At 69.1% G+C, this 207389-nt stretch carries 210 protein-coding genes, 6 tRNA genes, 1 other RNA gene and 1 pseudogene (1 of these 218 only partly in view); 93 read left to right on the forward strand and 125 right to left on the reverse strand.

Annotated features, from left to right (window positions below; genetic code table 11):
• The 3 genes from eno to dnaA form a co-directional block, all read right to left on the reverse strand.
• Positions 1-1206, reverse strand: the 5' portion of a protein-coding gene (gene eno / locus ACYQ0J_RS07825) for a phosphopyruvate hydratase (RefSeq protein WP_460171601.1). Its footprint begins 63 nt before the window's first position; only the first 1206 of its 1269 coding nucleotides appear in the window; the start codon lies at positions 1204-1206; its stop codon lies off the left edge, out of view.
• A gap of 45 nt (positions 1207-1251) precedes the next feature.
• Positions 1252-2376 carry a DNA polymerase III subunit beta gene (dnaN, locus tag ACYQ0J_RS07830; protein WP_460171602.1) on the reverse strand — a complete coding sequence of 375 codons (1125 nt, stop codon included), beginning with the start codon at positions 2374-2376 and terminating at the stop codon, positions 1252-1254.
• Between the two features lie 298 nt (positions 2377-2674).
• Positions 2675-3988: a chromosomal replication initiator protein DnaA gene (gene dnaA / locus ACYQ0J_RS07835; protein ID WP_460171603.1), complete on the reverse strand. Its 1314-nt coding sequence runs from the start codon at positions 3986-3988 to the stop codon at positions 2675-2677.
• An 88-nt stretch (positions 3989-4076) separates the two neighbouring features.
• On the opposite strand from dnaA, the gene mnmG reads away from it, so the two are divergent.
• The 4 genes from mnmG to ACYQ0J_RS07855 are packed head-to-tail and all read left to right on the forward strand — an operon-like array spanning position 4077 to position 8163.
• Entirely contained in the window at positions 4077-5867 is a 1791-nt protein-coding gene (mnmG, locus tag ACYQ0J_RS07840) for a tRNA uridine-5-carboxymethylaminomethyl(34) synthesis enzyme MnmG (RefSeq protein ID WP_460171604.1), read from the forward strand.
• 28 nt (positions 5868-5895) lie between these two features.
• Complete coding sequence (rsmG, locus tag ACYQ0J_RS07845; RefSeq protein ID WP_460171605.1) at positions 5896-6624, forward strand: 16S rRNA (guanine(527)-N(7))-methyltransferase RsmG; 729 nt, start codon at positions 5896-5898, stop codon at positions 6622-6624.
• Positions 6618-7367, forward strand: coding sequence for a chromosome-partitioning ATPase Soj (gene soj, locus ACYQ0J_RS07850; protein WP_460171606.1), 750 nt, complete (start codon positions 6618-6620; stop codon positions 7365-7367). The genes rsmG and soj overlap by 7 nt, the downstream gene beginning before the upstream one ends.
• Positions 7351-8163: a ParB/RepB/Spo0J family partition protein gene (locus ACYQ0J_RS07855; protein WP_460171607.1), complete on the forward strand. Its 813-nt coding sequence runs from the start codon at positions 7351-7353 to the stop codon at positions 8161-8163. Before soj ends, ACYQ0J_RS07855 begins: the two co-directional genes overlap by 17 nt.
• On the opposite strand, the gene ACYQ0J_RS07860 is transcribed toward ACYQ0J_RS07855, so the two are convergent.
• From ACYQ0J_RS07860 to ACYQ0J_RS07870, 3 genes are read right to left on the reverse strand one after another with little or no spacing between them, the layout of a single operon-like run.
• Positions 8151-10229, reverse strand: coding sequence for a DNA internalization-related competence protein ComEC/Rec2 (locus ACYQ0J_RS07860; protein WP_460171608.1), 2079 nt, complete (start codon positions 10227-10229; stop codon positions 8151-8153). The genes ACYQ0J_RS07855 and ACYQ0J_RS07860 overlap by 13 nt on opposite strands.
• Positions 10216-10524 carry a ComEA family DNA-binding protein gene (locus ACYQ0J_RS07865; protein ID WP_460171609.1) on the reverse strand — a complete coding sequence of 103 codons (309 nt, stop codon included), beginning with the start codon at positions 10522-10524 and terminating at the stop codon, positions 10216-10218. The genes ACYQ0J_RS07860 and ACYQ0J_RS07865 overlap by 14 nt, the downstream gene beginning before the upstream one ends.
• Positions 10497-11123: a YcxB family protein gene (locus ACYQ0J_RS07870; protein WP_460171610.1), complete on the reverse strand. Its 627-nt coding sequence runs from the start codon at positions 11121-11123 to the stop codon at positions 10497-10499. Before ACYQ0J_RS07870 ends, ACYQ0J_RS07865 begins: the two co-directional genes overlap by 28 nt.
• A 22-nt stretch (positions 11124-11145) precedes the next feature.
• On the opposite strand from ACYQ0J_RS07870, the gene ACYQ0J_RS07875 reads away from it, so the two are divergent.
• The 5 genes from ACYQ0J_RS07875 (at position 11146) to pfkA (ending at position 14714) form a co-directional block, all read left to right on the forward strand.
• Positions 11146-11775, forward strand: a complete 630-nt coding sequence (locus ACYQ0J_RS07875; protein WP_460171611.1) for a glycerophosphodiester phosphodiesterase — start codon at positions 11146-11148, stop codon at positions 11773-11775.
• 10 nt (positions 11776-11785) lie between these two features.
• Positions 11786-12313: an inorganic diphosphatase gene (locus ACYQ0J_RS07880; protein WP_460171612.1), complete on the forward strand. Its 528-nt coding sequence runs from the start codon at positions 11786-11788 to the stop codon at positions 12311-12313.
• A 73-nt stretch (positions 12314-12386) separates the two neighbouring features.
• Positions 12387-12884, forward strand: a complete 498-nt coding sequence (locus tag ACYQ0J_RS07885; protein ID WP_460171613.1) for a TFIIB-type zinc ribbon-containing protein — start codon at positions 12387-12389, stop codon at positions 12882-12884.
• A 73-nt stretch (positions 12885-12957) separates the two neighbouring features.
• Positions 12958-13749: a 16S rRNA (cytidine(1402)-2'-O)-methyltransferase gene (rsmI, locus tag ACYQ0J_RS07890; protein WP_460171614.1), complete on the forward strand. Its 792-nt coding sequence runs from the start codon at positions 12958-12960 to the stop codon at positions 13747-13749.
• Complete coding sequence (pfkA, locus tag ACYQ0J_RS07895; protein WP_460171615.1) at positions 13746-14714, forward strand: 6-phosphofructokinase; 969 nt, start codon at positions 13746-13748, stop codon at positions 14712-14714. The genes rsmI and pfkA overlap by 4 nt, the downstream gene beginning before the upstream one ends.
• On the opposite strand, the gene ACYQ0J_RS07900 is transcribed toward pfkA, so the two are convergent.
• The 5 genes from ACYQ0J_RS07900 to ACYQ0J_RS07920 are packed head-to-tail and all read right to left on the reverse strand — an operon-like array spanning position 14691 to position 20367.
• Entirely contained in the window at positions 14691-15158 is a 468-nt protein-coding gene (locus ACYQ0J_RS07900) for a hypothetical protein (RefSeq protein ID WP_460171616.1), read from the reverse strand. The genes pfkA and ACYQ0J_RS07900 overlap by 24 nt on opposite strands.
• 27 nt (positions 15159-15185) lie before the next feature.
• Positions 15186-17540, reverse strand: coding sequence for a phenylalanine--tRNA ligase subunit beta (pheT, locus tag ACYQ0J_RS07905; protein ID WP_460171617.1), 2355 nt, complete (start codon positions 17538-17540; stop codon positions 15186-15188).
• Positions 17537-18595: a phenylalanine--tRNA ligase subunit alpha gene (pheS, locus tag ACYQ0J_RS07910; protein ID WP_460171618.1), complete on the reverse strand. Its 1059-nt coding sequence runs from the start codon at positions 18593-18595 to the stop codon at positions 17537-17539. The genes pheT and pheS overlap by 4 nt, the downstream gene beginning before the upstream one ends.
• A gap of 42 nt (positions 18596-18637) precedes the next feature.
• On the reverse strand, positions 18638-19297 hold the full coding sequence (locus tag ACYQ0J_RS07915; RefSeq protein ID WP_460171619.1) for a DUF5639 domain-containing protein: 660 nt from the start codon (positions 19295-19297) through the stop codon (positions 18638-18640).
• A 23-nt stretch (positions 19298-19320) separates the two neighbouring features.
• A complete protein-coding gene (locus tag ACYQ0J_RS07920) occupies positions 19321-20367 on the reverse strand; it encodes an MFS transporter (RefSeq protein WP_460171620.1) in 1047 nt (348 codons plus the stop codon).
• Positions 20368-20388: 21 nt separating this feature from the next.
• Here ACYQ0J_RS07920 and ACYQ0J_RS07925 point away from each other — a divergent pair, with 21 nt between their 5' ends.
• The 3 genes from ACYQ0J_RS07925 to ACYQ0J_RS07935 are packed head-to-tail and all read left to right on the forward strand — an operon-like array spanning position 20389 to position 23915.
• Complete coding sequence (locus ACYQ0J_RS07925; protein WP_460171621.1) at positions 20389-22509, forward strand: primosomal protein N' family DNA-binding protein; 2121 nt, start codon at positions 20389-20391, stop codon at positions 22507-22509.
• A 1-nt stretch (position 22510) separates the two neighbouring features.
• Positions 22511-23590 carry an alanine racemase gene (alr, locus tag ACYQ0J_RS07930; protein ID WP_460171622.1) on the forward strand — a complete coding sequence of 360 codons (1080 nt, stop codon included), beginning with the start codon at positions 22511-22513 and terminating at the stop codon, positions 23588-23590.
• A gap of 4 nt (positions 23591-23594) precedes the next feature.
• Positions 23595-23915 carry a DUF3208 family protein gene (locus tag ACYQ0J_RS07935; RefSeq protein WP_460171623.1) on the forward strand — a complete coding sequence of 107 codons (321 nt, stop codon included), beginning with the start codon at positions 23595-23597 and terminating at the stop codon, positions 23913-23915.
• 46 nt (positions 23916-23961) lie between these two features.
• On the opposite strand, the gene ACYQ0J_RS07940 is transcribed toward ACYQ0J_RS07935, so the two are convergent.
• The 9 genes from ACYQ0J_RS07940 to ACYQ0J_RS07980 are packed head-to-tail and all read right to left on the reverse strand — an operon-like array spanning position 23962 to position 30969.
• Complete coding sequence (locus tag ACYQ0J_RS07940) at positions 23962-24660, reverse strand: glucodextranase DOMON-like domain-containing protein (protein WP_460171624.1); 699 nt, start codon at positions 24658-24660, stop codon at positions 23962-23964.
• A gap of 8 nt (positions 24661-24668) precedes the next feature.
• A complete protein-coding gene (locus tag ACYQ0J_RS07945) occupies positions 24669-25886 on the reverse strand; it encodes a gluconeogenesis factor YvcK family protein (protein ID WP_460171625.1) in 1218 nt (405 codons plus the stop codon).
• Entirely contained in the window at positions 25867-26688 is an 822-nt protein-coding gene (gene rapZ / locus ACYQ0J_RS07950; protein ID WP_460171626.1) for an RNase adapter RapZ, read from the reverse strand. Before rapZ ends, ACYQ0J_RS07945 begins: the two co-directional genes overlap by 20 nt.
• Before the next feature lie 8 nt (positions 26689-26696).
• Entirely contained in the window at positions 26697-27473 is a 777-nt protein-coding gene (locus ACYQ0J_RS07955; protein WP_460171627.1) for a CPBP family intramembrane glutamic endopeptidase, read from the reverse strand.
• Positions 27470-27988: a hypothetical protein gene (locus tag ACYQ0J_RS07960; protein ID WP_460171628.1), complete on the reverse strand. Its 519-nt coding sequence runs from the start codon at positions 27986-27988 to the stop codon at positions 27470-27472. Before ACYQ0J_RS07960 ends, ACYQ0J_RS07955 begins: the two co-directional genes overlap by 4 nt.
• A complete protein-coding gene (locus tag ACYQ0J_RS07965; protein WP_460171629.1) occupies positions 27954-28148 on the reverse strand; it encodes a type II toxin-antitoxin system antitoxin in 195 nt (64 codons plus the stop codon). The genes ACYQ0J_RS07960 and ACYQ0J_RS07965 overlap by 35 nt, the downstream gene beginning before the upstream one ends.
• Positions 28149-28196: 48 nt before the next feature.
• Positions 28197-29060 carry an SPFH domain-containing protein gene (locus ACYQ0J_RS07970; RefSeq protein WP_460171630.1) on the reverse strand — a complete coding sequence of 288 codons (864 nt, stop codon included), beginning with the start codon at positions 29058-29060 and terminating at the stop codon, positions 28197-28199.
• Between the two features lie 14 nt (positions 29061-29074).
• Positions 29075-30253, reverse strand: a complete 1179-nt coding sequence (locus ACYQ0J_RS07975; RefSeq protein WP_460171631.1) for an ABC transporter permease — start codon at positions 30251-30253, stop codon at positions 29075-29077.
• Entirely contained in the window at positions 30253-30969 is a 717-nt protein-coding gene (locus ACYQ0J_RS07980; protein WP_460171632.1) for an ATP-binding cassette domain-containing protein, read from the reverse strand. Before ACYQ0J_RS07980 ends, ACYQ0J_RS07975 begins: the two co-directional genes overlap by 1 nt.
• A gap of 80 nt (positions 30970-31049) precedes the next feature.
• Between ACYQ0J_RS07980 and ACYQ0J_RS07985 the strand changes: the two genes are divergently transcribed.
• On the forward strand, positions 31050-31325 hold the full coding sequence (locus ACYQ0J_RS07985) for a hypothetical protein (protein WP_460171808.1): 276 nt from the start codon (positions 31050-31052) through the stop codon (positions 31323-31325).
• Positions 31326-31424: 99 nt separating this feature from the next.
• On the opposite strand, the gene ACYQ0J_RS07990 is transcribed toward ACYQ0J_RS07985, so the two are convergent.
• Both ACYQ0J_RS07990 and ACYQ0J_RS07995 read right to left on the reverse strand, forming a co-directional pair.
• A complete protein-coding gene (locus tag ACYQ0J_RS07990; protein WP_460171633.1) occupies positions 31425-31988 on the reverse strand; it encodes a cob(I)yrinic acid a,c-diamide adenosyltransferase in 564 nt (187 codons plus the stop codon).
• A gap of 64 nt (positions 31989-32052) precedes the next feature.
• Positions 32053-32129 (reverse strand) — tRNA-Arg (locus ACYQ0J_RS07995).
• A gap of 53 nt (positions 32130-32182) precedes the next feature.
• Between ACYQ0J_RS07995 and ACYQ0J_RS08000 the strand changes: the two genes are divergently transcribed.
• Positions 32183-32395: a hypothetical protein gene (locus ACYQ0J_RS08000; protein WP_460171634.1), complete on the forward strand. Its 213-nt coding sequence runs from the start codon at positions 32183-32185 to the stop codon at positions 32393-32395.
• Here ACYQ0J_RS08000 and ACYQ0J_RS08005 read toward each other — a convergent pair.
• Entirely contained in the window at positions 32363-34465 is a 2103-nt protein-coding gene (locus ACYQ0J_RS08005) for a PKD domain-containing protein (RefSeq protein ID WP_460171635.1), read from the reverse strand. The genes ACYQ0J_RS08000 and ACYQ0J_RS08005 overlap by 33 nt on opposite strands.
• Before the next feature lie 58 nt (positions 34466-34523).
• Between ACYQ0J_RS08005 and proB the strand changes: the two genes are divergently transcribed.
• The 5 genes from proB to leuS all read left to right on the forward strand — a co-directional run bounded on the left by proB (position 34524) and on the right by leuS (position 40655).
• Positions 34524-35636: a glutamate 5-kinase gene (proB, locus tag ACYQ0J_RS08010; RefSeq protein WP_460171809.1), complete on the forward strand. Its 1113-nt coding sequence runs from the start codon at positions 34524-34526 to the stop codon at positions 35634-35636.
• Positions 35633-36871: a glutamate-5-semialdehyde dehydrogenase gene (locus ACYQ0J_RS08015; protein WP_460171636.1), complete on the forward strand. Its 1239-nt coding sequence runs from the start codon at positions 35633-35635 to the stop codon at positions 36869-36871. Before proB ends, ACYQ0J_RS08015 begins: the two co-directional genes overlap by 4 nt.
• Positions 36868-37038, forward strand: a complete 171-nt coding sequence (locus tag ACYQ0J_RS08020; protein WP_460171637.1) for a hypothetical protein — start codon at positions 36868-36870, stop codon at positions 37036-37038. Before ACYQ0J_RS08015 ends, ACYQ0J_RS08020 begins: the two co-directional genes overlap by 4 nt.
• Positions 37031-37816: a YhjD/YihY/BrkB family envelope integrity protein gene (locus ACYQ0J_RS08025; RefSeq protein ID WP_460171638.1), complete on the forward strand. Its 786-nt coding sequence runs from the start codon at positions 37031-37033 to the stop codon at positions 37814-37816. The genes ACYQ0J_RS08020 and ACYQ0J_RS08025 overlap by 8 nt, the downstream gene beginning before the upstream one ends.
• 202 nt (positions 37817-38018) lie before the next feature.
• Positions 38019-40655: a leucine--tRNA ligase gene (gene leuS, locus ACYQ0J_RS08030; RefSeq protein WP_460171639.1), complete on the forward strand. Its 2637-nt coding sequence runs from the start codon at positions 38019-38021 to the stop codon at positions 40653-40655.
• On the opposite strand, the gene ACYQ0J_RS08035 is transcribed toward leuS, so the two are convergent.
• The gene (locus ACYQ0J_RS08035) at positions 40633-41334 is read right to left on the reverse strand and encodes a Clp1/GlmU family protein (RefSeq protein WP_460171640.1); all 702 of its coding nucleotides are present in this window, start codon (positions 41332-41334) and stop codon (positions 40633-40635) included. The genes leuS and ACYQ0J_RS08035 overlap by 23 nt on opposite strands.
• 105 nt (positions 41335-41439) lie before the next feature.
• Between ACYQ0J_RS08035 and ACYQ0J_RS08040 the strand changes: the two genes are divergently transcribed.
• Complete coding sequence (locus tag ACYQ0J_RS08040; RefSeq protein ID WP_460171641.1) at positions 41440-42603, forward strand: acyl-CoA dehydrogenase family protein; 1164 nt, start codon at positions 41440-41442, stop codon at positions 42601-42603.
• Here ACYQ0J_RS08040 and rlmN read toward each other — a convergent pair.
• The 6 genes from rlmN to ACYQ0J_RS08070 form a co-directional block, all read right to left on the reverse strand.
• On the reverse strand, positions 42572-43621 hold the full coding sequence (rlmN, locus tag ACYQ0J_RS08045; RefSeq protein ID WP_460171642.1) for a dual-specificity RNA methyltransferase RlmN: 1050 nt from the start codon (positions 43619-43621) through the stop codon (positions 42572-42574). The genes ACYQ0J_RS08040 and rlmN overlap by 32 nt on opposite strands.
• 220 nt (positions 43622-43841) lie before the next feature.
• Complete coding sequence (locus ACYQ0J_RS08050; protein WP_460171643.1) at positions 43842-44066, reverse strand: hypothetical protein; 225 nt, start codon at positions 44064-44066, stop codon at positions 43842-43844.
• Between the two features lie 43 nt (positions 44067-44109).
• A complete protein-coding gene (locus tag ACYQ0J_RS08055; RefSeq protein ID WP_460171644.1) occupies positions 44110-44781 on the reverse strand; it encodes a molybdenum cofactor biosynthesis protein in 672 nt (223 codons plus the stop codon).
• Positions 44771-45673 carry an HrcA family transcriptional regulator gene (locus ACYQ0J_RS08060; RefSeq protein WP_460171645.1) on the reverse strand — a complete coding sequence of 301 codons (903 nt, stop codon included), beginning with the start codon at positions 45671-45673 and terminating at the stop codon, positions 44771-44773. Before ACYQ0J_RS08060 ends, ACYQ0J_RS08055 begins: the two co-directional genes overlap by 11 nt.
• Positions 45674-45677: 4 nt before the next feature.
• Entirely contained in the window at positions 45678-46028 is a 351-nt protein-coding gene (locus tag ACYQ0J_RS08065; protein WP_460171646.1) for a P-II family nitrogen regulator, read from the reverse strand.
• Entirely contained in the window at positions 46025-47362 is a 1338-nt protein-coding gene (locus tag ACYQ0J_RS08070; protein WP_460171647.1) for an ammonium transporter, read from the reverse strand. The genes ACYQ0J_RS08065 and ACYQ0J_RS08070 overlap by 4 nt, the downstream gene beginning before the upstream one ends.
• A 204-nt stretch (positions 47363-47566) precedes the next feature.
• Here ACYQ0J_RS08070 and ACYQ0J_RS08075 point away from each other — a divergent pair, with 204 nt between their 5' ends.
• Genes ACYQ0J_RS08075 through ACYQ0J_RS08085 form a run of 3 tightly spaced genes read left to right on the forward strand, consistent with a single transcriptional unit; the run spans position 47567 to position 50437 of the window.
• Positions 47567-49102 (forward strand): ATP-binding protein, encoded by a 1536-nt coding sequence (locus ACYQ0J_RS08075; protein WP_460171648.1) that lies wholly within the window; start codon positions 47567-47569, stop codon positions 49100-49102.
• Positions 49102-49551, forward strand: coding sequence for a tRNA (cytidine(34)-2'-O)-methyltransferase (locus ACYQ0J_RS08080; RefSeq protein WP_460171649.1), 450 nt, complete (start codon positions 49102-49104; stop codon positions 49549-49551). The genes ACYQ0J_RS08075 and ACYQ0J_RS08080 overlap by 1 nt, the downstream gene beginning before the upstream one ends.
• A 4-nt stretch (positions 49552-49555) precedes the next feature.
• Positions 49556-50437 carry a histone deacetylase family protein gene (locus tag ACYQ0J_RS08085; protein WP_460171650.1) on the forward strand — a complete coding sequence of 294 codons (882 nt, stop codon included), beginning with the start codon at positions 49556-49558 and terminating at the stop codon, positions 50435-50437.
• Here the strand turns inward: ACYQ0J_RS08085 and ACYQ0J_RS08090 are convergent.
• Together ACYQ0J_RS08090 and ACYQ0J_RS08095 are read right to left on the reverse strand one after the other, a co-directional pair.
• Positions 50407-51261 carry a GNAT family N-acetyltransferase gene (locus ACYQ0J_RS08090; RefSeq protein ID WP_460171651.1) on the reverse strand — a complete coding sequence of 285 codons (855 nt, stop codon included), beginning with the start codon at positions 51259-51261 and terminating at the stop codon, positions 50407-50409. The two genes, ACYQ0J_RS08085 and ACYQ0J_RS08090, sit on opposite strands and share 31 nt — an antisense overlap.
• Before the next feature lie 40 nt (positions 51262-51301).
• Entirely contained in the window at positions 51302-51946 is a 645-nt protein-coding gene (locus ACYQ0J_RS08095) for a histidine phosphatase family protein (protein ID WP_460171652.1), read from the reverse strand.
• A 17-nt stretch (positions 51947-51963) separates the two neighbouring features.
• Here ACYQ0J_RS08095 and ACYQ0J_RS08100 point away from each other — a divergent pair, with 17 nt between their 5' ends.
• Entirely contained in the window at positions 51964-52881 is a 918-nt protein-coding gene (locus ACYQ0J_RS08100; protein WP_460171653.1) for a diacylglycerol/lipid kinase family protein, read from the forward strand.
• A 96-nt stretch (positions 52882-52977) separates the two neighbouring features.
• Here the strand turns inward: ACYQ0J_RS08100 and ACYQ0J_RS08105 are convergent, their stop codons facing one another.
• Positions 52978-53283: a nucleotidyltransferase family protein gene (locus ACYQ0J_RS08105; RefSeq protein WP_460171654.1), complete on the reverse strand. Its 306-nt coding sequence runs from the start codon at positions 53281-53283 to the stop codon at positions 52978-52980.
• Positions 53284-53311: 28 nt separating this feature from the next.
• Between ACYQ0J_RS08105 and aspC the strand changes: the two genes are divergently transcribed.
• On the forward strand, positions 53312-54469 hold the full coding sequence (aspC, locus tag ACYQ0J_RS08110; RefSeq protein ID WP_460171655.1) for an aspartate/prephenate aminotransferase: 1158 nt from the start codon (positions 53312-53314) through the stop codon (positions 54467-54469).
• A 70-nt stretch (positions 54470-54539) separates the two neighbouring features.
• On the opposite strand, the gene lspA is transcribed toward aspC, so the two are convergent.
• Complete coding sequence (gene lspA / locus ACYQ0J_RS08115) at positions 54540-54989, reverse strand: signal peptidase II (RefSeq protein WP_460171656.1); 450 nt, start codon at positions 54987-54989, stop codon at positions 54540-54542.
• Between the two features lie 61 nt (positions 54990-55050).
• On the opposite strand from lspA, the gene rpmB reads away from it, so the two are divergent.
• The 3 genes from rpmB to ACYQ0J_RS08130 are packed head-to-tail and all read left to right on the forward strand — an operon-like array spanning position 55051 to position 57198.
• Positions 55051-55347, forward strand: a complete 297-nt coding sequence (rpmB, locus tag ACYQ0J_RS08120) for a 50S ribosomal protein L28 (RefSeq protein WP_460171657.1) — start codon at positions 55051-55053, stop codon at positions 55345-55347.
• A 53-nt stretch (positions 55348-55400) separates the two neighbouring features.
• Positions 55401-56096: a M23 family metallopeptidase gene (locus ACYQ0J_RS08125; protein ID WP_460171658.1), complete on the forward strand. Its 696-nt coding sequence runs from the start codon at positions 55401-55403 to the stop codon at positions 56094-56096.
• A gap of 4 nt (positions 56097-56100) precedes the next feature.
• Positions 56101-57198 (forward strand): AI-2E family transporter, encoded by a 1098-nt coding sequence (locus ACYQ0J_RS08130; protein WP_460171659.1) that lies wholly within the window; start codon positions 56101-56103, stop codon positions 57196-57198.
• A gap of 84 nt (positions 57199-57282) precedes the next feature.
• Here the strand turns inward: ACYQ0J_RS08130 and ACYQ0J_RS08135 are convergent, their stop codons facing one another.
• Genes ACYQ0J_RS08135 through ACYQ0J_RS08165 form a run of 7 tightly spaced genes read right to left on the reverse strand, consistent with a single transcriptional unit; the run spans position 57283 to position 63565 of the window.
• Positions 57283-58518 (reverse strand): uracil-xanthine permease family protein, encoded by a 1236-nt coding sequence (locus tag ACYQ0J_RS08135; protein ID WP_460171660.1) that lies wholly within the window; start codon positions 58516-58518, stop codon positions 57283-57285.
• Between the two features lie 35 nt (positions 58519-58553).
• Positions 58554-59711, reverse strand: a complete 1158-nt coding sequence (gene tgt / locus ACYQ0J_RS08140; RefSeq protein WP_460171661.1) for a tRNA guanosine(34) transglycosylase Tgt — start codon at positions 59709-59711, stop codon at positions 58554-58556.
• Positions 59711-60925, reverse strand: coding sequence for a flavodoxin-dependent (E)-4-hydroxy-3-methylbut-2-enyl-diphosphate synthase (ispG, locus tag ACYQ0J_RS08145; protein WP_460171662.1), 1215 nt, complete (start codon positions 60923-60925; stop codon positions 59711-59713). Before ispG ends, tgt begins: the two co-directional genes overlap by 1 nt.
• A gap of 5 nt (positions 60926-60930) precedes the next feature.
• Complete coding sequence (locus tag ACYQ0J_RS08150) at positions 60931-61536, reverse strand: alpha/beta hydrolase (RefSeq protein WP_460171663.1); 606 nt, start codon at positions 61534-61536, stop codon at positions 60931-60933.
• Positions 61537-61547: 11 nt separating this feature from the next.
• The gene (locus ACYQ0J_RS08155) at positions 61548-62459 is read right to left on the reverse strand and encodes a VOC family protein (protein ID WP_460171664.1); all 912 of its coding nucleotides are present in this window, start codon (positions 62457-62459) and stop codon (positions 61548-61550) included.
• 52 nt (positions 62460-62511) lie between these two features.
• Positions 62512-63291, reverse strand: coding sequence for an enoyl-ACP reductase FabI (locus ACYQ0J_RS08160; RefSeq protein WP_460171665.1), 780 nt, complete (start codon positions 63289-63291; stop codon positions 62512-62514).
• Positions 63292-63298: 7 nt separating this feature from the next.
• Positions 63299-63565, reverse strand: a complete 267-nt coding sequence (locus tag ACYQ0J_RS08165) for a type II toxin-antitoxin system Phd/YefM family antitoxin (protein WP_460171666.1) — start codon at positions 63563-63565, stop codon at positions 63299-63301.
• Positions 63566-63618: 53 nt separating this feature from the next.
• Here ACYQ0J_RS08165 and ACYQ0J_RS08170 point away from each other — a divergent pair, with 53 nt between their 5' ends.
• Positions 63619-64131, forward strand: a complete 513-nt coding sequence (locus tag ACYQ0J_RS08170; RefSeq protein WP_460171667.1) for a DinB family protein — start codon at positions 63619-63621, stop codon at positions 64129-64131.
• Here the strand turns inward: ACYQ0J_RS08170 and ACYQ0J_RS08175 are convergent.
• Complete coding sequence (locus ACYQ0J_RS08175) at positions 64107-64364, reverse strand: glutaredoxin family protein (protein WP_460171668.1); 258 nt, start codon at positions 64362-64364, stop codon at positions 64107-64109. The two genes, ACYQ0J_RS08170 and ACYQ0J_RS08175, sit on opposite strands and share 25 nt — an antisense overlap.
• A gap of 73 nt (positions 64365-64437) precedes the next feature.
• On the opposite strand from ACYQ0J_RS08175, the gene zapE reads away from it, so the two are divergent.
• The 7 genes from zapE to fmt all read left to right on the forward strand — a co-directional run bounded on the left by zapE (position 64438) and on the right by fmt (position 69927).
• Complete coding sequence (gene zapE / locus ACYQ0J_RS08180; RefSeq protein WP_460171669.1) at positions 64438-65409, forward strand: cell division protein ZapE; 972 nt, start codon at positions 64438-64440, stop codon at positions 65407-65409.
• A gap of 9 nt (positions 65410-65418) precedes the next feature.
• A complete protein-coding gene (locus tag ACYQ0J_RS08185) occupies positions 65419-65676 on the forward strand; it encodes a hypothetical protein (protein ID WP_460171670.1) in 258 nt (85 codons plus the stop codon).
• Positions 65677-65765: 89 nt separating this feature from the next.
• Positions 65766-66911 (forward strand): phosphopentomutase, encoded by a 1146-nt coding sequence (locus ACYQ0J_RS08190; RefSeq protein WP_460171671.1) that lies wholly within the window; start codon positions 65766-65768, stop codon positions 66909-66911.
• A gap of 2 nt (positions 66912-66913) precedes the next feature.
• Entirely contained in the window at positions 66914-67627 is a 714-nt protein-coding gene (gene cdaA, locus ACYQ0J_RS08195; protein WP_460171672.1) for a diadenylate cyclase CdaA, read from the forward strand.
• On the forward strand, positions 67620-68435 hold the full coding sequence (locus ACYQ0J_RS08200; protein ID WP_460171673.1) for a CdaR family protein: 816 nt from the start codon (positions 67620-67622) through the stop codon (positions 68433-68435). Before cdaA ends, ACYQ0J_RS08200 begins: the two co-directional genes overlap by 8 nt.
• A gap of 5 nt (positions 68436-68440) precedes the next feature.
• Positions 68441-69016, forward strand: a complete 576-nt coding sequence (gene def, locus ACYQ0J_RS08205) for a peptide deformylase (RefSeq protein WP_460171674.1) — start codon at positions 68441-68443, stop codon at positions 69014-69016.
• Positions 69013-69927 carry a methionyl-tRNA formyltransferase gene (gene fmt / locus ACYQ0J_RS08210; RefSeq protein WP_460171675.1) on the forward strand — a complete coding sequence of 305 codons (915 nt, stop codon included), beginning with the start codon at positions 69013-69015 and terminating at the stop codon, positions 69925-69927. The genes def and fmt overlap by 4 nt, the downstream gene beginning before the upstream one ends.
• A gap of 48 nt (positions 69928-69975) precedes the next feature.
• Here fmt and ACYQ0J_RS08215 read toward each other — a convergent pair whose 3' ends face one another.
• Together ACYQ0J_RS08215 and ACYQ0J_RS08220 are read right to left on the reverse strand one after the other, a co-directional pair.
• The gene (locus ACYQ0J_RS08215; protein ID WP_460171676.1) at positions 69976-71664 is read right to left on the reverse strand and encodes a hypothetical protein; all 1689 of its coding nucleotides are present in this window, start codon (positions 71662-71664) and stop codon (positions 69976-69978) included.
• The gene (locus ACYQ0J_RS08220) at positions 71661-72260 is read right to left on the reverse strand and encodes a hypothetical protein (RefSeq protein ID WP_460171677.1); all 600 of its coding nucleotides are present in this window, start codon (positions 72258-72260) and stop codon (positions 71661-71663) included. The genes ACYQ0J_RS08215 and ACYQ0J_RS08220 overlap by 4 nt, the downstream gene beginning before the upstream one ends.
• Positions 72261-72336: 76 nt before the next feature.
• Between ACYQ0J_RS08220 and ACYQ0J_RS08225 the strand changes: the two genes are divergently transcribed.
• The 6 genes from ACYQ0J_RS08225 (at position 72337) to ACYQ0J_RS08250 (ending at position 76506) form a co-directional block, all read left to right on the forward strand.
• Positions 72337-72410 (forward strand) — tRNA-Gln (locus tag ACYQ0J_RS08225).
• A gap of 6 nt (positions 72411-72416) precedes the next feature.
• A tRNA-Glu gene (locus tag ACYQ0J_RS08230) sits at positions 72417-72491 on the forward strand.
• Positions 72492-72512: 21 nt separating this feature from the next.
• Positions 72513-72588 (forward strand) — tRNA-Glu (locus ACYQ0J_RS08235).
• Positions 72589-72705: 117 nt separating this feature from the next.
• Positions 72706-73683 (forward strand): thioredoxin-disulfide reductase, encoded by a 978-nt coding sequence (gene trxB / locus ACYQ0J_RS08240; protein ID WP_460171678.1) that lies wholly within the window; start codon positions 72706-72708, stop codon positions 73681-73683.
• A 13-nt stretch (positions 73684-73696) separates the two neighbouring features.
• Positions 73697-74917 (forward strand): DUF4127 family protein, encoded by a 1221-nt coding sequence (locus ACYQ0J_RS08245; RefSeq protein WP_460171679.1) that lies wholly within the window; start codon positions 73697-73699, stop codon positions 74915-74917.
• A gap of 8 nt (positions 74918-74925) precedes the next feature.
• Positions 74926-76506: an HD domain-containing phosphohydrolase gene (locus ACYQ0J_RS08250; protein ID WP_460171680.1), complete on the forward strand. Its 1581-nt coding sequence runs from the start codon at positions 74926-74928 to the stop codon at positions 76504-76506.
• Positions 76507-76581: 75 nt separating this feature from the next.
• Here ACYQ0J_RS08250 and glmS read toward each other — a convergent pair whose 3' ends face one another.
• A complete protein-coding gene (gene glmS / locus ACYQ0J_RS08255) occupies positions 76582-78396 on the reverse strand; it encodes a glutamine--fructose-6-phosphate transaminase (isomerizing) (protein ID WP_460171681.1) in 1815 nt (604 codons plus the stop codon).
• Between the two features lie 469 nt (positions 78397-78865).
• On the opposite strand from glmS, the gene ACYQ0J_RS08260 reads away from it, so the two are divergent.
• Together ACYQ0J_RS08260 and uvrB are read left to right on the forward strand one after the other, a co-directional pair.
• Positions 78866-81730: an S-layer homology domain-containing protein gene (locus ACYQ0J_RS08260; protein WP_460171682.1), complete on the forward strand. Its 2865-nt coding sequence runs from the start codon at positions 78866-78868 to the stop codon at positions 81728-81730.
• A 66-nt stretch (positions 81731-81796) separates the two neighbouring features.
• Positions 81797-83794 (forward strand): excinuclease ABC subunit UvrB, encoded by a 1998-nt coding sequence (gene uvrB / locus ACYQ0J_RS08265; RefSeq protein WP_460171683.1) that lies wholly within the window; start codon positions 81797-81799, stop codon positions 83792-83794.
• Here uvrB and ACYQ0J_RS08270 read toward each other — a convergent pair.
• Positions 83791-84798: an E3 binding domain-containing protein gene (locus ACYQ0J_RS08270; RefSeq protein ID WP_460171684.1), complete on the reverse strand. Its 1008-nt coding sequence runs from the start codon at positions 84796-84798 to the stop codon at positions 83791-83793. The two genes, uvrB and ACYQ0J_RS08270, sit on opposite strands and share 4 nt — an antisense overlap.
• A gap of 20 nt (positions 84799-84818) precedes the next feature.
• On the opposite strand from ACYQ0J_RS08270, the gene ACYQ0J_RS08275 reads away from it, so the two are divergent.
• Complete coding sequence (locus tag ACYQ0J_RS08275; RefSeq protein WP_460171685.1) at positions 84819-85910, forward strand: aminopeptidase; 1092 nt, start codon at positions 84819-84821, stop codon at positions 85908-85910.
• Here the strand turns inward: ACYQ0J_RS08275 and ACYQ0J_RS08280 are convergent, their stop codons facing one another.
• Positions 85911-86681: an ABC transporter permease gene (locus ACYQ0J_RS08280; protein WP_460171686.1), complete on the reverse strand. Its 771-nt coding sequence runs from the start codon at positions 86679-86681 to the stop codon at positions 85911-85913.
• Entirely contained in the window at positions 86674-87552 is an 879-nt protein-coding gene (locus ACYQ0J_RS08285) for an ABC transporter ATP-binding protein (RefSeq protein WP_460171687.1), read from the reverse strand. Before ACYQ0J_RS08285 ends, ACYQ0J_RS08280 begins: the two co-directional genes overlap by 8 nt.
• A 19-nt stretch (positions 87553-87571) precedes the next feature.
• On the opposite strand from ACYQ0J_RS08285, the gene ffs reads away from it, so the two are divergent.
• An RNA gene (gene ffs / locus ACYQ0J_RS08290) (signal recognition particle sRNA small type) lies at positions 87572-87672 on the forward strand.
• 65 nt (positions 87673-87737) lie between these two features.
• Here the strand turns inward: ffs and ACYQ0J_RS08295 are convergent.
• Complete coding sequence (locus ACYQ0J_RS08295) at positions 87738-88958, reverse strand: CaiB/BaiF CoA transferase family protein (protein ID WP_460171688.1); 1221 nt, start codon at positions 88956-88958, stop codon at positions 87738-87740.
• A gap of 105 nt (positions 88959-89063) precedes the next feature.
• Here ACYQ0J_RS08295 and nrfH point away from each other — a divergent pair, with 105 nt between their 5' ends.
• The 4 genes from nrfH to ACYQ0J_RS08315 are packed head-to-tail and all read left to right on the forward strand — an operon-like array spanning position 89064 to position 92282.
• On the forward strand, positions 89064-89522 hold the full coding sequence (nrfH, locus tag ACYQ0J_RS08300; protein ID WP_353300329.1) for a cytochrome c nitrite reductase small subunit: 459 nt from the start codon (positions 89064-89066) through the stop codon (positions 89520-89522).
• A gap of 12 nt (positions 89523-89534) precedes the next feature.
• Positions 89535-90836, forward strand: coding sequence for an ammonia-forming cytochrome c nitrite reductase subunit c552 (locus ACYQ0J_RS08305; RefSeq protein WP_460171689.1), 1302 nt, complete (start codon positions 89535-89537; stop codon positions 90834-90836).
• 53 nt (positions 90837-90889) lie between these two features.
• On the forward strand, positions 90890-91675 hold the full coding sequence (locus ACYQ0J_RS08310; protein WP_460171690.1) for a carbohydrate ABC transporter permease: 786 nt from the start codon (positions 90890-90892) through the stop codon (positions 91673-91675).
• A 37-nt stretch (positions 91676-91712) separates the two neighbouring features.
• On the forward strand, positions 91713-92282 hold the full coding sequence (locus ACYQ0J_RS08315; RefSeq protein WP_460171691.1) for a hypothetical protein: 570 nt from the start codon (positions 91713-91715) through the stop codon (positions 92280-92282).
• Here the strand turns inward: ACYQ0J_RS08315 and ACYQ0J_RS08320 are convergent.
• Positions 92233-93498, reverse strand: coding sequence for a replication-associated recombination protein A (locus ACYQ0J_RS08320; RefSeq protein WP_460171692.1), 1266 nt, complete (start codon positions 93496-93498; stop codon positions 92233-92235). The two genes, ACYQ0J_RS08315 and ACYQ0J_RS08320, sit on opposite strands and share 50 nt — an antisense overlap.
• Positions 93499-93542: 44 nt before the next feature.
• Between ACYQ0J_RS08320 and ACYQ0J_RS08325 the strand changes: the two genes are divergently transcribed.
• Positions 93543-94226, forward strand: coding sequence for a hypothetical protein (locus tag ACYQ0J_RS08325; RefSeq protein ID WP_460171693.1), 684 nt, complete (start codon positions 93543-93545; stop codon positions 94224-94226).
• Between the two features lie 196 nt (positions 94227-94422).
• On the opposite strand, the gene phnE is transcribed toward ACYQ0J_RS08325, so the two are convergent.
• From phnE to typA, 4 genes are read right to left on the reverse strand one after another with little or no spacing between them, the layout of a single operon-like run.
• On the reverse strand, positions 94423-96048 hold the full coding sequence (phnE, locus tag ACYQ0J_RS08330) for a phosphonate ABC transporter, permease protein PhnE (RefSeq protein ID WP_460171694.1): 1626 nt from the start codon (positions 96046-96048) through the stop codon (positions 94423-94425).
• Positions 96045-96794 (reverse strand): phosphonate ABC transporter ATP-binding protein, encoded by a 750-nt coding sequence (phnC, locus tag ACYQ0J_RS08335; protein ID WP_460171695.1) that lies wholly within the window; start codon positions 96792-96794, stop codon positions 96045-96047. The genes phnE and phnC overlap by 4 nt, the downstream gene beginning before the upstream one ends.
• Before the next feature lie 53 nt (positions 96795-96847).
• Positions 96848-97723: a phosphate/phosphite/phosphonate ABC transporter substrate-binding protein gene (locus ACYQ0J_RS08340; RefSeq protein ID WP_460171696.1), complete on the reverse strand. Its 876-nt coding sequence runs from the start codon at positions 97721-97723 to the stop codon at positions 96848-96850.
• 40 nt (positions 97724-97763) lie between these two features.
• The gene (gene typA, locus ACYQ0J_RS08345) at positions 97764-99527 is read right to left on the reverse strand and encodes a translational GTPase TypA (RefSeq protein ID WP_460171697.1); all 1764 of its coding nucleotides are present in this window, start codon (positions 99525-99527) and stop codon (positions 97764-97766) included.
• Positions 99528-99579: 52 nt separating this feature from the next.
• Here typA and ACYQ0J_RS08350 point away from each other — a divergent pair, with 52 nt between their 5' ends.
• From ACYQ0J_RS08350 to folE, 4 genes are read left to right on the forward strand one after another with little or no spacing between them, the layout of a single operon-like run.
• Positions 99580-100443, forward strand: a complete 864-nt coding sequence (locus tag ACYQ0J_RS08350) for a DUF1028 domain-containing protein (RefSeq protein ID WP_460171698.1) — start codon at positions 99580-99582, stop codon at positions 100441-100443.
• Positions 100434-100814: an NUDIX hydrolase gene (locus ACYQ0J_RS08355; RefSeq protein WP_460171699.1), complete on the forward strand. Its 381-nt coding sequence runs from the start codon at positions 100434-100436 to the stop codon at positions 100812-100814. The genes ACYQ0J_RS08350 and ACYQ0J_RS08355 overlap by 10 nt, the downstream gene beginning before the upstream one ends.
• The gene (locus tag ACYQ0J_RS08360; protein ID WP_460171700.1) at positions 100795-101487 is read left to right on the forward strand and encodes a gamma carbonic anhydrase family protein; all 693 of its coding nucleotides are present in this window, start codon (positions 100795-100797) and stop codon (positions 101485-101487) included. The genes ACYQ0J_RS08355 and ACYQ0J_RS08360 overlap by 20 nt, the downstream gene beginning before the upstream one ends.
• 38 nt (positions 101488-101525) lie before the next feature.
• Positions 101526-102134: a GTP cyclohydrolase I FolE gene (gene folE / locus ACYQ0J_RS08365; RefSeq protein WP_460171701.1), complete on the forward strand. Its 609-nt coding sequence runs from the start codon at positions 101526-101528 to the stop codon at positions 102132-102134.
• Between the two features lie 136 nt (positions 102135-102270).
• Here the strand turns inward: folE and ACYQ0J_RS08370 are convergent, their stop codons facing one another.
• Genes ACYQ0J_RS08370 through ACYQ0J_RS08395 form a run of 6 tightly spaced genes read right to left on the reverse strand, consistent with a single transcriptional unit; the run spans position 102271 to position 109237 of the window.
• Positions 102271-102702, reverse strand: a complete 432-nt coding sequence (locus tag ACYQ0J_RS08370) for a hypothetical protein (RefSeq protein ID WP_460171702.1) — start codon at positions 102700-102702, stop codon at positions 102271-102273.
• A gap of 22 nt (positions 102703-102724) precedes the next feature.
• Positions 102725-103891 (reverse strand): hypothetical protein, encoded by a 1167-nt coding sequence (locus ACYQ0J_RS08375; protein WP_460171703.1) that lies wholly within the window; start codon positions 103889-103891, stop codon positions 102725-102727.
• Positions 103892-103913: 22 nt separating this feature from the next.
• A complete protein-coding gene (locus ACYQ0J_RS08380) occupies positions 103914-107021 on the reverse strand; it encodes a COG1470 family protein (protein WP_460171704.1) in 3108 nt (1035 codons plus the stop codon).
• 1 nt (position 107022) lies between these two features.
• Positions 107023-107511: a hypothetical protein gene (locus ACYQ0J_RS08385; protein WP_460171705.1), complete on the reverse strand. Its 489-nt coding sequence runs from the start codon at positions 107509-107511 to the stop codon at positions 107023-107025.
• A complete protein-coding gene (locus ACYQ0J_RS08390; RefSeq protein ID WP_460171706.1) occupies positions 107508-108353 on the reverse strand; it encodes a hypothetical protein in 846 nt (281 codons plus the stop codon). Before ACYQ0J_RS08390 ends, ACYQ0J_RS08385 begins: the two co-directional genes overlap by 4 nt.
• Before the next feature lie 50 nt (positions 108354-108403).
• Positions 108404-109237, reverse strand: coding sequence for a hypothetical protein (locus ACYQ0J_RS08395; protein ID WP_460171707.1), 834 nt, complete (start codon positions 109235-109237; stop codon positions 108404-108406).
• 153 nt (positions 109238-109390) lie between these two features.
• On the opposite strand from ACYQ0J_RS08395, the gene ACYQ0J_RS08400 reads away from it, so the two are divergent.
• Positions 109391-111076: a hypothetical protein gene (locus ACYQ0J_RS08400; protein ID WP_460171708.1), complete on the forward strand. Its 1686-nt coding sequence runs from the start codon at positions 109391-109393 to the stop codon at positions 111074-111076.
• On the opposite strand, the gene ACYQ0J_RS08405 is transcribed toward ACYQ0J_RS08400, so the two are convergent.
• The 5 genes from ACYQ0J_RS08405 to rlmB are packed head-to-tail and all read right to left on the reverse strand — an operon-like array spanning position 110996 to position 114112.
• Complete coding sequence (locus ACYQ0J_RS08405) at positions 110996-111208, reverse strand: DUF2905 family protein (RefSeq protein ID WP_460171709.1); 213 nt, start codon at positions 111206-111208, stop codon at positions 110996-110998. The two genes, ACYQ0J_RS08400 and ACYQ0J_RS08405, sit on opposite strands and share 81 nt — an antisense overlap.
• Positions 111195-112103, reverse strand: a complete 909-nt coding sequence (locus tag ACYQ0J_RS08410) for a glucokinase (protein ID WP_460171710.1) — start codon at positions 112101-112103, stop codon at positions 111195-111197. Before ACYQ0J_RS08410 ends, ACYQ0J_RS08405 begins: the two co-directional genes overlap by 14 nt.
• The gene (locus ACYQ0J_RS08415; RefSeq protein ID WP_460171711.1) at positions 112100-112336 is read right to left on the reverse strand and encodes a putative signal transducing protein; all 237 of its coding nucleotides are present in this window, start codon (positions 112334-112336) and stop codon (positions 112100-112102) included. The genes ACYQ0J_RS08410 and ACYQ0J_RS08415 overlap by 4 nt, the downstream gene beginning before the upstream one ends.
• Positions 112318-113391 carry a M20 family metallopeptidase gene (locus ACYQ0J_RS08420; RefSeq protein WP_460171712.1) on the reverse strand — a complete coding sequence of 358 codons (1074 nt, stop codon included), beginning with the start codon at positions 113389-113391 and terminating at the stop codon, positions 112318-112320. Before ACYQ0J_RS08420 ends, ACYQ0J_RS08415 begins: the two co-directional genes overlap by 19 nt.
• Before the next feature lie 4 nt (positions 113392-113395).
• The gene (gene rlmB, locus ACYQ0J_RS08425; protein ID WP_460171713.1) at positions 113396-114112 is read right to left on the reverse strand and encodes a 23S rRNA (guanosine(2251)-2'-O)-methyltransferase RlmB; all 717 of its coding nucleotides are present in this window, start codon (positions 114110-114112) and stop codon (positions 113396-113398) included.
• Positions 114113-114177: 65 nt separating this feature from the next.
• On the opposite strand from rlmB, the gene ACYQ0J_RS08430 reads away from it, so the two are divergent.
• The 5 genes from ACYQ0J_RS08430 (at position 114178) to ACYQ0J_RS08450 (ending at position 116735) form a co-directional block, all read left to right on the forward strand.
• On the forward strand, positions 114178-114612 hold the full coding sequence (locus ACYQ0J_RS08430) for a universal stress protein (RefSeq protein WP_460171714.1): 435 nt from the start codon (positions 114178-114180) through the stop codon (positions 114610-114612).
• Positions 114613-115128, forward strand: coding sequence for an LOG family protein (locus ACYQ0J_RS08435; protein WP_460171715.1), 516 nt, complete (start codon positions 114613-114615; stop codon positions 115126-115128).
• Positions 115125-115493, forward strand: a complete 369-nt coding sequence (locus ACYQ0J_RS08440; RefSeq protein ID WP_460171716.1) for a VOC family protein — start codon at positions 115125-115127, stop codon at positions 115491-115493. Before ACYQ0J_RS08435 ends, ACYQ0J_RS08440 begins: the two co-directional genes overlap by 4 nt.
• A gap of 62 nt (positions 115494-115555) precedes the next feature.
• Positions 115556-116302, forward strand: coding sequence for an HAD family hydrolase (locus tag ACYQ0J_RS08445; RefSeq protein WP_460171717.1), 747 nt, complete (start codon positions 115556-115558; stop codon positions 116300-116302).
• 43 nt (positions 116303-116345) lie between these two features.
• Positions 116346-116735: a hypothetical protein gene (locus tag ACYQ0J_RS08450; protein WP_460171718.1), complete on the forward strand. Its 390-nt coding sequence runs from the start codon at positions 116346-116348 to the stop codon at positions 116733-116735.
• Here ACYQ0J_RS08450 and ACYQ0J_RS08455 read toward each other — a convergent pair.
• Genes ACYQ0J_RS08455 through amrS form a run of 3 tightly spaced genes read right to left on the reverse strand, consistent with a single transcriptional unit; the run spans position 116732 to position 119123 of the window.
• On the reverse strand, positions 116732-117286 hold the full coding sequence (locus ACYQ0J_RS08455) for a Uma2 family endonuclease (protein WP_460171719.1): 555 nt from the start codon (positions 117284-117286) through the stop codon (positions 116732-116734). The genes ACYQ0J_RS08450 and ACYQ0J_RS08455 overlap by 4 nt on opposite strands.
• Positions 117287-117291: 5 nt before the next feature.
• Complete coding sequence (gene amrB, locus ACYQ0J_RS08460; protein WP_460171720.1) at positions 117292-118083, reverse strand: AmmeMemoRadiSam system protein B; 792 nt, start codon at positions 118081-118083, stop codon at positions 117292-117294.
• Positions 118071-119123 carry an AmmeMemoRadiSam system radical SAM enzyme gene (gene amrS, locus ACYQ0J_RS08465; protein WP_460171721.1) on the reverse strand — a complete coding sequence of 351 codons (1053 nt, stop codon included), beginning with the start codon at positions 119121-119123 and terminating at the stop codon, positions 118071-118073. Before amrS ends, amrB begins: the two co-directional genes overlap by 13 nt.
• A gap of 73 nt (positions 119124-119196) precedes the next feature.
• Here amrS and ACYQ0J_RS08470 point away from each other — a divergent pair, with 73 nt between their 5' ends.
• The 6 genes and pseudogenes from ACYQ0J_RS08470 to ACYQ0J_RS08495 form a co-directional block, all read left to right on the forward strand.
• Entirely contained in the window at positions 119197-120627 is a 1431-nt protein-coding gene (locus ACYQ0J_RS08470) for an SWIM zinc finger family protein (protein ID WP_460171722.1), read from the forward strand.
• Complete coding sequence (locus ACYQ0J_RS08475; protein WP_460171723.1) at positions 120611-121651, forward strand: acyltransferase family protein; 1041 nt, start codon at positions 120611-120613, stop codon at positions 121649-121651. The genes ACYQ0J_RS08470 and ACYQ0J_RS08475 overlap by 17 nt, the downstream gene beginning before the upstream one ends.
• The gene (locus ACYQ0J_RS08480) at positions 121651-122550 is read left to right on the forward strand and encodes an alpha/beta hydrolase family protein (RefSeq protein WP_460171724.1); all 900 of its coding nucleotides are present in this window, start codon (positions 121651-121653) and stop codon (positions 122548-122550) included. The genes ACYQ0J_RS08475 and ACYQ0J_RS08480 overlap by 1 nt, the downstream gene beginning before the upstream one ends.
• 45 nt (positions 122551-122595) lie before the next feature.
• Positions 122596-122686: transfer RNA gene (locus ACYQ0J_RS08485), tRNA-Ser, on the forward strand.
• Between the two features lie 8 nt (positions 122687-122694).
• A tRNA-Ser gene (locus ACYQ0J_RS08490) sits at positions 122695-122787 on the forward strand.
• 37 nt (positions 122788-122824) lie between these two features.
• Positions 122825-123382 (forward strand): annotated as a pseudogene (locus ACYQ0J_RS08495) (DNA/RNA nuclease SfsA); the annotation flags it as partial.
• 105 nt (positions 123383-123487) lie between these two features.
• Here ACYQ0J_RS08495 and ACYQ0J_RS08500 read toward each other — a convergent pair.
• Together ACYQ0J_RS08500 and ACYQ0J_RS08505 are read right to left on the reverse strand one after the other, a co-directional pair.
• The gene (locus ACYQ0J_RS08500) at positions 123488-124234 is read right to left on the reverse strand and encodes a ZIP family metal transporter (protein ID WP_460171725.1); all 747 of its coding nucleotides are present in this window, start codon (positions 124232-124234) and stop codon (positions 123488-123490) included.
• Positions 124235-124244: 10 nt separating this feature from the next.
• The gene (locus ACYQ0J_RS08505) at positions 124245-124943 is read right to left on the reverse strand and encodes an alpha/beta hydrolase (RefSeq protein WP_460171726.1); all 699 of its coding nucleotides are present in this window, start codon (positions 124941-124943) and stop codon (positions 124245-124247) included.
• Positions 124944-124998: 55 nt separating this feature from the next.
• On the opposite strand from ACYQ0J_RS08505, the gene ACYQ0J_RS08510 reads away from it, so the two are divergent.
• Entirely contained in the window at positions 124999-125781 is a 783-nt protein-coding gene (locus ACYQ0J_RS08510; protein ID WP_460171727.1) for a DUF4388 domain-containing protein, read from the forward strand.
• A gap of 2 nt (positions 125782-125783) precedes the next feature.
• A complete protein-coding gene (locus ACYQ0J_RS08515) occupies positions 125784-127139 on the forward strand; it encodes an alanine/glycine:cation symporter family protein (RefSeq protein ID WP_460171728.1) in 1356 nt (451 codons plus the stop codon).
• A 28-nt stretch (positions 127140-127167) separates the two neighbouring features.
• Here ACYQ0J_RS08515 and ACYQ0J_RS08520 read toward each other — a convergent pair whose 3' ends face one another.
• Genes ACYQ0J_RS08520 through ACYQ0J_RS08540 form a run of 5 tightly spaced genes read right to left on the reverse strand, consistent with a single transcriptional unit; the run spans position 127168 to position 129730 of the window.
• The gene (locus tag ACYQ0J_RS08520) at positions 127168-127566 is read right to left on the reverse strand and encodes a hypothetical protein (RefSeq protein WP_460171729.1); all 399 of its coding nucleotides are present in this window, start codon (positions 127564-127566) and stop codon (positions 127168-127170) included.
• Between the two features lie 2 nt (positions 127567-127568).
• On the reverse strand, positions 127569-127853 hold the full coding sequence (locus ACYQ0J_RS08525; RefSeq protein ID WP_460171730.1) for a hypothetical protein: 285 nt from the start codon (positions 127851-127853) through the stop codon (positions 127569-127571).
• 11 nt (positions 127854-127864) lie between these two features.
• Positions 127865-128140 carry a hypothetical protein gene (locus tag ACYQ0J_RS08530; RefSeq protein ID WP_460171731.1) on the reverse strand — a complete coding sequence of 92 codons (276 nt, stop codon included), beginning with the start codon at positions 128138-128140 and terminating at the stop codon, positions 127865-127867.
• Position 128141: 1 nt separating this feature from the next.
• Positions 128142-128618 (reverse strand): YbaK/EbsC family protein, encoded by a 477-nt coding sequence (locus ACYQ0J_RS08535; RefSeq protein ID WP_460171732.1) that lies wholly within the window; start codon positions 128616-128618, stop codon positions 128142-128144.
• On the reverse strand, positions 128615-129730 hold the full coding sequence (locus ACYQ0J_RS08540; protein WP_460171733.1) for a M20 family metallopeptidase: 1116 nt from the start codon (positions 129728-129730) through the stop codon (positions 128615-128617). Before ACYQ0J_RS08540 ends, ACYQ0J_RS08535 begins: the two co-directional genes overlap by 4 nt.
• Before the next feature lie 200 nt (positions 129731-129930).
• Between ACYQ0J_RS08540 and ACYQ0J_RS08545 the strand changes: the two genes are divergently transcribed.
• Positions 129931-131532: a 30S ribosomal protein S1 gene (locus ACYQ0J_RS08545; protein ID WP_460171734.1), complete on the forward strand. Its 1602-nt coding sequence runs from the start codon at positions 129931-129933 to the stop codon at positions 131530-131532.
• Positions 131533-131635: 103 nt separating this feature from the next.
• Here the strand turns inward: ACYQ0J_RS08545 and ACYQ0J_RS08550 are convergent, their stop codons facing one another.
• The 9 genes from ACYQ0J_RS08550 to thrS form a co-directional block, all read right to left on the reverse strand.
• Positions 131636-132898: a cytochrome b gene (locus ACYQ0J_RS08550; protein ID WP_460171735.1), complete on the reverse strand. Its 1263-nt coding sequence runs from the start codon at positions 132896-132898 to the stop codon at positions 131636-131638.
• 9 nt (positions 132899-132907) lie between these two features.
• Positions 132908-133537, reverse strand: coding sequence for a QcrA and Rieske domain-containing protein (locus tag ACYQ0J_RS08555; protein ID WP_460171736.1), 630 nt, complete (start codon positions 133535-133537; stop codon positions 132908-132910).
• Between the two features lie 10 nt (positions 133538-133547).
• Entirely contained in the window at positions 133548-134030 is a 483-nt protein-coding gene (locus tag ACYQ0J_RS08560; protein WP_460171737.1) for a cytochrome C, read from the reverse strand.
• Between the two features lie 11 nt (positions 134031-134041).
• On the reverse strand, positions 134042-134764 hold the full coding sequence (locus tag ACYQ0J_RS08565; protein ID WP_460171738.1) for a c-type cytochrome: 723 nt from the start codon (positions 134762-134764) through the stop codon (positions 134042-134044).
• An 84-nt stretch (positions 134765-134848) separates the two neighbouring features.
• Positions 134849-135616, reverse strand: a complete 768-nt coding sequence (locus ACYQ0J_RS08570) for a sugar phosphate isomerase/epimerase family protein (RefSeq protein ID WP_460171810.1) — start codon at positions 135614-135616, stop codon at positions 134849-134851.
• An 18-nt stretch (positions 135617-135634) separates the two neighbouring features.
• Entirely contained in the window at positions 135635-136831 is a 1197-nt protein-coding gene (locus tag ACYQ0J_RS08575; RefSeq protein WP_460171739.1) for an ABC transporter substrate-binding protein, read from the reverse strand.
• 75 nt (positions 136832-136906) lie between these two features.
• Positions 136907-138097: an ABC transporter substrate-binding protein gene (locus tag ACYQ0J_RS08580; RefSeq protein ID WP_460171740.1), complete on the reverse strand. Its 1191-nt coding sequence runs from the start codon at positions 138095-138097 to the stop codon at positions 136907-136909.
• 10 nt (positions 138098-138107) lie between these two features.
• Positions 138108-138884: a PaaX family transcriptional regulator C-terminal domain-containing protein gene (locus ACYQ0J_RS08585; RefSeq protein ID WP_460171741.1), complete on the reverse strand. Its 777-nt coding sequence runs from the start codon at positions 138882-138884 to the stop codon at positions 138108-138110.
• Entirely contained in the window at positions 138884-140863 is a 1980-nt protein-coding gene (gene thrS, locus ACYQ0J_RS08590; RefSeq protein ID WP_460171742.1) for a threonine--tRNA ligase, read from the reverse strand. Before thrS ends, ACYQ0J_RS08585 begins: the two co-directional genes overlap by 1 nt.
• Positions 140864-141177: 314 nt before the next feature.
• Here thrS and ACYQ0J_RS08595 point away from each other — a divergent pair, with 314 nt between their 5' ends.
• The 7 genes from ACYQ0J_RS08595 (at position 141178) to ACYQ0J_RS08625 (ending at position 152073) form a co-directional block, all read left to right on the forward strand.
• Entirely contained in the window at positions 141178-144528 is a 3351-nt protein-coding gene (locus ACYQ0J_RS08595) for a carboxypeptidase regulatory-like domain-containing protein (protein ID WP_460171743.1), read from the forward strand.
• A gap of 140 nt (positions 144529-144668) precedes the next feature.
• Positions 144669-145691, forward strand: a complete 1023-nt coding sequence (locus ACYQ0J_RS08600; RefSeq protein ID WP_460171744.1) for a hypothetical protein — start codon at positions 144669-144671, stop codon at positions 145689-145691.
• 180 nt (positions 145692-145871) lie between these two features.
• A complete protein-coding gene (locus tag ACYQ0J_RS08605; protein ID WP_460171745.1) occupies positions 145872-146351 on the forward strand; it encodes a hypothetical protein in 480 nt (159 codons plus the stop codon).
• Between the two features lie 9 nt (positions 146352-146360).
• Positions 146361-146939 carry a hypothetical protein gene (locus ACYQ0J_RS08610; RefSeq protein WP_460171746.1) on the forward strand — a complete coding sequence of 193 codons (579 nt, stop codon included), beginning with the start codon at positions 146361-146363 and terminating at the stop codon, positions 146937-146939.
• On the forward strand, positions 146860-149412 hold the full coding sequence (locus ACYQ0J_RS08615) for a S8 family serine peptidase (RefSeq protein ID WP_460171747.1): 2553 nt from the start codon (positions 146860-146862) through the stop codon (positions 149410-149412). Before ACYQ0J_RS08610 ends, ACYQ0J_RS08615 begins: the two co-directional genes overlap by 80 nt.
• A 40-nt stretch (positions 149413-149452) precedes the next feature.
• Positions 149453-150724, forward strand: coding sequence for a carboxypeptidase-like regulatory domain-containing protein (locus tag ACYQ0J_RS08620; RefSeq protein WP_460171748.1), 1272 nt, complete (start codon positions 149453-149455; stop codon positions 150722-150724).
• On the forward strand, positions 150721-152073 hold the full coding sequence (locus ACYQ0J_RS08625; RefSeq protein WP_460171749.1) for a S8 family peptidase: 1353 nt from the start codon (positions 150721-150723) through the stop codon (positions 152071-152073). The genes ACYQ0J_RS08620 and ACYQ0J_RS08625 overlap by 4 nt, the downstream gene beginning before the upstream one ends.
• Positions 152074-152119: 46 nt before the next feature.
• Here ACYQ0J_RS08625 and ACYQ0J_RS08630 read toward each other — a convergent pair whose 3' ends face one another.
• The 3 genes from ACYQ0J_RS08630 to ACYQ0J_RS08640 all read right to left on the reverse strand — a co-directional run bounded on the left by ACYQ0J_RS08630 (position 152120) and on the right by ACYQ0J_RS08640 (position 155019).
• Positions 152120-152308 carry a helix-turn-helix domain-containing protein gene (locus tag ACYQ0J_RS08630; RefSeq protein ID WP_460171750.1) on the reverse strand — a complete coding sequence of 63 codons (189 nt, stop codon included), beginning with the start codon at positions 152306-152308 and terminating at the stop codon, positions 152120-152122.
• Positions 152309-152441: 133 nt separating this feature from the next.
• The gene (locus ACYQ0J_RS08635; RefSeq protein ID WP_460171751.1) at positions 152442-153761 is read right to left on the reverse strand and encodes an S-layer homology domain-containing protein; all 1320 of its coding nucleotides are present in this window, start codon (positions 153759-153761) and stop codon (positions 152442-152444) included.
• A 34-nt stretch (positions 153762-153795) separates the two neighbouring features.
• Positions 153796-155019, reverse strand: a complete 1224-nt coding sequence (locus ACYQ0J_RS08640; RefSeq protein WP_460171752.1) for an MFS transporter — start codon at positions 155017-155019, stop codon at positions 153796-153798.
• Between ACYQ0J_RS08640 and ACYQ0J_RS08645 the strand changes: the two genes are divergently transcribed.
• Together ACYQ0J_RS08645 and ACYQ0J_RS08650 are read left to right on the forward strand one after the other, a co-directional pair.
• Entirely contained in the window at positions 154976-155944 is a 969-nt protein-coding gene (locus ACYQ0J_RS08645; protein WP_460171753.1) for a tetratricopeptide repeat protein, read from the forward strand. The two genes, ACYQ0J_RS08640 and ACYQ0J_RS08645, sit on opposite strands and share 44 nt — an antisense overlap.
• A gap of 38 nt (positions 155945-155982) precedes the next feature.
• The gene (locus ACYQ0J_RS08650) at positions 155983-156390 is read left to right on the forward strand and encodes a hypothetical protein (protein WP_460171754.1); all 408 of its coding nucleotides are present in this window, start codon (positions 155983-155985) and stop codon (positions 156388-156390) included.
• Positions 156391-156427: 37 nt separating this feature from the next.
• On the opposite strand, the gene ACYQ0J_RS08655 is transcribed toward ACYQ0J_RS08650, so the two are convergent.
• Together ACYQ0J_RS08655 and ACYQ0J_RS08660 are read right to left on the reverse strand one after the other, a co-directional pair.
• Positions 156428-156628 (reverse strand): hypothetical protein, encoded by a 201-nt coding sequence (locus tag ACYQ0J_RS08655; RefSeq protein ID WP_460171755.1) that lies wholly within the window; start codon positions 156626-156628, stop codon positions 156428-156430.
• Between the two features lie 3 nt (positions 156629-156631).
• Positions 156632-157267, reverse strand: a complete 636-nt coding sequence (locus ACYQ0J_RS08660; RefSeq protein ID WP_460171756.1) for a hypothetical protein — start codon at positions 157265-157267, stop codon at positions 156632-156634.
• 23 nt (positions 157268-157290) lie between these two features.
• Between ACYQ0J_RS08660 and ACYQ0J_RS08665 the strand changes: the two genes are divergently transcribed.
• From ACYQ0J_RS08665 to ACYQ0J_RS08680, 4 genes are read left to right on the forward strand one after another with little or no spacing between them, the layout of a single operon-like run.
• Positions 157291-158013: a metallophosphoesterase family protein gene (locus tag ACYQ0J_RS08665; protein ID WP_460171757.1), complete on the forward strand. Its 723-nt coding sequence runs from the start codon at positions 157291-157293 to the stop codon at positions 158011-158013.
• Complete coding sequence (locus ACYQ0J_RS08670) at positions 157980-158789, forward strand: DNA polymerase III subunit delta' (protein WP_460171758.1); 810 nt, start codon at positions 157980-157982, stop codon at positions 158787-158789. Before ACYQ0J_RS08665 ends, ACYQ0J_RS08670 begins: the two co-directional genes overlap by 34 nt.
• Complete coding sequence (locus ACYQ0J_RS08675; RefSeq protein WP_460171759.1) at positions 158786-159553, forward strand: PSP1 domain-containing protein; 768 nt, start codon at positions 158786-158788, stop codon at positions 159551-159553. The genes ACYQ0J_RS08670 and ACYQ0J_RS08675 overlap by 4 nt, the downstream gene beginning before the upstream one ends.
• Positions 159550-159810, forward strand: a complete 261-nt coding sequence (locus ACYQ0J_RS08680) for a hypothetical protein (protein ID WP_460171760.1) — start codon at positions 159550-159552, stop codon at positions 159808-159810. The genes ACYQ0J_RS08675 and ACYQ0J_RS08680 overlap by 4 nt, the downstream gene beginning before the upstream one ends.
• Here the strand turns inward: ACYQ0J_RS08680 and ACYQ0J_RS08685 are convergent.
• Together ACYQ0J_RS08685 and ACYQ0J_RS08690 are read right to left on the reverse strand one after the other, a co-directional pair.
• Positions 159798-160709, reverse strand: a complete 912-nt coding sequence (locus ACYQ0J_RS08685; RefSeq protein ID WP_460171761.1) for an ABC transporter permease — start codon at positions 160707-160709, stop codon at positions 159798-159800. The two genes, ACYQ0J_RS08680 and ACYQ0J_RS08685, sit on opposite strands and share 13 nt — an antisense overlap.
• Positions 160706-162532: an ABC transporter permease gene (locus ACYQ0J_RS08690; RefSeq protein ID WP_460171762.1), complete on the reverse strand. Its 1827-nt coding sequence runs from the start codon at positions 162530-162532 to the stop codon at positions 160706-160708. Before ACYQ0J_RS08690 ends, ACYQ0J_RS08685 begins: the two co-directional genes overlap by 4 nt.
• 57 nt (positions 162533-162589) lie before the next feature.
• Between ACYQ0J_RS08690 and ubiE the strand changes: the two genes are divergently transcribed.
• Entirely contained in the window at positions 162590-163294 is a 705-nt protein-coding gene (gene ubiE / locus ACYQ0J_RS08695; protein ID WP_460171763.1) for a bifunctional demethylmenaquinone methyltransferase/2-methoxy-6-polyprenyl-1,4-benzoquinol methylase UbiE, read from the forward strand.
• Here ubiE and ACYQ0J_RS08700 read toward each other — a convergent pair.
• The 7 genes from ACYQ0J_RS08700 to ACYQ0J_RS08730 all read right to left on the reverse strand — a co-directional run bounded on the left by ACYQ0J_RS08700 (position 163291) and on the right by ACYQ0J_RS08730 (position 172662).
• Positions 163291-163743 carry an arsenate reductase ArsC gene (locus tag ACYQ0J_RS08700; RefSeq protein WP_460171764.1) on the reverse strand — a complete coding sequence of 151 codons (453 nt, stop codon included), beginning with the start codon at positions 163741-163743 and terminating at the stop codon, positions 163291-163293. The two genes, ubiE and ACYQ0J_RS08700, sit on opposite strands and share 4 nt — an antisense overlap.
• A gap of 24 nt (positions 163744-163767) precedes the next feature.
• The gene (locus tag ACYQ0J_RS08705) at positions 163768-165459 is read right to left on the reverse strand and encodes a M3 family oligoendopeptidase (protein ID WP_460171765.1); all 1692 of its coding nucleotides are present in this window, start codon (positions 165457-165459) and stop codon (positions 163768-163770) included.
• A 25-nt stretch (positions 165460-165484) separates the two neighbouring features.
• Positions 165485-165937 carry a hypothetical protein gene (locus ACYQ0J_RS08710; RefSeq protein ID WP_460171766.1) on the reverse strand — a complete coding sequence of 151 codons (453 nt, stop codon included), beginning with the start codon at positions 165935-165937 and terminating at the stop codon, positions 165485-165487.
• Positions 165934-167256: a LamG domain-containing protein gene (locus ACYQ0J_RS08715; protein WP_460171767.1), complete on the reverse strand. Its 1323-nt coding sequence runs from the start codon at positions 167254-167256 to the stop codon at positions 165934-165936. The genes ACYQ0J_RS08710 and ACYQ0J_RS08715 overlap by 4 nt, the downstream gene beginning before the upstream one ends.
• A 74-nt stretch (positions 167257-167330) precedes the next feature.
• Complete coding sequence (locus ACYQ0J_RS08720) at positions 167331-168746, reverse strand: hypothetical protein (protein ID WP_460171768.1); 1416 nt, start codon at positions 168744-168746, stop codon at positions 167331-167333.
• Positions 168747-168813: 67 nt separating this feature from the next.
• Positions 168814-170307 (reverse strand): hypothetical protein, encoded by a 1494-nt coding sequence (locus ACYQ0J_RS08725; RefSeq protein ID WP_460171769.1) that lies wholly within the window; start codon positions 170305-170307, stop codon positions 168814-168816.
• A gap of 90 nt (positions 170308-170397) precedes the next feature.
• Positions 170398-172662: a tetratricopeptide repeat protein gene (locus tag ACYQ0J_RS08730; protein WP_460171770.1), complete on the reverse strand. Its 2265-nt coding sequence runs from the start codon at positions 172660-172662 to the stop codon at positions 170398-170400.
• Between the two features lie 46 nt (positions 172663-172708).
• On the opposite strand from ACYQ0J_RS08730, the gene ACYQ0J_RS08735 reads away from it, so the two are divergent.
• Both ACYQ0J_RS08735 and ACYQ0J_RS08740 read left to right on the forward strand, forming a co-directional pair.
• Positions 172709-173116 carry an acyl-CoA thioesterase gene (locus ACYQ0J_RS08735; protein WP_460171771.1) on the forward strand — a complete coding sequence of 136 codons (408 nt, stop codon included), beginning with the start codon at positions 172709-172711 and terminating at the stop codon, positions 173114-173116.
• A 35-nt stretch (positions 173117-173151) separates the two neighbouring features.
• Complete coding sequence (locus ACYQ0J_RS08740) at positions 173152-173622, forward strand: DUF1640 domain-containing protein (RefSeq protein ID WP_460171772.1); 471 nt, start codon at positions 173152-173154, stop codon at positions 173620-173622.
• A gap of 7 nt (positions 173623-173629) precedes the next feature.
• Here ACYQ0J_RS08740 and ACYQ0J_RS08745 read toward each other — a convergent pair whose 3' ends face one another.
• The 12 genes from ACYQ0J_RS08745 to murI all read right to left on the reverse strand — a co-directional run bounded on the left by ACYQ0J_RS08745 (position 173630) and on the right by murI (position 185668).
• Positions 173630-175870 (reverse strand): endonuclease MutS2, encoded by a 2241-nt coding sequence (locus ACYQ0J_RS08745; protein ID WP_460171773.1) that lies wholly within the window; start codon positions 175868-175870, stop codon positions 173630-173632.
• A 22-nt stretch (positions 175871-175892) separates the two neighbouring features.
• On the reverse strand, positions 175893-176231 hold the full coding sequence (locus ACYQ0J_RS08750; protein WP_460171774.1) for a hypothetical protein: 339 nt from the start codon (positions 176229-176231) through the stop codon (positions 175893-175895).
• A 5-nt stretch (positions 176232-176236) separates the two neighbouring features.
• Positions 176237-177949 (reverse strand): glycoside hydrolase family 13 protein, encoded by a 1713-nt coding sequence (locus ACYQ0J_RS08755; protein ID WP_460171775.1) that lies wholly within the window; start codon positions 177947-177949, stop codon positions 176237-176239.
• Positions 177946-178281 carry a HepT-like ribonuclease domain-containing protein gene (locus ACYQ0J_RS08760; RefSeq protein WP_460171776.1) on the reverse strand — a complete coding sequence of 112 codons (336 nt, stop codon included), beginning with the start codon at positions 178279-178281 and terminating at the stop codon, positions 177946-177948. The genes ACYQ0J_RS08755 and ACYQ0J_RS08760 overlap by 4 nt, the downstream gene beginning before the upstream one ends.
• Positions 178278-178565 carry a nucleotidyltransferase family protein gene (locus tag ACYQ0J_RS08765; RefSeq protein WP_460171777.1) on the reverse strand — a complete coding sequence of 96 codons (288 nt, stop codon included), beginning with the start codon at positions 178563-178565 and terminating at the stop codon, positions 178278-178280. Before ACYQ0J_RS08765 ends, ACYQ0J_RS08760 begins: the two co-directional genes overlap by 4 nt.
• A gap of 4 nt (positions 178566-178569) precedes the next feature.
• On the reverse strand, positions 178570-179889 hold the full coding sequence (locus tag ACYQ0J_RS08770) for a sugar ABC transporter permease (RefSeq protein WP_460171778.1): 1320 nt from the start codon (positions 179887-179889) through the stop codon (positions 178570-178572).
• Entirely contained in the window at positions 179890-181218 is a 1329-nt protein-coding gene (locus tag ACYQ0J_RS08775; RefSeq protein WP_460171779.1) for an ABC transporter permease subunit, read from the reverse strand.
• Positions 181219-181278: 60 nt separating this feature from the next.
• Positions 181279-182475, reverse strand: a complete 1197-nt coding sequence (locus ACYQ0J_RS08780) for a sugar ABC transporter substrate-binding protein (RefSeq protein WP_460171780.1) — start codon at positions 182473-182475, stop codon at positions 181279-181281.
• A gap of 110 nt (positions 182476-182585) precedes the next feature.
• Positions 182586-183617, reverse strand: coding sequence for an RMD1 family protein (locus ACYQ0J_RS08785; RefSeq protein ID WP_460171781.1), 1032 nt, complete (start codon positions 183615-183617; stop codon positions 182586-182588).
• Positions 183614-184225: an RdgB/HAM1 family non-canonical purine NTP pyrophosphatase gene (rdgB, locus tag ACYQ0J_RS08790; protein WP_460171782.1), complete on the reverse strand. Its 612-nt coding sequence runs from the start codon at positions 184223-184225 to the stop codon at positions 183614-183616. Before rdgB ends, ACYQ0J_RS08785 begins: the two co-directional genes overlap by 4 nt.
• Before the next feature lie 5 nt (positions 184226-184230).
• Complete coding sequence (locus tag ACYQ0J_RS08795) at positions 184231-184875, reverse strand: LOG family protein (RefSeq protein ID WP_460171783.1); 645 nt, start codon at positions 184873-184875, stop codon at positions 184231-184233.
• Between the two features lie 19 nt (positions 184876-184894).
• Positions 184895-185668 carry a glutamate racemase gene (gene murI / locus ACYQ0J_RS08800; RefSeq protein ID WP_460171784.1) on the reverse strand — a complete coding sequence of 258 codons (774 nt, stop codon included), beginning with the start codon at positions 185666-185668 and terminating at the stop codon, positions 184895-184897.
• 84 nt (positions 185669-185752) lie between these two features.
• Here murI and metK point away from each other — a divergent pair, with 84 nt between their 5' ends.
• Positions 185753-186931 carry a methionine adenosyltransferase gene (gene metK / locus ACYQ0J_RS08805; RefSeq protein WP_460171811.1) on the forward strand — a complete coding sequence of 393 codons (1179 nt, stop codon included), beginning with the start codon at positions 185753-185755 and terminating at the stop codon, positions 186929-186931.
• 38 nt (positions 186932-186969) lie between these two features.
• Here the strand turns inward: metK and ACYQ0J_RS08810 are convergent, their stop codons facing one another.
• The 6 genes from ACYQ0J_RS08810 to ACYQ0J_RS08835 form a co-directional block, all read right to left on the reverse strand.
• Entirely contained in the window at positions 186970-188046 is a 1077-nt protein-coding gene (locus tag ACYQ0J_RS08810; protein ID WP_460171785.1) for a GGDEF domain-containing protein, read from the reverse strand.
• Between the two features lie 56 nt (positions 188047-188102).
• Positions 188103-189995 carry a biosynthetic arginine decarboxylase gene (gene speA, locus ACYQ0J_RS08815; protein ID WP_460171786.1) on the reverse strand — a complete coding sequence of 631 codons (1893 nt, stop codon included), beginning with the start codon at positions 189993-189995 and terminating at the stop codon, positions 188103-188105.
• 81 nt (positions 189996-190076) lie between these two features.
• Positions 190077-190598 (reverse strand): DUF72 domain-containing protein, encoded by a 522-nt coding sequence (locus ACYQ0J_RS08820; RefSeq protein ID WP_460171787.1) that lies wholly within the window; start codon positions 190596-190598, stop codon positions 190077-190079.
• A gap of 11 nt (positions 190599-190609) precedes the next feature.
• Positions 190610-191311 (reverse strand): alpha/beta hydrolase, encoded by a 702-nt coding sequence (locus ACYQ0J_RS08825; RefSeq protein ID WP_460171788.1) that lies wholly within the window; start codon positions 191309-191311, stop codon positions 190610-190612.
• 4 nt (positions 191312-191315) lie between these two features.
• Positions 191316-192248, reverse strand: a complete 933-nt coding sequence (locus ACYQ0J_RS08830) for a ribose-phosphate diphosphokinase (RefSeq protein ID WP_460171789.1) — start codon at positions 192246-192248, stop codon at positions 191316-191318.
• 35 nt (positions 192249-192283) lie between these two features.
• Positions 192284-193414 (reverse strand): M24 family metallopeptidase, encoded by a 1131-nt coding sequence (locus tag ACYQ0J_RS08835; RefSeq protein ID WP_460171790.1) that lies wholly within the window; start codon positions 193412-193414, stop codon positions 192284-192286.
• 80 nt (positions 193415-193494) lie between these two features.
• On the opposite strand from ACYQ0J_RS08835, the gene erpA reads away from it, so the two are divergent.
• From erpA to ACYQ0J_RS08855, 4 genes are all read left to right on the forward strand, one after another.
• Positions 193495-193875, forward strand: a complete 381-nt coding sequence (erpA, locus tag ACYQ0J_RS08840; RefSeq protein WP_460171791.1) for an iron-sulfur cluster insertion protein ErpA — start codon at positions 193495-193497, stop codon at positions 193873-193875.
• A 120-nt stretch (positions 193876-193995) separates the two neighbouring features.
• Entirely contained in the window at positions 193996-195864 is a 1869-nt protein-coding gene (locus ACYQ0J_RS08845; RefSeq protein ID WP_460171792.1) for a peptide ABC transporter substrate-binding protein, read from the forward strand.
• 75 nt (positions 195865-195939) lie between these two features.
• Positions 195940-196950, forward strand: coding sequence for an ABC transporter permease (locus tag ACYQ0J_RS08850; RefSeq protein ID WP_460171793.1), 1011 nt, complete (start codon positions 195940-195942; stop codon positions 196948-196950).
• A 9-nt stretch (positions 196951-196959) separates the two neighbouring features.
• Positions 196960-198147, forward strand: coding sequence for an ABC transporter permease (locus ACYQ0J_RS08855; protein WP_460171794.1), 1188 nt, complete (start codon positions 196960-196962; stop codon positions 198145-198147).
• Between the two features lie 9 nt (positions 198148-198156).
• On the opposite strand, the gene truA is transcribed toward ACYQ0J_RS08855, so the two are convergent.
• The 5 genes from truA to ACYQ0J_RS08880 form a co-directional block, all read right to left on the reverse strand.
• Positions 198157-198918: a tRNA pseudouridine(38-40) synthase TruA gene (truA, locus tag ACYQ0J_RS08860; protein WP_460171795.1), complete on the reverse strand. Its 762-nt coding sequence runs from the start codon at positions 198916-198918 to the stop codon at positions 198157-198159.
• 111 nt (positions 198919-199029) lie between these two features.
• On the reverse strand, positions 199030-200076 hold the full coding sequence (locus ACYQ0J_RS08865; RefSeq protein WP_460171796.1) for an ABC transporter ATP-binding protein: 1047 nt from the start codon (positions 200074-200076) through the stop codon (positions 199030-199032).
• Complete coding sequence (locus ACYQ0J_RS08870) at positions 200055-201608, reverse strand: ABC transporter permease (protein ID WP_460171797.1); 1554 nt, start codon at positions 201606-201608, stop codon at positions 200055-200057. Before ACYQ0J_RS08870 ends, ACYQ0J_RS08865 begins: the two co-directional genes overlap by 22 nt.
• Before the next feature lie 16 nt (positions 201609-201624).
• The gene (locus ACYQ0J_RS08875) at positions 201625-202620 is read right to left on the reverse strand and encodes an iron ABC transporter substrate-binding protein (protein WP_460171798.1); all 996 of its coding nucleotides are present in this window, start codon (positions 202618-202620) and stop codon (positions 201625-201627) included.
• An 83-nt stretch (positions 202621-202703) separates the two neighbouring features.
• Entirely contained in the window at positions 202704-203480 is a 777-nt protein-coding gene (locus tag ACYQ0J_RS08880; RefSeq protein WP_460171799.1) for a metalloenzyme, read from the reverse strand.
• Between the two features lie 85 nt (positions 203481-203565).
• Here ACYQ0J_RS08880 and ACYQ0J_RS08885 point away from each other — a divergent pair, with 85 nt between their 5' ends.
• On the forward strand, positions 203566-203997 hold the full coding sequence (locus ACYQ0J_RS08885) for an OsmC family protein (protein WP_460171800.1): 432 nt from the start codon (positions 203566-203568) through the stop codon (positions 203995-203997).
• 5 nt (positions 203998-204002) lie between these two features.
• On the opposite strand, the gene ACYQ0J_RS08890 is transcribed toward ACYQ0J_RS08885, so the two are convergent.
• Genes ACYQ0J_RS08890 through ACYQ0J_RS08900 form a run of 3 tightly spaced genes read right to left on the reverse strand, consistent with a single transcriptional unit; the run spans position 204003 to position 206046 of the window.
• The gene (locus ACYQ0J_RS08890) at positions 204003-204731 is read right to left on the reverse strand and encodes a zinc ribbon domain-containing protein (protein ID WP_460171801.1); all 729 of its coding nucleotides are present in this window, start codon (positions 204729-204731) and stop codon (positions 204003-204005) included.
• Positions 204719-205357, reverse strand: coding sequence for an MBL fold metallo-hydrolase (locus tag ACYQ0J_RS08895; protein WP_460171802.1), 639 nt, complete (start codon positions 205355-205357; stop codon positions 204719-204721). Before ACYQ0J_RS08895 ends, ACYQ0J_RS08890 begins: the two co-directional genes overlap by 13 nt.
• Positions 205354-206046, reverse strand: coding sequence for a sulfurtransferase (locus ACYQ0J_RS08900; RefSeq protein ID WP_460171803.1), 693 nt, complete (start codon positions 206044-206046; stop codon positions 205354-205356). The genes ACYQ0J_RS08895 and ACYQ0J_RS08900 overlap by 4 nt, the downstream gene beginning before the upstream one ends.
• 98 nt (positions 206047-206144) lie before the next feature.
• On the opposite strand from ACYQ0J_RS08900, the gene ACYQ0J_RS08905 reads away from it, so the two are divergent.
• A complete protein-coding gene (locus ACYQ0J_RS08905; RefSeq protein ID WP_460171812.1) occupies positions 206145-206612 on the forward strand; it encodes an Hsp20/alpha crystallin family protein in 468 nt (155 codons plus the stop codon).
• Between the two features lie 46 nt (positions 206613-206658).
• Here ACYQ0J_RS08905 and ACYQ0J_RS08910 read toward each other — a convergent pair.
• Positions 206659-207389: cystathionine beta-lyase (locus ACYQ0J_RS08910; RefSeq protein WP_460171804.1), on the reverse strand; the 731-nt coding region annotated here is incomplete at its 5' end.

Here is a 207389-nt window from a genome sequence, read left to right on the forward strand (position 1 = left end):
TTGGTTGTACTTGGCCAGGCGGTCGGAGCGGGAGAGGGAGCCGGTCTTCACCTGCCCGGCGTTCACCGCCACCGCCAGGTCGGCGATGAAGCTGTCCTCCGTCTCCCCGGAGCGGTGGCTGATCACCGCCCGGTAGCCGGAGCGCTGGGCCAGGCGGATGGCCTCGAGGGTCTCCGAGAGGGTGCCGATCTGGTTCACCTTCACCAAGATGGCGTTGGCCACGCCGCGCGCGATGCCCTGGCGGAGCCTTTCCGGGTTGGTGACGAAGAGGTCGTCCCCCACGAGCTGCACCTTGCCCCCAAGCTCCCGGGTGAGGAGCTGCCACCCCTCCCAGTCGTCCTCGGCCATGCCGTCTTCGATGGAGCGAATGGGGTACTTCTCCACCCAGGAGGCCCAGAAGGCCACCATCTCCTCCGGGGCGAGCACCCTCCCCTCCCCTTCCAGGTGGTACTTCCCGTCCCGGTAGAGCTCGCTGGTGGCGGGATCCAGGGCCAAGGAGACCTCCTGTCCCGGGGTGTAGCCCGCCCGCTCAATGGCCAAGAGGAGGAGCTCTATGGCCTCCTCGTTGCGCTTGAGGTCCGGGGCGAACCCCCCTTCGTCCCCCACGTTGGTGCTGTAGCCCCGCTCCTTCAGCACCCCCTTGAGGGTGTGGAAGACCTCAGCCCCGATGCGCAAGGCCTCCGAAAAGCTCTCCGCCCCCCCGGGCACCAGCATGAACTCCTGGAAGTCCACCCGGTTGTCTGCGTGTTTCCCCCCGTTGATGACGTTCATGAGGGGCACGGGCAGGACCACCCCCTGGACTCCTCCCAGATAGCGGTAGAGGGGAAGCCCCAAGGCCGCCGCCGCCGCCCGGGCCGTGGCCAGGGAAACCGCCAGGATGGCGTTGGCCCCCAGGGCCGACTTGTTGGGGGTGCCGTCCAGCTCCAGCATGGCCCGGTCCACCCCCTCCTGGTCCAGGGCGTCCCGGCCGATGAGCTCGGGAGCGATGCGCTCGTTCACGGTCTCCACCGCCCGGCGCACCCCCTTGCCCAGGTAGCGCCTGCCCCCGTCCCGCAGCTCCAGGGCCTCGTGGGTGCCGGTGGAAGCTCCGGAGGGCACCATGGCCCTGCCCCGGGCCCCTCCCTCCAGCTCCACCTCGGCCTCCACCGTGGGGAAACCCCTGGAATCCAAGACTTCCCGGGCCTTCACCGCGAGGATCGTGGTCATGGTTCCCTCCTTTATGGAAGCGCTTCACGCCCCCCGGATACGAGCTTACACCCGCAGGGGCACCACCACCGCCTGGTACCCTTCCCCCTCCGCCAAGGGACGGACCAGGCTGGGGCTGGTAGGGCCGGAGAGCAAAAGCGCGGCCTGGCCCGCCAGGGGCCCCAGGGCCTCCAGGAGGTAGCGGGCGTTGTAGGCCACCGCCAGGGGTGTGCCCTCCAGGTGGACGGGGATCTCCTCCTGGCCCTTGCCGTAGTCCCCTTCCGCGCTCAGAAGCACCCGGCCCTCCTGGAAGAAAAGGTCCACGCGGTGGTTCTGCCGGTCCGCCAAAACGCTCACCCGGCGCAGGGCCTCCCGGAAGGGCTCCACCTCGAGGGTGGCCCTTAAGGGAAACTCCCGGGGAATAACCCTCTCGTAGTCCGGGAACTCCCCTTCCATCAGCCGGACCGCCATGCGGAGCTGTCCGGCGCCTTCCCGCGCCACCGCCACGCCCAGGGTCCCGGGGCCGAGGGCCACGGTCACCTCTCCCCCGCCCACGCTCTTGAGGACCCGGGCCAGCTCGTCCACGCTCCGGGCGGGCACCACCGCTTTTTTCCCGAAGGGCTGGGGCCTTTCCAGGTCATAGAGCGCCAGGCGGTAGCCATCGGAGGCCACGGTGCGTACCCCCTTCTCGCTGAACTCCAGCTGCACTCCCCGGAAGATGGCGCGGTACTCCTCGTTGCTGGCGGCGTAGCGCACGTGGGAAAGCGCCCGAAAGAGATCCTCCACCAAGAGCGCGGTCTGCAAGGGGTAAGCCTCGGAAGGCCCGTGGAAGTCGGGGAAAAGAAGCTCGGGGTAGCCCTCCGGGGGGGCAAGGCTCAACCGGGTCCGGAACCGGCCCGAGGCCAGCTCCAGCTCGGCGCCCAAGGCCAGTTCCACCAGGTCCCCGGGAAGGCTACGGATGAGCTGGAAAAAGGGCTGGGCCGGCACCAGGTACCGCCCCTCCCCCCGGGTGTCCGCGGGAAGCCGCACCTCCAGGTCCGCCTCCCCGTTGCTGCCAAAGAGGACGAGGGTGTTCGGGGAAAGGGCCAGCCCCAGGTAGGTGAAAAGCGGGTTGGAACTGCGGGAGGGGATGACCCTTTCCAGCAAGGCGATCTGCTCTGCCAGCAGGTTTTTGGGAAAGCTTACATCCATCTTGGCTTCCTCCCTTTTACTGCTACTAAGGTCTTTTTAAAGATCTTAAAAAGATAGTAGCCGTAGTAATAGGGGCTGTGGATATGTGGATAACGGGGGAAAAATCCCGTTCTGGAGGGAAAAGGGGTTGTGGAAAACCCCTGTGGATAACCCGCCTTCGGCTGTGGATAACCTGTGGACAAGCGGCCGGTTATCCACAGGCTGCCAGGGTAGGGGATTTTTCCACAGGTTGTCCACAGGGTTATCCACAGGTAAACCCCGGTTATCCACAGGGTTATCCACAGGTTATCCACAGGGGTCATGTGAGGCCCTCCCGGAGGGTCCGGAGGAGGTTTTGCACCTCCCGGTCGCTTTCGGACAGCTCCTGAACCTTTTGGATGGCGTAGAGCACCGTGGTGTGGTCACGCCCCCCAAAGAGCTGGCCGATTTCCGGCAGGGAGGAACGGGTCAGCTCCCGCACCAGGAACATGGCGATCTGCCGGGGAAGAACCACCTCCTTGCGCCGTCCCCCTCCCACCAGGTCCTCGGGGCGCAGGGCGAAGTGCTCCGCCACCTTGCGCACGATCTCCTGGGGGTCCACCTCCACGTCCCGGGGGGCGAAGATGTCGGAGAGGGCCTTGGCGGCCACCGCCCGCGTCAGCTCCACGCCGTTCAGGGAGGCGTAGGCCACGGTGCGCATCAGGGCACCTTCCAACTCGCGGATGTTGGAGGTTACCTGGCGGGCGATGTACTCCAAGACCTCCTCGCTCACCCGGAGCCCCCGTTGCTCGGCGTTCATCTTGAGGATGGCGATGCGGGTTTCCAGGTCGGGGGGTTGGATGTCGGTGATGAGGCCCCACTCGAAGCGGCTCCGAAGGCGGGCCTCGAGGGTCAGGATGTCCTTGGGAGGGCGGTCGGAGGAGAGGATGATCTGCTTGTGAGCCTCGTAGAGGGCGTTAAAGGTGTGGAAGAACTCCTCCTGGGTGCGTTCTTTGCCGGCGATGAACTGGATGTCGTCCACCAGGAGGAGGTCCACGGAGCGGTAGCGCTCCCGAAACTCCGTCATCCGGTCCTCGCGGATGGCGTTGATGAGCTCGTTGGTGAAGGTTTCCGTGGAGACGTATTCGATCTTGAGGTGGGGGAAGCGCTTGGCCACCGAGTGGCCCACCGCGTGCATGAGGTGGGTCTTGCCCAGGCCCACGCCCCCGTAGATGAAAAGGGGGTTGTAGGCCCGGCCAGGGGACTCGGCCACGGCCACCGCCGCCGCGTGGGCCATGGAGTTGTTGGGACCCACCACGAAGTTCTCAAAGGTGTACTTGGGGTTGAGCTTGGGCTGCGGGGCTTCCGGGATGGGGGCAGCGTGGAAGATGTCTTCCTGGACGGGGGTTCCGGGGACCACCTTGAGCTCAAACCTCGGGGCCTGGGCGCCGAGGAGGCCCAAGGCCTCCTGGATGAGTTCGGCGTAGTGCCGCCGGATCCAGTCCAGGGCGAAGGAGGTGGGCACGGCCAGCTCCAGAACGCCGTCTTGGATGCCGAGGGGGCGGATGCGCTCAAACCAGGTGTGAAACTCCACCTCGGTGATGTTACGGCGAATGTGTTCTAGAATATGGTGCCAGACTGCCTCGTGCGTCAAGGCTACCCCCGGTGGAAAAGCTACGGGCCCTTCTCGCGACCCCGGAGGAACATTCTATGCCAAGGGGTTGGGTAAAGTGGTGGGTGGGATGGGTTACGAGGTGGTGGTGGTGGGCGGAGGCCATGCGGGCCTCGAGGCCGCCTGGGCGGCGGCGGCCCTGGGGGTACGGGTGGCCTTGGTCACGGTGAACCCGGAGAGGATCGGCATGATGCCCTGCAACCCCGCGGTGGGGGGGCCGGGCAAGAGCCAGCTGGTGGCGGAGCTGGTGGCCCTGGGAGGGCTCATGGGCCGGGCGGCGGATGCCGCCGCCATCCACACCCGGGTGCTGAACCGCTCCAAGGGCCCCGCGGTGCAGAGCCTGAGGGTCCAGGTGGACCGGGACCTCTACGCCCTGAAGGCCCAGGAGATCCTCTCGGAAAGGCCCGTGGAGGTCGTCCGGGGGGAGGTGGCCGCCCTCTGGGTGGAGGGGGGGAGGCTCCTTGGGGTGCGCACCGTGGACGGCCGGGCCCTCCCCGCCAAGGCGGTGGTGGTGGCGGGCGGCACCTTTCTCTCCGGGGTGGTGTGGTACGGCAGGCGGTCGCGGCCCGCGGGGCGGCAGGGGGAGCCGCCGTCCCGCTTCCTCTCCCAGAGCCTGAGGGCGGTGGGGCACACCCTCAGGCGTTTCAAGACGGGCACACCCCCCCGCATCCGGGCGGATTCCGTGGAGTTTTCCGCCCTGGAGGTGGTCCCTCCAGAGGTGCCGCCGGGGAGTTTCACGGGAAACCCGGGGCCCCACGCCGCCCGGCTTCCCACCTGGCAGACCCGCACCACGGGCAGGACCCACCGCCTGATCCGGGAGAACCTGCACCTCTCCCCCCTTTACGCCGGGGACATCACGGGAATCGGGCCCCGCTACTGCCCCTCCATTGAGGACAAGGTGGTGCGCTTCGCCGACAAGGAGAGCCACCTCCTCTTCGTGGAGCCGGACGGCCTTGCCACCAGCGAGGTCTACCTGCAGGGGTTTTCCAGTAGCCTCCCCCCGGAGCTCCAGGAGGAGATGGTGCGCTCCCTCCCCGGGTTTGCGCGGGCGGTAATCCAGCGCTACGCCTATGCGGTGGAGTACGACAGCCTGGACCCCACGGAGCTCACCCGGGGCCTGCAGTCCCGCCTGCTCCCCGGCCTCTTCAGCGCCGGGCAGGTGAACGGGACCTCGGGGTACGAGGAGGCGGCGGCCCAAGGGCTTTTGGCCGGGCTCAACGCCGCCCGCTTTGCCCTTGGGCTTCCCGAGGTCCACCTGCCCCGGGAAAGCGGCTACATCGGGGTGCTGGTGGACGACCTGGTGGGGAGGGGCACGGACGAACCCTACCGCATGATGACCTCCCGGGTGGAGCTCCGCCTTCTCTGCCGGGCGGACAACGCCGACGAGCGCCTCACTCCCCTGGCGGTGGCCTGGGGCCTGAGGCCCAGGGAGGACCTAGAGCGGGTGGAGGCCAAGTACCGGAGGGTGGCGGAGGAGCTTAAGCGCCTCGAGGGCCTCCGGGTGGAGGGGGTTTCCGGCCTGCAGTGGCTTAGGCGCCCGGAGAACACCTACCAGGCTCTTGTGGAGCGCTTTCCCCCGCCCGAGCCCCTTTCCCCCGAGGAGGCCTACCAGGTGGAGGTGCGGGCCAAGTACGCGGGGTACATAGAGCGGCAGGAGCGCCTGCGGGAGAAGATGCGGGACCTGGAGGCCATCCGCATCCCCGAGGGGCTGGAGTTTCCCCGCGTCTTCGGCCTTTCCCGGGAGGCGGTGGAGAAGCTCTCCCGGGCCAGGCCCCGCACCCTGGCCGAGGCCGCCCGGGTGCCGGGGGTGCGGGACTCGGATCTGACCGCCCTCCTGGTCCACCTGCGGAGGCTCGCCTGATGTTTCACGGGAAACAGAGGGGGCGGACGTGGGCTTGAGCGCGCGGGGGGCGGAACTCCTCCTCCAGGGGGGCAGGGCCTTGGGGCTGGACCTCGAGGCCCATCTTCCCGCCTTCTCCCGCCTCTATGACCTCCTCATGGAGGCCAACCGCCGGCACAACCTCACCGCCTTGCGCACGGAAGCGGAGGTGGTGGTCAAGCACTTCCTGGACTCCCTGACCCTCCTCACCCTGCCCCTTTGGGAAGGCCCCTTGCGGGTCCTGGACCTGGGCACGGGGGCAGGGTTCCCGGGGCTGCCCCTGAAGCTGGTCCGCCCCGAGCTGGAGGTCACCTTGCTGGACGCCACCCAGAGAAAGGTGGCCTTCGTGGCCGAGGCGGTGCGCGCCCTGGGGCTGAAGGGCGCCCATCCCCTGTGGGGCCGGGCGGAGGAGTTGGCCCGCCGCCCGGAGCACCGGGAGGGGTACGGCCGGGTGGTGGCCCGGGCGGTGGCCCCCCTGTGCGTGTTGGTGGAGCTGGGGCTCCCCTTCGCGGCGGTGGGGGGGGTGATGGTGGCGCAAAAGGGGCCCAGGGTGGAGGAGGAGCTGGCCCGCCTGCCGAAGGCCTTGCCCCTCCTGGGAGGACGCCACCAGGCCACGCACACCCTCACCCTTCCCTTCGCCGAGGAGGTGCGGGCCCTGGTGGTCCTGGCCAAGGAAGAGCCGACCCCCACGCGGTTCCCCCGGCGTCCCGGGGTTCCCCAGAAACATCCTTTATGCTAGGTGCCAAGGTGCGGCGCATTGCCTTGGTCAACCAAAAGGGGGGAGTGGGCAAGACCACCACCGCCATCAACCTGGCCGCCTATCTGGCCCGCATGGGAAAGAAGGTGCTCCTGGTGGACCTGGACCCGCAGATGAACGCTACCAGCGGCCTGGGCCTGCGCCCGGACCGGGGGGTGTACCAGCTCCTCCAGGGGGAGCCCTTGGCGGGGCTGGTGCAGGCGGTGGACGGCTTTCATCTCCTGCCCTCCACCCCCGAGCTGGTGGGGGCCACGGTAGAGCTGGCGGAGATGCCCCTGGCCCTGGCCCAGGTTCTGCGGGACGAGGCCTATGACCTCACCCTGCTGGACGTGCCCCCAAGCCTCTCCCCTCTCACCCTGAACGCCTTGGCGGCGGCCCAGGGGGTGGTGGTTCCGGTGCAGGCGGAGTACTACGCCCTGGAGGGGGTGGCGGGCCTTCTCGGCACCCTGGACGAGGTGCGCACCCGCCTCAACCCGGGCCTTCGGCTTCTCGGCATCCTCATCACCATGTATGATGGCCGGACCCTGCTCTCCCAACAGGTGGAGGCCCAGCTCCGCGCCCACTTCGGCGAGAAGGTCTTCTGGACGGTGGTGCCCCGAAACGTACGCCTGGCGGAGGCCCCGAGCTTCGGCAAGACCATCGCCCAGCACGCCCCCACCTCCCCCGGGGCCCACGCCTACCGCCGCCTAGCCGAGGAGGTGATCGCCCGTGTCCAAGAAGCCTAGCGGCCTGGGAAGGGGCCTCGAGGCCCTCCTGCCCAAGACGGGAGGGTCTGTGGTCCGCCTCCCCCTCTCCGCCATCCGGCCCAGCCCCGCCCAGCCCCGCAAGCGGTTTGCCCAGGAGAGCCTGGAGGAGCTGGCGGCCTCCATTCGGGAAAAGGGCCTCCTCCAGCCCCTCTTGGTCCGGCCCAAGGGGGAGGCCTATGAGCTGGTGGCGGGGGAGCGGCGCTTCCGGGCTGCCGAGCTGGCGGGCCTCAAGGAGGTGCCCGCCTTGGTCCGGGACCTCACGGACCAGGAGGCCTTGGAGCTGGCCTTGGTGGAGAACCTGCAACGGGAGGACCTCTCCCCGGTGGAGGAGGCCCGGGGCTACCAGGCCCTGATGCGCATGGGCCTCACCCAGGAGGAGGTGGCCCGGCGGGTGGGCAAGGCCCGGTCCACCGTGGCCAACGCTCTCCGGCTCCTCCAGCTTCCCGAGGAGGTGCTGGAGGCCTTGGAGGAGGGCCGCATCACCGCCGGCCACGCCCGGGCCCTCCTGATGCTGGAGCCCGAGGATCGGCTCTGGGGCCTAGGGGAGATCCTGGCCAAGGGGCTCTCCGTGCGCCAGGCCGAGGCCCTGCGGGAGCGCCTGGTGCGGGAGCGGGAGCGGAAGGGTAAGGAGGTTTCCCCCTTGTCCCTGGAGCTTTCCCGCCACCTGGGCCTCCCGGTGCAGGTGGTGGGGGGGAAACGCGGGAAGGTGGTGATCCGCTACCGCTCCCTGGAGGAGCTGGAGGCCCTTCTCCTTCGGCTTGGCTACCAGGCGTAGCCGAAGAGGACCCGGACCGCGCCCCTTTGGTCGGTGCGGTAGACCTTCACCCCCCGGGCGGCGAGGCGTTCCAGCACCTCCGGGTGGGGGTGGCCGAAGGGGTTCCGCCCCACCCCCACCAGGGCGATCTCGGGGCGCGCCCGCTCCAGGAGGGCGGGGGAGGTGCCCGTCCTGGACCCGTGGTGGCTCACCTTGAGGACCTTCACCTCGGGAACCGGGAGGCGCCCCTCCACCTCTTGGGGAACGTCGGCGAGGAGCAGGGCTTTGGCACCCCCGAAGTCCAGGAGCAGGACCAGGCCGTCCCGGTTGTCGTCCCCGCTTTGGTGGGGGGGCCAGAGGACCTCCACTTCCCCCCGCCCCACCCGGAGCCGCGTCCCTGGTCCGGGGTAGCGCACGGGCACCCCCCGGGAGGCCAGGGCCTGCACCAGGGGGTGCCCGGGGGGGAAGGCGGGGGAGAGGAGGGCCAGGCCCACCGGGATCTCCCCCACCACGCGGAGAAGCCCCCCGTGGTGGTCGGCGTCGGGGTGGGTGGCCACCAGCACCTCCAGGGCCTCCACCCCCAGGGCCCGGAGGGCCCGCACCAGCCGTTCCCCCTGCTCCGGCCGCCCCCCGTCCACCAGCACCTCGGCCCCGCCCATCCGGGCCAGGAGGGCGTCCCCCTGCCCCACGTCCAGGGCCCAGAGGTCCAAGGGCTTGGGCCAGCTGGCGAGGAGGCTTACCAGGAGGGGAAGGCTGGCGAGGACCAGGGCCCGCCTCCAGGTGAGGAGGCGGTGGAGGGCGAGAAGGGGAGGGAGGAGGCCCAGGTAGTAGAGGGCGAAGCCCAAAGGGGAAATCTCCCCCCAGAAGAGCCCCGGCCCCCGGGAGGCCAAGGAGGCCAGGCCCAGGAGGGCTTGGGCCAGGGCTTCCGTGGGGAGCGCGAGGAGCCCCCCCAGGAGGAGCTTGAGGAAGCCGAGGGGCACCAGGAGGGCGGCCAGGGGCAGGGCCAGGAGGTTGGCGAGGGGGGAGAGGAGGGGGGCGAAGCCGAAGCGGTGGAGGAGGAGGGGAAGGAGGAAAGCCTGGACCGCCAGGCTCACCTCCACGCCCCCCAGGAGGTACCCCCGGGCCCCCCGGGGCAGGCGCACCGCGGGGAGTACCAGGGCGATGCCCAGTACAGCGAGGTAAGAGAGCTGGAAGCCCAGGCTTAGGATGGCCTCGGGCCTCAGGAGGAGCTGGAGGAAGAGGGCCACCCCCAGGGCCTGGAGGAGGCCCGCCGCGCCCAGGCCCAGGAAGAGCCCGAGAAGGGAGAGGGCCGCCATGAGGCTTGCCCGCACCAGGGACGGGGCGGGGCCCGCCAGGAAGAGGTAGAGGGGCAGAAGGAGGAGGGCCAGGAGGTAGCGCCACCGCCCCAAAGGGAGGAGGACCATCAGGCCTGCGCTCACCAGGAAGCCCACGTGGAGGCCGGAAACCGCCAGAAGGTGGGCGAGGCCCGCCCGCTGGAAGAGCCCGTAGGCCTCCTCGAGGCCCCCCTTGTCCCCCAGGACCAGGCCCTCCAGGACCTCCCGGGCGAGGGGGGAGAGGCCCTGGGCCAGGCGCTCCCGGAAGGGGGCCCGGGGGTTGGGGAGGGAGCCCACCGCCTCCGCCCGTTCCACGTGAAACACCCCCTTGACCCCCAGGGAGAGGAGCCAGGCCCCTTCGTCAAACCCCCCGGGGTTGCGCCTGGGTTCGGGCGGGGCCAGGTACCCCTCTAGCCGGTAAACCCCGTCCTCTAAGGGGGGAAAGTGCCGCGGGCGGAGCCTTTGGCCCTCCCACGTGGTAAACCCCCCCTGTACGGCGAAGCTTCCCTCCAGGCGGAGGCCGTAGGGGGGTTCGGGCAGGGGAAGGAGGAGGCCCCGCAGGAGGACCAAGAGGAGCCCCAGGGCGAAGGGCAGGCGGTACCCCAGGAGGAGAAGGGGGGCGAGGAGGAGGGCCAAGGGGTAGAGGAGGCCCAAGGCCCCCAGGAGGCCGCCCAGGCCCAGCCCCACCCCGGCGAAGCGAAGGCCTCCTCCCCAGCCGAGGAACCCGTCTGGGGAGGGGTCACGGGCGGACATAGGGGCGGAGCCTTTCCAGGGTGGCCGGGCCGATCCCCTTCACCCGGAGGAGGTCTTCCACCTGCTGGTAGGGCCTGCCTTCCGCGATCCTTCGGGCCAGGACGGGGCCTATTCCGGGCAGGGCCTCCAGCTCCTCGAGGGTGGCCCCGTTGAGGCTGACCGGTTCGGGGGGCGGGGGCGTGAAGGAGGCCTCCTTGAAGGTGAGGACCTGCACGGGCCCGGCTTGCGGCGCCACCTTGGGCCAGAGGGCCAGGAGGCCGAGGAGGGCTACCGCGAGGAGGTAGCCAAAGACCACTCCGTCAAGGCCAGCCCCAGCCCTCCCAGGGCCACCCCGGCCAGGACCCAGGGTTCGGCCCCGGGGTTCAGCACCAAAAACCCCAGGGTGTAGCCCAGGGTGAGCCCGGAAAGGACCTTCAGGGGGAGGGACAAAGGGTTTCGCCTCCCCTCCTGGGGAAGCGCCTTCGGCAGGGCCTCCGGCTCCGGGGCCAGCTCCACGGAGGACCGTCCGGAGGGGGCTTCCTCCTCCCACACCGGAGGCTTGGCGGGTTCGGAGGGCGCCGGGGGCGCCTCGGGGGCAGGCCCCGGGCTCGGCGGCACGGTGGCCTTGCGGGCCCGGGCCACGTGGGGCTTCAAGCCCTCCAGAAAGGCCTTGAGCTCTTCCAAGGGGAAGGCCTTGAGGGGGATGGTGAGGGACACCCCCTCCCCCTGCACGGCCAGGGTGCCCGCCTCGCCCCGCCCCACCCTGCGGATGCGGGCAAGCTCCAGGCGCTGGACCCCCCCCTCGTCCACGAAGACCAGGTGCGACTCGGTGACGGCGAGGAAGCCCCCAGGACCCTCCAGCTGGGCCAAAGCCCGCTCTCCCAGCCGGGAAAACGCCGCTTCATACTTGCCCATGGCCCCATTGTATACTTCGCCCGTGCCCCTGCGCTTAGGACACCGCGGTGCGCCCCACAGGGCGCGGGAGAACACCCTGGAGTCCTTCAGAAAGGCCCTGGAGGCCGGTCTGGACGGGTTTGAGCTGGACGTGCACCTCACGAGGGACGGGGTCCTGGTGGTCCACCACGACTTCGCCCTGGAGGGGGTGCCCTTGCAGCGCCTGGACCTCCGGGACCTTCCCGCCCATGTCCCCACCTTGGAGGAGGTCCTGAAGGCCTTTCCCGAGGCCTGGATCAACGTGGAGCTGAAGAGCCTCCCCCCGGAGACCGACGGGCGGGAGGAGGCCTTGGCCCGCCTCCTCGCCCGCTACCCCTCCCGGCGGGTGTGGGTGAGCTCCTTTGACCCCTTGGCCCTGGTCCGGCTGGGGCGGCTCGGCGTGGGGCCCCTGGGCCTCCTCTACGAGCAGCCGGAGGCGGAAGCCCTGGCCCCCTGTCTGGGGGTGGCGTGGGTGCACCCCGAGGCCTCCTTGCTCACGGAGGAAAGGACCCGCACCCTGAAGGAGCGCTACCGGGTGCTGGCCTGGACGGTGAACGAAAGGGCCCGGGCAGAGGAGCTCCTCGCCTGGGGGGTGGACGCCCTGGTCACGGACTTCCCCGAGGTCCTCGTATAATGGGGGGGCTATGGCGAACCTGAAGAGCCTCCCCGTGGGCGAGAACGCCCCCGAACGGGTCCACATGGTCATCGAGGTTCCCAGGGGTTCCGGAAACAAGTACGAGTACGACCCGGAGCTGGGCGTGATCAAGCTGGACCGGGTGCTGCCGGGAGCCCAGTTTTACCCCGGGGACTACGGGTTCATCCCCTCCACCCTGGCCGAGGACGGGGACCCCCTGGACGGCATCGTCCTCTCCACCTACCCCCTCATGCCCGGGGTGGTGGTGGAGGTCCGGGTAGTAGGCCTCCTCCTCATGGAGGACGAGAAGGGGGGGGATGCCAAGATCATCGGGGTGGTGCACGAGGACCAGCGCCTGGACCACATCCAGGACATCGCCCACGTGCCCGAGGGGGTGAAGCAGGAGATCCAGCACTTCTTTGAGACCTACAAGGCCCTCGAGGCCAAGAAGGGGAAGTGGGTCAAGGTCACGGGGTGGCGGGACCGGCAGGCGGCCTTGGAGGAGGTGCGGGCCTGCATCGCCCGCTACCGGGCTTAGGGCCTGGGGCTTGGCGGCCTGGCCCCAGGGCCAGGCCCTTCCCATCGGCTTAGAATGGGGTTGGAGGAAGCCTATGGTCTGCCCGGTGTGCGGGGAAACCCTGGAGCTTGCGGGGTACAAGGCGGGGGACCTGCTGGACTGCGAGGCCTGCGGGGCCGTGCTCCGCCTCCTTTCCGATGGCACCCTGGAGCTGGTGGAGGCTCCGGAGGAGGGGGAAGAGGAGCCCCTTTGGGGGCTTTCCGCCTACGGGGAGGGGGAGGAGGCGGTTCTCATCTTCTCCGATGGCACCCTGGAAGAGGAGGTGCGGGTGCTGAAAAGCGAGCTCCTGGAAGCCCTGCGCCGCCTGGAGGAAGGGGTAGGGGAGGAGCCCCCCAAGGAGGCCGAGGACGAGCCCAACCTGGAGCCCGACTACGTGACGGTCCACCTGGAGACCGACCAGGGTCCCATGGCCTTGAGGCGCATCTTCTTCCCGGGAGCGCGGGACCTTCTGGAGTTCACCCTGCCCTCCGGTTCGGTGTACGAGTTCGCCTTCCGGGAGGTGCAGGAACTCCTCCGCCCCGTCCTCCTCTAGTGCCACCCCATGCAGGCCCAAGCCAGCCTGGAGGCCCCGGCGGGAGCTTAGCCGGGGGAAGGAAGGGTATAACGTGCGCTTGGTCTTGGTCCCCACCCCCATCGGCAACCTGGAGGACATCACCCTAAGGGCCCTCCGGGTGCTGAGGGAGGCGGAGGTGGTGGCCTGCGAGGACACGCGGCGCACGGGCGTGCTCCTCCGCCACTACGGCATCCCCACCCCTACCCTGCGCCTGGACCAGCACACGGTGGGCCAGGCCAAGGAGCTCCTCGCCCCCTACGCCTACGTGGCCTACGCCACGGACGCGGGCACCCCGGGCATCTCCGATCCTGGGGCGGAGCTGGTCCGCCTGGCCTTAGAATGGGGCTGGCGGGTGGAAGCGCTTCCTGGGCCCACCGCCCTCATCCCCGCCTTGGTGGCCTCGGGCCTGCCCACCCACCGCTTTACCTTTGAGGGCTTCCTGCCCAAGGCGGGGAAGGAGCGAAGGGAGCGCCTCCTCGCCTTGGGCCGCGAAGGGAGGACCGCGGTGATCTACGAGAGCCCCCACCGCCTTCGGAAGACCCTCCAGGACCTCGTGGAGGTTTACGGGCCCTCCCACCCCGTGGCCGTGGCCCGGGAGCTCAGCAAGGTGCACGAGGAGGTCTTCCGGGGCACCCTGGAGGGGGCCTTGGCCCACTTCCTGGAGCCCAAAGGGGAGTTCGTCTTGGTCCTCGGGCCCAAGGAGGCGAGCCCCCCGGAGGGAAGCGCCCTGGCAAAGCGGCTTCGGGAAGGGGGCTTAAGGGGCAAGGCCCTTTTCCGGGCGCTCCTGGAAGCGGGGGTCCCCCGCAACGAGGCCTATCGGCTGGCCCACGAGGAGGAGAGATGAAGCGCATAGGGGTTTTCACCAGCGGAGGCGATGCCCCGGGCATGAACGCGGCCATCCGGGCCGTGGTGCGCCAGGCCTACGCCTTGGGCCTCGAGGTCATCGGCATCCGCCGCGGCTACGCCGGTATGGTCCTGGGGGAGATGATGCCCCTGGGGGTGCGGGACGTGGCCAACATCCTGCAACGGGGCGGGACCATCCTCCTCACCGCCAGGAGCCAGGAGTTCCTGACGGAGGGAGGCCGGTCCAAGGCGGCGGCCAAGCTGGAGGCCGCGGGGATCGAGGGCCTGGTGGCCATCGGGGGGGATGGCACCTTCCGCGGGGCCATGCGCCTGGCCGAGGAGCACCGGGTGCCCGTGGTGGGCGTGCCCGGCACTATAGACAACGACCTCTACGGCACCGACTACACCATCGGCTTTGACACCGCGGTGAACACCGCCCTCGAGGCCATAGACCGCATCCGGGACACCGCCGCCAGCCACGAGCGGGTCTTCTTCATAGAGGTCATGGGCCGGGACTCCGGTTTTATCGCCCTGGACGTGGGCCTGGCCGGGGGGGCTGAGGTGATCGCCGTCCCCGAGGAGCCCGTAGACCCCAGGGCCATCGCGGAAGGCCTCCTGGAGTCCCAGCGCCGGGGAAAGTCCAGCTCCATCGTGGTGGTGGCGGAAGGGGCTTACCCCGGGGGGGCGGCGGGGCTTCTCGCCGCCATCCGGGAGCACGTGGAGGTGGAGGCCCGGGTCACGGTCCTGGGGCACATCCAGCGGGGCGGGAGCCCCACGGCCAAGGACCGCATCCTGGCGAGCCGTTTGGGGGCGGCGGCGGTGGAGGCCCTGGCCGGAGGCACCAGCGGGGTCATGGTGGGGGAGGTGGAGGGGGAGGTGGTGCTCACCCCCCTTAAGGAGGCGGTGGAGCGGAAGAAGGACATCAACCGCGCCCTCTTAGCCCTATCGCGGGTTTTGGCCCTCTAGGGCCAGGGTTTTTCTCAGCCAAGGGGCCTGCCAGGCCAGGCGGAAGACCTCCCGGGCGAAGGGGCTCTGGCTCACCCCCTGGTAGACGGGGGTGGGGAGGTTCACCGAGGGGTAGCGGAGGCCTCCCGTGGCGGCCACCCGTTCAAAGGGGTATCCGGCCCAGAGGCTCAAGGCCAGGAGGAGCCCGAGGAGGAGGCCCCCAAAGGCGCCGAGGAGGGCTTCCAGGGCGTGGGAGAGGTGGGGAAGGGGAAGGCTTTTGGCCAGCACGCCCGCCGCCAGGCCAAGGCCCAAGGCCCATAGGGGCCCGACGAGCCCCAGCTGGGCCAGGAGCACGTAGGCCAGGACCCCACCCCCGGCGAAGGCCCACGGCAGGCCCCCGCGGTAGCCCAGGGCCAGGCCCAGGGCCAGGCTCAGCAGGGCCAGGAGGTCCACCCAGGTGAGCATGGGCTCAGTTTACGCCAAGGGGTGGCGTCAGGCCCGGATGTCCCAACCCCGCTCCCGCAAGGCCTTAACCACCGCCGCCACCGCCTGGTCCACCTCCTCGTCCTTCAGGGTGCGCTCGGGGTGGCGGAAGCGCAGGTGGAAGGCCAGGCTCTTCTGCCCCTCCCGGAGGGGCGGGCCCTGGTAGAGGTCAAAGAGGGCCAGGCCCTCCAGGTAGGGCCCCGCCGCCTGGAGGAGGACACGCTCCACCTCCCGGTAGGCCACCTCCTCGGGCACCACCACCGCCAGGTCCCGCAGGGCCAGGGGGTAGCGGGAAGGGTCCTGGAAGCGGAGGGGCCTTTCCGGAAGGGGGAGTTCCAGCTCAAAAAGCCACACCGGGGGAAGCTCCAAGGCTTCTTGTACCTCGGGGTGGAGCTGGCCCAAAAAGCCCTTCGCCTCCCCCTCCACCCACACCCGCCCCGAGACCCCAGGGTGCAGGAAGGGGAAGGGGTGGGCCTCCACCTCGAGGGTCAGGCCAAGCCGCGCCATGAGGGCCTCCAAGAGCCCCTTGAGGAGGGGGTAGCCGGAAAGCTTCTCCCCCTGGGGCAACCCCACCCCTTCCCCGTAGAGGAGGCCCCCCAGGTGGGTTTTCTCCTCCACCAGGGGCCTTTCCCCCGCGGTTTGGAAGACGCGGCCCACCTCAAAGAGGAGGGCCCGCTCCGGGCGGTCCAGGGAGAGGTTCTCCTTGAGGACCTTCAGGAGGCCGGGGAAGAGGTGGGTGCGAAGGGCGGCCTTCTCCGGGCTCAAGGGGTTTTGCAAGCGCAGGGGAGGCGGGGGTAGGCGGAAGAGGGGGGCTTCCCTGGGGTCGGCGAAGCTGTAGGTGTAGACCTCCTGGAAGCCGAGGCCGGCCAGGACCTCCCGCAGGCGGCGCTCCCGCTGGTAAGGCCGCTCCACCCCCCGGTTGTCCGGGGCGGGGAAGAAGGCGGGGAGGGCGAGGGGGATGGTCTCGTAGCCCTGGATGCGGGCCACCTCCTCCACCAGGTCCTCCTCCAACCTCAGGTCCAGGCGGCGGCTCGGGGGGGTGATGCGGTAGGGGCCCTCCCCTTCCACCCGGCAGCCCAGGCGCCTGAGGATGGCGAGCTGCTCCCTCTCCGGGTAGTCCGTACCCAGAAGGCGGTTGGCGTGGTCGGGGCGAAAAGGGATGGGCTCAGGGGCCCTGGGGGTTCCCGCCTCCAGGATGGCCTCCGCCACCCGGGCCCCGGAGAGTTCCTGGAGGAGGCCGAGGGCCCGCCTGGCCGCAGGCACCTGGCCCGAGGGGTCAACCCCCCGCTCAAAGCGGTAGCTGGCCTCGGTGCGCAGGGCGTGCCTCCGGGCCGTCTTGCGGATGGTCACGGGATCAAACTGGGCCACCTCCAGGGCGATGGCCTCCGTGTCCTCCCGCACCTCGCTCTCCGCCCCACCCATAACCCCGGCGAGGCCCAGGGGGAAGCTCTCCTCTCCCCGGTAACCGGCGATGACCAGGTCCTCGGGGGAAAGGGAACGCTCCACCCCGTCCAGGGTGCGAAGCCTTTCCCCGGGGCGGGCCCGGCGCACCAGGATGCCCTCCCCGAGGAAGCGCAGGTCAAAGGCGTGCATGGGCTGGGCCCTTTCCAGCATCACGTAGTTGGTGATGTCCACAACGTTGCTGATGGGGCGCATCCCCGCCGCGAAGAGGGCCCGCTGCATCCAGATGGGGCTTGGGCCCACCTTGAGCCCGAAGGCGTAGGCGAGGGTGAAATGGGGGGCCCCTTCGGGATCTTCCACCCGAAGGCCGAAGGGAAGGGACACCGCCTCCGCCCGGTAGTCCGCCTTCGGCTCCACCAGGGCATAGCCCAGGGCGTGGAGGTCCCAGGCGAGCCCGAGGAGGCCCAGGGCATCGGGGCGGTTGGGGGTGACCTCCAGGTCCAGCACCACCTCCTCCGGCCAGGCCTCGGCCAGGGGGGTGCCGGGGGGGAGGGCGTCCATGGGGAACTCCAGAAGCCCCCCCCCGTACTCCCCCACCCCGAGCTCCTTCGGGGAGAGGGCCATCCCGAAGGACACCACCCCCTGGATGGTCCGCTCCCCCACTTTTAGCCCGTTCACCTCGGTCCCCGGCAGGGCCAGGGCCACCCCGATCCCCTGGCGGGCGTTTTCCGCCCCCGAGACCACCTCCACCACCGTTCCCGCCTCCAGGGTGAGGCGCTTTAGGGCGGTGCCGGGGATGGGGTGGGCCTCGAGGACCCGGGCGAAGACCACCCCTTTCGGGATGGAAAAGACCCGCTCCATCCGGTCCGTCTCAAACCCAAGCCCGGCCAGGCGCTCCTCCAGCACCTCCGGGCTCTCCAGCTCGGGCACGTAGGCCTTTAGCCAGGAGAAGGGCACCCTCATAGAACCCCCTTGAACTGCGCCAGAAACTTGAGCCTGCCCCCGAAGAAGTACCGGATGTCCGGGATGCCGAAGCGGAGCATGGCGAGCCTTTCCACCCCGAGCCCGAAGGCGAAGCCCGTGACCCCCTGGTAGGCGGGGGGCAGGCCCAGGCGCTGGCGGTAGGCGTCCACCACCTGGAAGACCTTGGGGTGGACCATGCCCGCCCCTCCCAGCTCCAGCCATTTCCCCCCCTCGGGCCACCAGATGGCGAACTGGGCCCCCGGTTCCACGAAGGGGAAGTAAACGGGCTGGAAGCGCACCCGGGAGTGGGGGCCGTAAAGGGCCTGGGCGAGCTCGTAAATGGCCCCCTTCAGGTGGGCCATGGTGATGCCCTCCCCCACCACCAGGCCCTCCAGCTGGTGGAAGACGGCCTCGTGGGTGGCGTCCGTCTGCTCAAAGCGGAAGACCCGTCCCGGCACCACGATGCGGAAGGGGGGGGTGTGGGCCACCATGTAGCGCACCTGCATGGGGGAGGTGTGGGTGCGGAGGAGGAGCCTTCCCCCCACCTCCTCGCCCAAAGGGCCCCTCAGGAGGAAGCCCTCCTCCTCCAGCCAGAAGGTGTCCCACATGTCCCGGGCGGGGTGGTGCTCGGGGATGTTGAGGGCGTCAAAGTTGAAGAACTCGCCCTCCACCTCCGGGCCTTCCACCGCCTGGTAGCCGAGGGCGCGGAAGACCTCGATGAGCTCCCGTTCCATGAGGGTGATGGGGTGTAGCCCCCCGGCAAAGAGGCGCACCCCGGGAAGGGAGACGTCCTGGCGCTCGCTTTCCAGGGCCTTTCGCAGGGCCTCGGCCGCAAGCTCCCGCTCCCTTTCCTCCAGGGCCTTTTCCAGGGCTTCCTTGAGGGTGTTCAAGGCCTGGCCCCGCGCCTTCCGCTCCTCCAGGGGGAGGCCGGCCAGGGCCTTCATCTCCTGGGTGAGGAGGCCCTTCTTGCCCAGGTAGCGCGCCTTGAGGGCGCGGAGGGCCTCGAGGTCCGGGGCCTTCTGGATTTCCGCCAAGGCTTCTGCAAGCTCCTGCATCCTCTATGAGGATATCCCGGATGCCCCCCGGGGCAAAGGGGGCTAAAGGACTTCTGCCAGCCGCCGGAAGATGGCCGGGGCCTCCGGAGGCTTCCCCCCGTCTTGCCAGGCGTAGCGGAGGTCCCTCAAGGGGCCTTTCCCCACCCCCATGCCCCGGGGGAAGAGGGGCCGGAGGTCCAAAGACCCTGCCTCCTCCCCGCCGAAGGCCTCCCGGAAGCGGGCCACCTCCCCCTCGGGGCCGAAGTGGAAGGCGTAAAGCCCCCGGGCCTCCCCCTCCTCCAGGGCGAAGAGGAACCGGGGGGTAGGGGTGAGGCGGGGGAAAGCCCCCTCCCAGGGGCGGCGCAGGAGGACGGAGGCCCGCCCTGGCCGCAGGCGGAAGACCGCCTCCAGGGCCTCCCCCAGAAGCCCAAAGCTCCCCACGAAGGGGCGCACCAGGTCGTAGCCCTGCACGTTCTTCACCACCACGCCCCCCGCCCGGACCACCCGGCCCTTGGGGGTGCGGAAGGTGAGGCCCAGGACCTCGGCGGGGAAGAAAAAGGTCTGGCCAAACCCTCCCCGGGCCAAGAGCCCCCCCACGCCCCCCGGGAGTTCCACCGGGGGAAAGGGGGGGTAGAGGCCGGTGCCCTCCAGGGCCTGGTACACCGCGAGGAGGCCGGTTTCCGCCGGGGCCACCAGGTACTGGTCGGCGGCGTGGAGGTCCATGGGAACATGCTACCCCCAGGCCCTCACCGGACCGGGGCCAGGAGGAGGGCGAGGAGGGCCAGGCCCATCCCCACCCCCACCGCCAGGGGGAAGCTGTGGAGGAAGAGGGGGTAGGAAAGCCCCGCCAGGGTTCCCCCCAGGTAGAAGCTGGCCACATAGGCCCCGCTCACCCCGGCCCCCCGGCGCCCCGCGGCCCCGGAGGCCAGGCTTTGCCCGGTGAAGAGGGCGGCCATGAGGAGGACGAAGCCCAGGACTAAGGTGGCGGGGTTGAGGAGGAGGCCCATCCCCAGGAGCACCCCCAAGAAGGCCAGGCGGAAGGTGGCCACCGCCCCGAGCCTCCTCGCCAGCACCCCGGATAGGGCGCTTCCCGGGATGCCGAAGAGGTAGGCCAGGTAGACGAGCCCCACCATAGAGGGGCGGAAGCCCATCTCCAGGAGGCGGTAGGGCAGGAGGTTGGCCAGGAAAAGGTTGAGGAAGAGGAGGATGCCCCCCACCAGGTAAAGGGGCCAGGCCCTCAGGTCGTACCGGGGGGGGCCCAGGGGGGGCAGGGGGCCGGGGGCCCGGAGGACCAGGAGCCCCAGAACCAAAGCGGGAAGGGAGAGGAGGCCCAGGGCCCCCCGTACCCCCACCGCCTCGGCCAGAAGCCCCGCCAGCACCCGGCCCAGCCCCCCACCCAGGACGTTTCCCGCCATGTAGACCCCGGCCATCTCCAGGGCCCTTTGGGGGAAGAGGACGGGCACCAGGGCGATGGCCAGGGCGGGCACCAGGGCCGCCCCCACTCCCTGGAGGAGGCGGAAGAGGGTCCAGAGGAAGAGGCTTGGGCTCAAGGCGCCCAGGACCCCCCCCAGGCCCACCAGGAGGAGCCCTCCGCCCAGGAGGGCCCCAGGGGCCAGGGGAAGCCTGGGCACCAGGGGGGAAAGGAGGACGAGGAGGAGAAGGGGCAGGCCCATGCCCGGCCCCGCCGCCCCGGGGGGTGCGCCAAAGCCCTCTTCCAGGAGGGGGAGGAGGGGGACCACCGCGTAGAGGGCGCTGTAGAGGGCCACCCCGGAGAGGAGCACGGCCAGGCGCATCCCCCTTATCCTAGGGCTACGATGCCCGTGCTCCAGGTGGCCTTGCCCCTACCCCTCTCCCCCATGAGCTACCTCCCCCCCCTGGGCCAGGAGGGCCTCGAGGCCTTGGGCCGGAGGGTGGCCGTCCCCTGGCGCGGGGAGGTGCGGGTGGGCGTGGTGGTGGGGGAGGGGGGAAGGCCCGGCCACGCCCTGCGCCACGCCATCGGCTACCTGGACCGGGAGCCCTACCTGCGCCCGGAGGAGATCCGCTTCCTGGAGGAGGCGGCCCGTTACCTCTTCGCCCCCTTGGGCCAGGTGATGGCGGACCTCCTTCCCCCCTTTCCCGCCCTGGGCCACCGGGTGCGGCTTTATCCCGGCGTGGACCCCAAGGTCCTCCCCCGGGGCCTCGAGGGCCTCACCGCCTGGCGGGAGGCCAAGGGCTTTGACCCCAGGCTCCTGGACTTCTTGCGGGAGGCGGGGGTGCTGGAGGAGGAGGTGGCCTTCAAGGAGCCCAGGCAGGTCCTGGTGCCCCTAAAAGAGGCCCACCCCGATCCCACCCTGGACCGGGTCCTGCAGGTCCTAAAGGACCTGGGCCAGGCGGAAAGCCTCGCCGCCCTGGCCCGGGCCGCCGGGGTGGGGGTGGGCCGGGTCAAGCGGCTTGTGGCCGAGGGCTACATCGGCCACGCCCCCCCTCCCCCCCTTCCCCCTCGGGGGGGGGAACCCTTAGACCCCCTCCCTCTCCCCGAGCGCCCCGAGCGCCTGAACGGGGGGAGGCTTTACGAAAGGATGCGCCTTCTGGCGGGCTTGGTGGCGGAGGGGGATCACCTGGTCCTCTTCCCCGAGGTGAGCCTCCTGGAGCGCTTCCTTCCCCACTTTCCGCGGGCGAGGCCCTACCACGGAGGGCTTTCCCCTAGGGAGAGGGAGGCCCTCTTCCGCGCCCCCTCGGGCCTCGTCTTCGCCACCTACGGCGGGCTCCTCCTGCCCTTCACCCCTGGGTCCATCGTGGTGGTGGAGGAGGGGAGCGAGAGCTACAAGCTCCCCTCGGGAAGCCGGGCCTTCGTGCCCCCCCTGGCGGAGCTCAGGGCCAGGCTTTTGGGGGTGCCCCTCAGCTACCTCTCCCTGGTGCCAGCGGTGGAGGTGCTGGAGCGGCCCGGCCTCACCTTCCCCGTGCCCAAGCCCCGCCTCTTCCTCATAGACCTCAAGCGGGAGAAGGGGTACCCCCTTACCGGGCGGGCCCTGGCCCTCCTCAAGCAGGTGGAGGCCAAGGGCCGCCAGGCCCTGGTGCTTGTCCCCCGCAAGGGGTACAGCGCCCTCCTCCTCTGCGCCGACTGCGGCTACAAGCCCACCTGCCCCAACTGCGCCCTCCCCCTGCGCTACCACCGGGAGGGTGGGGGGGCCCTCCTCTGCCACCAGTGCGGCCACCGGGAGGCTCCCCCCGCCCTTTGCCCCGAGTGCGGCTCGCCCCTCCTGGAGCCCAGGGGCCCGGGGCTGGAGTGGCTGGAGGAGGCCCTTAAAAAGGGCACCTCCCTCCCCGTCTACCGCTACGCCAAGGAGGCCAAGGCGGACCTCGCCCCCCTGCTTGCGGGCGAGCCGGGGGTGGTGGTGGGGACCACCGCCTTTCTCCGGGCCCCGGTCCTGCCGGAGCTCGCCCTGGTGCTCCTTCCCTATGCGGACGGCTTCCTTTATGAAGCGGACTTCCGCTCCGCCGAGCGGTACCACCGCCTGCTCTGGGCCCTCACGGAGCTAAGGCCCGGGCGGAGGCCCCTTCTGGCCCTCCAGACCTATACCCCGGACCATCCCGCCCACCAGGCCCTCCTGGAGGGGAGCGTGGAGGCCTTCCCCTGGGTGGAGAAGGCCCTGAGGGAGGCCCTCGCCTACCCCCCCAGGGTGCGCATGGTCAAGCTGGAGGTGGCCCACCGCAGGGAGGAGCGGGCCCTGGAGGAGGCCTTTGCCCTGCGGGAAGCCCTCAAGGGGGTGGCAAGGGAGGAGGAGGTGCTGGGGCCCGCCCCTGCTCCCGTCCCCCGGGTGAAGGGGCAGTACGTCTTCCACCTCCTCCTCCGGGGGAGTACGGAGCGCCTAGCTGAGCTCCTTTCCCACCTGGAGCGGCGGCGGTTCAAGCTGGACCCGGACCCCCACCGCTTCGTGGGGCTTTTGGAGGACTGACGTGGAAGCCCGGGCCTGGATTGAGGTGGACCTCTCGGCCCTGAGGACCAACTGGCAGGCCCTGCGCGCCCGGGCCAGGGGGGAGGTGATCCCCGTGCTGAAGGCGGATGCCTACGGGCACGGGGCCTTGCCCCTCGCCCGCTTCCTCCTGGCGGAGGGGGCCAGGCGGGTGGCGGTGGCCACGGTGGGGGAGGGGAGGGCCTTGCGGCGGGGCGGGGTGGAGGGGGAGGTCCTGCTTCTGGGAAGCCTCCACCCCCTCGAGGCGGAGGAGGCCTTGCGCTGGAACCTGGTGCCGAGCCTCTCCACCTTGGAGGCCGCCCAGGCCCTGGCGGCCAGGGCCCAGGCCTTAGGCCTTGCCCCCCGGGCCCACCTTAAGGTGGACACCGGCATGAACCGGGTGGGCTTCCCCTGGGAGGAGGCCGGGGAGGCCCTTAAGGCGGTGGAGGCCTTGGGGGTGCGGGTGGAAGGGGTCTACACCCACCTGGCCACCGCCGGGGAGGACCCCGGCTTTGTGGAGGCGCAGAGGCGGCGCTTTCTTCAGGTGAGGAAGGCCCTGGGGGAGGCTTACTTCTACCACCTGGAGAACTCCTACGGCCTCCTCCTCCACGGGGGGGAAAACGTCCGGGTGGGGCTTGCCCTTTACGGCCTCGTCCCGGGGTTTGACCTCAGGCCCATCCTGCGGCTTCTGGCCCGGCCCACCCTGGTGAAGCGCTTGAGGCCCGGGGACCGGGTGGGCTACGGGGGGGAGTACGTGGCCCAGGGAGGGGAGTGGCTCGCCACCCTGCCCGTGGGCTATGCGGATGGGCTCCCCCGGGGGGCGGTGCGCTTCGTGCGGGGGCCGGACGGGGGCCTTTGCCCTGTGGCGGGCCGGGTTTCCATGGACCAGACCACGGTCCTCCTGCCCGGGCCCCTGGGCCTGGAGGCGGTCCTCGAGGTGCTCTCCCCGGGCTTTGGCCCCACGGGGCTCCTCGCCTGGGCGGAGGCCAAGGGCACCATCCCCTACGAGGTGGCGGTGCACCTCTCCCGGAGGCTCCCCCGGCTTTACCTCCTGGAAGGGCAGGTGTGGGAGCGGGTAGGCTAAGGGTGTGGAGGCCATCCGGCTTTTCCAGGGCTTCCTCTGGCACCCCAAGGAGGCCGCCCTGGACCTGAGGGCCCTTCTCCCGGAGGAGGTGCTCGGGGCCCGGCTCCTCCTGGACGAGGTGCCGCCCCCCACCCCCTTCTTCCAGGACGGCACCCCCACGGCCACCCAGCGCTTCTACCAGCTCACCCTCCTGGTGCTCACGGAGGAGCCCCCTGAGGCCCTCAAGCCCCTGGCGGAGGAGGTGGCGAGGGGGTTGGCCCCCCGCCTCGAGGCCCTGCCCCCTGGGGTGGGCTGGCTCCTCTTGGAGGACCTCCGCCCCCTCTGAGGCCACCCCGCGCTGACAGGGGCTGGCGTGGCGGGGCGAGGGGTACTTAGCGCTTCCGGAGCAGGAAGGCCAGGAGGAGGGAAACCCCGCCTAGGGCGAAGGCCAGGAGGCTTTCCCGCCGCAGGAAGAGCCCCTTTTTCCGCAAGGGGTGCAAGACCCCCTCCTGGTAGGCCCGCACCTGCGCCCTGGGGTCCTCCGCCAGGAGGTCCACCACGGGCGGGCTCCCTGCCGGGGCGCCCAAGGTCCAGGGGCCCCCCTCGAGGCTCGTGGGGCGCAGGTACCAGGGGGCGAAGGGGTCAAAGAGGCCCACGGCCCCGTAGTAGCCGTAGCCCCCCGGGGGGAGGCCGGTGTCCAAGAGCACCCACTCCCCCTCCCGCCAGACCCGCACGGGGGCCTTCTCCCCCGCCGGGGTCCTGGCCTCCGCCCCAAAACCCGTGAGGAGGTAGGCCTTCTCCCAGCCCTCCCCGGGCGGGGTACGGAGGCCAGGGAGGAGCTCCTCCTCGCCCCCTTCCCCGGTGTCCAGCCACAGGACCACCGTGGCCAGGCTGAAGCCCAGGGGCCCCCCGAGGGGGTTCGGGTAGCGGGCCAGGCGCACCTTGAGCACCAGGCGGCCCTCCCGCTCCTCCCCGGCCAGGGCCAGGAGGTCCGCGTAGCCCTCCCCCGCCTCCCGGAAGAGGGCGGCCTGGGGGTAGAGGTAGGCCAGGCCCTTGTCGTCGCCCAGGGGGTCTTGGAAGAGGAAGAGCACGCCCACCTTTATACCAGGCGGAGCAGGGCCCGGACCACCTTCTCCGGGTCGTGTTGGGCCAGGGGGCCTTCCTCCCGGAAATCCCCGGTGAGGACCCGCACCCCGTCCACGGCGAAGGGCTTGGGGTCATAGGCCACGGGGAACCGCCCTTCCCGGGCGTAACGGCGCAGCACCTCGCCGGGGATGGGGGCGGTGTGCACCAGGACCACCTGGGGCCTCCTTCCCAGGTGGTAGGCGATGGCCTTGTAGTGGTCGTAGGCGGTGTACCCGTCCGTCTCCCCCGGCTCGGTCATGAGGTTCACCGCGTAGGCCAGGGGGGCCTTGGCCTTGGCGATGGCCTCCTTCAGGGGCTTCGGCAGGAAGCTGGGGATGACGCTGGTGTAGAGGCTTCCCGGCCCCAGGACCAAAAGGTCTGCCCGGCGCACCGCCTCCAGGGCCTCGGCCATCACCTCCTGGGGTTCCGGCTCCAGGAAGACCTCCCGGATGCGCCCGCCCCTTTGGCGGATGGCCACCTCCCCCACCACCTCCGCCCCGTCCTGGAAGCGGGCCTTGAGCCGCACCGCCTCGGGGGTGGCGGGGAGGACCTGGCCCCTCAGGTTCAGGATGGCGTTGGCCTCGAGGATGGCCTCGGCGAAGTCTCCCGCCACCTCGTTCAGGGTGACCAGGAAGAGGTTGCCGAAGGTGTGGCCCGCCATCTCCCCCCGGGCGAAGCGGTGGGCCAGGAGCTGGGAAAGGGCGGGATGGTCGGAGAGGGCGGAGAGGCAGTCCACCAGGTCCCCCACCGCGGGGAGGCCGTAGGAGAGCCTGAGCCTTCCCGAGGAGCCCCCGTCGTCGGTCACGGCCACGATGGCGGTGGCGTTGGCCGTGTGCTCCTTGAGGCCCCGAAGCACCCGGGAGAGTCCCGTGCCCCCGCCGAAGGCCACCACCCGGGGCCCCCTTTCCAGCCTCCGGCGCACGTAGACCCTCTCCGGCACCTCCTCAGGGAGGGTGAAGGCGGCCAGCATGCTCCGGTTCATGCTCCGCACCCCGAGGACGGCCAAAAGCCCTCCCAGGAGGAGGGAGAGGAGGGGCCAAGGGGCTTTAAGGCCCAGGGGGGGGAGGAGTTCCGCGAGCCCAAAGCCGAAGAGCAAGACCCCCAGGAAGGCCACGAGGGCGTAGCGCTTCACCCGCATCCCCGGGTAAAGCCAGCGGAAGGCGGGGGGAAGGTTAGGTTTCCTTTTCCACATCCCGGTGGCTCACCTCCACCCGGAAGCGCCCGGAGAGCTCCTCGGCGAGCCTCTCCGCCACGGCCACGCTCCGGTGCCGCCCCCCCGTGCACCCCACGGCCACGGTGTAGAAGGCCCGGCCCTCCCGCCGCGCCCCTTCCGCCGCCAGGCCGGCCACGGCCAGGAGGGCCCGGTAGTAGGGCTCGTGCTCTTCCCGGAAGACGTAGGCCCGGACCTCGGGGTCCAGGCCCGTTTTGGGCTTGAGCTCGGGGTCGTAGTGGGGGTTGGGGAGGGGGCGGACGTCCAGGACCAGGTCCGCCTCCTGGGGCGGGCCCCACTTGAAGCCGAAGGAGAGAAGGCGCAGGGTAAAGCCCGCCTCCTCCCCCAAAAACCGGGTGAGGGCCTCCTTGAGGGCCCTGGGGGAGAGCTCGGAGGTGTCCAGGACCAGGTGGGCCCGCGCCCGCAAGGGGCCCAGGATCCTCCGCTCCTCCCCGATCTCCCGCAAGAGGTTCCCCGCCCCCAGGGGGTGGACCCTGCGGGTGAGGTTGTAGCGGCGGAGGAGGACTTCCGGGCGGGCCTCCAGGTACACCACCTCGGGCTTGAGTTCGTCCAAGGCCCCCTCCAGGTCCCCGAAGAAGGCCAAGGCCCGGGCGTCCAGCACCACCCCGGCCCGCTCCACGCCCCGCTTGGCCAGCTCCTCCAGGAGGGGCTTCCAAAGCCCTGGAGGGAGGTTGTCCACCATGAAGTAGCCCAGGTCCTCCAGGAACCCCTTGGCCGTGGTCTTCCCCGCCCCGGAGAGTCCGGAGAGCACCAAAAGGCGCATCCCCCTGACTATACCCGCTTCCTCAGCCAGAGGTTGAAGAGGGCGAGGAGGAAAAGCCCGGGGAGGCCCACCACCCCCACCAGGAGGTCGTGGGTGCGCTCCACCGCCAGGAGGGAAAGCCCCGCCACGGCGTTTAGGGTGCCGTGGAGAAGGGAAGGGGCCCAGAGCGAACCCGCCTTCTCCCGGGCGTAGAGGAGGGCGGGGGTGAGGGCCAGGGTGAAGAGGACCATCGCGGCCACGCCCAGGAGGCGGTGCTCCGGGTAGTTGTGGCCGAAGAGGAGGACCAGGGGGGCGTGCCAAACCCCCCAGTAGAAGCCGATCTCCAGGCTGGCGGGCCAGAAGCCCCGCTCCTTTAGCCTTTCCCAGAGATAGCCCCGCCAGAAGAGCTCCTCCCCCAAGGCCGCGAGGAGGTTCACCGTGGCCCCGGCGAGGAGCCCCTGGAAGAGGACGAGGGCCCAGAGGGCGGCCTCGGGAAGCTTTGGGAAGCCTTCCGGCAGGGTCCAGGCCAGGCCCTTCCAGGGGCCAAAGGGGAGGCTTAAGGGGATGGAGAGGAGGGTGAGGGCCACGGGGAAGAACCAGGCGAAAAGCCAGTGGCGGTTGGGCTGGAAGCGCAAGGGGAGGCGGACCCCCTCCTTCCGGGCGAAGCCGAGGGCCACGAGGCCCGGCACCCACATGTACAGGACCCCAAAGAGGGGGTAAAGCGGGGTTCCCGGGCGAAGGCCCGCCAGGTAAAGGGCCAAGGCCAGGCCGAAGGAGAGGCCTAGGGTCCAGTAGAGGGCTTTCATGAAGCCTCCTTCCAGCGCAAGAGGGCTTCCGGCTCCCCGGGGTTCAGCAGGATGCCGGTGCCTTCCTTCAGGACCACAAGCACGCCCTCCCCCCGCCTCGCCCCCAGGAAGGCCTCCACGGGAAGCCCCTGGGGGAAGGCGGCCGTCTTCAGGCGGAAGCGCAAATGGTAGTAGCCGGGCATCTGGGCTTTGGGTCCGAAGTGGAGGAGAGGCAGGGCGTAGGCCGTGGCCACCGCGGCCACCACCTCCGAGCGGTGGACCTGGCGCTTTCCCCAGGGGTGGTGGATGACCAAGAGGGGTCCTTGGATCTCGTAGAAAAGCCTTTCCGGGAAGCCCGCAAGCCACAGGAAGAGCCCGCCCATGACCAGGGCCTCCGCCCCAAGGAGGGCGAGGAGAAAGGGCCTCTCCGGGGCCTCCGCCCTGGCCGCCACGGCCCCAAGGGCCAGGAGGGAGGCCAGGTAAAGGGCGAGGAGGAGGCCCCTAGGGTTCCCGTCCCTCCTCGGGGCCAGCCTCATCCTTCCACCTCCCCGCCCGCTTCGCCGCCTCTTTGAGAAGGAATTCTATTTGGGCGTTGACGCTGCGCAACTCGTCCTGGGCCCACTTCTCCAAGATCCGGTAGAGCCTGGGGTCCAGCCGCAGGAGAAAAGCTTTTTTCCCTTCCCGTCGCTCCTTCACCCCTCTGCTTCCTTCCATCCGTTGGAGGGCTCATGCGCCCGCCTGGCATCAAGGGTACAGCGTGCCCACGTTCACCACCGGCTGGGCTTGGGCCTCGGAAACCAGGGCCACCATGAGGTTGTTGACCATGGCCGCCTTTCTTTCCTCATCCAAGGCAAGCCCGGCCGCTTCCAGGCCGGAAAGGGCTTCCCGCACCATCCCCACCGCTGCCTCCACGATAAGCCGGCGGGCGGCCACCACGGCCAGGGCCTGTTGGCGGCGGAGCATGGCCTGGGCCACCTCGGGGGCGTAGGCCAGGTGGGTGAGGCGGGCCTCGAGGACCTCCACCCCCGCCACCTTCAGCCTCTCCTGGACTTCGGCCTGGAGTTCTTCGGCGATCTCCTCGGGGTTGCTCCTCAAGGACTTGCCCTCGGCGTCATAAGGGTAACGGCTGGCCAGGCCCCTTATGGCGGCTTCGGATTGCATGGCCACGAAGGCCTGGTAGTTCTCCACCTGGAAGAGGGCCTTGGCCGTGTCCACCACCCGCCAGACCACCACCGCGGCGATCTCAATGGGGTTGCCGTGGGCATCGTTCACCTTGAGCTTGTCCGAGGTGAAGTTGTGGACCCGCAAGGAGACCTTCTTCCGCTGGGCCAAGGGGTTGGCGAAGTGGAAGCCCTCCTCCCGCACGCTGCCCACATACCGACCCAGGAAGACCAGGGCGGCCCCCTCGTTGGGCTGGACGGTGAAGAGACCTGGGGCGAGGAGGAAGAAGGCGAGGAGGCCTCCGAGAAGGTGCCAGAGGTAGAGGAGGTCCTTTTCCTGGAGAAGCCGGTACCCCGCCCACCCCAGCCAGAAGAGGGCTACGAGGAGGAGGAGAAGGGCCAAAAACCCGCTTGCTCGCCACGCCGGAAACTCTTTGACCTCGCGCATAGCCTGCTCCTTTTCTAGTTCCGGAACACCACGTCCTCCCGCCGGAAGGCACACACCGCCAGGCCCAGGGCGAGGGCGGCGTAGACCAGGGTGGAGCCCCACGTGAGCCCCGCCTGCAGGGGGGTGGCGCTTCCCTTCAGGAGGGCGTCCATGAGGAGGGCTGCATTGAAGAGGGGGACGAGGTGATGCCAGGTCTGGAGTTCAAAGAAGCCCCGAAACTGCAGGAGAATAAGGGGGAGAAGGACCAGGAGCTGCAAGGGGGCCATGTAGCTTTGGGCCTCCTTGAAGCTTCGGGCGTAGAGCCCCAGGGCCACCATCACCGCCCCCATGAGGAGGGCGAGGAGGAAGGCGGAAAGGAGTAGGCCCAGGAAGCTTGCCGCGTCCAGCTCCACCTGGCCTCCCAAGGCCAAGGTCTCCTGGCCTCCCCCGAGCAGGCCACCCCCCAGGCGGGCGCTCAAGGCTCCGCCCAGGGCGAGGCCCAAAAGGCCCGCCGTCCCGGAGAGGAGGGCCATGGCCACCGCGGCCAGGGCCTTGCCCAGGACCACCTGCACCAGGGGCACGGGGGCGGCCAGGAGGGCCTCGAGGGTGCCCTTCTCCTTTTCCCCGGCGGTGGCGTCCACCGCCACCACCTGGCCTCCGGAGAGGATGAAGACCACCAGGAAGAAGGGGAGGAGGAAGCCCAAAAGCCCCCCAGCTCTTTCCTTGGGCGGGGAGGCGTCCACCACTTCCACCCCGAAGGGGGAGAGAACCTTCTGGGGCAGGCCCGCCCGCCTTAGGGCCTCGGCCACCTTGGCTTCTTTAAGGGTTAGGAGGGCGCTTCGCACCTTTTCCACGGCCACCGTGCTTTCCGTAAGCCCCGAGGCCAGGCGGCCGTACACGCGAAAGACCCCCTCCCGGAAGGCCACGCCCGCGGGGTATTTCCCCTCCCGCACCGCGCCTTCTGGGTCGGGTACCGTCACGGGCGTTAGCCGGGCCTGCTCCAGGGCCCCTAGGGCCTCCGGGGGAAGCGTGGCCACCGCCACCTCCTGGACCTTTTCCGCCGCCCCCTGCATGAGCCGGTTGAGGAAAAGGCTTGGCCCGAACATGAAGACGGGCATGAGCAAAACGGGCAGGACCAGGGTGGAGAAGACCAGCTTCCGGTCACGGAAGACCTGCAAAAGCTCTTTTCGGAAAACCCTAAGCGCTCTTTCCATCACGCTTCCCTCACCTTGCGGACGAAGGCCCGTTCCAGGCTTCCTTCGCCCAGGGCCAGGGCCTCCTCCTTGCGCCCCTCGTAGACCAGCCGCCCCCGGTGGAGAAACCCCACCCGGTCCGCCACCTCCTCCGCCTCGCCCATCACGTGGGTGGAGTAGACGATGGCGTTGCCCAGGTCCCGGTAGGCCTTGACGAAGTCCAACAGGGCCCTCCGGGCGAAGACATCCAGGCCCGCCGTGGCCTCGTCCAGGAGGAGGACGAGCGGCCGGTGAAGGATGGCCCGGGCGATGACCACCTTCTGGCGCATGCCCGTGGACATCTCCATCACCCTCTTGTCCAGGGTCTCCTCCATCTCCAGGAGGCCTACCACCCAGTCCAGGGCCTCCCGCAACGCCTGCCCCCCGAGGCCGTAAAAGCCCGCAAAGAACTCCAGCACCTCCCTTCCCGTGAGCCTTTCGTAGACCCGCATGCCCCCGTTCACCAAGCCCAGGCAGCGGCGCACCTCCAGGGGCGCGCGGGCCACGTCGAACCCCGCTACCTCGGCCTTTCCCCCGCTGGGGCGCACCAGGGTGGCCAGCATGCGCAAGGTGGTGGTCTTGCCCGCCCCATTGGGGCCCAGAAGGGCGTACACCTCCCCCGGTTCCACCCGGAAGGAGAGCCCCTCCACGGCGGCCACTTGGCGGTAGCGCTTGGACAGCTCCTCCGTTCGGATCACGAGGGTATTATAGCATTGTGATATCACTTTGCAAGAGCCTCTTGCCCGCCATTACGGGCGATAATGGGGGCGTGAAGGCCATGACCTTCTGGGTCAAGCCCCAGAGCTCCATAGAGGCCCTGCCCGAGGCCAAGGACCTGGTGCAGGACCTCCTGGACCTCTTCCTGGAGTACTTTCCCGAGTACGAGGGATGCCTGGGCTTTTCCCAGTCCCCGAGGAGGCCCCGCTACCTCTTCCTCTACATGGAAGGGCCCTGCGGGGGGCTTTTGCCCGAGGCGGCCCGGTTTCTAAAGGAGCTTCTGGAGACCGCTTTCCCCGGGGCCGAGGTGCGGGTTTACGGCAAGCCCTGGCCCTAAGTACCCCGCCGAGGCGGAAGCCTCGGCGGGGACCCCCAAAGGGGCGTTTCCACAGGAGCGGACGGGGGGCCAGGCGTGGCGAAGTCAGGGCACGGGCACTCAGCGGCGCCCCTTCACCAGCCACCCCTCCTCCTTAACCCCCTCCCGGGCGTTCACCACCCGGGCCAGGACGAAGAGGAGGTCGGAAAGCCGGTTCAGGTAGCGAATGGCCTCCGGGTTCACGGGCTCTTCCCGGCTCAGGGCCACCACCTTGCGCTCGGCCCGGCGCACCACGGTGCGGGCCAGGTGCAGGGCCGCGGCCGCAGGGTGTCCCCCGGGCAGGATGAAGCCCCGGAAGGGGGGGCTTTCCTCCTGGTAGCGGTCAATGGCCTTTTCCAGGGCCTCCACATCCTCGGCCTCCATGCGGGAGATGTTCTTCTCATAGGGGCTCCCCATGCGGGTGGCCAGGTCCGCCCCGAGGTCAAACAGGGCGTTCTGGATGCGCTCCAGCAGATCGTGAAGGTCCAGGTGCTCCCGGGGGAGCAGGCTTCGGGCCAGGCCGAGGGCGCTGTTGGCCTCGTCCACGGTGCCGTAGGCCTCCACCCGGGGGTGGGCCTTCACCACCCGCTCGGCCCCGTAAAGGCCGGTCTCCCCGGCGTCCCCGGTCTTGGTGTAGATCTTCATGGCCCCATTGTAGGCCCCGGGGAAAAGAAAGGCCCGGGGCCGTAAAGGACCCCGGCCTTTCCCGTGGCGGGCCCGAGAGGATTCGAACCCCTGACCTGCTGATCCGTAGTCAGCCGCTCTATCCAACTGAGCTACGGGCCCAAGCCAGCCTCCAAGGTAACACGGCAAAGCCGCCTTTGTCAATAATGGGCTTTGTGCGGGAAGAGCGCCTTAGGGCCCATCTTCTTGCCCTTTTGCGGGGAGGGCGTTCCCTGGAGGAAGTCCACGCCATGCTCAAGCCCCTGTTCCCCGGCCTTTCCAAGGGCACCCTTTTCGCCCTCCTCGTAAGGCTCCGGCGGGAGGGCAGGGTGATCCTGCGCGAGGGGCGCTTTTTTCTACCGGGGGAGGACCAGGGTGCGGACCTCTAGGCCGTCCGAGAGCTGGACCTCAAAGGCCCCGCCGGGGGGCAGGCCCTCCAGGGAGAAGCGGGCTTCCCCGCCCCGGCGCCAGAGGCCCAGGGTGGTGCGGGAGCCATCTTCGGCCACGTGGAAGAGGGAGAGGAAGGGGTAGCCCGTCCAGCGGACCACCAGGAAGCCTCCCTCCTCCCGGAGGTCCACCCGGGGCTCGGCCTGGGGCCTCACGCCCCCCGTCACCTCGCCTAGGAGGACTCCCTCCCGGTAGAGGGCCACCCGGGCCCAGGGGCCGAGGGGTACCCGGGCCTGGAAGTGGAGGATCCCCTCCGAGTCCTCCAGGACGTAGACGGGGTACTCCCTCCCGTCCACCCTCAGGCGGTAGGGGGAGGGCCTTCCCTCCGGGGCCACGGGGAGGCGGAGGGGCGGGTTGAAGATCACCTGGTCCCCGCTGATCCGCCCCGAGAAGAGGAGGCCTTCCTCGGGCAGGGATTGGGGCGAGGGGGGGTTCCTCTCCAGGAAGCTCCAGGCTCCCTCGTAGGTGTAGTCGGAGACCCACTGGGGGCCGCAGTAGCTCATGAGGTCCTTGTACGTGGCGGGGTCCTTGAGGGTCCCGTCCGCCAGGTCGTAGCCCCAGGTGCCGATGCTCCCGCCCGGGTAGGGGTAGCTGGGGTCCCCACCCGTGCCGCAGGGGGCGTGGTCCCGGCCGAAGTTGTGGCCGAGCTCGTGGGCCATGACCCCGGGGGCGCTTTGCGGGTAGTCCCAGCCCACGGCCACCGGATAACCGAGGTAGCCGATTCCGGCGATGCCCGCGGTGTAGCTCACCCGCACGAAGCCGTAGTAGTACCGCCCGCTCCCGTCCGCCTGGCGCAGGAGGCGAAGCTCGTCCAGAAGCTGGCTCCAGGCGTTGCCGTCGCTGGCGCTGAGGGTGCCCGCGAAGGTGTAGGGGGCCCGGATGGTGGAGGCCACGTCCTTAAGGGGCCAGACCCTGAGGAGGGTTGGGCTGAAGGAGGGCACGGAGGCCGTTACGCCCCCGTGGATCACGGGCACCGCGGTGAGGTGCAGGGTGATCCCAGGGCCTACCTGGGGGGCGAGGGTGCGGGACTTCTCCGCCGGGGTGCCTCCCACCCGGTCCTGGGGGTCGGCCCGGAGTTCCACCCGGAGGCCGGGGGCCACCCAGCTTGCGGGGAGGGTGGCGTGGCAGGTGGTGCGGAGGTCCCCTTGGACGGTGCCCGTGGGGATGGGGTTCGGGCAGGTGAAGGCGAGGTTTCCGAGGAAGGTGGTGTTGGCGTAGACCGCCCCGGAGAGGGGCTGGGCCAAGGTGAGGGGATTTGGGCTTGCCACCAGGTGGACCCGGAGGAGGGCGGGCTTCCCCGCCACCAGGCGCAGGTCCTCCTTCAGGACGGTCTGGCCCCACTCCACCTTGGCGATGGAGAGGTTCTGGGTGGGGGTGACCGTTAGGGTAAAGCCCACTTCCTTGGTAACGCTCCCGCCCGTTCCCCGCAACCGAAGGGCGTAAGTGCTGGGGGTGAGGCTCGAGGATGCCTGGAGTTCCAGCATGGGCGCTGAGGGCACCGGGGTTTGGGTGGGGGAAAGGCTTACGCCGGTAAAGGGGTTGCCGCTCCCGTCCACCAGGGAAAGGGAAACCGCGCCCGAATAGCTCCCCGTCACGGAGAGGCGCACGTATGTGGTTCCTCCCTGGGCAACGGAAAGGGAGGTACTTTCCAGGACTAGGGTGAAGTCTTTTTGAGGGTGGGCGCGCACCCGGGCTGTCTGGGTGATGGCGGTCTTGCCATCGGACACACGCAATGTGGCCTGGTAGTCCCCGGGGGACGCGTAGGTGTGGGTGCAACCGGGGCCGCAGGAATCCAACATGACCCGGGCCCCGTCCCCTGTTTCCAGGGTGCAATTCAGGGAGTCCCCATCGGGGTCTTGGACGTTCCAGGTGAAGCGCACCGTGAGGGGGGCTTCTCCTTCGGTAGGCACAGCCTGAAAGCTGAGAAGCGCGGGAGGGTGGTTTCCGAAAAACCCCGTGCAGGCTCCCAGGAGGCCTGCCAGGGCCAGGAGGAGGGCGGGTCTAAGACCCATACCGCCCACCCTACCAGGCTCTCAGGAGGGGCGGATGAGCGTGCTATCCTGGGCCTTAATGCGGCTTGGGCTTTCCACAAAGCGCCTGGTGGTCAAGGTGGGAAGCGCCGTCCTCGCGGGGGAAGGGGGGTTAGACCGGGAGGCCATGGGGGAGATCGCCCGCCAGGTGGCCCTCCTGTGGCAGGAGGGGCGGGAGGTGGTCCTCGTCTCCTCGGGGGCGGTGGCGGCGGGTATGCGGCGGCTGGGCCTGGAAAGGCGTCCTCAGGACATGCCCCTTAAGCAGGCCTTGGCGGCCGTGGGCCAGCCTCTCCTCATGGCCCTGTGGCAGGAGGCCTTTGCCCCCTTAGGCCTCACCGTGGGGCAGGTGCTCCTCACCGCCGAGGACCTCTCCGCCAGGAGCCGCTACCTGAACGCCAAGGCCACCCTGAGGGCCCTCTTGGGCCTGGGGGTCCTTCCCGTCATCAACGAGAACGACACCGTGGCCTTTGCGGAGATCCGCTTTGGGGACAACGACCAGCTCTCCGCCCGGGTGGCGGCCTTGGTGGAGGCGGGCCTCCTCCTCATCCTCTCCGATGTGGATGCCCTTTACGAGGAGGATCCCAAGCGGAACCCCCTGGCCCGGCCCATCCTCGAGGTGGAGCGGGTGGAGGGGGTCTTGGCCCATGCGGGGGAAGGGAACCCCTTGGGAAGCGGGGGGATGAAAAGCAAGCTTTTGGCCGCCCGCATCGCCGGCAGGGTGGGCATACCCACCCTCCTCTTGCCGGGAAGAAGGCCAGGGGCCATCCTGGAGGCCCTTTCCGGGGCCCCCATCGGCACCTACTTCCACGCCAAAAGGCGCTACCGGGGGGAGAAGGCCTGGCTTTACGGCCTCACCCGGCCCAAGGGGGAGCTGGTGCTGGACGGGGGGGCGGTGCGGGCCCTCAAGGAGCGGGGGGCAAGCCTCCTTCCCGCGGGCATTCGGGAGGTGCGGGGGAGGTTCTCCCGGGGGGAGGCGGTGCGCCTCCTCTCCGAGGGGGGGGAGGAGGTGGGGGTGGGCCTCGCCAACTACGCCTCGGAGGAGATCGCCCGCATCAAGGGGCGGAAGAGCAGCGAGATTGAGGCCATCCTGGGCTACCGCTACACGGAGGAGGTGGTCCACCGGGACCACCTGGCCCTGAAGGAGGAGGCATGACGGCGGCCATTCGGGAACTTGCGGAGCGCGCGCGAAGGAGGCTACCCGAGATCGCCAAGGGAAACCGGGACCGGGCCCTCCTCGCCATGGCGGACCTCCTCGAGGCCCGCTGGGAAAGGGTCTTGGAGGCGAACCGGGAAGACCTGAAGGAGGCGGAAGGGGCAGGCCTTTCCAAGGCCAAGCTGGACCGGCTGGCCCTCAAGGAGAAGGACCTGAAGACCCTCACGGAGGGCCTCCGCCAGATCGCCCTTCTCCCCGACCCCCTGGGGCGGATAGAGGGCCTGGCCAAGAGGCCAAACGGCCTAAGGGTAGGCAGGATGCGGGTCCCCTTGGGCCTCATCGGCTTCATCTACGAGGCGCGGCCCGGGGCCACGGTGGAGGCGGTCTCCGTGGCCTTAAAGGCGGGAAACGCCATGCTCCTGAGGGGCGGGAAGGAGGCCTTCCGCTCCAACCGGGCCCTGGTGGCCCTCTGGCACGAGGCCTTGCGGGGGGCGGGCCTCCCCGAGGAGGCGGTGACCCTGGTGCCCACCACGGACCGGGAGGCCATCCTGGAGATGTGCCACCTGGAGCTGTTAGACCTCCTCATCCCGAGGGGGGGAGAGGAGCTCATCCGCCTGGTGCAAAGGGAGGCCCGCGTTCCCGTCCTGGCCCACGCCAAGGGGGTGAACCACCTCTACGTGGACGCCAAGGCGGACCTCTCCATGGCCCTCCGCCTCGCCCTAAACGGCAAGACGCAGCGCCCCGCGGTGTGCAACGCCCTCGAGGCCGTCTTAGTCCACGAGAAGGTGGCGGGAGCCTTCCTCCCCATGCTGGAGGAGGCCATGCGGGAAAAGGGCGTGGAGCTCAGGGCCTGCCCAAGGGCCCTTCCCCTCCTCAAGGAAGCCGCTCCCGCTCAGGAGGAGGAGTGGGACCGGGAGTATTTGGACCTCATCCTCCGGGTGAAGGTGGTCTCGGGGCTCGAGGAGGCCCTGGCCCACATCGCCCGCTACGGCTCCCGGCACACGGAGGCCATCTGCACCGAGGACCCCAAGGTGGCCTGGCGCTTCCTGGAGGAGGTGGACGCGAGCCTGGTGCTTTGGAACGCCTCCACCCGCTTTAACGATGGCTTTGAGCTGGGCCTGGGGGCGGAGATCGGCATCAGCACCTCCAAGCTCCACGCCTACGGCCCCATGGGGCCCCTGGAGCTCACCACCACCAAGTGGGTGGCCCTGGGGGAGGGGCAGGAGCGGGCGTGAAGCGGGAAGATTCCGTGGCCCAAGCCTCTGCCCACCGGGGGCTTTTGGCGTGGCACCTCCGCTTTGGCCTCCCCGAGGAAGCCCGGCGGCACAAGGAGGCGGCCATCCGCCTCTTCCTGGAGGCGGGGGACCTGAAGGGCGCGGAAGAGGTGGAAGACCTTGCTTAGGCGCCTACTCCGCCTGTACCAGGAGGCCCACGTCCCCTTCTTCGCCGCCGCCCTCGCCTACTACGCCCTCCTCTCCCTCATGCCCCTCCTCTTCCTCCTGGTGGGGGTCTTCGGCCTCCTGCTCTCGGGAAACGCCGCCTTGCGGGCGGAGTTCTTGGAGGGGGTGGCGGCCTTAGCCCTAAGCCTCTTCCCGGCCCGGCCCGAGCTGGCGGAGGACCTGCTCCGCTTTCTCACCCGCTCGGCCTTTCCCCTCACCCTCTTTAGCGGCCTCCTCCTCCTCTGGTCGGGGAGCAACTTCTTCGCCGCCCTGAGCTACGCCCTGGGCCTCATCTTCGGCAGGCCCCCCGGGCTTCGCCACCGGCTTCTGGGCCTCCTCATGCCCTTTTTGCTGGGCCTGGGGCTCATGCTCCTCTCCCTGCTGGGCCTCTTCTTGGGCTTTTTCCTCCGCTTCCTGCCCCCGGGGTGGCGGGGGCTTTGGGGACCGGTGGAGGGCCTCCTTCCCCTCCTGGCCGCTTTTCTCCTCTTCCTCTTCACCTATGCCTTTTTCCGGGGGGTGGGGGCCCTAAGGGACCTCCTCCCCTTGAGCGCGGGAGCGGGGGTGGCCACCTTGCTCTTTGAGGCCGTCCGGCTCGGTCTGCCCCGGCTTCTGCCCCGCTCCCAGTACGAGCTCCTCTACGGCCCCCTGGCCGGGTTCGTGCTGGCCCTCCTGGGGCTTTACCTGGTCCTCTGGGTCTTCCTCTTTGGGGCGCTTCTGGCCCGGGCCATGGAGGAGGCCTGATGCCACCCCGTGCTGGCCCGAGGCCAGCACGGGGGCCCTGGCGGCCCGGTGGAGACGGCGGGGCGAAGGGGACAAAGGGTGCCAGGGGCGCAGGGGAAGGGTATGATGGTCCCATGAGCCGGTCCAGGCTAACCCCCTAGGGTGGGAAGGGGCCTGGCCGTCCCTTCCCCCCGGGGGAAGGGTCTTTTTTGAGGGAGGAAGCATGGAGAAGTACAACCCCCACGCCATTGAGCCCAAGTGGCAGCGCTTCTGGAAGGAGAAGGGCTTCATGAAAGCCGAGGAGGTACCGGGGAAGCGGGGCAAGCAGTACGTGCTGGTCATGTTCCCCTACCCCTCCGGGGACCTGCACATGGGCCACCTGAAGAACTACACCATGGGGGACGTCCTGGCCCGCTTCCGCCGGATGCAGGGCTACGAGGTCCTCCACCCCATGGGCTGGGACGCTTTTGGCCTCCCCGCGGAGAACGCCGCCCTGAAGTTCGGCGTCCACCCCAAGGACTGGACCTACGCGAACATCCGCCAGGCCAAGGAGAGCCTCCGGCTCATGGGCATCCTCTACGACTGGGACCGGGAGGTGACCACCTGCGAGCCCGAGTACTACCGCTTCAACCAGTGGCTCTTCCTCAAGATGTGGGAAAAGGGCCTGGCCTACCGGGCGAAGGGCCTCGTCAACTGGTGCCCCAAGTGCCAGACCGTGCTCGCCAACGAGCAGGTGGTGGAGGGGCGGTGCTGGCGGCACGAGGACACCCCCGTGGAGAAGCGGGAGCTGGAGCAGTGGTACCTGCGCATCACCGCCTACGCCGAGAGGCTTCTTAAGGACCTCGATGGCCTCAACTGGCCCGAGAAGGTCAAGGCCATGCAAAGGGCCTGGATCGGCCGCTCCGAGGGGGCGGAGATCCTCTTCCCCGTGGAGGGGAAGGAGGTGAGGATCCCCGTCTTCACCACCCGCCCCGACACCCTCTTCGGAGCCACCTTCCTCGTGCTCGCCCCGGAGCACCCCTTGACCCTGGAGCTCGCCGCCCCGGAGAAGCGGGAGGAGGTCCTGGCCTACGTGGAGGCCGCCAAGCGCAAGACGGAGATTGAGCGCCAGGCGGAGGGGCGGGAGAAGACCGGGGTCTTCCTGGGGGCCTACGCCCTAAACCCCGCCACGGGGGAGAGGATCCCCATCTGGACCGCCGACTACGTGCTCTATGGCTACGGCACCGGGGCCATCATGGCCGTCCCCGCCCACGACCAGAGGGACTACGAGTTCGCCAGGAAGTTCGGCCTTCCCATCAAGAAGGTGATTGAGCGGCCCGGCGAGCCCCTCCCCGAGCCCCTGGAAAGGGCCTACGAGGAGCCCGGGATCATGGTGAACTCCGGGCCCTTTGACGGGACGGAAAGCGAGGAGGGAAAGCGGAAGGTCATCGCCTGGCTGGAGGAGAAGGGCCTGGGCAAGGGCCGGGTCACCTACCGCCTCCGGGACTGGCTCATAAGCCGCCAGCGCTACTGGGGGACCCCCATCCCCATGGTCCACTGCGAGGCCTGCGGGGTGGTCCCCGTCCCCGAGGAGGAGCTTCCCGTGCTCCTTCCCGACCTCAAGGACGTGGAGGACATCCGCCCTAAGGGGAAGAGCCCCCTGGAGGCCCACCCCGAGTTCTACGAGACCACCTGCCCCAAGTGCGGCGGCCCCGCCAAGCGGGACACGGACACCATGGACACCTTCTTTGACTCCAGCTGGTACTACCTGCGCTACACCGACCCCCACAACGACCGCCTCCCCTTTGACCCCGAGAAGGCGAACGCCTGGATGCCCGTGGACCAGTACATCGGCGGGGTGGAGCACGCGGTGCTTCACCTCCTCTACAGCCGCTTCTTCACCAAGTTTCTCCACGACCTGGGGATGGTGAAGGTGGAGGAGCCCTTCCAGGGCCTCTTCACCCAGGGCATGGTCCTCGCCTGGACGGACTTCGGCCCCGTGGAGGTGGAAGGAAGCGTGGTGCGCCTCCCCGAGCCCACCCGCATCCGGCTGGAGATCCCGGAGCGTGAGCTTTCCCTGGAGGACGTGAGGAAGATGGGGGCCGAGCTCCGCCCCCACGAGGACGGCACCCTTCACCTGTGGAAGCCCGCCGTCATGAGCAAGTCCAAGGGCAACGGCGTCATGGTGGGGCCCTTCGTGAAGGAGCAGGGGGCGGACATCGCCCGCATCACCATCCTCTTCGCCGCGCCCCCGGAGAACGAGATGGTCTGGACCGAGGAGGGGGTCCAGGGGGCCTGGCGCTTCCTGAACCGCATCCACAGGCGGGTGGCCGAGGACCGGGAGGCCCTTTTGGAAACGAGTGGGGTCTTCCGGGCGGAGGCCCTGGAGGGGGAGGACCGGGAGCTTTACCGGAAGCTCCACGAGATCCTGAAGAAGGTCACGGAGGACCTGGAGGCCCTCCGCTTCAACACCGCCATCGCCGCCCTCATGGAGTTCCTGAACGCCCTCTACGAGTACCGCAAGGACCGCCCCGTCACCCCGGTCTACCGCACCGCCATCCGCTACTACCTGCAGATGCTCTTCCCCTTCGCCCCCCACCTCGCCGAGGAGCTTTGGCACTGGTTCTGGCCCGATAGCCTCTTTGAGGCGGGCTGGCCCGAGCTGGACGAGAAGGCCCTGGAGAAGGACGTGGTGGAGGTGGCCGTCCAGGTGAACGGGCGGGTGCGGGGGACGATCCGGATCCCCAAGGACGCCCCCCTGGAGGTGGCGCGGGCCGAGGCCCTTAAGGTGCGGAACGTCCAGGCCCACCTCGAGGGCAAGGAGGTGGTGAAGGAGATCTACGTGCCCGGGAAGATCCTCAACCTGGTAGTGCGGGGATAGGGAGGGCGAGGCGGGTGGGGAGGGCCTTCGCCACCTCCCCCTCCGCCGGGGTGAGGAAGAGCCCTTCTCCTTTCGCGAAGGCCAAAAGCCTGCCATAGCCCAGGAGGAACCCTTCCCCGTCCAGTAGGCCGTAGAGCCTTTCCGGCTGGGGGGGTCCCTCGAGGGGGGCCGCCTTGGGCCTCGCCCCCTGGAAGTGGGTGAGAAGCCTTTCTAATCGGTTTTTCCGCCTTTCCCCTGGGGGCTTTCTCCGCGCCCCGGGGAGGGGCGGGACCAGGCGCACCTTGAGGTCCTGGCGCCAGGCCAGGGCCCGGTAAAGCCCCTCCGCCCCCAGGACCAGGACCTCCGTGGGGCTTAAGGCCTCCACCTGCAGGAGGCGGAACTCCGGGTCCAGAAGCCCGTCGGTGTCGGCCACGGCGGGGCTTCCTGGGGGGATCTTCCGGGCCAGGCGCAGGGCCCCCACCACGGCCCTGGCCTCCAGCCCCAGAGGGGAAAGGGCCCCGAGGAGGTAGCGGCGTAGGGGGGTGAGGCGGCCTTCTTGGTAGCGGAAGAGGGTGAAGGCCCCGGGCAGGGCCCCCTGTCCCGGGTCCAGGTCCAGGAGGTAGGCCTCCCCCGCCTTCTCCAGAAGCCTCAGGGCCAGGGTGGTCTTGCCCACATCCGTGGGGCCCGCCAGGAGGAGCATCCTTAGGCAATCTACCATCGCTTTTCCCCGGGGAGGGGCGCGGAGGCCCGGGATGATCTGACGTATTTTTGCCTCCCCGCAAGAAAGGGTTATACTAACCCCACCATGGGGCTCTGGTTTGAGGAAAGCAGGGAGGAGCGGCAGGTGCTGGGGCCTTTCCGCGAGTTCTTGAAGGCGGAGGTGGCCCCGGGGGCGGCGGAGCGGGACCGCACGGGCGCCTTTCCCTGGGAGCTGGTGCGGAAGCTGGCGGAGTTTGGGGTCTTCGGGGCGGTGGTGCCCGAGGCCTACGGGGGGGCGGGGCTTTCCACGCGGCTTTTCGCCCGCATGGTGGAGGCTATCGCCTACCACGATGGCGCCCTCGCCCTCACCGTGGCCAGCCACAACTCCCTGGCCACCGGGCACATCCTGCTCGCGGGGAGCGAGGCGCAGAAGGAGGCCTTCCTCCCCAAGCTGGCCGCGGGGGAGGCCTTGGGGGCCTGGGGGCTCACGGAGCCAGGTTCAGGCTCGGATGCCGCCGCCCTCAAGACCAAGGCGGAAAAGGTGCCGGAGGGATGGGTCCTAAACGGCACCAAGCAGTTCATCACCCAGGGGAGCGTGGCCGGGGTCTACGTGGTCATGGCCCGCACCGATCCGGCCCCAAGCCCGGACAAAAAGCACCTCGGCATCTCCGCCTTCGCCTTTTTCCGCCCGGAAAAGGGCCTAAAGGTGGGGCGGAAGGAGGAGAAGCTGGGGCTAAACGCCTCGGACACGGCGCAGCTCCTCCTGGAGGACCTCTTCCTCCCCGAGGACGCCCTCTTGGGCGAGCGGGGGAGGGGGTTTTACCACGTCCTTCGGGTGCTGGACGGGGGCAGGATCGGCATCGCCGCCATGGCCGTGGGCCTGGGGCGGGCGGCCTTGGACTTCGCCCTGGCTTACGCCAAGGGGCGGGAGGCCTTCGGGAGGCCCATCGCCGAGTTTGAGGGCGTTTCCTTCAAGCTGGCGGAGGCGGCCACGGAGCTGGAGGCGGCGCGGCTTCTCTACCTCAAGGCGGCGGAGCTCAAGGACGCGGGGAGGCCCTTTGCCCTCGAGGCCGCCCAGGCCAAGCTCTTCGCCAGCGAGGCGGCGGTCAGGGCCTGCGACGAGGCCATCCAGATCCTGGGGGGCTATGGCTACGTCAAGGACTACCCCGTGGAGCGCTACTGGCGGGATGCCCGCCTGACCCGGATCGGGGAGGGGACGAGCGAGATCCTGAAGCTCGTCATCGCCCGGCGCCTTCTGGAAGCGGTTTGAAGCTGAGGGCCTTTGGGGTTTTGAGGGCCAGCTGGCCGCAGGCCGCCCCCACGTCCCGGCCCCGGCTCCACCTTATGGAGGTGGGGACGCCCAGGCGCTTGAGCTCCTCGGCGAAGGCCAGGATGCCCGCCTTGGGCGTCCCCTCCACCGGGGCCCCTTCCCAGGGGTTGAAGGGGATGAGGTTCACGTGGGCGCTGATTCCCTTGAGGAGCTTGGCGAGAAGCCTCGCCTGCCAGGGGTGGTCGTTCACCCCTTTGAGGAGGGTGTACTCAAAGGTGACCCGGCGCCCCGTCTTGGCGTGGTAGTGGCGGACCGCCTCCATGATCTCGGCGATGGGGTAGCGGTGGGCGGTGGGGATGATCCTCCGGCGGGTCTCGTCGTCGGGGGCGTGGAGGGAGAGGGCCAGGCGCACCCCGAGGTCCTCCTCGGCCAGGCGGTAGATCCCCTTGGGGATGCCCACGGTGGAGAGGGTGATGCGCCTTGGGCTCATGGCGAGCCCCTTGGGGTGGAGCATGACCCGGACCGCCCGGAGGACGTTTTTCAGGTTCAAAAGGGGTTCCCCCATGCCCATGAGGACCGCGTTCCGGATCTCCCGGGGGGAGATGCCCTGGTGGTGGGCGATGGCCAGGACCTGGGCCAGGATCTCCGCCCCCGTGAGGTTGCGGCCAAAGCCCAAGGCCCCGGTGGCGCAGAAGGTGCACCCCGCCGGGCAGCCCACCATGCTGGAGAGGCAGACGGTCTTGCGGTTAGGGTAGGGCATGTAGACCGCCTCCGTCTTCTTGCCGTCCAGGAGGGTGAAGAGGTACTTGACGCTTCCGTCTTGGCTGGGATAGGCCTCCACCAGGGCGAACTCGGAGATGCGCCACTCCTCCGCCAGGGCCTCCCGCAGGGCCCTGGGGAGGTCGGTCATCTCCGCGAAGTCCAAAACGCCCCGGGCGTAGAGCCAGTGGGCGATCTGGGCCTTGCGGTACCCCTCGCCGGGGAGTTCTTCCGGTAAAAGTTCCAAGATGGCCCGCATGCGCTCGCACCCCCTCCTCGGCCCTTGGCCGGGGCCCCGGTCATCCCCCCAGTATACCCCCTCCTCGGGCGGCGGGTTCATGCCCTTTTGCCTCTTCCTCGCGCTGCCAGCCCCGGAAATCCCCGCTTGGCCTGCCTCCTGGGGCCCCATGCTGGCAGGGGCCAGCACGGGGTGGCCTCACCGGGGCCCCCATGCTGGCGCAAGCCAGCATGGGGTGGTATCAGCGGAGCCTCCCGTAGCCCAGGAAGAGGCCCAAGAGGAGGAGGAGAAGCCCCAAAGGCCTCGGCTTGGCCAACAGGCCCCAAAACCCCCCGAAGAGGAGGAGCCCCAGGGCCACCCGGCCCCGGCCCTCCCGGTAGGCCCGTCCCGCCAGGAAGCCCAAGAGGAGGGGCAGGGCGAAGAGCACCAGGAGGAGGAGGCCGGCGATGAAGGTGAAGGAGGTCATATCCCTGGGGTCCCATGCCGACAGGGGCCGGCATGGGGTGCTGTCAAAGCCTCTGCTCCTCCGGGGCGAAGCCCTCCACCCAGAAGCTCCCGTCCTTGCGGTGTTCCTTCTTCCAGACGGGGAGGATCTGCTTCACCCGGTCTATGGCGTACTCGCAGGCGGCGAAGGCCTCCTTGCGGTGCCGGGCCGAGACCACGATGGCGATGGAAGCCTCCCCCGGGTCCACCCGGCCCAGGCGGTGCCAGAGGGCCACGCGGCCTAGGGGCCAGCGGGCCCGCATCTCGGCGATGATCTCCCCCATCACCTTCTCCGCCATCCCGGGGTAGGCCTCGTAGGTCAAAAAGGCCACCTCCTCCCCCCGGTTGGGGCTTCGGGTGGTGCCCAGGAAGCTCACCACCGCCCCGTACTCGGGGGCTATGGCCCAGTCCACCAGGGCCTTTAGGTCCAGGGGGTCCTCCGTGAGGCCGAAGGAGTCTTGGCCGCCGGACACCGGGGGCAGGAAGGCCAGCTCGTCCCCCTCCTTTAGGGGGGTTTCCGCCCCCGCCAGGGCCTGGTTCACCGCGGCCATACCCCCTTCCAGCCTGAGGCCGGGGAAGCGCCTTTCCAGGGCCTCCTTCGCGTGGCGCACCTGGGCCCCCTCGGGGAGCTCCAGGCCCAGGCGGTCCGTTCCCGCCTGCTCCCGGTAGAGGGCGAAGAGCCTCACCTCAACCCGCATGTTGCCCAGTATAGACCTGGGTGAGGCCCAGGGCTACGGATAGGGCCTGGGGGTAGCGCATGCGCATGGGGCCTAAGAGGGTGATCTCCCCCAGCCACTCCCCCTTGGCGAAGCCCGCCTGCACCTGGGCCAGCCCCTCCACCTCCCCCACCCGCACGTCCACCCGCCCCGGGGGGGTGAGGAGCTCCTCGCTCCCCGCCTCGTAGAGGCGGACCAGGCGTTCCAGGAAGCCCGGGTCCTGGGCCTCGGGCTCCTTCAAGGCCTCGGACAGCCCCTCCCGGTACGTGAGGGAAAGCCCGGCGGAGAGGGCCCGCGAGAGGTGGGCGAAGAGCTCCTCCAGGCCCCGGGGGGCCTGGGGCAAGGCGGTGAAGGGGCCGGAGAGCGCCTCCTCCGCCTGCTTGAGCCGCTCCGGGGGTAGGGAGAGGGGGAGCCTGGTCTCCTTCACCCTCCCCCCTTCCAGGACGAAGACGGCCAGGGTGCCCTCCGGGAGGGGGGAGAGGTGAACCTGGAGGACCCTGGGGGACTTTCTGGGCCTGAGGCGCAGGAGGGCCGGGTAGCCGGAGAGCCCCACCGCCATCTTCACCAGGAAGGTCTCAGGCTCCCGGGCCCCCGCCAGGGCCCGCTCCAGCCGCTCCCGGGTGGCCTCGGGCAGGGGTCTTGGGGGCAGGAGGGAAAGGCCGTACTGGCGGAAGCCCTGCCGGGTGGGCACGCGCCCCGCGGAGGCGTGGGGCTTGCTGAGGTAGCCCATCTCCTCGAGGGCGATGAGCTCGTAGCGGCAGAGGGCGGGGGAAAGCCCCAGGCCCTCGGCTACCCGGGCCGAGGGCACCGGAGCCTTGGTCCGGATGTACTCCTCCACCAGGAGGTAGAGGATGGCCCGCTGCCTCGCCGTCACACCCCTATTGTACCGGGGTCACGGCGGCCTCGTCCTCCTCCCCGGTACGGATGCGGTAGACCTTCTCCACCGGCAGGACAAACACCTTTCCGTCCCCCACCTCCCCCGTGCGGGCCGCCTTCAGGATGGCCTCCACCGTAGGTTTGACGAAGGGCTCGGAGACCCCGATCTCCAGGCGTACCTTCTCGTGCAACGCCATCTTCACCGTGGTGCCCCGGTAGGTGGCCACCTGCTCCATCTCCCCCCCGTGCCCCTGGATGCGGCTGAGGGAAAGCCCCCGCACCTCGGCCCTGAAGAGGGCCTCCAGAACGTCATGGAGTTTTTCCGGGCGGACAATGGCCACGATCAGCTTCATGCCTCACCCCCCACGGGCTTCAGGGCCTTGGGGCTGGCTTCGGAGAGCACCAGGATGGCCCCTTCCCCGCTGGCGTAGGCCTCCTCCCCGTGCTGGGTCACGTCCAGGCCCAGGCCTTCCTCCTTGGGGCTCGCCCGCAAGGGGGTAAAGAGGCCCGTAAGCTTCAGGAGCAGGAACGTGCCCAAGGCCGAGAAGCCCAGGGCCACCCCCACCGCCAGGGCCTGGATGGCGAGCTGCCGGGCGTTGCCGAAGAGGAGGCCGTCCGTCACCCCGTTCCAGGCCTTTTCCGCCAGGAGGCCGGTGAGAAGCGCCCCCGTGATGCCGGCGATCCCGTGGGCCCCGAAGACGTCCAGGCTGTCGTCCAGCCTGGTCCTGGGCCGGTAGAGGAGGAAGAAGTAGCTGGGGAGCGCGGCAACACCCCCCAGGACCAGGGCGGACAGTGGGGAGACGAAGCCCGCCGCGGGGGTGACGGCCACCAGGCCCACCACGATGGCGGTGGCCAGGCCCACCGCCGTGGCCTTCCCGGTGCGCAGGAGGTCCAGAAGGGTCCAGACCACCAGGGTGGCCGCGGGGGCCAAAAGGGTGTTCACGAAGGCCAAGGAGGCCAAGGTCCCCGAGCTTAGGGCGCTGCCCCCGTTGAAGCCGAACCAGCCGAACCACAGGAGGGCCGCCCCCAGCAGGGTAAGGGGGACGCTGTGGGGCAGGATGGCCTGGAGGCCGTAGTCCTTCCGGGCCCCGAGGACCAGGGCCCCCACCAGGGCCGCCACCCCGGCGTTGATGTGCACCACCGTGCCCCCGGCGAAGTCCAAGGCGCCCAGGGTGCCCAAGAACCCCCCGCCCCAGACCCAGTGGGCGATGGGGGCGTAAACGAAAAGCCCCCAGAGGCTTAGGAAAAGGAGTAGGGGAGCAAACCGCATCCGCTCCACCAAAGCCCCGGTGAGGAGGGCGGCGGTGATGATGGCGAAGGTGCCCTGGAAGGCCATGAAGAGGAGGTGGGGGATCTCCCCCTTGGCCTCGAGGCTCACCCCCTTTAGGAAGAGGTGCTCGAGGCTCCCCAGCCAGGGGCTCCCCTGGGCAAAGGCCAGGCTATAGCCCAAGAGCGCCCAGCCCACCCCCACAAAGCCCAGGGCAGCGAAGCTCATCATCATGGTGTTCAGGGCGTTCTTGCTCCGCACCAGCCCGCCGTAGAAAAAGGCCAAGGCCGGGGTCATGAGGAGGACTAAGGCCGTGGAGACCAGCATCCAGGCCGTGGCTGCCCCGTCTATCCCTTCCGCCAAGGCCACTCCCGAAAACCCGCTTGCCGCCAACACTCCCAGGGTCATCCGCGCCTTCATGGCCACCCCCTTGGGGGCAAGGGTAGCACCGGATGTGCATGATGTCAATAGTATGGTTGACATATGGCAAATACTGCGTGTACGTAAATGGCAGCTTACCCGGTATAGTGTGCTTTATGTCAAACGATAAGTTGCCTAGTGATAACAAAACTTTGGACACTGCGTTTTCCCTGATGCCGGGGGCAGCCTCGTAAACTGGACTCCGTGACGTGGGAGGAGCTGCAAGCGCGCCTTCGCGCGGGCCAGGACGAGCGCACCCTCTTCCTGCCCAAGGACCTCTCCCCCGAGGAGCTGGCCCGCTACGCCGCGGGCCTGGCCAACCACCGGGGGGGCACCCTCTTCCTGGGGGTGAGCCCCGAGGGAAAGGTGCTGGGGGCCGCGGAGATCCACCCCCTGCAGATCACCCACGCCCTCTTCCAGCTCACCCAGGGGCTCCTCCTGCCCTACGTGGAGGTGGTGGAGGGGCCGGAGGGGAGGGTCCTGGCCCTTTTCGTGCCGCAAAGCCCCACGGCCATCGCCGTGGGGGCGGGGCGGGTGCCCTTTTGGGACGGCAAGCGGCTTTCGGAGCTCCGGCTGGGCCAGGCCCTGCCCGAGCCCGACTTCACCGCCCAGGTGCTGCCGGCGGCGAGCCTTTCCGATTTGGACCCCGTGGAGGTGCTGCGCCTTAGGCGCATCCTGGAGGAGCGGGGAAGCAACCTGGCCGCCCTGCCGGACCTGGAACTCCTCTTTGCCCTGGGGCTTCTGGAGCGGGTGGAGGGGGAGGAAAGGCCCACGGTGGCGGGGCTTCTTTTGGCGGGCACCCCCTTGGCCCTGCGCCGCCTCTTGCCCCAGGCGGAGGTGAGCTACTACTTCCACGAGGAGGAGGGGACCTACGCCTTCCGGGAGGACCTCCTGAGGCCCATCCCTGCCCTGTTGGAAAGGCTCCGGGACCTCATCCAGGCCCGGAACCGGGTGCGCTACCTCACGGTGGGGCTCTTTCGCCTCGAGGTCTGGGACTTTGACCAGGAGGTTTACCGGGAGGCCCTCCTGAACGCCCTGGTCCACCGGGACTGGCAGAGCCCGGATGCCATCCAGGTGCACCACCACCGGGACCGCCTGGAGGTCTCCAACCCAGGGGGCTTTCCCCCCGGGATCACCCCGGAGAACGTCCTGCGCCACCCCCCCAAGAGGCGGAACCCCCGCCTGGCCGAGGCCCTTTATCGGTTGGGCTACGTGGAGCGGGCGGGAAGCGGGGTGGACAAGATGTACCGCCTCCTCCTCAAGTACGGCAAGGAGCCCCCGGAGTTTCGCCTCTTTCCCGAGGCCCTGACCCTCGTCCTCTACAACCCCGAGCTGGACGAGGCCTTCGTGCGGGAGCTGGCCGAGGCCCAGGAGCGCCATGGGGCCTTCAGCCTGGACCACCTCATCGCCGTGGCCCACCTCCGGCGGGTGGGGGAGGCCACCCTAGGGGAGCTGGCCCGGGCCCTGCAGCTCCCCGAGGAGGCCGCCCGGAGGGTGCTCGCCCGCATGGAGCGCATGGGGCTCGTGGGCAGGGAGGGGGGACGGTACCACCTGGCCCGGCGGGACCCCCTGGCGGAGCGGGCCCTGGCCCTCTTGGAGGCGCCGCGGCCCAGGCGGGAGGTGGAGGGGGCCTTGGGGCTTTCCTCCCGGGCGGCCCTCTCCCTGCTCAACCGCCTGGTGCGGGAGGGCCGGGTGGAGCGGGTGGGCCGGGGAGCGGCCACCCGGTACCGGAGGCGGTAGTGCTTCACCTGGTCCTCTACCAGCCGGAGATCCCCCAGAACGCCGGCAACGTGGCCCGCACCGCGGCCGCCCTGGGGTGGCCCCTCCACCTGATCCGCCCCCTGGGCTTCCTCCTCTCCAGCCCCAGGTTCAGGCGGGCGGGCCTGGACTACTGGCCCCACGTGGACCTTCGGGTCCACGATTCCTGGGAGGCCTTTGGGGCCATCTTGCCCCCAGGGGCCAGGGTGTGGGCCTTCAGCGCCCAGGCCGAAGAAAGCCTTTTCCGGGCCCGCTTCCAAGCAGGGGACTACCTCCTCTTCGGCCCCGAGACCCGGGGGCTCCCCAAGGAGATCCTGGCCCAGTTCCCCGCCCTCCGGATCCCCATGCCGGGGCCGGTGCGCTCCTTGAACCTGGCGGTGGCCGTGGGGGTGGCGGCCTACGAGGCCTACCGCCAGCTTTCGCTACCATGAGGGGGTGCGGGCCTACTCCACCGCCCACCTGGCCTTCCCCCTGCCCGAGGGCCACCCCTTTCCCCTCTACAAGTACCAGGGGGTGGCGGAGGCCCTAAAGGGGCTCCTCCCCGTCCTCCCCGCTCCCGAGGTGCCCAAGGAGGCTCTCTTCCTGGCCCACGACCCCCGCTACCTGGATAGGCTCTTCGGGGAGGGGCTTACCCGGGAGGAGGCCTTGAGGCTTGGCCTTCCCTTCAGCCAGGCCCTCTTGCGGCGGGCCCTCCACGCCGCCGGGGGGACCCTGGCCGCCGCCCTGGACGCCCTCGAGGCCGGCCTTGGCCTCAACCTCTCGGGGGGCACCCACCACGCCTTCCCCGACCGGGCCGAGGGGTACAGCCTCTTCAACGACGTGGCGGTGGCCATAGCCTGGCTTCGCGCCCGGGGCTTTGGGGGGCGCATCCTGGTGGTGGACCTGGACGCCCACCAGGGGAACGGCACGGCGGCCTTCTTCCGGGAGGACCCCTCGGTCTACACCCTCTCCCTCCACGGGGAGCGGAACTACCCCCTGAGGAAGGAGCGGAGCGACCTGGACGTGGGCCTTCCCGATGCCACCGGGGACGAGGCTTACCTATGGGCTTTGGACGAGGCCTTGGCACAGGCCTCGGCCTTTCGGCCCGAGTTCGTCTTCTACAACGCCGGGGTGGACGTCCTCAAAGGGGACCGCTTCGGCCGCCTCGCCCTGACCCTGGAGGGGGTGAGGAGGCGGGACGCCAGGGTCTTCCGCTTCGTGAAGGCCCTGGGGGTGCCCCTCGTGGTGGTCATGGGCGGGGGGTACAACCGGGACCCCCGCCTCACCGTGGAGGCCCACGCCCTGACCTACCGGATGGCCCTAAGCTCCTTGGCGTAGGTGGCCACAGCCTCCTCCAGGCTGAAGCCCAGGTTGCGGTAGAGTTCCAGGGCCCCCTTCTCGTGGTCGTGGGCCCGGACCCGCAGGAGCCTTGCCCCCTTCTTCCGGGCGAGCCTTGCGGTTTCCGCCAGAAGGGCCCGGCCGATGCCCTTCCCCCGGGCCTCGGGGACCACCCCGATGTAGGCCACGCTGGCCTCTCCTTCTTCCAGCTCCACCTCGGCCATGCCCACGGGCCTTTCCCCCTGGTAGGCCACCAGGAGGTGGACGTGGGGGTCCTGGAAGTGCTCCTTGAGCTCCTCGTCCGTCCACTTGAGGCGCAAGGCCCACCCCTCCTCGCTCTCCCGGTAAAGCTCCCGGTAAACCCCGGGGCCGGGAAAGCCCTTGCGGATGACCACCCCTTCGGGGGGCGGGTACTCCAGGCCCTCGGGGTTTTTGACGAAGAAGTAGGTGAGGTGCAGGAGGCCGAAGTCCCGCTCCTCCAGGGCCCGGCGGAGGGTGCGGTTTTCCTCCCGGGGGAAGGCGTAAAGCCGCTCCACGTGGAGCTCCTTAGCCCGCTCCTCCACCCCTTGGAGGAGAAGGGGCAGGTCCTCCTCCTGGTAGGCCAGGGGGCCTTCCACCGCGGCCCCGTCCCAGAAGGGGTAAAGGCCCACGTACCCCGCCACTTCCCCGTCCCTCACGAGGACCAGGCCGTCCTCCAGCTCCTCGGCGAGGCCCTCGAGGTCCCGGGCCTCGGGGGCCAGCACCCCCCGCTTGGGGCTCTCGTCCATCCAGCGGAGGAGGCGGAGGAGCCCAGGGAGGTCTTGGCGGCCCACGGGCCGGATCATGCCCTCAGTCTACCCCAGAGCACGCCCCTTTGGGGGGCGCTTAGGGGCACCCGTCCGGCCCCAGATTCAAGGCCTTCACCACCCCCTCCTCCCCGTAGAAGTCCACCACGGAGAGCCTGGCATAGTCCTGCTCCAGCCTCAGGCCCTCCTCCGGGGGGAGGGGGAGGGCGAGGCTTAGGGCGGCGCGGTTTACGGTGCAGTTGCCCACCATCAGGAGGGCCTGGCCCCGGTGCCTTTGCAAAAGCGCCTTTACCGCCTCCCTGCCCCGCGCCCAGGCTTCCCGCACGCTCTCGCCCCCGGGTGGGGCGAAGCCCGCCTCGTCCTCCAGCCAGGCCGCCACCACCTCGGGAAAGCGGGCCTCCACCTCGGCGAAGGCCTTCCCCTCCCAGGCCCCCCAGCTCCTTTCCCGAAGCTCCGGGAGGAGGGTGAAGGGGACGGAAAGCGCCCCCGCCAGGAGGGCTGCCCCCTCGGCCTCCGCCAGGCTGTCGGCGGCGTAGACGTGGACGAGGGGGTAGCGCCTTAGGAGGGGCAGGAGGGAAAGGAGGGCCCTTCGGCCCTCTTCCGCCAAGGGCAACCCCGGGTGGCTGTAGAGGACGTGGTGGGGGTTCTCCACGGGCCCGGCCCGGGTGAGGAGGAGGGTGGTCTTCGGGTGGGGGCCCTTCAGGAAGTGGGCGAGGAGGCCCATACCCGTAGAATACGGGGGTGGAAAGGTGGGTCATCGTGAACCCCGCAGCGGGCCGCGGCAAGGTGGGGAGGCTTTCCGGGGCCATCCTGAAGGCGGCGCGGGAGCGGGGGGCCAGGGCCTTCCTCACCGAGGGGCCGGGGCACGCCACGGAGCTGGCGCAAAAGGCCCCTCTGGGGGCCCGGGTGGTGGCCGTGGGGGGGGACGGCACGGTGCACGAGGTGCTAAAGGGCCTGGCCGGGGCGGAGAAGGTCCTGGGGGTGGTGCCCATCGGGAGCGGCAACGACTTCGCCCGCATGCTGGGCCTGCGCCACCTCTCCTGGCCGGAGGCCCTGGAGCTCGCCCTCGAGGCCCCCGAGGAGGCGGTGGACCTGGGCCTAGTGAACGGGGAGCCCTTCGGGGCCTCCTTGGGGATAGGTTTTGACGCCCTGGTGGCCCGGAAGGCCCTTACCGCCCCGGCTTTCCTCCGCGGCATGCCCCGCTACCTCTACGCCCTCTTCCTGGTGCTCAAGGACCTGCGCCTTCCCGGGGGGCGGGTCTTGGTGGACGGGGAGGAGGTCCACCAGGGGCGGATGCTTCTCCTGGCCGCCATGAACGGGCCTGCCTATGGGGGGGGGATCCCCATCGCCCCCATGGCCGACCCCCGGGACGGGCTCCTCTCGGTGGTCCTGGCCGGGGAGCTCTCCCGGCTGGGGGTGGTCCTTATCCTCCCCAGGCTCCTTCTGGGGAGGCACCTGGGCCACCCGCAGGTGCGGGCGTACGCGGGGCGGAAGGTGGAGGTGGCCTTTTCCCATCCCGTGCCCGCCCATGCCGATGGGGAGCTGCTCCCGGAGGCCGCGGTCTACCGGGCGGAGGTGCGGCCCTTGGGCCTAAGGGTGGTGGGCGGCCGCGCCGGGGCCCGGGGAGGGGTGCCCCTGCCCAGGCCGGTGGGAGCCTAATACTGGATGGCCGAGTCCCGGATGTACTCGTCCTTGGGCCGCTCTAAGGCGGCCTTTAGGCGTTCCACCGCCCGGGCAAGAGAGGCCATCTGCGCCTTAAGCTTCGTTTCCCTCGTCAAGGAGGATCCCTTCCTTTTCCACCGCCTCCCTAAGCCCCGGGGCCCAGGATAGCTCCACCAGATCCAGGGACTGGAGGATGGGCAGGTCCTCCAGGGCTTCCCTGAGTTCTCCCAGGGTGGCGAGGTCCAGAGGGGGATCGGCGAGGAGGGCCAGGTCGTAGTCCGAGCGGGGGCCCGCCCCCTTGTGGGCCCGAGAGCCGAAGAGGTAGAGGCGGTAGCGCCTTCCCTTAAGCCTCTGCCGCACCCGGCGCACCACCTCCTCCAGGACCTCGCCTTCCGTCACGGGCCCATTCTACCCGTATACTTAGGCCATGCGCGGCCTTTCCCGAAGGGTCCAGGCCATGAAGCCCTCGGCCACGGTGGCGGTGAACGCCAAGGCCCTAGAGCTAAAGCGCAAGGGGGTGGACCTGGTGGCCCTCACCGCAGGCGAGCCCGACTTTGACACCCCCGAGCACGTGAAGGAGGCGGCAAGACGCGCCCTGGCCCAGGGCAAGACCAAGTACGCCCCTCCGGCGGGGATCCCGGAGCTCAGGGAGGCCCTGGCGGAGAAGTTCCGCCGGGAAAACGGCCTCCAGGTCACCCCTGAGGAGACCATCGTCACCGTGGGGGGCAAACAGGCCCTCTTCAACCTCTTCCAGGCCATCCTGGACCCGGGGGACGAGGTCATCGTGCTTGCGCCCTACTGGGTGAGCTACCCGGAGATGGTGCGCTTCGCCGGGGGGGTGGCGGTGGAGGTTAAGACCCTCCCCGAGGAGGGCTTCGTCCCCGACCCCGAAAGGGTGCGGCGGGCCATCACCCCCCGCACCAAGGCCCTGGTGGTGAACTCCCCCAACAACCCCACGGGGGCGGTCTACCCGAAGGAGGTCCTCGAGGCCCTGGCAAGGCTTGCGGTGGAGCACGATTTCTACCTGGTTTCCGACGAGATCTACGAGCACCTCATCTACGAGGGGGAGCCCTTCTCCCCTGGAAGGGTGGCCCCGGAGCACACCATCACCGTGAACGGGGCGGCCAAGGCCTTCGCCATGACGGGCTGGCGCATCGGCTACGCCTGCGGGCCCAAGGCGGTGGTCAAGGCCATGGCCGACGTGTCCAGCCAGTCCACCACGAGCCCGGACACCATCGCCCAGTGGGCCACCCTTGAGGCCCTCACCAACCAGGAGGCCAGCCGGGCCTTTGTGGAGATGGCCCGGGAGGCCTACCGCAGGAGGCGGGACCTCCTCCTGGAGGGCCTGGCCGCCCTCGGCCTGAAGGCGGTGCGCCCCAGCGGGGCCTTCTACGTCCTTTTGGACACCTCTCCCTTTGCCCCCGATGAGGTGCAGGCGGCGGAGAGGCTCTTGGAGGCGGGGGTGGCGGTGGTCCCGGGCACGGACTTCGCCGCCTTTGGCCACGTGCGCCTCTCCTACGCCACCAGCGAGGAAAACCTCAAGAAGGCCCTGGAGCGCTTTGCCCGGGCCCTGGGGCGGAGCTAATCCACCCCAGAGGAAGCGCCTGGGCATGCCTTTTGGGGCCCCCGCCTAGGGGCAAGCCTCGGCGGGGTGCTTAATAGCGGCGCCTTTTCCCGGGGGCCAAGAGGAGGAGGAAGGCCCCCAGGGTCACGCACACGTCCGCCAGGTTGAAGACGGGGAAGTTGGCGATGAGGGGGATGGAGGTGCCCAGGTCCAGGTAATCCACCACATAGCCCCGCCCCAGGCGGTCCACCCCGTTTCCCAGAGCCCCCACGGCGATGAGGGAAAGGGAGAGGCTTCGCCAAAAGGGATAGCTTCGCTTCGCCAGGAGGTAGAGGAGGGCCGCCCCCACCAGGAGGCTAAGCCATCCCAGGAGGGAGGCCTGGCCTTGCAGGAGGCCAAACCCCGCCCCCGTGTTCCGCACCAGGGTCAGGTAGAGGAGGCCGTCCAGGAGGGGCTTGGGCACGGGGGAGAGGTTTTCCAGGGCCCAGAGCTTTAGGATCTGGTCAAGGGCCAGGAGGAGGGGGATGAGCACCGTAGGCATCCCCAAGAGTCTACCTTGTGCTATACTCCTTAGGGTTTGCCTTCGGGCACGGGAGGGCGCTATGTCCAAGGTGTGCGAGATCAGTGGAAAGCGGCCCGTGGTGGCCAACAGCATAGAGCGGCGGGGTAAGGCCAAGCGGGAAGGGGGTGTGGGCCGGAAGACCACCGGCATCTCCAAGCGCCGCCAGTACCCCAACCTGCAGAAGGTGCGGGTCAGGGTGGCGGGCCAGGAGGTCACCTTCCGGGTGGCGGCCAGCCACATCCCCAAGGTCTACGAGCTTCTGGAGCGGGCCAAGGGGCTCAAGCTGGAGGGCCTTTCCCCCAAGGAGATCAAGGAGCGCCTCCTCAAGCTCCTCTAGATGCCCTCAGGGCCATCCCCCCAAGGCGGGGGGCTTTTTGTTAGGATGGCCCCGTGGGCTGGAAGCCGGGGCACTACCTCCTGTTGGCCCTGGCCCTCTACGCCCTGGTGGTGAGCCTGGGCTTTTCCCTGAGGGGCCGGCAGCTTGCCGCCTTGCGCCAGGAGGTGGGGGTTCTCCGCCAGAAGGCGGCCTGGGCCCCCGAGGGGTACCGGCTTCCCCTTCCCGGGGCTTGCCTGCCTTCCCGCCCGGAGAACCTGCCGAACGCCCCCCGGACCTACCGCAAGGGGGTGAGCGCGGGCTTCGTCTTCCGGAACGGGGATGCCTGCGTGCCCGTGGCCCGGGGCATGGGGGTGGTGGCCGCTTTTAGCGGGGAGGTGGTGAAGGTGGACCTGGACTACCAAGAGCCCTCCCCCGAGGCCTACCGGGCCCTCCTGGAGCGGGTGAAGGAGGGGGCCTCCCCGGAGGACATGGACCTTTTGCGGGGCCTCGAGGTCTGGGTCCGCCATCCGGACGGCCGCACCACCGTGTACGCCCACCTCCAGGCCCCCTACCCGGGGCTAAGGGTGGGAAGCCGGGTGCACCGGGGGGACCCCGTGGGCTACCTGGGCAACACCGGCCTCCTGGGGGGGGCGCCCCGCCTCCTCTTTGAGGTATGGGAGGGGGAGCCCGGCCGAAGCCCCTTCCTCTTCCAGGGCCTGGCCCGGGAAGCCCTCCTCCGCCAGGCCAAAGCCTTTTTCGGCTTAGAATAGCCCCATGCGCGAGGCCTTCGCCCGGGTGTGGGAGAACCCCTACGTGCGGGTGCTCGTCTACCTCCTCCTCTTCTTCTTGCTCTACCGCTTCCTGGTCCGGGCCTGGCCCGCCTTGTCCATCCTGCTCACCGCCTTCGCCTTCGCCTACCTGGCCCACCCGGTGGTGCGCTTCTTTGAGGGAAGGCGGCTTCCCCGGGTGGTGGGGGTGGTCCTGGTCTACCTCCTCCTGGTCCTCTTCCTGGGCCTGGCCTCCTTCCTCACCGCCCAGACGGTCCTGGAGCTTTCCCAGCTCACCCGGGAGCTACCCCGCCTACTGGAACCCCTGGTCTCCTGGCTCCTTTCCCTGCCCGACCGGGTGCGGGCCATACCCATCCCCGAAAGCCTCCAGCCCGTCCTGGCCGAGGCCAGCCGGAACCTGGAGGGCCTCCTTCGGGGCTTCCTCGAGGCCCTGGTGCGCTGGTTCCAAGGCCTCCTCTCCCAGGGAGGGAACCTCCTCGGCTTCTTCACCTCCCTCCTGGGAGGGGTTTTTCAGCTCCTCACCGCCCTTACCCTTTCCATCTACTTCCTCTACGACCTCCCCCGCCTGGGGCGGGCGGCCCTTTCCGCCTTCCCCGAGCCCTACCAGCCCCTGGTGGCCGAGCTTGCGGGCAAGCTGGACCGGAGCGTGGGCGGCTTCGTGCGGGGCCAGCTTTTGGTGGCCTTCCTGGTGGGCCTCATGGTGGGAACGGGGCTTTGGCTCGTGGGGGTGCCCCTGGCGGCGAGCCTGGGGTTTCTCGCCGGGGTCTTCAACCTCATCCCCTTCGTGGGGGTCATCGTCTCCGGGGTCCCCGCCCTGCTCCTGGCCGCCACCGGGGGGTGGCTCAAGGCCCTCCTGGCCCTTTTGGTCCTCTGGCTGGCCAACCAGATTGAGGGCAACCTCCTGGGGCCTTTCATCGTGGGCCGGGCCACGAGGCTCCACCCGGTCACCGCCATCGCCGCCATCCTCTTGGGGGCCACCCTTTTCGGCCTCTGGGGGGCCCTCCTGGGGGTGCCCGCCGCCGCCTTCCTCAAGGTGCTTCTGGAGGACTACTACAAGGGAAGCCGCTTTTACCGGGAGGGGTGATCCCACCCCATGCTGGCGCGCCCCGGCGAAAAGCCCTGGCGGAGGTTTCCGGTAGCGGTGGGGTGGAGGAAAGGGGAGGAGGGGCTAGGGCAGCCGCTCCTCCTCCGTGGCCAGCTCCTCCGGCTCCAGCTTTCGGGGCAGGGCCAGGTTCAGCACCACGCCCACCAGGGCCGCCAGGGCCATGCCGCTCACCTTGAGGGGCACGGCTACGCCCGCCACCTGGACCGTGCCCAGCTGGGCCACCGCCCCACCCAGGCCTAGGACCAAGATGGCGGACACCACGATCAAGTTGCGGCTGTGGGTGAAGTCTATTTCCGCCTCGGCCAGGGTCCGGATGCCGATGGAGGCGATCATGCCAAAGAGGAGCATGGAGATGCCACCCAAAACCCCGGGGGGCAGGGTCTGGAGAAGGGCGGAAAGCTTGGGGAAGAAGGCGAGGAGGATGGCGAACCCCGCCGCAATGCGCAGGACCAGGGGGTCGTACACCTTGGTCACCGCCAAGACCCCGGTGTTCTCCGAGTAGGTGGTGTTGGCGGGACCTCCCAGAACCCCGGCCAGGCTGGTGGCCAGGCCATCTCCCAGGAGCGTGCGGTGGAGGCCAGGCTTGGCGAAAAAGTCCTTCCCCACCACCCGGCCGTTGGTCAGGATGTCCCCGATGTGCTCCATCACCGTGACGAAGGCCACCGGGGCGATGAGGAGCACGGCGCCCCACTCAAGGGTGGCCAGGGTGAAGGAGGGTGGGCCGAACCAAGCGGCCTCCGCCAAGGGGCTCAGGTCCACCCTGCCCAGGAGGAGGGCCAGCGTGTATCCTGCCCCGACCCCTAGGAGCACGGGGATCATCTGGAAAAGCCCCCGGAAGAAGACCGCGCTGACCACGGCGCTCAAGAAGGTGAAGACCGCCAGGAGCCAGTCCTTGCTGGCCATTTGTACCGCCACGGGGGCCAGGGTGAGGCCGATGACCACGATCACCGGTCCCGTGACCACGGGGGGAAAGACCTGGCGCACCCTTTCGGAGCCGATGAGGAGAACCAGGAGGGCGAAGAGGGCGTACACCAGACCCGCCGCCGCGATTCCCCCGCCCACCGCCGCCAGGGAGAAGCCCGCTTCCTTGGCCGCCAGGATGGGGGCGATGAAGGCGAAGCTGGAGCCCAAGAACACGGGCACCATGCGCCCCGTGACCAGGTGAAAGACCAAGGTGCCCGCCCCGGCGGTGAAGAGGGCCACCGCCGGGTTAAGACCGGTGAGGAGGGGCACCAACACCGTGGCCCCGAACATGGCCACCGCGTGCTGCAGCCCCAGGATAAGGTGCTTTGGTGTCATACCGGCTCCATTCTACGGGTAGGCTCAAGGGGGGATCACCAGTGCCCCCCCGCGGCCATGGCCTCCCGAAACCAGGCGGGGACCTCGCGCCCGAAGCGCCTTTCCGCGAAGGCCTGGGCGAAGGCCCCGTAATCCCCCCGCCGGATGGCCTCCCGGGCGGCCTCGGTGAGGCGGTGGAGGTGGCGCAGGTTGTGGAGGGAGAGGAGAATCCCCCCAAGCATCTCCCCTGCGCGCACCAGGTGGGCGAGGTAGGCCCGGCTATAGGTCTGGCAGGTGTAGCAGTCGCAGCCTTCCTCCAGGGGCCGCTTGTCCTCCAGAAAGCGGGCGTTTTTGAGGTTCAGGCGCCCCTCCGGGGTGAGGGCGCTCCCGAAGCGGCCCGTGCGGGTGGGGTAGACGGAGTCAAAGAGGTCCACCCCCAGGCCCATGGCCGCCACCAGGTCCTCGGGGTGGCCCACCCCCATGAGGTAGCGGGGGCGGTCCTCGGGGAGGAGGCGGGTGGAGAGTTCCACCATGGCGAACATGGCCCCCTTGGGCTCCCCCACGGCCAGGCCCCCGATGGCGTAGCCCGGGAGGTCAAACTGGATGGTCTCCAGGGTGGAGCGGCGCCTGAGCCCGGGGTCCGTCCCCCCCTGGGCGATGCCGAAGAGGGCCTGGTCGGGGCGGGTCTTGGCCTTTAGGGAGCGCTCCAGCCAGCGGAGGGTGCGCTCCAGGGAGGCCCCCAGGTACTCCGGGGAGGAGGGGTAGGGGGGGCACTCGTCAAAGGCCATGATGAGGTCCGCCCCCAGGGCCTCCTGCACGGCGATGCTCCGCTCGGGGGTGAGGTGCACCAGGCTGCCGTCCAGGTGGCTCTGGAAGACCACCCCCTCCTCGTCTATGCGGCGCAGGTGCCCGAGGCTCATCACCTGGAAGCCCCCGGAGTCCGTGAGCCAGGGGCCCCGCCAGCCCGCGAAGCCGTGGAGCCCCCCAAGGGCCCTAACCCTTTCGGGGCCCGGCCTTAGAAGGAGGTGGTAGGTGTTGGCCAGGAGGACCTGGCTGCCGATGGCCTTCAGGTCCTTGGGCATAAGGCCCTTCACCGAGCCCTGGGTGCCCACGGGCATGAAGAGGGGGGTTTCCACCGCCCCGTGGGGCGTGGAGAGCCTCCCCACCCGGGCCCTTCCCGAGCAGGCCTCCACCTGGAAGCGGAAGGGCTCCATCAGGCTTCCCGGGGGGCGAAGTGGGCCTTGACGTAGTCCTCCACGAGGCTCAGGAACTCCTCGGCGATCCTTTCCCCTTTGAGGATGGTGAGGAGCTTGCCGTCCGCGTAGACCGGGGCCTTGGGCTCCTCCCCCGCCCCCGGCAAGGAGATGCCGATGTGGGCGTGCTTGCTCTCCCCGGGGCCGTTCACCACGCACCCCATCACCGCCACCTTGAGGCCCTCCACCCCGGGGTAGCGCGCCTTCCACTCGGGGAGCTTGGCCCGGAGGTGGCGGTTCACCTCCTGGGCCAGCTCCTGGAAGAAGGTGCTGGTGGTGCGGCCGCACCCCGGGCAGCTCGTCACCTCGGGGGCGAAGGTGCGAAGCCCCAGGGCCTGGAGGATCTCCTGGGCCACCTCCACCTCCTTGGTGCGGGGCTCCTTAGGGCTTGGGGTGAGGGAGACCCGGATGGTGTCCCCGATGCCCTCCAGGAGAAGGGGGGCCAAGGCGGCGGCCGAGGCCACCATCCCCTTCACCCCCATGCCCGCCTCGGTGAGGCCCAGGTGGAGGGGGGCTTGGGTGCGGCGGGCGAGCTCCCGGTAGACGAAGACCAGGTCCCTGGGCTTGGAGACCTTGGCGGAGAGGACGAGCTTGTCCTCCCCCAGGCCCATCTCCATGGCGGCCTCATAGGAGCGGCAGGCGCTTTCCACCAGGGCCTCGAGGACCACCTCCTGGGCGCTTTTGGGCTCGGGGCGCTTCGCGTTTTGGTCCATGAGCTCCGTGAGGAGGGCGGGGTCCAGGCTTCCCCAGTTGGCCCCGATCCTCACGGGCTTTCCCAGGTCCATGGCGACGCGGACCATCTCGGCGAAGTGCTCGTCCTTGTGCCGCCCCCGGCCCAGGGTCCCGGGGTTGATGCGGAACTTGTCCAGGGCCTCGGCCATCTTTGGGTACTTGCGCAGGAGGAGGTGGCCGTTGAAGTGGAAGTCGCCCACCAGGGGGACCTCCACCCCCTCGGCGAGGAGCCGTGCCTTGATCTCGGGCACGGCCCTCGCCGCCTCCTCGTCGTTCACCGTGAGGCGCACGATCTCACTCCCCGCCCGGTGGAGGGCCAGGATCTGGGCCACCGTGGCCTCCACCTGGGCGGTGGGGGTGTTGGTCATGGACTGCACGGCAATGGGGTGGGCTCCGCCTAGGGGCACCCGGCCCACCCAGACCGTGGGGGTAGGGCGTCTCATCTCCCCTATGGTAAGGGAGGCCTGGGGGGAAACACCCGCCCAAGCCACCCTTGGGCCAGGGCCAGGTCTTCCGGGGTAAGAGCGTGGCCGGCGGGAAGGAGGTGGCCCTCGGCCCGGGCCCCGGTCGCCTCCAGGCGTCCCCTCAAGGCCTCGGCCGTCTGTGGGGGGACCAGGGGGTCCTGGGCACCCAGGAGGAAGAGGACCGGTTTGCCCTCCAGGGGCGGGTAGGGTTCGCCGAAGGGCTCCAGGGGCCGGAAGAGGAGGGCCCCATCCAGGAGATGGGGGTGGTGGAAGAGGAGGCCCAAGGCCATGTTGGCCCCGTTGGAGTGCCCTAGGGCCACCAGGGGTCGGGGGAGGGAGTGGCGCCTCAGGGCCTCCTCCACGAAGGCCGCCAGGCCCTGGGCCTTGGCCTTCAGGTCCTCCAGGTCCAACACCCCCTCCCGGTGCCGGCGGAAGAAGCGCGGAACCCCCTCCTCCAGGCTCTCCCCCCGGAGGCTCAGGAGGTGGGCCCCGGGGCGCAGGGAGCGGGCTGAGGGCAAGAGGCTTCGTTCATCCCCTCCGGTGCCGTGAAGAAGGAGGAAGGTGAGGCTCTCGAGGCCCGCTAGGACCAAGTGGGGAGGGTTCATGGGAGGTGCAGGGGGGGTAGGACGGCCTCCAGGGCCTGCCGCTTGGCCTCCAGCCAGGAGGGGAGGACCAGGCGCTGTCCCAGGCCCTCCAGGGGTTCGTCCACCGTGAACCCCGGGCCGTCCGTGGCCAGCTCAAAGAGGACGCCCCCCGGCTCCCGGAAGTAAATGGAGCGGAACCAGAACCGGTCTATGGGCGGGGTGGGGCGGAGGCCCAGGTCCAGGGCCTTCTGGCGCAGGGCCAGGCCGTGGGCCTCGTCCCGCACCCGGAAGGCCAGGTGGTGCACCCCGCCCATCCCGAAGGCCCCCCAGCGGCCCCCGGAGAGGGCCTCCACCTCCAGAAAGCTTCCCCCTTGCTCCAAAAGCGCCCGGCCTCCCTCCTCCGCCACCCGCCGGTACCCCAGGACCCCTTCCAGGACCGCCAGGCTGGGGAGGAGGCTTCGCACCAGAAGGCGCGCCCCCAGAAGCCCCCGCACCTGGTAGGCCGGGGGGACGAGGCTTCCCTCCCAGGGCCTGCCCGGGCCCGGGGCCTCCACCAGGGCCAGGGGGAGGCCGTGGGGGTCTTGCAGGAGGAGGGCGGGGTGGCCGTAGCGCTGGCCCTGCCCCCTGAGGAAGGGGCCCAGGCGGCCTTCCCAGTAGCCCAGGCTCCCCTCGGGGACGGCCAGGGCCACCTCCACCGCCTGGCCCACTCCCGGGCGGTGGGGGGGTAGCTTGGGCCAGGGGAAGAAGGTGAGGTCGGTGCCCGGGGTGCCCTCCCGGTCCGCGTAGAAGAGGTGGTAGGTGGTGGGGTCGTCCTGGTTCACGCTCCGCTTCACCAGGCGCAGGCCCAGCACCCCCGCGTAGAAGTCCAGGTTCTCCTGGGGGTCGCCGGCGATACAGGTGATGTGGTGCAGGCCGTAGCTTCCTTCCACACCCCAGGGTAGGACCCTTTTGCTTTAGAAAATGTAGCCCAGGCCCCCGCCCCTAGAGCTCCATCCCCATGATGTGGTACCCCGCGTCCACGTAGACCACTTCCCCGGTGATGCCGCTCGCCAGGGGGGAGAGGAGGAAGAGGCCGAGGTTTCCCACCTCCTCCTGGGTCACGTTGCGCTTCAAGGGGGAGACCTGGGCCACCCGGTCGTACATCTTCATGAAGCCCGGGATGCTCCGGGCCGCCACCGTGCGCACGGGCCCCGCGGAGATGGCGTTCACCCTAACCCCCTTGGGCCCGAGTTCATAGGCCAGGTAGCGGACGCTGGCCTCCAGGGCCGCCTTGGCGATGGCCATCACGTTGTACTTGGGCACCACCTTTTCGCTGGCGTAGTAGGTGAGGGTGACGATCCCCCCGCCTTCCCTCAGGAGGGGCTCGGCCCTTTGGGCCACGGCCACCAGGGAGTAGGCGGAGACCTCGAGGGCGAGAAGCCAGTCCTCCCGCCTGGTGTCCAGGTACCGCCCCTCCATGGCCTCCCGGGGGGCGAAGGCGATGGCGTGGACCAGGTAGTCCAGGTGCCCCCACGCCGCCCGCAATCCGGCGAAGAGGGCATCCAGCTCCCCGTCTTGGGTCACGTCCGCCTGGAAGAGGAGGGCGCCCCCCAGGGCCTCGGCCAGCTTTTCCGCCTCGGGGCGGATCCTTTCCCCTTGGTAGCTCAAGGCGATCTCCGCCCCCGCCTCTTTGAGCTTCTCCGCGATGGCAAAGCCCAGGCTCCGCTGGTTGGTGACCCCCATGACCAACGCCTTCTTGCCGGATAGGTCCAGGGTGAGCATGGGGGGATTATACTTTCCTCTCGCTCCTCAAGGAGGGCTTGGAGGACGCTTTCCTTAGGGGTCGGAAGGGGAGGTCTTCTAGGTGGGGCCTTCCCTTTCCCCGGCGCAGGAGGCCCTGGCGCTCCAGCCCGAGGAGCGTTCCCGGGCCCAGGGCCGGGCTTGGGCGGGCCACGGGCACCCCCCGGTCCAGGATGAAGACCTCCTCTCCTTTCCGCACCTGGCGGAGGAGCTCGGAGAGGTGGTTCTTGGCCTCGCTCACGGAGACGACCCGCATGTGGCCATTACAGGCAGAAACCTGTGCCCGCTAAGCCCAGGTTATCCTAAGGCATGGTCCGGTTGGCGGACTACGGCTCCTGGGAAGAGGCCCTGAAGCGCCTTGGGGAAAGCCGCAAGGCCCTCCTCGCCCTGCTTCGGGGGGCGGACCCCGGCTGGCTTTCCCGGCCCCTCCGGGAAGGGGCCTGGACCCCCCTCATGGTGGCGGAGCACGTCGCCCTGGTGGAGGAGAGCACCGCCCGGGTCCTGAGGCGCCTCCGCCGGGTGGCGGCCGGGGAGCGCCTGCCCCCGGTCCAGGTCCAACCCGGGGAGTTCAGGGACGGGAAGCCCCAGGCCCCCGAGGGGGTGAGGCCTAAAGGAGGCCTTTCCCTGGAAGAGGTCCTGACCCTTTTAGAGAAAGCCCGGGTCTTTCTCCTGGAGGAGGCGGAAAGGGGGGACCCGGAGAACCCCGCCACCTTCCCCCACCCCTTCTTCGGGGAGCTTAGCCCTTTGGGCTGGCTAAGGGCCGCAGCCTACCACGAGGCGCACCACCTTAAGGCCCTTCAGGAGGCCTGGCCCTCCAGGTAGCGGGCGAGCCAGGCGTTGAGGGCGGCGGGGGAGACGCCCCGGATGGCCTCCACCTTCCCGTTCCACTCCAGGACCACCCCGGCGGTGGGGCTGCCCACTAGCTCCGCTATCTTTTGCGCCGCCTGGGGGTCTTGCCGGGCGTTGACGAACTCGTGGGGGATCCCCTTGTGGGCCAGGAACATCTTCACGATCTCGCAGGGGCCGCAGCCGGGGATGCCGTAGAGCCGCACCATACCCACCTAGGGTAACAGAGGGGCAGGGGGTCTTACCACCCCGTCCGCTAGGCGGTGCGCTAGGCTATAACCCATGCGCCTGGTCGACCGCCATCCCGGGGTGGACCTGGAAAGGCTCCTAAAGGGCTTCGCTCCCCCACCCCGCTTTCGGGGGGCCACCTTCGCCTCCTACCGCCCCGACCCCCGCTACCCCTCCCAGGCCCTGGCCAAGGAGCGCCTGCGAAGATGGGTGCACGACCGCCCCCGGGGGCTTTTGCGCCCCCGGCTGCCGGGGCCCCAGGGGGTCTACCTGGACGGGGGCTTCGGGGTGGGGAAGACCCACCTCCTGGTGGCCGCCTACCTCGAGGCCCCTCCGCCCAAGGCCTTCCTCACCTTTGAGGAGCTCACCTACACCCTGGGGCTTCTGGGCCTCCGGGAGGGGGCTAAGCGCTTCGCGGCCCTTCGCTACCTTTTCCTGGACGAGTTTGAGCTGGACGACCCCGGGAACGCCCAGATGGTCACCCACTTCCTGGCCCTCACCATGGACCGGGGCCTCAGGGTGGCCACCACCTCCAACACCCCCCCGGGGGCCTTGGGGGAGGGGCGCTTCAACGCCGAGCAGTTCCGCCACCAGATCCAAAGCCTGGCCCGGCGCTTCGCCGTGGAGCGCATTGAGGGGGAGGACTTCCGCCACCGGGAGCCCGGGCACTACCCCAAGCTCCTTTCCGATGCCGAGCTCCTCGCCGCCCACAGGGCGGACCCCCGGCGCAAAAGCCTGGACGCTTTCCCGGAGCTTCTCCGCCACCTCCGCACCCTCCACCCCATCCGCTACCGCTACCTGCTGGAAGGCCTCGAGGCCGTTTACCTGAGGGGGCTTGAGCCAATCCCCGACCAGAACGACGCCCTCCGCTTCGTGCACTTTGTGGACCAAATTTACAACCTCGGCCTGGACCTGCGGGCCTCCGGGGCCCCCCTGGGCCACCTCTTCCCCGAGGGCTACCGCCACGGGGCTTTCGCCAAAAAGTACGGCCGCGCCCTTTCCCGCTTGGGGGAGCTTTTGGGGTAGCATGGGGGCATGGACCTAGCGGAAAGGCTTTCCGAGCTGGCCCAGGCCCTCTCCCAGGCCAGCGCCGCCGTGGGGATCCTCGAGGCCATAGAGGAAGTCCTGGACGAGTACCAGGACGGGGAGCTCTCCCTGAAGGAAGCCATGGAGGAGATCCAGGGGCTTGTGGAGGAGTTCCAGGCGGTGCGGGCCCTTTCGGAGATGACCCCGGAGGAGCTCATGGCCCTGGCGGAGGACGAGGAGGAAGAGGAGGGGGGCCTCAGGTCCTAGGGCTTCCGCCTCGGTGGGGGCCCCAAAGGCCGGCCTAAGGGGGTGGGCCGAAGGTTGCGTGGGGCGAAGCCAAGCTACGGGGGCGTGGGATGAAGGTCATTGGTCTGGTTCTGGACTCCGTGGGCCTCGGCTACCTGCCCGATGCCCCCCTGTTTGGGGACGAGGGGGCGGACACCCTGGACCACACCGTCTTGAAGACGGGGGTGGCCCTGCCCAACCTGGCGGCCTTGGGCCTGGGATGGGTAAGGGGGGTGCACACCCTGCCCCGCCCCGCCAACCCCCGGGGGGCCTACGGGCGCATGCGGGAGGTGAACCCCGGGAAGGACACCACCACCGGGCACTGGGAGTTCGTGGGCATCTACCTGGAGAAGCCCTTCCGTACCTACCCCGAGGGCTTCCCGGAGGACCTCCTCAGGGCCTGGGCGGACCGGATCGGGGTGGGGGGATGGCTTTTGAACCGCCCCTACTCCGGCACCGAGGCCATCCGGGACTACGGGGAGGCTCACCTGCGGACGGGCTACCCCATCGTCTACACCTCCGCCGACTCCGTCTTTCAGGTGGCGGCCCACCTGGAGGTGGTTCCCTTGGAGGAGCTCTACCGCTTTTGCCAGGTGGCCCGGGAGATGCTGGTGGGCGAGCACCAGGTGGCCCGGGTCATCGCCCGGCCCTTCGCCGGGGAGCAGGGGAGCTTCTACCGCCGGGAGGACCTCAGGAAGGACTTCGCCCTGAAGCCCCCTCGGAACGTCCTGGACCTCCTGAAGGAGGGGGGCCTCGAGGTGGTGGGGGTGGGCAAGATCCCCGACATCTACGCGGGGCAGGGCTTCACCCGCGCGGTGCGGACCAAGGACAACGCCGATGGCCTAAAGAAGACCCTGGCCCTGATGGGGGAGGACTTCCGGGGCCTCATCTTCACCAACCTGGTGGACTTCGACGCCAAGTACGGCCACCGCCGCAACCCCCAGGGCTACGCCCAGGCCCTGGCCGAGGTGGACGCCTTCCTGCCCCGGCTCCTCGAGGCCCTGGGGCCTGAGGACCACCTCTTCTTGGTCTCCGACCACGGCAACGACCCCACCTTCTTCGGCACCGACCACACCCGGGAGTACGGGATGCTCCTTTGGGTGGGGCCGGGGGTGGGGGGGGATTTGGGCACCCGGGAGAGCTTCGCCGACCTGGGGGCCACCTGGGCGAGGCTCTTCGGGCTTTCCTGGGAAGGCCCCGGCAAGAGCCTGCTTTGACCATGCCCGTCACCTGGCGCGACCTCCTGGACATCCTCCTGGTGGCGGTCCTCTTCTACTACCTCCACCGCCTCATCTCCGGCACCCGGGCCCTGAACCTGGTGCGGGGGGTCTTGGTCTACCTGGTGGTCTGGTTTCTGGCGAGCCTCCTCGGGCTTAGCACCCTGGCCTGGCTTTTGGGGAACGCCGCCACCTTGGGGGCTTTCGCCCTCATCGTGGTCTTCCAGCCGGAACTCAGGGGGCTTCTGGAGCGCCTGGGCCGGGCCCAGGGGCCGAAGGCCCCCTCCCTGGCCCTGGAGGAGCTCCTTTTGGGCCTTTCCCGGCTCTCCGAACGCCGCTACGGGGCCCTCATCGCCCTGGAAAGGCGGACCCCCTTGGGGGAGTACGCGGCCACGGGGGAGGTCCTGGAGGCCAGGCTCTCCGCCAGGCTCCTGCAGACGGTCTTCTACCCCGGCACCCCCCTGCACGACGGGGGGGCCATCCTGCGGGGCGACCGGCTCTTCGCCGCGGGGTGCGTCTTTCCCCTTTCGGAGGCCAGGATGGGCCTTGGCACCCGGCACCGGGCGGCGCTGGGGCTTTCCGAGGTTTCCGATGCCCTGGTGATCGTGGTGAGCGAGGAGACGGGGGCCATCCGGGTGGCCGAGGGGGGGCGGCTTTCGCCCCCTCTGGGCCTCGAGGCCCTGCGCCAAAGGCTCAAGGAGGTGCTGCGTGCGTGAGTGGGGGGGGTTTCTCCTGGCGCTCCTCGCCGCCTTTGCCGTGTGGTACTCCCTGCGCGAGCGGGCCCCGGTGGTGGAGCGGGCGGTGAGCGTGCCCCTGCAGGTGGTGGGCCTGGAGGGGGAGCGCACCGTGGAGGGGGTCCCCAAGGAGGTGCTCCTGCGCCTCAGGGGGCCGGCGCACCTGGTGGAGGGGAGCCCGCCGGTCTCCGCCTACCTGGACCTCTCCGGGGTGGAGGGGGGCTTTGCCCGGGAGGTGCGGGTGGCCGTGCCCCAGGGGGTGGAGGTCTTGGAGGTGCGCCCGGCCCGGGTGGAGGGCCGGGTGGAGGCGGTGCTCTCCCGCACCCTCCCCGTGGAGGTGCTGGCCCAAGGGGCCTGGGTGCGCACCGACCCCGCCTTCGTGGAGGCCAAGGGGCCGAGGAGCCGGGTGGAGGAGGCGGTGGTGGCGGTGGGCCTGGACCTGGGCGGCGATACCCTGGCCCTCACCGCCTTTGGGTCCCAAGGACCCCTTCCCGGGGTGGAGCTTTCCCCCAAGGAGGTGCGGGTGGTGGCGCGGGAGGCCCCCCTCTTCCGCAAGGAGGTGGCCGTGGTCCTCCGCCCCCCGGTGGGCCTCAAGGTGGTGGACTACGACCCCAAGACCCTGGAGGTGGTGGGGCCGAAGGAGGCCCTGGAGGGGCTGGCCCAGGTGGAGGCCCGGCCTAAGGAGGGCTTTCGTCCGGGGGAGGTCTCGGGGCCTTGGCTTTTGGACCTTCCCCCCGGGGTGCGGGCCCTAGGCCAGGTTTCGGGAAGGGTGCGCCTTGCGCTAGAATAGCTAGGATGATTTACCCCATCCGCCTTTACGGGGACCCGGTGTTGCGCAAGCGGGCGCGGCCCGTCCAGGAGTTCTCCGGGCTGAGGAAGCTCGCCGAGGACATGCTGGAAACCATGTTTGAGGCCCGGGGGGTGGGCCTGGCCGCACCCCAGATCGGCCTACCCCAGCGCCTCTTCGTGGCGGTGGAGTACGCGGACGAGCCCGAGGGGGAGGAGCGTCCCCTCCGGGACCTGGTGCGCCGGGTCTACGTGGTGGCCAACCCCGTCCTCCTCCACCGGGAAGGGGAGGTGGAGGGCCTGGAGGGTTGCCTCTCCCTCCCGGGCCTTTACGCGGAGGAGGTGCCCCGGGCGGAGCGCATCCGGGTGGCCTACCAGGACGAGGAGGGAAGGGAGCGCGTCCTGGAGCTGGAGGGGTACATGGCCCGGGTGTTCCAGCACGAGATGGACCACCTGGAAGGGGTCTTTTTCTTTGAGCGGCTCCCCAAGGCTAAGCGGGAGGCCTTCTTGGAGGAGAACCGGGCCGAGCTCGCCCGCCTCCAGAAGGAGGCCAAGGCCCTCCTAAAGGAGCTTTCCGGGCGATGAGGGTGGCCTTCTTCGGCACGCCGGAATGGGCCGTGCCCGTGCTGGAAGCCCTGGACCGCCACCACCAGGTGGTCCTGGTGGTGACCCAGCCCGACCGGCCCCGGGGCCGGGGTCTCAGGCCCACCCCGAGCCCGGTGGCCCAGTATGCGGAGGCCAGGGGCCTTCCCCTTTGGAAGCCGGAAAGGCTAAAGGGGAACCGGGAGTTCCTGGAAGCCTTCAAGAAGGCGGCCCCCGAGGTGGCGGTCACCGCCGCCTACGGCAAGGTTCTGCCCAAGGAGGTCCTCCAGGTCCCCCCCTGGGGCTTCCTCAACCTGCACCCCTCCCTCCTCCCCCAGTACCGGGGGCCGGCCCCGGTGCAGTGGGCCCTCATCCGGGGGGAGCGGGAGACCGGGGTCTCCATCATGAAGACCGAGGAGGGGCTGGACACCGGGCCCCTCTACGCGGTCTGGCGTACGGAGATCCTTCCCGATGAGGACGCCGTGGCCCTGGCCGGGCGCCTGCGGGACAAGGGCATAGAACTCCTCCTCCAGGTCCTTAAGGACCTTCCCCACCTCACCCCCACCCCTCAGGAGGGGGAGGCCTCTTACGCCCCCCTCCTCACCAAGGAGGAGGGGCGCATCCGCTTTGGGGAAAGCGCCCAGGCCATCTACCACCGCCACCGGGGGGTGCAACCCTGGCCGGGAAGCTACTTCTTCCACGAGGGGAGGCGGGTGAAGGTGCTTAGGATGCGCCCTGAGCCTGGAAGGGGAGAGCCTGGGGTGGTGCAGGCGGTAGACCGGGAGGGGGTTCTGGTGGGCACCGGGGAGGGGCTCATCCGCCTCTTGGAGGTGCAACCCGAGGGTAAGCGCCCCATGCCCGCCGCCGACTGGGCCAGGGGGTATGGGGTGGTCCCGGGAACCAAGCTGGAATAAGCATGCCTTTTTAGAGCCCCCGCCGAGGCGGAAGCCTCGGCGGGGTACTTAGAACTCCTCGTCCCACTCCACGATGGTCTCGCTGGTGAGGGTGCTGGCGGAACGCTCCCGCTCCATCCCGGTGGAGGTGGTAACCTCGGCCCCCCGCTCCTTGAGGAGGCCGAACTGGGCGGCAATGCCCCGGAGGCCAGCCCCGGCGAAGGCCACCACCAGGAAGGCGGAAAGCCCCCAGGCCAGATAAGGCCCCAGCGCCTGGGCAACGGAGAGGTTGGCCAAGGCCCCTAGAGCGGGTAGCCCCCCGTACTCGGCCAGGATGGAGCCCAGGTAGGAAAGCCCCTCGGCCACGATGGGCAATACCAGGAAGAGAAAGGCGAGACCCAAGAGGTTCCAGTACACGTTCCTGCCCCCGAAGGTGAGCCGGACGAGGTAAAGGGGAAAGAAGGCGAGGGCAGCCGCCAAGAGGAAGAACACGGCCCGGGGGATGCCCAGGAAGAAAAGCTGGATCTGGACCTGCAGGGCGTGCCAGGGGCCCAGGGTACCTCCCAGGAGGCGCTCCTCAAGCTCCTGGATCTCTCCCAGAAGCACGGTGAAGTCCACGGTGCGCAGACCCACCGCGTTTTGCATGGCCAGGAAGAGGCGGTCGGCGCGCTCGGCCAGCTCGGGGGCGTAGGCGCCCACCACCGGGTAGATTTTCAGGCGGAAGCGGCTATAGGCGTAGCCCAGCTGGGCTCGAGCCCGCTGATACTGGCCTGTTTCCGTGTAGAGCTGGGCTTGGGCCAGGCTGCTGCGTACCTCGTCCAGGAGGTCCAGCCAGTTGACCAGGCTGGGGAGGGCCAGCCGTTGCAGGGCCTCGCCCACGCGAAGGGCTACCTCGGGGTCCAGCCGCAGCAGGCTGGTTTCCTCGCGGATCTCCTGGGGCAGGAAGGTTTCCGCCGGGCGGACTTGGCTTGGGGAAGGGGGCGGAGCGGGGGACGGTGTGGAAGCGGGGGGTGGGGAGGCTTGGGCGGGAGGGGTGGGGGCGGGGCTTGGAGGGGCCGCCCTTCGGGCTTGCAGGCCCTGGCGCCAAGCGGCCACCTTCTTCTGCAGCTCCTGAACCCCTGGCCGGAAGTTCTCCCCCCCCGAAACCCTGGCCAGGGCCTGGATGAAGTCCTGGGCCTTCAGGGTGCTTTGCGGGCTGTCCTGGACCACCAGGTAGCGGGCGTAGGCCCGGGCCAGGGCCAGGTAGGCCTGGGGGCGGGAGGTGGCGGCCAGGGTTTGGTCAAGGTCCTCGGCTAAAAGCTGCAGGAAGCGGGCCTCCAGCCGAAGCCGCGCCTCTTCCGGCGGGAGGTTCTGGACCCCCTGCACCTGGGCGGCGGGGAGCCCCGTGGCCCGGACCAGGCGGTCCAGGTAGGCGGGCCTCTCCGAGGCAGGGGCTTGCAGGAAACCGTCGTACAGGGCCTTGCCCACCAGGTGGCGCACCAGGAGGAGGCGGGCCTCGAGGTCCACCCGGCTCCTCCTGAGCACCGCCTGCCGCGCCTCCTGCAGGTTGTTCAAGGCCGCATCCCGGAGGACGGGGGGAAGCCCCTCCGCTTCCTGGCGGAGGAGGCCCTGCGCCCGCTCCAGGGCGGAAAGGGCCTGTTCAGGCCTATCCACGCGCACCTGCCCCAGGGCCCCCTCCAGGCGGTCGTAGACCTGGGGCAGGGGCGCGGCCATGGCCGTGAGGCCGAGGACCAGAACTGGGAAAAGCCTTCCTCTCATCCGCTGACCTCCGCGATGGACCCAAGCCGCCTCAGGGCGTGGAGCAGGCGGCCCACGTTGCTGTCCTTCCGGGCCGTGAGGCCCACGTACCCCTGGCCCAGGGGCCTCACGGCCACCAGGCTTTCCCCCAGCACCGCGTAGAAAACCGCGTACCCCTGGCGCAGGAGGAGAAGGTGGGCCAGGTGCAAGGGAACGGGCTCTTCGGGAAAGAGCTCCTCCTTTCCGCTTCCTCCCGCCACCACCACCCCCGTTACCCCCTCCAGGCGGGCGAGCCTCTGGGCCAGGGCCTGCCGGGCCGTGGGGTCCTCGAGGTCCACCACTTCCCGCAGCGCGTCCTCTTCTCCCTCCTCCTCGGCCTCGGCTTCGGGTTCTGGCGTGAGGCGGCTCTTCCCCTCCCGCACCAAGGCCTTGAGTTCCGGGGGCATCTCCCGGAAGGGGAGGAGGCGGGAAAGCTCGGGCCAGATGACTTCCTCGATGAGCCGGGCCCAGGCTTCCCTTGTGCTGGGGGCCCGTTGGGCCAAGGCCCGGGCCACCAGGTTCTCCGCGGCCCTGGGGGAGATATACCGGCTCAGGAGCTGCAAAAGGCTTTCCTCCATAAGGGCACCTGGGGCTTGCCAATCTGCCCTTCAGAGTGTACCATAACCTCTGCCCGAGGGATCGGGCGCCCGCCGCTGGGGTGTCGTCTAACGGCAGGACAGCGGACTCTGGATCCGCCGGTCGTGGTTCGAGTCCACGCACCCCAGCCAAACTTTGGCCCCATCGACTAGCGGTTAGGTCACCGCCCTTTCAAGGCGGCGGCGGGGGTTCGAGTCCCCCTGGGGTCACCAGGAGCTGTCCGAGCCGCGCATGGCCCCATCGTCTAGAGGCCTAGGACACGGCCCTCTCAAGGCCGAGACGGGGGTTCGAATCCCCCTGGGGTCACCAGGAGCGGCTCGGACGCTTGCTTTCCTTGACGTCCCCTGCCTTTTGCGCCAAACTGGAGGCGCTGTATACCCCCTCCTGGTATGGAGGGGTGGTAACCTGAACCACAGGAGGCGAGCGATGGAGTTCACCCTCACGGGGCTTGCGGGAAGCGGTCAAGAGGAAGAACGGTACGACGTGGTCATCCTGGGCGGGGGGCCTGCGGGCCTCACCGCGGGGATCTATGCCGGGCGGGCCCAGCTTAAGACCCTGATCGTGGAGAAGGGCCTGCCCGGGGGGCAGATCGCCCAGACCGACGAGGTGGAGAACTACCCCGGCTTTCCCGAGGGCATCTCCGGGCCGGAGCTGGCGAGCCGCATGGTGCAGCAGGCGGAGAAGTTCGGGGCCCGGATCGTCATGGACGAGGTCTTGGGCCTGGAGCGGGAGGGGGAGGGCTTCGTGGTCCGGGGTTTTGAGCGCTCCTACGCGGCTCGCGCGGTCATCATCGCCACCGGGGCCAACCCCAGGAGGCTTTCCGTGCCCGGGGAGGACAAGTTCTACGGCCGGGGGGTTTCCACCTGCGCCACCTGCGATGGCTTCTTCTACCGGGACAAGGAGGTGGTGGTGGTGGGCGGGGGGGATGCCGCGGTGGAGGAGGGGCTCTTCCTCACCAAGTTCGCCCGGAAGGTCACCCTGGTCCACCGCCGGGACGAGCTTCGCGCCAACAAGGTGGCCCAGGCGCGGGCCTTCCAGAACCCCAAGATGCACTTCCTCTTCTCCCACGTGGTCACCGAGATCCTGGGGGAGGAGCAGGTGACGGGGGTGCGCCTCAAGAACCTGAAGACGGGGGAGGAGTACGTCTACCCCACGGACGGCGTTTTCGTCTTCATCGGGCACGAGCCCAACACCGGCTTCCTCAAGGGGGTGGTGGAGCTCAGGTCCGACGGCTATGTGGCCGTGCGGGACGAGGTCTTCACCTCCGTCCCCGGCATTTTCGCCGCAGGGGACGTGGCCGACCCCGTCTACCGCCAGCTCACCACCAGCGTGGGGGCCGGCACCCGGGCCGCCATGATGGCCGAGCGCTACCTGGCGGAAGCCCACGAGGCGGTGAGGGGCTAGCCTTCGGGGTGGGGTGCGGCGGTCCCTTGCCCTCCTCCTGGGCCTCTTGGGGGGTCTGGGCTTGGCCCAGACCCTTTACCTTCCCCTGGACGACCGCCCCCCGAACCTCGCCCCTTGCGCCTGGGGGCTGGTGCGCTGCCCGCCCCAGGAGGCCTACCGGGGCCCGGAGGGGGCGGACCTGGCGGCCCTTAGGGCCTGGCTTGGGAGGACGCCGGGAAGGGCCTTGGTGGCCAGCCTGGACGTCCTGGCCTACGGGGGGCTTTGGCAAAGCCGCCACCTCCTCCTCCCCCCGGAGGACGCCCTGGCCCGCCTCGCCCCCCTCCTCTCCTGGAAGGCCCGCCACGGGGGAAGGCTCTACCTCTTCGGCGTGGTACCCCGGTGGGACGCCACCCAGAGGGAGCGCAACCTGCAGGTGCTCCAGGCCCTTGCTTCCTGGGCGGGGATTCCCGGGGTGTACCTGGAAGCCGTTTGGGACGATGCCGTGAGGGGCTCGCCCGCGCCCATGGAGGCCAGGGGGCTCCCTTACCCCAGCCGCCCCGGGGCGGACGAGGCGGGGCAGGTCCTCCTCCTCAGGGCTTGGCGCCCGGGGCTCCGGGTGGCGGTGGTGTACGGGGAGGGGGTATCCCCGGACCGGGTAACCCCCTACGAGGGGGTTCCCCTGGAGAGGACCGTGGCCGGGGTGCTGGGAAGCGCCGGGGCCCAAAGGGTGGGGCTTGGGGAGGGTCCCGACCTGGTGCTTTACCTCCACGGGGGCGGGGATCCGCGGCAGGCGGCCCTCCGGCTCATGGGCCTCATGGCCCGGCACCCCGTGGCCCTGGCCGACCTCTCCCGGGTGAACCGGGGCGACGGGGGGCTCATGGCCTACCTCCAGGGCCTGGGGCTTTACGGGCGGCTTGCCGCCTACGCCGCCTGGGGCACCCCGGCCAACAACCTGGGGAGCGCCCTGGCGCAAGGAGGGCTTTTCCTGGGGGACGGGGAGGGGCGCCTTATGCGCCTCGCCGAGGCCTACTTCCACTACTGGTGGGGAGAGGTGGGAAGGCCCTGGGTGAGGGCCCGTTACCCCGAGCCCCTGCCGGAAGGGGCCCTGGCGGTTAGGGACCTCTGGCCCCATTGGGAGTTGGACGGCTACCGGGTGGAGCTCTTGGGGGTGGGCTTTCCCTGGGGCCGCGCCTTTGAGGCCACGGGCCGCCTTAGCCTGGTCTTTCCCTCCCGCCCGCCCCACCTGGTAGAGTGAGGGGCGTTATGACCCTTGAGGTGTTGGAGCTAAGGCGCCTTCAGGCCCTGGCCCAGGCCTGGCGCCTCCTGGCTCCCTTGGAGCGCCCGGGGGAGGTGTACCGAAAGGTGGTGGAGACGGCCAAGGCCACCACCCGGGCGGTTTCCGTGCTCTTCTTCCTTTACCTGGCGAAGGAGGACGTCCTGCAGCTGGTGGCGGCGGAAGGGCTTTCCCGGGACCGGTTGGGTTTCCGCCTGAGGCGGGGGGAGGGGGTTTCTTGGCGGGTGCTGGAGGGGGAAGATCCCCTCTTCATCCCCGACGTGAGCCAAGAAGCCCAGGCGGTCTTCCTTTCCGGCAGGCGCCAGGCTAGCGCCTACCTGGGGGTGGCCGTGCGCGACCCAGGGGGGCGGCCCATCGGGGTGCTCTCCCTGGACACCGCCGGGGGCGTGGGAGAAATCCTCCCCGAAGAGCGCTTTTGGCTCCAGGCCCTGGCGGAGGCGGCCGGGGTGGTCCTGGCCCGCATAGAGGCCCTGAACCAGGCCAGGGCCGAGGCCGAGCGGGCCCAGGCCCTGCTCCACCTTTCCCTGGCCCTGGAGAGCGCCCGGGAACCCTTGGCCATGGCGGAGGAGGCCCTGGGAACCCTCCTACGCCTCACCCCCTACCACGGGGGGGCCCTCTTCCTCTTCCAGGAAGGGAGGGTGCGGCCTGGCGTGATGGCGGGGCGCTACCCTCCGGGCTTTCCCCACCTCTACGAAGTGCACCCCATCCGCTTCGGGGAAGGGCTTCTGGGCCACCCCCGGCTATGGGAGGGCCCGGTGTACGTGGAGGACTATGCCCGCTTCCCCGGGGCCCTTAAACCCTATGCGGAAAGCGGCCTCACGTCCGTTCTTCTGGTGCCCCTTAGGCCTGAGGGGCGGCGGTACGGGGTCTTGGCCCTGGCTTCGTTTGGGGCCCCCGTGCCCTATCGCCCGGAGGACGAGGCCGTTTTACGGCTGGTGGCCAAGCGGCTTGAGGAAGCGCTGGAGCGGCTTTTCCACCTGCGCACCCTGAGGGTCACCCGGGAGGCTGCCCTGAGGGCGCTTTCCCGGGTCTTGGAGTACCGGGACCTGGAGACCCGGGGGCACACGGAGCGGGTGGCGGAGCTTTCCCTGCGCCTAGGGGAGGCCTTGGGGTTTCCGGACCTCGAGGGCCTCCGCCTCGGCGCCTACTTCCACGACCTGGGCAAGCTGGCCTTGCCCGATGAGGTCCTAAGGAAGCCCTCTGCCCTCGCGGCAAGGGAATGGGCCACGGTCAAGACGCACCCGGAGGTGGGGGCGGAAATCCTGAAAGCGCTCCCCTTCCTTCCCAAGACGGCCCTCAACGTGGTCCTCCACCACCACGAGCGCTGGGACGGCTCCGGTTACCCCCAGGGGCTCAAGGGGGAGGAGATCCCCTGGGAGGCCCGCATCTTCGCGGTGGTGGACGTGTGGGATGCCCTCGTCTCCGAGCGCCCCTACAAGCGGGCCTGGCCCCGGGCTGAGGCCCTAAGGGAGCTTCGGGCCCAGGCCGGTAAGGGCCTGGACCCGAAGGTGGTGGAGGCCTTTCTGGAGCTCGTGGCGGGGGAGGCTTAAGCGCCCGCCCCTAGGGCTTGCGGGTCCCTGTTTTACCGGGGCCCCCATGCTGGCCCAAGCCGGCATGGGGTGGTATCATTCCACCGTTACGCTCTTGGCCAGGTTCCGGGGTTGGTCCACGTCCCGCCCCAGGAGGACCGCCACCTCGTAGGCCAGAAGCTGCAGGGGCACCACGCTCACGATGGGGGCCAGGAGGGGGTGGACCGCGGGGAGGTAGATCACGTCCTGGGCGAGTTTCCTTATCCCCTCGTCCCCCTCGGTGGCCAGGGCGATCACCCGGCCGCCCCGGGCCCGCACCTCCTGGATGTTGGAAAGGGTTTTCTCGTAGAGGGGGCCTTGGGTGGCGAGAACCACCACCGGCAAGCGCTCGTCTATGAGGGCGATGGGCCCGTGCTTCATCTCCCCGGCGGGGTAGGCCTCCGCGTGGATGTAGCTGATCTCCTTGAGCTTAAGCGCCCCCTCGTAGGCGGTGGGGGCCTGCACGTGCCGCCCCAGGAAGAGGAAGTCCTGGGCCTGGTGGTACTTTTCCGCGATGTGGGCCACGAGGGGGCGTTGCTCCAGGACCTCCTCCACCAGGCGCGGGAGCTTGCGCATCTCCCGGATGAGCCCCTGGGCCGCCTCCCGGCTGAGGGCACCCCGAGCGCGGCCCAAGCGCACGGCCAGCATGGCCATGGCCGCCAGCATGGCGGTGTAGGCCTTGGTGGAGGCCACCCCGATCTCTGGCCCTGCGTGGATGTACAGCACGTCCTCCACCTCCCGGGTGATACTGGAGCCCTTGGCGTTGATGACCCCCAGGGTCCTCGCCCCCTTGCGCCTGGCCTCGCGGATCCCTTCCAGGGTGTCTATGGTCTCCCCGGACTGGCTGATGGCGATGGCCAGGGTCTTCCCGTCCACCACGGGGTCGCGGTAGCGGTACTCGCTGGCCACGTCCCACTCCGTGGGAATGCGGGCCAGGGCCTCCAGGAGGTACTTCCCGTACCACCCCGCGTAGGCCGCGGTGCCGCAGGCGATCACGTGAACCCTTTCCACCTCCTTGGGGTCCAGGCCTAGCCCCAGGTCCACGTCCCCCTCTTCCTCCCGCAGGCGGCCGCCCAGGGTGTTCTCCAGCACCCAGGGTTGTTCGTAGATCTCCTTCAGCATGTAGTGGGGGAAGCCCCCCTTCTCCGCCGCCTCCAAGGACCAGTCCACCTCCACCACTTCCCGCTTGAGGGGGTTTCCCTGAAGGTCGGTGACCTCTACCCCTTCCCGGGTGATGCGGGCCAGATCCCCGTCGTGCAGGAAGATGACCCGGCGGGTGTAGGGCAAGAGGGCGGGCACGTCCGAGGCCAGGAAGTTCTCCCCCTCCCCCAGGCCGATGACCAGGGGGCTCACGGTGCGGGCGGCCACGATCTCTTCCCGGTCCTCGTGGACCACCACCACGGCGTAAGCCCCCCGCACCTCTCCCAGGGCCTCCCTTAGGGCCTGGAAGAGATCCCCCCGGTACTTCTCCTCCACCAGGTGGGCCAGGACCTCGCTGTCCGTCTCCGAGGCGAAGCGGTGCCCCCGGGCGAGGAGGGCCTCCTTGAGCTCCAGGTAGTTTTCAATGATGCCGTTGTGGATCACGGCGATCTTCCCGTCCTCCGTGGTGTGGGGGTGGGCATTGGGGTCCGTGGGGGCCCCGTGGGTGGCCCAGCGGGTGTGGCCCACGCCCAAGGGACCTTCCAGGTCCCTTCCTTTGAGGGCCTCTTCCAGGGCGGAAAGCTTCCCCGAGCGCTTCACCACCTTTAGCCCCGCCGGGGTCCTCACCGCCACCCCCGCGGAGTCGTACCCGCGGTACTCCAACCGCCTCAGGCCTTGGATAAGCACATCCGTGGCGTTACGAAAGCCAATGTACCCTACGATTCCACACATGCTTTTCCCCTCGGAGCCTGGGAAGACTCCGGTCTTTGGGTTCTTTGGGCGCCCTGCCCTTCGGTTGTCCCTCCTCGGGCTTTCCCTCCGGGCTTTTCTCAGGCGGGCGGGGCGGGCACACCCCGGGCGGCATCCGCGGATCGCCTCGACCTTTCCCGGCCCTCGCCGGTTATCCCCACCTTGGGGTCCGCCACCTCGTCAGGCCAAAAGGCCCCCTGCGCTTCCCGCCTTCCTGGAAACCATCTTCATCCAGCCTCCCACCCCCCGCGGCAAGTATAGCAAAGCTAAAGCCTAGGGGCTTGACAGGCTCCGCGTGAGCCTTTTATGATACCGGCGGATGCAAGGGAAAAGCAGGCCCTCTGGGCGTAAGGCAGCCTTGCATCCCGGGAGAGGCTCGGTGGGGGAGGAAACGCGGAAACTCGCCCGCACCCACCTTTCCCGATAGACCCTGAAGGGGGTGCATGGGAATATGAAGAAAAGGCTAGTCATGCTACTGGCGGGGCTCTTGACCGTGCTCTCCATGGGCTTCGGTCTGGCCCAGTTCTCCGACGTGCCCGCCGGGCACTGGGCCAAGGAGGCCGTGGAGGCCCTGGCGGCCAAGGGGATCATCGTGGGCTTCCCCGACGGCACCTACCGGGGGAACGAGACCCTCACCCGCTACCAGGCGGCTCTCCTCATCTACCGCCTCCTGCAGCAGATCGAGGAGGAGCTGAAGGCCAAGGGTGAGTCCCCCACCATGGAGGCCATGTCCGCGGAGGACCTCGAGGCCCTGAAGAACGCCGTGCAGGAGCTGGCGGCCGAGCTCGCCGCCCTGGGCGTCCGGGTCTCCGCCCTCGAGGACAGCGCCGCCACCAAGGAGGACATCGCCCGCCTCGAGACCATGATTGAGGAGCTCAAGGCCAAGCCCGCGCCCGCGGAGCCCGGCATGGACCAGGCGGCCCTGCAGGACCTCATGGACCGGGTGGAGGCCGCCTCCATCGCCGCCGACACCGCCCTCGCCCAGGCCCAGCAGCTGGCCGAACAGCTGGACGCCTTGGCCCAGGACGTGGAGGGGGTGAAGGGCGACCTGGCCTCCCTGGGCACCCAGGTGGAGGCGAGCGCCCAGGCCATCCAGGCCTTGAACGAGCTCGCCGTCCTCCTGAACCAGGACGTGCTGGCCCTCCAGGACCGGGTCACCGCCCTGGAGAAGGGCCTGGCGGACCTGCAGGGGGTGGACTTCGAGCAGTTCGCCTCCAAGGAGGACGTGGCTGCCGTCCAGGAGTTCGCCGCCGCCCTGCGTTCCGACCTGGTGGGCCTCTCCGAGAAGGTCTCCAAGCTGGAGGGCACCGTGGGCGACCTCTCCGGCAAGGTCTCCAAGCTGGAGCGGAACGCCTTCACCATCAGCGGTAGCCTGAGCCTCAACTACAGCGTTTACCGGGCCTGGGGTACCGATGCCTCGCCTGCGGGGCCGGGCACGGCCAACACCTTTGACATTGACCGCCTCTTCTCCAGCAAGTTCAGCACTGGGGACGGTGATGGCGATGGTTCTGTGGGCGACGAGGCTGACCTGGGCAAGAACACGGAAGGCGTCACCAACGCCACCCTGAGCGTTAACTTCTCCACGGGCAAGCTTGAAGCGACTTCCGATCCGGGCAAGCTGAACAGCTACCCCAATCTGCTCCAGTTCAGCCTGCGGGCGACGCTCACCAATCCTGGCAAGTACGATCCCAGCACGGGTACGCCCACCTACCCCATCAACCTTACCCTGGATGAGTTCTCGTCTACCTTGGCGGTGGCCAAGGACCAGACCCTGTCTTTCAGCTTCGGTCGGTCGGCGAGGTCCCAGTTCACCGAATACGTCTTTGACAACAACTATAACAGCCGCGGGCACGGCTTCGTAGCCACCTTCAAGCCGGGCCTTCTGGGGGCTACGCTGACCGGGGTTTATGGGTCCAAGGGGGCTAACGATGGGGACTTCAAGTACTTCCGCGGCGCTCGTCTGGCGCTGAACCCCGTTGAGGGCCTCGCTTTGGGTGGCTCCTTTGTCCAGGAGGGCCAGGACGCCAACCAAGGGACCACTACCCCCACCTTCCCCACCCCCACCACCGTGTATGGGGTGGATGCCAGCGTGAAGCTGGGTCCTGCGGCCCTCTCCGGGGAGTACTTCAATTCCGATTCTGCTCCCAACGCGAACGGGTACTACGTGAAGGCCGACGTAGCCTTGGGGCCTGTTTCTGTGGCAGGGAACTACCGGAACATCGGCACCGGGGTTACCGGGGCGAACATGCTCTCCGGGGATGCCACCAGCACCCTGGACCAGGGCGGCTGGGGCGGTGTCGATTCCAACGGCAACGTCATCAACGGGGCTCCCTTCCGCTCCAACCGCCAGGGCTTTGGGGTGAGCGCTTCCGCCGGTCTCGGTCCCGTCACGGTCAAGGGCTACTACGACAGCTCCACGGTCCTTGCCAACGAAAGCGTCACCAACTCCTACGGCGCTTTCAACTACAATGCGAACGACCAGCTGGTGGCCTACGGTGGCCAGGCGGATCTCGCCTTCGGCGGCTTCACGCTGAGCGGCTTCTACCGGATTGCGCAGCTTAACGGGGCCACTACGCGCTACATCCTCACCGAGAAGCCCGCTGACGCAGTGTACGCCAGCGAGTACGGGGCCAAGCTCGCCCACGATGGGGCTTCTCAGGCCGCCCTGCTTCCCAAGCTCAACTTCACGGCCGCCTACACGCAGAAGTACGATAACGCCACCAGCGGCTTCACCACCCAGGACATCGCCGTTTACGGCTCCTACGAGCTGGCTCTCGGGCCCCTCACCCTCAAGCCCATGGGCCGGTACCACACCCAGGACGCCGCAGCAGGGAGCACCGCTTCCGACTACACCACGGTGAAGTACGGCGTGGCGGCTTCCATCGCCCTGGACCTCCCCTTCAAGCCGAGCCTTTTCGGGGAGTACTACGCCCGGTCTACTGAGGTGACTTCGGCCAACAGTGGACCTGCTACCACGGGTACCATCTCCGAAAGCAAGTACGCTGTGGGTCTGAAGCTGGGCGAGTTCCTCTTCAAGAACTCCTCGGTGGAGGCCAAGTACGCTTCCTACATGGGCAGCGGCCTCAACGCCCCCATTCTCTTGGGTGTTGCTGACGCCGCCAGCTCCACCACCTCCGACTACCTCTATAACAACGCGGTAAGCTCGGCGGGGAGCAACCAGGGCAGCGTGAGCGGGTGGTACTTCACCTGGACCTACTGGGACCTCACCTTCGCCTACGTGGAGGCTGACGTTAACAACAACGGCAACCAGACCCACGGCCAGGCCTTCAAGATCAGCTACACCGTGAAGTTCTAGGTCTTAAGGGCTCGTCCCCCCGCCCCCCGCGGGCGGGGGGGTTTCCTTTGGGCTAAACTGGGAAGGATGACCTTCCGCTACCGGGGGCCAGCCCCCAAGGGGGACCAGCCCCAGGCCATCTATGGGCTCGTGGAGGCCTTGAGGGACGGGGAGCGCTTCGTCACCCTCCTCGGGGCCACGGGCACGGGGAAGACGGTGACCATGGCCAAGGTCATCGAGGCCCTGGGGAGGCCTGCCCTGGTCCTCGCCCCCAACAAGATCCTGGCGGCTCAGCTCGCGGCGGAGTTCAGGGAGCTCTTCCCGGAGAACGCCGTGGAGTACTTCATCAGCTACTACGACTACTACCAGCCCGAGGCCTACGTGCCGGGGAAGGACCTCTACATAGAGAAGGATGCCAGCATCAACCCCGAGATCGAGCGCCTGAGGCACTCCACCACCCGAAGCCTCCTCACCCGGCGGGACGTAGTGGTGGTGGCCTCCGTCTCCGCCATCTACGGCCTCGGGGACCCCCGGGAGTACCGGGCGCGGAACCTGGTGGTGGAAAGGGGCATGGCCTACCCCCGGGAGGCCCTCTTGCAGAGGCTCGTGGAACTCGGCTACGAGCGGAACGAGATAGACCTCTCCCCGGGGCGCTTCCGCGCGAGGGGAGAGGTCTTGGAGGTCTTCCCCGCCTACGAGACCGAGCCCATCCGGGTGGAGCTATGGGGCGACGAGGTGGAGCGCATCCTCCAGGTGCACCCCATCACCGGGGAGAGGCTTCGGGAGCTTCCCGGCTTCGTGCTCTTCCCCGCCACCCACTACCTAAGCCCGGAGGGGCTAGAAGAGATCCTGAAGGAGATTGAGAGGGAGCTCTGGGAGAGGGTCCGCTACTTTGAGGAGCGGGGGGAAGTCCTCTACGCAGAGCGCCTCAAGGAGCGCACTCTCTACGACCTGGAGATGCTAAGGGTCATGGGCACCTGCCCCGGGGTGGAGAACTACGCCCGCTACTTCACGGGGAAGGCCCCCGGCGAACCCCCCTACACCCTCCTGGACTACTTCCCGGAGGACTTCCTGGTCTTCCTGGACGAGTCCCACGTGACCGTGCCCCAGCTCCAGGGAATGTACCGGGGGGACTACGCCCGGAAGAAGACCCTGGTGGACTACGGCTTCCGCCTCCCCTCGGCCCTGGACAACCGGCCCTTGCGCTTTGAGGAGTTTCTGGAGAAGGTGCCTCAGGTGGTCTTCGTCTCCGCCACCCCGGGGCCCTTTGAGCTAGCGCGCTCAGGCCGCGTGGTGGAGCAGATCATCCGTCCCACGGGGCTATTGGACCCCCTGGTGCGGGTCAAGCCCACGGCGAACCAGATCCTGGACCTCATGGAGGGGATCCGGGAGCGCGCCGCAAGGGGCGAGCGCACCCTGGTCACCGTCCTCACCGTGCGCATGGCGGAGGAGCTCACGAGCTTTTTGGTGGAGCACGGGATCCGCGCCCGCTACCTCCACCACGAGCTGGACGCCTTTGAGCGCCAGGCCCTGGTCCGGGACCTAAGGCTTGGCCACTACGACTGCCTGGTGGGGATCAACCTCCTCCGCGAGGGGCTGGACCTCCCCGAGGTCTCCCTGGTGGCCATCCTGGACGCGGACAAGGAAGGTTTCCTGAGGAGCGAACGGAGCCTTATCCAGACCATGGGCCGGGCGGCGAGGAACGCCAAAGGCGAGGTCTGGCTCTACGCCGACCGGGTCTCCGAGGCCATGCAGAGGGCCATAGAGGAGACCAACCGGAGGCGGGCCATCCAGGAGGCCTATAACCTTGAGCACGGCATCACCCCGGAGACGGTGAAGAAAGAGGTGCGGGCGGTGATCCGCCCCGAGGGCTACGAGGAGGTCCCCCCGCCAGAGCTTTCCGGGGAGGACCTAAAGGAGCGGATCGCCGAGCTGGAGCTCGCCATGTGGCAGGCGGCAGAGGCCTTGGACTTTGAGCGGGCGGCGAGGCTCAGGGACGAGCTTCGCGCCCTCGAGGCCCGTCTCCAAGGCCTGAAGACCCCTGAGCCTGTCCCCGGAAGCCGCAAGCGGCGGAAGAAGCGCTAGGCCAGAAGCAGCACGGGGTTTTCCAGGTAGAGGGCCACCCGTTCCAGGAGCTTCCGCGCCACCGGGGCCTCCAGCCCCGAGGCGGTGAGCATCCCCTGGGGAAGGAGGAAGAGGCTTGGGCGGCCCGTGTGCACCTCCTCTTCCCCGGCGAAGCAAAGAAGCCCCTCCCCTTCCTCCTGGCCCTCGAGGCCCTGGAAGAGGGCGAGGAAGCTTCCCCTGGGCTTAAGGCCCCGCACGCCTTCCCCCGCCACCTGGCCCAGGAGGGGCCTTAGGGGAAGCTCCAGCTCGGCCAGGGCCCTTTCCGCCGCCCTGAGGAGGAAGGGAAGGGGGGTCTTGGGCACCCCGTGGGCCCGGTGGAAGGCCTGGAGGGCCGCCTCCAAGGGGGCGGGGTCCAGGGGCTGGCGGAAGACCCGGAGGGCGGGGGCAGGGGCCGCCGCCGGGGTTACCCCCAAGGGGGCGGGCGCGGGCGCAGGGGCCACCCCTAGGGGGGCCGGGGTTTCCACCGGGGGTTCTTCCGGGGCTTCCTCCAGGGCCGTCTCCTCGGCTAGGAGGGCTTCCAGCTCCTCCTCCAGGGCCTCTTCCGCCAGGACGGGGGCCTCCTCCAGCGTCTCCTCGGGCTCCTCGGCCAGGAGGAGGGCCTCTTCCTCCAGGTCCAGCTCCAGGTCCTCCAGGAGGGCGGGCTCCAGGTCCAGCTCCTCCTCGGGAACCTCCTCCACCTGCAAGGTGGGGGCCTTGGGGGCCTCGGGGATCAGCTCGGCCAGGTCCACCCCCTCCCGGCCCAGGGCCTCCTGGGCCCGCTTCAGGTCCTCCTCGGGCAGGACAGGGGGGGGCTCCTCGGGCATGGGGGGCAGGTCCACCTCCCCGGCCATCACCTTGGCCAGGTAGGCCAGGATGTCCCGCTCCACGATGCTCCCATCGGGGCCCGTGCCCTGGAGCCTGCGCCAGTCTATGCCGTTTTCCTCCGCAAGCCGCCGGGCCAGGGGCGTGATCTTGGGTTCTGCCATCTTGGCCCTATGATAGCAGGGTGGAAGAGCGCTTGGCCGAGCTGTTAGCCGTGTACTGTCTGGAGGCGGGCCCTGGGGAGACCGTCTTGGTGGAGGCGGAAACCCCGGCCCTCCCCCTCCTACCCCCCTTGAAGCGGGCCCTCCTGCGCCGGGGCGCTTATCCCCTCATCCGCCTGGGCTACCCCGGGGAGGCGGGGGACTTCCTGCGCCATGCTGGGCGCTGGCTGGAGGAAATCCCCGAGGTGGAGGTGGCCCTGTACCAGAAGGCGGACAAGTTCCTGCGGGTGCTCTCCGCGGAGAACCCCCTCGAGGCCGCCTCCTTGGACCCGGGCCTTTCCCTGAGGCACCAGCGGGCCTGGCGGCCCTTAACGGAGCTTCGCCTGGGGAAGCGCTGGGCCCTCACCCTCTACCCCACGGTGGGCTACGCGGTGGGGGCGGGGATGGGGACGGAGGAGTTCAAGGCCTATCTGGAGAAGGCCTTCTTCCTGGACCGGGAGGACCCCGTGGGCGCCTGGCGGGCCCTCTCCCGTTTCCAGGAGGCTCTCATCGCCAGGCTTTCCTCGGGGAAGGAGCTCCGCCTCCTGGCCCCGGGGACCGACCTCCGGCTTTCCGTGGCGGGAAGGCGCTGGATCAACTCCGACGGGCGGCGGAACATGCCCTCGGGGGAGGTCTTCACGGGGCCCGTGGAGGACTCCGCCGAGGGGGAGGTGCGCTTCAACCTGCCCGCCTTCGTGGGGGGGAGGCGGGTGGAGGGGGTGTACCTGCGCTTCTCCCGGGGGGAGGTGGTGGAGGCCCGGGCGGAGGTGGGGGAGCCCTACCTGGCCTCGGCGCTCGCCACCGACCCCGGGGCCCGGCGGCTCGGGGAGGTGGGCCTCGGCACCAACTTCGGCCTCACCCGCCCCACGGGCCTCATCCTCCTGGACGAGAAGATGGGGGGCACGGTGCACCTGGCCCTGGGGCGGAGCTACCCGGAGACCGGGGCGAAAAACGAGAGCGCCCTGCACTGGGACCTGGTCCTCTCCCTGGAGGAGGGGGCGCTCCTCCTGGACGGGAGCCCCCTGGTGGAGCGGGGGCGCTTCGTGGGGCTTGCCGAGCCCTACCCCTTCGCCTAACTAGAGGTCCTGCCGCTCAAAGATGAGGGCCGCCAGGAGGGCGAAGCCCAGGGTGTAGATGGCGAGGAGGGAAAGCCCCAGGCCCTGGGCCTCGGGCCTCAGGTGCAGGTCCAGGTAGGTGGTGAGGAGGAAGGGCTCTAGGGCGGGGAAGGCCACGAGGAGGCGCATGAGGAGCAGGGTGGCCACGGCGGCCAGGGCGCTTGCGGTGGTGGAGAGGAAGAGGGCGGCGTAGAGGAGGGCCAGGGAGGCCAGGGGCACGAGGACCGCCCCCGCCAGGAGGTGGGCCCGGAGGAGTTCCCCCAGGGCCTCTTGGGGCATGAGGAGCCCGGTCCCCGCGAAGCCCCCTTCCCCCAGGCCCGTGCCCCCGAAGAAGGGGCCAAGCCCGTGGGGAAGCCCGGCCAAAACCCCCCCTAGGAAGCTCGTGCCGAGGAGGACGAAGGGGTAGAGGAGGGCCGCCATCAGCTTGGCGAGGAAGAGGTGGGTCCGGGGAAGGGGGCGGAGGAGGAGGCTTTTCAGGGTGCCCTGGGCCACCTCGCTTCCCAAGGCCTCGCTGGCGGCCATGACCACCAGGAAGGGGAAGAGGAACTCCATCCCCGCCAGGAGGCTCAAGGACACCACCTGCCACCCCGAGGCCAGGACCAGGCCGTAGACCTCCTTTAGCCCCGGGGCCAGGGCCCAGAGGAAGGGGAGGAGGAAGGCGGCGAGAAGCCCAAGCCCCACGGAGCGAAGGCGGAAGAGCTTGTAGAGCTCAAAGACGAAGAGCCTAAGCATGGCGCACCCTCTCCTGGTAGTAGCTCATGAGGTCAAAGCGGTGGGGGTGGAGGGCCCTCACCCGGTACCCCTCCCGCAGGAGGGCCTGCAAGACGGCCTCGGGCTTCCCCGTGAACAGGATGGCCTGGCCCTGCACCCGCGCGGAGGTGACCTGGGGCAGGGTCTTGAGGAGGGCCAAGGCCCCTTCCAGGGGTTCGGCCTCGAGGCGGTACGCCTCCTGCCCCGAGGGGGCCACCTCGTCCAGGAGCCTGCCCCCGCCCAGAATGCCCACCTTGTGGGCGTAGGCGCTCACCTCCTGCAGGTGGTGGGTGGAGAGGAGGACGGCCACCCCCTCCCGGGCCAGCTCCTGCAGGAGGCCGTGCACCAGCTCCACCCCCTCGGGGTCCAGGCCCGAGGTGGGCTCGTCCAGGACCAGCACCTTGGGTCGGTGCAGGATGGCGGCGGCCAGGCCCAGGCGTTGGCGCTGGCCCAAGGAGTAGCTCGCCACCTTCTGGTCCGCCACCGCCAGGAGCTTGAGCCGGGCCAGGGCCTCGCCGAGGCGGGCCTCTTCCCTCAGCCCTGCCAGGTAGGCGTGCATCCTGAGGTTCTCCCGCCCGGTGAGGTAGGGGTAGAAGGCGGCGGGGGCCTCCACCACCGCCCCCAGGTGGCGCCGGGCGGCGGGGCTTTTGTGCACGTCCTCCCCCAGGAGGAGGGCCCGGCCCCGGGTGGGGAAGGCCAGGCCCGTGACCAGGCGGATCAGGGTGGTCTTGCCCGAGCCGTTGGGCCCGGCCAGGGCATACACCTCCCCGGCCCGCACCGTAAGGCTTACCCCTTCCAGGACGGGCTTGCGGCCGTAGCGCTTGCCGATGCCCTCTAGCCTCAGGGCTTCCATGGGTGCTATACTACCCAAGCCCCCGGTCCAGCGCGGCGGTCCGGGCGTGAACCGGGTCAGGTCCGGAAGGAAGCAGCCCTAAGCGCCACGGGTCGGGTGCCGCTGGGTAGCCGGGGGCCTTTTCCACAGGGTTATCCACAGGGCCCGGCCCGCCCTTGGGGACGGAGCCTAGCGAAAAAAACCCTTTAGGAAGGCACTTTCCCCGGGCCTTCGTCCCCTTGGGCTCTTCGGGCCACGCCCTTTTCCACAAGGGCCCGCACCTCCTCGGGGGCGTAACCGGCCTCGAGGAGGACCGCCTCCGTGTGCTCTCCCAGGAGGGGGGGCGGCAGGGAGGGGGAGGCGGGGGTGCGGGAGAGGAAGCGCAAGGGGTTGGCCAGGGTGGGGAGGGCGCCCAAGAGGGGGTGGGAAAGGGTCCAGACGGCCCCTCGAGCCCTCGCCTGGGGGTCTTGGAAGGCTTCTTTTAGGTCGTTCACGGGGGCGGCGGGGACGCCCGCCTCCTTGAACCTTTCCAGCCAGTGGGCCCGCGGGCGGGTCTTTAGGGCCCGGGAAAGGGCCTCCACCACCTCCTCCCGGTGCTCCACCCGGAGGGCATTGGTGGGAAAGCGCCGGGCGAGGTCGGGAAGCCCCACCACCTGGCAAAGCCTCGCGAACTGCTCGTCGTTCCCCACCGCCAGGACGAGCCAGCCGTCCTCCGCGGGGAAGGCCCCGTAGGGGACGATCTGAGCGTGGGCGTTGCCGAGCCTTTTTGGGGGATTTCCCGTGAGGAGGAAGCTTTCCCCCAGGTTCGCCAGGGCGAAAAGCCCCACGTCAAAGAGGGAGAGGTCAATGTGCTGGCCCTCCCCGCTTCGCTCCCGCTCCAGGAGGGCGGCGAGCACGGCCAAGGCCCCCATCATCCCCGTCATCACGTCAATCCAGGCCACGCCCACCTTCATGGGGGGGCCTTCGGGCTCGCCCGTGACGGACATGATCCCGGTGTAGCCCTGGAGGGCGGCGTCGTAGCCGGGCTCAGAGGCCCTGGGCCCCGTGTGGCCGAAACCCGTGAGGGAGAGGTAGATGAGGCGGGGGTTGAGGGCTTGGAGGCTTTCGTAGTCCAGGCCGTAGCGCTTCAGGTCCCCGGTCTTGAAGTTCTCCACCAGGACGTCTGCCCGGGCGGCAAGCCGCCGCACCACCTCCTGGCCCTCCTTGGCCTTCAGGTCCAAGGCCAGGCTTCGCTTGCCCCGGTTCACCGCCAGGAAGTAGGCGCTTTCCCCCTGGACGAAGGGCGGGCCCCAGCCCCGGGTTTCGTCCCCCCAAGGGGGCTCCACCTTGGTGACCTCGGCCCCTAGGTCGGCCAGGATCATGGTGCAAAGGGGCCCAGCCAGGACCCGGGAGAGGTCCAGAACGCGGATGCCATCAAGGGGCCTCATGTGGGCATCTTACGCCAGGGGCAGGGGTGGGGGTTTGGGGAAGCTGGGGACATTTTACCCTTGAGGAGGTTTTGGCTGGGGGTATACTGTCCTTGTGAGGGTCGTATGAGGGCACTGCGCCTAATTGTGGGAGTGGCAGGTCTGGGCTTCCTGCTGGGCATGGGGGGGTATGCCTTTTACCAGGGCAAGGGATGGTCTTACTTGAGCGATAGCCCGGAGGCCTGTGTGAACTGCCATATCATGCGGGACCAATATAATTCCTGGCAACACTCCAGCCATCGCAACTGGGCCAGTTGCAACGACTGTCACATGCCCCACACCTTCCTGGGCAAGTGGACTACCAAGGCGATCAGCGGCCTGCGCCACAGCGTGGCCTTCACCACGGGGCGTTTCCCCGAGCCCATCATGGCCACGCCCCGTAGCCGGGCCATTGCCTTGGAAAACTGCGTGGCCTGCCACCGCCCGGTGGTGGAGGCCATGCTCCTGAGGCCCGGGGTGCACGGCCCTGAGGACCTGAACTGCACCGCCTGCCACGGCAACGTGGGGCACAGGGGGCTGAAGTGATGAGGTGAGGCTATGAAGGGAAGCGGATGGTTGCAGATACTAGGCGTTCTGGCGGTCTTCGTGCTCCTGGGTGTGGGGGTGGGATATGTGCTGGCCACCATTGTGAAACGCCAGGCGGAGGCGCAGCAGTATCCCCTGAAGCTGGTGGAGATCGGGGAGCTGGAGGTGGATCCGGCAGTCTGGGGAAAGAATTTCCCCTTGCACTACGATCGCTTTTTGCGCACCCGGGAGGACTACGGGCGTACCGCTTACGGCGGCAGCACCCCGTACGACAAGCTGGAGGCCAGGCCCTTCTTGAAAATCGCATGGGCCGGCATGCCTTTCTCCGTGGATTACAAGGAGGAGCGGGGGCACTACTACGCTCAACTGGACCAATTCCACAGCAAGCGCACCACGCAGTTTAAGCAGCCTGGGGCCTGCCTTAACTGCCACTCGGGGGAGTTTCTCAAGCTGGTGGCGGAGATGGGCTGGGACGAGCTCAACCGTACCCCCTACGACCAATTCCGTGAGCGCTTGGCGGCGGGAGGGCATCTTGGGGTGACCTGCGCCGACTGCCACGACCCCAAGACCATGGCCCTGCGCATCACCCGTCCCGCCTTGGAAAACGCCCTCAAAGCGCAGGGCAAGGACTGGCGGCAGGCCTCGAGGCAGGAGATGCGCACCCTGGTTTGCGCCCAGTGCCACGTGGAGTACTACTTCCTGGGCGAGGGCAAAACCCTCACCTTCCCCTGGTCCAAGGGGACCACGGTGGAGGCCATAGAGGCCCACTATGACGCCTACGGCTTCAAGGACTGGACCCACGCCCTCACCGGGGCCCCCATGATCAAGGTGCAGCACCCCGAGTACGAGCTCTACACCACCAGCGTGCACCACAAGGCCGGGGTGGCCTGCGCCGACTGCCACATGCCTTACATCCGCATCGGAGGGAGGAAGATCAGCGACCACTGGATCCGGAGCCCCCTCACCAACGTGGCGCAAAGCTGCCAGACCTGCCACCGGGTGCCCGAGGCGGAGCTTGTGGAGCGGGTGAAGACCATCCAGGACCGCACCAAGGAGCTCGTCACCACCGCGGAGAAGGCCCTCGAGGAGGCCATCTTCGCCCTGCAAAAGGCCGTGGAGGCGGGCCTTCCCCCGGAGAGGCTGGAGGAGGCCCGCAGGCTTCACCGGGCGGCCCAGCTCCGCTGGGACTTCGTGGATGCGGAGAACAGCATGGGCTTCCACAGCCCCCAGGAGGCGGCCCGCATCCTGGCCCACGCCACCGACCTGGCCCGGCAGGCCCAGCTGGCTGCGGAGCGGGCCCTCAGGGGCGAGTAGCCCTCCGCCGGGGGGCTGCCCCTTTGGGGCAGCCCTTTCGGTATAGTGGGGGCGTGGCGCGCCTCCTGGGGCACCTCTTGGTTTTCCTGGTCCTCCTCTTCGTTCTCCTCCCCTTCCTCTGGATGGCCTACGCCGCCTTCATGCCCAAGGAGGCGGTCTACTCGGGGGAGCTCTTTTCCCGGGTGGGCTTCAGCCTGGAGAACGTGCGGGGCCTGGGGAAGGAGGGGTTTTGGGACCGGCTTTTCTTCTCCCTGGGGCTTTCCGGCGGAGTGGTGGCCCTAGAGCTCCTCACCGCCCTCTTGGCGGCCTACGCCCTAAGGGCGGGCCTGGGGCTCCTCCCCCTTTACCTGGTCCTGATGGCCATCCCGGCGGAGCTTCTCTTGGTGCCCCTTTACGGCATCCTGAAGGGCCTCTCCCTTCTGGAGACCGCCTGGGCCCTGGTCCTGCCCTTTGCCGCCAGCCCCTTCGCCATCTACCTGGTGTACCAGGCCATGCGGGCCGTGCCTGAGGAGCTTCTGGAGGCGGCTAGGCTGGATGGGGCCGGGCACCGGGTGCTCCTCTTCCGGATTCTCTTCCCCCTGGTCCGGCCCACCCTGGTGGCCGCGGGGGTCTTGGCCTTCGCCGCCCACTGGAACCTGGTCCTCTACCCTCGGGTGGTGGTCTCCGATCCAAGGTTCTGGACCCTCCAGACCTGGCTCACCGACCTGCAGCGCAAGTACCCCACGGACTGGGGCCTGCTTTCGGCGGCGGCCCTCTTCTCCGTGCTCCCCATCGCCCTCCTCTACCTCCTCTTTGAAAGGCGGGTGGTGGCCACCTTTGAGGAGGGGTTGAAGGGGTAGGCCTTCCCGCGCTACCTTGGGGGCATAAGCGAAGGGGGTGAAGACCGTGCGCATCTTCGCGGTGGCGCTCGCCCTTTTCCTCTCCGGGTGCTTCCCCGTGGCCATGCTGCGGACGCCGGAGCCCGCACGGGGGGCGGCGTTTTCCCTGGGGGCAACCCTGATGCCGAACCCCTTTGGCGGCCAGACGACCGTCCTCCTGCTGCCTTACCTGGGCTACGCCGAGGGGGACGGGACGTGGGAGTACAACCTCTCCCTGCAGTGGGGCCTCCGGGGCGGGGTGAAGCTGGGCCTGGCCCCCGGGGTGAGCCTGGACGGGGGGCTGACCCTGCCCCTGGCCCTGGGCGAGGGGGCGGACTGGAGCCAGGGGGTGCCCGTGGTCCTGGACGGGGGGGTCATCCTGGGCGGGGGGGGTTCTTACGTTTCACCCAGGCTCCACCTCATCGGGGTGCCGGGGAAAGGGTGGGGGCTAGCCTACCAGCTCTCCGCGGGGATGTACGGCGGGGAGTGGATCGGGGAGGTGGGGGCCATGGGCGGGCCAGGGATGGCGGGGTGGCTCCTCAGCCTCTCCGCCGCCTGGCGCTTTGGAACTTCTCCCGAAGCGCCTTAAGCCTTTCTCGCACCCGCGCTTCCCAGCCCTCCCCCGTGGCCTCAAAGAGGGTGAGGTCTTCCAGGCCCTCGGGCAGGTACTTTTGGGCAAAGCTCCCTTCCTTGTCCTCGTGGTAGTAGGCGTAGCCTTTGCCGTGCCCCAAGGCGCGGGCGAGGTCCGTAGGGGCGTTCCTCAGGTTCAGGGGCACGGGGGCCTCGGGGTGGGCCTTGGCCGCCTCTTCCGCCCTTCCCCAGGCGGCGTAAAGGCTGTGGGACTTGGGGGCCAGGGCCAGGTAGACCGCGGCCTCCACCAGGGCGAGCTCGCCTTCCGGGCTTCCCAGGGCCTCGTAGGCCTCCTTGGCGGCCACGGCGAGCCTGAGGGCCAGGGGATCGGCCAGGCCCACGTCCTCCACCGCCACCCGGATGAGGCGGCGGGCCAGGTAGAGGGGGTCGGCCCCGCCCTTAAGGAGCCTCGCCAGGTAGTAGAGGGCGGCATCCACGTGGCTTCCCCGTAGGGACTTGTGGAGGGCGGAGACCAGGTCGTAAAAGTGGTCCCCCTGCCGGTCCATGGCGTAGCGCCCCGCCCCCAGGGCCTCCCGCACGCTTTTTAGGTCCACCTGGCCGAAGGCGGCCGCCAACTCCAGGGTGTTCAAGGCGAAGCGGGCGTCGCCCCCCGCCGCCTGGGCGAGGAGCCTTAGGGCTTCCTCCTCGTGGGGGGTGCCGGGAAGGCCTCTCTGGTCTTCCAGGGCCCGCTTGAGGAGGAGGAAGAGGTCCTCCTGGGAAAGGGGCCTTAGGGGGAGGAAGCGCAGGCGGGAACGGAGGGCGGGGATGAGCTGGAAGGCGGGGTTTTCCGCGGTGGCCCCGATCAGGGTGAGGAGGCCGGACTCCAGGTGGGGCAGAAGGGCGTCCTGCTGGGCCTTGTTGAAGCGGTGGATCTCGTCCAGGAAGAGGACCAGGCCCCCTTCCGCCCGGGCCCTTTCCACCGCCTGGCGCACCTCCTTGAGCCCGGCCTCCACCGCGGAGAGCCTTAGGAAGGGCCTTCCCACCCCCTCGGCGAGGAGCCGGGCCAGGGTGGTCTTCCCCGTGCCGGGGGGGCCAAAGAGGACCATGGAGGAGAGCCGCCTTGCCTTCAGCATCCGCCTCAAGAGCCCCTCTGGGCCCGTGAGGTGGGGCTGGCCCAGGACCTCGTCCAGGCTTTGGGGGCGGAGCCGTTCGGCCAGGGGTTCCATCCTTCCCATGCTAAGGCCGGAGTAAGGGGGGACGTGGTAGGCTTGGGGCAAGCATGCGCTGGCTCTTCCTCCTGCCTTGGGCCCTCTTCCTCCTGGGGCTTCTGCCCCTAGCCCTTCTGGAGCCCGTGGGCCAGGTGGAGCGGGGGCTTTGGCTCCTTTTGGCCGCCCTCCTCCTCGCCGGGGCAGCGAGCCTCTACTCCCGCTTCCCCGTGGCCTTTGGCGTCCAGCTCTTTTTGGTGCTGGGCCTAGGGCTTTTGGCCTTCCAGGTGGCCCTGGAAAGCGCCCTCGCCCTCACCGGGGTGGAGACCCCCGGGTATGTGGCCCTGGGCGGGGTGCTTGCGGCCTTGGCCCTCGGGGTGGCCTTCGTCCTGGGGACGGGGCGGGAGGCCCCCCTCCTCCCGGCCCTGGAGGGGGTAGGGGCCAGGGAGGACCTCCTGCGCCTGGCGGGGGCCCTGGAGGGCCTGGCCCTGAGGCGGCCTTTGGTGCTGGTCTACCTCTCCGCCTCCGTCCCCCCGGAGCGGCTTCAGGCGGAGCTCAGGCGGGGGGACCTGGCCTTCCGGCTGGAGGGGGGGTATCTTTTGGTGCTTCAGGGAAGCCGCCCCGAGGATGCGGCGGGGCTTTTAAGGCGGCTACGGGAGCGCTTTCCCCTTTCCGCCTACGCGGTGGAGCGGTGGCAGGGGGGGAGCCTGGAGCGGGTCCTGGCCCGCCTCGAGGCCGAGGCCCTCTTGCAGTCCTGAAGGTGTAGGTTTCCCCAACTACACCGCCTGCGGGGTGTACGGCTTTCCCCTTTACCTTATCCCCCTCGCCTTCCCCGGGGGCTACCCTTAACCTCAAGGAGGTCAGCCATGGAGCAGGCCAAGGAGATCAGCCAGGCGTGGCAGGAAGCCCTGGAGACCTACGGGGAGCGGGAAGAGGAGTAGGGGCGGAAAGGGATCACACCAGGCGGCTTCTCAGCCAGCTGGAGGCGAAGTCGATAAGGTTCACCACCAAGACGATGGCGATGATGCCGATTACCATCTGGTCGTAGTGGCCCGCGTCCATGGCCCCTTTGATGAAGAAGCCGATGCCTCCGGCCCCCACCAGCCCCAGGACGATGGACACGCGGAAGTTGATTTCAAAGCGGTACAGGGTGTAGGACACAAAGAGGGGAAGCACTTGAGGAAGTATGGCCCAGCGCAGGACATTGCTCCCGCTGGCCCCCACGCTCTCCAGGGCCTCAATGGGGCCTTTATCCACGTTTTCTATGGCCTCGGAGTAGAGCTTCCCCAGGTCGGCGATGGAATGGATGGCCATGGCCAGTACCCCGGCAAAGGGACCCAGGCCCACCGCCGCCACCAGGATCAGGGCCAGGATGAGGGTGTCCACCCCTCGGTCCACGTTGTAAAAGCCCCGCATGAGGTAGAAGAGAAGGCGCAAGAGGGGATTCTGGAAGGTGAGGTTGCGGGCGGCTAAAAAGCTGGTGGGCAGGGCGAAAAGGGCGGCCAGGAGGGTGCCTACCAGGGCGATTTCCACCGTGAGGAGCATCTCGCTGGCCACGCTTTGGAGGGGATAGATGCCGCTTTCCGGCTGGGCCAGATTGGGGGGCCAGGCCCGGTCTAGGAAGTTCACCAAAAAGGGCCAGCCTTTGACCAGCTTGCCCAGGTCAAACTCGGTGGCGTCAAAGGCAGGGAAGACGCTCAGGGCCACCCCGGCCAGAACCAGGCCCGCCCGCAGGTCGCCCGCCTCGGCCAGGCCCGGGTTCCTCAGGAGCCAAAGCCCCGAGCCCACCATCACCCCTAAGAAGAGGAGCAGGGCCACCGCCCCGTAGCCCAGGGCCCAGGGTTGCAGGAGGCGGTAACCCGCCTGGGCCACCTCCTGGGGAAGCCGCCCCTCTCCCAGGCCGGAGAGGTCCTGGATGGGGTTTAGGGGGGGGAGGCCGATCTCCTCCCGCACCCGGTTCAGCTCCTTCAGGCTCCGGTTGTAGGCCGCCACCAGGGCCTCCTCGGACCCCGGTTCAGCGGGGAGCACCAGCTTGTAGTAACCCCCCATGCGGGGAAAGTAGGTTTGGCCCTGGGGGGAGCTGAGCCAGAAGAAGGCTCCCAGGGCCGAGGCCACCCCCACGAAGAGCCAGAGCCAGGCCCGCCGCCTTCCCAAGAAGGCGAGGGCCACGAAGGGGAGGAGGAAGAAAAACCCCACCACCCCCTCCATGAGCCCGGGGATCGGCTTCAGCCGCACGAGGTGTGCGGGGCCCTGGAGGAAGAGGTAAAGGGCCAATGCCCCGAGCCCCCCGCCGAGGACCCCGCCTAGGCCTGCCGCTTTCCCGCCGAAGTGGGCCAGGGCCAGGGCGAGTAGCCCTCCCAAGGGCACCAGGGCCAACTTTGGGGCGAAGGGGAGAAGGGCGAGGAGGGTGGGTCCCAACGCTTCCCGGGAGAGGTAGCCCACCGCCCCCGCCAGGGGAAAGGCCAGGGTGGCCACCAGAACGCCGAGGGCCGCTGCTACCAGGTGGCGGCGCACCGAGCCGCGGCCCAGGCCTAAAAGGCCGGCCAGAGCCATGCCGAGCAGGAAGAGGGCCAGGCTCATAGGGCCTCCAGGTTACCCGCATAGACCCTTCGCTCGACCTCCGGGGTCAGGGCCTCCACGGGGCCATCAAAGACCAACTGGCCCCGGTTAAAGGCCAGGACGCGGCGGGCATAGCGCCGGGCCAGCTCCAGGACGTGGATGTTTACCAAGACGGTCACCCCCTTTTCCTGGTTGTACTCCTTGAGGATGCCCAAAATGACGTCGGAAAGCCTGGGATCGAGGCTGGCCATGGGTTCATCGGCCAGAATCAGCTCCGGCTCTTGGGCCAGGGCCCGGGCGATGGCCACACGCTGTTGCTGCCCCCCGGAGAGCTGGTCGGCCCGGGCCCGTTCCTTGCCCTGGAGGCCCACGCGGCGGATCTGCTCTAGGGCGATGGCGGTGTCCTCCTCGCGGTACAGGCCAAGGAGCCCCTTCCAGGCGGGCAGGTAGCCCAGGCGCCCATGCAGGACGTTCTCCAGCACGGTAAGGCGCTGGACGAGGTTGAACTGCTGGAAGATAAAGCCCACCCGGCGGCGGAAGGCCTGGAGTTCGCGGCGGGAGAGGTGGGTGACCTCCACTCCCCCCACCCGTATCCCCCCCGCCGTGGGCTCCACCAGGCGGTTGAGGGTGCGCAAGAAGGTGCTCTTGCCTGCCCCCGAGAGGCCGATGATGGCCACGAAGTCTCCCTGGGGGATAGAGACCGTGACCCCCGAGAGGGCCTGGGTGCCGTCCGGGAAGGTCTTGCTCAGGTTCCTGACCTCGATCATGTTTCCCCAAAAAAGGCCCCCAGGGGTGCCTGGGGGCCGGAAGGGCTAGGGCCTCACTTGTCTTGGCCGGAGATGCGGCGGGCCTCGCGCACCACGTCGTAGTCGCTATCCTTAGCCGGGATCATGTAGTCGATGCGGTAGAGGTTCTGCAGGAGGTTGCACTTGGGGGCCTGGCAGCGCTGGATGGCGGCGGCGATGCCCTTGGCCAGGTTGGAGTACCGGGTGAGGAACTCCTTGGAGACGGAAAAGGTATCCCCGGGGATGGGCTTGGAGTAGAAGATGGCGACGATCTGCCGGGCCTCCTCGGGCTTTAGGAACTGGGTCCAGGCCCCGGACTTGTTCTTGTCGTCGTTGGCGAAGGTAGCGGCGGCGTCCACCGACTTGTTGAGCACGGCCAGCACGGCGGCATCGTGCTTGCCGGCAAAGACCTGCTTGGCGAAGAAGGTGTCGGGGTTGATGCCCCGGCTCACCAAAGCCGCTCGGGGGAAGATGTAGCCAGCGGCGGAGAGGGGGTCCACCCAGGCGATGGTCTTGCCCTCGAGGTCCTCCACCCTCTTCATGCCGGAATCCCTTCGCACGATGATGGCCGACCAGTAGTAAGGGTTACCGTTGCGCACCGACTTCAAGAGCACCTCGGCCCCTGCCTCCCGGTGGGCCAGCACGTAGCCGTCTGGGGGAAAGAAGGCGAACTCCAGCTTGCCCGCCTTCATGGCCTCGATGAGGCCGCGGTACTCGGTGGGAACGAAGATCTCCACCTCCACCGTTCCCTTGAACTCCTTCTCTATGTAGTCGGCGATGGCCTGGGCCGCCGCCTTGAGCTGGTCGGAGTTCTGGGTGGGGTTGAAGCCGATGCGCACCTTCACCGGGGCCTGGGCTTGGCCCAGGCCCAAACCGAACAGGGCCACTATCAACAGAACTAGGCGTTTCACCAGGCGATTCTACACCGCCTTTCCCCCGGGGCAAGGGGGGTTACTTCCCCACCAGGCGCTTGCGCTGGGAGGGGTCCAGGACCTTCTTGCGCAGGCGCACGCTCCTGGGGGTTACCTCCAGGAGCTCATCCTCGGCCAAGAACTCCAGGGCTTCCTCCAAGGAGAGCCTCCTTGGGGGGATGAGGCGGATGTTCTCGTCGGAGCCCGCGGCGCGCACGTTGGTGAGCTTCTTGGCGATGGTCACGTTCACGTCCAGGTCGTTTTCCCGCACGTGCTCCCCCACGATCATGCCCACGTAGACCTCGGTTCCCGGTTCAATGAAGAACGCCACCCGCTCCTGCAAGCGGTTCAGGCTGTAGGCGGTGGCCACCCCGGCCTCCATGGCCACGGCGCTCCCCGTGGTGCGGGTGGGGATGGGACCGGCCTCGGGGCCGTAGCCGTGAAAGGTGTGGCTCAGGAGGCCTTCCCCCCCGGTGAGGGAGAGGAAGAGGCTCCGGAAGCCAAACAGGGCCCGGGCCGGGACCACGAACTCCGCCCGCACCCTTTCCCCCACCTCCATGTGGACCATCTCCGCCCGCCTGGATCCCAGGGCCTCCATCACCGCCCCAAAGCGCTCCTGGGGCACCTCCACCACCAGGAGCTCGTAGGGCTCGAGGCCGTCTTTGGTGAGCACCCGGGGCTGGCCCACGCTGAACTCGTACCCCTCCCGGCGCATGGTTTCCAGGAGGACGGCAAGGTGGAGCTCTCCCCGGCCCCTAAGCTCAAAGACCTCCGGTCCCACCTCCTCCACCTGCAGGGCCACGTTGGTGCGCAGCTCCTTGAGGAGGCGCTCCTTGAGCTTCTGCCCCGTCACGTACCTGCCCTCCCGGCCGGAGAAGGGGGAGGTGTTGGCGGTGAGGGTGAGGGCCACGGTGGGCTCGTCCACCTGGAGGCGGGGAAGGGCCTCCGGGGCCTCCTGGGCGGCCAGGGTGTCCCCGATCTCCGCCCCCTCCACCCCGGCCAGGGCGAGGATGTCGCCGGGAAGGCTTCCCTCCACCTCCACCCGCTCCAGGCCCTGGTGGGTGTAGACCCTGGCTACCCGGGCGGGCAGGGCCGAGCCCTCCTTAAGGACCACCACGGTCTCCCCCGGGCGCACCCGGCCCCGGGCCACCTTGCCGATGGCCACCCGGCCCAGATAAGGGGAGTGGTCCAGGTTGGCCACCAGGAGCTGGAAGGGGCCTTCTGTCCACCGGGGTGGGGGGACGTGCTCCAAAATGGTTTGAAAAAGTTCCGAGAGGTCTTCCCGGGGCACCTCCCGCCAGGCCCGCCCTTCCCGGCCGATGGCGTAGAGGTAGGGAAAATCCAGCTGCTCCTCCGAGGCCCCCAGGTCCACCATGAGGTCAAAGGTGAGGCTGAGCACCTCGTCGGGGCGGGCCTCCTTCTTGTCCACCTTGTTCAGAACCACGATGGGCTTTAGCCCCGCCTGCAAGGCTTTGCGCAAGACGAAGCGGGTCTGGGGCATGGGGCCCTCGGCGGCGTCCACCAGGAGGAGCACCCCGTCCACCAGGGAGAGGGCCCGCTCCACCTCGCCCCCGAAGTCCGCGTGGCCGGGGGTGTCCACGATGTTCACCTTCACCCCTCCCCAGACCACCGCGGTGTTCTTGGCCAGGATCGTGATCCCCCGCTCCTTCTCCAGGTCGTTGGAGTCCAGGATGCGCTCCCCCTCCTCCTTGGCGAGGGCCTTGGCCTGGCGGAGCATGGCGTCCACCAGGGTGGTCTTGCCGTGGTCCACGTGGGCTATAATGGCGATGTTTCGGATCTCCATGGGGTCACCCAATCCCCCCACTCTACCACGGGCGGGCGCTTAGGATAAGGGCATGGTGGTGGCCACCTTTTCCCTGGTGGCCCAGGACCCCGAGACCGGGGACCTGGGCGTGGCCGTGGCCAGCAAGTTCCTGGCGGTGGGGGCGGTGGTCCCCTTTGCCGAGGCGGGGGTGGGGGCCATCGCCACCCAGTCCTACGCCAACCCCCGGTTTGGCCCCCAGGGCCTCGCCCTCCTCAGGCAGGGGGCGAGCCCGGAAGGGGTCCTCGAGGCCTTCCGCCGCACCGACCCCGACTTGGAAAAGCGCCAGTTCGGCCTGGTGGCGGCCACGGGGGAAAGCCTCACCTTCACCGGCAGGGAGTGCCACCCCTGGGCCGGGGGGGTGGCGGGGGAGGGCTACGCCGCCCAGGGCAACCTCCTCACGGGAGGCGAGGTGGTGGAGGCCATGGTGGAAACCTTCCTCACCGCCAAGGCCCCCTTTCCCGAAAGGCTCCTTTTGGCCCTGAGGGCGGGGGAGGAGGCGGGAGGGGACAAGCGGGGCAAGCAGTCCGCCGCCCTCCTGGTGGTGGGGGAGGGGAAAGGGTACGGGGGGCTTTGGGACCGCTACGTCGACCTCCGGGCCGACGACCATCCCGAGCCCGTAGACGAGCTCTTCCGGCTCCTATCCCTCCACCGCCTCCTCTTTGAGCGCCCCAAGGAGCGCCGCCCCCTCGCCGAGGAGGAGGTGCGCTGGCTCCAGGGGGTGCTCAGGCGCCTGGGGCTTTACGCCGGGGAGGTTCACGGGACCTTTGACGAGGCCACGGAGCGCGCTTTCCTGGCCCTGGTCGGCATGGAGAACCTGGAGGAGCGCTACCAAGGGGGAATGGAGGTGGACGAGGCCACCTTGAGCTACCTCAAGGAGAGGTACGGATGGAGCTAGGGGCCGGGGGCGTGGTCTTCAACGCCAAGCGGGAGGTGCTCCTCCTTCGCGACCGTATGGGCTTCTGGGTCTTCCCCAAGGGTCATCCGGAGCCGGGGGAGGCCCTGGAGGAGGCGGCGGTGCGGGAGGTCAGGGAGGAGACGGGCGTGGAGGCCAGGGTCCTGGCCCCCCTTTTCCCCACCCGCTACGTGAACCCCAAGGGGGTGGAGCGGGAGGTCCACTGGTTCCTCATGCGGGGGGAGGGGGAGCCCCGCCTGGAGAGGGGCATGACCGGGGCGGGCTGGTTTTCCCCTGAGGAGGCCCGGGCCCTCCTCGCCTTTCCCGAGGACCTGAGGCTTTTGGAGGTGGCCCTTGAGCGTCTACCGCTTTGAGGACAAGGTGCCCCAGGTGCACCCCACGGCCTTCATCGCCCCCGGGGCCCACGTGGTGGGGGCGGTGGAGGTGGCGGCGGGGGTCTCCGTGTGGTTTGGGGCGGTGGTGCGGGGGGATTTGGAGCGGGTGGTGGTGGGCCCGGGGACGAACGTCCAGGACGGGGCCGTGCTCCACGCGGACCCCGGTTTCCCCTGCCTCCTGGGGCCCAAGGTGACCGTGGGCCACCGGGCGGTGGTCCACGGGGCGGTGGTGGAGGAGGGGGCCCTGATCGGCATGGGGGCCGTGGTCCTAAACGGGGCTCGGATCGGCAAAAACGCGGTGGTGGGCGCGGGGGCGGTGGTGACGGCGGGCATGGAGGTGCCCGAGGGGATGCTGGCCCTGGGGGTCCCGGCCCGGGTGGTGCGCCCCGTGGAGCCTCCGGGCAACGCCCCCCGCTACCAGGCCCTGGCGGAGCGGTACCGGAAGGCCCTCTTGCCCGTGGACCCCCCGAGGCGCTACCGCCTCACCCTGAGGGGCCAGGATGCCCTGAACCCGTTCAGCGAGGTGCACCTTTTGCTCAAGCGCACCCGGAAGGAGGTCCTGGAGGTCCTCAGGCGGGCGGCCCAGGGCTTCCCCCTGGGCCCCGAGGAGGCCTTGCCCCTCCTTCAGGAGGGGTTCCTGGCCCCGGAGTGAGGCGGGGGCCACATAGGGAAGGGCCGACAGGGAGCATCATGGAACGCAAGATGGTGGAGATAGAGGAAACCGGCCTGACCTTTGAGACCGAGGTGGACCTGAAGCGCCTCGAGGCCCTCACCGCCCAGTGGCTTCAGGCCATTGGGGAGGACGCGGGCCGGGAGGGCCTTTTGAAGACGCCGGAAAGGGTGGCCAAGGCCTGGGCCTTCCTCACCCGGGGCTACCGCCAGGACCTTAAGGCCATCGTCAACGGGGCCATCTTCCGGGCGGAGGGCAGCGAGATGGTGGTGGTGAAGGGGATTGAGTTCTACTCCATGTGCGAGCACCACCTCCTTCCCTTCTTCGGTCAGGTGCACATCGGCTACATCCCGGATGAGAAGATCCTGGGCCTTTCCAAGTTTGCCCGCATCGTGGACATGTTCGCCCGCAGGCTCCAGGTGCAAGAGCGCCTGGCGGTGCAGATCGCCGAGGCCATCCAGGAGATCCTGGAGCCCCAGGGGGTAGGGGTGGTGGTGGAGGGGGTCCACCTGTGCATGATGATGCGGGGCGTGGAGAAACAGCACTCCCGCACCGTGACGAGCGCCATGCTGGGGGTCTTTCGCGAGAGCCAGAAGACCCGGGAGGAGTTCCTAAGCCACCTCAGGTAAAACCCTTTTTCCCTGCTTCGTTCGCCCCCCTGCCGCCCAAAATCCCCACCGGAGCCTTTCGCCGGGGCCCCCATGCTGGCGCAAGCCAGCATGGGGTGGCATAAAACCCCCTGCCTTTTGGCAGGGGGTTTTACCGCTACTCGGGGGTTTGGGGCGGGGGCGGCACCTCGCACCCGGGTACGGCCATCTGGGGAGCCACCGCCTGCACGCTCACGGGGATTTCCGCATCCCCCACCCCCGCCACGTGGAGGCGGAGGGTGCCGCTTTGCGCCCCCTGGGGCACGCGGAACATGAGGGTGGCGGGGTTCTCCTGCTGGGTGATCTCCGGGGACTCCGCGGGCAGGCCGGGATCCGGGGGGAAGAGGGCGTAGTTGGTGCCGCTGTCCCACTCCGCCTGGGTGCCGAAGGCGTTGCCCGTGAGGAGCATCCAGTCCCCCGCCCGCACCTGGCACCCCGCCACCACGTTGGGCTGGACCGACTGGATGCGGAGGCTCCCCGTGGTGCGGATGCCCTGGGGAGCGGCGCAGGCCGCGAGGGCGAGGAGAAGGAGCCAAAGGGATTTTTTCATGTCTTCCTCCTTGGGAAAGGCCCTACTCGGTGCAGTGACCGGGGCCTATGAGGCCGTTGTTGTAGGCGTCCAGGGTGCCGGCGTGGCCCTTGGCCTGGTTGGCTACGGCCTTGCTCAAGGTGTCGCTAGGCTTGTAGGTCTGGAAGAACTGGTCCGCCCAGGCCAAGGCCGCGTCCACGGCGGGGGTGGTGGAGGCCCCGTTCAGAACGTTCAGCCTGGCGGCGATGAACTGGTGGGCCAGGATGTAGTAGGCGTTGCCCCCGGAAGGGGAGGTCCAGAGGACCTGGTGGTAGCTCTGGCCGGAGAGGTAGAAGGGGGTGTCCTCCCCCACCTTGGCCCAGGTGTCGTCGTAGGGAGCGGGGCCGTACTTGGAATGGGTCTTCCAGTACCCCGGGGTAAGGGTACAACCCCCGGCGCAGGGTACGGTTACCTTCACCATGGCCGAGGCGCTTCCCCGGGTTTTGGTGGTGCTCGTGGTGAAGGTGGCGGTGTTTGGCACCTCGTACTCCCCGCAAGCATCAAAGCGCACCTGGCGCGCAAAGAAGTAGGTCTGGGAGATAACGCCCTCGGGCGTGATGCCGCTGATGGCGTTCACCAAGGTGGCCGAGGGGTCTTCCACGGTTACGCTGCCGTCCACCACCTCGGTGGGGGCGGTGAAGGCGAAGCTGGCCTGGCCCGAGGCGGTGCCGCCTTGGGTTCCGTCCGTCCAGCTCACGGAGGCGGTGTTGGTGCGGCTCTGCCCGTTGGGCAGGGCCTGGCTGTAGGCGCAGGCGAGGCTCTGCCCCGCGGGCAGGGTGTAGGGGAAGGTCACGCCGCAGTCCAGGGGTACGCTGATCCCGTCCGGGGTGATGGTGTCCGTGGGCGCTTGCAGGACCACGTCTACGCTGCCCGTGTTCTTGAGGGTCACCGTGCCCTCCACCCGGAAGTCCGAGTCCTTAGGGGTGCCCACCAGGTCCACCGCGTACTTCACCAGGTAGCTTTGCCCAGGGGCCAGGGTGAGCGTGCCGCTGGAAGGGTCCGTGACCCGCTTTGCCATGGTCCAGATGTAGGTGCGCTTGAACTTGGGGACCGCGGTCTTGGTTACCTCCACCGAAGGGCCCACCGCCACCTGGGGGCTTACCCCCTGGGGGCTTTGGGAACAGGCCGCCAAGAGCCCCACCGCCAAAAGAATGCCGTACCAATGCCGCATACCCAATCCCTTCCTTTCTCCATCAGTGATTCGCACTTTCCGACGGGATGCTGAGGCGGATCTGCCCCAGGGTTTCCCCGTCGGCCAGCACCAAGAGGAGGTGTTGACCGGGGCCTAAGGCCACCTCCCCGGTCCAGGTGTAGCCGTCCTCGCTTCGGAGGGCGAAGGTCTGGCCTTCCTTACTAAGGGCCATTTCCCTGGCCCGGAACCGCAGGGTGAGGCGGACTTTGGGGCCTTCCAAGGCCTGGGGGCTGTAGAGGGAACCCGCCACCACCTGGAGCACGAGGGGGGTCTCCACCTCCTCCTGGCCGCTGGCCCGCACCTTGAGGCTGTGGAGGCCAGGGGGAAGGGGGAGGCGGAACCGGGCGGCGTAGTAGTTGGCCTCCTGGGGGAGGAGGAAAACGGGTCCGGTGGGGAGCTCCACCCAGACCTTCTGGGCCTGTCCCTGGACTAGGGCCTTCACCTCCACCTCGGACCCGGCGATGGGAACGGAGGGGTCGGCGGTGGCCACCAGGCTCAGGCGTTCGGCGGTGTAGGTGACCTCCACTTCCCGCTTGGGCGGGGCCACCCGGACTTGGACGGGGGGTGGGGGGCCCTCGAGGCCCACCTGCACCTCCTTGGCCTCCACCTCCTGGTATCCCGCGGGCAGATAACGGGCATCGGGGTAGACCCGGTAAGGGCCAGCAAAAAGCCCTCCGAGGACCGCCTTGCCGTTTACGTCGGCCCGGGTGCACCGGGTAACGGGCCCTCTAGCGCAGACCCCCGCATAGGCCAGCCCCGTTCCGCTTTCCGCATCCAGGACCTCCACCCTAAGCTGAGTGGCGGGGGCGAAGGGAAGGGGCTTATCCAGGCGGCTGTTCAGGCCCACCTCGAGGGCCTCCTCCCCCACCAAGGCCAGGTTGGCGGGGAGGTTGGGGAAGAGGAGGCGGCCTTGGCCCACGGGGGCCAGGAGGCGGTAGCGGCCCTCGGCGTCCGTGGTCTCGCAGGTGTTCCCCAGGCACACCTTAAGGCCCGCCAGAGGGGCCTCCCCGGGGTCCAGGTGCCCGTTGAGGTTCCCGTCAAGGAAAGCGGTGCCCACCACCTCTCCTCCCTTGCGCCCGCCGAAGAGGTCCACCACCTCCTTGGGGGTGGCCAAGGTGAGGGCTTGGGCGTAGGCCAAGGTGGCGCCCACGCTGTGGCGGGCTTCCCCGCCCTGGAGGATGAGGGTGTACGTGGCCCCTAGGGCCAGGCCCGGCTCCAGAAAGTTACGTCCATAAAGGGCTAGGCCAAAGCGCTGGCTGGCCTCCGCTTCCTGCCGGTACTCGTAGAACAGGCGGCTTTGCCAGACCCCGGGCCAGAGCTGGTTCCAGGCGGCGCCGTAGAGGGTGAGGTCCTTGTCGGTGCCCCGTTTGACCAGGTACTGGCCCTCCAGGCTCCCCCCAGGCAGGGCAAAGCGGAGGAGGAGGGTGCCCTCGAGGAAGGGCAGCGCCTGGTCCACGTAGCGCAGGAAACCAGAAAGGCTCAAGTCAGGCGTGCCCAGGCTGAAGCTTCCCTGGTAGCTTTGGCTTTCCGGGGCTTTCCCGGAGAGCGCCCGCTGGAGGCCGTAGCCCAGGCCCAGGCTCCCGGTGTACACCCCGGGCTCGCCGAAGCTCACGCTGAGGCTCGGGGCCAAGCCGTAGCCGCGGCTTTCCCCTTGCTGGCGGTAGCTTCCCGTGAGGCTCAGGAAGGCCCCCGGAAGGGGCTGGGAGTAGAGGGTGAGCTGGCTTTGCCAAAGCCCCGAGGCCGACCCCACCTGCCAGCTGGTGCTGGCCCTGAGGCCCAAGGGGTAAAGGCTTCGCGTACCCCCGGCGAGGCCCAGGGCGTGGAGGCCGGAGAGGGGCACGCCGCTATAGCTTTGCACCAATTCCAGGTCTTGGGTCTGCCAGGTAAGGGTCTGGCTCAGGCCAAAGCTCAGGCGGTAATCCTCCCCGGCCTGGCCAGCGAGGTCGGTGCCCAGGCCCAGGCTGAGGCCGCTTTCCAGGGGCAGGCGGTAGCGGAGGCTTAGGGCGTCCTGCCTGCCGGCGGGGGTGGTCTGGGTGCTGAGGCTTCCTTGGAGGTCCAGGCTCTTGTCCAGGCTCACCCCACCGGCGCGCAAGGCCAGGGCCTGGGGCCGGTAGTTCCCCTCCAGGCTGAGGCGCGCGCCGGGTAGCCGGAGGCTACCGGCCAGGCCGAAGCTCCCCCCACCGGCCTGGGCCCGGGCCTCAAAACCTTCCCCCTTGAGGCTTAAGGTGAAGCTTTGGGGAAGGCGCAGGGGGTCCTGCAGGTCCCCGCTTAGGGGGCTTGGGGCGAGGCTCGCGCTCACGTAGTCGGAGAGGGCCCCCGTGAGGCCAGCGGTCACCTGGTAGCCCACCTGGCCCTGGACCTGCCCCCGCTCCCAGAGGGCCCCGAGGCTTAGGGCCAGGCCCAGGCCCAGGGTGAGTTCGGGGTCTTTGCCCCGGCCCCGCCCTCCCAGGGGGTCCTTGAAGAGGACGATCACCCCCGCTTCCCTGCGGGCCTCCGCCACCCCCTTGGGGGTGGCGCGGAGCTTCAGGTAAAAGCGGTAGCCCGCGGAGAGCTGCCCTTGTGGGCTCACCAGAACCCGGGCCACCCCCGTCTCCCCTGGGGCCAGGCTGAACCCGCTGGGGTTGAGGAAGACCTGGGCCATGGCGGCCTCCGCCTCCAGGAAGATCTCCTCCTTCTGGTTGGAGCGGTTGGTCACGTAGACGGGGAACTCAAAGGGCCCGCCCAGCTCGGCCTCGAGGGTAGCGGGGGCGGAGAGGGCGATCTCGGTGCGGGGAAGCACGGTGAGGGCGGCCTCGGTGCGGGCCACCTCCTTTCCCTCCTGGTAGGCCACCACCCGGGCCAGGCCCTGGGTGCCCGCGGGCAGGGGAGGCACCCGGAGGGTGAAGCTCAGGGTTTCCACCCCTCCCTCCAGGACCGCCGTCCGCTCCTGGGAGAGGGCCTGCCAGCCCTCAGGGGGCTCGAGGTGAAAGCGCACGGTCCCCCTGCCCTCCACCTGGAGGCTCAAGGTGAGGTATTCCCCCGGGGCGCCTGCCAGCCTGGGGGAAGGCAGGAAGCGCACCTGGGCCCAGGCCATGCCCAGGAGGAGGAGAAGGGGTAAAAGCTTTCGCATCCTAAGGCTGCCTCAGGGCGGTGACCAGGGCCTGCACCACGTAGCTTCCCGCCCGCTCCTGACCGAGGAGCTCCAGGGCGAACTCCAGGCGGATCTCCAGCCAGTCTCCCGTGGGGCCGGTCTGGGTGTAGACGATCTGGGGGGTGCCATCGGCCCTGAGCCAAAGCCCCCCGTTCACCCGGTAAAGCACCTGCCGTGCGGGCAGGAGGAGTTCCCCGTTCGGGTCCTTGAGGTCGGGGATCTGCAGGAGGAGGCTCCACACCCCATTGGCGTTAGAGAAGACCTGCACGGGGAGCACCCCGCCCTCCAGGTTGCTGGCGGGGTAGGTGGCGGGAAAGGTCTTGGGTGGGTAGTCCTTAAGCTCAAAGGCGATCTGGGTGGTGGGGGTACGGAGGGCCACCGTCTCCGGGATCAGGGTCTGCACGATCCAGGTGGCCTGGGCCAAAGCGGGGGCCAGCCAGAGCAGAAGGCCAGCCAGCACGGTTCTCACGGCGTTCCTCCTTTCTCCCCTTCCTGGGAAGGGGGTGGGGCCGGGGGGGCCGCCAGGGGCACGCGCAGGGTGAAGGGCAGGTCGGCGGCCACGTCCTTGCTGGGGTCCCCGTAGTTGAGGATGGCCAAGGCGGTGTAGCTCCCCACGGGCAGGGGGCCCACCAGGGCCACGGGGAGAACCCGGACCTGCCCCGGCAGGACCACCACCTCCTCCACCTCCACCTGGGCCACCTTGCGTCCCGAGGCGTCCCGCACTTCAAAGCGCCCCGAGAGCTTCTGGGCGGTATTGCCCGTGTTCTGGTATTGCACGGCGAAGCGGTAGGGGTCCCTGGCCTCCTTGGGGGCGCTGGGGATGATGCCGGTGATGCGGCCCGCGGTCTTTAAAGGGGCTATGTTCACGTAGAAGACGTGGGCCATGCGCACCCGGAAGGTGGCCAGGGGCACGCCAGGCGGGGGGGATGGGTCCTCCGCTTCCAGGAAGAGGACCCCCCAGTGGGTGCCCGGGGCGGCGCCCTGGGGCACGGTGAGGGTGTAGGTGAGGGGGCGGGAGGCCTTGGCCTCCAGGAGGAACTCCGCCGGGGAAAAGGTGGCCCAGGGGCTGGCGCTTTCCTTAAGGGTCCCCACCGGCAGAAACTGAATCTTCCCCATGGGGTCGTAGGTCCAGTCCCCCAGGCTCGCCCGGACCCGCACCTGCCGGGTGCCCACGTTGTAGACCATCAGGGTCTGGGTAAGGCTTTCCCCCGGCCTGGCCTCCTTGAGGAGGACCGGGGGCTCCACACCCAGGGTGCTTTGGGCCAGGGCGGTGAGGGCCAGGAGGAGGATAGGGGGTAGGACGCGCTTCATGGTTCTCCTAAAAGGGGAGCCTGGCCCAAAAGGGCCAGGCTCCATCCCCGCTACCAGGCGGTGGTGGCGAGGGTGTAGGTCAGGTTCGCGGTGCTCTTGCCCCAGAGATCGCTGTTGACCTTGACGGCCACCACCACCAGGTCATCCAGCCAGCTCTTGTAGCCGCAACGCTCGGGGTTGTTGCCGGAGCGGGCGCCCGTGGGCCCGGCCTGCAGGTTCTTGGGCACGAGCTCCAGGGTGGCCCCGTTGGGAAGCTCGTAAAGGCCCGTGGCCGCACCGAAGGTGTCGCAGGGGTTGTCCTGGATGTAGAGGTGCTGGATGCCCTGGGCCCCTTCGGGGTCGTTGCGGTTCACGGTCAGGTGCCACTGCTTGCCGTTGGAGAACTTCTGCAGGATGAAGGTGCGGTAGCAGACGAAGTAGTTCTTGCTTCCCGGCACCAGTTCCCCATCCTTGTCCAGCTTAATGGGGGGGTAAGCGGTGACCGCCCCGCCGCCGTTGATGGTAACGTTGGGCCAAGCGGCCGTGCTGTAGCTGGTGCCCAGGGGCAGGGTCTGCACCTGGTTGTAGAAGTTGTTCCCCAGCTGGGTCTTCACGTCCTGGTCCCTGAGGCCGTAAACGCACACCATCTGCCCGCCGAAGTCCGGGGTGGAGTTGGGCCAGCTGGCCCCGTCCAACCCGGTGAGGTCAAAGGTGAGGGTGGTCACGTCCAGGTGCAAGGCCGTGGCCTTGGGGAGGATGAGCTCGATGGTCTGGTTCACCGCCGCCGAATCCTGGCCCTTGACGTAGGCGTCGGGCCCGTTCCCCTTGGTGGGGGAAACCGTGGGCGCCTGGGCCAAGGCCAAGGGCGCGAGAACGAGTACCGCTGCTAAAATGCCTTTGCGCATAATCTCCTCCTAATTCGTCCTGGGAAGTGGTGGCTTCCTTAGGACGTTCTCACGCTAACCCTAGGGGTGTTACGGGGGCGTTACCGCGACCGGAGCCCTAGCCCAGAGGGCGAGGCCAGGGTGTGGTAGGCTGGGGGTAAGGAAGGTAACGCTTTGTCACGCCCTATTCACGCTTCCCTTCACACCCTGCCCCTTTTTGGCAAGCCCCGGTTGCTGGCCCAGGGGAAGGAGCGGCGTCTTTCCCAGAAGGGTTTGGCCCTCCTTTACTTCCTGGCCCTCGAGGGGCCCACCACCCGGGCCCGCCTGGCCGAACTCCTCTACGGGCACGGGGCCGGCCTGCAGAACCTGCGGGTGGAGATCCACCGCCTGGCCAAGGCCTTGGGGCAGGAGGTTTTTCCCAAGGGGCAGGATCCCTTGGCCCTGCCCGACTGGATCCGGTTGGAGGCCACGGGGGAAGGGGAGGCCCTGGCGGGCCTGGAAGGGGTGGGCGGGCTTGCGGACTGGGTCCTGGGGGTGCGGGAGCGCTACCGCATCGCCCCGGAGGCCGCCGGCAGGGGGCAGCTTCTGGGGAAGCTTTCCTCCCTGCGCCCCCCCTTTCTCCTGGTGCTTAAGGGGCGGCTTGGCGCGGGCCAGCGGGCTTTTGCCCAGGCGCTGGCCGGGGTCCTGGGCCTTCCCTTCCACGAAACCCTGCGGCCCGAGGGGCTGGTGTACCTGGAGTTCCCCTACCCCCAGGTCCCCCTCCGGGACCTCTTGCGCTCCCGGGCCCTTCTGGTCTTGCGCCTTGACCCCGGGGAGGAGCCCCGGTTCTTCTTGGAGCTCCGGGCCCACTACCCCGTGGACCGCACCCAGGTGCTGGACCTCCCGCCCCTCTCCTGGCCCGAGGCCAGGGAAGGGGGGCTTCAAGGGGTGCCCTTTGCCCAGGCCGCCCGGGCCTACTTCCTTGCGGGGGGCGAGCCGGAGTGGTTTGCCGACTGGCAGGCCTGTCCCCAGGGGCCTAAGCGCCCCTTGGCCCGGCTTCGCCTGCAGGCCCGTTTCCTGAGCGAACCGGCGCGGCTGGCCCTGGAGCGGCTTTCCGTGGCCGCAGGGCCCACTCCCGAGGAGGTGCTGGACGCCCTCGAGGCCCTCCCCCATCTGGAGGAGCTGGAGCGCAAGGGCTGGCTGGCCTACCAGGGCGGGTACCGCTTTGCCAAGGAGGCGGAGCGGCGGCTTCTCTACGCCACCTTGCCCCCAGGGCGGCGGCGGGAGCTTCACGAGCGGGCGGCCACCGCCTTGGCCTTCTCGGGGCGCCGCCAGGAGGAAGCCCTGCACCGCCTGGCCTTGGGGGAACCCTTGGAAAGCCTCCTCCCCCTCTCCCTGCGCCAGGCCCTTCTGGGGAGGGGGTGGAGGACCCGGTCCCTAGGCCTGGGCCGGGAGCGGGTGCTTCTGCCCCGGGACTACGAGGGCCTATGCCCCATGGAGCAGGGCTTTGCCGTGGCCCTCTTGGAGCTAGGTCAGGAGGCCCGGATGGAACTTGAGCCCCTGGAGGAGCCCCTCGTCCTGGAGGTTTCGGGGGAGGCCTATAGCCCTGAGGATGCCCTCGGTCTTTTCCTGGAGGTGCGGGCCTCGAGGCGGGAGGGATGCGTGAGGCTGGCGGGCGTTTTCCGCCAACGCTTCCTTCTCTCCCCGGGGCCCTTGGCCTTGCGCCTCTTCGGCCTGGGGGTGGCGGAGGTCGCCTTGCGGGCCTTGGTGCCTCGGCCGGGGCAAGAGGAGGCCTGGGACCTAACGGCGGAAAAGCTGGAGAACCAGGGTGAGGAGAAGGGAAAGAACCAGGGCCGAGGTGAGGGGGATGTACACCCTTAGCCCTTCCCGCTCTATGCGGATGTCCCCGGGCAGGTGGCCGAACCAGGCGAAGAGCTTGGGGAAGTAGAGGAGCAAAACCCCAAGGAGGGCCAGGAAGAGGCCCAGGTAGAGCAAGAGCTTACCCACCTCCATCCTTCACCTCCAGATAGGCGGTGAGGGCGGCCCCCAAAAGCCCCGCGTCCGCCCCCAAGAGGGCCCGGCGCAAGGGGGGGGCCTCCCACCCTGCCAGGTAGTGGCGGTAGGCCTCCTCCAGGGCGTCCCAGTAGGCCTGGGGGGCGTTTAGGGCAAGCCCCCCGCCCACCACCACCGCCCCGGGGTCAAAGGCCTTCACCAGGCTGGCCAGGCCAAGGCCCACGTAGCGGGCGGCCTGGAGGAGGATACGCCTGGCCTTGGGCTCCCCCGCCTGGAAGAGGCGGAAGAGCTCCTTGGTGTCCACGGGCCGGTGGAAGGCGTAGGCGGCCTCCCGCTCCAGGGCGCGGCCTGCGGCCAGGGCCTCGAGGCATCCCTCCAGCCCGCAGCCGCACACCGGCCCCCCGGGGAGCAGGGTGATGTGGCCGAGCTCCCCCCCTTGCCCCCGCTCCCCCCTTAGGACCCGCCCCCCCAGGACCACGCCCCCGCCGATCCCCGTGGACACGGTGAGGAAGAGGGAGCTAGCCTCCCCCCGGGCCGCCCCTAGGTGGTGCTCGGCCAGGGCGGCGGCGTTGGCGTCGTTTTCCAGGTGGACGGGCCTCCCCGTGGCCTCCTCCAGGAGGCGGCGGATGGGGAAGTCCAAGAGCCCCGGGATGTTGGGGGTGAAACGGATGACCCCCTCCTTGAAGTCCAGGGGGCCCGGGGTGCCGAGGCCGATGGCCTCGGCCCTCACCCCCGCCTGCCCCTCCACCTCGGCCACCGCCCTCGCCAGGGCCCGGACCACCGCCTCCCCCCCCTCCTTGGGGGTGGGGAGGACTGCCTTGGCCAGGAGCCTTTCCCCGTCAAAGACCCCGGCGGCGATCTTGGTGCCGCCCAGGTCCAGGCCCACCACCCTCATGGCACCTCCTCCTCCAAGACCGCCTCCGCTTCCCCCAAGAGGGCCTCCGGCACCCACAGGCTTACGTCCCCCATGTAGGTGCCCAAGGCGGCCTCGGGGAGCCCCCCGAAAGGGGTTTCCAGGAAGACGGGGATGCCGTGGGCCTCGAGGCGGGCCTTCAGCCCCTCGGCGACGGGCCTCGGGGCGGTGAGGAGCTTGGCGTAGGGGGTTCCGGCTAGGACGCGGCGCTCCATAGGGCCTCCACCAGGCGGACGTAGTCCTGGGCTGCGGCCTCCACCTCGGCCAGGGGGATGTGCTCCTTGGGGGTGTGGGCCAGGGCGGGATCCCCCGGGCCGAAGCCCAGGACCGGGGCCCTGGCCCCCAGGTAAGGGGCGTCGGTGGTGAAGGGCCAAAGGCCCGCCTCCCCCTGCCCCAAGGCCCGGAGGGCGGCCCGGAGGAGGGGGTGGTCTTCGGCCAGGTGGTAGGGGGGCCAGAGGGCGGGGAGGGTCATGCGCACCTCCCCGGAGGCCCTCTCCTCCTCGGGGACGTAGACCGAGGCGGGGCCCAGGGTCCTGAGCCTTTCCAGGAGGGTGTCCAGGTCCCCCTCGGGCTCGTAGCGCACGTCCAGGTAGAGGCGCACCACCCCCGGGGTCTGGTTTCGCGCCCCGGGGTAGGTGTCCACCCGGGTGGGGGTGAGCTTGAGGCCGGGAAGGGGGGGGAGGGCCTTCAGGGCCAGGAGGTAGTCGGCCAGGTCAAAGAGGGGGTTTTCCGGACCCGAGAGGGCCGCGTGGGCCTCCTCCCCCTCGAAGTCCGCCCACACCTCCGCCCGGCCCCGGTGGCCCCGCATGAGCCGCCTTCCCGAGGGCTCCCCCAGGATGAAGGCCGAGGGGGAGAGCCTCCCGGCCGCGTGCCGACTCCCCAGGCCCCCCACCTCCTCCTGCACCGTGGCGAGGAGGCGCACCCGCCCCCCAAGCCGCCCCTGGGAGAGGGCCTCCAGGGCCAAGAGCATGGCCACCAGGGGGCCTTTCATGTCCACCGCCCCCCGGCCCCAGACCGCTCCCTCGGCCACCGCCCCCTGGGGGTGGGGCCAGCGGGCCGGGTCCCCCACGGGCACCACGTCCAGGTGCCCGGCGAGGACCACCTCGGGCTCCTCCTCCCCCAAGAGGGCCTCCACGTTCCCCGCCTCGTCCAGGGTGGCCTCGAGGCCCAGGCCCTTCAGGGCCTCCAGGAGGAGCCCTGCCGCCTCCCCCTCCTGCCCGGGGGGGCTTTCCGCCTGGAGAAGGCGGGAGAGAAGCCTGACCCAGTCCACGGCCCTATCCTACACCCCGGCCCGAGGAGGCGGCGTAAAGGGCGATTCCCAGGGCCACGGAGGCGTTCAAGGACTCCGCCTCCTCCCGGATGGGGATGCGGAAGAGCTCGTCGCAGGCCTCCCGCACCAGCCTCCGCATCCCCTCCCCCTCCGAGCCCACCACCAGGGCCAGGGGTCGCTTGAAGTCCAGCGCCCCTGGGGTTTTCTCCCCCCGCACGTCCAGCCCGTAGACCCAAAGCCCCTTGGCCTTCACCCCCTCGAGGGCCCGGGGCAGGTTCTTCACCCGGATTAGGGGAAGCTTTAAAGCGGCCCCGGCGCTGGCCTTGAGGGCCAGGGGGGAGAGGGGGGCGCTTCGCCTTTCCTCGGAGACCACCCCGTGGGCCCCGAGGGCCAGGGCGCTCCGGATCATGGCCCCGTAGTTTCTGGGGTCGGTGATCCCGTCCAGGAAGACCAAGAGGGGCATCTCCCCCCGCGCCTCCGCCAGGCGGAGGGCCTCTTCCAGGGAGGCGTAGCGGGGTTCCTCCACCTCCGCCGCCAGGCCCTGGTGGTGGGTGGTCCTGAGGAGGGTGTCCAGCTCAATGCGGGGCACCAGGGTGTACGCCGCCCCCAGCCGTTCCAGCTCCCTAAGAAGCCAGCCCTCCACCCCCCGGGCCACCAGGACGCGCCGCACCCGGCCTTCCCTGAGGGCCTCGAGGACCGGGTTTCGCCCGTAGATCCACATGGGCTCAGTCTACGCGGGCCCGCCTGCCCGGTGGGGCACGGTATGATGAGGGGGAAGGAGGCCTTATGTACCGGACCATCCTCATGCCCACGGACGGGAGCCCCTGCAGCTTCCAGGCCATTGAGCATGGCCTTGCCCTGGCGAGGGCCCTTTCGGCCAAGGTGCACTTCCTCTACGTCCTGGAGAACCCGGCCCAGGCCATCTGGATCGCGCCGGAGAGCGTTCCTTACGGCCTGGAGCTTCTGGAGGACCTGAGGAAGGCGGGGGAAGAGGCCATCCAGAAGGCCCTTGCCCTGGCCCAGGAGAAGGGGGTGGAGGCCACGGGGGAGGTGAAGGAGGGGGTACCCATCCCCACCATCGTGGAGGCGGCCAAGGGGTTTGACCTCCTGGTGATGGGCACCCACGGGCGAACGGGCCTGGACAAGCTCCTCCTGGGCTCGGTGACCGAGGGGGTCCTCCACCGGGTTTCCGTCCCCGTCCTGGTGGTCCGCTGCCGCTAGATGCGCCTCCTCTCCGTCTTCGTCTCCTCGCGCCTTGCCCCGGAGGACCCCCGCTACGCCAGGCTGGTCCGCTACGGGGAGGTGATCGGGGAAGAGGGGTTTGGCCTGGCCTCCGGCGGCTACCAGGGGGGGATGGAGGCCCTGGCCCGGGGGGTGAAGGCCAAGGGGGGGTTGGTGGTGGGGGTCACGGCGCCCCACCTCTTCCCCGAGCGGAAGGGGCCTAACCCCCACGTGGACCTGGAGCTTCCCGCCGCCACCCTTCCCGAGCGCATCGGCCGCCTCTTGGACCTGGGGGCGGGGTACCTGGCCCTCCCCGGGGGGGTGGGCACTTTGGCGGAGCTCGTCCTGGCGTGGAACCTCCTCTACCTGCGGCGGGGCCTGGGGAGGCCCTTGGCCGTGGACCCCTACTGGCTTTCCCTCCTCAAGGCCCACGGGGAGATCTCCCCGGAGGACCTCGCCCTCCTCCAGGTGGTGGAGGACGAGGAGGATCTCCGGCGCTTTTTGCGAAGCCTATGAGCGAGAGCGTGGTGGTCTACGTGCCCGACCTGGGCCAGGGGGTGAGCTTTTACCAGGCCCTGGGCCTGGCCCTGGAGGAGCTCATCCCCGGGCGGGAGGCCCTCTTGGCCCCGGGGGAGGGTCCCCTCCTCCTCCTGCGCCCGGGGGCGGGGGGGGTGGAGCGGGGGCCGCAGCGACCCAGGCCCGAGGGGCGGGGCTTCGCCCGCCTCCGCCTGGAGGAGGGGCGGCTGGTCCTTTGGGTGGAAAACCTGGACCACGAGAAGCTCCGCCTCGCCAAGTACGGCCTGGCCTTCCGCGAGGCGGGGGACCACCTCCTCCTCTTTGACCCGGGGGAGAACCCCCTTTTGGTGCGGCAGGGCCCGTGATGCCACCCCGGGAGAGGGCCCGGTAGGGATTTGCGGAGCCTTGGGGGTGAACGACAAAGGGTATGAGGCTCTGGCTTTTGGATCTAGACGACACCCTCCTCCAGGACCACGGGGTAAGCCAGGAGGTCCTGGAGGCCCTGGGGCGGGAGGCGGGGGTGGAGGGGCTTTACCCCGCGGTGCGGGAGCGGGCCGAGGCCCTCTTCCGGGAGGCTCCCTTCTACCCCTGGGCGGAGCGCGTGGGCCACTCCGCCCTCGAGGCCCTCTGGGCCCGGTACTCCACCCCGGGGCTCGAGGCCCTGGCGGCGTGGGCCTGGCCTTTCCGGGAAAGGGTCTTTCGCGAGGCCTTGGCCCGCCTTGGGGGCCCCGTGGCCAGGGCGCGGGAACTGGCCGAGGCCTTCTTCCGGGAAAGGCGGCGCTACCCCCTCTTCCCTGAGGCCCCGGATTTCCTTAAGGCTTTGCGGGAGGCGGGGGCGGGCCTCGCCCTCCTCACCAACGGGGTTCCCGACCTCCAGAGGGAGAAGCTCGCGGGGGCCGGGCTTCTGGAGGCCTTTGACCTCACCCTGATCTCCGGGGAGGTGGGCCTGGGAAAGCCCGACCCCAGGCTCTTCCGCATGGCCCTCTGCGCCTTCGGCGTGGGCCCGGAGGAGGCGGTGATGGTGGGGGACAACCCCGAGCGGGACGTGAAAGGGGCCCTGGCCGCGGGGATAAGGGCCGTCTTCGTCCACCGGGGCCACCGCCTCCCCGACCCCCGCTACCCCGCCCACCTGGAGGTGCGGGACCTAAGGGAGGCCTTGGCCCTCCTTTCGTGACTTGGGCAGGGACGGGGCCGGGCTTTGCCGGTAGACTTCCCCCATGCACGAGGCGCTCCTTTTCCTCCACAGCTGGGTTCGCTGGGCGGTCTTGCTCTTTGGCCTCTGGGCCCTCCTCCGGCCCGAGACCCGCCCGGGGGCCCTCTTCGCCCACACCCTCACCCTCCAGGTGGTCCTGGGGGTGGTCCTGGCCTTCGTGAGCCCCCTTTTCCAAGGGGCCTTGGCCGCCCTGGGCGAGGTCTTAAGGACCCCCGGGGAGGCCCGCTACTTCGTGGCCGAGCACTGGGTGGGGGGGCTTGTGGCCCTGGGCCTGGCCCACGCGGGGCTGGCCCGGGCGCGGAAGGGCAGGCCCGGGGCGAGGCTCCTCTTCGCCCTGGCCCTTTTGATCCTCTTCCTCTCCATTCCCTGGTTCCGGCCCCTGGTGCGGCTTTAGAGGAGGGAGGCCACGGGCACGGGAAGCCCGGGGAAGGCCCTGGGGGAGAGGGTGTCCCCGGGGCCTAGGGCGTGGTGTTCCCGGTAGCCCTCGGGGGAAGGGTCCAGGAAGCGGTGGACCCTCCCCTCCGCGAGGTCCACCACCCAGACCTCCTGGACCCCGTGCCGGGCGTAGAGGGGGGCCTTCACCTCCCGGTCGTAGGCCCCCGAGGCATCGGCCACCTCCACCAGAAGAAGGACGTCCTCGGGGCCCGGATGGGCCTCGGCGTAGAGGTCCTCCCGGGGCTTTAGGAGGAGGAGGTCGGGCTGGGGTTCGCTATGGGGGCTCAGGCGCAGGGGGTCCTGCACGGCGAGGAGGCACAGGCCTTGGGTTTCCAAGGGGGTGAAGAGGCGACGGAGGCGACGGAGGCAGGCGGCATGGCGGCTACCGATGGGGCTCATCTGCCAGATCTCTCCTTCCAGGAGCTCCACCCGGTCGTCTTCCCCGAGGAGGCCCGCCTGGGCCATGCGGTGGAACTCCTCCACGCTGAAGCGCCGACGCACCGGGGTCATCCCCTTTATCCTACATAGGCCAAAGCCCCATACCCCACCACCCGCTCCCGCCCTCCCCCGGCCTCGGCGCTGGTGGCGTAGGCGAGGAGCCGGGGTTTCCACCCCAGGGCCCGGGCCAAGGCGGTTAGGGTGCCCCAGGGGAGCCGGCCGCACGCCTCCCCTTGGGCCACCCCCTCGGCGTCCAGGGCCAGGGCCCGCTCCAGGGTCTTGGCGTCCAGCTTCCGGGCCACGGGGTCGGGGTGGTAGTGGGAGAGGTCGCTGGAGGCCACCACCAGGTCCTTTGGGCCCAGTTCCGGGAGGAGGGCTTCCGCCACCTCCCCTGGGTCCACCTCCCCGAAGAGGAGGGGGAGGATGGGGGTTTGGGGGAGGGCCACCTGGAGGAAGGGGAGGAGGACCTCGAGGCTATGCTCCTCCAGGAAGGGCTCCCGGTAGGCGCGAAAGGGCGCTCCTTGGCCGAGAAGCCTCCTCCCCCCCTCCAGGTCCACCGCCACCTCCCCCAAGGGGGTGCGCCAGGCCCGGTAGGGGAAGAAGGCCACCCCGGAGAAGGCCACGAAGTGGCTTGGCCCCAGGAGGAAAACCCGCCTCGCCTTTCCCCGCCAGGCGGAGAGGGCCCGGAAGGCCTCCGCCATCACCCTGCCCGCGTAGGCGTAGCCCGCATGGGGGGAGAGGACCCCCCGGACCCCGGGTAGGGGTGGGGTGCGGGCCACGGCCAGGAGGGCTTCCACCTCCTCCTCCAGGGCCGCCTTTTCCCCGGGGTAAAAATACCCCGCCACCCGAGGGGGCCTCACCAGGTCCATACGCCGGGGATGCGCTGGCCGCACCCGGGGCAGACCCCCGGGGCCTCCCACAGGGCCTCCACCCGGTAGCCCCGCCGACGCACCAGGAGCCTGCCGCAGTCCGGGCAATAGGTGGAGCTCCTTTCCTCGTCCAGGACGTTGCCCACGTACACGAACCTCAGGCCCTCCTCCTTGGCGATGGCGTGGGCCCGGACCAGGGTGGCGTGCCGGGTGGGCCTCAGGTCCAGCATGCGGTAGTCGGGGTGGGCGGCGGTGAGGTGCCAGGGAATGTCGGGGGAGAGCCCCTTGAGGAAGCGGGCCATGGCCCGGACCTCCTCGTCCGAGTCGTTGTAGCCCTCCAGGAGAAGCGTGGTGACCTCCACCCACACCCCGCTGGCCACCAGGCGCTCCAGGCTTTCCAGAACGGGTTTGAGCCGGGCCCCGCAGACCTCCCGGTAGAACTTCTCGGTGAAACCCTTCAGGTCCACGTTGGCCGCGTCCAGGTGGGGCCTTATGTAGTCCCAGGCCTCTTTGGTTTCAAAGCCGCTCGTCACGAAGACGTTCTTCATCCCCCGCGCCTTGGCCAGGCGGGCGGTGTCGTGGGCGTACTCTATCCAGACGGCGGGCTCGTTGTAGGTGTAGGCGAGAAGCCTTACGCCCAAGGCCTCGGCCTCCGCCACGAGGCGCTCTGGGGGCCAGTCCTCGCCGATGGGGCGGTCCAGGCGCCCTTCCGGAGAGACCCGGAACTCCCGGAACTGGGAGATCTGCCAGTTCTGGCAGAAGGCGCAGAAGAGGTTGCACCCCACGGTGCCGAGGGAGAGGATGCCTTCCCCGGGGTGGAAGTGGTAGAGGGGCTTCTTCTCCACCGGGTCCAGGTGAAGGGCGGCCGCCTTGCCGTAGGTGACCAGGTAGAGCCTGCCCCCGAAGTTGCGCCGCACCCCGCACTTGCCCGCCCCTCCTTCGGGAACGGCGCAGTAGTGGGCGCAGGCCCGGCACTGCACGTACCCTTTGGGCAGGGGCCGGACCAGGTCGGCCTCCCTGAGGGTAACGGTGAGCGTCATTTCATAGGGCCCGCTTTCATCTTAGCACGGGGCCCTCCTGGGGGGTGGCCGGAGGGGCGCGTAGACTGGAAGCGTGGCCGCTTTTCCCCCCGAGCGGGAGGAGGACTTCGCCCCCTTTTTGCCCGAGGAGGTGGCGCGCCGCGGCCTGGCCTACTTCAAGGAGGGCCGGGTGCGCCGCATCTTCCGGGTGGGGGAGAGGCTTTTGGGGGAGGTGCAGGGCTCCGAGCCTGGGCCCTACCGGGTGGAGGTGGGGCCGGGGCTTGTGGGGAGCTGCACCTGCCCCTACCCCTTCTTCCCCTGCAAGCACGCGGCCGCCCTCCTCTACGCCTACCTGGAAAGGCGGCCCGAGGACTTGTGGCCCCGCCTGGAGGCCCTCTCCCCCGAGGAGGCCAAGGGGCTTCTCCTGAGGCTTGCCGCCCTCCCCGAGGTGGCCTTCCTCCTTAAGGAGGCCCTGGCCCCGGAGGGGGCCTTCCTGGAGGGGGTACGGGCCATGCGCCAGGCCTTTCGCCTGGGCGGGGGGGAGGAGGAGGCCAAGGGGCTTCTCCTGCGCCTGGACCGGGCGGGGCGGAAGGAGGTGGAGGCCCTTTTGCAGGCCCTGCCCGAGGCCCCCTTTGACCCCGAGCCCTACCTGGAGGCCGCCTTGGCCCGCTACCTGGACCTCTCCCCGGGGCTTCCCTTCCTCCTCGGCCTCTACCTGCGCCACCCCTCGGAGGGGGTGCGGGAGGCCTTTCTGCGGGCGGCGGAGGGGAGGCCGGAGGAGGCCCTGGCCCTCCTCCGGGGTCCGGACCCCATGGGCCTCAAGCGGGGGCTCAAGGCCGAGCACCTCTTCCGCCTGGGGCGGGTGGAGGAGGCCCTGGAGGTCCTGCGGGAGGGCCTCGAGGGGGTGGAGGACTACCTGGCCTTCGTGGAGCGCCTCCTCGCCCTGGGGAGGCGGGAGGAGGCCCTGCGCTACGCGGAGGAGGCGGTGGCCTGGTTCGGCCAAGACCCCAGGCTCCTCCCCCTTTTGGACCTCCTCGTGGCCCACCGGGGGCTTCCCGAGGACCACCGGGCCCGCTTTCGCCTAAGGCCAGGCCTCGAGGACTACCTGGCCCTCAAGGCCAAGCTGGGCCGGGCCTTCGCCCAGGAGCGCCAGGCCCTCCTGCGCCAGGTGCAAGACCCCGCCCTCCTCGCCCGCATCTACCTCCTGGAGGAGGACTGGAAGGCCCTGGACCGCCTCCTCAAGCGGGCTTCCCCGGAGGCCTACCCCGCCCTCGCCGAGGCCCTGGAGGAGAGGCTTCCCCAGGAGGCGGCCCGGCTTTACCTGGAGGCGGCCAAGGCCCGGGTGGAGGCGGGGGGGCGGGCGGCCTACCGGGAGGCGGCGGGGCTTCTTGTGCGGCTTTCCCGCCTGGACCCCAAGGGGGCCCGGGAGGCCGCTTGGACCCTGGTTCGGGCCTATCCGAGGCGGCGGGCCCTGCGGGAGGAGCTCGCCCCCCTCTTGGGGAGTCCTCATGAACCTCACCCATAATGAGCCCGTGGAGCGCTTCCCCTGGGTGGAGGTCTTCCGGGGGCTCGCCATCCTCGAGGTGGTCCTGCACCACGTGACGGGCCGGTTCCTGCGGGAGCTCTCCCACGGGAGCCCGGAGTGGCTCCTCCTGGCGGGGGTGAACCGCACCCTGCACTTCGCGGTGCCCGCCTTCCTCTTCATGACCACCCTGGTCCTGGGGGCCTCCTTCTACCGGGAGTTCCGCCTGGGCCGCTACCTGGGAAACCGCGCCCTGCGCCTCCTCTGGCCCTACCTCCTTTGGAGCGGCCTGTACCTGGCCTTCCGCTACTGGGACCACGGGGTCTTCCAGCCCGAGCGCCTTTTCCACCAGCTCCTCTGGGGCAAGGCCTACTTCCACCTCTACTTCCTGGCCCTGGCCCTGCAGCTCACCCTCCTCCTGCCCTTCTTCGTCCCCCTCCTCAGGCGGCGGCCCCACGGGGCCTGGTTTCTCCTCCTGGGGGTGGGGCTCACCCTCCTGGTCTACTTCCTGAACCGCCAGTACCGCTTCCTGCCCTACCCCGGGAGCTTCGTCCTCTGGTACCTCCCCGCCATCGCCTTGGGCCTCTACCTGGCGAGCCGCCTCGAGGCCCTCCCCCGCCTCCTGCGGTACTGGCCCCTGGGGCTTCTGGCCGCGGGCCTTGGGCTTTGGGGCTACCTGCCCCTGGCCCTGAACGCCCTGCAACGGATTCCCGTGAACACCTTCCACTACCAGGCCTTCCACTGGCTTTTCACCACGGGGATGGCCTTCCTGCTCCTGGCCCTGGCCCACGCCCTGGCCCGCACCCCCCTGCGGGGCCCCTTGGCCTTCTTGGGCCGCTACTCCCTGCAGATCTACCTGGTGCACCCCATGGTGATGCGCCTTCTGGAGAAGTACCCGGGCTTCCCCGAGCCTTTGGGCCTGAAGCCCGCCTTCGCCGTCTACCTGGCCCTGGCCCTCCTTCTCCCCCTCCTCCTCGCCCGCCTCCTGGCCCGCGCCCGGGTCTCGCCGGTGGTGTTCGGCCGCTGATGGGAAGGGCTTGGCTTTTCCTCTTCCTCCTTCCCCTCCTGGGGGCGGAGGTGGGGCCTGCCCCCTTGGAGAGGGTGCCCGGGGGGGTCTTCTACCGCCGGGAGGGGGTGCGGCTTTTCGCGGAGGCGTGCTTCCCTTCAGGCCCCCCCATGGGCGCCCTCCTCCTCGTGCCGGGGGGGTTCGACCCCCCCACGGAGACCATGCGAGCGCGGTGCCGCCTGTGGGCAGAAAGGGGCTTCCTGGCCCTGGTACCCCACCTCCGGGGCCGGGGGAAAAGCGGCGGGCGCATCACGGGGTGCCTGGAGGAGGCGGAGGACCTGGCCCTCCTGGCCCGGCTCCTCCCCCGCCTGGGGGTGGGGCGCCACGCCTACGCGGGCTACTCCCTGGGGGCCTGCGTGGCCCTGAAGGCCGCCGCCCTGGAGGGGAGGGCCCGGGGGGTGGCCTTCGTCATCGGGCCCGTGAACTTCGCCGAACAGGTGGCCCTCCTCCGCCGCACCCGCCCCGAGGCCCTCATGCGGTGGCGGGAGGTCTTCGGTGCCCTACCCGAGGAGTGCCCGGCCTGCTACGCCCGGCAGAGCCCCCTGCCCCACGCGGCCAGGCTCCAGGCTACCCTCCTGGTCCTGCAGGGGGGAAACGACCCCCTCATCCCCGCCACCCAGGCCTGCCACCTGCGGGACGTCCGGGAGGGGATGGGGCGGCGGGTCCACCAGGTGGCCCTCACCCGGGAGGGAACGCCCTGGCCCCTTCCCCTCACCAAGGGGCGGGCCTGCCTCCGCCCCACGGGCTTTGGCCCCCCGGGGGAGGACCACCTCGTCCTCTTCCCCGACCTCCACCACGCGGTGGTACCGGCCATGGAGGCCCTGCTGGAGGGGTTTCTTTTGGCCTGGTTCCGCCCTTGACAAGCGGGGGGCTTTGCCGCATAGTAGGGCTTGCGGCCATACCTCGGAGGGTTGGCCGAGCGGTTGAAGGCGGCGGTCTTGAAAACCGCTGTGGGCTTGAGGCCCACCGGGGGTTCGAATCCCTCACCCTCCGCCAAGGCGCATGGAGAGGTGGCCGAGTGGTCTAAGGCGGCACCCTGCTAAGGTGTTGCACCGGGATAACCGGTGCCGCGGGTTCGAATCCCGCCCTCTCCGCCAAAGGGCCCGGCCTCAAGGCCGGGCTTAAGCTTTCCCCATGGCCTTTTTGCCCCTGCCCCCCTTGGAGCCCTGCCGCCTCCTCCGCCGGGAGAACCGCTTCCTGGTGCAGGCGGACGTGGGACCCTTGCACCTTCCCAACTCCGGGCGCATGGGGGAACTCCTCCTCCCCGGGACCCCCTGCTTTTACCGGCCCCGGCCCACCCCCAAGACCCGGGGGCGGGTGGTCCTGGTGGAAAGCCAAGGGGTTCTGGTGGGGGTGGACGCCGCCTTGGCCAACCGCCTCCTGGAACTTATCCTGAAAGAGGGGTGGTTCGGCCCCCTCGAGGCCCTGCGGCGGGAGGTCCGCTTCCGGGGGGAAAGGCTGGACTTCTGGGCCCGATTGGGGGGAAGGGAAGCGCTATTGGAGGCCAAGAACTGCAACCGGGTGGAGGGCTCCCTAGCCCTCTTCCCCGATGCCCCCACCGCCAGGGGGGCCAGGCACCTGAGCCTGCTTGCGGGGTGGGCGCGGGAAGGGGGGCTGGCCTATGCGGTCTGGTTCGTGCAGCACCCCCTGGCCCGGGCCTTCGCCCTGGACCCCAAGGACCGGGCCCTCCACCTGGCGGCCCGGGAGGCCCTGGAGGCGGGGGTGCGGCTTCGCGCCTACCGGGTGCGGCCCACCTTGGCGGCGCTTTACCTGGAGGAGGCCCTCCCCTGGGTGTGGCTACCCGCCCAGGAGGATCTGGAAGGCCACCATGAGGGCCACGGCCAGGGTGAGCACCGTGGCCACCTTGTCCGCCTCCGCCTCCCTGAGGGCCTCGGGGAGGATCTCCGCCACCGCCATCCAGACCATGGCCCCGGCGGCGAAGCCCAGGCCCACGGGCAGGGCGGGCCTGAAGGCCTCCACGAAGAGGAAGGCGGGCACGGCCAGAAGGGGCTGGGGTAGGCTGGAGAAGACGCTCCAGAGGGCGGCCCCCAGGACGCTCACCCCCCTCGGGACCAGCACCAGGCTGATGGCGAGCCCCTCGGGGATGTTGTGCACGGCGATGGCCAGGGTGATGAAGACCCCCAAGGCCTCCCCGCCCCCGAAGGCCACCCCTACCCCCACCCCCTCTGCCATGGAGTGGACGGTCATGATGCCCACGATCATCAGGGCCTTGCGGGCGTCCAGCCCGTTCAGGGAGCCGAAGCTCACCTCCCGCCCCCTCAGGTAGCGGTGGGTGAGCTGGATGAAAAAGAGGCCCAGGACGACCCCGAGGAGGGTGCGCCCCAGGTGGTACGCCACCCCCTCGTAGACGAGGCCGAAGCTGGCGGCCAGCATCAGCCCGGCCGCGGCGGCGTTGGCCAGGCCCAGGTGTTGCTTCCGGATGTCTCGGGTGAGGAGAAAGGGCAAGGCGCCAAGGCCCGTGGCGATGGCGGTGAGGAGGGCGTAGAGGAAGACGGTCCAGGGGGAGATGGGCAGGACGTCCATGGCCTCTAGTTTATTGCAAGTGATTACTGTTAGCAAGAAGCCAGTCCCGCACTGCTCGGGCCACGTCTTCCCGATCCCGGTCCAGCAGGAGGTCGTGGCCGCTTTCGGGAAAGACCAGGTAGTCCTTGCGCCCGCTTCCCAAAAGGGACAAGTAGCGCCGTACGCCCGCTTGGGCCACCACCCGGTCCTGCCCCGCCTCCACCACCAAGGCGGGGGCCTGCACCCGGGGGAGGACCCCGGGTGTGCGCCGCATGAGGGCGAGAAGCTCCAGGACGGCTTTGGTGGGGAAGTAGGGGTAGTTGGGGTTTTCCCGTTTCCGCTCGGGGGCGCGGATAGAGTCGGGGCCGGGAAACCGGGGAATGAGCCAGGCCAGAAGGGGTGCCAAGGGCGTGAGGGGGTTCTTGAGGGCCAGGGCCGGGGCCAGGGCCACCAGGGCCCGCGTGGGGCTTTCCGCCGCCAGATGGGCGGCCAGGAGGGCCCCCATGGAGAGCCCCACCACCCCCTTGGGCTCGGGAAGTTCCCGGTAAGCGGCTTGGGCCGTTCCCAGCCAGTCCCGCCAGCCCACCTTTAGAAGGTCTTCCGGCCGGGTGCCGTGCCCAGGGAGGGCGGGTTGGCTGACCCCAAACCCCGCTTCCCGGAGCACCCCAGGCAGGGGGCCCAGGGTGAGGACCGGGTGGGAGGTGAAGCCGTGCAGGAGCAGAAGGTTCATGCCTCAGAATACCCCGCCTGGACGCCGGGAAACGGGCGTGGTAAAACGGGGGGGAATGCTGGAGGGCAACCTCGCGGAGTTCCCTTTCCCGGCCCTGGTGGGCGCCCTGATGAGCGCCGGGCGCACCGGTCGGCTGATCCTCCGTTCCCCTCACCTGGAGGGGGAGGTCTTCCTGCAGGGGGGGCAGGTGGTCCACGCCCGGGTGCGGGCGGGGGCTAGGGCCTTGGAGGGGGAAGAGGCCTTGGACCTCTTGGCGGGGCTCAAGCGGGCCCCCTTCGCCTTTGAGCCCGAGACCCTCCCCCCCCACACCACCCTCCTGGGGGGGCTTTCGGTTCCCGCCCGTCTGGCGGAGGCCCAGGCCGCCTGGCAGGCCCTCTCTTTGCCTGCGGACTGGGGCTACGTCCTGCGCCTCCCCTCCGGGGCCAGGGAGATGGAGCTTTCCCCCGAGGCCCTAAGGACCCTGGCCCAGGTGGAGGGGAAGCGCATCGCCGAGGTCCTCCTGGCCCCGGGGGTCTTGCGCCTCGCCCGCATCCTGCACACCCTCCTGCAGATGGGGGCCCTCGAGGCCGTGCCCGCGGTGGAGGTGGCCCCGGTCACCCTCCTGGTCCTCCCCATCTACGGGCCGGGCTCCGGGGTGGCCTACGTGGACGAGGCCCTCTATGCGGAGTGGGCCCGGGCCATCCGCCACGGGTTCCGCCTGCGCCTAAGGCCCTCTGGGGCCCTCCTGGAGGTGCGTCCTAGGCCCAACATCCAGGGGCGGCTCGGTCTTTTGGAGGAGGACCTCAGGCGCCTGCGCCTGCGGCGGGGGGATAAGGTGGAGGTGGTGCCGGAGGTTTAGCCATGGATATCCTGACCTGGAACGAGTATCTCAACCGGATCGTGTATGGCTTTCCCATGAAGCTGGCCTTCCTCCTGGTGGGGGTGTACCTGGTGGTGTTTCGCATCCGCTGGTTCAGCGCCCCCCTCAGGATGATGCGGGTTTCCTTCAGCGAGACCCTGGGGGCCATCCGGGAGCGGGCCTACGGCTTCGGCGGCCAGATCACCCCCTTCCAGGCCACCATGGTGGCCCTCTCCGCCACCGTGGGCACCGGCCACCTCCTGGGCATGCTGGCGGCGGTCCTCCTGGGGGGGCCGGGGGCGGTGTTCTGGATGTGGGTGGGCTACTTCTTCGGCACCGGGACCAAGTTCGCCGAGGCCACCCTGGCGGTGCACTACCGCCGCCGCTTCGCCGACGGCTCCGTTTCCGGCGGGCCCATGTACTACCTCTCCCGGGGCCTCCCCAGGCTCCGCTTCCTGGCCTACCTCTTCGCCTTCTTCGCCGCGGTGGCCGCCTTCGGCATCGGCAACCTCTCCCAGGCGGGGGCGGTGGGCGGGGCCTTGGCCCCCCTGGGGGCCCCCCCGGCCCTGGTGGGCCTCTTCCTCGCCCTCCTGGTGGGGGTGGTGCTGGGCGGGGGGATCGTGTGGGTGGCCCGCTTCGCCCAGGTGGTGGTGCCCGTGAAGCTCGTCCTCTTCTTGCTGGCGTTTGTGCCCTTGCTGGTCCGCTACGGGGGAGAGATCCCTAGGGCCCTGGCCCTGGTCTTCCAGGCCGCCTTCAGCCCCGAGGCCGCCCTGGGAGGGGCGGCAGGCTACAGCCTCTACGCCGCCATCAACGCCGGGCTCGGCCGGGGCATCTTCGCCAACGAGGCAGGCCTGGGCTCCGCGCCCATCGCCCACGCCCAGGCCCAGGTGGACCACCCGGTGCGCCAGGGCTTCTGGGGGGTCACGGAGATGTTCGTAAGCTTCCTGGTGACCTCCCTCACCGCCCTCACCTTTCTCGCCTCGGGGCTTTGGCGGGCCGGGGGAGGCGCCGCCGAGGCCGCCCAGGCCCTCTTCCAGGCCCACCCCTTGGGCGGGGTCATCCTGGCCCTCACCGTGGCGGTCTTCGCCCTGGGGACCATGGTCTCCTGGGGGTTCTACGGGGAGGAGGCGGCGGCCTTCCTCTTCGGGGAGGGCATCCGCTGGCCCTACCGCCTCGCCTTCGCGGTGCTCGCCTTCGTGGGGCCCCTGGGGGGCCTCGAGGCCTTCTTGGCCATCTCCGACACCCTAAACGGCCTCATGGCCATTCCCAACCTCCTGGGGTTGGTCCTCTTAGGGCCGGTGGTGGCCCGGCTGGTCTACGGCTTCTTCCGGGGCGAGCCTTGGGTGCCCCCCCGCTAAGGCCACCGCAAGTCGGTATAGGGTGGCCTCAGCGGAAGAGGGCCCTCACCGCCTTTTCCAGCTCCTCCCCGGTCTTCTTGTCCAGGGTGAGCTTCACCTTGAGGGCCACCCTCAGGGCCTCCTCCTCGAGGCTTTCCCGGCTTGGGCACCCCTCCAGCCGCTTCACGAAGGGCTCGGCCCTGGGGCCGAGCCTACTTTTGAGGAGCTCCACCAGCCTCTGGCAAAGCTCCTTGGGCCCCTCCACGGGCAGGATGAGGCCCCGCTTGAGGAGGGCGGCCAGGATGGCGTAGGCCTCCTCTCCCAGGCCGCTTTCCCGGACCACCTCCTCCTCCGTACGCCGTCCGTCGCAGAGGGTGTACACCCGCCACTCCTCCGGGGTGGGCTTCCACTCGGTTTCGGGAGGGGTAGGGTTGCGGCGGAAGACCATGGCTACAAGGAGGCCACGATGGCCTCCACCAGGCGGAGCACCAGGTAGACGAAGACCGCTCCCAGGAGGAGGATCAGGGAGAGGAGGAGCAGGAGAAGGCTACTGGGCTCGTTCCAGGTGAGGAGCAGGACCCCCAGGTAGGCGAGGGCGAAGAAGGCGATGAGGAATAGCATCTGCCCGCTCCTTTCCCCGATGACCCCGCCGGGGGCGGCCCGCTTGAGCCGAAGGCCGTAGAGGACGTTGTAGGCCATGACCAGGAGGCCGAGGACAAGAAGGACCTTTTCCATTTGGCCCTATTTTAACCCGCCCATTCCCGAATGGGTATAAGCTCACCCCCCTCAACGGATTTGCGCACGGGGCGGTAGCGGCGGTCAAACCAGATCTCCAACACCGCCCGGTCCAGGCTCTTTGGGGCCACGACCTCCTTGCGCACGTAAAAGCCCTCTTCCGTGGGGGAGATCTCCAGGCTCTTGGAGAGCCTGAGCTCCACCACCTCCCCGCTTTTCGTGCGCACCCGCACCCGGAAGGCCAGGGGGCCCTCCGGCTTCACGTGGGGGTCTTTGCGGAAGAACATCCTAAGCCTCCTTGAGGTCGGCCACCTGGGCCCCGGTGAGGGCGAGGAGCTCCTTGGGGGTTGCCCGGAAAAGGGCCTTAGGGGTTCCCCCGGCCGCCCAGACCTCGGGGTAGCCCAGGAGGTCCTCGTCCAGGTAGGCGGGCAAGGGCGTGCTGTGCCCCACCGGGGGGACGCCCCCGATGGCGAAGCCGGTGAGCTCCCGCACCTCCTCCGGGGTGGCCCGGCGCAAGGGCTCACCCGCCGCGGCCTCCGCCTTCTTCAGGTCCAGCCGGTTCTTGCCGCTCAGCAAAAAGAGGTAGGCCCTCCTCTCCCCTGCGAAGACCAGGCTCTTCACGATCTGCCCCACCTCGGCCCCCACGGCCTGGGCCGCTTCCTTGGCGGTGCGGGTGGAGGCGGGAAGCTCCACCACCCTCAGGTGGCCAAAGCCCCGGGCCATAAGGGCACTTTGGACCCTTCGGGCGGAGGGGGAGAGGGTCATAGGGCGTAAAGGAGTTCCGCCAGGAGCGCCGCCCGGCGGGGGATCTCCGGCACCACCACGTACTCCGTCTTCTGGTGGGCGTCGCCCCCGAAAAGCCCCAGGCCGTCCAGGGTGGGCACCCCCAAGGCGGCGGTGAAGTTCCCGTCCGAGCCCCCGCCCACCCGGCCGGGTTCCAGCCTGAGCCCCAGGGCCTCCCCGATGGCCCGGGCCTTGGCGAAGAGGGCCAGGCTTTCCGGGGAGGGCTCCATGGGGGGGCGGTTCAGCCCCCCGGAGAGTTCCAGCCGGGCCCCGGGGAGCACGGGGGCAAGCCCCTTTAGGGCCTCCTCCACCCGTTTGGCCTCCTCCAGGGTCCAGACCCTGAGGTCCAGCTCCACCCAGGCCTCCTCCGCCACCACGTTGCTCACCGTCCCCCCCCGCACCACGTTGGGGCCCAGGGTGGTGCCCTTGGCCCGGTCCTCCAGGGCCGCCACCCTGAGCACCTGGTGGGCGAGCTCCAGGATGGCGTTCACCCCCTTCTCCGGCTCCACCCCCTGGTGGGCGGCCTTGCCCAGGGCCCGGAGGCGGTAAAGCCCCACCCCCTTTCTGGCCACCTTCAGGTGGCCCTCGGCGGTGGGGGGTTCCAGGACCAAGGCCGCCCGTGCCTTCCTGGCGGCGGCCTCTATGAGGGGGCGGCTTTCCCTGGAGCCCACCTCCTCGTCGGGGGTGAAGAGGACCTCGAGGGCGGGGAGCTCCCGCCCCGTGGCCTCCGCGTGGCGCAGGGCGTAGAGGAGGGCGATGATCCCCCCCTTCATGTCGTAGACGCCGGGGCCGATGGCCTTCTCCCGTTCCAGGCGGAAGGGCTCGGGGAAGCTCCCCTTGGGGTGGACGGTGTCGTAGTGGCAAAGGACGAGGACCGGCTCCCCCCGGCCTTCCCGCTTCAGGAGGAGGACGGGGCCCGTGGGGGTGTCCTTGCGGGAAAGCCTGCCCTTTAGGGGTCCAAAGGCCTCTTCCAGGAAGCGGGCGGCCGCCTCCAGGCCCTCCCGGTCCCCCGAGGGGGACTCCCGGCGCACGAAGGCCTCGAGGTCCTTGAGGAAATCGGGGAGCTTCGCCTTCATCCATTCCAGGGTGTCCATGGCCCCATTATGCCCCGTCCCGTAAGGGCCCGGTGCCCCTTGGCAAGGAGGCCACCCCGTGGTATAAAGGAAGGGTATGCCCTTCGGGGCCGGTTCACACGGAAGCGGGGAGTGAGCGTTCTCCCCCTCCTTTTCGTGTGGACGAGCGCAAAGCGCGCCCGCCTTCTTAAGGGAAGGCGTGTAAGGAGGAAAGAGGCGGCATGGAAGAAAAGGCGACCCAGACCCCAGAAAAGACCTTCAGCATGGAAGAGGCCCTGCAGGAGGCCGAGGCCCGCCTGGAAAAGCGGGTGCGTCCCGGCCAGATCCTGACGGGCAAAGTGGTCTTGGTGGGTTCCGAAGGTGTGGCGGTAGACATCGGCGCGAAGACGGAGGGCATCATCCCCTTCAACCAGCTCACGGAGAAGGCTCTTCCCGAAGAGGAGCTCAAGAACCTCCTGAAGCCCGGGGACGAGGTGCGGGTCCAGGTGCTCAAGGTGGACCCCGAGACCGGGCAGATCCTCCTCTCCCGCAGGAAGGTGGAGGCCACGGAGCACTGGGACCGCATCCAGGAGCTCTACGAGAAGGGGGAGCCGGTCACCGTCACCGTGAAGGAGAAGGTCAAGGGGGGTGTGGTCGCCGACCTGGACGGCGTAACCGCCTTCATCCCCGCCTCCCAGCTGGACCTGAGGCGCACCCCCAACCTGGACGCCTTCGTGGGCCAGCAGATCCTGGCCAAGATCATCGAGTTCCACCGCAAGAAGGGGCGAGTGCTCCTCTCCCGCCGGGCGGTCTTGGAGGAGGAGCAGAAGAGGGCCAAGGAGGCCTTCTTCCAGAGCTTACAGCCCGGCCAGGTGGTGGAGGGCACCGTGGTGGACGTCACCGACTTCGGGGCCTTCGTGAACCTGGGGCCCGTGGACGGCCTGGTCCACCGCTCCGAGATCACCTGGGGCCGCTTCGGCCACCCCAAGGAGGTCATCCACAAGGGGCAGAAGGTGCGGGCCCGGGTGGTCTCCGTGGACCCCGCCAAGGAGCGGGTGAACCTCTCCATCAAGGCCCTCATCCCCGATCCCTGGACCACGGTGGCGGAGAAGTACCCCGTGGGCACCCGCATCCGGGGCAAGGTGGTGGGCCTCACCCAGTTCGGGGCCTTCGTGGAGGTGGAGCCGGGCCTCGAGGGCCTGATCCACATCTCCGAGCTCTCCTGGACCAAAAGGCCCCGGCACCCCTCCGAGGTGGTGAAGGAAGGGGACGAGGTGGAGGTCGTGGTCCTGAGGCTGGACCCCGCCGAGCGCCGCCTCTCCCTGGGCCTCAAGCAGACCCAGCCTGACCCCTGGCAGCTCCTCACGGAGAAGTACCCGCCCGGGACCGTGGTCAAGGGCAGGATCACCGGCATCACCGACTTCGGGGTCTTCGTGGAGCTGGAGCCGGGGATGGAGGGCCTGGTCCACGTGTCCGAGCTGGACCACGGGCGGGTGGAGAACCCCGCGGCCCTCTTCAAGAAGGGGGAGGAGCTGGAGGTGGTGGTCCTCAACATCGACCCCGTGGAGCAGCGCATCTCCCTCTCCCGCAAGCGCCTCCTGCCCCCTCCGCCTCCCAAGGCCGAGGAGGAGCGCCCCCGCCGGGCCAAGGGCAAGGAGGCCCGGGCCAAGCGCAAGGCCCCTTCCCGCCGCGAGGAGCGCCGGGAGTACGAGTACGGGGCCGTGGCCGAGTACAACCTCTACGATGCCTCCGCCGTCCCCACCGCCAGCACCAGCGTGAAGCTGGGGGACCTCTACGGCGACCTCCTGGCCAGCCTGGGGCTCGAGGAGGAAAAGTCCTCCTAAAGCTAAGCGCCCCTACGCTTAAGGCCCCCGCCCTTGGGCGGGGGCCTTTCCTAAACCCTTTTGTCGGGGCCCCCATGCTGGCTTAGGCCAGCATGGGGTGGCATTAGAGGGCCTCTTCCCGCTCCTTCTTCCCGTAGAAGATGCGGAGCAGGGCGTAGGCCACCCCGTAGGTGAGAAGGGGCGCCCCCAGGACCAGGGTCCAGAGGACGGCGTTGTTGCCCAGGATCGTCCCCTGCTGCTGGAAGTCAATCTTGTACCCGGCCAGGGTGGCCATGAGGAAGAAGACCAGGAGGGCCAGGACCGCGCTGGTGCGCCCTGGGTGCTCCGAGGGGAGCTCCAGGTAGCGCATCTTTTCCTTGCGGGTGTCCACGAAGGGGAGGAGAAGCCCCACCAGGGCCAAAAGCCCCGGGATCACCACCCCTCCGATGAACTCGGGGCCGATCACCGCCCCGAAGAGGTGGAACTCCCAGGTGGAGGGGATGAGCTGGAGGATGCCGTAGATCCAGAGGAAGTACCAGTCGGGCTTCACCGCGGGGGTCTCGGGCGTGGGGGGGCCGAAGGCCTCCACGGGGTGGGCCAGGAAGGCCCCGGCGATCATGGTCATGACCCCCACGTAGAGGGCGAAGAGGATGGCCATCATGACCAGCTGCTGGGGGTACATGGGCACCCCCAGGATCTTCCCCGGGGCGATGCGCTCGGCGTAGCGGGGCTGGGTGTGCTTCTGCTTCATCATGATGGCCATGTGGGCCCCGATGAGGGCCATGAGCAGGAGGGGAAGCCAGAGGACGTGGAGGCTATAGAGCCTGGGGATGGCCTTGGCTGAGCCCGGGAACTCCCCGCCGAACATGACCTGGGCCAGGGTGCCCCCCACCCAGGGGATGGAGGCGGCGATGCCGTAGCCGATGCGGGTGGCGGTCACCGCGTAGTTGTCGTAGGGGAGGGCGTAGCCGGTGAAAGCGGTGACCACCGCCAGCCCCAAGAGGGCGAGGCCCACCAGGTAGTTGAGTTCCCGGGGCTTCTTGTAGGCCCCCGAGAGCAGGATGCGGAGCATGTGCAAAAAGGCGGCGGCGATCATCACGTGGGCCGACCAGTGGTGGAGGCTCCGGATCACGGCCCCGAAGGGGAGGCTATCTATGTAGAGGACGCTGGCGTAGGCGGCGGGCACCGTGCGCCCGTCCGGGAGCCTCACCTCCCGGATGGAGGGCTCGTAGTTGAGGGTGAGGAAGACCCCAGTGAGGACCAGGACGATAAAGGCGAAGAGGGTGATCTCCCCCAGGAAGAAGGAGTGGTGCACGGGAAAGGCCTTGCGCAAGACCTTCTGGTAAAGCCCGGTGAGGTCTAGGCGCTCGTCAAGCCACTTGTACATGCTTCCCTCCTAGACGTGGCGGCAGAAGCTGCCCTCCGCCTTCACCCCCACCTCGCCCAAGAACTCCCCGGCGGCCACCAAGACCCCTTCCTCCACCTTGAGGGGGAGCTGGGGCACGGGCCTGGGCGGGGGGCCGGCGATGACCTTGGCCCCGTGGGCCAGATCGTAGAAACCCCCGTGGCAGGGGCAAAGGGCCGCCTTCTTGTCCGCCGCCCACTGGCTGATGATGCACCCCAGGTGGGTGCAGACGGCGGAGTAGGCCACGGCGCCCTCCACCGCGTGCTGCGCCACCTCCGGGGAGAGCTCCTCAGGGGGGTAGCGCACCACCAAGACCGTGTTCTTGGCCTCCCCGCTTTTCACCACCTTGGTCTTGGGGTCCATGGGGTAGGCCAGGACGAAGGGGTCCCCGGGCTTTAGCTCCTCGAGGCGGATGGGCTTGGGTTCACCTCCGCCCTGGGCGTAGACCAGGATGTCCCCGGGCTTTAAAGGCTCCTTCTCCGGGGTGACCTCGGCCTTGGGGCGAAGGCTTGCCCCCACGTAGAAGGCGGAGACCAAGGAGAGGCCGATGCCGGTGCCGATGGCGGTCTTCAGGAAAAGCCGCCTACGGGATGTGCGCAAGCGGATCTCGCGTTCGTCCATGGGTCACCTCTTACCAGGGGAACTGGCTCTTCTCCTCCTCGGTGATGGCCTCGTCCCGGCCGAAGAACTTCTTGTAGATGCCCAAGAGGGTGGCCACCACCAGGCTGATGGCCCCGAAGATGAGGCCCTGAAGCCAGGTGGGGTTGTGGCCGGTCTGGGCGGAGTAGAGGATGAGGCGCACGAAGAAGCCGGAGAGGGCGGTGAGGAGGAGGACCAAAATGGCGCCCACCACCACCGGGGCGGTGGAAGGGCTGGGGAAGTGCCGCCCCGGGCGGAGCTCTACGCCTTCCAGCCAGTAGGAGACGAGGCCGATGAGCCCGTAGAGGAGGAGCACGGCCCCGAAGGCCATGAGGCCGATCTGGCCCACGGAGAGCTCCAGGGGGGCGTGCCCCAGGAGGCGGGCGATGTAGAGCCCGTCCAGGTAGGATGCGTAAAAGAGCCCCGCGGCCAGGATGAGGGCGAAGGTGGGGAGGATGGGGTCGTTCCGGTACATGCCAAAACCCCCTACTCCACCGGTCCGAAGCTGTTGCCGAAGCTGTTGCGGATGTAGGTGGCCACGGCCTTGAGGTCCTCCTCGCTGAAGCTAGCCCCCACGGCGGGCATGGCGCCCCGCCCGTTCTTGATGACCTCTAGCACCGTCTGGGCGTCCTTGAGGTTGGCGTTGCCCGCCAGGGCGGGGAAGGCCGGGGGCATGCCCTGGCCGTTCGCCTGGTGGCAGGCGGCGCAGTGGGCCTCGTAAACGGCCTTGCCCTTCTCCAAAAGGGCCTGGTCCACGCCCGCGGGGGCCGCACCCCCGCCCGGGGCCTGGGCCTCCTGGGCGGGCGGGGCCACCTCGGCCACGATCCGTTCCGCGGCCGGGCTGAGGGCGAAATAGGCCCAGATGCCCCCCAGGACCACCACCGAGGCCACCGCGTACCAGAGGGGGTTGAAGCGCACGGGCTCCACCGGCAGCTCGGGCTCGCCCACGCTCAGGCGGAGCTCCACCGTGCCCGATACCTCCCCCCCCTCGTCCACCCCCAGGACCAGGACGTCGGGGTAGTTGTTCACCGTGAAGGGGATCTCCCGGATCTCCTGCCCTCCCCCGCGGAAGTGGGTCACCAGGCGTAGGGTGTGCTCCCCATCGGGGAGCTTCCGGGTGTCCAGGTTCAGCCGGTAGGGGGGTTCCTTGAGAACCGCCACGGGCTCCGCCATTCCGTCCAGGTACACCTCGATTCGGTCTACGACCATCGCGCCTCCCTTTTGTGAATAGGGGTACAAACCCCCACTCCACCACTATAAAGGTACCCCCACAAGGACAGATGTCCCCAGGGCCTAGGAGGCCAGGAGGTTCCTGAGGCGGGAAAGGCTTTGCCGCACCCCCTCTTCCCCACCCCCCACCTCCAGGGCCGCCGTCCCCGAGAAGCCCTGGAGCCGAGGCGCAAGCCTTTCCCAGGGCACGGACCCGCTTCCCACCGGCAGGTGGTCGTCCCGTTTCCCGTGGTTGTCGTGGAGGTGGAGGTGCAAGAGCCTCTCGCCCAAGGCCTCCCAGTAGAGGAGGGGCCCCCGGGGCCCGAGCTCCACCAGGGCGTGGCCCACGTCCAGGCAGAAGCCGTACTGGGGAAAGCGCTCCAAGAGGGCCTTTAGCTCCTCGGGGCCCCGCAGGAGGTCCTCCTCCGCCAGGGCCAGGTTCTCCAGGGCCACGGGGAAGGGGAGGGGCAGGAGGGCGGTGAGGGTCCTCTCCAGGGCCTCCCGGGCCAGGTCCAGGGCCATGGGGTGGCGTACCGGTACCTGCCCCGTGTGGAGGACCCCCACCCTGGCCCCCAGGGCCTCCCCGAAGGCGAGGGCCTGCCGGAGCCGGTCCTCGGCCAGCTTGCGCACGCTGGGGATGAGGCTCGCCGGGTTCAGCTCCACGAAGGGCAGGTGCAGGGTGAAGCCCACCCCCAGGGCCTCCCCCGTGGCCCGGAGGCGCTTGGGGTCGGGGAGGGGCAGGGCCTCGTGCAGGTCGTAGGCCACCTCCAGGTCCGCCCCCAGCTCCGCGGCCAGGCGGAAGGCCTCCTCGTAGCCGAGCAGGGCGTTGAAGGGGCTGAAGCTTAGGCGCATCCCCGACATACCAAGGCTTTAGCGGACGGCCTCGGCCTTCCGCTGGGCCTCCTCCAGGGCCCGCTGCGGCGGCATGCCCCCCTTCAGGCTCTTCTCCAGGGCCTCGGCCAAGAGGCCCGCCCAGGTGGAGAAAAGGGGCAGGCGGGGCCTTTCCTGGGCCTGGGCGATCTGCTCAAAGGCCACCTTGCGGAAGGGGTTTTCCCGGTAGAAGCCCTCGAGGAGGGGCAGGGCCGACTTGCGCACGGGCACGTAGTAGCTGGCCTCCACCCAGCGGGCCACGTTCCCCGGCTCCATCAGGTAGCGCCAGAACTCCAAGGCCCCCCGCACCTGGGCCTCGGAGGCCCCCTTCAGCACCACGAGCTGCGCCCCCCCCATGGGCACCCGCCCCCCGGGTTCCCGGGGCACGGGGGCCACCCCCAGGGCGAAGGCGAAGGAGAAGTTCTCGGCGGCGGGCCAGTTGGCGATGGAGGCCATGACCATCATGCCCTTGGTGCGCACGAAGTCCAGCTGGGCGAAGGTGGACTCGGCCATGCTCCGCACGGAGAGGGCCCCTGCCTCCTTCAGGCGGTGGAGCATCTCCAGGGCCTCGAGGGCCTCCTTGGAGGCAAAGTTGGGCCTTCCCTCCCGCACCAGGCTCCCGCCCCGGCTGGTCACCATGGCCTCGAAGAGCCAGGCCTGGGGGTCGGTGACGAAGATGAACCCCTTGGCCTGACGGGTGGTGAGGGCCTTGGCCGTCTCCTCAAACTCCTTCCAGTTGCGCGGGGCCTTGAGCCCCTTGGCCCGGAAGGCGTCCAGGTTGTAGAAGAGCACGGGGGTGGAGGTGTTGAGGGGAAGGCCGAAGCGCCTGCCCTCCACCAGGCCGTAGTTCCAGGCGGGCGCGAACAGGTCGTCCACGAAGGCCCTGTCCAGGCTCAGGTAGGGGTCCAGGGCCAGGGCCCGCCCCTCGGCCACCAGCCGGGGGAAGAAGGAGATCTCCGCCTGGAAGAGCACGGGGCCCGTCCCCGTGCGCAAAGCGGCCACCAGCTTGGTCTCCGCGTCCCGGTAATCCCCCACGTACTGCGGCGTGACCCGGTACTGGCCCTGCCTGCCGTTGAACTCCTGGGCGAAGGCGGCGAGGAGCCTTCCCGCCGGGCCGTCCATGGAGTGCCAGAAGGGGACCTCCGTCTGGGCCAGGGCGGGGAGGAGGCCGAGGGCCAGGGCGAGGAGGCGTTTCATGGGGGGATTTTACCATCCCCCCGGTCAGAAGGCGGTCACGCCACCCCATTCCGGCCCCCGCCGGGGCGGGGCGCCTTAGCGCCTTTCCACCGCCAGGGCCTTCCGCTGGGCCTCCTCCAGGGCCGCCTGGGGCCTTACCCCCTGCTTCAGGCTCTTCTCCAGGGCCTCTTCCAGAAAGCCGTACCAGACCACCATCTCCGGGTCCTGGCTCCAGGGGCGGCCCAGCTCCGCCTGGGCGAAGACCGCCTGCCGCTCGGGGTCCCGGAGGAAGTCGGCAAGCTCCCGCTCCGCCTCCCGCCTGAGGGGCAGGTACCAGGTGGCCCGCACCCAGGCCGCCTGGCGCTTGGGCTCCAGGAAGTGGAGCCAGAAGGCCACCGCCCCCCGGGCCTGCTCGGGGCTCGCCCCCTTTAGGACCGCCAGGGCCGCCCCCGAAAGGGGCACCACCCCCCCCTCCCGCCGGGGCAGGGGGGCCATGCCCACCCGGAAGGGCAGGGAGGTCTGGGCGAGGACCACGGGCAGGGCGGTGGTGGGCCCCAGGCCCATGAAGGCCTTGGTGCGCAGGAAGTCGGCCACGGCGAACTGGGCCTCGGCCAGGTTCCTGGCCTGGGCGTGCCCCTTCTGCACCAGGCGGTAGAGCATCTCCAGGGCCTCCACCACCTCCTTGGAGGTGAAGGCGGGAAGCCCGTCCTTCACCAGGCTTCCCCCCAAACTCATGACGATGGCGTTGAAGCTCCAGATGTCGGTGGAGACCACGAGGCCCTTGGCGGTGCGGCTGGTGAGCCTTCCCGCCGCCTCCTCCACCTCGGCCCAGGTCCTGGGGGGCTTAAGGCCCCGGGCGCGGAAGGCATCCTTGTTGTAGTAGAGGACGGGCACGGATAGCCCCAAGGGAAGGCCATAGGTCTGCCCCCGGACCTGGGTGGTTCGCATCATCTCCGGATACAGGTCCTTGGGCAGGTTCTGGAGGTAGGGGTTCAGGGCCAAGGCCACCCCTTCCTGGGCCAGGCGGGGGAGGAAGGAAAGCTCCCCGTGGAAAAGGACCGGGGCACCCCCTGAGCGCAAGGCGGCCAAGAGCTTTACCCCCGCCTCCCGGTAGTCCCCCACGTAGCGGGCCTCCAGGCGGTAGGCCCGTTGGCTCTGGTTGAAGCTCTGGATGGCCTCCTCCAAGACGGCGTTTCCCGGCGGCCCCGCCGTGTGCCAGAAGGGGAGGACCACCTGGGCCTGGGCCAGGGCAAAAAAGGCCAGGGCGGCCAGAAGGGGTCGCCTCATGCCTAAGAGCTTACCGGCCCTTGGGTGAGAGGGCTGAAAGGGAGAGGTGAAGCCCCTTTAGGAAGGGCTCGGCCTTCCCGTAGAGGGCCTTCCTGGCCTCCAGGAAGAGGCGGCGGGCCTCGAGGCCCAGAAGGCCAGGCGGGGCCAGCCCCGGGGGCAGGAGGGGGTCCAGGAAGAGCACCTTGCGCATCTCGTGCACCAGGCGGGTGAGGGTTTGGAAGGCCTTCACGGGGTCCTCCGGGACCGCCACGGGGAAGAGGGCCCGGTAGTGGGCCATGGCCCGCTCCAGGGGGAAGGCCTTGAGCACCGCCTCCGCTTCCCCTAAAGGTTCCCCCAGGAAGAGGGTGGCGGAAAGGCCGTAGAAGCCCAGGAGCTCCCGGGTGGCGGCGGGGTCCACCCCAGCCCCCAGGTAGACCCCGCTTTGCAGGCTGCCGTAGCCCAAAAGGGCCATCTCCCGCCGAAAGCGTTCCCTTTCCCCCCGCTCCTTTGGGCCTTCCGGCAGGACCAGGAGGAAACGCCCGTCCCAGGAGGTCCTGGCCTCGTAGAGGCGCCGCCGAACCTGGCGTACCTGCCAGTAGACCCGGTCGGAAAGGGCGTAGTAGGCGATGCGCCCCCGCCGCTCCGGCACCACCCAGCCCCTTTTGGCGCTCCGGGAGAGGGCCGCCCTCACCGCCGCCTCGGAGAAGCCCAGGACCTCCATCATGGTGATGAGGTCCCGCACCCGGGCGCGCCGTTCCGGGTAGATGTATTCCACAAAGAGGGTGAAGATGGTGGACCTGGCCCGCATCAGAGGGTTGGCTCCAAAAGGCGTTCCTTGTATTCCTTAAGGGCGGCCTCGAGGAAAGCCGCCAGGGGCATGCTTCCCAGGTTCCCCCGGTGCCGTCTGCGGACGCTCACCGTGCCCTCGGCCTTTTCCCTGTCCCCCACCACCAGGACATAGGGCACCTTCTGCACCTCGGCGTCCCGGATCCGGGCCTGCATCCTCTCGGGCCGGGTGTCGGCCTCGGCCCGTAGGCCCGCCTCCTTGAGCCTACCCGCCACCTCCCGGGCGTAGTCCTCCTGCTTCTCGGAAACCGGCACCACCAGGACCTGCTCCGGGGCGAGCCACAGGGGGAAGTCCCCGGCGAAGTGCTCAATGAGGATGCCGATGAAGCGCTCCAGGGAGCCGAAGGGGGCCCGGTGGAGCATCACGGGGCGGTGCTCCTCCCCGTCTTTGCCCACGTAGCTCAGGCCGAAGCGCTCGGGCAGGTTGTAGTCCACCTGGATGGTGCCGAGCTGCCACTCCCGGCCCAGGGCGTCCTTCACCACGAAGTCCAGCTTGGGCCCGTAGAAGGCGGCGTCCCCCTCCTCCACCGTGTACCGGAGCCCGGCCTCGGCCGCCGCCTCCTCAATCTGCCTTTCCGCCAGGGCCCACTTGGCCTCGTCCCCCACGTACTTGTCGCTTCTCGGGTCCCGCACCCCGATCCGGGCCCGGTAGTCCTTAAGCCCCAAGGTGGCGAAGACCTTAAGCACCAGGTCCAAGACCCCGAGGAACTCCCCCTTCACCTCCTCGGGGGTGCAGAAGATGTGGGCGTCGTCCTGGGTGAAGCCCCTAACCCTTGTGAGGCCAAGAAGCTCCCCCGCCTTCTCGTAGCGGTAGACGGTGCCGAACTCGGCGAGCCTTAGGGGAAGCTCCCGATAGGAGCGCTTCCTATAGGCGTAGATCCTTATGTGGTGGGGGCAGTTCATGGGCTTGAGGAGGTACTCCTCCTCCTCGCCCCTTTCCTTGAAGCTGATGGGGGGGAACTGGCTTTCGGCGTAGTAGGGGTAGTGGCCGCTGGTCCGGTAGAGCTCCAGGCTTCCGATATGGGGGGTGGTGACGAGCTGGTAGCCCCTTCTCACCTGCTCCTCCCGCATGAAGGCCATGAGCTCCTCCCGGAGGACGTTCCCCTTGGGAAGCCAGAGCACCAGGCCCTTCCCCACCATGGGGTCAATGAGGAAGAGCTCCAGCTCCCGGCCCAGGCGCCTGTGGTCCCGCTTTTTGGCCTCCTCCAGCTGCCAGAGGTACGCTTTAAGCTCCTCGGCGGTGCGGAAGGCCACCCCGTAGACCCGCTGGAGCATGGGCCTCCGCTCGTCGCCCCGCCAGTAGGCCCCGGCCACGTGGGTGAGCTTGAAGTGGGGGGGGATGCGGCCCGTGGAGGGGACGTGGGGGCCGCGGCAGAGGTCGGTGAAGCCATAGGCCTCGTCCCCCTGCTGGTAGAAGCTGATCTCCTCCCCCTCGGGGATCTCCAGGATGAGCTCCGTCTTATAGGGGTCCTTTCCCCGGTAGCGGGCGAGGGCCTCCTCCCGGGAGAGGACGAAGCGCTTTAGGGGGAGGTCCCGCTTGAGGATCTCCCGCATCTTCGCCTCTATGGCGGGCAGGTCCTCGTCGGAGAGGGGCTCGGGGGCTTCTATGTCGTAGTAGAAGCCCTTCTCCACCACGGGCCCCACCCCGAGCTTGACGCTTTCCGGGTCGTAGCCCTTCTCCCGGAAAAACTCCTTCACCGCCTGGGCCAGGACGTGGGCCAGGGTGTGGCGGAAGAGGGTCTGGAACTCGGGGTCCTTCTCCGTGAGGAGGCGCACCTTCGCCCCTTCGGGGAGGGGCTTCAGGAGGTCGTAAAGCTCCCCGTCCACTAAAGCGCCCACCGCCCGCTTCTCCCAAGCCCCGCCCAGGGCCTTGGCCACGTCCCAGGCGGTGGCCCCTTGGGGCAGGTCCAGGGCCTTGCCGTCCGGCAGGTAGACCGTCATGCCCTCTACTATACGTTCCCCGTTCAGGGGGCGTTCAGGCCCCTCCCCTATCCTGACCTTATCCTGAAGGGGCCGTGGTACCCTTTTAGGGATAAGGAGGTGGAGTGAGTGGAAACCCCTTGGAAAAACCCGGCTAAGGAGGGCCTTAAGAAAGGCCAGGGCAGGCTTGACATGAGGGGGGGGTGTGCGTAAGATTAGCCTCGGATGCCGCGCGAGAAGGGCTTCAGGCAAGGCGGGCCCGGCCCGCGCGGCGCCGGACCCGAAGGGGGCAACGCGGAAAACCCCTGGGGAAAAGCACTAAGGAGGTGCAGGGTATGAAAGGAGTAAGGCTAAAGGCATTCGGCGTGGCCCTGTTGGGCGCTTTCGCCCTCCTCTTCGCGGGCTGTGGCCAGCAAGGGAGTGGCGGGGGTAGCGCCCAGGCGCCCACCAAGGGGTCCCTCACGGTGAACGTGACCCCGGCGGACGCCCAGGTCCAGGTGACGGGTCCGAACAGCTACAGCAATAGCTTCACCGGCGGCAAGACCCTGACCGACCTGGAGCCTGGGAGCTACACCGTCCAGGCCAGCAAGACGGGCTACTTCACCGCCCAGGCCACCCACCAGGTGGAGGCGGGTAAGACCACCACCGTGGTCCTCAACCTCCTCCCCGTGCCCGCCGCCAGCCCCACGGAGGGCAAGGTGGCGGTCCTGGTGGTGAACGAGAACGGGGCGCCCATCTCCGGGGCCACGGTGTCGGACGGGACGAACAGCGCCACCACGGACGCCCAGGGCCGGGCGGACCTCACCTACACCACCGCAGGCGCCTACGCCATCAGCGTGAACAAGAGCGGCTACCTGGGTGACGCCAAGCTGGCGAGCGTGGAGCTGGGCAAGGTGGTGGCCCTCACCTTTAAGCTCCAGCCCGAGCCCACCCCCGCCCCCACCACGGGCACCCTGGTGGTCCACGTCTACGGGGCGGACACCGGCCAGACCCTCTCTGGCGCCAGCGTCAGCTCCAGCCCGAGCCTCACCTTTAGCGGTAGCGGCGGCCTCTTCACCGCCACCGCTTCCCCCGGCACCTACGCCGTGACCGCGAGCGCCGCGGGCTACCTCTCCGGGAGCCGGGCCGCCCAGGTGGAGGCGGGCAAGACCACCGTGCTCAACATCGGCCTCCAGAAGAACACCGCCTCCGGCCCCGTGGGCCAGATTGAGATCGTCTCCGTCAAGGACCAGTGGGGTGTGGACTTGCCGGTGCGGAAGGAGGTTAACCCCGCTAAGGACGTGAACCTCTACGCCTCCCAGACGGAGGAGCCCGTCTGCGTCACGGTGAGGGTGACCAGGGACGGCCAGCCCGTCCAGAACGCCCGCGTGCGGGTGAGCGCCTTGGGTATAGGGAATGTTGCAGAGCAGGTTCACCTGAACCCGGGCTGTGTCACCGCACCCACCAACGAGCTGGACTTCGTGATGACCGACGCCGAGGGTAGGGCTAAGTTCACCCTCTTCGGCGTGGGTTTAGATGGGGTCTTTGATGGGTTGACTTCGGTTTTCCCCATCAAGTTCGTGGTCTCCGCCAGCGAGCAGGCCTCCGGCTGGAGCGCCCAGCTCACCGAGTTCAAGGTCTTCTTCTACAACATCACCCACCTCTACCTCCGGGACGGCGGGGACGACGACACCCTTGAGACCTCGGACGACGTCATCCGCTACAGCGGCCAGCGCACTGGCTTTGACTTCGGCACCATCGTCAACGCCTTCAACTTTGACGACAACACGGTGAACCGCCACCTTTTCCGCGCCGAGGTCCGGACGAAGCAACCCACCTCGGACCTCTCCCCCATCTCCAGCTGGGGCTACGTGCGCTACGAGCTGGTGGGCGGGGACGTCTCCAAGGTGGACCTCTGCGACATCAGCCCGGCCACCTGCGCCGCCGCCATCAACGACACCGACGGCTCCGGTGTCTACCTCCAGCCCAAGTCCAGCGTCAGCGCCAGCGACCTGCCCATCAGCGTCCGGGTGAAGGCTACCCTGTACGTGACGGTCACCTACGGCCACAGCGGGTACACCTTCGCCCTCAAGGACTTCACCTTCACCAAGACCTGGACCGGCGCCGCCCTCGCCATTGAGAAGAGCGGCCCCACGGTCATCGGCTGGAGCGGCACCGACCACTCCCCCAACGACGTGACCCTGGTGCAGAGCGAGGCTGGGGTCCCTGACGGGGCCAAGTACACTTACACCATCACCGTCCGCAACCTGAGCGCCACCGAGACGGCCACCAACGTGGTCGTCACCGACCTCCTCCCCGCCGAGCTCGGCTTCGTCTCCGCCTCGGACGGCGGCACCTACGACCCCATCCTCCACACGGTCACCTGGAACTACTCCACCACCCCCGCCCTCACCTCCATCGCTCCCGGCGGCTCCGTGAGCGTGACCGTCACCGTCTACGCCCGCCACAAGCCGGGCTACGTGTGGAACGACAAGGACGGGGACATGGCGACTGACGGCGACCAGGCCTTGAACGAGCCCGGCTACTTCTACTCCACCCGGCCGCCTGCCTACGGCACCACCAGCGCCTACCCCGACCCCTACTCCTTTGACAACCGCGCCGTGGCCCGGGGCGACAACACGCCCGAGGCGAGCACGGCCAAGCGGATCTACGTGGTGCGGCCCTTCTTCACCCTGACCAAGACGCCGAGTACCGCCACCGTCTTCCAGGGCGACCGGGTCCGCTTCACCCTGACCGCCACCAACCTGGACCGGGCTATCAACGACCCCGACTACCGGGCTCTGAAGGCCGCCTACCCCGCGGACTACGCCGCCGCCCTCACGGGCTATAACCTCAAGGTGCGCGACCTCTTCGGCGAGGGCCTGGACTTCGTGAACGCGAGCCCGGCGGGCACTCTGGACGCGGACGGCAAGACCCTGGAGTGGGAGCTCGGCGACCTGGCCCTCGGGGATTCCACGAGCATCATCGTGGACCTCCGGGCGAGCGAGGAGGGCACCTGGCGGAACTGCGCCCGGCTCTACGCTTGGAACCTGAACCAGTACGACCTTGACGGCTACCCGCTCTGGAACGTGCCGCCCACCCAGCTTGAGCCCGCCACTGGCACCGACCCCAGGCCCGAACCGCCCTACACCTTGGAGACAGGCAACCCCGACACCGTAGGCAACTACTTGGAGTCCTGCGCCACCATTGAGGTGGAGGGTAGGCCCACCCCCTACGCCCTCGCCATCAGCTCCCTCGGTGAGTTCGACAGCCTGACGGGCGGCAACTCCACCGACCCGGTGGCCGAGGGCAGCGAGTACTACTACCGCTTTGAGATCCGCGCCTGGGAGGGGAGCTCCGGTCCGCAGACGAACGTCACCCTTGACGTGAACCGCATCGCGGGCAACTCCACCTTCGCGGGCACCGGCACGAAGGGCGTGGACTTTGAGGTGGAGCTTGACCCCGACGGGCCCTTCGGCCCTGCGCCCTACGCGGCTGTGCTGAACGCCGACGTGCAGGTGCTTTCCTGGACGTCCACCTCGGTTCAGCTCCGTTACCTCCCCGGCCTCAACCCCGGCGCTACCCTGCGCTTCAGCCTGCGGGCCACCGCGGTGAACGGGACGCAGACCACTGTCCAAGCGGACGCCTCCAGCGCCGAGGCACCCGGCCCCTACACCGTCACCGAGAACACCACCATCATCCCCTAGCTTAGGGCCGAGACCCGCCCCCCGCCCCCATCGGGGCGGGGGGTTGCCTTTGCCGGGAGCGGAAGTTAGAATGGTGTTCGCAACCCGGAAACTCCGTTCCCTCGCCTCCAGATACTCCAGAGCCATAGGGAGGTGGTTTTATGGTGGCCTATAGGTTTGGGTTCTTCGCCATCTTGCTCGTTCTGACGGCCTGCAGCCAGCAGGGGGCGGGCCCTGCCCAGGGGGTGGACCCGCCCAAGCCCTCCGGGGAAGGGGACGGGGGGCCCTCCCTCCAGGCGGTGTACTCCCCGGGGGCGGGCACCTGGAGCCCGGTGGCCTTCGCCTGGATAGACCCTCTCCAGGGGGCAACCCGTTTGGCGGATTTGGACGATGAGGACGACGAATACACCACCGTTTCCCTTCCCTTCTCCTTCCCCTGGGGGGGAAAGGCGGTGACGGAGATCGCGGTGAGCACCAACGGGGTGATCGCCGATGGCCCGGAGGGCACCAGCGCGTATAGCAACTCCTCCCTCCCCTCCGGGGGGCAGAACCGCTTCGCCCCGGTCTTCTGGGACGACCTCTACAACGACTGCCCCCAGGGGGGCATCTACACCCGCACCCTCACCTCGGGCGGCAACCCCTCGGCCTTCGTGGTGGGCTGGGTGAAGGTGCGGCATTATGGCGGTACCTGCTCCGGCCAAGGGACGGTCTCCTTCCAGGCGGTCCTCTACCCCGATGGCCGCGTGCTTTACCAGTTCCTGGACACGGACTTCGGCAATCGCCGCTGGAACGCTGGGGCCTCGGCTACCGTGGGCCTCCAGGGGGCTCCCGAGGGCTACCCCCAGGCCTACGCCCTCTGGAGCCACAACAGCCCCGTGGTGCCGAACGGCACCGCCATCCTCTACACGCCTCCCCCGGCGGCCCAGGCCCTGAGCGCGGGCACCCTCACCCCCCTCTGCCGCCTGCCGGACGCCCAGGAGGGTTCGCCCTACGGCCCCGTGCACCTTTATGGTCCCTCCGATCTGGCCTCCCTGCCGTCCGGTATGACCAAGACCTCCTTCCGGGGCGGGGTTAAGGTGGACGGGGCGCCCGGTGCTGGTACGGCGGGGACCTACGTCCTGGCGGAGCCCCGGGCCCTGACCGGGGGGTGCTTCCTGAAGGTGAGGCCTGGCGCCATGGATTAGGGATCAAGACGCTCCCCCTGGCCACGGCCAGGGGGCGTTAAGATTTTTTTAAGGCCCGGTGAGGAGACTGGAAAAAGGGGGGTGGGACCGGGACAAGAAAGGCGGCCATCAGGCTCTAGGACGCAGGGGTAAGTGGATGGCTAAGGACGGTTTGGAGGACGCTAAAAGGAGGTGAGGGCAGTGAAGACGGCGAAGCTTCTCTTGTTGGCCCTGGCCCTGGTGGGGGTTCCGGCGCTGGCCCAGCGCACCTATCTGGAGGCCGGCACCAGGGCCGATATGAGCTTTTCTTTTGCGCAGCAGACGGCCTTTTCCCTGGTGGCCGTGGTGGACGCCGGGGTGCGGGACCTGGCGGGCCCCTTCGGGGTAGGGGGGCGCTTCGGCATCGGGGTGGCCCAGGGGGGCGCGGCCTTTGAGCTGGGCCTTTCCGGGCTCTTCCACTTCGGGAAGTACGGGGCCGGGATAAGCCCCCTGGCGGGCTTTGGCTTTAGGGTCTTCTTCGGGGGCGGGCAGACGATCTTCGGCCTTGGCGGGGTGGCGGGGATGGAGTACTTCCTCAACCGCCAGGTGGCCTTCGTGGCCCGGGCCGAGCCCACCCTTTGGTTCTCGGGGGGAACCAGCTTCGGCCTGGACCTGCGGGCGGGGCTTCGGGTCTACCCTTAGGGAGGAGCCGTGCGGGCGCTATTAGCGGGTTTACTTGCCTTGGTGGCCCTCCTCGCCGCTTGCGGCAACCAGGGCCAGGGGGGTGGGGGGGGTACCCCTCCCCCCATCGGCGGCCTGCCCACCCCGCCTCCTGGGGGTGGAGGGGGAACGCCCCCACCGCCTTCCGGGGGCGGCGGCCTTTCCGGGACCCTTTACCTGGGCCGGACCATCTCTGGGGGCACGGTGCGGGGAAGCTGGGTCTTCGCCCTCTACTACGATCCCTCGCGGGACGACTTTGACGATACGAAGAGCAAGAGCGTTCAGATCGGCCAGGACGGCCGACAGGCCCCCTTCAACGTTTCCGGCCTGGTGGCGGGACATTACGTCCTCGTGGGGTTCAAGGACGTGGACGGGGATAGGCAGGTGAGCCCTCCGGACTACCTGGGCATCTACACGGATTCCCAGGGCAACCCCTTCCTCACCCCTGGCCGGAGCGGGCTGTCCCTGGTCATGGAGTTGGTGAGCGCTTATGGCTACGGTTACCAGAACACCCCGGTGGGTCTTCCTGCTCGGGCTCTTGGCGTTCTTCGGGTGCCAACAGGAAGGTAGTCCCCCACCCTCAAACGGGGGTAACCCCCCTGCTCCTGGCTTCACCCTGGCCCTGGAGCCCTCCCAGGTCACCCTCCGGGCGGGGGAAAGCGCCACCCTACGCCTCACGGTCACCCCTCAAGGGGGGTTCCAGGGGGCGGTGCTCCTGAGCCTGGAGGGGGCCCCCCAGGGGGTGGGCCTCTCCCCCCAGGCGGTGAACGTGGTGGGGACCGCCCCGGTGCAGGCGAACCTCACCCTCTCCAGCCAGGCCACCACCCCGCCCGGGAGCTACAACCTGTCCCTCAAAGCCACCTCGGGGAACCTCACCCGCACCCATCCCTTGGCCCTCACCGTACAAGGGGGCGGGAACATCTCCGGCACGGTGAGCCTGGGGGCGGGCATCCAGGGCCAGGCCCTTCCCCCTCTGGAGGCCGGGGTGGGGTCTGTGCCCTCCCTTCCTCCCGAGCCCCAGGCGGTGCCAGGGGAGCTCATCGTAAAGCTCAAGGGGGCCTTGGCGCCCCAGACCCTTCCCCAGGCCCTACGGGCGGGTGGCCTTTCCCTGCGCCTCCAGCGGCCCATGGGCCTTCCCGGCACCGGGGTCTACCGGGTGGAGGAAGGGATCTCCCCCCAGGCCCTGGCCGAGGTGGCCGCCCTGGAGGCCCTGGCGGCCCGGGTGGCGGCCCTCCCCGGGGTGGCCTACGCCCACCCTAACTACATCCTGTACCCGCTGAAGACGCCCAACGACGTGTACTATCGGTACCAGTGGCACTACGACCCCCAGCACCTGAACCTCCCCGCCGCCTGGGACCTGGAGGACGGGACGAGCCGGCCCGTGGTGGTGGCCGTGGTGGACTCGGGGGCTCTCATCCGCAAGCGCCACCCCGACCTCACCCCCGCGTTCCTGCCGGGCTACGACTTCATCTCCTACCCGGAGGTGGCCATGGACGGGGACGGGCGCGACCCCGACCCCGAGGACGAGGAGGCGGCCTCGGAGGGCGAAAGGGGAAGCGGCTACCACGGCTCCCACGTGGCCGGGACCATCGCCGCCCTCACCAACAACGGCCAGGGGGTGGCGGGGGTGAGCTGGGGGGCCAGGGTGGTGCCCGTGCGGGTCCTGGGCCTGGGGGGTGGGGCCACCTCCGACATCTTGGACGGCCTCCTCTGGGCCGCGGGGGTGCAGGTTCCCGGGGTGCCCCCGAACGCCAACCCTGCCCAGGTGATCAACATGTCCTTGGGGGGAAAAAGGCCCTGTAGCCAGGTGCCCGCTTGGCAGGAAGCCATCAACCGGGTGAACGCCCAGCCCCAGAAGCCGGTGATCGTGGTGGCGGCGGGGAACGAGCAGGACGACGCCAGCAACTATAGCCCTGCCAGCTGCCAGGGGGTGATCACCGTGGGGGCCACGGAGTTCCGCAACTACCGGTCTTACTTCTCCAACTACGGCCCCCGGATTGACGTCATGGCCCCGGGAGGGGACGTAACCCGGGACCTCAACGGGGACGGGTACGCCGATGGGGTCCTCAGCACCCTGTGGGACAACCAGGGGGGCAGACCGGCCTACGTCTTCTACCAGGGCACCTCCATGGCCGCCCCCCACGTGGCGGGCATCGTGGCCCTCATGAAGGCGAAGAACCCCGGCCTGGGCTACGCCGAGGTCTTGAACATCCTCAAGGGCACGGCCAGGCCCCTCTCCGACCAGGCCTGCACTGGGCAGCCCCATCCTAGGGTGAACGTCTCCTTGAGGTCCTCCGACTGCGGGGCGGGCCTGGTGGACCCGGTGCGGGCCCTGCAGGCGGTGGGGGGCGGTCCCGGTCCGGGCCCGAGCCCCGACTTCCAGCTCCAGCTCTCCCCGACCAGCCTCACCCTGGCCCCGGGGCAGACGGGCCAGGTGCAGGTGGGCGTGGTGGCCTCGGGGGGCTTCTCGGGCCCCGTGAGCCTCACCCTTTCGGTAGCGCCTTCCGGAGTCACGGGGAGCTTCAGCCCCAACCCCGCCACCGCCACCAGCGTTCTCACCCTGAGCGTGGGCCAGGGGGCGGCCCAGGGGAGCTACACCCTCACGGTGCGGGGCACGGCGGGGAGCCTCACGCGGGAGGCCAGCCTGAGCCTGAGCGTGGTGGCCGCCCCGCCCCCGCCGCCCCCGCCCGCCACCATCGCCGGCACCTACGTCTTCGGCCTCTACATAGACGAGGACGGCAACCTGGACGAGACCAAGAGCACCTATATCCGCATCCTCCGGGACGGGCGGAGCGCCCCTTACACCCTCCGGGACCTCTCCCCCGGCACCTACCTGGTGGCCGCCTGGAAGGACGTGAACGGGAACGAGGTCGTGGACGACGGGGACTATCTGGGCGTGTACGTGGACCCCCAGGGGAACTACCTGGTCCAGCCCCCCAGGACCGGGGTGGACTTCAGCGTGGACCTGGTGCAGGGCTGGACGGCGGGGGTTCCCGAGGGCCAGCTCCGGGCCTGGGTCCAGAGGGTCTGGAGCGGACGCTAGGGACTTGGGGTAAGCCCCCCCGCCGGGTATAATCCTTGCCATGCGCTGGACCCTGGCGGGGGTAGTTCTGGCCCTAGCGGCCTGCTCGGTGCCCCCTCGCCTTTCCGAGGTGGAGGGCGCCCTTTCCCTGGGGCCCGGAGGGCCTCCGGTGGCCGGGGCCTGGGTGTACCTGGAAGGCCCCTCGGGGGCCTGGGGGGTGCGGACGGACAGGGGGGGGAGCTTCCGCCTTTACGTGCCGCCGGGGGCTTACAGGGCCTGGGTGGAGGGGGAGGGCCTGGCGGGAAGCGAGGTGCGGGGCCTGGCCCTGGCCCCCGGGTCCCAGCCCCTGGGCCTGGTGGCCCTGCCCCCCTTCCGCCCGGACTGGCCCAGGAGGCCGCCCCTCCTGGAGGCGGAGGCCGGGGTGGAGGGGGGGGTGGTGCGCTACCGGGCCCGCCTCTCGCCCCAGGAGGGCCTTCCCCCCCTGGCCCTTTTGGTGGGGCTCGGCTACGTGCCCGGGACCCTGTCGGTGGGGGTGGGGGAGCACCTCTACCTGGAGGAGACGCAGGACACCGGCTTCCGCCTCCTGGACCCCAGGGGGCTTTCCGGCCCCACCACCCTCTTCCTGGTGGGCTACGACGCCAACAACAACCGGGTGGAGCTTCGCCTGCCTCTATCCCTTCCCGGAGGGGCGGGGCAGGGAGGCCCCCGGAGGGCCAAGGCCGTGGCCTACACCCTTTCCCGGCGGGTGGAGGCCCTGGGGTTCCAGGGGGGGTACAGCCTCCTGGTGCGGCTCTCTTGGGAGGGGGGGGAGGGGCCCTACAGGGTCTTTCGGGAAACGGAAGAGGGGGTTCAGGAGGTGGCCTACCTCCCCCGGGGGACGACGGCCTTCACCGACGCCGGGCCTGGCCTTCGCCCCGGGGAGCGGGTGTGCTACCGGATAACGGGGCCGGAAGGCCAAGCCTACACCTGCACCACGCCCCTTCCCCCCTTATCCGTGCGCATCTCCTCGCCAGGGGAAGGGGAGACCACTGGCCCCGCTCCCCGCCTGGCCTGGGTTGTGGAGGGCAATGGGAGCGGGCTTTCCTTCGCCTTCCGGCCGGCGGTGTGGGACCAGCTCACGGGAGGGGGGCTCTTCCTGGGGATGACCGAGGAGATGGAGGTCCTATCTCCTCCCCTCCTCCCGGGAAGGCCCTACACCTTTGAGCTGTACCTGGCGTACGCCGTGGACGACCCGGGAGACCCCAGGGCCTACAGCGTGGCCGCCGACCGGCAGGGAGGCCTTTCGGGGATCGCCGTTCCCGGGCCCAGCGTGAACTTTGAGGTGAGGCCGTGAGGTGGGCGCTCCTTCTTTTCCTTCTCGCCGCTTGCGGCGTGCCCCCGCGCCCGCCGGTGGGCGAGGGGCCCGCCTTGGTAGTGGGCTACACCCGGGAGGCGGATGTGGAACGGGCGGCCGAATGGCTTTCGGCGCGGAGCGTGGAGTGGCTTCCCGCTTTGAAGGCCGCCCGGCTTCGCCTGCCCCCCGGGCTTTCCCCGGAGGAGGCCAGGGGGCGCCTCCGGTCCTTGGGTCTGCGGTATGTGGAGGAGGAGGGCCAAAGGGACTACCGGCCCCTTCCCGAGGCCCTGGGGGCCCTGGCGGTGAGCCCCTACGCCTGGCACCTGGAGGCGGTGCGGGCAGAGGGGGCCTGGGGGGTTTCCACCGGGGCCGGGGTGCAGGTGGCGGTTTTGGACACCGGGGTGGACGCCACCCACCCGGCCCTTCGGGGGCGGGTGTTGGAGGGCCTGGATGCGGCCACGGGCCTCCCCCTTCCGCCGGATGCTGACGAAAGCCTGGGAGAGATGCATGGGACTCATGTCGCCGGGCTGGTGGTGGGGGACGGCATAGGCGTGGCGCCTGGGGCCCTCCTTCGCCCGGTGCGGGTTTTCTCCCCGCACTATGTGGGGGACTTCCAGGTGGCCCAGGCCATCGTCTGGGTCGTGGACCGGGGAGCGAGGGTCCTCAACCTCTCCTTCGGAGGCACGGCCTATTCGTACCTTTTGCATGAGGCCATAAACTACGCCCTGGAGCGTCTGGTGGTGGTGGTGGCCGCCGCGGGCAACCAGGGAAGCGTGGCCCGCTTTTACCCTGCGGGCCTGCCCGGGGTGATCGCCGTGGGGGCGGCGGACGGCCAGGGCAACCCGGCCTGGTTCAGCAACCGGGGGCCCTGGGTGGGGGTGTGGGCCCCGGGGGTGCGGATCTACTCGGCCATCCCGGGGGGAGGGTATAGCCTCCTCAGCGGTACCTCCATGGCCAGCCCTATTGTGAGTGGCGTGGTGGCCCTCATTAAAGCCCTCAATCCCTTTGTTCAGCCCTTTCACGTGTACCAAGCGTTGAAGGCCGGCCCTGGACCGGATGCCCTTTTGGCCCTCCAGGCTTCCGGTTTTCAGCAGCCCGTTTGCCTTTACCTGCGGGTGTTGTGGGAGGGCGTGCCCGCTTTGGATGTGGATATAACCCTCGTGGGCCCCGGGGCCTTTTTTGCGAAGACCAACGCTCAAGGAGAAGTGAGGTTTCTTCAACTCCCCCCAGGGGCCTACAAGCTCACCCTCGCCCTTTCAACACCCCAGGGGAGGAGGTTTCACGAGCAAAGCTTAAGCTTGTCCACAAGTTCCTCTTGTCTACTTCCCTTGACGGTTTCCCTGCCCTAAGAATTTGCGTGAAGACTCCCCCTGCTTCAGAACGGGGCTTCGCGGTTCACGGGCCGGTGGTAGCCGTGCCCATCCCTGCGGGCTCCGTCCGAGCCCTGGCCAGGACGTTCAGCGCAGCGGCCACGCGCTCCTGCAAGGCGGCGTTGGAGAGGTGACGGCACAGGGTCAGGATCTCCTCCAAGTCCCGCGATTGGGGTTTGGTGGGGTAGAGGCGGTACTTGAAAGCCTTGCGCATCGTGGTCCTCGCGTGGGATACACCACGTGGCGAGCTTCGCGCGGTGTTCAGCCGCCAAAGCCGGGCGGCGTGGGGGAGTCCATGTATTCCCGCTCCGAAGAGGCGGGGGATTATAGCTCCCCCTACCCCTACTTTAAAGCCTTAAGGCCAGACCGAAGGCCAGGGTGGAGCGCTGGCTGGCCTGGCCGTCAAAGAGGTAGCGCTGGTGGCCCTCCAGGAAGAGGCTTAGGTTGGGGGCCACCCGGAAGCCTGCCCCCACGAGGAGCTGGCCGAAGGGGGTTTGGTCCAGGTAGAGGCCGCCCCCCACCCCGAAGTAGCCGTCCAGGTTCCCGTAGGAGGCGCGGAAGGTGAGGTCCAGGCTGGCAAGGCCCTTCGCGGGCTCGGCGAAGGGGGCCTCGTAGGCCAGGCGCAGGCCCAAGGGGCCGAGGAGGGCGTCATGGCCCAGGAAAAGGCGGCCGTACCAGTTCTTCTCCACGTCCCCCTGGTAGAGGGCGAGGCCCAGGTGGAGGGGAAGGCGGCTTGGGGTGAGGGTGCGCCTGAGGTCGGCCACCTCCTCCTCCAGGGCCTTCAGGCGGGCTTGGTCCTGGGCCTGGGCGCTTTCCAAGCCCCTTAGGCGCTCCTCCAGGACACCTACCCGGTCTGCCAGGGCCTTAAAGCCCTTTTCCAGGTCGCTCACCCGGGGCTCCAGGGCCTCCAGACGGCCTTGGGCCTCTCGGGCCAGGCCCTTGGCCTCGGGGAGGTCCTTAAGGGCCTCTTCCAGACGCTTCAGGGCCTCCTCCTGGGCGGAGCGGGCCCTCTCCAGGGCTTGGAGATGGTCCCTGAGTTCCTCCTGGGCCCGCCGCAAGGCCTCCACCTCTTTAGGGTCGGCCTGGGGACGGGCTTCCAGGGCCTTGAAGCGCTCCTCCAGCGCCTTTAGGGAGGCTTCGGCCCGCTTTAGGTCCTCCTCTAGTTTCCTCGCTTCCAGGGCCTTTTGCGCGGCCTCGAGGCCCTTCAGAGCCTCCTCCAAGGCTTGGACCCGCCGGGCCAGGTCGTCCTTCTCCCTCCGGAGGGCCTCCAGGGCTTGGAGATCGGTCCCGGGCCTGGCTTCCAGCTCCCGCACCCTGGCCTCCAGGGCCTCTTTCTCCTCCTTAAGGGCGGCCAGGGACTGGGACTGGGCCTTAAGGTCCTCCTGCAGGGCTTCCACCCCCTTGAGGAGGCGGTCCACCTCCTCGGGGGAAAGGCGGTCCAGCCCGTAGGCGGCCAGGAGGCGGTAAAGGGCCAGCGCCGCCTCCTGGCGGGTTAGAGGTTCCCGCCAGCGGTAGGTTCCGTCGGGGTACCCGATGAAGATGCCTTTGGCCAGAAGGATTTCCACGGCTTCTTGGGCCCAGGGGGAGGGTGGAGGATCCTCGTTTTGAGCTAGCCCCAGGGTGCCGAGAACAATGGCCGAGACCAGAACAAGATGAATAGGTTTCACACTACATCACCTCCCGCTTCATTATACGTGTTGTTTACACCCCTTCCGGGAGCCCCCTTCCCAGGCGAAGGGCCAGGGCGTAGAGGGCGGCCGCCAGGAGGAAGAGGGCGGGATAGCCCAGGCGGTCGGCGAAGTACCCCCCAAGCACCGGGGAGAAGGCGAAGAGGCCCGCCAGGGTGTTGGCGAGGCCGATGGCGGCGCTACGCTCCTCGGGCGGGGCCAGGTTGAGGAGGAGGGTGGTGGTGGAAAGGCCTAGGGCGGCCAGGTAAGCCCCCTGGAGGAGGAAGACCAGGCCGAAGAGGCCGGGGGGAAGGAGGAGGGCGAGGCCGAGGGCCAGGGCGGCGAGGCCCGCCCCCGCCTCGAGCACCCCCCTGGACCCCCTTTCTGCCATGCGGGCCCAGAGGAGGTTGGAGAGGGTGAAGGCGAGGGCGTAGAGGGAGAGGTAGAGGCCAAGCTCCTCCCCCTGCCCCAAGGCCTTCACGGCGTAGGCGGCGTAGAAGGGCTCGGCGAGGCCCGCCAGGGCCAGGAGGAGGCGCACCCTGAGGTAGCGGCGGAAGGCGGGGCGGCGGAGGGGGGCCTTGAGGTCCAGCCGGGCTTCCCTGGGGGCCTCCTCGGGCTCCTCCGTGAGGCCGAAGAGGTACCACCCAAGCCCGAAGGCCAGCGCCCCCAGGGCGAAAAGGAGAGCGTAGGGCAGGGGGAAGGGGAGGGGGAGGGCCAGAACCTCCCGCACCCAAAACCCCGCCAGGAAGGCCAGGAGGCCCCCCACCAGGTTCCGGGCGGAGAAGAGGGAGGCGCGCCTTTCCGGGGGCGTGGTCTTGGCCACCACCTCCCAGAAGGGGAGGCTACTGACCCCGGTGAAGAGGGCGTTCAAGGAAAGGCCTAGGAGGAAGCCCGGGAGGAGGAGGGAGGGGTTTGGGCCGAAGAGGAAGGCGGAAAGGGCCATGAGGAGCACCCCGGAAAGCCTTAGAGCGGCCACCCTTCGGTAGAGGACGATCTTCCGGGGAAGCCTCGCCACCCAGGGGGCCAGGAAGGCCTGGGGCACCATCCCCCCCGCCTGGAGGAGGGCGGGTAGGAGGCCGATGAGGGCCCCGGGGGCGCCGAGCCTGGCGGCGAAGCCCGCGAGGACGATGTTGGGGTTTAAAAAGGTGTCCCCCAGCCACACCAGCCAGCCATTCACCACCGCCAGGCGGTAGTTCCGCTCCCTCAGGTCTAAGATGGAGAGGATGCTTCTTCTGCCTTCCCTCGGGGCCTTCCACATCCTGCACCCACGCTACAACGCCGCCACGGTTTTGGCCATTTTGGAGGAGGCCCGCCCCGCCGCGGTCTTCCTGGCTTCTCACTCGGAGGAGGGGCTGAAGGAGGGCCGCTGGCGGGAGGAGGACCCCCTCCTCTTCCACCTCCTCCCCTGGGCGGAGAGGAGGGGCATCCCGGTGGTGCCCCTGGACGAGGAGGCCCACCTCAAGGCCGAGGCCGAGGCCTTCCGGGAGGCCCTGGCCGCCCACCCCCTGGGCAAGCCCCACCTGGAGCGGATGGCCGCCTTTGACCAGGCCCTTCTGGACCTCCTCAAGACCCCCCTCACCCCCGAGGTCCTGGGCTCGGAGGCCTTTCTGGGGAGGCTCAAGGAGGTGTATGCGGGCTTCGCCCAGGCCTTCGGGGAGGGCCCGGCCACGGGGTTCCGCAAAAGGCGCATGGAGCGGGTGGTGGGGGCTCTGAAGGAAGGGGAGGGGGCGGTGGTGGCGGAGCTACTGGACTACCTCTTCCTGGCGGAGGCCTTCCCCGAGGCCCTGCCCAAGGCCCACCAGCCGGGGGAGGCGGAAAGGGAAAGGGCCCTTTTGGACCGGGCCTGGCAGCTTAAGGAGGAGGACGACTGGGCGGGGCTTTTGGAGGGGCTTTTCGCCATCGGGACCCCTGAGGCCCTCTACCTGGCGGCCCAGATCTACCTGGCGGCGGGGGAGTGGCGGGAGGCCCTAAGCCTCATGGAGGAGGTCTTCCGCAGGGACTTTCAGCACCCGGAATACCTCCCGGGCTACGTCCTCGCCCGCTTCGGGCAGCTACTGGACCTGGCGGGGGAGAGGGAGAGGGCCCTCAGGGCCTACCGGGGGGTTTTGGCCCTCTCTTGGGCCCCGGAGGAGGCCCTGGCCATAGCCCGGGCGGGCTTGAGGAGCCCCTTCCGGCTGGCCTAGGGGCATTTGTCCTGGGGCGCCGGGGGTAGGCTTGAGGCATGGAGGTGGAGGTTCGCCGCACCCGCCACGCCCAGTACCGGCGCCTGGCGGCGGTGCACGCCGGGCCCCTGGGGCCCGCCCTCCTCGGCCACCCGGAGCTCGCCCCCCTTTACGAAAAGGCCTACGCCCGCTGCTCGGGGGCCGAGGGGCTGGCCTGCCAGGGGGTGGGGGGGGAGCCCCGGGTCTGCCTGGTGCGGCGGCTGGAGCACCTGGCCTGGAGCGCCCTCCGGGGGGGCAGGAGGCGGCGGGAGCAGGAGCGCCAGGTGGTGGAGGGGCTTTTGCGCTGCATGGTCCACCTGAAGGGGGAGTTCCCCCGGGAGTTCCTGCCGGTCCTCGAGGCCACCCAGGACTTCTTGCAAAAAGACCTGGACTACCTCCGGGGCCAGGAAGCCCCGGAGGTTGTTTGACACCATCCCATGCTGGCGCAAGCCAGCATGGGTGGTATTAGAGCAGGTGGTACATCTTCCCCAGGAGGAGCATGAAGGCCACGGTGGAGGCGGCCAGGACGATGAGGATCAGCATGAAGAGGATGAAGCGCAGGTCAAAGGTCTCCCCCTCCGTGGTGAGGATCCGGGGGTTGAGGATCAGGTAGAAGAGCAGGGTCACGAGGGCCGCTCCTAGGGCAAACAGGGCGATGTATGCCATGGTTCACCTCCCGCGCCACCAGAGGCCGAGCACCGCCTCCAGGCTTGCCCTCAAGTTTACCAGCCCCACCCCGTAGGTGGGAACCCCCAAGGCCCAGCCCACGCCCCCCAGGTAGGGGCCTTCCCCCTGGGGGAGGGAGAGGGGCAGGGGCGGGCTTTCCCAAGGGGCGTAGGCCCGCGTCTCCCGGTAGGTGAGGCCGGTGGGGGCCCGCACGGTGAGGCGTAGGGGATCCCCCTCCGCCTCCAGGGGCCGCCACCCCTCCCCCGTTTCCTTACCCCCGGGGAAGAAGACCCCGAGCCCCTCCCCGGGGAAGGCCAGGAGGAGGCGGTGGGGCCGGGTCTTGGCCAGGAGGTGGGCTAGGGGGGCCCGGGCAGGGCCCGTGAGGGGGGTCCCGTCCCGGGTGGGGGAGAGGTAGGAGGTGTCCAGGGCGAGGAGGATCCGGCCCCGGAAGGCGAGGCCGTTTAAGGCCTGGAGCACGGGGAGGGCTTCCCCGTAAGGGGCGTGGAGGAGGGTGGTACCCCCGCCCCGCCCCCCCTCCAGGTAGCAGAAGAGGGTGCCGAACTCGTCCAGGCCCGCAAGGAGGTGGGCCGAGAGGACCTCGAGGTCCTGGGAGAGGGCTTCCAGCAGGGGGGCGGCCATGTTCTCATGGTATCCTAAGCCCCGTGCGCTACCTGGTCCTCTCCGACATCCACGGGAACTGGCCCGCCCTGGAGGCCGTCCTCCAGGCCGCCCCCCCCTTTGACCGGGTGCTCTTCCTAGGGGACGCGGTGGGCTACTACCCCGACGGGGACCGGGTGCTGGACTGGCTCCTGGCCGTGGGGGCGGCGTGCGTCTTGGGCAACCACGACGCCTGGCTCCTGGCCCTGGAGGCCCTGCCCCAGGAGGGGGCGGTCCTGGAGATCCTGGCCTGGCAGCGCCAGCGGCTTTCCCAAAGACACCTGGAGTTCCTGGCCTCCTGGCCCTGGCAGCGGGAGGTGGAGGGGGCGCTTTTGGTCCACGGCTCCCCCTGCGACCCCCTGGAGTACCTGGACGAGCTGGAGGCCGCCCGCCAGGGCTTCGCCTGCACCGAGGCCCGGCTCGCCCTCCACGGGCACACCCACCTGGCAGGGGCCTTTTTGGAGCTCTCCGGCCCCCGCCCCTGGGTGCGCTACCAGCGCTTCCCCGAGGGGGGAGAGCTGGTCCTGCCCCCCACCCTGCGGGCCCTGGTCAACCCCGGCTCCGTGGGCCAGCCCCGGGACGGGGTGCCGGGGGCGGCCTTCGCCCTTTGGGAAGGGGACCGGCTCCACTTCTTCCGGGTGAGCTACGATCTGGAAAAGGTGGCCCGCCGCCTCGAGGAGGAGGGTTTCCCCAAGTGGCTCCACACCCGCCTGACCCTGGGGGAATAATCGGCCACGAGGCCGTCCTGGAGCTTCTCCCCCGCCTGAAGGCCCAGACCTTCCTCTTCTCCGGCCCCGAGGGGGTGGGGAGGCGCACCGTGGCCCGCTGGTACGCCCTGGGGCTCAACCGGGGCTTTCCCCCGCCCCCCTTGCCGGAGCACCCGGACCTCCTGGAGATCGGCCCCAAGGAGCGGGGCCTCCGGGGCCAGGCCGAGGTGCGCCTGGAGGAGGTGGAGCCCCTCTTCGCCTGGTTCGCCGCCCACCCCCGGGAGCGGGTGAAGGTGGCCATCCTGGACGCCGCCCACCTCCTCACCGAGGCCGCGGCCAACGCCCTCCTGAAGCTTTTGGAGGAACCCCCTTCCTACGGGCGCATCGTCCTCATCGCCCCAAGCCGCGACACCCTCCTCCCCACCCTGGCGAGCCGGGCCCTGGAGGTCCCCTTCGGGCCGGTGCCCGAGGAGAAGCTCCGCGCCCTCACCCAGGACGCGGACCTCCTGGCCTACGCCGCCGGGGCCCCGGGGCGCCTCAAGCGGGCCCTGGCCGACCCCGCCCTCTTCCGGGCCCGCATGGAGAAGGCCCGAATGGCCCTCAAGGCCCCCCCCTTGGCCCGCCTCGCCCTCTTGAGGGAGGTCCTGGCCGAGGAGGAAGGGTTTTTTGCCCTCTACGCCCTCCTCCGCCAAGAGCCCAAGGCCCTCCTGGCCTTGGAGCGGGCCCGGGAGGCCCTGGAGGGATACGTGAGCCCGGACCTGGTCCTGGCCCGGCTGGTCTTAGACTTAGAAGCATGACCGTGGGCGTCCGCTTCCGCACCCCCGTGCTCCGCTACTTCCGCTTCCAGGGGGAGCCCCCGCCCCTGGAGGCCTACGTGGTGGTGCGCACCGGGAGGGGCCTCGAGGTGGGCAAGGTGCGCACCCCGCCCACCCAGGCCCAGGCGGCGGGGGAGGTGGTGCGCCTGGCCACCAAGGAAGACCTGGACCTGGCGGCCAGGCTCCGGGCCCGGGCGGAGGAGGCCCTCTTCTACCTCCGGGCCCGCCTCAGGGAAGAGGGGGTTTCCGCCAAGGTCCTGGGCTGCGACTTCACCCTGGACGGCCGCCACCTCTCCGTGCACTACGCCGCGGAGGAGCGGGTGAACCTGCGCCGCTTCACCCGGGATCTCTCTGAGCGCTTCGGTGCCCGCATTGAGTTTCTGGCCGAGGGTCCCAGGGAGGAGGCCCAGTACCTGGGGGTCCTGGGGGCCTGCGGCATGGAGTCGTGCTGCTCCACCTGGCTTCAGGGCTTCGCCCAGGTCTCCATCAAGCTGGCCCGGGACCAGCAGCTTCCCCTGAACCCCGAGAAGATCTCCGGCCCCTGCGGGAGGCTCCTCTGCTGCCTCACCTACGAGCACCCCGTCTACCAGGAGCTTCTCAAGGAGCTCCCCAGGAAGAACGCCCGGGTGTGCACGAGGGAGGGGGTCTGCGGCAAGGTGCAGAAGGTGAACCCCCTGAAGGGGACGGTGGAGCTTTACCTGGAGGACGGGAAGAGCCTCGAGGTGCGCAAGGAAGAGCTGGCGTGAGGACCCAGGCCGAGGTTTTCGCCCAGGCGGTGCGCCGGGTGGTGCGGAACCGGCAGGGGACCGAGGCCCAGGTCTTCCTGGAGGAGGGCTTCCTCTACCTCAGGGCGGACGGCCACGCCCGCTTCGCCCAAGGGGAGGGGGCGGAGGGCCTTTTGGGCTTCGCCCTCCTCCGTGACGGGGTGGAGCTCCTCTTCCGGGACGGGAGCCGCCTCAGGCTCCGCTACCGCCTGGGGCGGCTTCGCGCCTACTTCTCGTAGGGCTTGCCCACCGCCGCGGGGGGACGGCTTTTCCCGATGAAGCCCGCCAGGACCAGCACCGTGACCACGTAGGGGAAGGCCTGGACCAAGACGGCGGGCAGGATCTCCCTGCCCTGGAGCTGGATGGCGAGCGCCGAGGCGAAGCCGAAGAGGAGGGTGGAGAAGAGGATGCCCAAGGGGTGCCACTTGCCGAAGATCATGGCCGCCAGGGCGATGAAGCCGAGCCCCGCGGACATCCCCCGCACGAACTGGTTCAGGAAGCCGATGGCCAGGTAGGCCCCCGCCATCCCCGCCAAAACCCCGGAGAGGACCACCCCCACGTAGCGCATGCGGTAGACGTTCACCCCCAGGGTGTCCGCGGCCTCGGGGTGCTCGCCCACGGCCCGGAGGCGCAGGCCGAAGGGGGTCTTGAAGAGGATCCACCAGGCGAGGGGCACCAGGAGGAAGGCCAGGTAGACCAAGGGGGAGAGGCCGAAGAGGAGGGGGAGGCGGTTCACCACCTCCTTGGAGTTGGTGGCGTTGCCGTAGAAGTAGGTGAGGACCAGGCTCGGGGCCCCCAGGGCCAGGAGGTTGATGGCGGTGGCGCTGATGATCTGGTCCGCCCGGTACTTGATGGAGACCACGGCGTGGACCAAGGCCACGAGCCCGCCCACCGCCATGGCGCTCGCCACCCCCACCCAGGGGAGCCAGGGGTGGGGGCCTGGGCCCAAGGCGGCCTCGAGGCGCTCCACCACCACCGCCGCCGTGAGGGCCCCAAAGAGGATGATGCCCTCCAGGGCGATGTTCACCACCCCGCTCCGCTCGGAGAACATCCCTCCCAAGGCGGCGAAGAGGAGGGGGGTGGTCTGCCGCAGGGTGGAGAGGAACAGAGCCACGAGAAAAGCGGTGTCCACGTTCATGGGGCCTCCCTCGCCTCCCGCCTGCGGGCCTCCTTAAGCTCCACCTCCGCCGCCCGCAAGGGGTCGGTGAAGTAGCGGGGGAGGAAGCCGCCCGCGGCGATGAAGAGCACGATCAGGGCCTGCAATACGGCCACCAGTTCCCGGCTGATGCCAAGCTGCAGGTTCACCTGGAGCCCCCCCGTGAGGAGGATGCCGAAGAGCCAGGCGGCAAGGCCCACCCCCAAGGGGGTGTTCTGCCCCATGAGGGCCACGGCGATGCCGTCAAAGCCCACGGAGTAGGGCAGGGCCTGCTTCAGGCGGTACTCGTCAATCCCCCCGCCCAGCACGTAGTGGGTGGCGGCCAGCCCCGCCAGGGCCCCGGAGAGGAACATGATGAGGACCACCTTCCGTCCCGCCAGCACCCCCCCGTACTCCGCCGCCTTGGGGGCCAGGCCCATGGCCCTGAGCTCGTACCCCCCCACGGTGCGGAACACGTAGAAGTGAAAGAAGAAGAGGGCCAGAAGGGCGAGGAGAAAGGCCCCGTTCAGGCGGACGGAGGTGAGGTCGGGGCCGAAGGCCACCGCCGGCCCCGGCAGGAGGCCGCCCACCAGGTAGCCCGCCACCGCCCCCAGGAGGCCGAAGAGCACCCGGTGGCCGAGGCTTTTCCGGGCCAGGAAGTAGCCCAAGAGGCCGAGGAGGAGGGCCAGGGGCAGGGCGAAGGAGAGCTCCCCGCCGGGGGCCACGAGTTCGGTCCAGTGGGGGATGCGGGCCTCGGGCCGGATCTCGTGGCTCCTCGCCTCGTACCCCGGGTACTTGAAGGGCAGGTGGAGGGTCTTGCCGAAGAACTTGTACTCGTTGGCGGAGATGAGGAAGAGGAAGAGGCTGGCCGCGATGTAGTTCAGCATGATGGTGTTGATGACCTCGTGGGCCCCGAAGCGGGCCTTGAGCCAGCCCGGCAACGCCCCCCAAAGCCCCCCGGCCAGGGCGGCGGCGAGGATGGCCAGGGGCAGGACGAGCCACCGGGGCCCGGGCAGGTACACCCCTACCAGCATGGCGGCGATGGCCCCCAGGATGAGCTGCCCCGGGGCCCCGATGTTGAAAAGCCCCCCGCGAAAGCCCAGGGCCACGGCGAGCCCCGTGAAGACGAGGGGGGTGGCGAGGAGGAGGCTCTGGAGGAACCCCGAGGGGTTCACCAGGGGGCTATAGAGGAGCTGGTAGGTGTAGGTGATGAGGTCCAGCTTGAGCAGGACGGCCTCCCGCCAGCTGGCGGCTTCCCCGGGGCTTTCCTTGAGCACGGCCACGATGACCCCGCCCAGGAGGGAGGCCAGGAGGAGGGAGAAGAGGGGCACCACTACCCCTCGCCTCCGCACCAGGAAGGCGAGGCCCCCCGGGGCGAAGACCCGGGCCAGGAGGAGGAGGTAGAGGCCGTAGGCCAAGGTGGCGTAGCTCCCGAGGCCGAGGCTATAGCGCCGGAGGATGGGCCTTTCCGCGCCCGCGTTCACCTGGGCCACGCTCCCCTGGAAGAGGACGTAGGTGAGGAGGAAAAGCCCAAGCCCTATAGCCCCCGCCCAGTAAAGCCCCCTGGGCCCCGCCTTGGTCCAGGGGAGGAGGAGGCTTAGGAGGAGCCAGGCCAGGGAGAGGTAGAAGACGGGGTAGAGCCAGCCGTCCCGGTAGCCCTGGGGCAGGCCTCCCTGGGGCAGGTGGTGGCCGAAGGGGTTGAGGAGCACGCCCTCCCCGCCGAAGAGCCTGTGGGGTACGGCCCAGGGGGCCAGGTACCAGAGGAGGAAGGCCACCCCTCCCCCGAGGAGGACCAGGACCCCTAGGCGCCTACGGTCCGTCAACACGCCCACGATTGTACCCTAGCCCGGCTGGGTAACACCTCGGGGTGCTAGACTGCCCCCGTGGTGCCTTCGCCCGAGGAAAAAGCGGGGCGGGTCCGGCGCATGTTCTCCGAGATCGCCCCCCGGTACGACCTCCTAAACCGCCTCCTCTCCTTCGGGGCGGACCTGCGGTGGCGCCGGGAGGCGGTGCGGCTGGCCCTGGAGAAGGCCCCCAGGCGCATCCTGGACCTGGCCACGGGGACGGGGGATCTGGCCCTCCTCCTCAAGGAGAAGGCTCCGGAGGCGGAGGTGGTGGGGGCGGACTTCGCGCCGCCCATGCTGGAGATCGCCCGCAGGAAGGCGCGGGAAAGGGGCCTCGAGGTGCGCTTCCTCGAGGCGGACGCCCTCGCCCTCCCCTTCCCCGAGGGGGCCTTTGACGCGGTCACCATCGCCTTTGGCTTCCGCAACTTCGCCGACTACGAGAAGGCCTTGCGGGAGCTTTACCGGGTGATCGCCCCGGGCGGAAGGCTCGTCCTCCTGGAGTTCCCCCCGCCCCCCCAAGGGGCCTTCGGCCTGGTCTACCGGGTCTACTTCGGGCGGGTCCTCCCCTTCTTGGGGGGGCTCATCTCGGGGAACTTCGGGGCCTACCGCTACCTGCCGGAAAGCGTGGCGGCCTTTCCCGCTCCTGAGGCCCTGAAGGCCATGATGGAGGGGGCGGGGTTTTCCGTGCGCTACGGGCTTCTCACCTTCGGGGTGGCGGCCATCCACGTGGGGGACAAGCCCTAAAGCCCGGCCGCCCTCGCAAGCTCCTCGTCCTCCGGGATTTTCCCCTCCCGGAGGGATGCCACCAGGTGGCGGCACATCCTCCCTAGGGTGTCCCGCACCCTTCGCCACTCCTCCAGGGGTTTCCCCGTGGGGTCGGGGAAGGAGACGTGGCGCTTTTGGGTCTTTGCGGGGTAGGCGGGGCAGGCCTCCTTGGCCTGGTCGCACACGGTGAGGACGAGGCCGAAGTCCCAGGGGTCGGGAACCTCCAAGAGGGTCTTGGAGGAGTGGCCCGAGAGGTCCAGGCCCACCTCGCCCATCACCCGCTTGGCCTCCTCCTTCACGAAGGTCTTCTCCGTGCCCGCGGAGTGGACCTCAAGGTCCACCCCAAGCTCCCGGGCGAAGTGGCGGAGCCAGGCCTCCGCCATCTGGCTCCGGGCGGAGTTGTGGGTGCAGAGGACAAGGAGCCGCATCCTCGCAAGCCTAAGCCTCCTTCGTCAGGGGGAGGTCATGCCCTCCAGGGCCTCCACCTTCTCCGCCAGGACCTCGAGGCCCTGCCGCCAGAAGTCCACCCGCTCCAGGTCAAAGCCGAAGCGGGCCGCAAGCTCCCTGGCGGGGTACATGCCGGACTGGGCCAGAAGGGCCTCGTAGCGCTCGGCGAAGCGGGGGTCCTCCTTGGCCCTTTGGTAGACGGCAAGCCCGAAGAGGAGGCCGAAGGTGTAGGGGTAGTTGTAGAAGTCCGAGCCGTAATAGTGCCCCTTCACCGCCCACATGAAGGGGTGCCGGGTGGCCAGGGCCTCCCCGTAGGCCTCCTCCTGGGCCTTGAGCATGAGCTCCCTAAACTCCCTGGGGGAAAGCTCGCGGGCCTTGCGCTTTTGGAAGACCCAGGACTCGAAGAGGAAGCGGCTATGGATGTCCACCACCACCTGGGCCGCCCCCTGGAGGTAGGCGTCCAGGATGAGGAGGCCTTCCTCCGGGGAGGCCTCCTTCAGGGCCGCCTCCACCACCAGGGTCTCGTTCATGATGCTGGCGGTCTCCGCCAGGGTCATGGGCACCTCCCTCAGCGAGGCCGGGACCTCCCGCAGGGCGAAGTTGTGGTAGGCGTGGCCCAGCTCGTGGGCCAGGGTGGAGACGGACTCAAAGCTCTCCTCGTAGTTGGCGAGGATGAGGCTTTTCCCCCCGCCCCGCCCCATGCAGTAGGCCCCGCCCACCTTGCCCTTTCGGGGGAGGAGGTCCATCCAGCGCTCCGCGAAGGCCATCTCCGCCACCTGGGCGGCGTTGGGGCTGAAGGCGGCGAGCTTCTCCCCGATGAAGCGCCGGGCCTCCTCCAGGGTCCAGCGCCGACCTTGGCCCAAGGGGGCGAAGAGGTCCCACCAGTCCAGGCGTTCCTTGCCCAGGGCCTTGGCCTTGAGGAGGAAGTAGCGGCGGAAGAGGGGAAGGCTTTCCCGCACCGCCTCCTGCATGGCGGAGAGGGCCTTCCTGGTGATGCGGTTCCGGAAGAGGGTGGGCTCGAGGTCGTCCTTGTACCCCCGCCTGCGGTTGAGGACGCTGGCCTCCCCCTTCACCCCGTTCAGGGCGTAGGCGATGGGCACCTCGTGGGCCTCCCAGGCCTTGAGCTCGGCCTCGTAGGCTTTCTTGCGCACCTCCTCCTCGGGGCGGAAGTAGAGGTTCCGCACCTTGGTGATGGGCATCTCCTTCCCGTCCACCACCGCGGTGATCTGGCTCGTCAGGTTCTCGTGGAGCTTGGCCCAGGCCTGGCGGCCGGAGAGGCTGAGCTCCGCGGCCAGGACCTCCTCGCCCTCGGGCATCAGGTGGAGGGCCTCCTCCTTGGCCTCCTCCACCAGGAGGCGGTAGGGGCCCGCTTCCCCGGGGTCTTGCCGGGCCAGGTAGCGGGTGAGGCGGGGGCTTAGGCGCCGATAGTCCAGGAAGAGCACCTCCAGCTCGGAGAGCTTGGCCAGGGCGGCCTCGTCCTGGGTGTCGGCGCTGAAGCGGGCGTAGAGGTAGGCCCAAAGGGGGGTGGCCTCCTCCAGGAGGCCGTCCAGGGCGGCGAGGACCTGGGGGAGGGGGGCCTCCCCTTCCAAAAGCGCCTTGAGGTCGCCGATCCTTCCCCTTAGCCCTTCCCAGGCCCGCTGGAACTCGGGGCTTTCCAGGCCGGGGAAGAGGGGGGTGAGGTCCCAGGTGGTTTCCATGGCCCCACTATACCTGACCCGCCGGTCAGAAGCCGGCGGGTTCCAGGTAGACGCGGAGCCTTAGGAGGGCGATGAAGCCGAGGCCCAAGTCCCCTGGGGAAACCCTCTCCCAAAAGGCGGGGTCCAGGGGAAGGGCCACCCCGCCCCAGACGGGGAGGCTGGTGTCCCGGAGGTTGGTGAGGCCCAGGGTGGCGGAGACCAGGGATCGCCCCGCGATTTCGTGGTGGGGGTGGAAGAGGAGCCCTCCCTGGAGGATGCGGCCCCGGTCCAGGTAGACCCCGCCCTCGAGGCCCACGAAGACCCCGCCCAGAAGCTCCCAGCCGGCCCGGGCCTCGAGGAGGTAACCCCCCTGTTCCAGCCGGGCGAAGCCCGCAAGGCCGATGGGGAGGACTTGGCCCTCCAACGCCAGCCCCAGCACCAGCCGCTGGGCCAAGGCGGGGAGGAGGAGGAAGGCAAGGGGGATGAGCTTGCCCATCATCCTTCTGGCTTAGCTCCAAGCAACAGGAGCCCCACGTCGTCAAAATCCCCGTCTATCCAGTCTTCCACCAAGAGGAGTATTCCTTCCTTTACCCCCTTGCTGTTGATCGCCTCGTAGGCCCGAAAGCCCCGCGGGGCTTCGTTGAAACGGTCTTCGGTGTAGACGGTCTTGTTACCGTAGTGCTCGTAGCTGTGGGCGATGCCGAAGCTTCCCTGGGGCCGGAAGACCGCCACCAAGGGCGGGTTCAGGCAGGTAGGGGGTTCAAAGGCCCCCTCGTAGGAGAGCGCATAGCTTGGGGCCTCGGGTTTGCCCGCCGGATAGTAGCCGATGCGGTAGTTGCGGGCCGCCGAGTGCCCGCCCAGAAGCCGAAGCTCCGCCTGCCCCTCGGCCAGGAAGCGTTCGTGGGGAAGCTCGGCCCCGGCCCGGTAGCCGCAGAAGTTATCCCGTCTAGGCGGGGCCTCCCCGGTCGGGGGACCGGGGGGAGGCGGGGCCGTGCCGCCCAGGCGCTCCACCTTGAGGTTGTCCAGCTGGAAGGTGACGGCTACAGGGCCGATGCCGAACCCGCCCCGGTTGTAGTCGGGGTCCTTCCAGTTCACCACCTCCGTCCCGTCCACGAAGACCCGCACCGTGCCGTCGCTCCGGAGTTCAAAGGCGAAGTCGTGCCAGTTCCCGTCCCGCATGACGGCCCTGGCGGTTCCTTCCAGTTCCCTGCGGTGCAGGAGGGTGAAGCTCTGGCCGCCGGCGAGCTTAACCAGCATCACCCCTGCGGGTCCGAAGCCGATCTGGAACTCCAGGGCGCGGGAGCCGTCCCCGGTCAGGAAGAGGCGGGCCCGGATGTGGCTATGGGTGCAGCAGGCCTCCAGCGTCTTGGCCCGGAAGCTCACCCGGTAGTCCGTCCAGTCCTCGGCGCCGAAGGTCAGAAAGCCTTCTCCAGAACCGCCTTCCAGGCGTACCGCCTTGTCCAGCCTGCCGTCCGGGGCAAAGGCCTCCTCCACCGTGATCTTCTGCCAACCTTCGCCGGTGCGGAGAAGGCCGTACCGGTCCGGGGCCACCACCGGGAGCACGGCCCCCGTGGGGTAGGAGGAGAAGTCGTCCACGAAGGCGCTTCCCGCCGGGGGCAGGGGGTTTCCCGGGAGGACCTTGAGGACGGGACCGGCCACGCCTCCCCCGCCCGGTTGCGTGGGCTGGGGGGGGGCGCCGGGCGGGGGAACCTGGACGGGCACGTCCACCCGTACCCCGGGAAGGGGTTCTGCGGTGATCCGGGGAGCGCACGCCGCGAGCAAAACGCCTGCCGCCAGAAGCCACAACCCTTTCCTCATACGTTCACCTCCTTTACGTTCTTTGTAGCACGCCGTCGGTTAAGGCCTGGTTAAGGCCAAACCCGTGGAGTGGCCTAGGGGACGGTGACGGCGAAGGGCTCCGAGCGCCACCCTTCGGGGGAGCGGAACTGTAGGCGCAGGGTGAGGGGGCCTCCGGGCCCGAGAAGCCCCCGGTGGGTGTAGGAGGCCTGGGCCAGGGGCAGGCTAGGGCAGCCGGCCCCGGGGGGTGGGTTGAGGGCCGAAACCTCCCCGCCCCCCACCCCCTGGCAGCGCACGAGGCGGGCGAAGAGGGTGAAGGTGTGCACCTCGGGGGCGAGGATCCAGAGGAAGAAGCCCTCCTGCCCCCCGCCCAGGCCCAGCACGTAGCGGGGCTGGGTGGGGTCCCGGTCAAAGCCAGGGTAAGGGAAGACCGCCACCCGCTCCCCGCCGGGAAGGGGGGGCGGGTCCAGGGTGTAGAGGTCCAGGGGGACGTCCTCCCGAGGCAAGGGATGGAGCCGGATCTGGAAGAAGAGCTCCGTGGGCCCGGCCTCCGCCCTCAGGACCTCCACGCTCCCGGGCTCCCGGGGGAGGAGGCGGGCGGGGTACAGGTCCAGGACCAGGGGGCCGAGCGCCTCGGGCCGGGGGTCGTGGGCCGTGTAAAAGCAGGCCACGTAGGCCCTTTCCGGCACCTCCTCGGGGGGTAGGGGGCTATGCGCCAGGCCGTAGCGCCGGTTCAGGGGAACGAAGGCCCCCCTCAGGGTGAGGTTTCCTTCCAAGAGGCTTCCCCGCACCTCCTGGACCAGGGCCTCCGGAGGCCGGTCCGTGAGGGCGCAGGAAGGGTCTTCCCGTCCTCCGAAGAGCCAGGAGGGGAGGTCCAGGTAGAAGCGGCTTTCCTCCTCCTCCGGGGTGTAGAAGACCTCAAAGGCCTCCTCGTGGAGGCGCACCAGGTTCCGCCCCAGGTAGGGGCCATCCCGGTAGACCTCCTCCCAGCGGGCCACCACCCCGTAGGGGTCCCCCACCTCCTCCGCCCTGCCGTGGGGGGCCACACGGGGGCGGACCCGCTCCCGGTGGAGCACCCGGCCCTCGGGGGTGTGGAAGACCAGCTCAAAGGGGAAAGGGGGGAGGTTCGCGATGGGTCTTAGGTCCAGGGGGTACGTGTAGCGCACCTTCCCCTGGGGCCCCGCTGGGCCCCAGGTCTGCACCTCCACCCTGAGGGTTCCCCCTTCTTGCGCCACCCTTCCGAGCCGGACCCCGTAGCCCTCGGTGGGGGCGGTCCCCAGGAAGGCGAGGAGGAGGGGGAAGCCGAGGGGCCCCCTCCTCACCGCCTCCGCCGGAGGGATGGGGAGGGTGGGGAGGTCCTGGCGGAGGGCCTCCGGGTCCAGGTAGAGGGCGAAGCGGGCGTCGGGGAAGGGGGGGACGCCAGGTTCCCCGGTGGGGGGCGTTTGGCGTTCCGGGGTGGGGACGCAGGCGGGGAGGAGGAAAAGGAGAATGGGCACCAAGTGCTTCTTCATGGGCATGGTACCTTTGGGTGAAAAGCGCCCGGGCGCCTAGTTCCCGGGCGCTAGGCGTTGTGGTTTCCTAGTTCTGCGGGCAGTAGTTGTTCATCCGGAGCCACTGCTCCAGGGTCATGGAGCTGTCCCGGAAGGAGAGGAGAAGGTTTTCGCCTGGGCACGTATCCTGGCCGTTCAGGTCGTCCTGGTCCAGGTAGCCCAAGAACGTGAGGGCCCGCTGGTTGTTCTCGTCTACGTAGCCGTTCAGGTCCACGCGCGTGGGGTTGCCGTTTTGGTCAAAGACAATCCTTGTAACGTTGATGTGGAAGGTGAAGCTGTTCTCGCCTGCCCTGGAGGTGAAGGTAAAAGAGCCGCCTTGTACGTTAAAGCGTTCAGTGAAGCAGTCCGCACCGCGGGTGAGGTCACCGTTCAGGGTGAGCTGGTAGGAAACCGAGGCGGCGGGGTTGGCTCCGGTGGTGGAAAGGGTGAGCCCAATCGCGATGCTGTCAGTGCTCCCTTCGGTAAGGGCATAGCTGAAGTCCCAGTTCAGCTTGGCGGTCTGGCCGAGGGAACCGGTGAAGGTGAGGTTCGTGGGCTCGAGGATGGGCGTGCTGGTTGCCTGGCAGTTGTACCAGCTTGCGCTGAAGTCGGCGTTTGCTACTTGGTCACCGCCTAGGGTCATCTTCGCCTGGCTGGCCCGGGGAACCTCGTGGCTCCCGCCTCCCCGGTCGTGGGCCCAGACCGTTTGGGCTCCGTTCTTATCCCAGTCCACGAGGAGTTCGGCCACCTGGCTGTTGGACCTCCACTTAAGGCCTAGGTCGTAGGGAGATTGGGGCGTGTAAGGCTGAGGGTTAGAGGGGTCGGTGTAGTCCATGCCTCCCCGAGGCAGCTCGTTCCCCGAGGGATGGTTCAAGGGCAGCAGGCCGAGGGGCCTGAGGAAGCCAAGGGGCCCCTGATGGATAGAGCCCAGAGGCCCTTGAGGGGTGAAGATGAGCGGTCCTTGAGGGCTAAGACCTTGGACAGAAAGCCCGCCCATGCCCGGGCCTCCAGGGCTCTGGAACAGCGCTTGGAAAGCGGGGTCGTTTCTCAGCTGCTGTATGACCTGGGATAGCTTTTGGTAATGCAGGCTCAGGTTGTTGGAGAACTCACTCTGGCTCGTTCCGGAGGTGGGGCAGTCGGTTTTGCTGGTTTTGCTTCCACTCCAGGTGCCGGCGTCCACCCGGTTGGTCCCCTGATTGAGGGTATAGTTTCCGTTCGCGTTGTTCCCACTAACGGTTCCGGTGAACTGGATCTCGTAGCTCCCCGCAACAGCTGCTCCGAAGGTGATCTGGTTGCCGTTTAAGGTGCCGCTTGCGTCTCCAAAGTAGACCCCATTCCGGTAGAGGGGCCCAGAGATCTGGTTGCCGTTTTGGGTGATCTTGATGCAGAAAGTGCCGCTCGTGTCTGTTAGCTGGGTGGAAGTCCAGGTCCCTTCCCACACCCCGGCGATGCTGGGGGTAGACCCACCCCCACCGCCTCCGCCGCCGCCACCGCCCGTCTGTCCGCCGCAGGCGGCGAGGAGAAGGCCGAGGCTGAAGAGCAATAGAGCCCATCCCTTACGCATACCCCATCACCTCCCGTGCTCGAGGCCCCCATGCTTTTGGACCTCACCCCACCTATAGCACGGGCCCGGTTAAGGGCTGGTTAAGTAAGCCCTTGGGGAGAACCTCCCGGGAAGGGCCTCCTCCACCCGGGCTTGGACCCGGGAGAGGTCCAGGCGCCGGGCCCAGCGGGTGAGGCCCTCCTTGACGCGGGCGTCCCACCAGACCCCAGGGGGGAGGTGGGCCCGGTAGGTCCCCCCCTCCAGGCGGACGAGTTCGGGGTCCAGGGCCTCCCTTAGGTGGTGGACTGCCACTTGCAGGCGCTTCTTGGGGTTTTTGCTCCCGGGAAAGAGGAGGTGGGCGAGGGCTTCGGCCTCCAGGGCCCCCCGGTGCCAGAGGAGGAGGAGGAGCAAAAGCTCCTTCCGGGAGGGAAGGGGGAGGGGGCCTTCCTCGGTGCGGGCCTCGAGGGCTTTTAGGCTCCGCACCCGAAGCCACCCCACGCCCGCGAGGAGGGCTTCCAGGAGGCCTTCCTCCCCGGCGGCGAAGGCGAAGAGGGGGAGGGGAAAGAGCCTTTCCCAGAGCCAGAAGTCCTGGAAGCCCGCCTTTAGGACCTCCCGGGCCAGGGCCTTGGCCTCTCCGGGAGAAGGATCTTTCAAGAAAAGCTCCAGCCGAGCGAGGAGGTGAAGCCTTCCCGCCCCCGCCTTCTCCGCCAGGCGCAAGGCCTCATGGAAGTGCTCGGGCCTGCCGCAGAGCCTTCCCGCCACCAGGTGCCACTCCGCCATCTCCCCGGGGCCGCCCCCCTCTTGGAAAAAGTCCTTGGCCCGTTCCAGGCTTCCCTTGGCCCCAAGCTGGGCCAGGCCCAGGTGGACCAGGCCCAGGGCGTAGGGGTCGTGGGCCCTTTCCAGGGTGGCCTCCGCTTCCCGGTAGAGGCTTGCCGCCTCCAGCAGGTGGGCCTCCCGGTAGAGGTCGGCGAGGTTTAAGAGGGTATAGCCCAAGGCGCGGTAGTCCCCGGAGGCCTGGGCTTCCTTCTGGGCCTCGAGGAGGGTCCTTTTGGCCTCCAAAAACCGCCCCAGGTACCGCAGGGCTTCCCCCAGGGAAAGCAGGGTGTAGGCCCGGGAGAGGGGGGTGGTCTTTAAGGGGAGAACCTCCCGGTAGAGGCCCACCGCCTCGGAAAGCTCCCCCAGGTGGTGCCGGGCCACGGCCAGGTTGTGGAGGGCCAGGGCCTCCACCTCCCGCTGCCTTGCGCTCCGGGAGAGGACCAGGGCCTCCTCCAGGTCCTCCGCCGCCTCCCGGTAGCGGGAGAGGCGGATGCGGGCTGCTCCCCGGCTGGTGAGGAAGCGGGCCCGCAAGGGAGTCTTCCCCAGGGCCACCCCCTGGGAGAAGACCCGTTCGGCCTCCCGGTGCTCCCCTTTCAGCCCGAGGAGGGTGCCTTTGGCGAGGAGGGCCTCGGCGAGCAGGGCGGGGTCTTCCTCCGGGAACCCTTCCAGGGCGGCCAGGCCCCGGTCCAGCTCCCCCCGCATCCGGTGCCCCAGGGCGAGGAGGAGGCGGAGGCGGGGGGAGGGGTGCTCCACCCGCTCGGCGTAGCGGAAAAACGCCTCCACCTGGCCCCGTTCCAGGAGGGGTCTTCCCGCCCGCTCCAGGGTTCGAAGGAGAAGCTCCCCTCCGTAGAGGCTTGCTGCGGCCAGGGCCTCCTCCCCGGCGCCAAGGGCCAGGGTCGCCTCCAGGAGCGGTTCTGCCAGCTCCGGGGGCGGCAGGGGATGGGTGGCCCATAGGTAGGCCGCCAGGGCGGGGAGGAGGCGGAAGGGCACCCCCCCGGCCAGGGCGCCTTCCAGGAGGGCATCCACCGCCCGGCCCAGCCCCACCTCGCGGAAGGCGGCCTCGGGCAGGGGGAGGCGGAAGGGGCAGAGGTCCAAGGGGGGGAGCGTCCCCTCCAGGAAGGCGCGAAGCTCGGGGGTCCAGGCAGCCTCCCCCTTTTCCAGCGCCTTCCGGGTGAGGTGGGGCCAGCCACCGAAGAGCTCGTAAACGGCCTCCGCCAGGGACCTTCGGCCCAGACGGCGGCTGAGCTCCTGGACCTCCTCGAGGGTGAAGGCCAGGGCCTCGGGGCCCAGGCGGTGGGGAGCGGGGAGGCAGGCCCGGCGCACGCCCACCGCCTGGCCCGGGAGGAGTTCCGGAGGAGGTTCTTTGAGGTCGTAGCAACCGGGCTCGGGAAGCCAGCGCTGGCGGTAGGGAAGCCCCTTGGCCTCGGCGAAGGCCTTTAGGAGGAGGGTCTTGCCAAAGCCCGGAGGGGCGTGGAGCAGGACTCCTTCCGCAAGCCCCTCCTCGAGGCCTTGGAAGAGCCGCGGCCGGTGGAGGTACACATCCCAGGATAGCTTTCCCCAGGGGGGGGCGGGTAAGCTTTAGGGCATGGAGGGATTTCCCGTAAAGGTTCCCGTGCAGGTGCGCTTCCGGGATCTGGACGCCTTGGGCCACGTGAACAACGCCGTCTACCTCACCTACTTTGAGTTGGCCCGGGCTGCCTACTTCCGAAGGCTGGAGGAGGACTGGGTGGCGCGGGGCCGCTTCATCCTGGCCCGGGCCGAGGTGGACTTTCTAAGGCCCGTCTACCTCGAGGACCCCGTGGAGGTGGGGGTACGGGTGGTGCGCCTCGGTCGCTCCAGCTTTGACATGGAGTACCGGGTGGAAGCCCGGGGAGAGGAGGCGGCCCGGGGCCGGACCGTCCAGGTTTGGCTGGAAGGGGGGCGTCCTGCCCCCCTCCCCCAGGCGGTCCGGGCCCGGATCGCCGAGGTGGAGGGGAGGCTCCTTTCGCCCTAGGGCGCCCACTTTCCTCGTGCTATCCTAAGGGGCAGATGACCACGGAGGAACGCCTCTACAAGCTGGAGGGCATCGTAGAGGGGGTCATGGCGGTCTTGCCCGACCGGGTTTCGGCCCTGGAGGCGAGGATGGACCTCCTCCGCCAGGAGGTGAAGGCGGAGATCGCCGGGCTTCGTCAAGAGGTGAAGGCGGAGATTGCGGGGCTCCGGCAGGAGATAGAGGAGAAGTTCACCGGGCTTCGTCAAGAGGTGAAGGCGGAGATCGCCGGGCTCCGGCAGGAGATGGAGGAGAAGTTCACCGGGCTTCGTCAAGAGGTGAAAGCGGAGATCGCCGGGCTCCGGCAGGAGGTGGAGGAGAAGTTCACCGGGCTTCGCCAGGAGGTGAGGGCCGAGATCGCCGGTCTCCGCCAGGAGGTGAAGGCCGAGATCAACACGGCCTTCAACAAGGCCATGCTTTTCTTTACGGCCATCGCGGTGGTTCTCGGAGTGCTCACCCTTTTGCGCTAGAAGGCCTTCAGGACTGGCCCTTGAGGAGCACCACCGTGACCCCGTGCCCCCCCTCGTGGGGCGGCGCGTCGGCGAAGCTCTCCACCCGCCTGTCCCGGCGGAGGGCGTCCCGGATGGCCTGCCTAAGGGCCCCCGTCCCCTTGCCGTGGAGGAGGCGGAGGGTGGGAAGGCCGAGGGCCCGCGCTTCCTCCAGGGCCTGGTCCACCTCCAGAAGGGCCTCCTCCACCGTGAGGCCCCTCAGGTCCACCTCCCGCACCTCCCGCTTGGGCTTGGGGGTGAGGGCCTTGGGCGCCTCCGGGGCCTTCAGGGGCTTCAGCTCCCCCGCCTTGAGGGTCATCCTCACGGGGCCCACCTGGACCAGGGCCTCCTCGCCCCTAAGCTCCAGGAGCTTACCCGGGCGGCCCAGGGAGAGCACCTCCACCATCTGCCCCTCCGCGAGGCCCACCGGGGGTGGGGATGGCGGGGCCTTCTTGGCGTAGCGCTCCCTAAGGGCCATGAGTTCCCGCAGGGCGTCCCGCTTGCCCTCGGTTTTGGCCTTCTCCTTGAGGGCCTTGAGCTCGGCCTCCACCTTGAGGAGCTTGGCCCGCACCTCCTCCTCCAGGGCCCTTAGGCGCTCCTGGCGCTCCTCCTCAAAGCGCGCCTCCCGCTCGGCGAGGGCCCGCCGAAGCCCCTCTACCTGGGAGAGCTCCCGCCTCAAGCGCTCCCGCTCCGCCTCCAAGGCCAGGCGCTCGGCCTCCAGCTTTTCCAGGAGGGCCTCGAGCCTCCCCCCCTCGGGGAGGAGGGCCTCGGCCCGCCTGAGGACCTCCTCGGGCAGGGCGAGCCTCCTGGCGATGGCGAGGGCGTAGCTCCGCCCCGGCACCCCCAGGACGAGCTCGTAGGTGGGGCGGAGGGCCTCGAGGTCAAAGCGCATGGAGGCGTTCTGGATCCCCTCCCTCCCTTGGGCGAAGGCCTTCAGGGGGGAGAGGTGGGTGGTGACCATCCCCTTGACCCCCTTCTCCAGAAGGGCCTCCAGGATGGCCTGGGAGAGGGCGGCCCCCTCCTCGGGGTCGGTGCCGCTTCCGAGCTCGTCCACGAGGACGAGGCTATTCGGGGTGGCCTCCTCCAGCATCTCCTTGAGGCGCTTGAGGTGCCCGGCGAAGGTGGAGAGGCTTTCCTGCAGGGACTGCTCGTCCCCGATGTCGGCGAAGACCCTATCCGGCCAGGCGAGGAGGGCCCGCTCCGCCGCCACAAAGAGGCCGGACTGGGCCATGAGGACGGCGAGGCCCAGGGTCTTGAGGAGGGCGGTCTTCCCCCCCATGTTGGGGCCGGAGATGAGGAGGATCCGGGCCTTCTCGTCCAGGGCGAAGGCGTTCCGCACGGGGTTCGGGATCAGGGGGTGGAAGGCCCCGTAGAGTTCGTATCCCTCCCCGAAGCGGGGCCGGGAAAGCCCGAGGTCCCGGGCCAAGGCCGCCTGGGCCTGGACGAGGTCCAAAAGGCCTAAGGCCTCGAGGGTCTTCGGCACCCCTTCGTCCCGGGCAAGCCTCTCGGAGAGGTCCCGAAGGATGCGGTTCACCTCCTCCTCCTCCTGGAGCCTCAGGGCCTGGAGGCGGTTGTTGAGCTTGACCACCGAGAAGGGCTCCACGAAGAGGGTCGCCCCCGACTCGGACTCGTCCAGGAGGATCCCCGGCACCTTCTGGGCCATGCCCGCCCGCACGGGGATGCAGTACCGCTCCCGCCTCAGGGTGACGAAGCGGTCCTGGATGGCCTCCTTGTGGCGGTCCATGAGGGCGTAGAGGCGGTCCAGGATCTGCTGGCGGAGGGGCCTAAGTTCCCGGCGGATCTGGAGAAGGCGGGGGCTGGCCTCGTCCTTTACCCCCCCTTCCTCGTCCAGGGCCTTCTTCACCCGCTCCAGGAAGGGGGTGTGGTCCCCGATCCCCCCCGCCACCTGGCTCAAGGCGTTCCCCAGGGGAAGGAGCTCCTCCTTTAGGGCCATGGCCTCCTCCAAGGCCTTGGCCGCCTCTAGGAGCTCGGGGCCGGAAAGCCTCGCCCCCGCCAGGGCCTTCCCGTAGGCCTCCCTTAAGGCCCCCGCCTCGGGGAGGGCGTAGGGGTAGGAGAGGGCCTCCCCCGTGAGCTCGTGCCGCCTTTCGGCCTCCTCTTGGGAAAGGGGGGAAAGGCTTAGGGCGAGCTCCTTCCCCAAGGGGGTCTTGGCCCTTTCCGCGAGGAGGGCGCGCACCCTGGGGAACTCCAGGACCTCGAGGACGTCCCGCACAAAGAAAGAGTATACCCTGGGCTTAGCGCTTCAGGAGCTTAAGGAGAAGGGAAAGAACCTCCTTCCCCGCCCCGAGCTTTGCCCCCTTGGCCGCTAGGAGGCCGAGCCGGCCAAGCCTCCCCGCGGGGAGCAGGGAAAGGAGGGCCATGGCGTGAGATAGAAGCTGCGCCCTTTCCTCGGGGCGCAGGGCGTCCCAGCGGCGCCGGGCCTCTGCCACGAGGGCAAGAAGGCGCTCCCGAAAGCCCTGCGCGCTGGCGCCCTCCTTGCGAAGGGCCTCCGCTTTGGCGAGGAGGTCCACCGGGGCCTCCACCTTCTTTCGCGCCACCCGCCGCACCTTCCCATAGAAGCGTTTGAGGCGCATCCCCCTCAGTATAGGGGCTGGAAGAGCAGGTACCGGGCCTCCACCTCCCCCGCCACCTCCTCCCCCGAAAGGAGGTCCACGCCTCGGGGAAGGACAAGGCGGGTTTCCTCCCTGGCGAAGAAGGCCCAGACCTCCTTTCCCCGGTAGCGCCGCCTGAAGGCCAGGACCCCAGGGGGGGCCTTGAGGGGAAGGAGCCCCCCGAGCCTCAAGGCGGGGTGGGTCTTCTTGAGGCGCACCAGGCGCCGGAGGAAGGCGAAAAGCTCCCGGTCCCAAAGGGCCTCGTCCCAGGGGAAGGGGGCGCGGCAGTAGGGGTCTCCCCGCCAGACCTCGTAGGGGTTGGGCTGGGAGAGGCCAATCTCGTCCCCGTAGTAGATGGCGGGGCTTCCGGGAAAGGCGAAGAGGAGGGCGTAGGCGGTCTTGAAGCGCTCCCTATCCCCCCTTAGCCGCCACAGGGCCCGGGGGATGTCGTGGGAGGAGAGGAGGGTGTACATGCTGTGGCGAAGGGGGAGGGGAAGCGCGGCGTAGTGGTCAAAAAGGGTCTGCCAGAGGTCCTCGGCCTCCAGGGCCACGGGGTTTCCGTGGTGGTCCCGGCCCGAGAGCCACGCCATCACCGGGTGGGCAAACCCCGCGTAGTGCATGGCCCCGTCCAGGGTGTGGGCGCGTAGGGTAGGGGTGGCATCGTAGGAGAGCTCCCCGAAGACCAGGGCGTCCGCCCGCTCCTCCTTGGCAGCCCGGGCGAGAGCCCTTAGCCAGCGGGCGTTCTTGCGGTTCGTGCCCCCTTCCCCGAGGGAGTGGGCCACGTCCAGCCGCCAGCCATGAGCGAGGCGCATCCAGTAGCGGATGGGGGCCTTCTGGCCAAAGACGAAGCGCTCCTGGGTGAGCGCCGAGGCGTAGTCCAGCTTGGGCATGTGCCTCACTCCCCAGAAGCTGGCGTAGGTGCCGTCGGGGTGGAAGGTGAACATGCCCCTTTCCGGGGAGGAGGGGTCCTTCAGGGCCCTTTGGAACCAGGGGTGGGTCGCCCCCACGTGGTTGAAGACCCCGTCCAGGATGAGCTTCATCCCCCGGGCCTCGAGGGCCTCGTAGAGGGCCTTAAGGGCCTCCTCCCCCCCCAGGTGGGGGTCCACCCGGAGGTAGTCCTCGGTGTCGTAGCGGTGGCTGGAAGGGCTTTGGAAGATGGGGGTGAGGTAGAGGGCCTCTACCCCCAGGGCCTCGAGGTGGGGAAGGGCCTCCAGAACCCCCCAGAGGTCCCCCCCGTAGAACTCCCGGGCCCCGTCTTCCCCGGGAGGCTCGTGCCAGGCCTTTTTGCGGATGGGCTTCCCCCCGTAAAGCCAGGCCCCCTCCTTGGGGGCAAGCTCCGGGCGGCCTTGGCGGAAGCGGTCGGGAAAGATCTGGTAGTAGACCGCCCCCAAGGCCCACGCGGGGGGCAAGGGCCCCGCCAGGAGGTGGAAGAAGCGGTCGTAGCGGGGAAGGGCCCTTTCCAGGCCGTGGCTTCCCAGGTACCCCTCGGGGAGGTGGAAGACGTAGCGGAAGGGGCTTCCGTGCACCGCCACCCACACCCCTAGCCCTCCCTTCTGCCTGCGCATGGGCTTCTGGTGAAGCTCCCCGTCCTTCTCGTAGACGAGAAGCCCCTCCCGGGCCTCGGTTTCCAGGAAAAGCTCCACTTCTTCCCCCAGCTCGGGGAAGGTGGGGTCAACGTGTTCAAGGTCGTGGTGGTTCAAGGATAAACCTCCAAGAGCGCCCGCACCTGAACCTTCAGCGCGGGTAAATCCCGGATCACGGTAGACCAGACCTCTTCCAGGTCCACGCTGAAGTACTCGTGGACAAGGAGGTTACGCATGGCCACCATCTCCCGCCAGGGGATATGAGGGTGGGCCTCGTGAAAGTCCCGCCCTAGCCTGGCTGCGGCCTCCCCGATGCGCTGCAGGTGGTGCACGATCCAGACCTGAACCAGCTCGTCTTGCAAAAAGCGCGCCTTTCCCAGGGCGGCGTACCGTTCAATACGGGCGATGGCCTCCAGGATATCCCGAAGCCTGGCCTTGGGGTCCCTCATAGGGGGATGGCCTCCCGCAGGACCCGTTCCCGAAGCCTAGGGGCCAGACCTCCCTCGCTCACCACGTCCACCGGTATCCCTAAGAGCGCCTCCAGGGCTAGCTTCAGGCGGGCGTGGTCCAGGAGGGTACGTCCAGCCTCGAAGGCCACCAGGAGGTCCAGGTCGCTTCCCTCCCCGGCTTCTCCCCGGGCCACCGACCCGAAAACACGCACCCTCACCGCCCCGTGGCGGGCGCAGAGGCTGAGGATGGCCTCCCTCCTGGCCCTGAGGGCTTCCAGGTCCATACGCTTATTCTTTCACGGCCCCCGCCGTGTACCCGGAGACGAAGTACTGCTGGAACCCGTAGAAGAGGAAGAGGATGGGCAGGGAACCCAGGACGCTCGCCGCGGCGAAGATGCCCCACTTGGTCTGGAACTGCCCCGTGGTGAAGCTCCTGAGGCCCACGCCCACGTTCCAGCTCTCCACCCCCGTGAGGACCAGGTTGGCCAGGACGAACTCCGAGTAGGTGCCCACGAACTGGAGGAGGAAGATGAAGACGAACATGGGGGCGGAAAGGGGAAGGAGGATCCGCGTGAAGACCTGCCATCTCGTGGCCCCGTCCACCATGGCCGCCTCCTCGAGGCTCGGGCTGATGCTCTCCAGGTAGCCCTTGTAGACCCAGGTGCCGAAGCTGATGATCCCCCCGGAGTAGGCCAGCACGAGGCCGGTGAAGGTGTTCAGGAGGTCCAGGCGGGAGAGGAGGTAGTAGATGGCCACCAGGGCCAAGAACCCCGGGAACATCTGCACGAAGATGAAGAAGAGGAGCATGGGGTAGCGCCCGGGCAGGTGGCGGAAGCGGGCGAAGGCATAGCCCGCGGTGGCGGTGAGGAGGACGGCGAGAAGCCCCGTGAGGCCGGAGATGAGGAAGGTGTTCCGCACCCAGAGGAGAAACTTGGTCTCCGTCCCCTGCCCGGTGAACTGCCTGGGGGAAAGGGAGAGGGAGAGGGCGAAGACGGCAAGGGCCAGGAGGAGGAGGGACCGCCCCTGCCAGAGGTCCATCCAATCCTCCGCCGGAAGAAGCCGCCTTAGGAGGCCGATGCCCGCCACCCCCAAGAGGGCAAGCCCCGCCAGGACCAAAAGCCCCACCTGGTAGGGGAAGAGCACCACCCCCTCCACCAGCTTGGCGTAGTTTTCCAGGGAGGGCTCGGGCAGGTAGGGGATGACCTTGGCGTCCAGGAGAAGGAAGCCCGTGTCGGGCCTACGGAAGCTAAAGAGGTTGTTGGTGGGGTCAAAGCTCGCCGCCACCACCTGGACCACGGGGTAGTAGACGAGGAGGATCAGCATCCAGAGGAAGAGGTGGGTCACCCCTTGGAGGAAGAGGGGCCAGGGGCTCCTCCGCCTCCCCTGAAGGCGGTTCACGAGGGCGGTGTGGAGGAGGCTGTAGAGGAGGACAAGGAGGACCAAGGCCCCGAGGAAGCCCAAGGCGTAGGCCCACCCGTAAGGCACGAAGACGCTGCCAAAGGCCACCTGTTTGCGGTACGAGCCTTCGTCAAAGAGCCGGTTGGCGGCGAACCAATACGCCCCGTAAAGGGCCAGGCCCGTGAGGAGGAAAGCCAAAAGGCGCCGCATCTACCGCACCTCCCGAAGTGCCCCCGTGACCCGGAAGTTCACCAGGCTGATGGCCACGGTGATGGCGAAGATGAGGAGGCTAATGGCTGCCCCGAGGCCGTAGGCCGACTGGCCCTCGGCGCTGAAGGCGGTCTTGTAGGCCCAGGAGATGAGGATGTCCGTGGCCTGGGCGGTGGCGAGCCTTCCCTCCTGCGCCGGGCCGCCCGCGGTGAGCAGGTAGATGATGTAGAAGTTGTTGAAGTTGAAGGCGAAGGAGGAGAGCAGGATGGGCACCATGGGCTTTTCCAAGAGGGGAAGGGTTATGCCGAGGAGGGCCTGCCACGGGGTGGCCCCGTCCACCTTGGCCGCCTCGTAGAGCTCGTCGGGGATGGTGGAGAGGGCCCCCAAGGTGGCGGTCATCATGTAGGGAAAGCCGAGCCAGAGGTTGACGAGGAACACGGCCACCTTGGCCCAGTCGGGGTCGTTGAGCCAGGGGATGGGGTAGATGCCGAGCACCCCCAGAAGCCGGTTGATGGCCCCGAAGTTGTAGTTCAAAAGGGCCACCCAGACCTGGACGGTGATGACCCCAGGCAGGGCCCAGGAGACGATGAGTACCGTGCGGTAGAAGTTCCTGAGCTTTAAGGCCCGGTTGTTGAGGACAAGCCCCAGGACGAGGCCCACGAGGGCGTTTAGGAGCACGGTGCTCGCCGCGAAGACCACGTTCCAGGCGAAGACGGGAAGGAGGGCCTTGCTGGCCTGGGAGAGGATGAAGGCGAAGTTTCTTAGGCCCACGAAGTGAAAGGCGTTCACCTTGGCCACGAACTCCGCCGGGAAGGGGGGTGGGCGGTCCAGAAGGAGGGCGTTACCCTCGGCCTCGAGGATTCTGGCCCGAATGCGGTGCCCCTCCGCGTAGACCTCCACCGGCTCCCCGCGGCAGGGGTCGCAGCGAAGGGCTTCCTTGGCGGGTTCTTCCAGGAGAAGCCGGGGGCCTTCCTGCGCCACCACCCGGGTCTCCGTGGAGCGGTCGGGGAAGCCGTTCTTGGCCCCGGAGTAGTCGGTGAAGGCCAGGTAGACGGTGAGGCCTATGGGGTAAAGGGTGAAGACCAGGAGGAAGGCGAGGGCGGGGAGGAGGTAGTACCAGTCGGAAAGCCAGGGGAAGAGGCGCCCTAAGAGCACCGCCCCCGGCAGGAGGACCAGAAGGGCCAGGACCAGGATGGTCCAGCCGGGAGGGGCGAAGGCGGCCTCGAGGGCCAGGTACCCCAGGATGCCCACCCCCGTGGCCAGGAGGAGAAGGCCGAGGAGGAGGGAGAGGGCCAGGAGAAAGCCTTTCAGGCCAGGCGGGTGCTTCATGGCTTTAACGATACGCCCCCCACGGGGGAGGATGGTCCCGTGGGGGGGCGGGCATGGGCCTTACTTGCCGATGGCCTTCTTGATCTCGGCCACCATGTCCTCCACGATCTTCTTCACGTTGGAGTCCGGCTTCTGCACCGCCAGGCTGATGGCGCTGCCCCACGGCCCCCAGACCTTGCCCATCTCGGGGATGTTGGGCATGGGGGTGCCCAGGGCGAAGACCTTGGCGAAGCCGGCCACCACCGGGTCTTTCTCCAGGGTCTTGGCGGCGCTTAAGGACACGGGGATGCGGCCGCCCGCCTGGTTGAAGGAGACCAGGTTCTTGCCGGTGGTGAGGGTCTTGGCGAAGTTCACCGCCGCGGTCTTGTTCTTGGAGTAGGCGTTCACCACCACCCCCTGCACGCCCAGGAAGGGCCCCCAGGGGTTCTTGGCCCCGGGCGGGGTGGGGAAGGGGGCGATGCCGAAATCCACCTTGGCCTTCTTGTAATCCCCGAGGGCCCAGGGGCCGTTGATGATCATGGCCAAAGCCCCGTCCTTGAAGGCCCCGTCGGCCACGCCGTAGTCCACCCCTTCGGGCACCAGGTTGTACTTGAAGCGGAGGTCCTTGATGAAGGAAAGCGCCTTTTCCCCTACCTCGCCCCCGATGAGGAGCTTGGAGGGGTCCAGGTTGCCCTTGGCGTCCTTGCCGAAGACGTTTTCCGCCCCGAAGGCCCGGAAGAACCCGAAGTTAAAGTAGGGGTCGCCAATGTTGTAGAGGAAGCCGAAGGTGGAGCCCGTGGTGTGCTGCCTGGCCAGGGCCAAAAACTCGTCCCAGGTCTTGGGGGGCTCCTTCACGTACTTCTTGTTGTAAATGAGGGCCACGCTCTCGGCGAAGGCGGGGAGGCCCATGAGCTTCCCGCCGAAGGTAAAGGCCTCCACCGCCACGCCCTGGAGGTCCGCAAGGTAACTGGGCGTCACGTACTTGCCCATGGGTTCCAGCACCCCGGCTTGGGCCATCTCCCCCAGCCAGTCGTGGGGGATGGTGACCAAGAGGTCCGCGGCCTGCCCCTGGGGAGCCCCCAGGATGAACTTCTGCTTGATATCCCCGAAGGGGACCTCCACCACCTCCACCTTGGTGCCCGAGGTCTTCTCGTAGGCCCTGGCTTGCGCCTTCAGCCACTCCAGCTCAGGACCGCCGAAGTGGGTCCAGACCGTGATCTTCCCCTGGGCCAAGGCCAGGGAAAGCCCGAGAGCCAGTACCGCCAGCGCTTTTCGCATATCCCACCTCCGGGCGTGTGGTAGCGTTTCCGCTAAGTGTTTTTACCACGCCCCGCGGCCTGAGTATACCACTCCCAAAAAGGACGCAAGCCCTAGACGCCGCAAGGCCCTTAGGGCAAGGCCCGCACCACCTCAAAGGCGATGAGGGCCAGGATGCCCAGTTCCACCGCCTGGCTTCTCAGGTGGACCACCTCCTCTGTGACCATCTCGTAGGTGGCCTCGAGGGCCCTTAGCTTCTCCTCCACGCTTCGCTCCAGCTCGTGGGCCCCGTAAAGCTCCAGGGCGGCCCGGTAGATCTTGGCGTAGAAGAGGTCCTCGGTGATGCGCAAAGCCCCCTCCATGCGGGCCTTCACGTCGGCGATTTCCGCGTGCCGGGCCATGAGGCGGCGGCGGAGGCGCTGGAGCCTCCCGTACCCCCAAACCCCCCGGTGCCGCAGCACCTGGGGGACCAGCTCCAGCTCCTCGGTGAGCACCCGGTCGTAGTAGGAGAGCTCCAAAAGCTGGGCGTGCACGAACTCCACCAGGTCGGCCACGTCCCAGATCCCCTCCGAGTCCAGGATCAGGACCCGGTCAAAGCCCAGGAGGGCCAGGTCCTCCGTGGAGTAGCTGTAGCGGTAGCGGGCCATCTCTTGCCGCACCTCGGGGGCGAACTCCTCCTCCGTGCCCATCCACAAGGGGGTGAGGTCCACCGGGGGGGCGTGGGCCTTGCTTCCCTCCAGGCCCAGGGCGTGGTAGACCACGAACTCCTCGGAGAGGCGCTTTTCCTCGGGGCGAAGGAGGGCCCCCTGGAGGTAGGGCTCCAGGGCGGCCAGCTCCGCCAGGAAGAACCCCTCCCAGAAGGGGAGGTCGGGGAGGGTGAGGGCCTTGGCCACAAAGGCCTCCCAGGACATCTTTTCCCCCAGGTGCACCCGGAGGGAGAGGGCCACCACCCCGAACTCGTAGAGCCGGGCGGTGAGGAGGCCGGAAAACCCCTCCACGCTCCGCACCCCAAGCTCAATCTGCGCCGGGGGGTTCTCGAAGCGGACCGCTCCCAGCCTGGGCCGGGACAGGCGGAGGCGGGGGGTGGAAAGGCGGCCTAGGTCTATCTCGTCCGCCAGGTCGTAGAGGCGGTAAAGGGCGATGTGGGGGGAGAGGAGGTTCATTCCAGCTTGGAGATCTCCCGGGGCGGGGGGCCGTGCCGGTAGGCCTCGAGGAGGGCTCTAAGGGCCTTTCCCCGGTGGGAGTAGCGGGCCTTTTCCTCCAAGGTCATCTCGGCGAAGGTCTTGCCCGCCTCCGGCACGTAGAAGAGGGGGTCGTAGCCGAAGCCCCCTTCTCCCCGGGGGGCCTCGAGGATCACCCCCTCCACGCTTCCCTCGTAGGCCTCGGCGTGCCCGTCGGGATAGGCCAGGACCAGGACGGCCACGAAGCGGGCCTTCCGTTCTTCTCCCTTGAGGTGGCGCATCCTCTCCAGGAGGTAGACGTTCCGCTCCCGGTCCGTGGCCCTTCCCCCGTAGCGGGCGGAGTAGATCCCGGGCTCCCCGCCCAGGGCCGGCACCTCCAGGCCCGAGTCGTCGGCCAGGGCGGGAAGCCCCGTGGCCTTGGCCACGTAGGCGGCCTTGAGGAGGGCGTTTTCCAGGAAGCTCATCCCTTCCTCCTTGGGCATGCGCAAGGGGAAGTCGGCCAGGGAAAGGAAGGTCCAGCCCAAGGGGGCCAAGCCCTCCCGGAGCTCCCGCACCTTGCCGGGGTTGGCGGTGGCCAGGACCAGGCGCATCCTTTCTAGGATACTCCCTCGAGGGCCGCCACCACCTCCTCTGGGGTGTCCAGGGGTGTGAGGAGGGAGAGGTCCTTGGGGTCCAGGGCCCCCTGGTCCTTCAGGAAATCCATCCAGGAGAGAAGCCCCCGCCAGTAGGCCCGGTCCAAGGCGAAGACGGGAAAGGGATGGACCTTCTCCGTCTGGATGAGGACCAGGACCTCGGAGAGCTCGTCCAGGGTACCGAAGCCTCCGGGAAGGAAGACGAAGGCGTGGGCGTAGCGGACGAAGAGCACCTTGCGCACGAAGAAATAGCGCAGGGAGAGGGCGTGGGTCTGGTAGGGGTTGGGCCGCTGCTCGTGGGGAAGTTCTATGTTCAGGCCCACGCTCACCCCGCCCGCCTCGTAAGCCCCCCGGTTCACCGCCTCCATGACCCCGGGCCCGCCCCCCGTGACCACCCCGTACCCCGCCTCCGCTAAAGCCCGCCCCAGCCGGTAGCCCAGCCCGTAGGCGGGATGCCCCTCCCCGAAGCGGGCGGAGCCGAAGACGGAGACCAGGGGCACCCCTATCCCCGCCAGGGTTTCGAATCCTTCCACGAACTCCGCCAGGATGCGGAAAAGCCGCCAAGCGTCCTCGTGGTGAAGCTGGTCTATGAGGGGCTTCTTGGTCATGGTTTTACCACCCCCGGGGCTAAAGCTCTTCCAGGCTCACCCGGTAAAGCTCGGCCACCTCCACCCCCAGGCGCCCGGCCAGGTTCTTGTAGCTCTCGGGGTCGCCGGTGACGAAGTGGACCACCCGGCCCCTGCCTTCCGGGTTCAAGAGCCCCTCCCGGGCCAGGACCTGGGCCACCTTCCTCGCCGTGGCCTCGGCGGAGTCTATGAGCCGCACCCCGGGGAGCACCTTCTCTAGGGTGCCCTTGAGGTAGGGGTAGTGGGTGCAACCCAGGATGAGGGCCTCGAGGTCCTCGGGAGCCTCCTCCAGGTAGTGCCGGGCCACCAGGAGGGCCACGGGGTCGTCCCAGAGGCCCTCCTCCACCAAGGGGACGAAGAGGGGGCAGGCCTTGGCCCAAGCCAGGGGCAGGTAGCGCTCGTAGGCGCGGCTTTCCACCGTGGCCTGGGTGCCGATGAGCCCCACCTTCCCGTGCCCCTTCGCCACCTCCGCCGCGGGCTCCAGCACCCCGATCACAGGTAGGGAAAGGTCCTCCGCCAGGTCGGGAAGCGCCGCCGAGCTTGCGGTGTTGCAGGCCACCACCAGGGCCTTCACCCCCTGCCTGAGGAGGAAGCCCGCGATCTCCCAGGCGAAGCGCCGGACCATGGGGAGGGGCTTCCCGCCGTAGGGTACCCGGGCGGTGTCGCCGAAGTAGAGGAAGTCCTCCCGGGGCAAAACCCTCTTGAGGGCGGAGAGGACGGTGAGGCCGCCCACCCCCGAGTCAAAGACGCCGATAGGGGCTTTTGGGTCCTTCACAGGCCCCCATCCTACCTGGACGGACGTGGGGGGGTGCTATACTATCAGGGTTGCCCCGATGGGGGCGTGAAGGAGGTGCGCAAGTTGCGGCTGGTCACGTCCGAGTCGGTCACGGAAGGGCACCCCGATAAGCTGGCGGACCGGATTTCCGACGCCATCCTGGACGCCCTCATCGCCCAGGACAAGAAGGCCCGGGTGGCGGCGGAGACCCTGGTCACCACCGGGCTCGTGTTCGTGGCGGGGGAGATCACCACCGAGGGGTACGTGGACATCCCCGGCCTGGTGCGCAAGACGGTGCGGGAGGTGGGCTACACCCGGGCCAAGTACGGGTTTGACGCGGACACCTGTGCCGTCCTCACCGCCATCGACGAGCAGTCCCCGGACATCGCCGGTGGGGTGAACCTCTCCTACGAGTGGCGGGTGCTCAAGTCCACCGACCCCTTGGACCGCACGGGCGCGGGGGACCAGGGCCTCATGTTCGGCTACGCCACCGACGAGACGCCGGAGCTCATGCCCCTCCCCATCACCCTGGCCCACCGCCTCACCATGCGCCTGGCGGAGGTGCGCAAGACCGGGCTTCTCCCTTACCTGCGCCCCGACGGCAAGGCCCAGGTCACCGTGGTCTACGAGGGGGACAGGCCCCTTTACGTGAAGACCGTGGTGGTCTCCGCCCAGCACTCCCCCGAGGTGGAGCAGGACCAGCTCAGGGAGGACCTGGTCCGCGAGGTGGTGCGCCAGGCCATCCCCCCGGAGTACCTCAAGGAGGGGGAGACCGAGTACCTCATCAACCCCTCGGGCCGTTTCATCCTGGGGGGCCCCCACGCGGACACCGGGCTTACGGGCCGCAAGATCATCGTGGACACCTACGGCGGGGCGGTGCCCCACGGGGGCGGGGCCTTCAGCGGCAAGGACCCCACCAAGGTGGACCGCTCCGCCAGCTACTACGCCCGCTACATGGCCAAGAACATCGTGGCGGCGGGGCTTGCGAGGAGGGCCCTCGTGGAGCTCGCTTACGCCATCGGCAAGGCGCGGCCCGTGTCCTTGCGGGTGGAGACCTTCGGCACCGGGGTTTTGCCTGACGAGAAGCTCACCGAGGTGGCCAAGAGGGTTTTTGACCCCAGGCCCCTCGCCATCATCGAGGAGCTGGACCTCCTCCGCCCCATCTACACCCCCACCAGCGCCTACGGCCACTTCGGCCGCGCGGGCTTTCCCTGGGAGGAGACGGACCGGGTGGAGGCCCTAAGGCGGGAGGCGGGGCTTTAATACCACCCCATGCTGGCGCAAGCCAGCATGGGGGCCCCTCAGGTCACCTCCACCCGGTTTTTCCCCCGGCGCTTGGCTTGGTACATGGCCTCGTCGGCCCGCTTGAGGAGGGAGAGGGGCGAGTCGGTGGGGCTGGCCTGGGTCACGCCCAGGCTGGCGGAGAGGTGTTCCACCGGGGGCACCTTCAGGGCCGCCACCTTTTGGCGGAGCCGCTCCGCCAAGCGGGTGGCCTGGGCCAAGGGGGTTTCCGGCATAACCACGGCGAATTCCTCGCCTCCCAGGCGCACGGCCCGGTCGCTCTGGCGCACGTGGCCCTCGAGGCAGGCCGCCAGGGCCTTGAGCACCCGGTCCCCCACCTCGTGGCCGTAGGTGTCGTTGATTCCCTTGAAGCCGTCCAGGTCCAAGACCACGAGGGAGAGGGGGCGGCCGTAGCGCTGCACGCGGAAAAGCTCCCGCTCCAGCACCAGCTCCAGGTAGCGCCGGTTGCGAAGGCCCGTGAGGAAATCCGTGTAGGCGTCCAGCTGGGCTTCCAGATACCCTTCCTTCAGCTGCACCAGCATGTAGAGGAGGCTCACGTAGGCCAGGTTGGCCCCGAAGAACTGGGCCAAGGCGTTGAGGTGGGTGGCCTGGAAGTGCCCCCGGAAGGCGCCCAAAAGGGCCAGGAGGAAGAGGGCCATGAGGTAGAGGAGGGCAGCCCGCACCGCTTTCCGGGCGGGGAAAAAGAGGTAGCTGGAGAAGTAGAAGAAGGGCACCCAAAATGCGGCGGGGGAGAGGCCCTGGGGGTTGGGTTTGAGGAGGAGCTGGTAGCCCAAGGTGGCCAGGAGGTAGGAGGCGATGAGGCCGTGGGCGGTGGGCAGAACCCACTTGGCCGCAGGAGGATGGCGCCACAGGGCAACCCCTAGGGCCAGGAAGCCGCCGCCAAGGAGGGGCAGAAAGACCCGGTCCACAGGGTCCACGCCCCCAAGCCTCGAGGTCCCGTAGGCCACCAGGGCCAAAAGGCTCCCCAAGGGCAGAAGCCACAGGGCCATCTGCCGCCGCACCGGGTTCAAGGGGTCTAGGAGCTCCAGGGTGGGGGACAAGTTAAGGCCAGTATAACGGCCCTTCCAGGAGGCCATGGCCCCATCCTGCCACGCCCCCCCTTAACTGGCCCTTAACGGGTTGCAGCGGGGGTTTAGTCCTCCAGGTAGGTGTACCCCTGGAGCTCCCGGGCGTACCGCTCCAGGAAGGCCCCTTTCTCCGCGGGGGAGAGGCGGCTTTGCCGCACCAGGCGCTCCACCCCCAAAAAGAGCTCCCGGGCGGTAAACCCCATCTTCTCGATGACCTTCTCTGCGGTCTCCCCGGGGACGAAGCGCTCAATGGCGAAGCCCTCCTCGTCCACCACCACGTGGGCCTCCCCCACCTGGCCGAAGAGGTTGTGGCTGCTGCCGAGGACGTCCTGGTAGGCCCCCACCAGGAACACCCCCAGGTAGTAGGGCTCCCCGGGACGGATGGCGTGGACGGGCAGGCTCTGGCGCACGTCGTGCAGGTCGATGAAGCGGTCCATCTTGCCGTCGGAGTCGCAGGAGATGTCCACCAGGGTGGCCTGGCGGGTGGGGGGCTCGTGGAGGCGGCTTAAGGGCACGATGGGGAAGAGCTGGTGGATGGCCCAGGCGTCGGGGAGGCTTTGGAAGATGGAGAAGTTGCACACGAGCTTGTCGGCCAAGAGCTTCTCCAGGTCCTCGAACTCGTCCGGGGCGTAGGGGAGTTCCCGGACGATGGTGTAAACCCTGCGGGCGATGTGGTAAAAGATCTCCTCCGCCAAGGCGCGGTCCTTTAGGGACACCAGGCCCAGGTCATAAAGGGTCTGCAGGGTTTCCTTGTCGGCGAAGGCGTCGTGGTAGACCTCGCGGAAGTTCTTGGGGGAGAGGCTTAAAAGCCCTTCCCAAAGCTCCTTCACCAGGGGATGGGCCTCCTCGGGAGGGGCCTTGGGCCTCTCCTCCCCCGGGGGGGTGATCACGTCGATGACCTGCAGGACCAGGACCTGGTGGTAGGCGGTCACCGCCCGGCCCGACTCCGTGACCAGGGTGGGGTGGGGCTCGCCCTGGGCCTCCACCACCTCCTTGGTCACGTAAACCAGGTCCTCCGCGTACTCGGGGAGGGTGTAGTTGGCGGAGGCGTAGAAGTTGGTCTTGGAACCATCGTAGTCCACGGCCAGGCCCCCGCCCAGGTTCAGGTAGGCGAGGGGGGCCCCCAGCTTCCTGAGCTGCACGTAGGTCTGGGCCGCCTCCCGCACCGCGGCCTTGATCCTGCGGATGTCCGTGACCTGGCTGCCGATGTGGGCGTGGACCATGACCAAGGTGTCCAGGAGGTCTTCTTCCTTCAGGATCTCCACCGCCCGGACGATCTCCGGGGTGGTGAGGCCGAACTTGGCGTTTTCCCCGCCGCTGGCCTCCCACTGCCCTGCCCCCTTGGCCTTGAGCTTGTAGCGGATCCCGAGCTGCGGGCGCACCCCCAGCTCCTTGGAGATGCGCACCACCCTGGGGAGCTCGGCGAACTTTTCCAGGGTGATGACCACGTTCCGGCCCAGTTTCCGCCCCGTGAGGGCCAGGCGGATGAAGTCGTCGTCCTTGAAGCCGTTGGTGGTGATGAGGGCTTCCCGGGAGAGGTCCTGGGCCAGGATCAGGGCCAGCTCGGCCTTGCTGCCCGCCTCGAGGCCGTAGTGGTAAGGCCTTCCCGCCTTGGCCACCGTCTCCAGCACCAGGCGGCGCTGGTTCACCTTGACCGGGTAGACCCCGCGGTAGCCTCCCCGGTAGCCGTACTTCTCCATGGCCCGCCGGAAGGCCTCGTTGAGCTCGCGCACCCGGGCCTCCAGGATCTGGGGGAAGCGCAAGACCAAGGGCAGGGGCCGTCCCTCGTCCCTGAGGGCCTCCACGATCTCCAGAAGGGAAGCGGAAGGCCCTTCGGGCCCCAAGGGGGTGACCTCCAGCTCCCCGTCCCGCCCCACCCGGAAGAACCCCGCTCCCCAGTAGGGCACCAGGTAGATCTCCTCGGCTTCTTTCGGGGAAAAGCGCCTGGCCGTCTTCAAGGCTGTCCTCCGGACTGGCCCCTTCCGGGCCAACCCCCGCTATGAGTGTAGGGCGGAAAGGGCGGCTTGTGAAGCATGGGGCTACGCTTCCTTCGGCTCTCCCCGGTAGAGGTAGCCCTCGCCCGCCTCGGGCACCGCCTCGGGGTCCACCAGGTAGAGGAAGGAGCCCTCCTCGTTCACCAGGGCGTGGCCCCGCTCCCGGATCAGGGGCCTTAGGGCCTCCCCCGCCTGGAAGGCCAAGGGCACCGGGCCCACCTCCTCCAGCACCTCGGCCAGGAGGTCAAGCCAGCGGGCGAAGGCCTCGGGTTCCACCCCTTCCGGCACGTAAAGGCGCACCGCCCCCGCCTTGGGGCCGAAGAGGCGAAAGCGCCGGAGAAAACGCCTTAGGACGCGCCGTTCCTCCCCGCTGGGCCGGAAGGTGAGGTGCTTGTGGCCCATCACGCTGAAGCGGAACCCCTCCGGGGCCAAGGCAAGGAGGCGGCTTATGGTCCTAGGGTCCCCCACCCGATGCCACCAGGAGAGCTCCACCGTGGGGAAGGCCAGGCGGTAGGCCCGGAAGCCTCCCGGGTAGCCCCGGTAGCCCCTAAGCCCCTCCCGGATCACCCAGGCCTCCCTCAGGACCAGGCCTCGAGGAAGGCCAGGCCCACCCGGGCCATCAGGGGGGTGATGGTGTGCCCCGCGCCCTCCTCCACGAAGCGGGCCAGGTGCCCCTCCCGGTAGTGGGGCCTCAGGGCCTCCACCGTCTTCTCCATGCGGCTAAGGGGCACGATGAGGTCCTTGGTGCCGTGCAGGTGCAGGAGGGGTACGCTCCCGTAGGCCTCTCCCCGAAGGGCGGGGGGCCTCTCGTAGAGGGCCTGGACCTGGGGGTCCTTCACCTCCTGCCCCTGGGGGAGCTTCATGGGGAAGCCCGAGCCGATGAAGGCCAGAGCCGCCCGGGGCCGGAAGCCCTGGGAAAGGAGGAGGTGGACCACGAAGGCCCCCATGCTCCCCCCGGCCAGGAAAAGGGGAAGGCCGAACCGCTTTTGCGCCTCCTCCGCCACCATCCGGGCCTCCTCGGCGAAGCCCAAGGCCACCTGGTAGACCTCCTCCACGTACCGGGGGCTCTTGGAGGAGGGGGGCGGCCCCTCCCGCTCCCCGTGCCTGGGGGCGTCAAAGGCGAGGAGCAGAAACCCCGCCTCCCCGTAGCCCGGGAGAAGGGAAAGGATGTGCTCTTTGGAGCCTTGGAGGCCGTGAAGGGCCAGAAGCAGGGCCTTGGGCCTTTCAGGCCCCTGGGCCAGGACGGGAAGTCCTTTAACCTGCAAGCGCTCCGTACCCATGGCCTTAGGTGAAGAGGCTGGACACCGACTCCCCCCGGTGGATGCGCCAGATGGCCTCGGCGAAAAGGGGGGCCACGGTAAGGGTCTTGAGCTTGGGGCCCGCCTTAGGGGGGCAGGTGTCCGTGGCCGCCACCTCCTTCACCGAGCTTTGGGCGATGCGCTCCAGGGCGGGGCCCACGTAGACCCCGTGGGTGGCGGCGGCGTAGACCTCCTTGGCCCCGGCCTGCATGAGGGCCTCCACCGCCTCCACCAGGCTTCCGGCGGTAGAGATCTCGTCGTCCACGATCAGGGCGGTTTTCCCTTCCACCTCCCCCACCAGCATCCTGACCCGCACTTCGGTGTCGGAGACCCGCTCCTTGTCGATGAAGGCCAGGGGAAGGCCGAGCCTTCGGGCCAGGGAGCTCGCCCGCTTGAGGTCTCCCGCGTCCGGGGCCACCACCACGGCGTTTTCCAGGTCCACCCGGGTGGCGAAGTGGTTGGCGATCACGGGTTCGGCGGAGAGGTGGTCCACGGGGATCTTGAAGAAGCCGTGGACCTGGGGCGAGTGCAGGGTCATGGTGAGCACCCGGTCGGCCCCCGCGGTCTGGAGGAGGTCGGCGATGAGCCGGGCCGCGATGGAGATGCGGGGCGCGTCCTTCTTGTCGCTCCGGGCGTAGGAGAAGTAGGGGATGACCGCGGTCACCCGGGCGGCGCTGGCCCCCTTGGCGGCGTCAATCATCATGAGGAGCTCCATGAGGTGGTCCTGGACCGGAGGGGTGAGGGACTGGACGAGGAAGACGTCCCCTTCCCGGAGGCTCTCCTCGAAGCGGACGAAGAGGTTGTCGTTGGCGAAGCGCAAGGTGGTGCTCTTGCCCAAGGGGACGCCTAGGGCCTCGGCGATGGCCTGGGCCAGGGGACGGTTGGACTGGCCGGAAAAGATCAGCAGGGGGCGGTCCATGCCATCCCCCAAAATACCACGCCCCCCGGGTATGCCTAGAGGGGGGTGATCTCCTGCTGCACGGGGGTGGTCACCTCCGGGCCCGTGGGGTGGAGGTAGACGTTCACCTCCGTGCGCACCCCAAAGGCGGGGAGGTAGAGGCCGGGTTCCACGGTGAAGGCCAGGCCCGGCACCAAGGGGCGGAAGTCGTGGGTCTCGAGGTCGTCCAGGTGGGGCCCGGCCCCGTGGACCTCCTCCCCCAGGTTGTGCCCCGTGCGGTGGCGGACGAAGGCCCCGTACCCTTGGGCCTCCAGCGCCTCCCGGGCCACCCGGTCCACCTCGTACCCCTTTGGGTGGCGGCCTTCCCCGTAGGCCTCGGCCACGAAGCGGATGGCCTTGTCCCGGGCCTCGGCCACCGCCCGGAAGGCCCGGTGGGCGGCCTCCGGCACCCCCAGGCCCGCCATCCAGGTGATGTCCGCATAGACCCCCCCGGGCTCCTTGGCCCACAGGTCCAGGAGCACCACCTCTCCCCCTTCCAGGCGCTTCTCCCCGGGCTCGTGGTGGGGGTTGGCGGCGTTTTGGCCGAAGGCCACCATGGGGGGGTGGTCGAAGACGAGGCCCAGGCGGGTGAGGACCTCGGCCATGCGGGCCTGGACCATCCTCTCCGTGGCCTCCGGGGCTTCCCGGAGGAGGGCCAAGGCCGCATCCCGGGCCAGGACAAGCCCCTGGGCGGCCCGCCTGTGGCTTTCCAGCCTTTCCGCCCCCCAGGTCTGGAAGAGGAGGAGGAGGGGCCAGGAGGAGGCGAGCTCGAGGCCCATGCCCCGGAGGAGGTCCAGGGTGCCCCCGTCCACCCGGGAGAGGTAGGGGATGGCCCCGCCCGGCACGTATTCCAAGGCGATGCGCCGCGCCCCTTCCAGGAGGTGCGAAAGCCCCTCTTGGAAACTTTGCCAGCTATGGTAGGTGCGCTGTCTCCCTGCCAGTTTGGGGAACAGGCTCGCCTCTATGGCGTGGCAGAGGAGGGTGGGCTCGCCCCTTGCGGGGATGTGGTAGGCGAAGCGCCGGGTCAGGTGGAGGGAGGTGAGGGAAAGGACCTCTAGGGCCAAGGGGTTGCTCCGCCCGAAGGAGAAGAGGAGCCAGCCATCCAGCCTCTCCTCCCGCAGAACTTCCTGCACGCGGACGAGGTCCATGCCCCCATGCTAAGCCCTGGAACCTGCTGCACGTTCTCCTACCCCTGTCGTGGTAGGGTAAGGGGTAAGGAGGTCTGGGCATGGTAGAGGCGCAGGAAACGGTTATCCGCATCACCCCCTTGGCGGCGGAGAAGGCCAGGGAGATCCTCGCCCGTTACGGCAAGGAACACGCGGCCATCCGGGTTTACATTAAGTCTGGAGGGTGCTCCGGCTTCCAGTACGGCATGGCCGTGGACGAGCGGGAGCTGGAAGGGGACACCTTCGTGGAGATGCACGGGGTGCGGCTCGTGGTGGACCCCATGTCCTTGCCCTACCTGGTGGGCTCGGAGATTGACTGGGTGGAGAGCCTCATGGGGGGCGGGTTCACGGTTCACAACCCAAACGCCGCCAGCACCTGCGGCTGCGGCCACTCCTTCCGCACCAAGGACCAGGAAGGGGAAGCCCGCGCCTGCGGCCATTAAACCCCGGTTCCTTCGGGGGGCCCTGCCTGAGGGCCCCTTTAGCTTTTTCCCGGTTGACCTTAACCCGGCGGGTCGTATAATGGCCTCGGCCACTTAGACGGTGCCACGAAAGGAGGCGGTATGCAGAAGGTAGGCAAGCTGGCTGTACTCGGTATAACCGCTCTGGGCCTGGCCCTGGCGGGGCCCCAGGACAACAGCCTGGTGGTGGGGGCTTCCCAGGAGCCTAGGGTTCTGGCGGGGGACTTTCTAAGCATCATCTCCAACCAGGCCATCAAGAGCGAGATCGAGGGATACCTCTTCGCTCCCTTCATCGGCTTCAACGCCGACAGCCAGAACTTCCCCGTTCTGGCCACCGAGGTGCCCACCCAGCAGAACGGGCGCTTGCGGGTGACGGACATCGGCGGGGGCAAGAAGCGCCTAGAGATGGACCTCACCATCCGCCCCGATGCCCGCTGGTCCGATGGCAGGCCCATCACCACGGAGGACGTGGCCTTTTACTTTGAGGTGGGCAAGGCCAAGGGGATGCCCGTGCTGAACCCCGACTACTGGGAGCGGGTGAACCTCCGCGTTAAGGACGCCCGCAACTTTACCGTGATCTTTGAGCCCGCCTACTACTACGACACCTACGGTTCCCCCATAGGCTATGCTCCCAAGCACATCATGGGCCCGGAGTGGGAGAAGGTGAAGGCGGCGGCCCGCAACCTGGACCCCGACAAGGACGCGGAAAAGCTCAACGAGCTCTACCGCAACTTCTTCCTCAAGTTCGCCACCCCTGCCCAGCTCAATAAGGGCGTCATGGTCTACTCCGGGGCCTTCAAGCTCCGCCGCTGGGTGCCGGGGAACTCCATTGAGATGGAGCGGAACCCCAACTTCCCCATCAAGCCCGAGGGCGGGGAGAGCAAGTACGTGCAGAAGGTGGTCTACCGCTTCATCCAGAACACCAACTCCCTCCTGGTGGCGGTGATCGGCGGCTCCATTGACGCCACCTCCAGCGTCTCCCTCACCTTTGACCAGGCCCGGTCCAAGCAGCTCACCTCCCGCGCCCCCGGCCGCTTTGACATCTGGTTCGTGCCCGGGGCCATCTGGGAGCACATTGACATCAATAAGTTTGAGAACTGCCAGGTGGTCAAGGACCTCGGCCTGAACGACAAGCGCACCCGCCAGGCCATCCTCCACGCCCTGAACCGGGAGGGCCTGGTGAAGGCCTTCTTTGACGGCCTCCAGCCCGTGGCCCACACCTGGATTGCCCCCGTCAACCCCCTCTTCAACCCCAACGTCAGGAAGTACGAGTTTGACCTGAAGAAGGCCGAGGCCCTCCTGGCGGAGATGGGCTGGAGGAAGGGGCCGGACGGCATCCTCCAGCGCACCGTGGGCGGCCGCACCGTGCGCTTTGAGATTGAGTACGTCACCACCGCCGGCAACGCCATCCGCGAGCGCACCCAACAGTTCTTCGCCGAGGACCTCAAGAAGATCGGCATCGCCGTCAAGATCAATAACGCCCCCAGCGCCGTGGTCTTCGCCGACGACTACATCCAGCGCGCCTCCGAGTGCAAGTGGACGGGGATGTTTGAGTTCGCCTGGGTCTCCAACCTGCAGGAGGACGGTGGCCTCTTCCAGTACAAGAACCTGAACACCGGGGCCATCATGGTCCCCACCAAGGAGAACAACTACCAGGGCCAGAACATCGGCGGCTGGCGGAACGACGAGTTTGACCGCCTGACGAGCCAGGGGGTCTTGGAGTTTGACGAGGCCAGGCGCAAGGCCCTCTTCGCCCGCGCCCAGGAGATCTGGGCCGAGGAGCTCCCGGCGCTTCCCCTCTACTTCCGCGCCAACCCCTACGTGGTGCGCCAGGGCCTCGTGAACTACGTGGCCAGCGCCTACTCCGGCGGCTACGGCTACCCCGGCTGGAACGCCTGGGAGATCGGCTGGGCCAGCCGCGGCGCCGTGAAGAAGTGGGACCAGGCGAAGTACGCCCTTTCCGTCAAGTAGCCTGGGTGGTATAGTGGGGCCCGCTGGGCTTTAGCCCAGCGGGCTTTTTGAGTGCCATAAACGGGAGGTACAAGGGTGTTCGCCTACACGGTGCGCAGGCTTTTGCAGATGGTCCCCCTGCTCCTTGCGGCCAGCGTGGTCATCTACGCCCTCCTGGCCCTGCAGCCGGGGGACCCTTTGGACGAGCTCAGGCGGCAGAACCCCCGCATGACCGCCGAGCAGTTTGAGGCTTTGAAGCGGGCTTACGGTCTGGACCAGCCCCTCCACATCCGGTACTTCAAGTGGCTCTCCCGGGCGGTGCAAGGGGATCTGGGCTACAGCCGCACCTACGGCATCCCCGCGGCGGAGTACATCTTCGCCCAGCGCCTGCCCAAGACCCTCTTGCTCTCAGGCCTCGCCCTCACCCTGGCCCTTCTGGTGGCCATCCCCGTGGGGGTGTTCTCCGCCGTGCGGCAGTACTCCCTGGCGGACTACGTCATCACCTTTCTCTCCTTCGTGGGGTTTTCCATGCCCGTCTTCTTCCTGGGGATCCTCCTCCTCTACCTCTTCGCTATCTGGCTTCCGGACCACATCCCGGGCTTCCCCCGCTTCCCCACAGGGGGCGTGCCCGGGGTGCTCTGGGAGGACGTGCGCTCGGGGGCGGTGAGCCTGTGGGCGTACCTGGGGCAGTGGGTCTGGCACCTGATCCTGCCCGTGATCGCCCTTTCCTCCCTACAGATGGCTGAGTGGACCCGGTTCATGCGGGCCTCCCTCCTGGAGGTGCTCTCCCAGGACTACATCCGCACCGCCCGGGCCAAGGGGCTTTCCGAGAGGGTGGTGCTCTACAAGCACGCCCTCAGGAACGCCCTCATCCCCATCGTGACCCTGGTGGGCCTGGCCATCCCCGGGGTCTTGGGCGGAGCCACCATCACCGAGACCATCTTCAGCTATCCCGGCATGGGCCGGGCCATCTTTGACGCCCTGGTGGAGAAGGACTACAACGTGGCCATGGCCGCCCTGGCCTTCTTGGCCCTGATGACCGCCCTCTTCAACCTCCTGGCGGACCTGGCCTACGCGGTGGTGGACCCCCGCATCCGCTACAGCTAGAGGTGAGCCATGGCGACCGCAACCGCTTCCCCCAAACCCCGCACCTTCTTTAGCCTCTTCTGGCGCCGCCTGAGGCGGCACAAGATGGCCATGGCCGGCCTGGTGGTCATCGTGCTCCTGATCCTTATGGCCATCTTTGCCCCCTGGATCGCCCCCTACGACCCCACCGCCCAACCCACGGGGGAGGACGTGGGCCAGTACTACTTCAATCCTCCTTCCCGGGAGCACCTCCTGGGCACGGACGACCTGGGGCGGGACGTGCTTTCCCGCATCATCTACGGTTCCCGCATCTCCCTCCTGGTGGGTTTTGCCGTGGCCTTTTCCAGCGTGATCCTGGGGACCATCATGGGAACGCTGGCGGGGTACTTCTCCGGCCGGCCCTTGCGCTTTTACCTGGGTCCCCTCCGCCGGGAGCGGGAGGGGTTCTACCCCTGGACCTTCGCCCTCTGGCGGGTCTTCTCCTGGTTCCTCTACTACGGGGTGCTGTACCTGGCCCTCTCCATCGCCTGGGCCTTGGCCGAGGACGGGATCCGGGCGGGAAGGGCAGGGAGTTACCTGGGCTTTGGCCTCACCCTGGCCTTGGTGCTCTGGGCCGCCTGGCATGGCCTTAAGGGGCAGATCCGCTTGGACTTGGACATCGCCATCAGCCGCCTCATTGACTTCATGCTCACCATCCCCACCCTGCCCCTCCTCTTGGTGCTCTCGGCCCTTCTGCGGGACCCGGGGGTGAAGGTGGGCCAGTGGGCCCAGGGGGTGTTTGGGGATGCGGCCAGCGTCTTCATCATCATCACCATCCTGGTCCTCTTCGGCTGGCTGGGCACCGCCAGGCTGGTGCGGGGGAACATCCTCTCCTTAAGGGAGCAGGACTACGCCACCGCCGCCCAGGCCTTGGGGGCCACGGACCTGCGCATCATGTTCCGCCACCTGGTGCCCAACACCCTTGCCCCCCTCATCGTCCAGGCCACCTTGCAGATCGGCGGGGCCATCCTGGTGGAGGCCGCCTTGTCCTTCCTGGGCTTTGGCATCCAACCCCCGGTGGCCACCTGGGGCAACATGCTCACCAACGCCCAGGAGTACATCTTCACCGCGCCCTGGCTGGCCCTGCCGCCGGGTTTCATGATCTTCATCACGGTGCTGGCTTTCAACTACCTGGGGGACGGCCTCCGGGATGCCTTGGACCCCAGGAGCCGGCTTTGAGCAACTTGGCTAGGGGCTAAGCCGCTCCCTTGGGTAAAGGGCCGCCACGAAGTAAAGCCCCTGGGGTGGGGCAGCGGGACCGGCCAGGCGCCGGTCCCCGGTTTTTAGGATCGCCTCGAGGCTTTCCGGGGCGCGCCGCCCGAGGCCCACCTCCAACAGGGTGCCCACCATGCCCCGCACCTGGCCGCGGAGGAAGCTTTGGCCGCGGAAGTGGAGGTGGACCTCCTGGCCCAGCTCGCCCTCGGCGACCTCCAGGCGGGCCTCGTAGAGTTCCCGCAGGCCCTCCCGCACCTCGGCGGTGGCGAAGCCCAGGAAGTTGTGCCGCCCGGGGAGGTAAGCCAGGGCCTCCTCCATGGCCTTTAGGTCCAAGGGCTTCCCCACCCAAAGCGCCCGGTGGCGGAGGAGGGGGGAGGGGTGGGGCCTAAGGAGAATCCGGTAGCGGTAGGCCCGCCAGAGGGCATCCCTGCGGGCGTGGAAGTCCGGGGCCACCTCCTGGGCGGAGAGTACCTTGAGGTCCTCCGGCAGAAGGCGGTTTAAGGCCTCGGGAATCCGCTCCGTGGGGATCCTGCCCGGCAGGTCAAAGTGGAAGGGCATGGCCAGGGCGTGGACCCCGGCGTCGGTGCGGCCCGCGGCCACCGCCTTGGGGAGGGCCCCGATCCGGGGGAGGGCTTCCTCCAGCTCCCCCTGCACGGTGCGGAGGCCCTGCCGTTGCCGCTGGAGCCCGGCGAAGCGGGTGCCGTCGTATTCCGTGAGGATGAGGATGCGGCGCACGCCCGAAGCTTATACCCTTTCCCCCATTTCCTTCGCCCCGTGGCCACCGAAAGTCCCCACCAGACCCGTTGCCGGGGCCCCCATGCTGGCGCAAGCCAGCATGGGGTGGTACTAGTCCGTGCCCACGGGGGTCTTGGCGGGATGGCCCTCGAGGGCCACCCCCACCCCCACCACCCCCACCCGCACCTGGTCCCCCACGCGGAAGGGGCTTTCCGGCCCCTCCTGGACCAGGATCTCCTTCTCGGGGGAGAAGAGGCGCACCCGGTAGGTGAGGTCGTGCCCCTTGAACTCCCGGGCCACCACCTCCCCCAAGGGGCCTTCCCCCGGGGGGGCGAGCCTCAAGGCCTCGGGGCGCAGGGAGAGGAGGAGCGGCCCGAAGGCGGGCTCGGCCAGGGGCACCGGGCCCAGGCAGGTTTCCGCGTACCCCCCCTTGCCCTCCCCGGGAAGGAGGTTGGTGCGGCCCAGGAACTGGGCCACGAAGGGGGTCCTGGGCCGCAGGTAGACCTCCTCGGGGGTGCCCACCTGCAAAAGCTCCCCCCCGCGCATCACCCCCAGGCGGTCGGCGAAGGAGAGGGCCTCCTCCTGGTCGTGGGTGACCAGGAGGGCGGTGGTGCCCGTCTCCTTCAGGACCTTGCGCACCTCTTCCCGGGTGGCGGCCCTAAGCCCCGCGTCCAGGCTGGAGAAGGGCTCGTCCAGGAGCACCAGCTTGGGCCCCGGGGCCAGGGCGCGGGCCAGGGCGATGCGCTGCTGCTGGCCCCCGGAAAGCTCCCCCGGCTTCCGGTCTTGGAAGAGGGTCATACCCACCCGTTCCAAGGCCCGCCGGGCCCGCTCCAGCCGGTCCTTGCCCTTAAGGCCGAAGGCCACGTTGCCTAAGGCGGTGAGGTGGGGAAAGAGGGCGTAGTCCTGGAAGACGAAGCCGATGCCCCGTTTTTCCGGGGGCAAGGGGGTGATGTCTTGGCCCTCCAGGAGGACCCGTCCCGCCAGGGGGCTTTCCAGCCCCGCCACCACCCGCAAGAGGGTGGTCTTGCCGCACCCCGAGGGCCCAAGGAGGGCGAGGATCTCCCCGGGGTAGACGGAAAGGTCTATCCCCTTCAGCACCTCGTGCTCCCCGAAGCGCTTGGAGATGCCCTCTAGCACTAGAAGCGGCGCTCGCTCCAAAGCAACACCCCCACGAAGGCCGCCGAGAGCAGGGTGATGAGGAGGGCAAAGGGGGCGGCCTCGGCGAACATGGCTTCCTGAGTGTAGCCGAAAACCCGGGTGGCCAGGGTGGCGTAGCCCATGGGGGCCAGGAGGAGGGTGATGGGAAGCTCCTTCACCGCCCCGATGAAGGCTAAGGCTCCCCCGGCCACCGCCCCCCGCCACAGGAGGGGGAAGGTGACGCGGAAAAAGGCCTGGGTCGGGGAGGCGCCCAGGGTCCTGGCCGCCTCCTCCAGCCGCCTCGGCACCTGGTACAAGGCCCCCCGCACGGGCCCCAGGCTTTCCGCCAGGAAGTGGAAGGCCAGGACCAGGACCAGAAGGGGCAGGGTGCCGTAGAGGAAGGGGAGGCTCTTGAGGCTGAAGAAGATCCAGGCCAGGGCAAAGGCCAGGGGGGGGATGGCGTAGCCCAGGTAGGCCACCCGCTCCAAAAGAGGGGAGGCGGGGGCGGGGTGGCGCACGGCCAGGTAGGCGATGGGGAGGGCCATGCCCACGGCGAGGAAGGCGGTGGGGAGGGCGGCCAGGGCGGAGTGGAAGAGGGCCTCCCAGAGGCCCGAAAGGCCCTCCAGGGGGAAGTGGCGGGCCAGGTGGAAGAGGGCGTAGAGGGGAAGGACCAAGGCCAAAAGCACGGGGAGGAGGAGCAGGAGGTAGGCCCAGGGCGCAAACCACCCCAGGCGAAGGGGCCCGGCCTTCCGGCCGCTGCCCCTGCCGGTGCGGGCCAGGCTCAGGCGGCGAAGGAGGAGCCCCTCCAAGAGGAGGAGCCCCCCGGTGAAGAGGAGGAGGAAGAGGGCCAGCCAGGCGGCGTACACCCGGTCAAAGGCGGCGTTGTACTGGAGGTAGATGGCGTAGGAGAAGGTCTCGTAACGGAGAAGGCTCACCGTGCCGAAGTCCCCCAGGACGTGCAGGCCCACCACCAGGTACCCGGAGAGGAGGGCGGGGAGAAGCTGGGGGAATGTGGCCCGGAAGAAGGCCTTGGCCGGGCCCATGCCCAGGGTTCGGGCCGCCTCCTCCAGGCTCGGGTCCAGGCCCAGGAAGGCGGCCCTGAGCCCCAGGAAGAGGTAGGGGTAGGTGATGAGGGAAAGCACCAAGAGCGCCCCCCAGTACCCCTCGGGCCGGGGGAGGGGGAGGAGGCCCCCGGGCCCCGTGGCCGCCAGGAGCACGTAGGCCCCCACGTACCCGGGGAGGGCGAGGGGCAGGGTGAGGAGCACGGAGAAGAGGCGCTTGCCCCTGAGGTCGGTGCGGGTGGTGAGGAAGGCCAAGGGCAAGGCGATGAGGGTGGTGAGGAGGAGGACCCCGAGGAGGAGGGCCAGAGTGTTCTGGATTAGATCCAGGTTCTTTGCCCTAAAGAGGATTTCCCCTAAGGTCCTGGAGTCGGCCTCGAGGGCCCTAAGGACCAGGTAGAGGAGGGGAAGGGCGACCCCGCCCCCCGTGAGGAGGGCGGGCACCAGGAAGGGCAGGAGCCCGGGGAGGTGGTGGAGCCTGCGCGCGCCAGTCATGGGCCAAGGGGGGCCGCTAGAGGATGCCGAGTTCCCGCAAAAGCTTCAGGGCCTGCTCCAGGGGGAGCTTCTCCAGGTCCAGCCTGGGGCTCTTCTTAAGGGCCTCGTCCAGGGGGAGCAGATGGGCGTCGGTCACCACCCCCTTCACCAGGGGGTACTCGCCCACGCTGCCCACGAAGTACTGTTGCCCCTTGGGCGAGAGCAGGTAGGCGAGGAAGCGGTTGGCGGCCGTGAGGTTCCTGGAGGTTTTGAGGATGCCGGCCCCCGTGACCAGGGCCAGGTTGCCCACGTCCCCGTCCCTGAAGTGGTGGATGCCCAGGGCATACCCCGCCCGGCGGAAGCGGACCGCGTAGTAGTGGTTGGTGGAGCCAAGGTCTATCTCCCCGGCGCGAATGGCATCCAGCATGGCCGGGTTAGAGGCGTAGGCCTTGGGGGAGAGGGCCTTCATGGCAAGGAGCCACTCCCGGGCCTTCTGCTCCCCGTGGAGGGCGATCATCCCCGCCACCATGTCCTGGAAGCTGGAGTAGGTGGGGGTCCAGCCCACCCGCCCCTGGAGGCCCCTCTCCTGGGCGAAGCGGGGGAGGTCGAGGAGGCTTGCGGGAAGCTCCTCGGGCTTGAACTTCTGGGGGTTATAGGCCAGGACCCTAAGCCGCAACGTGACCGGTACCCAGGCCTTGGAGGCGGGCGCAAAGGCCACCGCCTGTTTGAGGAGGGTGTCCCCCAGGGGGCGGAGTAGCCCCTGGGCCGCCGCCTGGCCCAAGGCCCCGGCGGTGTTGGCCCAGAAGATGTCCGCGGGGGAACGGCTTCCCTCCTCCTGTAGGGCGGCCAGGATCTGCGCGTCGGTGCCGTAGCGCACCTGGACCCGGATGCCGGTTTCTGTCTGGAATTGCTTCACTAAAGGTTCCACCAGGCTCTGCCCACGCCCCGAGTAAATGGTCAGGGTCTGTCCTTGGGCCAGGGCCAGGCTTAAGGCCATCGCGCCGATGAGGGTGAGGAACCGCTTCGGTTTCATCTTGCCTCCCGCTGTTTGCCCTGGGTTTTCCCAGGAAGAGGGCGCCCTCTGCCTGGGGACTCTACCCCAAGGGGGAGATAAAGTCAAGTATTCCGGTCGGATTTTATAAGTTTAGAAGTGATAATCACTTGCAGCCAGGGTAAGATCCCCTCCAGGTCCCGCGGCCAGCCCGGGGCCTCCCCGGTGTAGAGGAGGGGGACGGGGTTTAGGGTGTGGTGGGGGTGCCAGGGCTCCTCGGCGTTGCCGTGGTCGGAGGTGAGGAGGAGGGTGCCCCCCGCCTCCAGAAAGCCCTTTATGAAGGCGGAGAGCTCCCCAAAACGCGCGGGCAAGGTCTCGGGAAAGCGGTGGGCGGCCAGGTCCAAGGCCCAGTACTCCAACACCACCAGGTGGAAGTCCCGCGCCAGGCCCGCCGCCCTGGCCCCCGCCCCATAGGGGTCCTCCCAGAAGCCGGGGGTAAGGGCCAGAGGGTGGCCCAGGGGAAGGAGGGGTAGGCCCGCGAGGCGGGCGGCCTGGGCGAAGGCGGAAAGGAGAAGCCTTTTCCCTCCCGTGGCCCTTTGCAGGTACTCCGGGCGGTACGCGTTGGCGTGGAGCACCTTTAGGCCCCTTTCCCTGGCCCAGGCGTAGAGGCTCTGGCCCAGGAGGGGCCGGAGGCTTGGGCTTGGGAAGGGGCCCTGGTGGTGGCCGAGGAGCCTGGCGGCGTTGACCCCGGTGAGGAGGGTGGTCTGACCCGTGCCCGACTGGGGCAGGCCCTCCACCCCTAAGGTGGCGTCCAGGGGCTTGGGGCCGAGCTCCACCAGGAGGGGGAAGAGGTCCCCCAGGGCCTCCCCCAGGCCGAGGCCGTCCACGAAGAGGAAGAGCACCCTCTTATGCTACCGGGGGCCATTGTGCTCCTAGGCCCGAAGGTTTCTCGGGGGTGAGGTAGGCTTTGGGGAAGAGGAGGGGCATATGCCGGTACGCAAGGCCAAAGCGGTATGGGAAGGCGGTTTACGGCAGGGGAGCGGCGTCATGGAGCTCCAAAGCCAAGCGTTTAAGGGGCCTTATTCCTTCCCCTCCCGGTTTGAGGAGGGACCGGGCACCAACCCGGAGGAGCTCATCGCCGCCGCCCACGCGGGGTGCTTCTCCATGGCCTTGGCCGCCAGCCTGGAGCGGGAGGGCTTTCCCCCTAAGCGGGTCGCCACCGAGGCCCGGGTACACCTGGAGATGGTGGAAGGAAGGGCCACCCTCACCCGGATTGAGCTTATCACCGAGGCGGAGGTGCCGGGAATAAGCCCGGAGAAGTTCCAGGAGGTCGCGGAGGCCGCCAAGGAGGGGTGTCCCGTTTCCCGGGCCCTGGCGGGGGTGAGGGAGATCGTCCTCCAGGCGCGCCTTCTGGGTTAAGCGCCTCACTCCCCTTTCCAGAGGAGCCGACCGCAGGAGGGGCAGCGGGTGAGCTGCCCCTGCACCACCTTTTGGGCCACGTGGGTGGGCAGGACCACGTTGCACCCCTCGCAGCGGAAGACCTGGCCCTGGCGGAGCATGCGCACCACCCCCGTGCCCTTGCGGGCCCGGCGGATGGCCTCGTATTCCTTCAGGACGGGGCCGGGAATGCTTCCCGCCATCAGGGAGCGCTCCTCCAGGCGCCGGGCGATCTCCTGGCGCAGGGCCTCCACCCGGATCCGGTTGGCCTCCAGGAGCTCCTCCAGGCGGGGCCTTAAGGCGGCGAGCCCCGCCTCCACCCGGCCGATCTCCGCCTCCAGGTTCTCCATGGCCTCCATGATGGGGGTGGAGAGCTCCAGGAGCTCCTTGATGCGGTCCTTGATCTGTTGGATGCGGTTCTCGTACTGGGTCTGCTCGCGGGCGCTTTGGGCCTGGCGTTGCTCGGCCTCCGCCTGCTTCTCCTTGGCGGTGAGGTCCTCAATGTCCAGGCTGTGCCGGTTGTACTCCTTGCGCAGCTCCGCCTGCCGTTCCAGGAGACTTTCCAGCTCTTGCTCCAAGGCCTCCACCTGGGCCTTGACAGAAAGGAGCTCCTCGGGGAGACTTTCCGCCTCCTTCTGCAATCGGTCTATCTCAAGGTCCTTCTCCTGAAGGTCAAAGAGCGCCTTGAGTGCCTCCGCCCCGTTCACATCTCCCATTCTAACCCCCGGAGGAAGGGGTTCGTGCGGGCCTCGAGGGCCAGGGTGGTGCCGGGCCCGTGCCCGGGGTGCACCTCCGTTTCCGGGGGCAGGGTGAGGAGGCGCCTTAAGGAGCGGGAAAGGGCCTCCCGGCTGGCCCCGGGGAGGTCGTAGCGGCCGATGCCCCCCCGGAAGAGGAGGTCCCCGGAAAAGACCCGGGGCCTTTTGGGTTCCGCCTCCCCGGGGTAGAAGAAGGCCACGTGCCCGGGGCTGTGGCCGGGGAGGTGGAGGACCCTGAACCCGAAGAGGCGCATCCCCTCCTCCAGGGGCTCCACGGAAAGCGGTGGGGCGGGGATGGCAAACCCCCAGGCCCGGGCGGCCTCCGCCGCGTGGCGGTAGAGGGGGAGGTCCAGGGGGTGGAGGAAGACGGGAAGCCCCAAGGCCTCCACCAGGGGGGCCACGGCCCCCACGTGGTCAAAGTGGGCGTGGGTGAGGAGGATGGCCTTAGGGGTGAGGCCCACCTCCCGGAAGAGGGCGAGGAGCCTTTCCGGCTCGTCCCCGGGGTCTATGAGCGCCACCCCTTCCCCCGTGTCCACCAGGTAGGCGTTGGCCTGGAGGGGGCCTAAGGGGAGGGAGAAGACCCTCATGGCTCGGTGGGTAGGCCTTCTTGCAGCCACTCGTGCATGGAACCCAGGTAGTTCCTGGCCCGCACCCCCAGGCTCCTCAGGACGAAGAAGGCCACCGCGCTCCGGGCCCCCGAGTGGCAGTAGACCCCCACCTCCTGCCCGGGGGCAAGCCCCAGGGCTCCCAGGACCTGGCCCGGCTCCAGGAAGATCTCCAAGGGGGCGTTCCGGCTGCCCGGAATGCGCCCCCCCCGGGGGCAGCAGGGGGGGTGGACCTTGCCCTGGAACTCCTCGGGGCTCCGCACGTCCAGGAGGAGGGGGTGGCGGGCGGCCTCGTCCGCAGTGAGGAGCCAGTCCCGCCGAAGCCTGGCCACCACCTCCGTGCGCTCGGGGGTGGGCTCCTCCTTCTCCGTGGCGTAGGGCTCCCAGCCCTCGGTCCAGAGCTCCACCTCCAGCCCGCCAAGTCCCAGGAAGAAGGCGGTGCGGCAGAGGCGGCTGGTGAGCCCCTCGTCGTATAGGACCACCGGGCTTGTGAGCCCCAGGGATTGGAAGAGCTCCGTGAGCCCCGCTTCCAGGGCCCGTAGCTCCCCCTCCTCCCGCAGGCGAAGCCGGGGGGCGGAGAGGTCCAGGTGGCGCGCCCCCGGCAGGTGGCCCGCCTCGTAGGCGGGCCGGGGACGGGTGTCCACCAGAACGGCGTCTTGGGGCAAGGGCATGGGCCTGATTATAACAGACATAAGGGTAGGCGGGTAATGGTGAGGATACTTGACAACAGAAGACGCAGGTGATATTAGTAGAAAAGGAGGTGATGGCTATGGCCCTGGTGCGTAGGGATGCTCGCCCTGCGGAGATCACGCCCTTCCGTACGTGGGGTCCCTTCTCCCTCTTGGAGGAGGCCAACCGGCTCTTTGAGGAGGTCTTGGGCGATTTCGCCCGGCCCGCGGCGGTGGCCTACGTGGCGCCCGCGGACCTCTACGAGACCGATGAGGCCCTGATCCTGGAGATGGCGGTGCCGGGCCTCGCCCCGGAGGACCTGGAGGTGAGCCTCGAGGGCAACAAGCTCACCGTCCGGGGCCAGGTGAAGCCCGTGGAGGAACCCAAGGTGCGCCGGTACTACCTGCAGGAGGTCCCCCACGGCTCCTTCGTGCGCACCTTCAGCCTGCCGGTGGAGGTGGACGCCTCCCAGGCCAAGGCGGAGTTCCGCCACGGCGTCCTGCGGCTCACCATGCCCAAGGTGGCCGAGGCCCGGGCCAAGCGGATCCCCATTGAGGTGGTCCAGTAGGGGCATGGCCCTTTTCCCCCTGGGTACCTCCCAGGGGGTTTTGCTTTTAGGCCCGCTTTAGGGCCTCGGTGAGTCGCTTTAGGGCCTCTTCCAACACCTCCGGGTAGGTGGCGAAGTTGAGGCGCACGTAGCGGTCGTACCCCTCCCCGAAGTTCTCCCCCGGGTTTAGGGCCACCCGGGCCTCCCGGAGGAGGTAGCCCGCCGCCTTGGGGATGGGGGTTTTGAGCCAGGCCAGGTAGGTGCCCTCCGGGGGGAAGTGGCCGAGGCCTAGGGCCCTGGCCCAGGCCGCCACCCGGTCCCGGTTGGCCCTGAGCCGGGCCAGGATTCCCTGAAGCCACGCCTCCCCCTCCCGAAGGGCCGCCTTCCAGGCGGCCATGGCCAAGACGTTGGGGAAGGTGTGGGGGAGGTGGCGCCTGAGGGCGTCCACCAGGGGCTTGGGTCCCACCACCGCCCCCAGGGGCAGGCCCGCCAGGTTGTAGGCCTTGCCCGGCCCCAGGAGGGTGAGGGTGCGCTCAGGGAGGAAGGTGCTTAGGGGCACGTGGGGGCGCTCGTAGGTGAGGGGGGCATGGAGTTCGTCGGAGACCACGATGAGGTCGTGCTTGCGGGCGATGGCGGCCACCGCCTCCAGCTCTTCCTCGCTAAAGACCCTCCCCGTGGGGTTTTGCGGGTGGCAGAAGAGGAGAAGCCTTGTGGCGTAGGCCAGGCGCTCCAGGCCGGCCAGGTCCAGGCGGAAGCCCCCCTCGGTTTCCTGGAGCGGATTGGCCAAGACGGTGCGTC

It is taken from the genome of Thermus sp. FJN-A, from assembly GCF_054655095.1.

Coding starts and splice junctions, on each gene's coding strand:
- cdaA (WP_460171672.1), top strand. CDS start 66,914: ATGCCCGTCACCTGGCGCGACCTCCTGGACATCCTCCTGGTGGCGGTC.
- ACYQ0J_RS08835 (WP_460171790.1), bottom strand. CDS start 193,414: ATGGACCTCGTCCGCGTGCAGGAAGTTCTGCGGGAGGAGAGGCTGGAT.
- ACYQ0J_RS08435 (WP_460171715.1), top strand. CDS start 114,613: ATGCGCCTCCTCTCCGTCTTCGTCTCCTCGCGCCTTGCCCCGGAGGAC.
- ACYQ0J_RS08570 (WP_460171810.1), bottom strand. CDS start 135,616: ATGCGCCTAAGCTTCAGCCCCTTCAACGCCCTGCTCGGCTACGAGGAG.
- fmt (WP_460171675.1), top strand. CDS start 69,013: ATGAGGGTGGCCTTCTTCGGCACGCCGGAATGGGCCGTGCCCGTGCTG.
- leuS (WP_460171639.1), top strand. CDS start 38,019: ATGGAGAAGTACAACCCCCACGCCATTGAGCCCAAGTGGCAGCGCTTC.
- ACYQ0J_RS08380 (WP_460171704.1), bottom strand. CDS start 107,021: ATGCGAAAGCTTTTACCCCTTCTCCTCCTCCTGGGCATGGCCTGGGCC.
- ACYQ0J_RS08355 (WP_460171699.1), top strand. CDS start 100,434: ATGGAGCTAGGGGCCGGGGGCGTGGTCTTCAACGCCAAGCGGGAGGTG.
- ACYQ0J_RS07990 (WP_460171633.1), bottom strand. CDS start 31,988: ATGAAGATCTACACCAAGACCGGGGACGCCGGGGAGACCGGCCTTTAC.
- ACYQ0J_RS08540 (WP_460171733.1), bottom strand. CDS start 129,730: ATGGACACCCTGGAATGGATGAAGGCGAAGCTCCCCGATTTCCTCAAG.
- ACYQ0J_RS08370 (WP_460171702.1), bottom strand. CDS start 102,702: ATGAAAAAATCCCTTTGGCTCCTTCTCCTCGCCCTCGCGGCCTGCGCC.
- ACYQ0J_RS08750 (WP_460171774.1), bottom strand. CDS start 176,231: ATGCGCCTCAAACGCTTCTATGGGAAGGTGCGGCGGGTGGCGCGAAAG.
- trxB (WP_460171678.1), top strand. CDS start 72,706: ATGGAGTTCACCCTCACGGGGCTTGCGGGAAGCGGTCAAGAGGAAGAA.
- ACYQ0J_RS08375 (WP_460171703.1), bottom strand. CDS start 103,891: ATGCGGCATTGGTACGGCATTCTTTTGGCGGTGGGGCTCTTGGCGGCC.
- amrB (WP_460171720.1), bottom strand. CDS start 118,083: ATGGACCTGGTGAGGCCCCCTCGGGTGGCGGGGTATTTTTACCCCGGG.
- dnaN (WP_460171602.1), bottom strand. CDS start 2,376: ATGGATGTAAGCTTTCCCAAAAACCTGCTGGCAGAGCAGATCGCCTTG.
- ACYQ0J_RS07925 (WP_460171621.1), top strand. CDS start 20,389: ATGCCCGTGCTCCAGGTGGCCTTGCCCCTACCCCTCTCCCCCATGAGC.
- ACYQ0J_RS08535 (WP_460171732.1), bottom strand. CDS start 128,618: ATGACCCTCTCCCCCTCCGCCCGAAGGGTCCAAAGTGCCCTTATGGCC.
- ACYQ0J_RS08505 (WP_460171726.1), bottom strand. CDS start 124,943: ATGAACCTTCTGCTCCTGCACGGCTTCACCTCCCACCCGGTCCTCACC.
- zapE (WP_460171669.1), top strand. CDS start 64,438: ATGCGCCTGGTCGACCGCCATCCCGGGGTGGACCTGGAAAGGCTCCTA.
- ACYQ0J_RS07900 (WP_460171616.1), bottom strand. CDS start 15,158: ATGCTCACCTGGGTGGACCTCCTGGCCCTGCTGAGCCTGGCCCTGGGC.
- rpmB (WP_460171657.1), top strand. CDS start 55,051: ATGTCCAAGGTGTGCGAGATCAGTGGAAAGCGGCCCGTGGTGGCCAAC.
- ACYQ0J_RS08560 (WP_460171737.1), bottom strand. CDS start 134,030: ATGTACCGGAACGACCCCATCCTCCCCACCTTCGCCCTCATCCTGGCC.
- amrS (WP_460171721.1), bottom strand. CDS start 119,123: ATGACGCTCACCGTTACCCTCAGGGAGGCCGACCTGGTCCGGCCCCTG.
- ACYQ0J_RS08475 (WP_460171723.1), top strand. CDS start 120,611: ATGAACCTCACCCATAATGAGCCCGTGGAGCGCTTCCCCTGGGTGGAG.
- ACYQ0J_RS08350 (WP_460171698.1), top strand. CDS start 99,580: ATGGTGGTGGCCACCTTTTCCCTGGTGGCCCAGGACCCCGAGACCGGG.
- ACYQ0J_RS08500 (WP_460171725.1), bottom strand. CDS start 124,234: ATGGACGTCCTGCCCATCTCCCCCTGGACCGTCTTCCTCTACGCCCTC.
- ACYQ0J_RS08575 (WP_460171739.1), bottom strand. CDS start 136,831: ATGAAACGCCTCCTCGCCCTGGCCCTCGGCCTCCTCCCCGCCCTGGCC.
- ACYQ0J_RS07915 (WP_460171619.1), bottom strand. CDS start 19,297: ATGGACCTCCACGCCGCCGACCAGTACCTGGTGGCCCCGGCGGAAACC.
- uvrB (WP_460171683.1), top strand. CDS start 81,797: ATGACCTTCCGCTACCGGGGGCCAGCCCCCAAGGGGGACCAGCCCCAG.
- ACYQ0J_RS08090 (WP_460171651.1), bottom strand. CDS start 51,261: ATGATCCGGCCCGTGGGCCGCCAAGACCTCCCTGGGCTCCTCCGCCTC.
- soj (WP_460171606.1), top strand. CDS start 6,618: ATGCTAGGTGCCAAGGTGCGGCGCATTGCCTTGGTCAACCAAAAGGGG.
- ACYQ0J_RS08895 (WP_460171802.1), bottom strand. CDS start 205,357: ATGAGGGTCTTCTCCCTCCCCTTAGGCCCCCTCCAGGCCAACGCCTAC.
- ACYQ0J_RS08720 (WP_460171768.1), bottom strand. CDS start 168,746: ATGAAGAAGCACTTGGTGCCCATTCTCCTTTTCCTCCTCCCCGCCTGC.
- ACYQ0J_RS07975 (WP_460171631.1), bottom strand. CDS start 30,253: ATGGAAAGAGCGCTTAGGGTTTTCCGAAAAGAGCTTTTGCAGGTCTTC.
- ACYQ0J_RS08070 (WP_460171647.1), bottom strand. CDS start 47,362: ATGAAGGCGCGGATGACCCTGGGAGTGTTGGCGGCAAGCGGGTTTTCG.
- ACYQ0J_RS08305 (WP_460171689.1), top strand. CDS start 89,535: ATGAAGGGAAGCGGATGGTTGCAGATACTAGGCGTTCTGGCGGTCTTC.
- pheS (WP_460171618.1), bottom strand. CDS start 18,595: ATGCAGGAGCTTGCAGAAGCCTTGGCGGAAATCCAGAAGGCCCCGGAC.
- ACYQ0J_RS08620 (WP_460171748.1), top strand. CDS start 149,453: ATGCGCTGGACCCTGGCGGGGGTAGTTCTGGCCCTAGCGGCCTGCTCG.
- ACYQ0J_RS08220 (WP_460171677.1), bottom strand. CDS start 72,260: ATGGAGGAAAGCCTTTTGCAGCTCCTGAGCCGGTATATCTCCCCCAGG.
- ACYQ0J_RS08715 (WP_460171767.1), bottom strand. CDS start 167,256: ATGAGGAAAGGGTTGTGGCTTCTGGCGGCAGGCGTTTTGCTCGCGGCG.
- ACYQ0J_RS08550 (WP_460171735.1), bottom strand. CDS start 132,898: ATGTACAAGTGGCTTGACGAGCGCCTAGACCTCACCGGGCTTTACCAG.
- mnmG (WP_460171604.1), top strand. CDS start 4,077: ATGGGTTACGAGGTGGTGGTGGTGGGCGGAGGCCATGCGGGCCTCGAG.
- ACYQ0J_RS08015 (WP_460171636.1), top strand. CDS start 35,633: ATGACGGCGGCCATTCGGGAACTTGCGGAGCGCGCGCGAAGGAGGCTA.
- ACYQ0J_RS08735 (WP_460171771.1), top strand. CDS start 172,709: ATGGAGGGATTTCCCGTAAAGGTTCCCGTGCAGGTGCGCTTCCGGGAT.
- ACYQ0J_RS08130 (WP_460171659.1), top strand. CDS start 56,101: ATGCGCGAGGCCTTCGCCCGGGTGTGGGAGAACCCCTACGTGCGGGTG.
- ACYQ0J_RS08530 (WP_460171731.1), bottom strand. CDS start 128,140: ATGTTCTTCCGCAAAGACCCCCACGTGAAGCCGGAGGGCCCCCTGGCC.
- ACYQ0J_RS08395 (WP_460171707.1), bottom strand. CDS start 109,237: ATGCGCAAAGGCATTTTAGCAGCGGTACTCGTTCTCGCGCCCTTGGCC.
- ACYQ0J_RS08260 (WP_460171682.1), top strand. CDS start 78,866: ATGAAGAAAAGGCTAGTCATGCTACTGGCGGGGCTCTTGACCGTGCTC.
- ACYQ0J_RS08450 (WP_460171718.1), top strand. CDS start 116,346: ATGCACGAGGCGCTCCTTTTCCTCCACAGCTGGGTTCGCTGGGCGGTC.
- ACYQ0J_RS08870 (WP_460171797.1), bottom strand. CDS start 201,608: ATGACTGGCGCGCGCAGGCTCCACCACCTCCCCGGGCTCCTGCCCTTC.
- ACYQ0J_RS08445 (WP_460171717.1), top strand. CDS start 115,556: ATGAGGCTCTGGCTTTTGGATCTAGACGACACCCTCCTCCAGGACCAC.
- ACYQ0J_RS08705 (WP_460171765.1), bottom strand. CDS start 165,459: ATGGAAACCACCTGGGACCTCACCCCCCTCTTCCCCGGCCTGGAAAGC.
- ACYQ0J_RS08285 (WP_460171687.1), bottom strand. CDS start 87,552: ATGGAAGCCCTGAGGCTAGAGGGCATCGGCAAGCGCTACGGCCGCAAG.
- ACYQ0J_RS08390 (WP_460171706.1), bottom strand. CDS start 108,353: ATGAAGCGCGTCCTACCCCCTATCCTCCTCCTGGCCCTCACCGCCCTG.
- ACYQ0J_RS08480 (WP_460171724.1), top strand. CDS start 121,651: ATGGGAAGGGCTTGGCTTTTCCTCTTCCTCCTTCCCCTCCTGGGGGCG.
- ACYQ0J_RS08765 (WP_460171777.1), bottom strand. CDS start 178,565: ATGGACCTGGAAGCCCTCAGGGCCAGGAGGGAGGCCATCCTCAGCCTC.
- ACYQ0J_RS08185 (WP_460171670.1), top strand. CDS start 65,419: ATGGACCTAGCGGAAAGGCTTTCCGAGCTGGCCCAGGCCCTCTCCCAG.
- ACYQ0J_RS08905 (WP_460171812.1), top strand. CDS start 206,145: ATGGCCCTGGTGCGTAGGGATGCTCGCCCTGCGGAGATCACGCCCTTC.
- ACYQ0J_RS08890 (WP_460171801.1), bottom strand. CDS start 204,731: ATGGGAGATGTGAACGGGGCGGAGGCACTCAAGGCGCTCTTTGACCTT.
- ACYQ0J_RS08055 (WP_460171644.1), bottom strand. CDS start 44,781: ATGCGGGTTGAGGTGAGGCTCTTCGCCCTCTACCGGGAGCAGGCGGGA.
- ACYQ0J_RS08320 (WP_460171692.1), bottom strand. CDS start 93,498: ATGGGAAGGATGGAACCCCTGGCCGAACGGCTCCGCCCCCAAAGCCTG.
- ACYQ0J_RS08175 (WP_460171668.1), bottom strand. CDS start 64,364: ATGGTGCGGCTCTACGGCATCCCCGGCTGCGGCCCCTGCGAGATCGTG.
- ACYQ0J_RS08215 (WP_460171676.1), bottom strand. CDS start 71,664: ATGAGAGGAAGGCTTTTCCCAGTTCTGGTCCTCGGCCTCACGGCCATG.
- ACYQ0J_RS08830 (WP_460171789.1), bottom strand. CDS start 192,248: ATGGACCGCCCCCTGCTGATCTTTTCCGGCCAGTCCAACCGTCCCCTG.
- ACYQ0J_RS08600 (WP_460171744.1), top strand. CDS start 144,669: ATGGTGGCCTATAGGTTTGGGTTCTTCGCCATCTTGCTCGTTCTGACG.
- ACYQ0J_RS08280 (WP_460171686.1), bottom strand. CDS start 86,681: ATGCTTAGGCTCTTCGTCTTTGAGCTCTACAAGCTCTTCCGCCTTCGC.
- ACYQ0J_RS08875 (WP_460171798.1), bottom strand. CDS start 202,620: ATGAAACCGAAGCGGTTCCTCACCCTCATCGGCGCGATGGCCTTAAGC.
- ACYQ0J_RS08700 (WP_460171764.1), bottom strand. CDS start 163,743: ATGCGGCTCCTTGTCCTCTGCACCCACAACTCCGCCCGGAGCCAGATG.
- ACYQ0J_RS08270 (WP_460171684.1), bottom strand. CDS start 84,798: ATGGCAGAACCCAAGATCACGCCCCTGGCCCGGCGGCTTGCGGAGGAA.
- ACYQ0J_RS08785 (WP_460171781.1), bottom strand. CDS start 183,617: ATGAACCTCCTCTCCCCCCACATCGCCCTTTACCGCCTCTACGACCTG.
- ACYQ0J_RS08825 (WP_460171788.1), bottom strand. CDS start 191,311: ATGGGTACGGAGCGCTTGCAGGTTAAAGGACTTCCCGTCCTGGCCCAG.
- nrfH (WP_353300329.1), top strand. CDS start 89,064: ATGAGGGCACTGCGCCTAATTGTGGGAGTGGCAGGTCTGGGCTTCCTG.
- rapZ (WP_460171626.1), bottom strand. CDS start 26,688: ATGCGCCTTTTGGTGCTCTCCGGACTCTCCGGGGCGGGGAAGACCACG.
- def (WP_460171674.1), top strand. CDS start 68,441: ATGATTTACCCCATCCGCCTTTACGGGGACCCGGTGTTGCGCAAGCGG.
- ACYQ0J_RS08095 (WP_460171652.1), bottom strand. CDS start 51,946: ATGGGCCTCCTCGCCCACTTCCTGAAGGGCCCCCACCCGAAGACCACC.
- pfkA (WP_460171615.1), top strand. CDS start 13,746: ATGAAGCGCATAGGGGTTTTCACCAGCGGAGGCGATGCCCCGGGCATG.
- ACYQ0J_RS07860 (WP_460171608.1), bottom strand. CDS start 10,229: ATGTCCGCCCGTGACCCCTCCCCAGACGGGTTCCTCGGCTGGGGAGGA.
- ACYQ0J_RS07960 (WP_460171628.1), bottom strand. CDS start 27,988: ATGAGGCTGGCCCCGAGGAGGGACGGGAACCCTAGGGGCCTCCTCCTC.
- ACYQ0J_RS08040 (WP_460171641.1), top strand. CDS start 41,440: ATGGGGCTCTGGTTTGAGGAAAGCAGGGAGGAGCGGCAGGTGCTGGGG.
- ACYQ0J_RS08295 (WP_460171688.1), bottom strand. CDS start 88,958: ATGAGGCCCCTTGATGGCATCCGCGTTCTGGACCTCTCCCGGGTCCTG.
- ACYQ0J_RS08250 (WP_460171680.1), top strand. CDS start 74,926: ATGACCCTTGAGGTGTTGGAGCTAAGGCGCCTTCAGGCCCTGGCCCAG.
- ACYQ0J_RS08845 (WP_460171792.1), top strand. CDS start 193,996: ATGCAGAAGGTAGGCAAGCTGGCTGTACTCGGTATAACCGCTCTGGGC.
- ACYQ0J_RS08065 (WP_460171646.1), bottom strand. CDS start 46,028: ATGAAGCTGATCGTGGCCATTGTCCGCCCGGAAAAACTCCATGACGTT.
- ACYQ0J_RS07985 (WP_460171808.1), top strand. CDS start 31,050: ATGACCTTCTGGGTCAAGCCCCAGAGCTCCATAGAGGCCCTGCCCGAG.
- rlmB (WP_460171713.1), bottom strand. CDS start 114,112: ATGTGGATCTACGGGCGAAACCCGGTCCTCGAGGCCCTCAGGGAAGGC.
- ACYQ0J_RS08190 (WP_460171671.1), top strand. CDS start 65,766: ATGAAGGTCATTGGTCTGGTTCTGGACTCCGTGGGCCTCGGCTACCTG.
- ACYQ0J_RS08405 (WP_460171709.1), bottom strand. CDS start 111,208: ATGGAGGTGGGTAAGCTCTTGCTCTACCTGGGCCTCTTCCTGGCCCTC.
- ACYQ0J_RS08660 (WP_460171756.1), bottom strand. CDS start 157,267: ATGGCCGCCCCCCTGCTGGAAGCCCTCTCCCAGGACCTCGAGGTCCTC.
- ACYQ0J_RS08770 (WP_460171778.1), bottom strand. CDS start 179,889: ATGCGGCGCCTTTTGGCTTTCCTCCTCACGGGCCTGGCCCTTTACGGG.
- ispG (WP_460171662.1), bottom strand. CDS start 60,925: ATGAGACGCCCTACCCCCACGGTCTGGGTGGGCCGGGTGCCCCTAGGC.
- ACYQ0J_RS08675 (WP_460171759.1), top strand. CDS start 158,786: ATGACCGTGGGCGTCCGCTTCCGCACCCCCGTGCTCCGCTACTTCCGC.
- ACYQ0J_RS08160 (WP_460171665.1), bottom strand. CDS start 63,291: ATGCTCACCCTGGACCTATCCGGCAAGAAGGCGTTGGTCATGGGGGTC.
- ACYQ0J_RS08515 (WP_460171728.1), top strand. CDS start 125,784: ATGGATATCCTGACCTGGAACGAGTATCTCAACCGGATCGTGTATGGC.
- ACYQ0J_RS08035 (WP_460171640.1), bottom strand. CDS start 41,334: ATGCTCCTCCTGGCGGGCCCCACGGATGTGGGCAAGACCACCCTGGCC.
- ACYQ0J_RS08170 (WP_460171667.1), top strand. CDS start 63,619: ATGGTCCGGTTGGCGGACTACGGCTCCTGGGAAGAGGCCCTGAAGCGC.
- ACYQ0J_RS07970 (WP_460171630.1), bottom strand. CDS start 29,060: ATGCGCGAGGTCAAAGAGTTTCCGGCGTGGCGAGCAAGCGGGTTTTTG.
- thrS (WP_460171742.1), bottom strand. CDS start 140,863: ATGACGGTCTACCTGCCGGACGGCAAGGCCCTGGACCTGCCCCAAGGG.
- ACYQ0J_RS08780 (WP_460171780.1), bottom strand. CDS start 182,475: ATGCGAAAAGCGCTGGCGGTACTGGCTCTCGGGCTTTCCCTGGCCTTG.
- rlmN (WP_460171642.1), bottom strand. CDS start 43,621: ATGCGGGCCATCTTGGAACTTTTACCGGAAGAACTCCCCGGCGAGGGG.
- ACYQ0J_RS08165 (WP_460171666.1), bottom strand. CDS start 63,565: ATGCGGGTCGTCTCCGTGAGCGAGGCCAAGAACCACCTCTCCGAGCTC.
- tgt (WP_460171661.1), bottom strand. CDS start 59,711: ATGGAGCCCTTCCGCTTCCAGGTGGAGGCCTGCTCGGGAAGGGCCCGG.
- lspA (WP_460171656.1), bottom strand. CDS start 54,989: ATGCCTACGGTGCTCATCCCCCTCCTCCTGGCCCTTGACCAGATCCTA.
- phnC (WP_460171695.1), bottom strand. CDS start 96,794: ATGATCGAGGTCAGGAACCTGAGCAAGACCTTCCCGGACGGCACCCAG.
- ACYQ0J_RS08650 (WP_460171754.1), top strand. CDS start 155,983: ATGGAGGTGGAGGTTCGCCGCACCCGCCACGCCCAGTACCGGCGCCTG.
- ACYQ0J_RS08545 (WP_460171734.1), top strand. CDS start 129,931: ATGGAAGAAAAGGCGACCCAGACCCCAGAAAAGACCTTCAGCATGGAA.
- ACYQ0J_RS08565 (WP_460171738.1), bottom strand. CDS start 134,764: ATGGTCGTAGACCGAATCGAGGTGTACCTGGACGGAATGGCGGAGCCC.
- ACYQ0J_RS08510 (WP_460171727.1), top strand. CDS start 124,999: ATGCTGGAGGGCAACCTCGCGGAGTTCCCTTTCCCGGCCCTGGTGGGC.
- ACYQ0J_RS07945 (WP_460171625.1), bottom strand. CDS start 25,886: ATGTGGAAAAGGAAACCTAACCTTCCCCCCGCCTTCCGCTGGCTTTAC.
- erpA (WP_460171791.1), top strand. CDS start 193,495: ATGGTAGAGGCGCAGGAAACGGTTATCCGCATCACCCCCTTGGCGGCG.
- ACYQ0J_RS08525 (WP_460171730.1), bottom strand. CDS start 127,853: ATGGAAAAGGTCCTTCTTGTCCTCGGCCTCCTGGTCATGGCCTACAAC.
- ACYQ0J_RS08855 (WP_460171794.1), top strand. CDS start 196,960: ATGGCGACCGCAACCGCTTCCCCCAAACCCCGCACCTTCTTTAGCCTC.
- ACYQ0J_RS08645 (WP_460171753.1), top strand. CDS start 154,976: ATGGAGAGGATGCTTCTTCTGCCTTCCCTCGGGGCCTTCCACATCCTG.
- ACYQ0J_RS07870 (WP_460171610.1), bottom strand. CDS start 11,123: ATGGGCAAGTATGAAGCGGCGTTTTCCCGGCTGGGAGAGCGGGCTTTG.
- ACYQ0J_RS08640 (WP_460171752.1), bottom strand. CDS start 155,019: ATGTGGAAGGCCCCGAGGGAAGGCAGAAGAAGCATCCTCTCCATCTTA.
- ACYQ0J_RS08440 (WP_460171716.1), top strand. CDS start 115,125: ATGAGCGAGAGCGTGGTGGTCTACGTGCCCGACCTGGGCCAGGGGGTG.
- ACYQ0J_RS07920 (WP_460171620.1), bottom strand. CDS start 20,367: ATGCGCCTGGCCGTGCTCCTCTCCGGGGTGGCCCTCTACAGCGCCCTC.
- ACYQ0J_RS08050 (WP_460171643.1), bottom strand. CDS start 44,066: ATGACCTCCTTCACCTTCATCGCCGGCCTCCTCCTCCTGGTGCTCTTC.
- rdgB (WP_460171782.1), bottom strand. CDS start 184,225: ATGCGCCTGGTCCTGGCCACCGCCAACCCCGGCAAGGTGCGGGAGCTC.
- folE (WP_460171701.1), top strand. CDS start 101,526: ATGGAACGCAAGATGGTGGAGATAGAGGAAACCGGCCTGACCTTTGAG.
- ACYQ0J_RS08520 (WP_460171729.1), bottom strand. CDS start 127,566: ATGGTCTTCCGCCGCAACCCTACCCCTCCCGAAACCGAGTGGAAGCCC.
- proB (WP_460171809.1), top strand. CDS start 34,524: ATGCGGCTTGGGCTTTCCACAAAGCGCCTGGTGGTCAAGGTGGGAAGC.
- ACYQ0J_RS08455 (WP_460171719.1), bottom strand. CDS start 117,286: ATGACCCCGGTGCGTCGGCGCTTCAGCGTGGAGGAGTTCCACCGCATG.
- ACYQ0J_RS08415 (WP_460171711.1), bottom strand. CDS start 112,336: ATGGAGCGCCGCGTCCTAGCCGGAACCCCCTACGCCAAGCTCCTCACC.
- aspC (WP_460171655.1), top strand. CDS start 53,312: ATGCGCGGCCTTTCCCGAAGGGTCCAGGCCATGAAGCCCTCGGCCACG.
- ACYQ0J_RS08595 (WP_460171743.1), top strand. CDS start 141,178: ATGAAAGGAGTAAGGCTAAAGGCATTCGGCGTGGCCCTGTTGGGCGCT.
- ACYQ0J_RS08325 (WP_460171693.1), top strand. CDS start 93,543: ATGCGCTGGCTCTTCCTCCTGCCTTGGGCCCTCTTCCTCCTGGGGCTT.
- ACYQ0J_RS08655 (WP_460171755.1), bottom strand. CDS start 156,628: ATGGCATACATCGCCCTGTTTGCCCTAGGAGCGGCCCTCGTGACCCTG.
- ACYQ0J_RS08810 (WP_460171785.1), bottom strand. CDS start 188,046: ATGGCCTCCTGGAAGGGCCGTTATACTGGCCTTAACTTGTCCCCCACC.
- ACYQ0J_RS08615 (WP_460171747.1), top strand. CDS start 146,860: ATGGCTACGGTTACCAGAACACCCCGGTGGGTCTTCCTGCTCGGGCTC.
- ACYQ0J_RS08580 (WP_460171740.1), bottom strand. CDS start 138,097: ATGAGGCGACCCCTTCTGGCCGCCCTGGCCTTTTTTGCCCTGGCCCAG.
- ACYQ0J_RS08430 (WP_460171714.1), top strand. CDS start 114,178: ATGTACCGGACCATCCTCATGCCCACGGACGGGAGCCCCTGCAGCTTC.
- ACYQ0J_RS07885 (WP_460171613.1), top strand. CDS start 12,387: ATGGTCTGCCCGGTGTGCGGGGAAACCCTGGAGCTTGCGGGGTACAAG.
- typA (WP_460171697.1), bottom strand. CDS start 99,527: ATGGAGATCCGAAACATCGCCATTATAGCCCACGTGGACCACGGCAAG.
- ACYQ0J_RS07955 (WP_460171627.1), bottom strand. CDS start 27,473: ATGAAAGCCCTCTACTGGACCCTAGGCCTCTCCTTCGGCCTGGCCTTG.
- ACYQ0J_RS08760 (WP_460171776.1), bottom strand. CDS start 178,281: ATGAGGGACCCCAAGGCCAGGCTTCGGGATATCCTGGAGGCCATCGCC.
- ACYQ0J_RS07880 (WP_460171612.1), top strand. CDS start 11,786: ATGGCGAACCTGAAGAGCCTCCCCGTGGGCGAGAACGCCCCCGAACGG.
- pheT (WP_460171617.1), bottom strand. CDS start 17,540: ATGAGGGTGCCCTTCTCCTGGCTAAAGGCCTACGTGCCCGAGCTGGAG.
- glmS (WP_460171681.1), bottom strand. CDS start 78,396: ATGTGTGGAATCGTAGGGTACATTGGCTTTCGTAACGCCACGGATGTG.
- ACYQ0J_RS08135 (WP_460171660.1), bottom strand. CDS start 58,518: ATGACACCAAAGCACCTTATCCTGGGGCTGCAGCACGCGGTGGCCATG.
- ACYQ0J_RS08585 (WP_460171741.1), bottom strand. CDS start 138,884: ATGCGGGCCAGGTCCACCATCTTCACCCTCTTTGTGGAATACATCTAC.
- ACYQ0J_RS08005 (WP_460171635.1), bottom strand. CDS start 34,465: ATGGGTCTTAGACCCGCCCTCCTCCTGGCCCTGGCAGGCCTCCTGGGA.
- ACYQ0J_RS08885 (WP_460171800.1), top strand. CDS start 203,566: ATGCCGGTACGCAAGGCCAAAGCGGTATGGGAAGGCGGTTTACGGCAG.
- ACYQ0J_RS08685 (WP_460171761.1), bottom strand. CDS start 160,709: ATGAACGTGGACACCGCTTTTCTCGTGGCTCTGTTCCTCTCCACCCTG.
- ACYQ0J_RS08795 (WP_460171783.1), bottom strand. CDS start 184,875: ATGACCAAGAAGCCCCTCATAGACCAGCTTCACCACGAGGACGCTTGG.
- phnE (WP_460171694.1), bottom strand. CDS start 96,048: ATGAGCCTGGCCCTCTTCCTGCTCGGCATGGCTCTGGCCGGCCTTTTA.
- ACYQ0J_RS08410 (WP_460171710.1), bottom strand. CDS start 112,103: ATGAGGGTGGTGGGCCTGGACCTGGGCGGCACCAAGATCGCCGCCGGG.
- ACYQ0J_RS08555 (WP_460171736.1), bottom strand. CDS start 133,537: ATGGACGAACGCGAGATCCGCTTGCGCACATCCCGTAGGCGGCTTTTC.
- ACYQ0J_RS08775 (WP_460171779.1), bottom strand. CDS start 181,218: ATGAAGCACCCGCCTGGCCTGAAAGGCTTTCTCCTGGCCCTCTCCCTC.
- ACYQ0J_RS08630 (WP_460171750.1), bottom strand. CDS start 152,308: ATGCGCAAGGCTTTCAAGTACCGCCTCTACCCCACCAAACCCCAATCG.
- ACYQ0J_RS08740 (WP_460171772.1), top strand. CDS start 173,152: ATGACCACGGAGGAACGCCTCTACAAGCTGGAGGGCATCGTAGAGGGG.
- ACYQ0J_RS08900 (WP_460171803.1), bottom strand. CDS start 206,046: ATGCCCTTGCCCCAAGACGCCGTTCTGGTGGACACCCGTCCCCGGCCC.
- ACYQ0J_RS08710 (WP_460171766.1), bottom strand. CDS start 165,937: ATGATGGGCAAGCTCATCCCCCTTGCCTTCCTCCTCCTCCCCGCCTTG.